We start from the raw sequence: 226,095 nt of genomic DNA, 5'->3' as shown, positions 1-226,095 counted from the left end.
GTGGAGAGGGGCGGGGGGTGTGGGGCGTTCAGAATGGGGTAGCGCGGTCGATGCAGGCGAGCGCCGACGACGGGCTGCATCGGCGCCGAGAGGGTCCTGCACGCCCCCCACCCCCGGCCCCTCCCCACGAGGGGGAGGGGAGAACGGCGGCGGCCCGCCTCAGGCGTCGGCGGCGATCTTCATGGAGACGATGCGGTCGGGATCGCGCACGGGCTCGCCGCGCTTGATCTGGTCGATGGTCTCCATGCCCTCGGTGACCTTGCCCCAGACGGTGTACTGCTTGTCGAGGAAGCGGGCGTCGCCGAAGCAGATGAAGAACTGGCTGTTGGCCGAATGCGGCGCCGAGGTGCGGGCCATCGAGCAGGTGCCGCGCACGTGCGGCTCGGCGCTGAACTCCGCCTTGAGGTCGGGCAGGTCGGAGCCGCCGGTACCGGTGCCGTTGGGGCAGCCGGTCTGGGCCATGAAGCCCTCGATCACGCGATGGAAGGCGATGCCGTCGTAGAAGCCCTGGCGCGCCAGAGTCTTGATGCGCTCGACGTGGCTCGGCGCGAGGTCCGGGCGCAACTCGATGACGACGCGGCCCTTGGTCGTCTCCATCAGGATCGTGTTCTCGGGATCGGCCATCGGGCCCTCCTTTGGTTGGTTCGGTGTTGCTGTGGAAAGCCTGCTGCGTCACCCGCCGACGCGCATCGAGACGATGCGGTCCGGGTTGGGAACCACGCCCGACCGGTCGACACCCTTGGCGAGCGCGTCGATCGCCTCCATGCCGGAGACGACGTCGCCGACGTAGGTGTACTGCCCGTCGAGCCATTCGGCGCGGTCGTAGACGATGAAGAACTGGCTGTTCGCCGAGTTCGGGCTCTGCGAACGGGCCATGCCGATCGAGCCGCGCACGAAGGGGGTGTTCGTGAACTCGGCGGCGAGGTCGGGCAGGTCGGAGCCGCCGGCGCCGGTGCCCGTCGGGTCGCCGGTCTGGGCCATGAAGCCCGCGATCACGCGGTGGAACGGCACGTCGTCGTAGAAGCCCTGGGCCGTCAGGGTGCGCAGGCGCTCGGCGTGCCGCGGCGCGAGGTCCGCGCGCAGCGCGAGCACGACCTCCCCGTGGGGCGTCTCCATGACGAGCGTGTTCTCCTGCGCGGCGGCCGGGACGAAGGCCGCGAGCATCAGGGCGAAGGCGGCGAGAAGCGTCTTCATCGATGTCTCCAGGTGGGAGCCGCGGGTCGGGCGCGGCGTCAAGCGAGCTTGGCCTTCAGGGCCGCCGCGACGGGCGCCGGCACGAAGGGGGCGACGTCGCCGCCCATCTTCGCGATCTGGCGCACCAACGTGCCGGAGATGTGGCGGGTCGGCCCGGAGGCGGGCAGGAAGACGGTGCGGATCTCCGGCGCCATCGCGCCGTTCATGCCGGCCATCTGCATCTCGTAGTCGAAATCGGTCGTGTCCCGCAGGCCGCGCAGGATGATCGTCGCACCGGCGCGCCGGGCGGCGTCGACGGCGAGCCCGTCGAAGGTGACGATCTCGACCTCGGCGGAGAGCGACAGCCCGGCGCAGGTGGCGCGCAGAAGATCGGCCTTCTCGTCCGGCGAGAACAGCGGCGTCTTGCCCGGGTGCACGCCGATGGCGATCACGATCCGGTCCGCCAGCGCGGCGCCCTGCGTGATCACGTCGGCATGCCCGTTGGTGACGGGGTCGAAGGAGCCGGTGTAGAGGGCGGTGCGAGGGGCGGGCGGCATGGCGGCAAGCGTTAGCCGAAAAGGGCGGGGGACGGCAAGGGCGAGACGCGACGCCGCGTCTCGCCCGGGCCTTCCCCTCACCCGAATCCCATCCCCCGCGCGATCGCCCCCGTCGCCCGGCCGGATTCCACCAGCTCCCCGATCGTCGTCCCGCGCGCCCGCGCCTCGGCCTGGAGCGCGGCGTCGACGCTGCGCGAGAGCGAATCGAGGCGCTGGTCGCCGGAATAGACGCCGAGGAAGGCGTCGCCGTCGAAGCGGTATTCCACGCGCCAGCCGATGCCCAGCGTCGGCATGCCGATCGTGTTGCGGGCGAGCTGGCCCAGGCGATCGACCGAGGCGGCGCCGCGCAGGCCCGCGCCGGTGATCGCCCAGCCACCGAGGGCGGCGGCGATGCCGCTGCCGGCGGTGAGGCCGCCCGCGACGATCTGGTCCAGACCGAGGTTGATCGCGAGGTTGGCGCTGATCACCACCTGCCCGTCCTCCGTGGTGGTGAACCCGCCGCGGATGTTGGCGACGATCGTGCCGGCGGGGAAGCGGTCGCGCAGGAAGGGGATGTCCTCCAGCATCGCCCCCTGCGTGAGGCCCGGCCCCCATTCCAGGCGGGTGATCACGTTCTCGCCCGTGCCGATGTTGGCCGTCTCCAGCTCGACGCCGAGCGCGAGGGTGAAGCTCAGCCGGTCGCCGGGGAAGCGCCCGGAATTGCGCCGGCCGATCCCCGGCGAGACGACGAAGTTGCCGAGGATCGGGTTCGACGGGTCGCCATCCGTCGTCGTGAAGTCGAAGACGTCGGAGAGGCCGTTTCCGTCGATGGGCGAGACCACCATGACCACGCCCTGGACCGGCGACCAGGTCGGCAGCAGCCAGCCGACGGTGACCGACGAGCCCGTGCGGGCGAGGTCGGCGAAGTCGCCGAGCGGCTCCAGCACCTCGTGCTGGATGAAGTCGCGCAGGTCCGACAGCGCCTCCTCGGCGAGCTCGCCGAGCGTCGCCGGCGGCGGCGCGAAGACGCCGAGATCCCGCTCGGGCGGCAGGCCCGCGTCGGCCTGCGCCCGCGCCACCGCGGCGCGGATGCGCTCCTGCGTCTCCGGCGTCGCCTCGTGGTAGAGGACGCGCACCTGCATGACGCCGCCGACGCGCGCGCCCTCGGGGATGATGCCCTCTGCGCGCAGCTCGTCCTCGAGCCGGATCGCGAAGGTGACGGGGCCGGTGCCCGTCTCCAGCGCGGCGCGGGTCTCGGTCGCGGTCTCGGCGCGCGCCTCTCCGTCGGGCACGAAGGTGCGGCGCTGGATCCAGGCGTCCGCCTCCGCGACGGAGATCGCGATGAAGAACGGGTCGACGTAGCCGAGCCCGGCATAGTCCTGGATCGCCTGCGCGTCCCCCGTGACGAGCCAGTCGGCGATGTCGACCACGAGCGGGTTCGTCGGGTAGTCGGGCGTCGCGACGGGCCCCGGCTCGGGCACGAGCGTCGCCGCGCCCGGCGCGGGTTCCGTGCCGACGGGGGCGGGAGGCGCGTCCCCGGGCGCGACCCGTGTCGGCGGCGGCTCGGGGGGCGGCTCGGGGGGCGGGGTCTCGTTTCCGAGAACGTCGGCGAAGCCGTCGTCCTGCGGCGCGTCGCTGCGGGAATGGCCCTCGCGGGCCTCGATACGTGCGAGATCGGTCATCGGGTCGGCCTTCCGGTCGTCTCGAGGTGAGTCCCCGCCGGCCCACCCCCGGTCATCCAGCCCGGCAGCACCTGCCGGAGCAGCTCCTGTCCGTCCTCGCTCGCGAGCCAGGTGAGGCCGGTGAGCGCGGCCCGCGTGCGGAGACGCGCCTTCAGCTCCTCCTCGAGCGTGCCGAGATAGATCGCGTCGCCGATCTCGGGCACGCCGAAAGCGTCGCGCGCCGCCGCGTCGGCGGCCGCGTGCGCCGCGAAGACGTCGTCGACCGCGAGCGGCAGCGCGTCCTGGATCGCGTCTGGGAGGGCGTCGTGCGCCGCGGTGACCGTGGGCAGGCCCAAGGCCTGCGCGACGCCGTCGAGGGTCTCGACCAGGGTGCGCGCCGCGAGGCTCACGAAGGGATGCTGGTCGGGCAGGAGCGGTTCCTGCAGCTCCGCCACGAAGGCGTCCGCCAGGTGCGGCGCGGGCGCTCCGTTCAGCGTGGCTTCGATCGCCGGCACTCGCGTGCCGTCGTCCCGGGCGACGCGCACCTCCGCGGTCCACTCGAGCCCGAAGGAGACCACGCCGACCTGCGCCTCGATCCGGTCGCCCAGGCGATCGATGCGGTTGCCGGCGAGCATGGTCCCGAGCCCGAGCTTGAAAGTCGGCGGGATCGCGGCGAGCACGCCGCCGACCCCCATCATCGCGCCCGCCAGAAGGTCGTCGGCGCGGGCCGAGACGGAGAGCGCGAGGCCGTACACGTCCTCGTGCTCGGCGAAGTCCGTGCCGCCCTGGGCGCCGAGGGCGACGTCGGCGAGCCCGAGGCGCCCGTCGAAGCCGTGCAGGCCGGGGATCGCGACGCCGACGGTGCCGCCGTGGCCGGCATCGATGCGCGTGACGACGCCACCCTCGCCGAGGAACGGCGCCTCACCCGTCGCCCAGGCCCAGACACGACTCGTGTCGACGCTCACCGCGCCGCTGCTCGAGCGTCCGCGCAGGTCCTCGGGGAGAGGGCTCGCGGTGTCGCGCCCGCCCGTACCGTCGTCGCCGGGGCCGAACGACCAGCCGACCTGCTGCGGCCCGCCCCGCCAGGGCGTGCTCACGGTCATCTCGGCCGCGATCGGATGGTCCGGGGGGAGGGACCAGCCCACGGTCCAGGCCGTGGGGCCGAGCAACGACAGCGCCTCGCCGACGGGATCGAGCACCACCTCCTGGATCATCTCCCGGAGACCCGGCCCCGGCTCCGGCTTCGGCTCCGGGGCTTCCCGGCTCCTGCGGGGCCACGCCTCCCAGCTCGGCGGCGGCGGGACGAGGCAGACCGTGCGCGGGTCGAGGTAACCCGGCGGGTTCGGCGGTCCGTACCGGCCGGAAACGGGTGCGCCGAGGTCGGGAATGTCGAGATGGGGGTAGCGGCCCCGCAGTTCCTCGATCCGCGCGCGGGTCGCCTCCGCCTCCTCGGCCGTCATCAAGGGCGATGCGTCGGGTTTCGGCTCGGTCCCGGGCTGCGGCACCGTCTCGGGTTCCGGCTCGGGTCGCGGACGCCCGGAGGGGACGCCGTTCGAGCGCGGCTGCCGCGGTCCGGTCTCGCCGGCGTCGTCGTGGCCGGGCGGGGAGCGGGCGTACGGCGGGGGCCGATGCGGCTCCCGCGGCTCGCCGTCCGCCGGATCGGGGCCGCCGTCGCGGGTGCGGGTGGTCTCCCGACGAAACGCGTCCTCGTCCGCGTTCGGCCCGTTCGTCTCCGGGCTGCGATCATCCGGGCCACGACCCGTGCCGGCCACGCCGTCCAAGTCCGGCATCCGCGCCTCCCATTATCGAAGGAGGCATACATAATCTCAATGCATGAATTATACGTCAAGCTGATTTATCTGAACAGCAGGCACCCATGCGAAGCGCCCCGCGAGCCGAAGCCCGCGGGGCGCGTGCAGCCGGAATTCGTCGACGCCCGAAAGCGCGCCTCACGCCTGAGGCGGCGTCTCGTCCGGGCCCGGAGCACCGTCGGCCGCGCCGCCGTTGTCCCCGTCCTCGCCGCCTGCCTCGCCTTCGACCACCTCGGTCTCGGCGCCGCCGGCGATGTGCTCGACGGAGACGACGTGCTCGCCTTCCGCCGTGTCGAAGACGATGACCCCTTGGGTCGAGCGCCCGGCGATGCGGATGCCGTCGACGGGCACGCGGATCGTCTGGCCACGGTCGGTGATCAGCATCACCTGGTCGTGGCCCTCCACGGGGAAGGAGGAGACGAGCTTGCCGTTGCGGGCGTTGGTCACCATCGCGGTGATGCCCTTGCCGCCTCGGTTCGTCACCCGGTACTCGTAGGCCGAGGAGCGCTTGCCGTAGCCGTTCTCGGTGAGCGTGAGCACGAACTGCTCCTGCGCACCCATCTCGGCGTAGCGCTCCTGGCCGAGCTCGACCTCCGCCGTCGCCTCCTCGGCGTCGCCGTTGGCGGCGGGCGCCTCCTCTGCGGAGAGTTCGGCGCCGGCAGCGCGGCGCATGGCGGAGGCGTAGCGCAGGTAGGCCTGCCGCTCCTCCGCGCTCGCGTCCACGTGGCGCAGGATCGCGAGCGAGATCACCGTGTCGTCCCTGGCCAGCGTGATGCCGCGCACACCGGTCGAATCACGTCCCTTGAAGACGCGCACGTCCGGCACGCTGAAACGGATGCACTGACCCTTCGCCGTCGTCAGCAGCACGTCGTCGTCGACCGAGCAGACCTGGACGTCGACGATGGCGTCGCCCTCGTCGAGCTTCATGGCGATCTTGCCGGCGCGGTTCACCTGCACGAAGTCGGAGAGCTTGTTGCGCCGGACGTTGCCGTTCGCGGTCGCGAACATCACGTCGTAGCGCTCCCAGGTGTCCTCGTCCTCCGGCAGGGGCATGATCGTCGTCATGCGCTCGCCCTCGACGAGGGGCAGCATGTTGATGAGCGCCTTGCCGCGGGCGTTGGGCGCGCCGACGGGAAGCCGCCAGACCTTCTCCTTGTAGACCTGCCCGCGGGAGGAGAAGAACAGCACCGGCGTGTGCGTGCTCGCCACGAACAGGCGCGAGACGAAGTCCTCCTCGCGGGTCGCCATGCCGGAGCGGCCCTTGCCGCCGCGGCGCTGGGCCCGGTAGGTCGAGAGCGGCACGCGCTTGATGTAGCCCATGTGCGACACGGTCACGACCATGTCCTCGCGGGCGATCAGGTCCTCGACGTCGAACTCGCCCTCGGCCTCCATGATCTCGGTCTTGCGCGGCGTGGCGAACTCCGCCTTCGCGGCGGCGAGTTCGTCGCGGATGATGCCGAAGATGCGCACGCGCGAGGACAGGATCTCGAGATAGTCGCGGATCTCGTCGGCGAGCTTCTTGAGCTCGTCGCCGATCTCGTCGCGGCCGAGCGCGGTGAGGCGCTGCAGGCGCAGGTCGAGGATGGCGCGGGCCTGGACCTCGGAGAGCCGGTAGGTGCCGTCCTCGGCCACGCGATGGCGCGGATCGTCGACGAGCGCGATCAGCGGCGCGATGTCGTGGGCCGGCCAGTCGCGATCCATCAGCGCCTCGCGCGCCGTGTTCGGATCGGGCGCGGTGCGGATGAGGCGGATGACCTCGTCGATGTTGGCGACCGCGATGGCGAGCCCGCACAGCACGTGGGCCCGGTCGCGCGCCTTGCCGAGCAGGTACTTGGTGCGCCGGGAGACGACCTCCTCGCGGAAGTCGACGAAGGCGCGGATCATGTCCTTGAGGTTCAGCGTCTCGGGGCGCCCGCCGTTCAAGGCCACGAGGTTGCAGCCGAAGGACGTCTGGAGCGGCGTGTAGCGGTAGAGCTGGTTGAGCACCACGTCGGCCACCGCGTCGCGCTTGAGCTCGACGACGATGCGCATGCCCTGGCGGTCCGATTCGTCGCGCAGGTCCGAGATGCCCTCGACGCGCTTCTCGCGCACGAGGTCGGCGATGCGCTCGATCAGCGCCGCCTTGTTCACCTGGTAGGGAATCTCGGTGACGACGATCGCCTCGCGGTCCTTGCGGATCTCCTCCACCTCGGCGCGCGCGCGCATGATCACGGAGCCGCGGCCCGTGTGGTAGGCGGAGCGGGCGCCGGCGCGGCCGATGATCAGGCCGCCGGTGGGGAAGTCGGGCCCCGGCACGATGCCGATGAGATCGTCGACGCCGATCGCCGGGTCGTCGATGTAGGCGAGGCAGGCGTCGATCACCTCGCCGAGATTGTGCGGCGGGATGTTGGTGGCCATGCCGACCGCGATGCCGCCGGCGCCGTTGACGAGGAGGTTCGGGAAGCGCGCCGGCAGGACCAGCGGCTCCTTCTCCTTGCCGTCGTAGTTGTCGCCGAAATCGACCGTTTCCTTGTCGATGTCGTCGAGGAGCGCCATCGCGGGCTTGGCGAGCCGGCACTCGGTGTAGCGCATGGCCGCCGCGGGATCGCCGTCGACCGAGCCGAAATTGCCCTGCCCGTCGATCAGCGGCAGGCGCATCGAGAAGGTCTGAGCCATGCGCACGAGGGCGTCGTAGATCGCCTGGTCGCCGTGGGGATGGTACTTGCCCATCACATCGCCGACGACGCGCGCGCACTTGACGTATGGGCGCTCCGGGAAGATGCCCGCCTCGTGCATGGCGAAGAGGATGCGCCGGTGCACCGGCTTGAGCCCGTCCCGCACGTCGGGCAGCGCGCGGCTCACGATCACGCTCATCGCGTAATCGAGATAGGACTTCTTCATCTCGTCGATGATGGAGACGGGCTTGACGTCGGCGCCGGGCGGCGGCGGCTCGCCCCCGGGGGTGCTGGGATCGTTTTCGGCCACGGGCGACCTTCTCTCGTGCGGCTCGCTCTGGAAGCGACGGGAACCCGCGGTGCAGGGGCCGGGACGGGGAACGCCGCCGAATCCGCGGGGAAATCAACCTCCTAGATGGCCGCTCGGGGCGCGGATCGCAAGCGCGGCAAGGCCCTCGCGCCCACGTCATCCACCGGTAAGGACGTTCTCAACGCCCGAGATAGGCCACGATCGGCGCGAGGCCGACCGCGTCGAGCGACAGCGCGAGCCCCGCGGCGAGGAGACCGGCGCCGACGATCTTCGCCGCGCGCGGCGTCGCGGCGAGCTTCTCGGCGGCCATGATGGCCGAGAACACCGCCATCCAGACGAGGTTCATCGCCCCGAGCACGACGAGAACCGCCATCATCGCCCAGCAGCAGCCGACGCAGCGCACGCCCTGCTCGAGGCCGAGGCGGAAGACCGCGCGCGGGCTTGCGAGCCAGCCCTCCGGGCGCGCGCGGAAGGGCGCGCCGATGGCGACGAGGCAGGAGAGCTTGAAGGCGGTGAACTGGTAGAGCCCCGCCGCCCCGAGCGCCGCGCCGCCGAGCACGCCCGCGAGCCGATCCGGCAGGTCCGCGGAGGCGAAGGCGATGGAGACGCCGGTCTGGAGGAGCGCGACGAGGATCGAGAGCACCACCCACACAGCGAGGTATCCAGCGCCCACGAGCATGGGAGAGACCGCGGGGCTGCCGGCGGTACGCGCAGCCTCGGCCTTCTCGGCGTATCCGACGAGGAGCGCGCTCGCGGTCGGCAGCATCATCGCCACGCTCATGGCGATCCACATGGCGACGGAGATGCCGAGCGCGGAGAGCGCGCCCGCGAGGCTCGGCGCTTCCAGGACGGCGGCGGGGGTGCACAGCGCCTCCAGGAACGCGTCCGCGCCGCCGCCGCGGCGGATCGCCTCGACGAGCAGGATGGCCCAGCCGACGAGGGTGAGCGCCCCGATCGAGACGATGGCGACCGGGACCGGGCGCTCCCACGGGCGGGGGAGAGCGGCGGAGACGGGATCGGCGGATCGGCTCACGGCGGGTCTCTACGATCTCGAGTGCGCGACGGGACGCAATGCATCATAGCACGCGCACAGCCTAGCGGAACCGCCGCCGGGGCGCGTTGACGCGTATCAATCGCCATGGTGTACGCGACGCGCTACATACCCTGCGCACACGTCGCAGCGACGGCACACGGCAGCGAGGAACGGGACATGACGGACAGGACCTTCGACGTGGTCGTCGTCGGCGCGGGTGCGACGGGGCTCGCGGCCGCGCTCGCCTTCGCCCGCGAGGGCTTCTCGACGGCGCTGGTCGGGGAGGCGCGGGCGGCGCGCGACGGCCGCACCGTGGCGCTGCTCGACGGCTCGGTCAGCTTCCTCGAGGCGCTCGGCGTCTGGGACGCGATCGTGCCCGACGCCGCGCCGCTCGAGACGATGCGGCTCGTGGATGCGACCGACAACCTCTTCCGCGCCCCGACCGTGGATTTCAAGGCCCGGGAGATCGACCTCGACGCCTTCGGCTGGAACGTGGAGAACGCCACGCTCGTCGAGCGGCTGGCGGAGGCCGTGGGCGAGGTGCCCGGCCTCGCGCATTTTCCCGTGGCCTGCGACGGCCTCGGCGGCGTGCAGGAGGTGCTCGCGCCGGGCGAGGACGCGGCCGAGGGGGGCGACGTGGGAGAGCCCATGGCGCGCCGGGCCGTGCGGCTGGCGGACGGGAGCGTGCTGCCGGCCTCGCTCGTCGTCGCCGCCGACGGGCGCGGCTCGAGGCTGCGCGAGGACGCCGGCATCCGCACGCGCACCTGGGCCTATCCCCAGAAGGCGCTCACCACGATCCTCGCCCACGAGCGCGATCATCGCGACGTCTCGACCGAGTTCCACACCCGCCACGGCCCGTTCACGCTCGTGCCGCTGCCGGGGCGCCGCTCGAGCCTCGTCTGGGTCACGGCGCCGGAGAAGGCGGAGGCGCTCGCCGCCCTCGACGACGACGCGCTCGCCCGCGCCGTCGAGCGGCAGGCCCGCTCACTGCTCGGCGCGATGCGGGTCGACGGGCCGCGCGGCGTCGTGCCGATGACGGGCATGTCCGTCCCGCGCTACACGGCGGACCGGCTCGCGCTGGTGGGCGAGACGGCGCACGTCTTCCCGCCGATCGGTGCGCAGGGGCTCAACCTCGGGCTTCGCGACGTCGCCTCGCTGCGGGACGCGGTCGTCGCGCGCGGGGCCGAGGACCCGGGAGCGCGGGCGGCACTCGCCGCCTACGAGCGCTCCCGCGCGCTCGACGTGCGCACCCGCACGATGGGCGTCGACATGCTCAACCGCACGCTGCTCGCAGGCATGCTCCCGGCGGACTTCCTTCGCGGCGCGGGCCTGCACGCGCTCGCCGCCGTCGGACCGCTGCGGCGCCTCCTGATGCGCGAGGGCGTGACGCCGACGATCGGCACGCCTCGGCTGATGCGCCGCCGCGAGCCGAGGGCGGTGGCGTTCTGACGGGGCAGGGCCGTCTCTTCCCCGCAGGGGAGGACCGGTGCGCGATCAGCCCTCGAGCGCCGCGCGGGCGGCGGGGAGCATGCCGTCGCGCACGATGCGTGCGAGGTCCTCCGCGACGGTGCGGGCGAACGCGTCGTGCCGGGAGAGCGTCGGCGGGAAGATCGCCTCGAGCGCGAGGAGCGCGCGGGCGCGGTCCCCGGGGTCCGAGCCCGCGGCGGCGAGCGTCGCGCGCAGGGTCTCGGCGAGCGGGTCTGAAAGAGGAAGCTCCGCGCCGGCCTCGTCGCGGCCCTCCAGGAACCGCATCCAGGCCGCGATCGCGAAGGCGCAGGTGCGCCACGGCAGGCCACGCTCCAGCGCCTCGAGCGCGGGCTCGACGAGGCGCGGCGGGAGCTTCTGCGAGCCGTCCATGGCGATCTGGACCGTGCGATGCGCCATCGCCGGGTTGGCGAAGCGCGCCCGCAGGTCGCGCTGGTAGGCGTCCAGGTCGATGCCCGGCACCGGCGCGAGGGTGCGTGCCACCGCGTCCTGATGCGCGGCGACGAGGGCGGCGAGGTCTTCCCGCCCCATCACGTCGCGCACGTGGGCGAGCCCGGCGACGGCGCCTGAATAGGCGATCAGCGAGTGCGCGCCGTTGAGGAGCCGCAGCTTCATCGCCTCGTAGGGCCGCACGTCCGCGGCGAGGATCGCGCCCGCCGCGTCCCAGGCCGGGCGCCCGGCCGCGAAGCGGTCCTCAATCACCCATTGGGTGAACGGCTCGGTCTCGGTCGCGGCCTCGTCCTCGAAGCCCGCGAGGCGGCGGGCGTCCGCCAGGGTCTCGTCGGTGGACGCGGGCGTGATGCGGTCGACCATGGTCGAGGGGAAGGGCACCTCGGCGGCGATCCAGGCGGCGAGGTCGGGGTCGACGCGCGCGGCGAACTCCCGGACGAGCCGGCCGAGGACGGCGCCGTTCTCGGGGAGGTTGTCGCAGGAGAGCGGCGTGAAGGGCGCGAGTCCGGCCGTGCGCCGCAGCCCCAGCGCGTGGACGATCCAGCCGACCGCGGTGGTCGGCGCGTCCGGAGAGGCCAGATCGGCCGCGATGTCCGGGCGCGCGGCGTCGAGGCCGCCGGTCGCCGGGTCGAGGCCGTAGGCCTTCTCGGTGACGGTGAGGCTCACGATCCGGGTGCTCGGCGCGGTCAGGAGCGCGCGGGTGCGCGCCGGGTCCCGCGGCGCGGTGAGGACCTCCGCGAGGGCGCCGATCACCCGCGCCCGCGGACCCTCGGGGCCGCGCTCGATCAGCGTGTAGAGTCCGTCCTGCGGCGCGAGCGCCTCCTCGGCGTCGGGACGTCGCAGGCCGATGCCGGCGATCCTCCAGTCGCCGCCGGCGGCGGCGAGGGCGTCGTCGGTGTAGACCGCCTGGTGCGCCTTGTGAAAGGCGCCGACGCCGAGATGGACGATCCCTACGGCGTGCGCCGTGCGATCGTAAGCCGGCTTCTGGACGGATGCGGGCAGCGCGCAGAGCGCCGCCTCCGTGAGCCTCGTCATCGCGTTCCTCCATGGGCGAGCGCCGTCGCCACCCCGCGCAGCTCCGCGAGCCCGCGCAGGCGGCCGATCGCCGGGTAGCCCGGCTGGCTCGGGCGCCTGAAGTCGTCGAGCATGACGTGCCCGTGGTCCGGGCGCATGGGGATGACCGGGTGCGGATCCCCGGCCCGCCGTCGGCGCGCCTCCTCGTCGAGCAGCGCCGCGATGACCGCGACCATGTCGACGTCGCCCTCGAGGTGATTCACCTCGGCGAAGGAGCCGTCGGGCGCGCGGGCGACGTTGCGCAGGTGCGCGAAAACGATGTGGGGCGCGAGCGCGCGGGCCATCGCCGGCACGTCGTTGTCCGCCCGCGCTCCGAGCGAGCCCGTGCAGAACGTCACGCCGTTGGCGGGGCTGTCGACAGCGGCGAGCATCGCGCGATAATCGTCGAGGGTCGAGACGATCCGCGGCAGCCCCAGGAGCGGGAAGGGCGGGTCGTCCGGGTGGCAGCACAGCCGCACGCCGGCCTCCTCGGCCGCCGGCACGACCGCCTCCAGGAAGGCGAAGAAGTTCGCCCGCAGCCGCTCCGGCCCGATGGCGGCGTAGCGCGCGAGATGGGCGCGCACGCCCTCCACGTCCCAATGCTCGGCGGCGCCGGGAAGGCCCGCGAGCACGTTGTCGGCCAGCACCCGCTTGGCGTCCTCGCTCATGCCGCCGAAGCGCCGCGCGGCCGCCTCGCGGATCGCCTCGGGGTAGTCCTCGGCGGCGTTCGCGCGGGCCAGCAGATGCAGGTCGAAGGCGGCGAAGTCGATCGCGTCGAACACCATCGCGGTGGCGCCGGTGGGCGTCGCGTGGGCGAGGTCGGTGCGGGTCCAGTCGAGCACCGGCATGAAATTGTAGCAGACGATGCCGATGCCGGCGCGGCCCAGCGCCGCCAGCGTCTGCCGGTACGCCTCGAGATGCGCGTGCCAGTCCCCCGTCTGCGTCTTGATGTCCTCCGACACCGGGACGCTCTCGACGACGGCCCAGTGCAGCCCCGTCGGTCGCCCATCGGGATGCGTCTCGATCATCCGCTTGCGCGCGGCGATTTCCGCGTCCGACCAGGCGATGCCGGTGGGCACGTGGTGCAGCGCGCTCACGATCCCCGTCGCGCCCGCCTGGGCGATGTCGGTCAGGCTCACGACGTCGGCGGGGCCGAACCAGCGCCAGCTTTCGAGCATGGATGAAATCCGATCCTCAATTGATTGAAACAGCTTGGAGATTGTAGGCCCGCCGCGCGAGGCCGACCGTCATCTCCTCGGCGAGCGGCTCCGCCTCGTCGCGGTGGAGGACGCCCTCGCAGACCATCTCCGCGAGGAGCCCGCATTCGATGCGCCGGGACATGTCGTGGCGTGCCGGGAGCGAGAGCAGCGCGCGGGTGTCGTCGTTGAAGCCGGCGTGGTTGGCGAAGCCGGCGGTCTCCGTCACGAGCCGGCGGTGCCGGCGCATGCCCTCGGGCGCGTCGAAGAACCACCAGGCCGGACCGATCAGGAGCGAGGGATAGGCGCCGGCCAGCGGCGCGATCTCGCGGGTGAGCGTCGTCTCGTCCAGCGTGAAGAGGATGATCCTCAACCGCTCGGCGAAGCCGTGGCGTGCGAGGAGCGCGTGGAGCCCGCCGGTCCAGTCCACCTTCAGCGGCACGTCGAAGCCCCTGTCGCGGCCGAAAGCCTCGAAGATCGCGCCCGCGTGGTTGCGCCAGGAGCCCGCATGGATCTGCATGACGAGCCCGTCCTGCGCCGACATGCCCGCCATCTCGGTGAGCATCTGCGCCCGGAAGAGCGCGGAATCCTCGGGCGTCAGCGCGCCCGCGAGCGCGCCGGCGAGGAGCTTCTGGCAGGTCTCCTCGTCGAGGTCCGCAGTCATGGCCGAGGGCGGGCCGTGGTCGGTCGCGGTCGCGCCCAGATCGGCGAAGACCGCCCGGCGCTGACGCAGCGCCTCCAGGTAGTCGCCCCAGCGCGAGACGTCCGCACCGGTGAGCCGCCGCAGCTCCGCCATCGAGGCCTGGAAGGCCTCGTGCTCGGGATCGGTGACGGCGTCGGGGCGAAACGTGGGGATGACGCGCCCGCCCCAGCCGCTGTCGCGAACGGCGCGGTGGTGGTCGAGCGTGTCGGTGGCGGCGTCCGTCGTGGCCAGCACCTCGATGCCGAAGCGCTCGTAGAGCGCGCGTGGGCGGAAGGCGTCGTCGGAGAGCCGCTCGTTGATCGCGTCGTAGGCCCAGTCGGCGGTCTCGTTGGACAGCCGCTTCTCGAGGCCGAGCACCTCGTGCAGCGCGTGGTCGAGCCACAGGCGCGAGGGCGTGCCGCGGAAGAGGTCGTAGTGCGAGGCGAAGGTCCGCCAGCCCTCCCGCGGCGAAGCGACCGGGATGCCGCGGTCGCGCCTGGGCGCGATGCCGAGCGCCTCGTAGGGCACGCCGCGGCTCTGGAGCATGCGGACGAGGTAGTGGTCGGGCCACAGAAGCAGCTCGGACGCGTCCTGGAAGGCTTCGTTCGTCGCGAACCAGGCGGGATCGGTGTGGCCGTGCGGGCAGACGAGGGGGAGGTCGCGCACCCGCGCGTAGAGGTCGCGGGCGAGGCCCCGTGCGGGCTCGGCGATCGGCAGGAGGCGATCCGGGTCGAGGAGAGGCGTCGTCATCGGGGTCGCTCCAGGAGGTGGGGGAGGGCGCGCTCCCAGTCGGCGCGCGTGAGGTCGTGCGGGCCCGCTCGCAGGTGCCAGCCCAGGGGGCCTGCGGTGAACGCCGCACCAGGCACGAGGGATGCCTCCGCGTCGATCTCGGGAACGTCGCAGCCGAGCGCGCGCCAGGCCGGGGCCGCGGCGACGAGGCCGGCTCGCTCGCCTTCGGGATCGGCCCAGGCGTCCTCGGATGCGCTCGCGGCGTAGAGCCGGCGCGGGGCGATGGCCGCGAGCAGGTCCTGCTGGTCGAGCCCCTCGGGTGGGCGCGGATCGGCGGCGAAGGCCGGCGTCGGCCAATGCGGGAACCGCGCGGCCAGCGCCTCGGGCGTCTCACCGCGGCGGACGGCGGAGGGGCGCACGCCGAGGCAGCCGGAATTGTTGGCGAAGACGCCGGCTATGCGGGTGTCGTGCGCGGCCGCGAGGAGCGCCGCCTTGCCGAGCCGCGAATGGCCGGCGACGACGATCCGCGCGGGATCGATCTCGGACCGGGCGAGGGCGACGTCGACGAGACGGGAATAGGCCCAGGCCCACAGCGCGATGGCGCCGGGTGCGGCATGCTCGACGCGCTCCCCTCCCCCTCGTGGGGAGGGGTGGGGGGTGGGGGGCGTCGGGTGAAGGGCTCGCCGCTCGTTCTCGCGCCATTCGCCTGCATCGACGGACGCGTCTCGTTCTGAACGCCCCACACCCCCGGCCCCTCTCCACGAGGGAGAGGGGAGACCGTCGGCGGCTTTCGTGAACGATGCGATCGTACTTTCGGGCGGGGGCGAGGCGGGATTGCGAGCCGCCCGGTCGATGGTGGGCGATCGGGAACTCCCCTCTCCCTCGTGGAGAGGGGTGGGGGGTGTGGGGCCTTCAGGATGGAGCACGCCGCCGATGCGAGCGTCCGCGTATCCCGCGCGGCATCCGTCACGAAGGCGTCCTTCACGCCCCCCACCCCCGGCCCCTCTCCGAGAAGACGCGTCGTCGGGGGAAGGGAGAGACGGCATCGGCCGCTCGGGTGTGCCCATGAGCGGTGCGATGCCATGGGTGAACGCCGCGATCGGGTCGTCCGGCGTGAAGGAGCCGTAACAGGCCAGCAGCAGCCCACAGCCGGCGGCTTGGAAGAGGTCGCGCGGCCAGCGCGCGGCGTGGCGGCCGCGCATGGCGGGGTCGAGGCGCCCGTCGGGGAAGCCGGCGCTCGTCGCCTCCACGACCGCATGGGAATCGACGGGGAAGCCCGGCGCGTCGACCGCCCCGAGCGGCCCCAGGAAGCACAGGCCGACGACGAGGGGGACCGGGACCGTCGCGTTCGGCGGCAGGAAGAGTGCGGCATCGACCGTGTGCTCCCGCCCGTCGTTCGACATCGCGAGCGTCAGGATCTCTCCGCAGGCCTCCGGCCAGGAGCGGCTCGCGACCGCGAGGCGTTCCGGGGCACATGGGACCCCGCCGTAGACGTGGCCGACGAGGCGGTCGCGCCTGCCGACATCCCGGATGACCGAGGGCGCCATCCCGAGCCCTCCCTCACGCGTCGAAGGCGAGGTGCAGGGGCGCGCCGGGCGCGGCCGGCGTGCCGTTCAGCACGATCTCGGCGAACCGGCGCCCGCCGGCGATCTCGATCTCGAGCGCGTCGTAGGCCGGGCGGAACGTGCCGACACGTTGGGCGTCGAGGATCAGCGTGTCGCCGTCGACGCACATCATCAGCACGATCCGGCACGAGCCGGCCCCGCGCCAATCCGCCGTCTCGCCGTCGTCCTCGTAGACCACCGTCTCGGACACGCCGTCCGACCCGGGATGGACGCGCAAGCCTCGCCAGGTCTCGCGCACCGGGTCGATGCGCGTGAGCTGCCGCGAGAGCGGAATCAGCGCGCCTTCGCGCACCAGCACGGGAAGCCGCCCGAGCGGCGCCTCGACCTCGACCACGCGCCCGCCCTCGAAGCGGTCACCCGTGTGGAAGTCGATCCACGCCGTCCCGGCCGGCAGGGGCACGGCGCGGCGCGTCCGGCCCTCTTCGAGGACCGGCGCGACGAGGAGCTCGTCGCCGAGCAGGAAGAGGTCGTCGCGCGTCGCCACGAGGGGGTCGTCCGGGAAGAGCGTGAACAGCGGCTTCACCGCGGGCGTCCCGTCCACGGCCGCGCGCCACATGGCCGTGTAGAGGTAGGGCATCAGCCGGTAGCGCAGGCGCATCGCCTCGCGCATCTGCGGGACGACCTGCGGGTACATCCACGGCAGGGTGGTCACGCCGGAGGCCTTCCACGAGTTCATCACCATGCGCGGCCAGAGGCTGCACATCTCGGTGAAACGCACGAGCAGCTCCGGCGCCGGCTCCGGCCCGAGGAATCCGCCGACGTCGTGGCCGGTGTTGCCCATGGCGGAGAGGCCCATGGAGAGGCCCTGCGCGATGTTCCAGCGCAGGGTCTTCCAGGCGGTGGTGTTGTCGCCCGTCCAGCTCTGCCCGTAGCGCCCGATGCCGGGGCCGCCCGCGCGGGTGATGGCGTAGGGGCGCGTGCCGGGCGCGACGTCCTGCTGCTCCCGGAAGGACGCGCGGGTCATCAGGAGAGGCTGGAGCGGGCGCGCGAGCGCGAGGTCGAAGGGCTTCCCGAAGCCGGCGCAGCGCGCGTCCTCGTCCCAGATCTCGTACTCGTTGTTGTCGTTCCAGACCGTGTCGACGCCGATCGAGAGAAGCCGCTCGCGCATGCGCGAACGCCACCAGGCGACGCCGTCGGGGTTGGTGAAGTCGAGATGCGCGCCCGGCCCGTCCCAGAAGAGCGAGACGGCGGGGGGCGCGTCCGCCCCGTCGCCGTCCTTGACCAGAATGCCCGCCTCGGCCGCCGGGCCGTAATCCGGGTGGTCGTCGAGGAGGCAGGGCTTGATGTTGGTGATCGTGCGCAGGCCCGCCTCCCGGAGCGCGGCGAGCGTGCCGGCGGGATCGGGGAACTTCGTCTCGTTCCAGCGGAAGGTGTGGCGCCTGCCGCCGTGGAGCGTGTAGCCCGAACCGAAATGGAACGTGTCGCAGGGCAGGTCGTGGCGCGCGAAATCGGCGATGATCTCACGGATGCGCGCATCCGCGTCCGGCGCGTCGGCGATGCTCATGGAGGTGAGGCCGAAGCCGAGCGCCCATTTGGGCGGCAGCGCCTGGCCGCCGACGAGCCTGTCGATCTTGCGCGCGACGTCGAGCACCGAGGGCCCGAGCACGACCCAGTAGTCGAGGTCGCCGTCCTCCGCCCGGTAGCTGCGGAAAGGCGCGTGGTAATTGTCGATCGTCGCGCCGAGATCGAGGTCGGCGGCGGCGAGGTTGTCGTAGAGGATGCCGTGGGCGACGCCCGTCTCGCGGTCGTCGCAGATCAGGAGCGGCGCGACCTTGTAGAGCGGGTCGGAGGTCTCCGCGTCGTAGCCGCACGGGTCCACCGCCTCGAGCCTGAAGCGCCGGCCGGTGCGATCGACCGGACCCGCCTTGTCGCCGAGCCCGTAGTGCCGCTCCGAGGGCCGGCGCGCCATGTGGTGGACGAAGGCGTTCGTGCGTCGCGAGAGCATGTAGGCGCCGCTCGGCCGATCCGACGCGAACGGCGCGCTCTCGCCGGCCCGATGGAAGGAAAGGTGGAGCGGGTTCGCGCGGATCGCGACCGCGACGTCGCCGCCCGCGAGGGTGACGACGCCGTCGTCCTGCGCCACGCGCGTCTGCGGCGGCGCGAAGCCGTCGAGGCTGTCGCGCGCGCGGCCGTCGTCCGGCGGCTCCAGGCCGTTCGGCGCTATGGTCCAGGTGCGGTCGAGACGCCAGCCCGCGGCGCGCACGAGGGAAACGTGGACGAGGTCCGGCCCGGCGAGGACGACGCGGAGGCGCGCGCCGTGATCGGTCTCGACTTCGACACCGTGAGGGATGTCGCGGACCGCGTCCGCGCGCGCGAGGAGCTTCATCGATCGTGCTTTCGTCAGTGCGCCGCGGCGGCGTCCGCCGGCGCGTGGTCGGCGCCGTGGGCGACGACGCTGCCGTCCTGCGCGAAGAGGTGGATGCCGGAGGTGCGGATCGTCAGCCCGACGGCGTCGCCGTGTCGCACCGCGCGCTGCCCCGGCTGGTGGACGGTCACCTGCTCCTGGCCGGCGAGCGTGCAGTAGAGATAGGTCTCGCCGCCGAGCTGCTCGTTGATGTCGACGCTCGCCGGCAGCGCGCCGGACGCCTCGCGCCCGGCGATGTCGACGTGCTCGGGGCGCACGCCCACGGTGAGGCGCGTGCCCGGCGCCAGGCCGGGCGGGTCGAACGGCAGCACCAACCGGTGCCCACCGTCGAGCGCCACGACCACCCCGCCGGAGACCCGCTCGGCGAGCGCGCCCTCGAGCATGTTCATCCGCGGCGAACCGATGAAGCCCGCCACGAACCGGTTCGCCGGCCTGTTGTAGAGGTCGAGCGGTGCGCCGCTCTGCTCGACGCGGCCGGCGTTGAGAACGACGATCTTGTCGGCGAGGGTCATCGCCTCGACCTGGTCGTGGGTGACGTAGACCATGGTCGCACCGAGTTCCCGATGGAGCGCCGCGAGCTCCTTGCGCATGGCCACGCGCAGCTCCGCGTCGAGGTTGGAGAGCGGCTCGTCGAAGAGGAAGGCCTTGGGGTCGCGCACGATGGCGCGGCCGATGGCGACGCGCTGGCGCTGCCCGCCCGAGAGGGCCTTGGGCCGTCGCTTCAGGTAGTCCCCGATGCGCAGCTGCTCCGCCGCCCGGCGCACTCGCCGGTCGATCTCGTCCTTGGGCATGCGGGTGTTCTCGAGCCCGAAGGACATGTTCTGGTAGACCGTCATGTGCGGGTAGAGCGCGTAGGACTGGAACACCATGGCGAGCCCGCGATCGGCGGCGCCCTCGTGGTTGGCGACCGTCCCGTCGATGACGAGTTCGCCGCCCGAGATCTCCTCGAGGCCGGCGATCATGCGCAGCAGCGTGGACTTGCCGCAACCGGACGGGCCGACCAGCACGACGAACGAGCCGTCGTCCACCGTCAGCGAGATGCCGTGGATCACCGCGACGTCGCTGTAGGACTTGCGGATGTCGCGAAGCTCGATCGTGGCCATGTCAGGCTCTCCGAAGCAGTGTGTGAGGAGCCGCCGATGCCGGCTCTCCCCTCTCCCGAGAGTGCGTTCTCTCGGAGAGGGGCCGGGGGTGTGGGGCGTGCAGGATTGTCTCGCGGTCGGGGCAGCGCGGCATTTCCGTTTGCGCGCGCCCGTCGAACGGCCCCCCTCGCGCGATGCCCCGCACCCCTAGCCCCTCTCCACGAGGGAGAGGGGAATTCCCATCTCCTGGTCGCATGCGTGTGCGCGAAGCGAGAAGAGCGCCCATCACTTCATCCCGCTCGAGGCGATGCCCGTCGTGATGAAGCGCTGGAGGAAGGCGAAGACGAGGGCGACGGGCAGGAGCGTCACGACCGTCATGGCCAGCACGTAGTTCCATTGCGTGTTGAGCTCGCCCTGGAAGGCGTTCAGCCCGAGCTGGAGCGTGTAGACCTCCGTCTGGTTGAGCACGATCAGCGGCCAGAGGAAGTCGTTCCAGCGCCACATGATCGAGAAGATCGCCAGCACCGCAAGCGCCGGCAGGGAGAGCGGCAGGACGATGCGCCAGTAGATCTGCCATTCGCTGGCCTTGTCCATGCGCGCGGCCTCGATCAGCTCCTTGGGGAGCGTGAGCATGTACTGCCGCAGCAGGAACACGCCGGTGGGCGTCGCCGCGCCGGGGATGATGACGCCCCACAGCGAGTTGACCATGCCGAGCGAGGCCACGACGACGTAGGTGGGGACCAGCACGATGGTGATGGGGATCATCAGCGTCGAGATGATGAAGCCCATCGCGAGGTTGCGGCCCTTGAACTCGTAGATCGACAGCGCGAAGGCGGCCATCGAGTTGATGATCAGCGTGATGATCGTCGCGATCACGGTGACGAACACCGAGTTCCACAGGTAGCGCCCGAAAGCGAACTGCTCGAGGGGCGTCGTGTAATTCTCGGTCGCGAGCTGGAACGCGCGAATCGGCTCGCGGGCCTCGATCGGCACGGAGAGGCGCTCCTCCGGCTCCGCCGGGTCGATCATGGTCGAGACGATGCCGATGCGGCGCACTTCCGCGAGTTCGCGCACGCTGCCGTCCTCCATCGTCACGCGAAAGAGAGGGAGGGGGCGCGCGTTGCCCTCGACCTCGACGGTCACCTGGGAGAGCGGCAGGAAGGTCGGCGGGAATTCCTGCAGGCCGGCCTGCGTCTTGAAGGACGACATCAAGAGCCAGACGATCGGCCCGAACATCAGGAGGATGCCGAAGGCGAGGTACGCATAGGTCGCCCAGTCGGTCCAGTGCAGGCGCTTTCCCCCGCGCCGGCGCGTCAGGAAGCCCATCACGACGCCCCTCTGCGGGGCGCGGCCCCGACCGGTCGTGGCGGCTGCGGTCTCGGTGGTCATGGTTCTCCTCCCGAGCCCGGATCAGGCCGCCCCGTCGCGTCGACGCGCGAGGGCGAGCTGGGTGATGGTGAGCGCGAACAGGACGACGCCGAGGACGACGGAGGCCGCGGAGGCGAGCCCGAAATTCTGCACCCGGTTGGCGAAGCCCGTATTGTAGATGTACTGCACCAGGAATTGCGTGGCGGTGCCCGGTCCGCCGCCGGTGAGCACGTAGACCTCGTCGAAGATCTGCACCGCTCGGATCAGCGCCAGCACGAGCACGACGAGCAGGTTCGGCCAGAGCAGTGGCAGCGTGATGCGCCAGAAGGCGCGCCAGCGGCTCGTGCCGTCCATCTCCGCCGCCTCGTAGAGGTCAGGCGGGATCGCCTGCAAGCCGGCGAGCAGGATGAGCGTGTAGAAGCCCATGTGCGCCCAGACCGAGACGAAGACCGACCAGAACATCGCCCAATTGGCGTCCGCCAGCCAGAGGATGCGGTCGAAGCCCATCTCGAGCAGCATCGCGTTGAGGAGCCCGTCGCGCAGCAGGATCCACTTCCAGATCAAGGCGACGACGACCGGCGAGAGCAGGACGGGGAAGAAGAACACCGCCCGGAAGAATCCGCGGGCGCGGATCTCCTGGTTGAGCACGAGCGCCGTGATCAGCGCGAACAGCACCATGAACGCGACCTGGAAGGTCACGAACGTGATCGTGTTGTAGACGCCGCGCCAGAAGCGATCCTCGCGGCAGGAGGTCGGGTCGAGGTAGCTGCCGCAGTCGAACAGGAAGCCGTACTGCTCCGCGCCGACGAAGGGGCGATCCGAGAGGTAGAGATTCGTCCCGCCGGAGACCGAGTAGCCGAGGTTGATGAACAACGGCGTGATCACGAAGACGCCGAAGAAGGCGAGGTTCGGCAGGAGGAAGAGATAGGGCATGCGCCCGATGCCGAGCACCCGCTGGAGCGCCGCCATCGGCGGCTCGAACAGGCGCATGAGCGCGGCCCACAGCACGCCGAAGCCCGCGCCGGCGAGCTCTCTCGGGCTGCGGCGCTCCTCGGCGGGCGCCGGTCCGGACGACGCGTGCGACATGGGTCTCTCGTCCTTCGGCGGAAAGGGGGGCCGCCGGCGGATGCGATCCGCCGGCGGCCTGGAGCGAATGCGCCGAACTCAGCGTGCGGCTTCGGCGAGCTGGTTCTCGATGTCGGTCTCGATGCGACCGAAGGCGTCGTCGAGGGACATCTCGCCGCCGATCGCCTCGGAGATGCGGGCGATGGTGGCGTTGAAGACGATCCGGTTGTTGGTGTAGCCCTGCAGCGCATAGGCCGCCTCGGCAACCTTCGGGACTTCCGCCGCGAAGGTCTGCAGCGCGTGCGCCGCCAGCGGGTTCTCCGTCTGGAACTCGATCGAAGCCGGGTCGAGCTGCAGGTGGCCGGGCAGGAAGAGCGTGCGGCCGGCGAACTCGGCGATCACCTCGGGGGAGGAGAGGTACTCCATCACCCGGGCGACCTCCTCGGGATGATCGGTGTCCTTCATGGCGACGAGCGCGGCGCCGCCGGGCATGCCCGAGCAGGCGGCCGGGCCGCAGGGGTTGGGCACCGCCCACCAGTCGAAGTCCTGGCCGATGTTCTGGGCGAACTGGCCGATCTGCCACGAGCCCGAGTAGTACATCACCGTCTGCGCGTTGACGAACTCCTGGTTGGCCGGAACGTAGGTGCCCCCCGATCCGGCGACGAAGATGTCCTTCGCCATCGTACCGTCCGCGTGCCAGTCGTAGAGCATCTGCGCGAAGGTCCTGAAGCCCTCGTCGACGACCGCCGGCTCGCCGGACCCGTCGAAGAACGCGGCGCCCATCGAGATCGCCGGGCCGGCGATGCGGTGGCCGGAGCGGTCGATGGCGAGCGGGATCTGCGCGCCGGTCGCCTCGGCGACCTGCCGCGAGGCCTCGGCCCACTCCGCCCAGGTCGCGTCGGCGCCCGGCAGCTCGACGCCGGCCTGCTCGAAGAGCGTCTTGTTGACGAAGGGACCGGTGACGGTCAGCTGCGTCATGTAGCCGTGGATGGCGTCTTCGTCGCCCGGCACCCGCAGCCAGTTCAGGAACGGGCCGAAGCTCGCCTCCCAATAGGCCGGGTCCTCGAGGTAGGGACGCAGGTCGAGATAGTACTCGGCGAGGCCGCCGAGGTCGGTGACGCGAGCCATGTCCGGCCCTTCGCCGGCGGCGAGCTGGACGGGCAGCGATTCGAGGATCGCCTGGTAGGCGACCGTGTCGATCACGACGTCGATGTCCGGGTTCGCCTCCTCGAAGCGCTCGATGAGGTCGGCGAGCACCTCGCCCTCGTTGCCGTCGTTGTACCAGGCGATGCGGACCTGCGTCTGCGCGGCCGCCGCGCCGGCCGTGAGCGCCAGCGCCGCCGCGCCGGTCATGAGCGTGGTGATCAGCTTCGTCATGGGTCTCCTCCCGAAGGTCTCCGGGCGTTCGGCGCCCGGGCCGTCTCGCCCGTCGCGCGCCGACGGGGCGCCGGCTCACGCGATCGGATCAGCTCATCGTGTCGGGTGGATGTCGGCGCGGGACCGCGCGGGCGTCGAGCCCCCGCGTCCAGCCCTCGGCGTCCTCCCCGCCGGTCTCTCGCCGGCCGTCGCGTCGTAGGCGGATGCGGTCTCCCACCGCCGCCCCGACGTCTCGAGTACCGGTATACTAGTGCGCGGCGTCGAAACGTGTCAATCTGCTCCGCACGACACCGACCGGTGTCGATGCGATCCGACCTTCAGAGCCCGTCCCGCCAGAGCCTGCGATGAGCGACGTGATCCACGAGACCGAGCTGCGAACCCTGCTGGAGGCGGGCGGTACGCTCGACTTCAGCCGCTCCGCGGCGAGCCAGATCTACGAATGGCTCTACGCCGCGCTCGTGCGCATGCGGCTCACCCCCGGCATGCGGCTCTCGGAGGTGGAAACCGCCCGCGCGCTGGACGCCTCGCGCACCCCGGTGCGGGAGGCCTTCATCCGCCTCGCCGAGGCGGGGCTCATCGAGGTGCGCCCGCACCGCGGGACCTTCGTGGCGAAGCTCGACCGCAAGCGCATCCTCGAGGCGCGCTTCATCCGCGAGGCGCTGGAGGTCGCGGTGGCGACGCGGCTCGCCGAGGTGGGGCCGGCGCCGGGGGAGGAGGAGGTGATCGCCCGCTGCCGCGCTCTCGTCGCGCGGATGCGCACGCTCGCACGGGCGCGCGACCAGTTGGCCTTCAACGAGGCCGACGACCTCTTCCACCAGACCCTCGCGGCGGCGACCGGCTACGGCCGCATCGCGGCGCTGGTGCGGGCGGAGGAGGCGCACGGGGTGCGCATCCGCGTGCTCAGCCTCGCCAAGGAGGAGACCTACGCCCGCATCGTGCGCGAGCACGGCGCGATCCTCGACGCGATCGAGGCGGGCGACCCCGCCGGCGCCGCGGCGGCGGTGCGTGCGCATCTCAACAACATCCACGGCTTCATCGCCGAGGCCGCCGCCGCGCACCCGGACTACTTCACGGACGTTCCCTGAGGAGCGGCCGCCGGCAGGAAGGCCTCGTCGACCGGCACGCGCAGGCCGTTCGCCAAGCGGTTGGTCTCGTTGGCCTTCGCAGCGACGGCGAGGACCTCCATGAGCATCGCGTCCGTCATGCCCTTCGGCCTGGCCCCGGCCGTGTGCGACCAGGTGCAGTACTCGCAGCCGTTCGTCGCCGAGACGGCGATGTAGATCAGCTCCTTCGTCAGCGGGTCGAGGGCGCCGGGCGCCATCACCGCCTTCACGCCCTCCCAGGTGCGCCGCAGGAGCTCCGGATCGTGCGCCAGCGCGCGCCAGAAATTGTTGACGAAGTCCGACCCGCGGGTCGCGCGGATGTCGTCGAAGACCGCCTTCGCCGCCGGCGAGAGCGCGTCGTCGGCGAGGAGGGGGAGGAGGGGCGGGTGTCCGGTCATCGCGTCGCTCCGATGCGGGCCCGATGCGTCACAGCACCCGGCCGCGGTTGAGGATGTCGCGCGGGTCGAGCGCGCGCTTGATGGTGCGCATGAGCGCGAGCTCGGGCGCGCTGCGCGACAGCGCGAGATAGGCGCGCTTGTTGCGCCCGATCCCGTGCTCCGCCGACACGGCACCCCCGTAGCGCGCCACGACGGCGTAGACCCGCTCCTCTACCATCGTCTTCTCGATCCCGGGCCCACCGACGACGAGGTGGAGGTTCGAATCGGCGATGTGGCCGAAGATCACGCTGAGCGCATCGGGCCAGTGCGCGCGGGCGAGATCGCGCAATTCCTCGACCGCCTCGCCGATGCGGGCGCGGGGGAAGCTCACGTCGAAGGAGACGAAGACGGGGAGCTTGGGCTGGTACTCGTAGGGCGATTCGCGATAGGCCCACAGCCGCGCCCGATCCGCCTCCGAGCGGGCGAGCACCGCATCGACGACGAGACCCTCCTCCAGCATCGTGCCGAGCGTCTCCTCGAAGCGCTCGCGCCCCGCCGGCCCCTCGCCGGTCGCGGCCTCGACGAGGACGAGGAGGTCGTGCTCCTCCGCGAAGGGCGGCGCGAGGCCGACCTCGTCGATCGCCGCGCGCACGAACTCGCGCCACATCGCCTCGAACACGAGGAGCCCGCCCGCGAAGCGCCGTTCCAGCGCCCGCAGCAGCGCGATCGCCGCGGACGCGTCGCGCACGGCGCAGATCGCGGTGTGCACGCCCTCGGGCCGCGGCTGCAGCGCCAGCACGACGCGGGTGACGATCCCGAGCGTGCCCTCGGTTCCGATCATCAGCTGCGTCCAGTCGTAGCCGGAATTGTTCTTGAGCATCTTGTTGAGCGAGGAGACGATCGTGCCGTCGGCGAGCACGGCCTCGAGGCCGAGCACGTTGCGCCGGGTCATGCCCCAGCGCAGCACCGTATTGCCGCCCGCGTTCGTCGCGACGTTCCCGCCGATCGTGCACGACCCGCGCGCGCCGAGATCGATCCCGAGCAGGAACCCGGCCTCCTCCGCGGCGTCCTGCAGCACCTGGAGCGGCGTGCCCGCCAGCGCGGTGAGCGTCGCCGCCTGCGGGTCGATCTCCTCGATGCCGACCATGCGCTCGAGCGAGAGCGCGACCTCCGTCTCGTGCGGATGCGCTCCGCCGGCGAGCCCGGTCATGCCCCCCTGCGTCACGACCGGCCGGCCGTGCGCATGGCAGATCGCGAGCGCGCGCGAGACCTCGTCGGGCGAGCGCGGGAGGACGAGGGCGAGCGGCCGCGTGGGCTGCAGTCCGCTCGCGTCGGCGCACGCGCGCGCGGCGACGTCGGCGCCGGTACGCACGGACTCCGCGCCGAGGGCGGCGCGCAGGGCTTCGATCACGGCGCCGGCCGTGCCGGGCGCAGGGGACGCCGCCGGGGCTGGTTCGGGCGAGGTCGGGGCGGGCATCGAGGGGCTCCCTTCGCGGCGCGCGCACCCGCGCCGTCCGTGCAGGGCCGACTCGGCACCGGGCAGCGCGAAGGATGGCGGGTCCGGCGCCGAGTCGGCGGATCGAGGCGCATGATCTACCGCGCCCCGCGCCCTTTGTCGCGCGCTCAGGCGGAGCGGCGGGCGGAGAAGAAGGCGCGCTCGGCGCACGTGATGAAGGAGGCCATGCGATCGCCCGCGACGATCGGGTCGCGGGTGGCGAAGGCGGCCCGCACGTCCTCGAGCCCCTCGAGCACGACCAGGCGCGTCGTCTCGCAACCGAGCATCTCCCGGCGCACGGTCTGCACGTGATCGACGAACCGCGCCAGCGTCTCGGCGAGACGCGCGTTGCGCACGCGCGCGACCCAGGCGTCGCGGAAGTCGACGTTGGCGCGGATCAGACGCGCGACGTCGTCCGCGCGGGTCGCCGCATGCGCTTCAGCGAGCGCGCCGTCCAGAGCGCCCTCGGACGCCTCGTCGAGGTTGGCGGCGGCGAGCGCGGCGGCGCGGGGCTCGAGCAGCTTGCGCACCTCGAAGACGTCGCGAACCTCCTGGAGCGACAGCGTCGGCAGGGCGAAGCCGCGCGAGGTGCCGACGAGGTAGCCGTCGTTCACGAGCTGGAGCAGCGCCTCGCGGGCGGGCATGCGCGACGCCCCGTAGGCGCGGGCGATCTCGACGTCGACCAGCCGGTCCTCCGCAGCGAACTCGCAGCGTCTCACCCGCCGGCGCAGGTCCGCGTAGATGCGCTCGCGGATGCTCTCGCGTCGGCTCGTGTCATTGTCCGGCATGGTGGCTACAATCATAACCTTTGTTGGTGTCGAATACTGTATCCAGTTCCAGCCGCCGGGTCAAACCAACGACGCGGTAGTGCTTATTCACAGATTCGCGTGTGAGGCGGTATGGATGGGGTCGTTTCATGCTTGAAGTGGATGCAATTCTGAGGGACGATGTCCTACCAGGGTGGTGCAGATCGTGTGCAGGCACGCGCGTGCCGCCCGCGGGCCGAGGGGGGCCCGGTGCGATGACGCGTGTGGCTTGCAGATCCGTCGGATTTCTTCCGTGGCCGCCGCAGGGGTACAGCCCCCCTGCGGCGGTCCGCGGCGCGCACGCGCGGCTGCGCCGCGATGCGGGACCGCGCCACGGCGCACGCCTCGGAGAGACCGCGGGCGCGCGGCCGATTCGCTGCGGCGCTCCCGCACGATCCGGCACGATGCACCGAAGGCGTGCATCGAACGGTATTCTGCCGCCCCCGCGAGCGGCGGGCTCCACGGGGCGTTCACCATTGCGACATTTTCCCCATCGAATTTCCGCTGAGCATCCGCCGATTGCGAGGCGTCCCACGAGCGGGGCGGCCGGGACGGATCGCAGGCGGTCGAGCGCGCCGGGCGGCCTTGCGTCGGGAACGTGCCGTAAGGCTCACCGGCGGTTGGGGTGGAAGATCGACGGGGTATCGGGCATCCGCGACGCGGAACGACCGGCGCGCGGAAGTCACGTCACGCACGCCGCGACGACAGGCAATGTGCGAAACTGCACTTATACTCGGCGGCTGCAACGTATGCGCAGTGGTGCCCCCGTTGTCCGGGCGCAATGTCGCACGATCGGGTCTAGCACCTCGCGGGCTTCGTGCATAAATGGCGATGTAGGAAGAGCGTCCGGGGGCGCCCCGTATCGGGCGAGGGACTTGACGGCGCGCGCGCCGTTTGGTGTCCAAAGAGACGTCGCTGGATCGCTCAAGTATCGCGATACGCTTCTTCACCCGAAGAACGTCTCGCTTTCGCCGACATCAGAGGCAACCTTTCGGGCAACTTTTCGGTTACAATCCGGAAACAACACGTCGGGAACCGGCTCATGACACGCTCACCCACTGAAATCGACCGCGAGATCGGCCAGCGGATCCGTCTCGCGCGCAAGCAGGCCAAGCTCTCCCAGAGCGAGCTTGGTCAGGCCATCGGCGTCACCTACCAGCAGGTGCAGAAGTACGAGAACGGCACGGATCGCGTCGCCGCCTCGCGCCTCGTGCAGATCTCGCAGGTCCTCGAGCAGCCCGCCTCCGCGCTGCTCGGCGGCGTCGAGCAGGGCCAGGCCCGCCTGATGGACGAGGACGCGATCGCGCTCGTCGCGCTGTTCAACGAGATCAAGCGCCCGGCGCTGCGTGGCGCCGCGCTCCAGACGGTCAAGAGCCTGGTCGCCGCCGGCAACGAGGTCTGAGCGATCCGGTCAGCGGCCGCATCACGCGGTCGACGGCCCTCCGGCAGCGCCGCGCGCCGCCGGCCTTCCGAGCCACGGCCGGCGCCCCGAGCGCCGGCCGCGCATTATCACGGGCGACACGTGCATTCCGCGCGGCGGATCGGTGAACCTCTCCGCACGTGCGGCGTTTCGCCGGCGTCATGACGTTCGCTCGACCGTTCACGTTCGGCATACCGCTCGTCGGCCGCGCGGGCAGCGACGATTTCGCACGCGTCGAGGCGCTCCTCGCCCTCACGTTGCGCAGCGTCCTGGCTCAGACGGACCCCGGCTTCGGCGTCCTGATCGTCGGACAGGACCGTCCGCGGATGCTGCCGGACGACCCGCGCGTGCGCTTCCTCGGGGCCGCGTCCGGCGGGATCGCCGGACGCGGCCAACAACGACGCCGGCCGCAAGCGCCACGCGCTCGGCGAGGCCGCCGCGCGCCGCGGCGACGGCTGGCTGATGCTCCTCGACGCCGACGACTGGGTGCCCCGCGATCTCGTCGCGGTCGCCCGCGCGACCATCGATCTCGATGCTCTCGGCGGCGTGCTGGCGCACGGCGACATGATCGACTTCGGCACCGGACGCACGGCGCCGCTGCCCTTCCCCGGCGTGTTCGAGCGGCCGTTCCACGCGCTGTGCGGCTCGTCGATCGTGGCGCGCCTGCGGCCGGACGACCCGGACCCGCTGCGGCGCAACCCGCTCCACGTGCTGCGCGATCACCACGACTGGCCGCAGGCGGCGGCCGCGCACGGCGGGCGCGTCGTCGCGCTGCCGACGCGTGGCGCCTATCTCGTCGGGACGACCCAGAACCACTCCGAGCGCCACGGTCCGTTCGCCGCCTGGCGCGCCGAGCTCAACGCCGTGTTGCGCCGACGCGGCAGGCCCGTCGACGACGCCGTCCTGGCGCGCTACGGCGTCGACCACGACGCGCTGAGGGCGGCCGGCGGCCTGCGGTCGGCGGGCGCCCAGGGGCGGGGGACGCGACCGTGCGTCGCTCGACCCGTCGAGCGCGTCGCGCGTTCCCCCGCCTCGTGAACCCGAGGAGGCGATCCATGGACGATGCCGAGAAGCAGGCGATCCACCGCGACTTCGAGGATGCGGTGAACATGACTCCCGAGCAACTGGAGGACTGGCTCGCGACGGAGGAGTCGCGGGGCGTCGGCTGGACGCGGGAGGGCGAGAGCGAGGCGGTGGGCCACAAGTCCGGACGGCGCATCGTGGACATCGCGCGCACCAGGAAGACCGACCTAACGGAAGACGACTACGCCCACATGCGGAAGGTCGTCGGGTACGTCCACCGCCACGCGAAGCAGGGCGGCCCGAGGAACGACGAGGAGCACTCGCGCTGGCGCTACTCCCTCATGAACTGGGGGCACGACCCGCTGAAGTGACGGCCGCTCCCGTCGGTTCTCGTCCCGGTTTCGCGCCCCCCGGCGCGACGCCGGACTCGCACGTCATGCGGATCTCTCACGCCCCGGCGAGACGGGGCCGAGATTACTCCGGTGGCCGGACATCTCGGCCCCGGCGTCGGGATCGAGACGGGCGAAGACGAAGTAGGCGAGGCCCGAGAGCGCGGCCATGAACAGGAAGGCGGGAGTGAAATCCGCCGTGACCAGGCGCTCATGCCCCGCGAGCGCGCTGGCGGCCTCGAGCGCGAAGGCGGCGATCGTCACGCCCACCGCGAGCGCCACCTGCTGCACGACGCTCGACAGCGTCGTCGCCTGGCTCATGTCCCGACGCACGACGTCGGCGAAGGACACGGCGTTGAGCGCCGTGAACTGCAGCGAGCGGAAGCAGCCGCCGACCAGCAGGAGCGCGAGCATCACGACGTAGGGCATCTCCGGCCGGAAGATCCCCATCACCGCGATGAAGGCCGCGCAGACCAGGCTGTTCCAGACGAGGATCGACCGGAAGCCGAGCGCACGGATGATGCGCGCGGCGAGCGCCTTCATGAACAGCGCGCCGGCCGCGGCGGCGAAGGTGATCAGGCCGGAGTTCAGCGGGTCGAGCCCGAAGCCGAGCTGGAGCATCAGCGGCAGGAGGAAGGGGATCGCACCCACACCCAGCCGGAACAGCGCGCCGCCGACGACGCCGGCCCGGAAGGTCGGCAGCGCCAGGAGCGAGAAGCCCATCACCGGATACGCGGCGCGGCGCGCGTGCCGCACGTAGAGCGCGAGCAGCGCAACCCCGACCCCGAGGCTCGCCGCCGACGCCCAGAGCGGCAGCAGGTGGCGCCCGGCGGTGGCCAGGCCGAGCATGGCGAGCGCGAGGCCCGTGCCGAGCATGAGGTAGCCGCGCCAATCGAGCGGGGGCGTGTCCTCCTCGCGCAGGTTCTCGATGAAGATCGACGCCAGCACGATGCCGAGCAGGCCGATCGGCACGTTGATGATGAAGATCCAGCGCCAGGAGAAGGCGGTCGTGACGAAGCCCCCGAGCGGCGGGCCGAGCACCGGGCCCACCAGAGCGGGGACGGTGAGGAAGGCGAGCGCCCCGACGAGTTCGTTCTTGGGGATGCCGCGCAGGATCACGAGCCGCCCGACCGGCACCATCATGGCCCCGCCCATGCCCTGGAAGAAGCGTGCGGCGACGAAACCGCCGAGCGAATCCGCGAAGGCGCAGGCGATCGAGCCCGTCACGAACACGCCGAGCGCCGCGCGGAACACCGTGCGCGCCCCGAACCGGTCCGCCATCCAGCCGCTCACCGGGATGAAGACCGCGAGCGCGATCAGGTATGAGGTGATGGCGAGCTTCAGCGCGATCGGGTCCTCGCCGAGGTCGGCGGCGATGGCGGGCAGGGCCGTCGCGATCACCGTCGAGTCCGTCGTCTCCATGAAGAGGGCGGTCGCGACGATGAGGGGCGCGATGCGGCGATGACGCAAGGGTCGGGTCCTTTCTGCACGGGGCCGAGGCCGACCCGTGCGGGGTCGTGCACTACGACGCCGAGACTTCTATGCTGGTGCCGCCCGAATCGGGCGTGTGGGTGGATATAACGCGATGCCGTCGATTCTGACCGTCCTGCCGGGTTTCCTTCTCGATTTCGTCCTCGCGACGGGCCTCGTCGCCCTCTATCTTGCGATCTACACATTCGCGACGGCGCACAACGAGTTCGCACTCATCCGGCGCAACATTCCCTCCGCCGCCCTGGCGCTGGGCCTGAGCCTCGTGGGCTTCGCGATCCCGCTCTCCTCGGCGATGGTGTTCGCGCAGACCGTGGTCGACCTCGTGGTCTGGGGCGGCGTCGCGCTGGTCGTCCAGATCGCGGTGTACGTCCTGGTCCGCTTCGTGATCCCCGATCTCTCGCCGCGCATCGCCAAGGGCGAGATCGCGCCCGCGCTGTTCCTCGGCGCGGCGAGCGTGTCGGCGGGGCTGATCAACGCCTCCGCGATGCGGTTCTGAGGGGCCGCGCGGGGCCTCAGCGCGGCACGAAGTAGGAGCGCGGCTCCCCCTCGCCCTCCTCGCGGAAGCGGGCGGAGCCCGTGGCGACGAGGGTCTCCAGCACCGCCGCCACCCGTCGGCGGCGATGGGCGTCGGCGCGCCCGTCGAACGAGACGGCGATCGCGTCGATGCGCACCGGGGCCGGCGCGCGGGCGAGCACGTCGCGCACGAGGCGGATCTGGTCGAGCCCGTCCGCGGGCCAGCGAGGGCGCGCGGCGACGGGGAGGACGACGTCGTCGAGCCCGGGGAAGATCTCCTGGGCCGGCTGCGGCAGGCGCCCGCCGAGCCGCGGGACCTGGAACCCCGGGCGCAGCCAGCGCACGCGCCCGTCCGCCTCCTCCTGCGCCCGCTCCCGGTTGAGCGCGACGAGGCGTGCGAGCAGCTCCGCCTCGACCTCGGCCTGTCCCTCGGGAAGCGCGTCCACAGGCGTCGTTGCGCCCGGTCGGCCGACCAGGTGGTCGGCGAGATCCTCCCAGCCGTAGGCGGCGAAGGCGGCGCGGTCGATGGAATCGTGGAGGTCCTTCAGGACGGAGACGAGGCCCGCGTCCTTCACGTCCGTCTCCGCGGGCGTGAGCGGGAGGTTATCGGTGCCCCAGTCGAGCCCGCGCAGCCGCTCCAGGACGTTGTAGAGCCCCGTCAGCGTGAGGTGCGGGTGCCGTGCGATGCGCGCCTTGCGCATGGCGTCGAGGCGCTCGCCCAGCCGGCGCAGCGTGGCGCGGGATTCGGCGTCGGGATGGGCGGGGTCGAGGCAGGCGGGGAAGGGGAAGGGGTCGAAGGTGCGGGTCTTGGAATAGCGCGGATCGTTCCCGATCCCCATCCAGCCGCCGGCGGCGATCGCCCAGACGACGTGCAGCCGCGAGGAGAGCACAGCGAGATGCTCGGGCGTCGGAAGGCCGATGGCGACGAGCATGTTGTCGGGGCGGATGCCGGTGTCGAGGAACTGGAAGAGGCGGTGCTTGGCGGTTTCCGTGGTGGCGATGTAGCGGGGGAGGTTTGAGGTGAATGATCGGAGTTCGGTCCTCACCTTGCCGAAGAGCCACCACTTCGTCGCGTACTCGTTCATGTCTTTCGAGGCGCCGACCTTGGCCTGACGCCCCGGCTTCACCGTCTCCAGCACGTGCTGGTACACCTCCGGGAACCGCTCCAGCACCTCCTCCGCCTTCAGCCCGTGCAGATCGATGACCATCGCGCCCCTCGGCCGCCCCGTCAGGTCGCGGCCGTTGCGGTAGGGGAGGATGTGGTTCTCGAGCCCGGGCACGCGTCCGAGGCCGAGCGAAGCCGCCTTCTGCGGGGTGACGATGAAGCCGGCGCCGTGGAGTTTCACCCCCGGGCTGCAGAGCGCCTCGTTGGCGAGCAGCGCCGTCGCCGACCCGAGATCCGCGCCGATCGACAGATTCCCCGTGATGACCCCCTCGCGCCGCGCCAGCTCCACCTGCGGCGTGTCGCTGTCGAGGTGGCGCTCGGAGACGATCCGGGCGAGCACGCCCGGCCCCTCGCCGCGGGCGCACACCGTCATGGCGATGCGCACGGCGGCGGCGTCCGCGCCCTTGTACCAGGGGTGGTCGGGCACGGCGAAGACGAGGTGGAGCGGGCTCTTCGCGGCGCGGTGGCGCTCGATCACCCGGCGCGAGAAGGTCTGCGTGATCGAGTTCGTGGTGATGAAGCCGAACCGCCGCAGCACCGGCGCCGCGCCGGCCTTCGCCTGCGTCCCGGCGCCCTTGCCCGTCCTGCGCGCACCGCCGTCGCGCGCCGCCGCCGTCAGCCGCGTCGCCGCCTCGTCCCAGAAGTGCATGACGAAGTCCGCCCCGCCGGGCAGGTGCGGGCGGGCCGTCCAGCAGGCCTCGGCGTAGCCGTTCCCGAGCTGCGCGCGCAGGTCCTTGCCGCCGATGAAGGGCGGGTTGCCGACGACGAACTCCGCCTCCGGCCAGGGCGCGGGGCGCGGGTCGCGGTAGCGCAGGAGGGGGATGCGCGCCGCGGGGTCGGGAATGCGCTCGCCGTTCGCGGCACTCGTCGTGCAGCCGATGCCGTCCCAGCGCGTCACGGCCGCGCCGGCCGCGTCGAGCACGGGCTCGACGCCGTCGTGGGCGAGGATCGCGTCCTGCTCGCGGATCGTGCCGTAGGCCTTCAGCACCGGCACTGCGACCGCGTGCGGTCCGCCGGTCTTCAGCTGCCACTTCAGGAAGCCGATCCACAGCACGAGTTCGGCGATGGCGACCGCGCGCGGGTTGATCTCCAGCCCCAGGAACTGCTTGGGGCTCACGGTCTCGCCGTCCATGGCGAGCCGCCCCTGGTCCTGGCCGAGTGCATCGAGCGCGTCCAGCACCTCGCCCTCGAGCCGCTTCATCAGCTCGAGCGCGACGTAGAGGAAGTTGCCGGTGCCGCAGGCGGGATCGAGCACGCGCACGGTGCACAGCTCGTGGTGGAAGATGCGGATCGTCCCGAGTGCCTGCGCGACGTCGCCGGCACGCGCCTGCTCGTCTGCGCGGTTCTTGCGGATCTCCCATTCGGCGCGCAGCGGCTCGATCACCGTGTGGATCACGAGCCGCTCGACGTAGGTGCGCGGCGTGTAGTGCGCGCCGAGCGAGGCGCGCTCGCGCGGGTCGAGGGCGCGCTCCAGCAGCGTGCCGAAGATCGTCGGCTCGACGTTCGCCCAGGTCTTGCGCGCGGCGACCTCCAACTCGGCGATCTCCTCGGCCGCGAGCGGGAGCGCGCGCGCCTGCGCGAAGAGCCCGCCGTTGAACTCGAGCAGCGTCGTCATCAGACGCGACTCGTAGCGGCCCGCGTTCATCGCCGCCCAGAGGCTCTCCATCGCCGGCACGAAGGCGCCCGGCTCCCGCTTCACCGCGGCGAGGAGGTCGAGCAGCTTCTCCCGCGGCAGCAGGCCGACGTCCTTGGCGAACATCGTGAAGACGCAGCGCATCAGGAACTCGGCCACGTCCTTGGGCTCGTGGCGCCTCTCCAGCCGCCTCGCGATCCGGGCGAGCCGCTCGGCGACGTCGCGGGTGACCTCTGCCGCCTCGCGGGTGGGGTCGAGCGAGAGCGGATCGACGAAGGCCCGTCGCAGCCGCTCGCGCACGGCCTCGTCGCGCAGGTCGTCGAGGCCGATGCGGTAGCGCGCGCGGTCCGGATAGTGGACGTAGTTCTTGCCCTGCCCGGAGAAGTCGGCGAAGAGCGCGATCGAGCGGCCGACGTCGAGCACGATCAGGAGGGGCGGGTAGCCGTGGGAGACCGGCAGCGCGCGGGCGTAGTTCTCCGCCTGGCGGCGCGCCTCCATCAGCACCCGGTCCCAGCCGGGCGCGGGACCGCCGTCGGCACCCGCCTTGCGCTTGCCGGACTGCTTGGCCTCGAGCACGAAGCAGTCGCGCTTGTAGCAGTCGATGAAGCCGGGCGTGCGCGAGCCGTCGGGATGGGCGAAGTCGACGCGGCGCTCGAAGACGTAGTCGTTGAGCGCCGTCTCGGCGGAGGAATAGGTCGGGGCGGGGACACCGAGGAGGTCGCAGAGATCGCGGACGAAGAGCTGGTAGTTCGCGCGCTCGGAGCCGTCGGCCCCTCGTGCCGCCGTGATGAAGCTCTCGACGTTCGAAACAGAAGCGCAACTCATCGTGGAATTAATTGATAGATATAAAACCCAAGCGAGTCCAGATGCGCGCGTGCGTGGTGTCGATGGCGATCCCCGCCCGCGGCGCCCCGCAGCCCCCCCATGCGCGTGCGCTCACTGCCGGGGCGCCGCGCCGGCGTATAGGCTAAGCCTCCCTGCACGGCGGCCGGCGGAGCGATGACCGACAAGACGGACGACCAGCGCGCGATCGCGCTCACCATCGCGATCTTCGCGGTGGCGGGCTTCGCCTCGACGTTCTCGACGCGCATCGTCGACCCGCTGGTGCCGACGATCGCCGCCGATCTCGGGGCGTCGGTGAAGTCGATCGCGCTCCTCGCCACCGCCTTCGCGCTACCCTACGCGCTGATCCAGCCGATCCTCGGCCCGATCGGGGACGCGATCGGCAAGCTGCGGGTGATGCGCGCCTGCGTCGCCGTGCTCGCGGCGAGCCTCGTCGCCTCCGCCTTCGCGCCCGACGAGACGACGCTCTTCGTCCTGCGCGTGATCGCCGGCGCGGCCGCCGGCGGGGTGATCCCGCTGGCGCTGGCGGCGATCGGCGACCGGGTCGACATGGAGGGGCGGCAGGTCGCGATCAGCCGCTTCCTGGTCGCGATCATCCTGGGCCAGCTCGCCGGCTCCTCCCTGTCGGGCGTGCTCGCGCTGGCGATCGGCTGGCGCGGCGTGTTCGGGCTCGCGGCCGTCCTCGCGGCCGCGGCGCTCCTCGCCGTCTTCCTCGCGTCGCGGCGGACCGCCGAGCCGACGGGGCGCTTCGACCTCGGCGTCGCGCGCGAGCGCTACCGCATGCTGCTGGCCATGCCGCGGGCGCGCGCGCTGTTCGCCTTCGTCTTCGTGGAGGCGGCGGCGCTCTTCGGCCTCTTTCCCTTCGCGGCGGTTCTGCTCGAGCGCCGGGACGCCGGCGGATCGGCGGAGGCGGGGCTCGCGCTCGCGGGCTTCGCCATCGGCGGGCTCGTCTACTCCGCGCTGGTGCGAACGCTCCTGCGCTTCCTCGGCATGCCTCGGATGGTCGGGGTCGGAGGCCTCGTCGCGGCAGTCGCCGTGTGCGCCCTCGTCTTCGTCGCCGACTGGCGGCTGATGGCGGCGGCGTTCGTCGCGATGGGGCTCGGCTTCTACATGATGCACAACTCGTTCCAGACGGCGGTGACGGAGCTCGCCGCCCAGGCGCGCGGCTCGGCGACGGCGCTGCACGCCTGCTTCTTCTTCCTGGGCGGCGCGCTCGGGCCGGCGCTGATCGGCACCGGCTTCGCGCTGATCGGGGAGGGGGCCACGCTGGCCCTGGCCGCGGCGACGGTGGCGATCCTCGGCCCGGTGGCGGGGCTGATCCTGGTGCGCACCGACCCCGCGCGGCGCGTCGATCCGGCGGAGACGCGGTAGCCGGAACGAGGACGGATGCGGGGAGGGCGGCGATGCCGCTCGCAGGGGAGATCGAACGGCCCCACAGCCCGCGCTGCGCGTGGACTCCTCCCCTCCGGGGCTACGGCGTTCACGGAAGTGGGGGGAGCGCGCCGGCGGCGAACGCTGCGCCCGCGGCGGCGTTGATTTCTCCATCCGCCTCGCGCAAGGTACCCGCGGCCTCGCAACGGAGCAGCGTCTTGTCCACCGTGTCTCCCGGCGCGCGTGACGTCCTGCGCGCGACCCTCTCCCTCCTCGTCGCCCTCGTCCTCGCGATCGCCGCCCTCGGCACACGTCCGGCCGGCGCCTTCGAGACCGCCGCCGAGCAGGCCTTCCTGATCGACGCGTCGACCGGGACCGTGCTCTTCGCGCAGGACGCGGACGTGCTCATGGTCCCCGCCTCGATGGCGAAGATCATGACGGTCGAGATCATCGCCGAGGAGATCCGCCGGGGGCGCCTCTCGCAGGACGACGCGTTCACCGTCTCGGAGAACGCGTGGCGCACCGGCGGCGCGCCGTCCGGCGGTTCGACCATGTTCGCGGAAGTGGGCAGCACGATCGCGCTCCCGGACCTCCTGCGCGGCATCGTCGTGCATTCGGGCAACGACGCCTCGATCGCGGCGGCGGAGGGCATCGCCGGCTCGGAGGAGGCGTTCGCGCGCATGATGACGCGGCACGCACGCGAGATCGGGCTGGAGCGGTCCGTCTGGCGCAACGCCACCGGCTTCCATCATCCCGAGCAGGTGACGACGGCGCGCGAACTCGCGAAGCTGACGCTCCACCTGATGGCGGAATCGCCGGAGATCTACGCGATCTTCGGCGAGGAGAGCTTCGCCTGGAACGGCATCACACAACGCAACCGCAACGACCTGCTGACGATGAACATCGGCGCGGACGGGGTGAAGACCGGCTTCCTCTCGCAATCCGGCTACGGCCTCGTCGGCTCCGCGGTGCGCGACGGGCAGCGGCTCGTCGTCGTGGTGAACGGCCTCGAGACCGCGCGCGCCCGCGCCGAGGAGGCGCGCAAGCTGCTCGACTGGGGCTTTCGCGCCTTCGATCGCCGGCGCCTGTTCGAGGCCGGCGAGACCGTCGGCGAGGCGCAGGTCTTCGGCGGCGAGACGCCGCATGTCGCGCTCGCCGCCGCGGAGCCGATCGAGATCCTGGTGCCGCGCGGCGACGACCAGCGCCTGTCGGCGCGCATCGTCTATCGCGGCCCGTTGATGCCGCCGGTCGAGGCGGGCACGCCGGTGGGCATCCTGCGCGTGACGCGCGGCGACACGCTCGTGCTCGAGGCGCCGCTCGAGACGGCGGGGAGCGTGGGGCAGGGGCCGGTGTCGCGCCGGGCCGTGGACGGGCTCTGGGAGCTCGGCGCGGGCGCCATTCGTCGCGCCATCTTCGGCGATCCCGATCCCCTCCCGGGAGCCTCGTGAGGGGCATGGAGGCACGCTTCATCACGTTCGAGGGCGGGGAGGGGACCGGCAAGTCCACCCAGGTCGGCCGCCTCGCCGCGCGCCTGCGCGCGGACGGGCACGAGGTCGTCGCCACCCGCGAGCCCGGCGGTTCCCCGCACGCGGAGGACCTGCGGCGGGCGATCCTGTCGGGGGAGGCGAAGGCTCTAGGCCCCTTCGCCGAGGCTCTGCTCTTCGCGCGCGCGCGCCAGGACCACGTCGCCGCGACGATCCGGCCGGCGCTGGCGCGGGGCGCCATCGTGCTGTGCGACCGCTTCAGCGATTCGACCCGCGCCTACCAGGGTGCGGCGGGGGCGGTGGCCGCGCCCCTCATCGACGCATTGGAGCGCTGGGCCGTGGGCGAGACGCGGCCGGACCTGACGCTGGTCCTCGACCTTCCCGTCGCGACGGCCCTCGCCCGCGCCGCCGCTCGCCGCGGAGGGCAGGGCGCCGACGCCGCCGACCGCTTCGAGGGCGAGAACGGCGCCTTCCACGAGAAGCTGCGCGAGGCCTTCCACGCCATCGCCGCCCGCGAGCCGGAACGCTGCATCCTGATCGACGCCTCCGGCGACGTCGACGCCGTCGCCGGGCGCGTCGCGGCGGCGGTGCTGCCGCGCCTCGCCCCGCCCCCGGCCGCGACCGTGGAAGAAGCACATGGCTGAGAAGGCCCCGCAGGCGGAGCCGGACCAGCTCCCCGGCGCGCCCCACCCGCGCGAGCGCGCGGTGCTCTTCGGCCACGCCGAGGCCGAGCGCGCCTTCCTGGACGCCTACGGATCCGGGCGCATGCACCATGCCTGGTTGATCGGCGGGCCGGAGGGGATCGGCAAGGCGACGCTCGCCTACCGCGTCGCCAAGTTCCTGCTCGAGCGCGGCGGGCGCCCGCCCGAGCCGGCCTCGAGCCTCGACGTGCCGGACGGCTCGCGCGCCGGGCGGCAGGTGGCGGCGCTCTCGCATCCGGGACTGTTCGTCCTGCGCCGCGTGCCGGCGACGGAGAAGAAAGCGGCCTCGACCACGATCCCCGTCGACGAGGTCCGCCGCGGCCTCCAGCTCTTCGCCTCCACCGCCGCGGACGCGGGCTACCGGGTGTGCATCGTCGACGCCGCCGAGGACCTGATCCCCGCCTCCGCCAACGCGCTGCTCAAGATGGTCGAGGAGCCGCCGCCGCGCTCGCTCTTCCTCATCGTCTCGCACGCGCCCCAGCGCGTGCTGCCGACGATCCGCTCGCGCTGCCGCAAGCTCCTGCTGCGCCCCCTCGCGGACGAGGCGCTCGCGCGGGTGATCCGCTCACTGCCCGAGCCGATCGGCACGGCGCCCGACGACGCGCTCGCGACCGCGATCGGTGCCGCCGACGGCTCGGCGCGTCGCGCCGTGGCGCTGCTCGACCCCGACCGGGCCGGCACGCTGCGCGCCGTCGAGGGCCTGCTCGCGGCGCTTCCCACGGTCGACTGGCGCAGGGTCGGCGCGCTGGCGGACCGGCTGGCGCGCCGGGGCGCGGAGCAGGACCTCGAGATCGTGCTCGAGACCGTCGAGCGCTGGGCGGCGGGCGTGATCTCGGCGCGGGCGGGGGAGGGGGCGCGTCGCCTTGCGCCGCTCGTCGAGGTGTGTGAGAAGTCCGCCCGCGCCGCCGCCGACGCCGACATCTACAATCTCGACCGGCGTCCCCTGGTCCTGACCCTGTTCGGGGACCTTGCCGAGGCGGTCCGCGCGACGAGATAGTTGGATGCGGCGCCCGAGGCGCCCGCCCGCGCGAGGGATCGACGATGGCCGACAAGAAGCCGTTCTACATCACGACGGCGATCTCCTACCCCAACGGCGAGCCGCACATCGGCCACGCCTACGAGGCGATCGCGACGGACGCGATCGCACGCTTCAAGCGCATCGACGGCTACGACGTGTTCGCGATGACGGGCACCGACGAGCACGGGCTCAAGATCCAGCAGACCGCGACGAAGGCCGGCACGACCCCGCGCGACTACGTCGACCGCATGGCGGCGCGCTTCGCGGCGATGGTCGAGCGGCTCGGCTGCTCCTTCGACCGCTTCATCCGCACGACGGACGCCGACCACCGGGCTTCCGTCCAGGAGCTGTGGCGGCGGATGGAGGCGAACGGTGACATCTATCTCGGCGCGTATTCCGGCTGGTACTCGGTGCGCGACGAGGCCTACTTCGCCGAGGGCGAGCTGACCACGACGCCGGACGGCAGGCGCCTCGCGCCGACCGGGTCGCCGGTCGAGTGGATCGAGGAGAAGAGCTACTTCTTCCGCCTCTCCGCCTACCAGGAGCGGCTGCTCGCCCATTACGAGGCGAACCCCGGCTTCATCGCGCCGGCCGCGCGCCGCAACGAGATCGTGGCCTTCGTCGAGCGCGGGCTCGAGGACCTCTCGATCTCGCGCACCACCTTCGACTGGGGCGTCCCCGTGCCGGACGATCCCGACCACGTGATGTACGTGTGGGTGGACGCGCTGACGAACTACCTCTCGGGCACCGGCTTCCCCGATCCGGACGCGCCGCGTGCGCAGTACTGGCCGGCGGACATGCACGTCATCGGCAAGGACATCACCCGCTTCCACACGGTCTACTGGCCGGCCTTCCTGATGTCGGCGGGCCTGCCGCTGCCGAAGCGCGTCTTCGGCCACGGCTTCCTGCTGGTGAAGGGCGAGAAGATGTCGAAGTCGGTCGGCAACGTCGTCGACCCGTTCAACCTCGCAGACACCTACGGCGTCGACCAGATCCGCTACTTCTTCCTGCGCGACGTGCCGTTCGGACAGGACGGCAGCTACTCGCCGGAGGGGATCGCCAACCGCATCAACGCCGACCTCGCCAACGACCTCGGCAACCTCGCCCAGCGCTCGCTGTCGATGATCGCCAAGAACTGCGAGGGGAGGGTGCCGACGCCCGGCGCGCTCGCGGACGCCGATCGCGAGATCCTGGCGGCGGCCGACGCGCTGCCGGCGAAGGCGCGCGCGGCGATGGAGAGCGTCGCCGTCCACGGGATGCTCGCCGAGATCTGGGCCGTCGTCGCCGACGCCAATCGCTACTTCGCCTCCCAGGAGCCGTGGGCGTTGCGAAAGACCGACCCGGCGCGGATGGAAACGGTGCTCTGGGTGACGATCGAGGTGCTGCGCGCGGTCGGGATTGCCGCGCAGCCGGCGATCCCCGAGTCCGCCGGCAAGCTGCTCGATCTCCTCGCCGTGCCGGCGGACCGGCGGATGCTGGCGGACGTGGGGGAGGGCGGTCGGCTCGCGTCGGGCACGGTGCTGCCGGCCCCCACCCCGATCTTCCCGCGTTTCGTCGCGCCCGAGACCGACGCGGGTTGAGGCGGGCGCCACGATGCTGATCGACAGCCATTGCCACCTCGACTTCCCGGGCCTCGGCGACGACCTCGACGGCGTGCTCGCGCGTGCCGAGGCTGCGGGCGTCGGGCGCATGGTGACGATCTCGACCGTCGTCGCCAAGGCCGACACCTACCGTGCGCTGGCGGAGCGGGACGCGCGGATCTTCTGCTCGATCGGCACGCACCCGCACAACGCAGCGGCCGAGCCCGACGTCGCGCCGCAGACGCTCGTCGACCTCGCCCGCCACCCGCGCTGCATCGCCATCGGGGAGGCGGGGCTCGACTACTTCTACGACAAGAGCCCCCGCGACGTGCAGGCGCGGGTCTTCCGCGCGCACATCGCGGCCGCACGCGAGAGCGGTCTGCCGCTCGTGATCCACGCCCGCGACGCGGACGAGGACATGATCGCGATCCTGACCGAGGAGATGGGCCGCGGGCGCTTCGACGCCGTGCTGCACTGCTTCTCGTCGGGCCCGGCGCTGGCGCGGGTGGGTGTGGAGCTCGGGCTCTACGTGTCGTTCTCGGGCATCGTCACGTTCAATCGCTCCGACGAGCTGCGTGCCATCGCCCGCTCGCTTCCGCTCGAGCGCCTCCTGGTCGAGACCGACGCGCCCTACCTCGCGCCGCAGCCCAGGCGCGGCAAGCCGAACGAGCCGGCCTACGTCGCCATGACCGCGGCCTCGCTCGCGCAGACGCTCGGCCTCGCGCCCGAGACGCTAGCGCAGGTGACGACGGCGAACTTCTACCGGCTCTTCCGCAAGGCGGCCGTCGTCGACGGGGTCGCGCCGGCCGGGGAGGGCGCATGAGCGGCCTGCGCGCGACGATCCTCGGCTGCGGCTCCTCGGGCGGCGTGCCACGCCCCGGCTCCGGCTGGGGCGAGTGCGATCCTGCGGAGCCGAGGAACCGCCGGCGGCGCTGCGCGCTGCACGTCGCGCGGCGCGGTGCGGGCGGCGTCACAAGCGTGCTCGTCGACACCGGGCCTGACCTGCGCCTGCAGCTGATCGACCACGAGATCAGGCACCTGGACGGCGTTCTCTACACGCACGATCATGCCGACCACACCCACGGCATCGACGACCTGCGCCCGCTCGTGATCCACATGCGCCGGCGAATCCCGGTCTGGTGCGACGATGCGACCTCGGCCTCGCTGCGCGCGCGCTTCGGCTACTGCTTCGCGACGCCCGACGGCAGCGACTATCCGCCGATCCTCGAAGAGCGGCGCATCCACGATCTCGAGCCCATCGTGGTCGAGGGCGACGGCGGGCCGATCGAGGCGCGTCCGTTCCGCCTCCGGCACGGCCCGCAGGACGCGCTCGGGTTCCGCTTCGGCGATCTCGCCTACGCACCGGACGTCAGCTCCATGCCGCCGGAAGCGGAAGCGATGCTGGAAGGTCTCGACACGCTCGTGATCGACGCCCTGCGCGAGACGCCGCACCCGTCCCACTACAGCCTGTCGGACGCGCTCGCGCTCATCGCGCGCGTGAAGCCGCGCCGCGCCGTGCTGACGAACCTCCACACGGATCTCGACTATCGCGCGCTGGCCGCGCGGCTGCCGGACGGGGTGGAGCCGGCGTATGACGGGATGACGATCGAGGCTTGAGGGGCGCAGCTCGGTCATCCGGGCGACCCGGCGCCGCCGTTTGGACGCAGGGGTCCGTCGGATCGCGTTGGTCCGGCGACGGTGCGCGTCTATATTGGTCGCAGGCGGAGGACGTTCATCATGGCGACGGCGAAAGTCTCGAGATCGGATCATGGGCAGACGGTCCAGCTGCCGGAGGGCTTCTCGTTCAAGTCCGACGAGGTGGAGGTCTTTCGGCGCGGTGACGAGGTGGTGCTGAAGGAGCGAAACAGGACGCTGGCCGCGCTCGCGGCGATCGATAGGCTCCCGGATGATATGGTTCGCGCCGTCGAGGAGGCCGAGGATCCGCCGCCGCAGGAGCGCAAGTGGTGACGCGGAGCGTTCTCCTCGACACAAACGTCTTGATCATGCTGAGGCGGCAGCGGCAGCGGCATCGGCGCGTACGTGAGCGTTTCCTCGAGATCGGTGTCGAGGCGACCTGTACGTCGGCGATAGTGCTCGGAGAGCGCGGGCAAGGCCGCCGTCTCGGTCGATGCGCACGCTGCGCTCGATGCACTGATGGAAGCGATCGACGTTCTTCCGTTGGATGGCGCGGTGTCCTCGACCTGCGGCCGCATCCGAGCCGATCGCGAACGACGCGGCTCAGTCATTGGAAACAACGACCTCTGGATCGCGGCTCACGCGCTCTCGCTGGGGCTCACGCTCGTGACGGCCAACATGCGCGAGTTCATGCGCGTGGACAGGCTCGTCGTCGAGGACTGGACAGCCTGAGCCTGCTCGCCCGTCGGCATGTTTTGGTTCCATAATATATCTTATGCGCTTCATGGCCGTAGACGTGTGGTGCGGTCCACGGTCCCCGTCCCGATCGACGACGAAGCGCGCCCCGTCGGGCCCGCCCCCGCCGTCAGCGTCCCGGCCCGTCGAGGACGAGGATGGTCGGCCGCTGCGGAAGCCCGTCCCTCGACAGGATAACCGACGCGCTGCCGGCGCGGGCGATCTCGAAATGCGGGCTCGCGGCCTCCAGGAACTGCTCCAGCCGCAACGGCGAGAAGAAGTGCATCGGCACCACGAGCCGCGGCCCCATGCGCCGGAGCGTCTCGATCATGCCCTCGGTGTCGAGCGTCCAGGAGCCGTCGACCGGCGCGAGCGCCACGTCGACGCGGCCGAGCGCCACGAGATGCTCGGGCTCCAGGACGTGGTGCAGGTGGCCGAGATGGGCGATGCACAGACCGGCGGTCTCGAACACGAAGATGGAGTTCTCGTCGTAGGCGGTGCCGGCGCCCGAGCGGATGTTGGTCGTGACGTTGCGCACCCGCACGTCGGCGACCTCGAGATCGTGCTCGGCCGCCCCGCCCTGCGGGTCCCAGCCGCGCAGCACGTGCGCGATGGCGGGATCGGGCGCGAGCGAATAGTGCGTGCGGTGCGCACGATTCATCGTGGCGATGGTCGGCACGATGTCCGGCCGGACGTAGTCGTTGTAGTCGGTCGCCACCGTGACGCCCGCGGCGCTCTCGATCAGGAACGTGGCATGACCCACGAAGGTCAGCGCCGCCTCGTCCTGCGCGAGCGCGGCGCGATGGATCAGGCCGTCGAGGCCGGCCAGCATCGGCGGGCAGTTGCGCAGCGGGTCCGCCTGCGCGGACGCGGGCGTTGCGAGCGGCGGCACCGTCGCGAGCATGGCCGCGAGCGCGGGCCCGGCGAGCCGTCGAAACCAGGGTCGTGCATCGGTCATCCGCACCCTCCGTCGTCCGTCGGGCGTCAGGATGACCGATACGGACGCTGCCGGAAATGACGAGGTCGTGAGTGCGACGCTTTGCTGCGCCCGTGTTTCACGGCGACGCTTGCACACGTGCAAGGACTGGGGCCGCGATGCGGAAGCGCGCGTTCGTCCTGCCGAACGGTCTCCCTCGGACGTCATGAGCAACCGGATTGACGCCCCCTGCCCCGCTCAGGCGATGCACGCGCCGGCGCCAGCCCGCGAAATCCGCCAGTCCCGGCCCGGCTCGGCTTCGATCGCCTCCGAGGCACGAAGCCGCCGCCGGTCGCCGCTCTCGGTGATCTCCTCGATCGCGACGAAGCCCAGGATCTGCAGGCGCGCGGCGAGCCGCTTGGTGGGGGTGTCCTGCGCGTCGACCTCGAGCGCGCCGGACGCGAAGACCGCGTCCATCAGGCGCTTCTGGAGCTCGCGGGAGCGCTCGATCGCGGGGATCGGCGCGGGGCGCAGCGGGAAGGGAATCAGGGTGGCGGAGGAACGCTGGGAACCGGAGGACATGCGTACGCAACTCGGCTTCGACTCGACGTCTCGTCAAACTGAGCGGGTCGCGTTAAGGACGGGTGAACCATGAGACCGAGACCGCCCCCGAAGACGCGGAGCCGAACGTGACCCCTTCCAAGGACATCGAGCGCCTCCTCGCCATCATGGAGGCCCTGCGCGACCCGCGGACGGGCTGCGCCTGGGACGTGGCGCAGACCTTCGAGACGATCGTGCCCTACACGATCGAGGAGGCCTACGAGGTGGCCGACGCGGTCGAGCGCGGCGACCTCGCCGACCTGCGCGACGAGCTCGGCGACCTGCTGCTCCAGGTCGTCTTCCACGCCCGGATGGCGCAGGAGGCCGGCGCCTTCGCCTTCGGCGACGTGGTGGAGGCGATCACGACGAAGCTCGTCCGCCGCCACCCGCACGTCTTCGGCGAGGCACGGACCCGCTCGCCGGAGGCGATCGAGGCGCTGTGGGGGGAGATCAAGGCCGCCGAGAAAGCCGAGCGCGCGGCGACGCGCGGAGAGCGGCCGGCGCGCCACCTCGACGACGTGCCGGCCGCGGCCCCTGCCCTCTCCCGCGCCGACAAGCTCACCCGCCGCGCCGCGAAGGTCGGCTTCGACTGGGAACGCACGCGGGACGTCGTCGCCAAGATCCGCGAGGAGCTCGCCGAGGTGGAGGAGGCGATCGCAGCGGGCGAGAAGGCCGCGGTGGCCGACGAGATCGGCGACCTCCTGTTCTCGGTCGCGAATCTCGCGCGGCATTGCGACGTCGATCCAGAGGCGGCGCTGCGCGGCACCAACGCGAAGTTCACCCGCCGCTTCGCCGCGATCGAGGACGCGCTCGCCGCGCAGGGCCGTACGCTCGCGGATGCGAGCCTCGAGGAGATGGAGCGGCACTGGGTGGCGGCGAAGGGGAAGACCTCGGACGCCTGAATACCCGTCCCCGTAGGAGAAGGAGAGAGCCCCGGCCACGCGCGGGGACGGGGAAGGCAGGGTAGCGGCCGGGCCCGCGCCCGCGCTCCTCCCCGCCCCGTCGCACCCGTCAGAGACGCCCCTTGAGCGCGCCGCGCCCCGCGTAGACCGCGCTGGCGCCGAGCTCCTCCTCGATGCGGATGAGCTGGTTGTACTTCGCCGTGCGGTCCGAGCGGGCGAGCGAGCCGGTCTTGATCTGCCCGCAATTGGTCGCCACCGCGAGGTCGGCGATGGTCGCGTCCTCGGTCTCGCCGGAGCGGTGGGACATCACCGCCGTGTAGGCGGCGCGGTGCGCCATGTCGACGGCGGCCAGAGTCTCTGTGAGCGAGCCGATCTGGTTGACCTTCACGAGGATCGAGTTGCCGACCCGCTCGGCGATGCCACGCGAGAGCCGCTCGACGTTGGTGACGAAGAGATCGTCGCCGACGAGCTGGCAGCGGTCGCCGACGGCGGCGGTCACCGCGGCCCAGCCCTCCCAGTCGTCCTCGGCCATGCCGTCCTCGATCGAGCGGATCGGGTAGGCGGCGACGAGATCGGCCAGGTACTGCGCCTGCTCCTGCGGCGAGCGGCGCTTGCCGCCCTCCCCTTCGTAGACGTAGGCGCCGTCCTTGAAGAACTCGGTCGCGGCGCAGTCGAGCGCCAGCACGACGTCGTCGCCGGGCGTGTAGCCGGCCTCTTCGATCGCCTTCATGACGAAGTCCAGCGCGGCCTCGGCGGACGGAAGGTTCGGGGCGAAGCCGCCCTCGTCGCCGACGTTGGTGTTGTGGCCGGCCTTCTTCAGCCCCGACTTCAGCGTGTGGAAGATCTCGGAGCCCATCCGCACGGCCTCGGCGAGCGAGGGTGCGCCGACGGGCATCACCATGAATTCCTGGAAGTCGATCGGATTGTCGGCGTGCGCCCCGCCGTTGACGATGTTCATCATCGGGACGGGCAGCGTGCGCGCCTGCGTGCCGCCCACGTAGCGATAGAGCGGCAGGCCGCAGGAGATCGCCGCCGCCTTCGCGGTCGCGAGCGAGACGCCCAGGATGGCGTTCGCGCCGAGCCGGGCCTTGTTGGGCGTGCCGTCGAGCTCGATCATGGCGCGGTCGACGGCGACCTGGTCCTCGGCGTCCATGCCGACGATCGCGTCGAGGAGCTCGCCGTTGACGGCGTCGACCGCCGCGAGCACGCCCTTGCCCTTGTAGTAGGCCGCGTCACCGTCGCGCAGCTCCACCGCCTCGTGCGCGCCCGTCGAGGCGCCCGACGGCACCGCGGCGCGCCCCATCGCCCCGTCCTCCAGATAGACGTCGACCTCGACCGTCGGGTTGCCACGGCTGTCGAGGATCTGGCGGGCGAGGATGTTGGCGATGGCGGTCATGCGCGTCTCTCCGTGCGTCGGGGCGAAAGCCGGGGCGTTCGTGCGCGCACTTACGCCGCACGCGCCCGGCTTGCAAGGCGAGGATGCCCGAGAGGACGCGCGACGAGGCCGCTTTCCGCGGCCCGTGCCTTCAGCGCCGCAGGCTGGCGCCCCGCTGGGCGGCGACGCCGGCGAAGGGGCCCGCGCGCACGAAGCCTGCGGCGGGCTGGTCCGGCGCGGCGAAGAAGATCCCCACGAGCTGCGTCGCCTCCCGCGTGCGATCGAGCGTCGCCGCGGGCGTGGCGCCCGGCAAGGAGGCGTTCACGGCCGTCGGCTGCGCCGAGGCGAGCACGCTCGGCCGTGCGGGCGGGATCGGCAGTGCCATCGTCGGCGGCGCGGAGGCGAAGGCGAGCGTCGGCGCGACCGGGCGGTCGGCGGCGGCGAGCGGCGTGCGGTCGACCTGCGGCGCGCCGCCGGCGGACGCGACCTGGATCGTCGTCGCGCCCTCGATCGGCATCTGCGCGAGCTGGCCGTCGGTGCGCAGCGTCGCCATCAGGATCTCGTCGTCGCTGCCCTCCGTGGAGGCCGGCCCCACATAGTCCACCCGCACCCGCGCCACGCCGGCGCCGCGGAAGGCCAGGGTGTCCGCCACCGCGCGCGATACGTCGATGATGCGCCTGCCGTGGAACGGCCCGCGGTCGTTGACGCGCACGATGACCGAGCGCTCGTTCTCGAGGTTGGTGACCCGCGCGTAGCTCGGCAGCGGCATGGTCGTGTGCGCGGCGGACATCGCGAAGCGATCGAACACCTCGCCGTTCGCCGTCTTGCGGCCGTGGAAGCGGGCGCCGTACCAGGAGGCGAGCCCTTCGGCGGAATAGTCGGGATCGTGGCGCGGGACGTAGGTGCGCCCGGCGATGGTGTAGGGCCGCCCCACGTGCGCCCTCCCCCCGCCCTTCGCGATGGCGTCGTCCTCGCCCGCGACGCGTGCGCTCGCGGAGACGCCGAGCTGCGGGTCGACCGCGACGCGCGTGCCGCAGGCGGCGAGCGTCACGGCGAGGGTTCCAACGGCCGCGATCCGGATCAGCCATCCAGTCGCGCGCGTGACTGCCACCATGTCCTCGAGCCCCATCACTTCCGCCGCTCGTTCGGGCGGTCCACGCCCTCGCGACTCGGGCTCTCGCCTTCGTCGCGCGGCGGCACGATTTCGCCGGACTATGCCCAGAATGCGGCGCGGATGACAAGCATTCGCCATGGTTCGGAGCGCGGTGGGGGACGTTCCTCGCTCGCACCCTGAATGTTCCCCATTCGTTCCAGGTCGAGCCTGGAGACTCGTCCACATTTCCCCGGCCGGTGTCGCCATTCTGCCACGCCGAGCCGGATGCGCCGGAAGGGCGCGCTTTTCAGGCGCCCCGCGGCGCGCTACGACTGAGCCGGCCGGAAGGGTGGCCGAGTGGTTTAAGGCAGCGGTCTTGAAAACCGCCGTGGGGGCGACCCCACCGTGGGTTCGAATCCCACCCCTTCCGCCACGGGCCTGCCGGCCTCACGTATGAATCACCCGTCCGTACGCATCCAGCACGCTCTCGTGCATCATCTCCGACAGCGTCGGGTGCGGGAAGACCGTGTGCATCAGCTCTTCCTCGGTGGTCTCGAGGTTCATCGCCACGACATAGCCCTGGATCAGCTCGGTGACTTCCGCGCCGATCATGTGGGCGCCCAGCAGCTTGCCGGTCGCGGCGTCGAAGATCGTCTTGACCATCCCCTCGGGCTCGCCGAGGGCGATCGCCTTGCCGTTGCCTGCGAAGGGGAAGCGGCCGACCTTCACCTGGAGACCCTGCTCCTTGGCCTTGGCCTCGGTGAGCCCCACCGATGCCACCTGTGGGTGACAGTAGGTACAGCCCGGGATCATGCCCTTGTCCATCGGGTGCGTGTGCATGCCGGCGATGGTCTCGACGCAGATGACGCCCTCGTGCTCGGCCTTGTGGGCGAGCATCGGCGGGCCTGCGACGTCGCCGATGGCGAAGACGCCGGGCACGTTGGTGCGCCCCAGCCCGTCGGTGACGACGATCCCGCGCTCGATCTTCACGCCGAGCGCTTCGAGACCGAGGCCCTCGACGTTGCCGACGACGCCCACCGCCGAGATCAGCTTGTCGGCGGTGATCTGCTGGGAGCCCTTCTCGGTCTCGATCGTGGCGGTGACGCTGCTCGAGCCCTTCTCGACCTTGGTCACCTTCGCGCCGGTGAGGATCTTGATGCCCAGCTTCTCGAAGCGCTTCCTCGCCATGGCGGCGATCTCGGCGTCCTCGACGGGCAGGATCTGCGGCATGACCTCGACGACGGTGACCTCCGCACCCATCGTGCGGTAGAACGAGGCGAACTCGATGCCGATGGCGCCGGAGCCCATCACGAGCAGAGACTTCGGCATCTCTTTCGGCACCATGGCCTCGAAATAGGTCCAGATCAGCGTCTTGTCCGGCTCGATGCCCGGCAGCACGCGCGGGCGCGCGCCGGTCGCCACGATGATGTTCTTGGCCTTGTAGGTCCCCGGCCCGAGCGCGCCCTTGGGCGCCGGCACCGGCGGGCCCTCCACGGACCTGGTGGCCGGCTTCACCGTCACCTCGCCGGCCTTGGATATGGCGCCCTCGCCCCAGATCACGTCGACCTTGTTCTTCTTGAGCAGCATGCCGACGCCGCCGTTCAGCCGGCCGGAGACGCCGCGCGAGCGCTTCACCACCGCGCCGATGTCGAAGGAAACGCCTTGCGCGGCAAGGCCGTAGTCGCCGGCGTGCGACATGTAGTGGAAGATCTCGGCCGAGCGCAGCAGCGCCTTCGTCGGGATGCAGCCCCAGTTGAGGCAGATGCCGCCCAGATGCTCGCGGTCGACGACGGCGGCCTTCATCCCGAGCTGCGCCGCGCGGATGGCGGCGACGTAGCCGCCGGGGCCTGCGCCGATGATGATCACGTCGTAGGTGTCGGCCATGATGCTCGTCTCTCTCGTCTGCGGTCAGGCGCCCTCGACGGGGCGGGTCAGGAGGATCCAGCGGCTTTCCGGTGCGTAGCGGGCGTGCTGGCGCACGGGCGTCCCGTCGATCTCGCGAAAGCCGCGCTTGCCGAGCTGGCGGCGGAAGACGGCGTTCGTCTCGTGGGTGGTGACGGCGAGCGTGCCGCAGCCGGCCGCGCGGGCGCGCGCGACGCCCGCATCGATCAGCGCCGCGCCGATGCCGCGGCCGCGATGCTCGGGACGGACGGCGATGTCGCGCAGGAGGTAGGCCCCGTGCACCTTGGCGAGCAGCTCGTAGTGCGCCCGCTGGTCCGGCGGCAGGCGCATGAGCGCCACCCGCGAGATCCGCTCCGCGAGCCGCAGCGCGACCAGCGCCCCGACGACGGCGCCACCCGCCTCCGCCACGACGGCGTTCTTCCACGACATCTCCCCCGACGGCCGCGCGATCTCCGCGGCGGCCGCGTCGAGCCAGGTCCGCCCCCCGTCGGCGACCCGCGCGAACACGCTCGCCACGTGCCCGGCATTGGCCATGTCCCACAGGAGCGCGACGTCGCGCGCGTCCGCGGGGGTGGCGGGGCGGATGGTGGCGGGGGCGAGGGTCGCGGCGTCAGGCATGGACAGCGGCGACCTCGGCCAGGTGGGCGTGGACGGTGTCCATGACCACGTCGATCTCGCGCAGGACCGCGTCGTTGGTGAAGCGCAGGACGCGAAAGCCCTGCCCCTCGAGTGTCGCATCCCGCACGGCGTCGCGTGCCTGCTGGGAATCGTAGGAATGGCTCGCGCCGTCCACCTCGATGACGAGCTTGTGCTTCAGGCAGCAGAAATCGACGACGTAGGGGCCCAGGGTGACCTGCCGACGGAAGTGCGTGCCATCGAGCGCGAGCCGGTGGCGCAGGCACCACCAGAGGCGCTTCTCGGCAGGGCTCAGGCGCCGCCGAAGCGGACCCGCGGCCCGGCGGGCGGCCGCCGACGGCGATCTCGCTGGAGGCTGGTTCCAAGCCATCGCGCTGTCCTCCCGCTTCGTCTCCGCGTGCACACCCCGGCACCGGCATCCGTGCTCACCGCGACCCGAGAGCGCTGCACGACGACCCCCATCCGCCCCCTTCGGGGGCACCTTCCCCACAAGGGGGAAGGAAGGCGCCTCGCGTTCGCGACCGAGACGGCCTCGACAGGCGTGACCCGCGCCGACCGTCTCCCCTCCCCCTTGTGGGGAGGGGCCGGGGGGTGGGGGTGCCGCAGGATTACCTCCCCAGCGATGAAGCCGTCCAAGACCCCGCTCGACGTCGGCACACCCGGCGAGCCCCGCCCAGAATTCATCTCCCCGCGACATTCTCCGCGACGGAAGAGGCCTCGGCTCACACCAGCATCCCCATCGGGTTCTCGATGAGCCCCTTGAACGCCGCGAGCAGCTCCGCGCCGAGAGCCCCGTCGACCACCCGGTGGTCGCACGACAGCGTCACCGTCATCGCCTGGACTACCGCGGGTGCGTCGTCCTTGACGACGACGCGCTTCTCGCCGGCGCCGACCGCGAGGATGGTCGCGTGGGGCGGGTTGATGACGGCGGCGAACTCGCGGATGCCGAACATGCCGAGGTTGGAGACCGCGGTGGTGCCGCCGGTATACTCCTCGGGCTTCAGGCGCTTGTTGCGGGCGCGGCCCGCGAGATCCTTCATCTCGGCGGAGATCGCCGAGAGCGTTTTCGTCTCCGCCTTTCGGATCACCGGCGTGAACAGCCCGCCCTCGATCGCAACGGCGACGCCGACGTCGGAATGCTTCAGCTTGAGGATGCGGTCCTCGGCCCACACCGCGTTGGCGTTCGGCACGCGCTGGAGCGCCATCGCAAGCGCCTTGATCACGAAGTCGTTGACGGAGAGCTTGTAGGCGGGCTTGCCGTCCTTCGCCGGCGCGGCCGCGTTGAGCTGGCCGCGCAGCGCGAGCGTCGCGTCGAGCGCGACGTCGATCGTCAGGTAGAAGTGCGGGATGGTCTGCTTGGACTCGAGCAGGCGCTTGGCGATCGTCTTGCGCATGCCGTCGAGCTGAACCTCCTCGTAGGAGCCCGTCTCGAACATCGCCTTGACCTGGTCGACCTTGAGCCCCTGCGCCATGGTCGCGCCCGCGGTAGCGGCCGGGGGCGTCGGCACGGCCTTCTGCGGCGCGGCACCGGCGGCGGGCGCGGCGGCGGCGGCCGGAGCCGCCTTCCCCGTGCCGCCGGCGATCGCGGCGCGCACGTCGCGCTCGACGACGCGCCCGTGCGGGCCCGAGCCCTTGACCTGCGCGATGTCGAGCCCGCTCTCCTTGGCGACGCGCCTGGCGAGCGGCGAGGCGAAGACCCGAGCGCCGGAGGAGGCCGGCGCAGCCTGCCCTGCCGCCGGGGCGCCGCCGGGGGCCTCGTCGACGCGGGCGTGGGACATGTGCCCGGCGCCGCCGCCGCCGGCCGTCGTGGTGTTCGCCTGCGGCGCGGCGGGAGCGGGCTCCGGCGTCGGGGCGGGCTTCGGCTCGGGAGCCGGAGCGGGGGCGCCTCCGGAAGCCGGTGCCTGGACGCTCTTCGGGTCCTCGCCCTCCTCGGCGATGACGGCGATGACGTCGTTCACAGGCACGTCCGCCGTCCCCTCGGGCACCACGATCTTCGCGAGAACGCCCTCGTCGACGGCCTCGACCTCCATCGTGGCCTTGTCGGTCTCGATCTCGGCGAGGATGTCGCCGGACTTGACCGTATCGCCTTCCTTCTTGAGCCACTTGGCGAGGTTGCCCTTCTCCATCGTGGGGGACAGGGCGGGCATCAGGATGTTGATGGGCATCGTCGCTGGATCCTGAGCTTGAACGGGAATGATCAGTTCACGGCGTGGGGTGAGCCGGGCGTGTCGAACTCCGCGTCGAGACCGGCGCGGATCTGCGCGAAGGCCTCCTCGGCGCTCATGCCGGTCTCCGCGGCGTAGACGTGCGACACCTGGCGGGCGAGGTCGGCGAGGAGCACGCCCCAGGTATGGGGATCGTCGAAGGAGCGCCGCAGCGTGAGGGACACGGCACCCTCGACCACGCTCGCGCGCAGCACCTCGTGGCCGCCCTTCTCGCGGACGTCCGGCGGCGGCTCGAGTTCGTGGAAGAGCGGGGTGTCGTCGTCTCCGGCCATGCCGCGCCCTCCCCGCTCAGCGATAGCAGACGGCCTTGACCGCCTGCACCACCTCCGCCACCGACGGCAGCGCGAGCTTCTCGAGGTTGGCCGCGTACGGCATCGGCACGTCCTTGCCGGTGACGCGGGCGACCGGCGCGTCGAGATAGTCGAAGGCGTCCGCCTGGACGCGCGTGGCGATCTCCGCCGACACGCCCGACTGCGGGAAGCCCTCCTCGACGCACACGCAGCGCCCGGTCTTCATCACCGAGGCGACGACCGTCTCCGAGTCCATCGGGCGGATGGTGCGCAGGTCGACGACCTCACAGGAGATGCCCTCGCCTTCCAGCTCGTGCGCGGCCTTGAGCGCGTAGGTCATGCCGATGCCGAAGGAGACGATGGTGCAGTCCGTGCCCTCGCGGTGGATCTTGGCCTTGCCGATCGGCACCGTGAAATCGTCGAGCTTCGGCACCGGGAAGGATTGGCCGTACAGGATCTCGTTCTCGAGGAAGATCACCGGGTTGGGGTCGCGGATGGCGCTCTTGAGGAGCCCCTTCGCGTCCGCCGCGGTGTAGGGCATCACGACCTTGAGGCCGGGCACGTTCGAGTACCAGGCGGCGTAGTCGTGGCTGTGCTGGGCGGCGACGCGGGAGGCGGCGCCGTTGGGGCCGCGGAAGACGATCGGCGCGCCGAGCTGGCCGCCGGACATGTAGAGGGTCTTGGCCGCCGAGTTGATGATCTGGTCGATCGCCTGCATGGCGAAGTTGAAGGTCATGAACTCGACGATCGGCCGCAGACCCGAGAAAGCCGCGCCCACGCCGAGGCCCGCGAAGCCGTGCTCGGTGATGGGCGTGTCGATCACCCGGCGCGCGCCGAACTCCTGGAGCAGGCCCTGGGTGACCTTGTAGGCACCCTGGTACTCGGCCACCTCCTCGCCCATGACGAAGACGCTCTCGTCACGGCGCATCTCCTCGGCCATGGCGTCGCGCAGCGCCTCGCGCACCGTGGTGTTCACGATCTCGGTGCCGGCGGGGATCTCCTGCGTCGCGTCGTAGACGCCCTCCGTGCGCATCACGGCGGGCGCGGCCGGGCGGGCGACCGGGGCGGTCGCCTCGGTCGGGCCGGCGCCGGCGGGCTGGGCCGCCATGCCCTCGGCCGCCATCTGCGCCGGCGCGCCGCCGGCGGGCTCGGGAGCCGGAGACTGCGCGGGCGCCGACGCGCCGGAGGAGGCCGCCGCCGAGACGTCCTCGCCCTCCTCCGCGATGATGGCGATGGGGGTGTTGACCGCGACGTTGTCTGTGTCTTCCGCGACCAGGATCTTGGCGAGGACGCCTTCGTCCACCGCCTCGACCTCCATGGTGGCCTTGTCGGTCTCGATCTCGGCGAGGATGTCGCCGGATTTCACCGTGTCGCCTTCCTTCTTCAGCCACTTGGCGAGCTTCCCCTGCTCCATGGTCGGGGAGAGGGCGGGCATCAGGACGTCGATGGGCATGGACCTGCGCTCTTCGGTCGACGGCGGACGCGCGCCCCGCCGGGCGGGGGCGCGCTGCCGGAGGGAGGGGAGATCAGTGGAGAATGTCGGTGTAGAGCTCGGACGCGTCGGGCTCCGGATCGCTGGTCGCGAAGTCCGCCGCCTCGTTGACGATCTTGCGGATCTGCCCGTCGATGCCCTTGAGCTCGTCCTCCGGCACCCCGAACTCGCCGATCAGGCGCCGGCGCACCTGCTCGATCGGGTCGTGCTCCTCGCGCATGCGCGAGACCTCGTCCTTGGTGCGGTACTTGGCCGGGTCCGACATCGAGTGCCCGCGATAGCGGTAGGTGAGCATCTCGAGGATGTAGGGTCCCTCGCCGGAGCGCGCGTGCTCGATGGCGCGCGCGCCGGCGGCCCGCACCGCGCGGATGTCCATCCCGTCGACCTGCTCGCCGGGGATGCCGAAGGAGAGCCCGCGCTTGGAGAAGTCCGACTGCGCGGCCGAACGCGTCACCGACGTGCCCATGGCGTAGCGGTTGTTCTCGATCACGTAGACGACGGGCAGCTTCCAGAGCGCCGCCATGTTGAAGCTCTCGTAGACCTGGCCCTGGTTGGCCGCGCCGTCGCCGAAATAGACCATGCTGACGCGGTCCTCGCCGCGGTAGCGGTTGGCGAAGGCGATGCCGGTGCCGAGCGGCACCTGGGCGCCGACGATGCCGTGCCCTCCGTAGAAGTTCTTCTCCTTGGAGAACATGTGCATGGAGCCGCCCTTGCCCTTCGAGTAGCCGCCGCGGCGGCCCGTGAGCTCGGCGAGCACCCCCTTGGGATCCATGCCCGTGACCAGCATGTGGCCGTGATCGCGGTAGCCGGTGATCACCTGGTCACCGTCCGTCGAGGCCATCTGCATGCCCACCACCACGGCCTCCTGGCCGATGTAGAGGTGGCAGAAGCCGCCGATCAGCCCCATGCCGTACATCTGGCCCGCCTTCTCCTCGAAGCGGCGGATCAGCAGCATCTCGCGATAGGCGTGGAGCTCCTCCTCCTTGGTGAGGGTGGGAGCGTTGGTCGCCGAGCCCTTGGCCGCGCGTCCCTTCGTCGGGGACTTGGTCGCAGCGGACTTGGCGGAAGCGGACTTGCTGGATGCGGACGCGCCCTGCGTCCGACGTGCAGCCGTGGCCATGCACACCTCCGAGACGTTTTCCTCGCGCCATGTCTTAGCCCAACTAAAGTTGGAAAGCGAGAGCGCAAGAGCCCGCGCGCCGGCGCCGCGGGCCCTTCGCATGTTCCTCGGAAACAAGGAAATTCCGGAATCAACAGAAATTCAGTTGATCGAAGTTTCGGCGCGCGCGGCGGCGTCGTCGCCGGACGGGGCGATCATGATCACCACGTCGTTGGCGTGGACGCGCCCGAGCATCAGCCGCGCCTGCTCCTCGAGCAGGTCGCGATCGATCTGCTCGGCGCGCACGAGGGCGATGCGATGCTCCCAGTCCGCCCGCTCGCGGGTGAGCGCGTCGAGCGTCGCGGCGATGCGCTCGCGCTCGACCTGCAGCTCACGCTTGGCCTCGAGCCCGCGCTGGCCCGACTGGGCGTGGTGCACGAAATAGCCGACCGCGAGCCCTGACACTCCGTAGAGCGCGAGCGGAACGAGGACGGTGCGGAGGCGCTTCTTGACGACCATGGCGCGATCGTCGGCGCGGATGGTGAAGGATCGGTTAAGCCGCCGCCGCGCGGCGCGCCTTCGGGAAGCGCTGGAGGAAGCGCGGCTCCTTCTCGGCGGCGATCCGCACGACGAAGTCGACGCGGTCGTCGCGGTCGTGCCGTTCGAAGATCTCCGCCTGCTCGTAGAGCCAGTTCACGCCCGCGCCGTCGCCGGGGTCGAGCGTCACCGCGTAGGTCGGGCGATCACGGGCGATGCGGTCCTCGACGACCCGCAGCAGCGCCTCGATCCCCTCCCCCGTCACGGCGGAGACGAGCGCCGGGCGCTCGTGCGGGTCCATGCGCGCGATCACGGCCTCGAGCCGCGCGCGCTCCTCGGCGTCGATCAGGTCGGCCTTGTTCCAGACCTCGATCAGGCGCCCGCGATCCTCCGGGTCTATGTCGAGCCCGCGCAGGACGTGCGCGACGTCCTCGGCCTGCGCCTGCGTCTCCCCGTGGGAGACGTCGCGCACGTGCAGCAGCACGTCGGCCTCGATCACGTCCTCGAGCGTGGCGCGGAAGGCTGCGACGAGCATCGTCGGCAGGTCGGAGATGAAGCCCACCGTGTCAGAGAGGATCGCCTTCTCGCCGTGCGGCAGCGCGATCGCGCGCGAGGTGGGGTCGAGCGTGGCGAACAGCATGTTCTCCGCCATCACCTCGGCCCGCGTCATGCGGTTGAAGAGCGTCGACTTGCCGGCATTGGTGTAGCCGACGAGCGCGATGATCGGGTAGGGCACGCGCCTGCGCGAGGTGCGGTGGAGCGCACGGGTGCGCGTCACCGTCTCGAGGTCGCGCTCGATGCGCGTCATGCGCTCCTGGATCTGGCGGCGGTCCGCCTCGATCTGCGTCTCGCCCGGGCCGCCGAGGAAGCCGTAGCCGCCCCTCTGGCGCTCGAGATGGGTCCAGGAGCGCACGAGGCGGCTCTTCTGGTAGTTGAGATGGGCGAGCTCGACCTGGAGCGTACCCTCCTTCGTGCGCGCCCGGCGCCCGAAGATCTCCAGGATGAGCCCCGTGCGATCGATGACCTTGGCGCCCCATTCCTTCTCGAGGTTGCGCTGCTGCACCGGCGAGAGGGCACAGTCCATCACCACGAGCCGGATCTCGTGCGCGGCGACGATCCCCTCGAGCTCCTCGACCTTGCCCTTGCCCAGATAGGTCGCAGGCCGCAAGGCCGCGAGCGGCGTGACGAGCGCCTCGACGACGCGCAGGTCGATCGCCCCGGCGAGGCCGACGGCCTCCTCCAGGCGTGAACCGAAGTCGCGGGGGTTCGGCGGCGGCCCTTCGGCCTCCGCGCCCGTGCGGCGTCGCGTCGGGTAGGGGCCGACGACGAGCGTCGGCGTTCCCGAGGCGACCTCCTTCTCGGGCTCGGCGAGACGCCGGAGCCGCTCCTCGACGGGCGGGGTGGCCTCGCTCACGTATCAGCCTCTCTCGTCAGGTCTTCTCGCCGCCCTCGTCGTTCTGCTCGAACAGCTGGATCGGCTGACCCGGCATGATCGTGGAGATCGCGTGCTTGTAGACGAGCTGTGAATGACCATCGCGGCGCAGCAGGACGCAGAAATTGTCGAACCATGTCACAACGCCTTGGAGCTTCACGCCGTTCACGAGGAAGATGGTCAAGGGGACCTTGTTCTTCCGCACGTGGTTGAGGAACGTGTCCTGGAGATTCTGCGCGCGCTCGCCCGCCATGAGTTTGCCTCGCCACCCTGCCGCCGCCGGTCTTGGAGGCCAGGAGCCATGGAGCTTAGATCGGCCGCCCTGCGGCGGCCCTGAACCGGCATCGCCCATTACAGATGGGAGGTCGGCACAAGGCAAGCCCCCCGTAGGTTCCTACGCGCTTTTTCGCACGGATAACCCCGCGCCGGCGCGCATCGCCTCAGGCATGCACGCCCAGCGACTTGAGCTTGCGGTGGAGCGCCGAGCGCTCCATGCCGATGAATTCCGCCGTGCGCGAGATGTTGCCGGAGAACCGTGCGATCTGCGCCATCAGGTACTCGCGCTCGAAGATCTCGCGCGCCTCACGCAGCGGCAGGCTCATCAGCTTCTCGCCCCCCGCCCCGCTCGGCGTCGCCGGCACGAGCGCGCCGACCTCCGCCGGGAGCATGTCGGCGGAGATCTCCGTCTCGGCGTCGCCGGTGGCGAGAATCATCAGCCGCTCGACGTTGTTGCGCAGCTGGCGCACGTTGCCCGGCCAATCGTGCGACTGGAGCACGGCGAGCGCGTCCTGGCCGATGCGCCGCGGCGCGAGGCCGGTGCCGCGCGAGATCTGGTCCATGAAGAACGCGATCAGCTCCGGCACGTCCTCCCGCCGCTCCGCGAGCGATGGCACCCGGATCGGCACGACGGAGAGCCTGTGGAACAGGTCCTCGCGCAGGCGCCCCGCGGCGATTTCGGCGGCGAGGTCGCGGCTCGACGAGGAGACGATGCGTACGTCCACGTGCACGCGCGTGGAGCCGCCGACGCGCTGGAAGTTCTGCTCGACGAGGACCCGCAGGATGCGCGCCTGGGTCTCTCTGGGGAAGTCGGCGATCTCGTCGATGTAGAGGGTGCCGCCGTGCGCCTCCTCCAGCGCGCCGACGCGGCGCTCGCGCGCCTCCCCCGACTCGATGCCGAAGAGCTCGGCCTCCATCGTCTCCGGCGTGATCGTCGCGGCGTTGATCACCACGAAGGGGCCGTTCGCGCGGGTCGAAAGGCCGTGCAGCGTGCGCGCCACGAGCTCCTTGCCCGAGCCCGGCGCGCCGGTGACGAGGACGCGCGCGTTCGTGGGCGCGACCCGCTCCACCGTCTGGCGCAGCTGGTTCATGACCGGGGACCTGCCGCAGATGCGGCTCGCCTGGGCCGAGCGGGCCTTGAGCTCGCGCACCTCGCGTTTGAGCCGCGAGGCCTCGAGCGCCCGCTCGGCGACGAGCACCAGCCGATCGGCCTTGAACGGTTTCTCGATGAAGTCGTAGGCGCCGAGCTTGATCGCCGAGACGGCGGTCTCGACGTTGCCGTGGCCCGAGATCATCACGATCGGCAGCTCGGGATGGCTCGCCTTGACCTGCTCGAGCACCTGCAGCCCGTCGAGGCGCGAGCCCTGGAGCCAGATGTCGAGGAAGACGAGGTGCGGTCGCCGGCTCTCGATCGCCGCCAACGCGTCGTCGGACGAGCCCGCCGTGCGGCAGCGGTGACCCTCGTCCTCGAGGATGCCCGCGACGAGCTCGCGGATGTCGGTCTCGTCGTCGACGATGAGGATGTCGGCGCTCATGGCGATGTCGCCCCCGAAGTCTGCGCCGTCTCGGCGCTCGGCGTGTCTGCGCCCGCGCCGGGCGCGGGGTCGGCGGGGAACCAGAGGCGCACCCAGGCGCCCCGGCCCTCCGGGTTGTCGCGGAGCTCGACGCCGCCGCCGTGCTCCTCGAAGATCTTGGCGACGATGGGCAGGCCGAGCCCGGTGCCCTTCTCGCGCGTGGTCATGTAGGGCTCGAGCAGCCGGTGCCGGTTCTCGACCGGGAAGCCGCGGCCGTTGTCGATCACGTCGATGGCGACGATCCCGTCCGGCTGCTGCACGCGCACGACGATGCGCCCCTCCCCCGTCGGCACGTCCGGCGATTCGGCGAGCGCCTCGGCCGCGTTCTTGAGGATGTTGCCCACCGCCTGAGACACGAGCCGGCGATCGAAGCGCGCTGCGACCGGCCCCTCTGGCAGTTCGTCGACGAAGGCGATGTCCGGGTGGGCGATACGCAGCATGAACACCGCCTGGCGCACCGTGTCGCACAGGTCCTCGTCGCCGACGAGGGTCGGCTTGGGCATGCGCGCGAAGGAGGAGAACTCGTCCACCATGCGCTTGATGTCGTCGACCTGGCGAACGATCGTGTCGGTGCACTGGTCGAACACCGCACGGTCCTCGGTGATCACCTTGCCGTACTTGCGCCGGATGCGCTCCGCCGAGAGCTGGATCGGGGTGAGCGGGTTCTTGATCTCGTGGGCGATGCGCCGCGCCACGTCCGCCCAGGCCGACGTGCGCTGGGCGGCGACGAGGTCGGTGATGTCGTCCAGCGTGACGACGAAGCCCTTCTCGTCGCCGCGTGCCTGCTCGGACGTGACGCGCACGTCCACGGTGCGCTCGCGTCCGCCGCGCTGGATCGCGATCTGCTCCTGGGTCAGGCGCGCGCGCGAGGCGCGGGCGGTCTCGACGAGGGCGGCGAGCTCGGGCAGCGCCTGCGCGGCCGGGCGCCCGACGACGTCGGCCTCGCCCAGCCCGAAGATCCGTTCCGCCGACGGGTTCATGATCGTCACGACCCCGTGCGCGTCGAGCCCGATCACCCCGGCCGAGACGCCCGAGAGCACCGCCTCGGTGAAGCGCCGGCGCTGGTCGATGACGTGGCTCGCGGCGGTGAGCCCGTCGTGCTGGCGGCGCAGCTCCGAGGTCATGGCGTTGAAGGTCTGGCCGAGGAAGGCGAGATCGCCCTCCGTGCGGCGCACGGGCACCTGGACGTAGAAGTTCCCTTCCGCGACCTGCTGCGTCGCGCGGATCAGCCGCCTGATCGGCGAGACGAGGTTGTCCGCCGAGCCGAGGCCGAACCAGATCGCCGAGAGCAGGATGATCAGCGTGATCACCGCGAGCATCGAGGCGAAGGCGACCTGGATGCCCGAGGAGAGCTGCTCCAGGAGGCGGTAGTAGCTCATCCCCGCTTCCGCCTCGTTGGGGAAATCGAGCGCGCGCCGGTCGACGAAGCGGGTGACGAAGAGGATGCGCCCGTCGTGATCCTGGAGCCTGAGGATGGAGCGCAGCACCGAATCCTCGCGCGGCACGAGGCACAGCGCGTCCTCGAACTCGGCGTCGGCGAGGTCGGTGGGACCGGGAACCTCGAGGCCGGGGATCGGGACGTTGACGATCTCCTCGACGATCCTCCCGTCCGCCTCGACCATCATCGCCACGGGAAAGCCGAGGAAGACCGCGCGCGAGCGCATGAACTCGCGGAAGAGGTCCGGATCGGCGTCGTAGAGCACCTTGGCGCGGTCGAGATCGGCCGCCATCAGCGTCGTCTCGCGCGCGAGCGTCCGGCATTGCAATTCGCGGTACTCGTGGGCGATCTCGACGGTGTTCTGCAGCAGTGTGTCGATCCAGCCCGAGAACCACGGCTCGAGCCCGCGCGCGAGCGCGATCGAGGCGACGACCGCGACGACGACGACGGGCACCGTCGCGATCCCGCTGAACAGGAGGACGAAGCGCAGGTGCAGCCTCGCCCCCGCCGCCCCCGCGCGCCGCGCGCGCAGCAGGCGCCGGCCCTGCACCGCCATCATCACGGCGAGCGCGAGGATGAAGCCGATGTTGATCAACAGCGCGTTGAGGGTGACGGCCTCGGTCGGCTGGATCGGCGTGAGCCCCGACAGGATGAGGAAGCTCGCGAGTGCCGAGACGAGGGCGGAGACAACGAGCACGAGGCCGATCCAGCCCGGCCCGGTCGCGGCGATCTCCTCGTCCGGATTGATCGTGCGCTTGTCCTTCACGTCGCCCTCGGGCCTGCGGCGCCGATTCGTCGACGCGCGCTGATGCGTTCACACAACAGTGTGGCGAAACTAATACAGTACCGAACGGGAAGGAACAGGGTCTCCGGGCGTGCGTGTCGAGCCGAGCGGTGGGGTTGCTCGAGGCCGGGTGCAGGCACTCTCCTTCCCTGTATGGGAAGGTGGCGCCGGCGAAGCCGGTGACGAATGGGGCGCGGCGCGAGCGACGCGTTCCGCGACGCGGAAGAGCACCGTGTCCGCTGCGGCCGTCGCACTTCGGCTTCGCCGAACGCGCGTGCCGCGCGCCCCATCCGTCTCGTCGCCTTCGGCGCCGATCCACCTTCCCCTACAGGGAAGGACATGGGTCGCCGGCGTCCTCTCAGGGGCCCGGCGCGGCGCCCGTCTCCGCGCCTTCCTCGCCCGTCGACCGCCCGCGGAACCCCGTCGCCAGAACGAACAGCTCCGCCGAATCGGCACGGCTCGCCGCGGGCTTGACGTGCCGGATCTGGGCGAAGTCGCGCTTCAGGTCGGCGAGCAGCGTGTGCTCGGTCCCGCCGCGCAGCACCTTGCACAGGAAGGTGCCGCCCGGAGCGAGCACCTCGCGGGCGAACTCCACGCCGGCCTCGGCGAGGCCCATGATGCGCAGGTGGTCGGTCTTCTTGTGGCCGGTGGCGTTGGCCGCCATGTCCGACATCACGACGTCCGCTTCGCCGCCCAGCAGCGCCTTGAGGCGCGCGGGCGCCTCCTCCTCGAGGAAGTCGAGCATGAGGAAGGTGGCGCCGGGCATCGGCTCGACCGGCAGGAGATCGATGCCGACGATCGTCGCGCGGTCCGAGCGCTCGAGCCCGATCTTGCGTGCGGCCACCTGAGACCAGCCGCCCGGCGCCGCGCCGAGGTCGACGATGCGCTGTCCGGGTTTGAGGAACTTGTGCTTCTCGTCGATTTCGAGGAGCTTGAAGGCCGCGCGCGAGCGCAGGCCCTCGGCCTTGGCGCGCACGACGTAGGGATCGTTGAGCTGGCGCTCGAGCCAGCGCTGTGACGAGGTCGTGCGCCCGCGCGCGCTCTTCACGCGGACCTTCATCGCGCGCGGCGCGCCGGTCTTCTTCTTGTCGCTCAAGGCAATCTGGCTCGTCGGTGTGCGGGAGGTCGAAGTGGTCGGCCGCTCAGCGCCTGCGCCGGCGCCAGACCCCGTCCTCGCGCATGAGGTTCATGAGGATGCCCTCGCGCAGCCCGCGGTCGGCGATGCGCAGGCGCGGCGAGGGGAAGGCGCGGCGGATCGCCTCCAGGATCGCGCAACCGGCGAGCACGAGATCCGCCCGGTCGCGGCCGATGCAGGGGTGCGTCGCGCGGTCGTCGTAGTTCGAGACGATCAGGTCGTCGATCACGCGGTCGAGGTCGCGGTCCGCCATCCAGAGCCCGTCGACCCGCCGTCGGTCGTAGCGCGGCAGGTCGAGGAAGATCCCGCCCAGCGTCGTCACCGTGCCGGACGTGCCGAGCAGGTGGAACCCGGGCGCGTTGCTCGCCGCGCTCGCCGCGATCTGGAAGGGCTCGAGCAGGGTCTGCACCTCCTCGACCATCCGCTCGAAGCTCTCGTGCGTCACGTGCACGCCGCCGTGCCGCTCGGCGACGGTGACGACGCCCACGGGCAGCGAATCCCACGCGCGGATGCGCTTGCAGGGGTCGGACATCGGGCTCGTCGCCCGCCCGTCGAGCCAGGCGATCTCGGTCGAGCCGCCCCCGATGTCGAAGATGACGACGGAATGCGCGTTGGGATCGGCGAGCGCGGCGCAGCCGGTGACGGCGAGGTAGGCCTCGGTGCGCCGGTCGACGATCTCGAGGTCGAGGCCGATCTCCTCCTGCACCTGCTCGACGAAGCTCTCACCGTTGCGCGCCGAGCGGCAGGCCTCGGTGGCGATCAGGCGCGCGCGCCGCACGCCCTTCGTCGTCATCTTGTCGCGACACACGCGCAGCGCCTCGAGCGTGCGATCGATGGCGTGCGCGCTCAGCCGCTCGCTCGCGGCGAGCCCCTCCCCCAGCCGCACGATGCGCGAGAACGCGTCGACGACGCGGAACCCGTGTCGTGACGGCTCGGCGATGAGGAGGCGGCAATTGTTGGTGCCGAGGTCGAGCGCCGCGTAGGCGCTGCCATCGACCGGGCGCATGCGACGCGGGCCCGCGTAGGCCGCCGCCGCATCGGGCAGGGCCGGCGTCGGCGGGGGCGCCGCTGCCAGGGGCGTCAGAGCCGGGCTCGACCCGGTATCCACGACCTTCGGCTGATCTCCGACATTGACGAGCAAGTCCATCATCCGTTTGCGGCGTCGCCTCCGGGGAGGTTCGCCTGGCTACTTGCCGTCAATGTAAGCGCCGTGCCCCCGTGATGCCAAGGGCGTAAATCTACCGCGGCCGCCCCCCGCGCGTCAGGCCGCCGACTTCGGCGCGATCTGCGCCGGCGCGGTGCGAGCCACGGGGCGCAGGAGGCTCTTGACCTGCAGGTAGGGCCGCGGGCGGTTGATCACCTCGTCGAGACGCGACCAGAGCACCTTGGGCGAGAAGGGCTTGGCGATGATCTCGTTGACGCCGAGCCCCACCGCGCGGTCCACGATGTAGCGGCGCGGCTTCGACATCATGACGATGATCGGCACGGTCGGCGCAGGCGAGGTCGTCGGCGTGCGCGTGAGCCGGATGAACTCCTCGCCCGAGAGGATGGCGAGGTCCCAGTCGAGGATGACGAGATCGGGCTTCGATTCGGACAGGACGCCGAGCGCCTCGGCGCCGTCGGGAGCCTCCAGCACGCGCTTGATGCCCACGCGGGTGAGCATGTCGCGCAGGATGCGGCGCACATACAGGCTCTCGTCGACGACGAGGGCGGCGAGATCGGGGAAGGTCGGCGTTGCGATCATGCTTCCGGGCGCATCCGTGTTCGCGCGGAGTTTGGTCCGACAATCTTTTCGGCTTCGCTAACGTTGACGGATCGCGGCGTCCCGCCGCGCCGCGCCCGCGCAGAGATGGTGATGTGGAGATGGTGATGCGTTCGCGCTTTCGGGCTCCGGCCCTTCCGGCCCTGGCGACGGTGCTTCTCGCGCTGTCGGCGAGCGGCTCCGCCTTCGCCCGCGACGCCGCCGAGGGCCGCGCCATCGCCGAGAGGTGGTGCGCGTCCTGCCACCTCGTGTCGCCGGACCAGGAGACCGCGGTGGACGGCGTGGCGAGCTTCCGGGAAGTGGCCGCGCGCGGTCCCCTCGAGGACGGCGCGCTCGAGACCTTCCTCGCCGATCCCCATCCCGCGATGCCGGACATGGCGCTCACGCGCGAGGAGATCTCCGACCTCGCGACCTACATCGAGAGCCTGTCCGACTGAGATGGACGGGGGAGAGGCCGTGCGCGGCGACGATCGTCCTTCCGCGAGGTGCGATCATCCTTCGGCGAGGTGATGGGCGGGATCGCGCGAGCGGCGTGTCGCGACGTCCCGCTCGGCCCGGCGTCGGCGGCGCGCCTCGGCCGCGGCCGCGCGCATCGCATCCGCGTGGCAGGGGGTGCCCTGGACGGGTCCGAGCGCATCGCGCAGGACGCGGAGGTCCTCGCGGGCGGCGTGCGAGTCGTTGTCCAGGATCGGCACGGGCTGGCCTCCTCGGCACGATCACGAAGTGTTACAGACGCGTTAACGTCGCACGAAGTCGGCGGTTCCGCGATTCGTAGTAGAACGACCCTGCGCAGGGCTGGCGGCCCTCCGCTCCCGGCACAGAACCTTCAGCGTGGAACCTTCATCCGCTTCGTCGGTTCCCGCAGCCGTTCGGTTCACGGAAGCCGAAATCACGGGAGACGACGGGGATGACGAGCGAGCCGGTCGAGGCCCTCGGTTCGGAGAAGCAGGGTGCCGACGAGGCCGGAAAGCCGCCTCCCCCACCCGCGCGCGGCATCGCCAAGCGCGCGCTCCTGCTCGTCAACGCCAACAGCCGCCGCGCGCCGGAGCTGATGGAGACGGCGGTCGCGCGCCTTCGGGCGTACGAGGGCCTGGAGGTCGTGCTCGAGGACTGCCGCGATCCCGACGCGCTCCCCGACGTGATCCGCGCCCATCGCGAGGACGTCGACATGGTGATCGTCGGCGGCGGCGACGGCACGATGAACGCCGCCGCCCGCGGCCTGATAGACACCGGGCTACCGCTCGGCATCCTGCCGCTCGGAACCGCCAACGACCTCGCCCGCACGCTCTCCATCCCCGAGGATCTCGAGGCCGCGGCGGACGTGATCCTGGCCGGGCACACGCGCCGGATCGACTGCGGCGAGGTGAACGGGCGGCCGTTCTTCAACGTCGCCTCGATCGGCCTCTCGGCGGAGCTGGCGCACGGGCTCACCCGCGAGCTGAAGCGACGCTTCGGCAAGCTGGGGTATGCCATTGCCGCGGCTCAGGTCCTCGCCCGAGCGCGACCGTTTCGCGCCACCATCGAATCCGCGACCGAACGCGCCCGCGTGTCGACCTTCCAGATCGCGGTCGGCAACGGGCGCCACTACGGCGGCGGCATGACGGTGGACGAGGACGCGCGCATCGACGACGCGACGCTCCACCTCTACAGCCTCGAGATGCGCCGGCCCTGGGAGCTGCTGCGGCTCGCGGGCTCGTTCCGCTCCGGCCGCCACGTCGCCTTCGAGGACGTGCGCTCGCGCGCGGCGAAGACCTTCGAGGTCACGACCCGCAAGCCGCGCTCGGTCAACGCGGACGGCGAGCTGATCACGAAGACGCCCGCCCGCTTCCGCGTGCTCGCGAAGGCGGTGACGGTGATCGTTCCGCGCGACGCGCCCGATCCAGCCTGAGGATCAGGCGGAGGCCGTCCGCGCCAGCGGCACCACGTTGTGGCCCGTGCGATCCTGCTCGAAGAAGCGGCGGACGTTGCGTGCGGCCTGCCGGATCCGCTGCTCGTTCTCGACGAGCGCGATGCGCACGTACTCGTCGCCGTGCTCGCCGAAGCCGATGCCCGGCGCGACCGCGACCTCCGCCTTCTCGACGAGCAGCTTCGAGAACTCGAGCGAGCCGAGATGGCGGTAGCGCTCGGGGATCGGCACCCAGGCGAACATCGACGCCGCCGGCGGCGGGATCTCCCAGCCGGCCTTGCCGAAGCTCTCGACGAGCGCGTCGCGCCGGCGCTGGTAGATGGCGCGCGTCTCGGCGATGCAGTCCTCCGGCCCGTTGAGCGCGGCGGTGGCTGCCACCTGGACCGGCGTGAAGGCGCCGTAGTCGAGGTAGGATTTCACCCGCGCGAGCGCGGCCAGCAGCCGCTCGTTGCCGACCGCGAAGCCGATGCGCCAGCCGGCCATCGAGAACGTCTTCGACATCGAGGTGAACTCGACCGCGACGTCCATCGCCCCCGGCACCTGCAGGATCGAGGGCGGCGGCACGCCGTCGAAGTAGATCTCGGCGTAGGCGAGGTCCGAGAGCACGATCAGCTCGTGCTTCTTGGCGAAGGCGATCACGTCCTCGTAGAAGCCGAGGTCCGCCGTGAAGCCCGTCGGATTCGACGGGTAGCAGACGACGAGCGCCAGCGGCTTGGGGATCGAGTGGACGACCGCGCGCTCGAGCGCGTGGAAGAACGCGGGCGTCGCCTCCGCGGGCACCGAGCGGATCGCCCCGCCCGCCATCAGGAAGCCGAAGGCGTGGAGCGGGTAGCTCGGGTTCGGCACCAGCACCACGTCGCCCGGCGCCGTGATGGCCTGTGCCATGTTGGCGAAGCCCTCCTTCGAGCCGAGCGTGACGACGACCTGGCTGTCGGGGTTCAGCTTCACGCCGAAGCGCCGGTCGTAGTAGCCCGCCTGGGCGCGGCGCAGGCCCGCGATGCCCTTGGAGGCCGAGTAGCGGTCCGTGCGCGGGCGCCCCGCGGTCTCGGCGAGCTTCGCGACGATGTGCGCGGGTGCCGGCAGGTCCGGGTTGCCCATGCCCAGGTCGATGATGTCGGCGCCCTCGGCGCGGGCGGCGGCCTTGATCCGGTTCACATGCTCGAAGACGTAGGTCGGCAGGCGCTTGATGCGGTGAAATTCGGTCATGGCGAGGTCCAGGATTGCCGAGGAGGCGTGGACGGCCTCTCTAGCACGGCGTGGTCAACGAGGCATCAGCCGAATGTCGCAGGCGCTCTCAGCGCGAGGCCGGCGGCGGAGCCGGATCTTCGGAGAGCGGCGGCAGCGGCGGGACGACGACCGGCTCGGGGTCGGGACCGATGGCGAGGTCGCGGGCGCGCTCGCCGCGGGCGAGGGCGGCCTCGAGGTCCGCCTCCAGCGCGGCGCGCGCCTCGGCGACCTCCTCGGGCGTCTTCGGGTCGGTCTCGCGCCGCGGCGTCGGGCGCACCGGCACGTAGCCCGAGGGCGCGCCGACGCGGGTCTCCTCGACGAAGCCCGGCGCCTGCTGCGGCGTGGCGCCCGCGCCGACCGCGACGAAGACGTCGCGCACGGGGTTGAGATCCCCCGCGCAACCGGCGAGCGTCAGCGCTGCCGCCGCGACGGCGGCGAGCGTCATCGAATTGCGCGTTTCGCGTGCCATGGATACTCCGCTGGCGGGGTCGAGGAACGACGGCCGAGTACGCCGGCCGGGAACGCCGATGCATCGGGCGTCTTCCGGTCTAGCGACCACCATATAGCGTTCGGTAAGGTGTCGAAAGGACGGCGTGGGCAGGGAGGCTCGCGCGTGCCGTCGGGAAGGGGAGCGTCCGTGAGCGACAATAGAAGGTCCGAGGGACCCCGCGCAACGCCCAATGATCATCCGCAGCCCGACCTAGAGGCGATGTCGCACAACATGGCGCGCCTCGTCGAGGAATACGGCAAGGCGACCGCGGCCTACCTCAAGCCGATCGAGGAGCGCCGCGCCAAGACCGGCATGGCCGACGAGATGTCGGACATGGTCAAGACGCTCGTCCACGTCACCGAGCGCTGGCTGATCGACCCGCAGAAGGCGATCGAGGCGCAGGCGCGGCTCGGCACCTCGTTCTTCGACATCTGGTCGTCCTCCCTGCGCCGGATGCAGGGCGAAGACGTCGCCCCCGCCGCCGCGCCGGACCCGAAGGACGCGCGCTTCAAGGACGCGGAGTGGTCCGACAACGCCTACTTCGACTTCCTCAAGCAGGCCTACCTCGCCACCTCCCGCTGGGCGGAGAGCATGGTGGACGAGGCCGAGGGGATCGACGAGGCCACCCGCCAGAAGGCGCGCTTCTACGTGCGCCAGATGTCGAGCGCGCTCTCGCCCTCGAACTTCCTCGGGACGAATCCCGAGCTGATCCGCGAGACCATGCGCGAATCGGGGGCGAACCTCGTGCGCGGCATGCAGATGCTCGCGGAGGACATCGAGGCCGGCGGCGGCGAGCTGAAGATCCGCCAGTCCGACCCGGGCCGCTTCCAGGTCGGCGTCAACCTGGCGACCACGCCGGGCAAGGTCGTCTTCCGCAACGAACTGATCGAACTGCTGCAGTACACGCCCACGACCGACACGGTCCTGAAGCGTCCGCTGCTGATCGTGCCGCCGTGGATCAACAAGTTCTACATCCTCGACCTCAACGAGCAGAAGAGCTTCATCCGCTGGGCGGTCTCGCAGGGGCTGACCGTCTTCTGCATCTCCTGGGTCAACCCGGACGCGCGGCTCGCGGAGAAGAGCTTCGAGCACTACATGCGCGAGGGCGTCTTCGCGGCGCTAGACGCGATCGAGCAGGCGACCGGCGAGAAGACGGTCACCGCCATCGGCTACTGCGTCGGCGGGACGCTGCTGTCCACGGCGCTCGGCTTCATGGCCGCGACGAAGGACGACCGCATCGCCTCGGCGACCCTGTTCACGACGCAGGTCGACTTCACCCACGCCGGGGACCTCAAGGTCTTCGCCGACGAGGTCGGGATCAAGGCGATCGAGGAGACGATGAAGGCGCGCGGCTACCTCGAGGGCTCGCGCATGGCGTCCGCCTTCAACATGCTGCGGCCCAACGACCTGATCTGGCCCTACATCGTCAACGTCTACCTCAAGGGCCAGGCCCCCTTCCCCTTCGACCTGCTGTACTGGAACTCGGATTCGACGCGCATGCCCGCGGCGAACCATTCCTTCTACCTGCGCAACTGCTACCTCGAGAACAACCTCAGTCGCGGCGAGGTGACGATCGGCGGCGAGAAGATCGACCTGAAGAAGGTGAAGATCCCCATCTTCAACCTCGCCACCCGGGAGGACCACATCGCCCCGGCGAAATCGGTCTTCCTCGGCTGCTCGGCCTTCGGCGGCCCGGTCGAGTACGTGCTCGCCGGCTCGGGCCACATCGCGGGCGTCGTCAACCCGCCGGGCAAGGCGAAGTACCAGTACTGGACCGGCGGCGAGCCCCGGGGCGAGCTCGAGGACTGGATCGCGAAGGCCGAGGAGCATCCCGGCACCTGGTGGCCCTACTGGTTCTCGTGGATCGAAGCCCAGGCCCCCGCACGCGTCCCGGCCCGGGAGCCCGGCGCCGGCAAGCTCCCCGCGCTCGGCGACGCGCCGGGGACCTACGTGCTCGTGAAGTCCTGACGCGCCGCCGCGTGGCTCTTTCGCGCGCTCACGCCGCGTCGCGCTCGCCCTCGCGGCGCTCCATCGGGCCGCGGCGCAGCGCGACCAGGAAGGCGCGGACCTCCTCGCCGAGACGGCGGCCCTGGGCTTCCACCTCGCCGGCGGCGGCGAGGACGGCGCTGGCCGACTTGCGCGCCCCCTGCACGTTCTCCGACACGCCATGAATGTTCTCGGTGACGTTCCGGGTGCCCTCGGAGGCCTGCTCGGTGTTGCGCGCGATTTCCGCGGTCGCCGCGGTCTGCGAGGCGATGGCGTTGGCGATCTGGGAGGAGGCCGTGTCGATGTCCGCGATGAGCCGCGCGATCTCCGTGATGGCGTCGACGGCGCCGGACGTCGCCGACTGTAGCTCGCCGACCTGGGAGGCGATCTCCTCGGTCGCCTTCGCGGTCTGGCCGGCGAGCGTCTTCACCTCCGCCGCCACCACGGCGAAGCCGCGCCCCGCCTCGCCGGCGCGGGCGGCCTCGATCGTGGCGTTGAGCGCGAGGAGGTTCGTCTGGTCGGCGATGGCGTTGATCAGCTCCACCACCTTGCCGATCCGCTCCGCCGCGCCCGAGAGGCCGACGACGATCGCCTGGGTCTCGCTCGCGCGGGCGACCGCCTGGCGGGCGCGGTCCGCCGAGCGCTGCGCCTCGTCGACGACCTCCTGCGCGGACGCGGAGAGCTGCGTCGCCGCCGAGGCCACCGTCTCGACCGAGATCGACATCTCCTCGGACGCCGCCGCGACCGCGCTCGCACGCTCGTTCGTCGTCGCCGCGCCGGTCTCCATGCCGGCCGCCATCTCGCCCATCGCGCGCGAGGCGTCGGCGAGCGTGCGCACGATCGCCTCGATCGCAGCCTCGAACGAGGCCGTGGAGGCGTTGAAGGCGGCAACGCGGCCCTCGATCACCTCCGTCGCCTCGTTGATGGTCGTCGCCGCCCCGCCGAGCGCGCCTTCGAGCCCATCGGGAAGAATCCGGCGGAAATACTTGTTGTCGCGCACCGCCGCCATCGACGCTGCTGCCTCGCGCACGAAGGCGTCGATGCGATCCGTGCTGTCGTTGACCTGGTGCATCAGCGCGCCGAGCCCACCGCCCTCGCGGATGCCGACGAGGCGCGCCTCGAAGTCGCCCCGCCCGACGCGGCGCACGACGTCCGTCGTACGCGAGAGCGCCGCATGGACCCTGCTCAGCATCCAGCCCGAGAGGCCGAGCCCGGCGAGCGCCAGCACGCCGAAGCCGAGCGCCGTCGTCGAGCCGAGCACCGGGCCCGTGACCGCGAGCCCAGCCGCGCCGACGCCCGCCAGCGCGAGCCCGATCGCGGCCCTAGAGAGAGAAGACGAATTGGTCATAGTCCTGTCCGTTGCCGGCGATGAGGGAGTTCAGATGGGCGCTCGAGGCGGCAACCGCCTCCTTGCCGTTCCGGTGCGACGCCTCGATTCGCACGAGCTCGCGATAGAGCGGCTCCACGGACGCGATGGCATCGCGGCGCGGCAGGCGGCGATTCGAGTGGAAGCCGCCGACGCGGCGCGCGCCGTCGAAGGAGGGCGTGACGTGGGCGAAGACCCAGTAATGGTCTCCCGCCTTGGTCATGTTCTTCACGTAGGCGAAGACCTCACGCCCGGCGAGGATCGCGTCCCACAGGATCTTGAACACGGCCCGCGGCATGTCCGGATGGCGGATCATCGCGTGCGGCTGGCCGATCACGTCCGCTTCGCCGTAACCCGAGATATTGCAGAATGTTCGATTGGCATATGTGATGCGGCCTTTCAGATCCGTCTTCGAAACGATGAGATCTGCGGCGTCGAACAGGATTTCGCGTTGGGTGGGCTTGATCTGCGTTGCCATGTCCGCCTCGACGGTCCACCGTATTGCCGGCTTCGAACCACTTCTGGCGGATTCACCCTCTAAACTTCGTTAAACGAGGGAGGGGCTGGTGTTTTTCCGAGCACTCGTTCGGATTGCTGTATTGCTAAACGGCCACGAAGGCCTCCACCTCCGCCCGCGTCGGCAGCGGCCCGACCGCCCCATGGCCGCGCACCGAGAGCGCCGCCGCGGCGTTGGCGAAGGCGCCGGCGCGGAGCGGGTCGCCGTGCACCAGGTACTCCGCGAGAAACGCCCCGTCGAAGGCGTCCCCCGCGCCGGTGGCGTCCACCGCCGTCACCCGGCGGGCGGGGATCACCGTCTTCCCGTCGCGGGTCGCGATCATCGCCCCGTCCTTGCCCAGCGTGAGCGCGACGACGCCGGCGCCGAGCCGCAGGTAGGCGTCGCAGATGTCCTCGGGCCGGTCGAGGCCGGTGAGCAGGCGCGCGTCGTCGTGGCCCGGCAGCACGATGTCGGCCATGGACGCCGCCGCCTGGACGATGGCGCGGGCGCGGTCGAGGGGCCACAGCCGCAGGCGCAGGTTCGTGTCGTAGGAGACGAGCGCGCCGGCCGCCTTCGCCGCGCTCATCGCCGCGAACACCATGTCGGTGCAGGACGGCGAGATCGCCTGGCTGATGCCGGACGCGTGGACGATCCGCGCGCGCGCGATCGCGTCGGCGGGCAGCTCGGCGGGCGTCATGAGGCTCGCCGCCGAGCCCTGGCGGTAGTAGCTGAAGTCGTGCCCGTCCGGCCCGTAGCTGATGAAGTAGACGCCGGTGCGCCCGCCCGGCCGGCGGATCACCGAGGACGCGTCGACACCCTCGCGCGCCCAGAGGTCGAGGAAGGCCTGCCCGAACGTATCCTCCCCCACCGCCGTGGCCATGGCGGCGCGGGCGCCGAGCCGCGCGGCGGCGATGGCGACGTTGGAGCAGTCCCCGCCGAAGCCGGGCGCATAGAGCCGCTCGCCGGCGCGCTCGGTCTCGGCGAGCTCCATCAGCGGCTCGCCGATGGAGAGGATGTCGATCGTCTTCTCGGCCATGGGTCGGCTTCCGCTTCAGCGTCCCGGCAGCGCGGCCGGCGCCTCGGGGGAGAGCGCGACGACCTTGCCGGGGTTGAGGATGTCGCGCGGGTCGAGCGCGGCCTTGATCGCGCGCATCGTCTCGAGCGCCACCGGCTCCTTGTAGAGCTTCAACTCGTCTCGCTTGATCAGCCCCACACCGTGCTCGGCGGCGATCGAGCCGTCGTAGGCGTGGACGATGTCGTGCACGATTCGATTGAAACGCTCCCACTCCCCGAGATACGCCGCCTTCTCCATGCCGACCGGCTGGGAGAGGTTGAAGTGGATGTTGCCGTCGCCGAAATGGCCGAAGGCGCACACGCGGATGCCGTCCATCGCCGCCTCGCAGGCGGCCGACGCCTCGACGATGAAGTCGGCGACCCGCGAGACGGGCACAGACACGTCGTGCTTGATCGAGCCGCCCTCGCGGCCCTGCACCTCGGAGAGCATCTCGCGCAGCTTCCAGAGCGCGGCGTTCTGCGCCTCGCTCGCGCCGATCGTCGCGTCCTCGACCAGGCCCTCCTCGATGGCGGCACCGAGCACGGTCTCGATCACGCCCGAGAGATCGGCGTCGGCGCGGGGCGAGGACAGCTCGACGAGGGCGTAGGCGGCGTGGTCGCCTTCCAGCGGCTTCACGACGCCGTCGGCGTGCTTCAGGACGAGCTCGAGGCCGAAGCGGGGGATGTATTCGAACGCGGTGAGCTGGTCCCCCGCCTCCTCGCGCAGGCGCTCGAACACCTTCAGCGCCGCGTGCGGCCCCTCGCAGCCGAGGAAGGCGGTCACCTTCGCCTTGGGCTTGGGGTAGAGCTTGAGCACGGCCGCCGTGATCACGCCGAGCGTGCCCTCCGAGCCGATGAAGAGGTGCTTGAGGTCGTAGCCGGTGTTGTCCTTGCGCAGGCCCTTCATGCCGTTCCAGATCCGCCCGTCGGCGAGCACGACCTCGAGGCCGAGCACCAGGTCGCGGGCGTTGCCGTAGCGCAGCACGCCGGTGCCGCCGGCATTGGTCGCGAGGTTGCCGCCGATCTGGCAGGTGCCCTCGGAGGCGAGCGAGAGCGGGAACAGCCGATCCGCCGCGTCCGCCGCGTCCTGGATCGCCTTGAGCGTCACGCCCGCCTCGACGGTGATCGTCGCGTTGAGCGGATCGAGGGCACGGATGACGTCGAGCCGCGCCAACGACAGCACGATCCCGCCATGCGGCACCCCGCCGCCGACGAGCCCCGTGTTGCCGCCCTGCGGCACCACCGGCACGCCGGCCGCCGCGCATTGCGCCAGCACGAAGGAGACCTCGTGGACGTCCTTCGGGCGCACGACCGCGAGCGCGCGGCCGCGATAGAGACCGCGGCTCTCGACGAGATGCGGCTCGATGTCGGCGAGCGCGGAGACGACCTGGGCGGGCCCCAGCCGCTCGACCAGGCGGGCGACGAGGGCGGCTTCGGCGTTCGGGGCGACGTCGTTCATGCGTGGTCCGCGGGCTGTCGTGGCGCGAATTTCTCTGCGACGCGTCTCCCTTAGCACGACCCGGGGCGGCCGCGTCACCCCCGCGCTTGCGGTGGCCACCGATCCGTGTTTCGACGGCGTCGCGTCACACGAGGGCTTCACGGAAGGGACGGACCCGCCTTGGGCGACATCGCCATGCTCGCCGCCCTGGCGTTCTCCGCCTTCACCTCGGCGACGCTCCTGCCGGGAACCTCCGAGGCCGCGCTCGTGGGCGTGCTCGCGCTCGGCGAGGCGGCGGCGTGGCTCGCGGTGGCGGTCGCGACGATCGCCAACGTCGCCGGGTCGGTAGTGAACTGGGGCATCGGGCGCTTCCTCGTGCGCTTTCGGCACCATCCACGCTTCCCCGTCTCGCCGGAGCGCTTCGCGCGCACGGAGGCGCTCTATCGGCGCTGGGGCGTGGCCTCCCTGCTCCTGTCGTGGACGCCGATCGTCGGCGATCCGCTCACGGTGATCGCGGGCGTGATGCGCACGCCGCTCGTCGTGTTCCTGCCGCTCGTGATCGTGGCGAAGGGCGGGCGGTACGTCGTGGTGGCGCTGGTGGCGCTCGGGTTCGTGTGAGACGGGCGCCTGCGGGCATGGCGCGCCGCACGAGCCTCCGTTACTGATCGGCGCGACAGAAGCCCGACCCGTGGCACCCCAGAGGCTCGCCGATGACCTTCGTCTTCCCCGCCCCCGAGACCCCGGCGATCCCCATCACCGGCGCGAGCGCGCTGTTTCCCGTTCGCCGGGTCTATTGCGTCGGGCGCAACTACGCCGCCCACGCCCGCGAGATGGGGCACGACCCGGACCGCGAGCCGCCCTTCTTCTTCATGAAGCCGGCGGACGCGCTCCAGCCGGTGCCGGCCGACGCGCTCGCCGAGCACGCCTACCCGCAGATGACGCAGAACTACCATTTCGAGGTGGAGCTCGTCTGCGCGCTCTCCAGCGGCGGGCGCGACGTGACGACCGACGAGGCGCTCGGTCTCGTCTACGGCTATGCGGTCGGCCTCGACATGACGCGGCGCGACCTGCAGGACGAGGCGAAGAGCCTGCGCCGGCCCTGGGCGCTCGCCAAGGGCGCGGACTTCTCGGGCCCGATCGGCCCGATCCACCCGGTCTCGCAGGTCGGCCACCTCGCCACGGGCGAGATCCGGCTCGATGTCGACGGCACCACGCGCCAGACGGGCGACCTCGCCGACATGATCTGGTCGGTCGCCGAGCAGATCGCCTACCTCTCGCGCTACAACGAACTCTTCCCCGGCGACGTGATCTTCACCGGCACGCCCGAGGGCGTCGGCCCGGTCTCCCGCGGGGAGACCATGCGGGCGTCCGTCGCCGGGCTCGGGGCGATCACGCTCCGGGTCGTGTGAGCCTCACGACTGCATCGCGCCGGCCGCACGGCGCATGACGACCCGCGGCAGGAAGCGGTTGAGCCCCATCAGAAGCTTGTTGCGCGCGCCGGGCGTCGAGACCGCGTGGCCGGCGCGGTAGGCCTCGACGCCGATGCGCGCCACCTTCTGCGCGTCCATCCGCCCGCTGCGGAACAGCCGCGAACTCTCCAGGCCGGCACGCGCGCCGAACTCGCTCTCGGTGGCTCCCGGGCACAGCGCGGTGACCGTCACGCCGAAGGGCCGCGCCTCCTCGTGAAGCGCCTCCGACAGCGAGAGCACGTAGGCCTTGGTGGCGTAGTACACAGCCATGTGCGGCCCGGCCTGGAAGGCGGCGAGCGAGGAGACGTTGAGGATCCCGCCCTGCCCGCGCTTGATCAGGTCCGGCAGGAACAGCCGCGAGAGCCGGGTGAGCGACGAGACGTTGAGCTCGATCATCGCCATCTGCTCCTCGAGCCCGAGGTCGACGAAGTCCCCGCGCAGCCCGAACCCGGCATTGTTGACGAGCGTGTGGATCGCCAGCCCCTTCTCGGTCACCGCCGCATGCAGCTCGCCCGGCGCCTCGGTCCGGCCGAGGTCGAGCTCGATCACCTCGACGGCGCCGCGATCGGCCGTGGTCAGCTCGGAGGCGAGCGCCTCGAGCTTCTCGCGCCGGCGCGCCACGAGGACGAGGTTGTGCCCGATGGAGGAGAACTGGCGCGCGATCTCGGCGCCGATTCCGCTCGAGGCTCCCGTGACGATGGTCCAGCGCGTGTACGGCATCGGCTCGCGTCTCCCTCTTCTCGTGGTGCAATGGCGGAACGTAGAGCCTCGCGGCGCGCCTGCCAATGCGACGCGCGACGGAGCGGTTCCGATATCGCCGCTGCAACGCCGCCCGTTCGCCGGCTGCGCGACCCTTCCCACCGGGAGGTGCTTGGTCTATAGACCCCCACACATCGCGATCCTGGCCGCTCCGCGCGGCCGGGCCGCTCGGCACGAGGCTCACGCGTTCGCGCGCGGGCCTCTTTTCATGACGACCGGGTCATGACGCGCGGGCGGCCCCTTCGAGCACGAGACCGTCATGCCCAAACGCACCGATATCTCCTCGATCCTCATCATCGGCGCGGGGCCGATCATCATCGGCCAGGCCTGCGAGTTCGACTATTCCGGCACGCAGGCGGTCAAGGCCCTCAAGGAGGAGGGCTACCGGATCGTGCTGGTGAACTCCAACCCGGCGACGATCATGACCGATCCGGAGCTGGCGGACCGCACCTACGTCGAGCCGATCACACCCGAGATCGTCGCCAAGATCATCGAGAAGGAGCGCCCGGACGCGCTGCTCCCCACGATGGGCGGCCAGACCGCGCTCAACTGCGCGCTCTCGCTCCAGCAGATGGGCGTGCTCGACAAGTTCGGCGTGGAGATGATCGGCGCCAAGGCGGAGGCCATCGACATGGCCGAAGACCGCCAGCTCTTCCGCGAGGCCATGGCGCGAATCGGGCTCGAGACGCCCGCTTCGCGGCTCGCCAACGCCTCCGCGCTCAAGAAGAAGTACAAGGACCAGCACCGCGCCGAGATCGCCCGCATCGAGGCGATGGACGTCGACGCCGAGGAGAAGGCGCGCCTCGTCGCCGAGTTCGAGCGCGGCTGGGCCGCGGGCGACATCGAGCGGCGCAAGCGCACCATCGAGTACGCGCTCGGCGAGGCGCTGATGGCGCTCGCCGAGATCGGCCTGCCGGCGATCATCCGCCCGTCCTTCACGCTCGGCGGCACCGGCGGCGGCATCGCCTACAACCGCGAGGAGTTCCTCGACATCGTCGAGCGCGGGCTCGACGCCTCCCCCACCGGCGAGGTCCTGATCGAGGAGAGCGTGCTCGGCTGGAAGGAGTACGAGATGGAGGTCGTCCGCGACAAGGCGGACAACTGCATCATCATCTGCTCCATCGAGAACATCGACCCGATGGGCGTGCACACGGGCGATTCGATCACGGTGGCGCCGGCGCTGACGCTCACCGACAAGGAATACCAGATCATGCGCGACGCCTCGATCGCGGTGCTCCGCGAGATCGGCGTCGAGACCGGCGGCTCGAACGTGCAGTTCGCCATCAACCCGGCGAACGGCCGCATGGTCGTGATCGAGATGAACCCGCGCGTGTCGCGCTCCTCCGCGCTGGCCTCGAAGGCGACGGGCTTCCCCATCGCCAAGGTCGCGGCGAAGCTCGCCGTGGGCTACACCCTCGACGAGATCGCCAACGACATCACCGGGGGCGCGACGCCGGCCTCCTTCGAGCCGACGATCGACTACGTCGTCACCAAGATCCCGCGCTTCGCGTTCGAGAAGTTCCCAGGCGCCGAGCCGACGCTGACCACCGCCATGAAGTCGGTGGGCGAGGCGATGGCGATCGGCCGCTCCTTCCCCGAGAGCCTGCAGAAGGCGCTGCGCTCGCTCGAGACCGGGCTCACCGGCCTCGACGAGATCGAGATCGAGGGCATCGGCAAGGGCGACGACGAGAACGCCATCAAGGCGGCGCTGGGCACGCCCACCCCCGACCGCCTGCTCAAGGTCGCCCAGGCGCTGCGGCTGGGGACGTCGATCGAGGACGTGCACGCCTCGTGCATGATCGACCCGTGGTTCCTCGAGCACCTGAAGGACATCGTCGACACCGAGGCGAAGGTCCGCACGCTCGGCCTGCCGACGACGCCCGGGGCGCTGCGCCGCCTCAAGGCGATGGGCTTCTCGGACGCGCGCCTCGCGGTGCTCGCGAACCTGGAGGAGGCGGAGGTGACGGCGAAGCGCCGGGCGCTCGGCGTGCGCCCGGTGTTCAAGCGCATCGACACCTGCGCGGCCGAGTTCGCCTCCCCCACCGCCTACATGTATTCGACCTACGAGGCGCCCTTCGGCGGCGCGCCGGTCGACGAAGCGCAGCCGAGCGACCGGACCAAGGTGGTCATCCTCGGCGGCGGGCCCAACCGCATCGGGCAGGGCATCGAGTTCGACTATTGCTGCTGCCACGCCTGTTTCGCGCTCGGCGACGCCGGGTACGAGACGATCATGATCAACTGCAACCCGGAGACCGTCTCGACGGACTACGACACGTCCGATCGGCTCTACTTCGAGCCGCTCACCGCCGAGGACGTGCTGGAGATCCTGGAGACGGAGCGCGGGGCCGGGCGGCTGCACGGCGTCATCGTGCAGTTCGGCGGGCAGACGCCGCTCAAGCTCGCCCGCGCGCTCGAGGACGCGAACGTGCCGATCCTCGGCACCTCGCCCGACATGATCGACCTCGCCGAGGACCGCGACCGCTTCAAGCGCCTGCTCGACAAGCTCGGCCTCAAGCAGCCCAAGAACGGCATCGCCTACTCCGTCGAGCAGTCGCGCCTCATCGCCCAGGATCTCGGCCTGCCCTTCGTGGTGCGCCCCTCCTACGTGCTCGGCGGGCGCGCCATGGCGATCATCCGCGACGAGACGCAGTTCGAGGACTACCTGCTCGGCACCCTGCCCTCGCTGATCCCCTCCGACGTCAAGGCGCGCTACCCCAACGACAAGACGGGGCAGATCAACACGGTGCTGGGCAAGAACCCGCTCCTGTTCGACCGCTACCTCACGGACGCGACCGAGATCGACGTCGACGCGCTGTGCGACGGCGAGGACGTCTTCATCGCCGGCATCATGGAGCACATCGAGGAGGCGGGCATCCACTCGGGCGACTCGGCCTGCTCGCTGCCCCCGCGCACGCTGTCGCCGGAGACCATCGCCGAGTTGGAGCGCCAGACGAAGGCGCTGGCGCTCGCGCTCGACGTCGGCGGTCTCATGAACGTGCAATACGCGATCAAGGACGGCGCGATCTACGTGCTCGAGGTGAACCCCCGCGCCTCGCGCACGGTGCCCTTCGTCGCCAAGGTGATCGGCGAGCCGATCGCCAAGATCGCCTCGCGCATCATGGCCGGCGAGGCGCTGGCGAGCTTCGGGCTCGGCGAGCGCGCGGCGCCGCGCGAGCACATCGCGGTGAAGGAGGCCGTGTTCCCCTTCGCCCGCTTCCCCGGCGTCGACGTGTTGCTCGGGCCGGAGATGCGCTCGACCGGCGAGGTGATCGGGCTCGACCATTCCTTCGGCATCGCCTTCCTCAAGAGCCAGTTCGGCTCGGGCACGATGCTGCCGAGGGCCGGAACGGTCTTCGTGTCGGTGCGCGACGAGGACAAGCCGGGCATCCTTCCCGCGGTGCGCATGCTCGCGGATCACGGGTTCACCATCCTCGCGACCACCGGCACGCAGCGCTTCCTCGCCACCGAAGGCGTGAAGGCCAAGCGCGTCAACAAGGTGCTGGAGGGACGCCCCCACATCGTCGATTCGATCAAGAACGGCGACGTCCACCTCGTCTTCAACACGAGCGCGGGCGCGGGCGCGCTCTCCGATTCCCGGTCGCTGCGCCGGGCGGCCCTCTTGCATAAGGTCCCGTACTACACCACTCTCGCAGGAGCGATCGCGGCCGCGGCGGGCATCGAGGCCTACCTCGGTGGCGATCTCGAAGTGCGGGCGCTGCAGGACTATTTCGCCTGAAGCGCACCCCGCGCCCGGTGCACCGGCGCGCGGCTCCCGCCACATCCCCAACCGCCTCAGCGCGGAGCGCCCGGCACGGCCGCTCCGCGCTACGGCTTTTTCGCGTCGGTGAGACAAGACATGGACAAGGTCCCGATCACGGCCCCGGGCTACAGGAAGCTCGAGGAGGAGCTCAAGCAGCGCCAGCAGGTCGAGCGCCAGCGGATCATCCAGGCGATCTCCGAGGCGCGCGCGCTCGGCGATCTCTCCGAGAACGCGGAATATCACGCGGCCAAGGAGGCTCAGTCCCACAACGAGGGCCGCATCCTGGAGCTCGAGAGCCTGATCTCCCGCGCCGAGGTGATCGAGCCGGCGAAGCTCTCCGGGGACCGCGTCAAGTTCGGCGCGACCGTGAAGCTGATCGACGAGGACACCGAGGAGGAGAAGGTCTACCAGATCGTCGGCGAGCCGGAGGCGGACGTGCATTCCGGTCGCGTGTCGATCGGCTCGCCGATCGCCCGCGCCCTCATCGGCAAGACGGTGGGCGACACCGTCGAGGTCCACACCCCCGGCGGCGGCAAGTCCTACGAGGTGATGAGCGTCGAGTTCCGCTGATCGCGGCGGCGCCTTCGCGCCGCCGCCGAACCCCACGCACGGTGCGGGGTTGAGCCTCCCGACGAACGCCCGGCGCGTGCCCCGCACGCGCCCGGCGCCACCCCCGAGGAGGACGTCATGCCCGCCCACCCCTTACCCGCCGCCCTCCCGCGGCTCGTGCTTCGGTCGCTCGCCGCGCTCGTCCTCGCCTTCGGCGCGCTCTCCGGCCAGGCCGCCGCGCAGCCCGCCGTGCTGATCGGCGAGATTCGCGTCGACGTGTCGCCGCTGCGGGAGAAGGGCGTGGGCGACTACGCGGACCTGCTCCGGACGAGCCTCGAGCGCGCGCTGGAGGACCGCTTCGCCGGCCGGCTCGGCGCGGGTGGATCGCGGCTCACCGTCGTGCTCGAGCGCTTCGAGCTGCGGGGCTGGGGCTCGGGCGAGAGCGACGACGGGCCGTTCGGCTTCGGCATGCCCGGCGGCGGCTCCCTCGCGGCGGACGAGCTCGCAGGGGTCGCGACCTTGAGCGAGGGCGGCCGCGTGCTCGCCCGCGAGCCGTTGCGCGTCGCGCTTCCGCCCGGCCAGTCCGGCCCCTGGCATACGCCCGACTTCGAGCAGCGCCGCGCCGTCGCGCTGGCCGAGAGCTTCGCCGGCTGGCTCGCGCGACGGCTGTGACTGATCAGCCGGGGCGCCGCAGGCGCAGGAGCGGATGCGGCCTGTTGCGGCTGTCGGTCTCCTGCCGCCCCTTCTCGACGAAGCCGAGCCGCCGATAGAAAGCGCGCGCGCCGGTGTTCGCCTCGTACACGTCGACGGCGAGCCCGCCCTTCCGCTCGGCCGCATGGAGCACGAGCGCGCGACCGATCCCCCGCCCGTGCCACGCCGGATCGACGAACAGGCCGCCCACGATGTCGCCGAGGAGCGCCACGAAGCCCACCACCCGCCCGTCCTCCTCGGCGACGGCGATCTCCGCCTTCGGCAGGTAGACGTCGCGCACGAGGACCGCGTCGGCAGCGAGGGCGTTCTCGCCGAGGAAGGGGTGCCCCGCACGCGAGGCGTCGCGCCAGACGGCGAGGCAGGCGTCCGCGTCGCGGGCGGCGTCGTAGGGGCGGATCGTCATGGGGCTATGCATCTCCCGTCTCGATTCCGCGCAGGATGAGTTCGATTCCGGCACGGAAGGCCTCGTCGACGTCGCCCCCGAGGCGAAACAGCCCCGCGTTCTCGATCGAGACGAAGCCGTGCAGGTAGGCGGTGAGCGTCCGCGCGGCGGCGAGCGCCCTGCCCGCACCGACCAGCGCGGCGAGAGCCTCCAGCGCGGGAGCGACGGCATCGCGCCGCGCCGCGTCGACCTCCACGCCGCGTGTCGCCTCCGGCGCGTAGATCTGCGCGTAGGCGTGCGGGTTCTCGCGGGCGAAGCGTCGGAAGGCGTGGGCCTGCGCCTCCAGCGCGGCGAGCGGGGCGCGCCCGAGGGCGGCCTCGCCCAGCATCGCCCCCAGGCGCGCGAGCGTGTCGGACTCGAGGGCGGCGAGGAGCGCCTCGCGGCCCTCGAACCGCTTGTAGAGCGACGGCGGGCGCACCCCGACCGCGTCCGCCACGGCCTGCATCGTCAACGCGCCGAGCCCGTGCGCCTCGAGGATCCGGCGCGCGGCCACGAGGATCGCGGCGTCGCTCGTCTTGGCGGGCGCGGGCATCCGCTCACGCCTTCCGAACGCGGTCGGCGCGCCCGATCGGACCCAGATGCGTGTCGGCGAAGCCGCTCGCATGCTTGAGGCCGTAGCCGAGCGCCCGGTCGAAGCCGATGTGAGACGTCCAAACGGCCGCCGCCGCGAGGAGAGCGGGGCCGACTTGCAGGTCGACGTGGAGGCCGACGAGGCCGAGCGCCACCGGCCCGACATAGGAGTGAGCCATGTTGTAGACGAGGGCGCCGACGCGGGCATTCGCCAGATACGCGAGGATGGCGAGATCCGGCAACAGGAACCCGGCGGCGAACGCCCACCACGGCGCGTCGAGCCATGCATAGAGCGCGACTGCCGCGCACAGGGCGGCGAGCCCCTCCGCACGCAGGAGACTTCGCATCGCGCCGCCCGAAGCCATCACCACCACCTCCGTCATCGATGGCGAAGGCTAATACTCATATCCTTCTTCTCCGTCAACTCTTTCCGCCGTCGTTCGCCCGCACCGCGGCGCGGCGCGCGGTATCGTCGTCGTGGATTCTGTCGGCCATGTTCGCCTCCTCGATCCGGAAGGGGCGAACGCGGCGGGCCGCCCGGGGTTCGCGGAGGCCGCGCGCGAGCGGGTTCGATGCCGGCGGAGAAAAACGGTCCGTTAGTCATTCGTTCACCATGTTCGCCCAGCATCCAGACGTCATGATCAAGCGACCTCCCCTCCCCCGCGCGCTGCGCGCGCTCCTCGCCCTCGGCCTCGCCGCGACGGCCGGCGCGACCGCCCTCCCCGCGCCCGCTGCGGCGCAGGCGCAATTCCGCTCCTGCCTGTCCGAGCTGCGCGGCCAGGCCGCCCGCAACAACGTCTCGACCGCGACCTTCGACCGCGCGCTCGCGAGCGTCGAGCCGGACATGAGCCTGCTCGAGCTGCTCGATCGGCAGCCGGAGTTCCGCACCGCGATCTGGGACTACATCGCCGGTCTCGTCGACGAGGAGCGTGTCGAGGACGGACGGCGGGCGATGGCGCAGTACCCCAACGCCCTGGCGTTGGCGCAGGAGCGCTGGGGTGTCGATCGCCACGTGATCGTCGCGATCTGGGGCGTCGAGTCGAACTACGGCCGCAACATGGGCAAGCGCCCGCTGCTGCAGTCGCTCTCCACCCTATCGTGCTTCGGTCGGCGCCAGAGCTTCTTCCGCGGCGAGCTGTTCGCCACCCTCCAGATCCTGGAGCGTGGCGAGATCCCGGTCGAGCAGCTCACCGGCTCGTGGGCGGGCGCCTTCGGCCAGACGCAGTTCATACCCTCGACGTACCAGCGCCTCGCGGTCGATTTCGACGGTGACGGCAGGCGCGACATCGTCGGCTCGACGGTCGACGCGCTGGGCTCGACGGCGAACTACCTCGCACGCTCCAACTGGCGGGCGGGCGAGCCCTGGGGCTACGAGGTGCGCCTGCCGGCGGGCTTCCCGGAGAGCCGCACCGGGCGGCGAAACAAACGGGCCCTGTCCGACTTCGCCGGCATGGGCGTGCGGCGGATCGACGGAGGCGCGCTGACCGGGCCCGGCCAGGCCGCTATTCTGGCGCCGTCGGGCACGAACGGGCCGGCCTGGGTCGTGTTCCGGAACTTCGACGCGATCTTCTCCTACAATCAGGCAGAGTCCTACGCGCTCGCCATAGCGCTCCTGTCCGACCGCCTCGCAGGCCGCCCCGGCATCCAGACGCCCTGGCCGACGGACGATCCGCCGCTGTCGCGCGAGGAACGCCGCGAGGTGCAGGTCCAGCTCCTGCGCCGCGGCTACGCCATCGGCGACGTCGACGGGATCATCGGCTCCAAGACCCGCGAGGCGATCAAGGACGTGCAGGTGCGCCTCGGCCAGGAGCCCACCGGGCGCGCCGGCCGGCGCTTCCTCGACGCGTTGCGCGCGGGCGGCTGAGGCCGCAGCCGGCCGCGGCACCCGTCAGCGTGACCTCTCGATGGCACGCGCGACGACGGCACGCACGTCGGGATCGCGCAGGAACAGGTCGTGGTTGAGGACGCCCGAGCCGAACTCGGACGCGTCCGCCACGCGCACGCCGAGCCCGGCGAGCCGCTCGCGATCCGCCGCCCCCGCCCGCACCACGCCGCCGGCGAGGCGTCGCGAGAGCGCCAGCGCGCGGTCGTTCCGGGCGCTGATGACCGTGATGCGCTGCGCGTCGACGCCGAGCCGCTCGACCCCCTGCGCGAACAGGTCGATGTCGACGTCGGGAGAGGCCAGCACCACGGCGCCGATCCGCGCCATCGCCGCGTCACCCCCGCTGGCGCGCACGGAGCGCAGCGTCTCCAGGGTCAGCAACGAGCCCATGGAATGGGCGACGATGTGCACGCGCCCTCCACTCTCGCTGCGCGCGAGGGTGAGGATCAGCTCCTCCAGCGCGTCGCGCGACCAAAGCGCGCTCTCGCGATCGTAGCCGTAGTCGAAGGTGGCGCCGCCGGAGGGCCAGGTGAACAGCCCGCTGGCGCCGCGAAAGCCGATGCCCGCCGCGAGCTCGGCGGCGCCCGCGGCCGCCGTCTCGAAGGTTTCGCGAAAGCCGTGGACGTAGATCAGCACGTCGCGCCCCACCGCGGCGCGGGCGAAGGCCTCGGCGGGCTCGGCGCGCACGACGGGGCCGACGCCCACGACGCCCCACCGGGCGTCGAAGGGCGAGAGCGAGGCGAGCACGCCCGAGCTCGGCGGCGCGAGCGTGGCCTGCGCGAAGGCGAGCCCCGCGCCGCGCTCGGCGACGAAGAAGGGCGAGGCGCCCGCATCGGCGGCGGGCGCGCGCGTCGTCGCCACGAGCAGGGTCTGGGACCCGGCACTCGCGGCGTTCGGAGCCGTGGCGCCGGCGAGGTTGCAGGCGCCGAGCGCCAGCGCGAGACCCAGCGCGGCGAGGCGAGGCGCGGGACGCGGCGGCGGTGCGGGAACGGTCGTCGGAGAGGTCATGGTGCGGCGGCCGTGCGGTGCGCGGGGGACCCGCGCTCACTGCGCCGCGATCGTGGCGAGGGTGCGGCCGTCGCAGGGCGGATCAGACCAGCGCGGGCGCCCTCTGCGGGTGGGCGGCGGGCTCCGTCGAGATCTCGTGCCACCAGGTCCAGCACTCGGTCTCCACCGCGGCCATGACCGGGCGCGAGGAGGGGAAGCGCTTATCGGTGTTGAACGCGTCGCGCAGCAGCGCGAGCCGCGCGTTGGCGGCATTGCGCTGGTCTTCGGAGCCGACCTCGCGGACGTAGAGCAGGCGGGCGAAGATCTCGCGGTTGGGGGCGCGCGCCGCCATGCTCAGGCCTCCTGCTGGAAGTTGTTCAGGTACTGCGAGGTGATGTCGTCCGCGTTGCGGGCCGACCAGGCCGAATAGCCGGCGGCGATGGTCGTCGGCGGGACGTTCTGCGGCGGAGCGGCGGCCTGCTGCACGGGCGCGCCCGCGACGAGCGGACCCTGACGGGGCGCCTCGCTTCCCTGCTGCGCCTGCGGCTGCGCGAGCGCCTGCTGGAACTCGGCATCGGACGGCCGCTCGCCGGGAAGCCGCGGGCTCCCCGTGTAGCCGGGGACGGCGATCCCGAGCGGATTGAACAGCTTGTCGTTGCTCATCGTCCTACAATGCTCTTTCTGCATCGAAAACCACCCACTACATAAACGAAGACGCGCTGATATGCAAGATGCGACGTTCGACTAACGCATCTGAACAACACTGCACGGCTCTAGGCGGAACACACCGCCGGGGTGCGGGCTCGATGCGGGGAGCCGATAATGTGGATGCATGACGTGCATCCTGTTCTCATGAAGAAGTCCCGCGGCCAATCCGCGGAGGACGCGAGAACGGCTCTCGCGCTTCGCTGCTCGACGCGGTAACCCGGGCGACGGTGCCGCGTTCCGCGGCGAAGGAGGCGACGCGCCATGGCCGCCGTGGACAAGCCCGCTCTCGACGTCGCGAGCCTGGAGGCGAAGCTCCTGGCGGGGGACCGCGCGGCGCTCGCCCGGGCCATCACGCTCGTCGAATCGAAGCGGCCCGACCGCCGCATCGCAGCGGCGACGCTCATCGACTCGCTTCTCCCGCGCACCGGCGCCGCCGTGCGGGTGGGAATCACCGGCGTGCCGGGGGTGGGCAAGTCGACCCTCATCGATTCGCTCGGCACGATGTTGACCGCGCGCGGTCATCGGCTGGCGGTGCTCGCCGTCGATCCCAGCTCCTCGCGCACCGGCGGCTCGATCCTCGGCGACAAGACGCGCATGGCGCGCCTGGCCGTCGATCCGAACGCCTTCGTGCGCCCCTCCCCTTCCTCCGGCACGCTCGGCGGCGTCGCCGCGCGCACCCGCGAGACGATGCTCCTGTGCGAGGCCGCGGGCTTCGACGTGGTGCTGGTCGAGACCGTCGGCGTGGGCCAGTCCGAGACGGCGGTGGCGGATCTCACCGACTTCTTCCTGGTGCTGATGCTGCCGGGGGCGGGCGACGAGCTGCAGGGGATCAAGAAGGGCGTGCTCGAGATCGCCGACATGATCGCGGTCAACAAGGCCGAGGAGGAGAACGCCGGGCGCGCGCGCCGGGCGGCGGCGGAGTATCGCACCGCGCTCTCCATCCTGGCTCCGGCCTCGCCCCTGTGGACACCGCCCGTCGTGACCTGCTCGGGCCTCTCCGGCGCGGGGCTCGACGACGTCTGGGCGCGCGTCCTCGACCATCGCGCCCGCCACGAAGCGAAGGGCCTCCTCGCCGAGCGGCGCCGACGCCAGGACGTGAAGTGGATGTGGGCGCTCGTCGACGAGCGCCTGCGCGCCCGCCTCACGGGCGACGCGGGGACCCGCGACCTGCTCGCGCGGCTCGAACGAGCGGTCGGGGCCGGCGAGACCTCGCCCACGGCGGCGGCCGAGCAGGTGGCGCGACATCTCGGCCTGTGATCGCCTGCGTTGGGGTGGTCGAGTTAACCGGAGATTCGAGAAGATCGTCTAGTTCTGGACAGCGAGGATACCCCGGGGAGTACACGACGATGCTGGACGAGCTGGCGCGCCTATCGACGGATGCGTCATCGGAGGGGCGCAGGCGTCTCCTCAACGCGGTCACGGATCTGTTCCTGCACGATTCCGAGCCGAGCGAGGGGGCGCAGGAGCACTTCTCGGACATCGCCAACCGCTCGCTCGAGAAGATGGACACCCCCGACCGCAAGGACTACGCGGACCGCGTCGCAGCGGAGCCGCAACTCCCCCGGGCCGTCGCGACGACGCTCGCCGGCGACCCCGATGCCGACGTCGCGCGCCTCGTGCTCAAGCTCTCCCCCGTCCTCACCGACGCCGACCTCGCGGCGATCGCGGTGACGCATTCCCAGGCCCACCTCCACGCCATCGCCGAGCGCGCGACGCTCTCGGAGAACGTCACCGAGATCCTGGTGGACCGCGGCGACAAGCAGGTGCTGCGCACCGTCTCCGGCAACGAGGGCGCCGCCTTCTCCGATCGCGGCTTCGAGAGGCTCGTCGAGCGCGGCGGGCGCGACGCCGCCGTGCGCCAGAACCTCGAGAGCCGCCGCGAGAGCCTGCCCGTCTCCCAGGCACGCCGCGTCCTCCAGATCGCCGCCCAGGCGGCGCAGAAGTCGGACGCCGGGCACCAGGTCGAGCTCATCTCCGGCGATGCGCCCAAGCGCGTCGTGCGCGAGGCGCGCGAGCGCCGGCTCGAGCTCAAGCTGCTCGTCGCCGACCTCAAGGACGGACGGCGCACGGTCGACGACGTCGTCTCGATCCTCGCCCGCGACGACCGCGCCTTCGACCTCGCCCAGGTGATCTCGACCTTCTCGGACATCCCCAACGCCCAGGCCCTGCGCGCCCTGCTCCAGCCGGAGACCTCGGGCATCGCGGTCGCCTGCAAGGCGCTCGGCCTCGGCGCCGAGGCCTTCCGCAAGGTGCTCGAGCTGCGCACGAAGCGGCTCGGCCTGCCCGAGGCCGGCATCGACGCGGACGTCGCCGGCTACGGGACGCTGCCGGCCGAGACGTCCGAGCGGGCGATGCGGTTCCTCAAGATGCGCGCGAAGGTGTCCTGAGGGGCCGCCTGTCCGCGCGCTCTACGCCGCCGCGCGCCGTTCCCGGGCGAGCAGGCCGTCGAGGTGGCGGGCGATGGCGCGCATGCCGGAGACGCCGGCCTTGGCTTCCGCCTGCGGATTGTAGTTCGTGTTCGTGTTGACGTCGTAGGCGAAGCGCCGGCCGGTCGCGTCCTCGATGACCTCGATCCCGGCGATCCCGATGCCGTTCTCGGCCAGCATCCGCTCGAGCGCCGGTATGTCCGGGTTCTCGTAGCCCGGCACGACGGTGAACTTGTCCGCCGGCGCCACCGCCGGGCAGGCGGCGTCCCCGATCGCGGCCGTTTCGCGGGCGGCCTCGATCGAGCACGCATCCGCCGGGCACAGCTCGAAGCCCTCGGACGTGTCGACCCGCACCGCGTAGAGGAAGCGCCCGCCGACGAATTCGAGGCGCGTCACGAAGGGCTCGGGCGCCTGCACGTAGCGCTGCACGAGGGTGATCCCGTCGAGCGGCTCCTCGAAATCCTCCGAGGCGAGGTGCTCCGCGAGCGCCGCCGCCGACAGGAACAGCCGCACGCCGAGCCCCTTGCCGCCGCGGTTGTGCTTGAGGATCAGCGGGAAGCCGAGCCGCTCGGCCGCATCGGCGATGTGTTCCCGACCGACGACCGCGAGCGTGTCCGGCGTCGCGATGCCGTGGGCGGCGAGCGCCTCGTACTGCGCGACCTTGGACACCTCCAGCCGCAGCGCGCGGCTGTCGTTCACCACCGTGCGTCCGTGGCGCTCGAGCCAGGCGAGCACGGCGGCGGTGTACTCGGGCGCATGGCGATGGCCGCGCGTGTGCGACGACGCGCTCATGCGGTTGTAGAACACGCCCTCCGGCGGCGCCTCGCGCAGGTCGAGCACGCCGCGGTCGAGGAACCACTCCTGGTAGGGCGTACCCAGTTCCGCGAAGGCCGCGCGAAGCGGCACGACCCAGGCGTCGTTCTCGTGGATGACGTGGACCTTCGGGGTGCGGGCGGCGGGCATGGCGTTTCTCCTGTGGCGAGGAGGAGATAACCCGCCGACGGCCGGAATTGAAGAGTAAATCCGATCACGAACGTGTTTTGCATAATTTCACTCACGCGGGCGGATTTTACCCCTCCCCCAGCGGCCGCATCACAGCCCACAGCGCGCTCTTCGCCTCGAAGCCGACGCCCGGCACGTCCGGCATCGCGATGCGGCCGTCGACGACCGGCGTGCCGTCGGCGAAGCCGCCGAAGGGGGCGAACACGTCCGGGTAGCTCTCGTTGCCGCCGAGCCCCAGCCCCACCGCGATGTTCAGCGCGAACTGGTGCCCGCCGTGGGGCACGCAGCGCCGCCGCGACCAGCCGTGGGCGGCGAGCACGTCGAGGGTGCGCAGGTACTCCACGAGCCCGTAGGAGAGCGCCGGGTCGAACTGCAGGATGTCGCGATCCGGCCTCAGGCCCCCGTGCCGGATCAGGTTGCGCGCGTCCTGGTGCGAGAACAGGTTCTCGCCCGTCGCCAAGGTCGGCGCGTAGAGCGTGGCGAGCGCGGCGTGCTCAAGGTAGTCGAGCGGATCGAGCGGCTCCTCGTACCAGCGCAGGCCGTAGGGTGCGATCGCCCGGCCGAAGCGGATCGCCTCCTCGAGCGAGAAGCGGCCGTTGACGTCCACGCACAGCCGCGACCCGTCCCCGCCGAGCACGTCGAGCACGGCCTCGATGCGGGCGAGATCCTCCGCGAGCGGCACGAGGCCGACCTTCATCTTCACCGTGGAATAGCCCCGGTCGAGGTAGGAGCGCATCTCGTCGGCGAGCGCGTCGAGCCCCTTGCCGGGATGGTAGTAGCCGCCCGCGGCGTAGACCCAGGCGGTCTCGTCGGCGCGCCCGTCATTGTGACGATCGGCCAGGAGCCGCCAGAGCGGCACCCGGTGCGCCTTCGCCAGCGCGTCCCATAGCGCCATGTCGAGCACGCCCACCGCCACCGAGCGCTCCCCGTGCCCGCCCGGCTTCTCGTTCTTCATCATCAGGTCCCAGGCCTTGTGCGGGTCGATGAACCCGTCCGCCCCCTGGTAGGCGTCGGGCGCCGCCTCGCGCAGCCGCGGGATGAAGCGCTCGCGCAGGAGGCCTTGCGGCGCATAGCGGCCGTTCGAGTTGAACCCGTAGCCGACGACGCGCCGCCCCTCCACGACGAGATCCGTCTCGATCGCCACCACCGAGGCCGTCATCAGCGAGAAGTCGATGTAGGCGTTGGCGATCTGCGACTTGATGGGCGCGACGACGTCGCGGATGGCGGTGATCTTCATCGGGGGCTCCGGGCGGGGGATGGGGCGCGGAGGATAGGGGCGCGGGGGACGCGGGGGAAGGCGAAGGCGTGGGAAGACGGGGTTGGGACCGGGGTGCCGACACCGCAACGCCGCGAATGCCGGCGCGCGTCAGGCGCAGGGACCGTGAAGATCGATTCCCTGATCGAGAACGGCATCGGTCGGCATGAACCCGCCGAGCTCGACACGCATCTTGTTGCGCAGGACCGACTTCAGGCGATCGGCATCGGGGGTTCCGTCCTCGGCGAAGAGACCGAGCGGCTCGGTGACCGACATGCCGAGACCCGCGACCAGCCGTTCGGCCACCCGCGAGGGGCAGTTGCAGCTCGCGCATTGGCCGGGCGCGGGCTCGCCATCCGCGGGTCGTGAGCAGAGCGGACCGCCGAAGTCCGGCGGTGGCTGAGGGCCGGTTCGGCACGAACGGCCCCAGTTGCCACGAACACCGACGGTACCGAGCGTGTCGCACCAGGGGGAGTAGGCTTCGGACAAGGCCAGTGCAGACCGAACGCCACGTGCGTGCTTCGAGCAATAGTCCCGGACGACAGCCCGGATCGACCATTCCGGTGAGCTGAACACGGCATGCCCGACGCTGTCTCGTCCGATGCTTCCGTTCCAGGTGTCGCCCGACGGCTGCATGATGCAGCCATAGTTGTTCATTCGGACGCATCTCAGGCCGCTGCCGGTCAGATCGCTCTCGATGATCGCAGAACCGCCCTTCGTCAGATGATCGACGGCTTGCTGGCGCCAGCCTGGGGCCTCGGTCATGACCTGAGCGACGGAAGCGGTCACGAAGAGCGGCATGAGGAACGCAGCGAGAATGTAGATCCTGCCGAACATGGGCGACCTCCAGATCGATCATTTTCTCGAGACCAATCTAAAATCATCAAGTTGCGATTGCAAATACCCTCGCAAAGCTCTGGACCGAGCCGGAGAGACGGCCTCCCCCGTTCTCTTGGCACGCTGGAATCTTGCACCCCAGCAAGCGCATCTGTGCAGGGCGCGGATGAGCTTTCCGGGTCCGCAGGGGCCATCTATTTCACAGCCGGACGCTGGAGCCCGCCCATGACCGCACACACCCCCCTCGACCTCGACACGCGCCTCGGCTGGCCCGCCGACCTGCGCGTGCTGCTCGACCGCTACCCGCGGGAGGTCTGGCCGGCGCATCCGAATCTGGGCGCCACCGCGCGGTTCTGGATCGCCAAGCACGACATGTTCCGCGAGCTGGGCGGCGCGCTCCAGGGCGCGACGAAGGCGCTGCGCGAGGGCGAGGTGGCGGCGGGGCCGTTCCGGGGGTGGTTCGCGCCGCGGCTGCGGCTCTTCCTCGGCGAGCTGGAGGGGCACCACCAGATCGAGGATCACGCCTATTTCCCGCTCTTCCGCGCGGCGGACGCGCGGCTCGTGCGCGGCTTCGACGTGCTGGAGGGCGACCACGAGGCGATCCACCACGCGCTCGAGGTCACCGCCGAGCGCGCCCGCGCCTTGCTCGTCGCGCCCGAGACCGACCAGGACGCCCTGCGCCGCGCGGCCGATGCCTACGCCGACCAGGCGGACCGCCTGCTCGCGAGCCTGCTGCGCCACCTCGACGACGAGGAGGACCTGATCATCCCGATGATCCTCGACCGGACGGAGGGCGGGCTGGGGATCTGAGGCGTGCCGAAGGGGCGGCGCGGCGCGCGCCCCCTCGCGCGATCGCCCCCGCTCAATCCACGTCCTCGACGTCCGCCGTCGTGCCGTACACCCGCTGCGCGAGCGCCGCCTCCATGAACGGATCGAGGTCGCCGTCGAGCACGTCGTCGGGGCTCGTCGACTGTGTTCCCGTGCGCAGGTCCTTCACTAGCTGGTATGGCTGGAGCACGTAGGAGCGGATCTGGTGGCCCCAGCCGATGTCGGTCTTCGAGGCGCTCTCGGCGTTGGCCTTCTCCTCGCGCTTCTTCAGCTCGGCCTCGTAGAGACGCGCGCGCAGCATGTCCCAGGCCTTGGCCCGGTTCTTGTGCTGGGAGCGCTCCTGCTGGCAGGCGACCACGATGCCGGTGGGGAGGTGCGTGATGCGCACGGCGGAATCGGTCGTGTTGATGTGCTGGCCGCCGGCGCCGGAGGCGCGGTACGTGTCGATGCGGCAGTCGCTCTCGTTGACCTGGATGTCGATCCGGTCGTCGACGACGGGGTAGACCCACACCGAGGCGAAGGAGGTGTGCCGGCGCGCGGCGGAATCGTAGGGCGAGATGCGCACCAGCCGGTGCACGCCCGATTCGGTCTTGAGCCAGCCGTAGGCGTTGTGGCCCTTGATCATCACGGTCGCGCCCTTGATGCCCGCCTCCTCGCCCTCGGCGATCTCCATCACCTCGACCTTGAAGCCGTGCTTGTCGGCCCAGCGCATGTACATGCGCTGGAGCATCTGGGCCCAGTCCTGGCTCTCGGTGCCGCCGGCGCCGGAATGAACCTCGAGGTAGGTGTCGTTCGCGTCCGCCTCGCCCGAGAGCAGGCTCTCGACCTGCCGGCGCTGCGCTTCCGCCTCGATGCCGCGGATGGCGGCCTCGCCCTCCTGCACGGTCGCCTCGTCGTCCTCGGCGCCGCCGAGTTCGATGAGCGTGATCGCGTCGTCGAGCTCCTGCTCGAGGCGGGTGATGGCCGCGATCGAATCCTCGAGCGTGGTGCGCTCGCGCATCAGCTTCTGCGCGGCCTCGGGGTCGTTCCAGAGTTCGGGGTTCTCGGAGGCGGCGTTCAGCTCCGCGAGGCGGCGTTGTGCGGTATCCCAGTCAAAGATGCCTCCTCAGCAGCCCTATGGACTGCTTGGCGGTCTCGACCAGCTGTTCGATCTCGGCGCGCATGGGCCCTCGAAGCTCGGCTGTGGCGGGGTGAAACGGCGGCGCGGCCCGTCGGGGCCGCGCCGCCCGGTGATATATGGAAGGCGGCTCGGGTGTAAACCCGGGCCTCGGCTCACGCCGCCCGGGTCATGTCCTCCGCCTGCGCCTCGAACAGCCGGCGGTACACGCCGTCGGGCAGGCCGAGGAGCGCGCCGTGCGGCCCCTCCTCCACGATGCGGCCGCGGTCGAAGACGAGGATGCGGTCGAGCGTGCGCACCGTCGACAGACGGTGGGCGATGACGATCGCCGTGCGGCCCTTCATCAGCCGCTCCATCGCCTCCTGGATGAGCCGCTCGCTCTCCGAATCCAGGCTCGAGGTCGCCTCGTCCAGGATCAGGATCGGCGCGTCCGCCAGGAAGGCGCGGGCGAGCGCCACGCGCTGGCGCTCGCCGCCGGAGAGCTTCACGCCCCGCTCGCCGACATGGGTCTCGTAGCCCTTGGGCAGACGAGCGATGAAGTCGTGGGCGTTGGCGAGCCGCGCCGCGGCCTCGATCTCGTCCGGCCGCGCGCCCGGGCGCGCGTAGGCGATGTTCTCGGCGAGCGAGCGGTGGAACAGGATCGGCTCCTGCGGCACGATGGCGATCTGCCCGCGCAGGGAGGCCTGCGTCGCCGCCGCCACGTCCTGCCCGTCGATCGCCACCCGCCCCGCCTCGATGTCGTACAGGCGCTGGATCAGCTTGACGAAGGTCGACTTGCCCGAGCCCGAGCGCCCGACGAGCCCCACCCGCTCGCCGGGCGCGATGCGCACCGAGAGATCCCGGAAGAGCGGCGCGTCGTGGCCCTTGTAGTGGAAGGTGACGTCCTCGAAGGCGATCTCGCCGCGGGAGATCGCGATCGGCTGCGCGTCCGGCCGATCGACGACGCCCAGCGGCGCCTGCATGATGGCAACGAGCTCCTCCATCTCGTTCACCGACTGGCGCAGGTTGTTGAGGTGCATGCCGACCTCGCGGAGGTACCCGTTCACGACCAGGAAGGCGGTCAGCACGTAGGCGATGTCGCCGGCGGTGGCCTGCCCGCGCCACCACAGCCACAGCGCGATGCCGAGCACCGCCGCGCGCAGCACGACGAGGATCGCGAGCTGCGTGCTCCAGGTGGTCGAGTAGCGCATCCAGGCGCCGCGGGTGCGCGCGCGCCACTTGTCGAGCAGCCGCTGGAGCCGCACGTCCTCGCGGTCCTCGGCGCCGAAGGCCTTGACGACGGCGTTGCAGCCGATCGCGTCGGCCAGCAGCCCGCCCATGCGCGTGTCCTGCGCGTTGGCGAGCCGCGCGCGCGGCGCGACCCAGCGGCTCGACAGGAGCGCGACCGTGCCGACGTAGGCGATCGCGCCCACGAGCACCACCGCGCCCATGATCGGCCATTGCACGCTCATGAGCAGGATCGTGCCCACCAGCACCACGGCGGACGGCAGGAGCGCGACGAGCACGGTGTCGCTGAACGTGTCGATCGCCCAGATGCCGCGGGTGATCTTGCGCACGGTCGAGCCCGCGAAGTTGCTCGCGTGCCAGTCCGACGAGAAGCGCTGGACGCGCGCGAAGCTCTCGCGGGCGACGTCGCTCATGACGAAGATCGTCAGCCGCTCCAGGCCGCGGAAGGCCTTGTGGCGGAAGGCGACGGAGACAATGCCGAGGACGACGGTGGCCACGAGCGCGAGGAGGGCCGCTCGGCCCGCACCGGGCGTCTGCGCGCCGAGCGCGACCGCGTCGATGATCCGCCCGGCGAAGTACGGGACGGCGATCTCGGCGAGCGTCGAGAGGATCATGCCGCCGACGATGACGAGCGTGGCGGTCAGCCGTCGGCGCCAGTGAGAGGCGACGAAACGGACGATGTCGCGCAGCGGGTCGCCGCGACGTTCGGTACGGAGGGACATCGATGCTTCCGGCCGCGGGGGCCGGCTCCTGACGGACGAGGCGGGCGCGAGGCGCGCCGCCCGGAATTCGGATCGAGTGCTGCGATGAGAATGGCCGGACGCGTGGTCCGCGGTCCGGCGCGGGCTCAGCGAGGGATCCGGTCCCTGAAGGTCCGATCCGTCGAGGGCAGCGCCGGGAGGATGATCTTGCACACGTCCATGCGCACCTCCCGATCCGTCAGGTTTCGACGGCGGCGTTCGTACACGAGGCGGCAGCCCAGGGCAAGACACCTATGTTGCAGCGGGCCGCCAGCCGCGCGCGAAAACGCCCACTTCCCCCGCGCGCGCCGCTTCTCTAGGCTCGCATCTCCCGTACCGCAGCGCAGCACCGCCATGATCGACGCCGTCACCACCGAATGGGCGAGCCAGCTCGGCCGCTGGATCCACGTCATCGCCGCCGTCGCCTGGATCGGCTCGTCCTTCTACTTCATCGCCCTCGACCTCTCGCTTCGGAAGCGCGACGGCCTGCCGAAGGGCGTGGGCGGCGAGACCTGGCAGGTGCACGGCGGCGGCTTCTACCGGATGCAGAAGTACCTCGTCGCGCCCCCGGAACTGCCGCGCGAGCTGACCTGGTTCAAGTGGGAGAGCTACGCCACCTGGCTGACGGGCTTCTTCCTGATCGTGTGGATCTACTACGTCCAGGCGGACCTCTACACCGTCGACCCGGCGAAGCTCGCGCTGGCGCCCTGGCAGGCGGCACTCCTGGGCATCGGCGCGCTGGCGTTCTCCTGGGTCGTCTATGACGGGCTGTGCAAGTCGCCGCTCGGCCGCAACGACGTCGCACTGGGCGCGGTGCTGTTCGCCTTCATCATCGCGATGAACGTGGCCTTCCTGCAGGTCTTCTCGGACCGCGCCGCCTTCCTGCATACGGGCGCGATGATCGCGACGTGGATGTCCGCGTCCGTCTTCCTCGTCATCATCCCCAACCAGAAGATCGTCGTCGCCGACCTGATGGCGGGGCGCGAGCCCGATCCCGCGCTCGGCAAGCAGGCCAAGCAGCGCTCGCTGCACAACAACTACCTGACCCTGCCGGTGCTCTTCCTGATGCTCGGCACGCACTACCCGCTCGCCTGGACGAGCGCGTACGCCCCCGCGATCGTCGCGATGGTGATCGTCTCGGGCGCGCTGGTGCGCCACTTCTTCAACACGATGCACGCGGGCAAGGGATACGTCTGGTGGACCTGGGGTGGCGCGGCGGCGGCGCTCGCGGTGGCCGCATTCCTGTCGGTCGCCGGGCGGCCGAGCTTCGACACCGTCGACTGGAACGCCGGCGCCGATCGGCCGGAGGCCCAGACGGCCGCCTTCCAGGAAGCGATGCTCGTCGTCCAGGGGCGCTGCGCCATGTGCCACGCCACCGAGCCCGCCTGGCCGGGCCTCGCCTCGCCGCCCAAGGACATGCGTTTCGAGAGCCCCGACGACATCCTGCGCCACGCCGGCGCCATCCGCGCGCAGTCGGTCCTCACCGACGCGATGCCGCCCAACAACATCACCGGCATGACCCCGGACGAGCGCCGCCTCGTCGCCGCGTGGCTGGAGGAGGTTTCGGCGCGCTGAGGTCGCACGCCCCGCGATCGGCCGCAGCCTTGCGCCGGCCGCATGCCCGGGCCGCATGGGCGTCCGCGCGCGTGCGTTCGCGCGCCGGCTCCGCTAGACGGTGGGGTGACGGATAGGGCGTACGAGGAGGAGAGACGGGTGGGCAGCTTCCTGGCCGAACTTCGCGGCGGCTTCGCGAAGATGGCGCCCTCCCGCTTCCCCTACCTGCGCTTCCTCGCGGCCCTCCTGCTCGGCGCGCTCGGCGGATGGGTCTTCTACCGAGCCGGCCTGCCGCTGCCCTGGATGCTCGGCCCGATGACGGTCTGCACGCTCGCGGCCCTCGTGCGCGCGCCGATCGCCGCGCCGGCGGTCGTGCGCCCGCCGATGAGCGCCGTCATCGGCGTGCTGCTCGGGGCCGCGTTCACCCCGGACGTGATCGGCCGCCTCGACGAGTGGGTGATCTCGACGATCGGGCTCGCCGCGTTCGTCGCCGTCTCGGGTCTCGTCGTGGTGGCCTACTTCCGCATCGTCGCGCGCTTCGATCCGGTGACGGCCTACTTCTCCGGCATGCCCGGCGGGCTCGTCGAGATGGTCATCGTGGGGGAGGCGAAGGGCGGCGACGGGCGCACCATCGCCTTGATCCACTCCGCACGCATCCTGCTCGTCGTGATGACGCTGCCGTTCCTCATCCAGTGGGTAGAGGGCGTGTCGCTCGGCGCCCGCCCTCCGGCGGGGCCCTCGATCCTCGACGCGCCGCTCTCGGCGGAGGCGTGGATCCTCGTCTGCGGCCTCGCCGGCGCCTTCCTCGGCCACGTCCTGCGGCTCCCCGCCAAGGTCCTGCTCGGCCCGATGCTGGTCAGCGCCGGCGTCCACGTGACCGGCGTGAGCGACTTCCAGCCGCCGGTGGAGATCGTCGCGGGCGCGCAGGTCGTGCTCGGCGTGACGATCGGCGCGCGCTTCCTCGGCACGCCGCCGCGGGAGATCCTGCGCATTCTCGCGCTCTCCGTCGGCTCGACGATCCTGCTGCTGGCGATCACGCTGGCCTTCGCGAGCGTGGTCGGGAGGATCATGGGTCTCGGCACCGTGCCGCTGATCCTCGCCTACTCCCCCGGCGGACTCGCGGAGATGAGCCTCGTCGCCATCGCCGTGCAGACGGAGGTCGCCTTCGTCGCGGCCCATCACATCATCCGCATCGTCCTCGTCATGGCCGGGGCGGGGCCGGTCTTCGCGCTCATGAACCGGGATCGCTCGGGGAAGACCTGAGCGCGCGCTCGGCATCGGCGCGCGCGGCGGCGACGCTCGCGGCGTAGCGCACGACCGGGGGCTTGAGCCCGACGCGGGCGAGGAAGCGGCGCAACTCCGGCCGCGCGCCGGCGATCACCACGATCGCCCCTCCCCCGCGCACCCGCGCGACGAAGCCTTCGAGCTCGTGCGCCGCCGAGGAATCGACGAGCGGGACCGCGGAGAGGTCGAGTACCACCGCCGGAGGCACCCGCCCGATCCGCTCCAGCGCGGCGGCGACCGTCGAGGAGGCCGCGAAGAAGAGCGGGCCGGTGAATCGGTAGACCATCACGTCACGCCCGCTCGCCGTCTCGCTCTCGTCGGGCTCGGACGTGGATCCCGTCTCTCCGCCTTCGACGCCCACCATCGTCGCCATGCGGTGCATGAACACGAAGGCGCCGAGCACGACGCCGACGAGGATACCCTCGGTGAGATCCCGGAAGACGACGACGAGGAAGGTGGCCAGCAGCACCACGGACTCCGAGCGCGAGCGGCGCAGGATCGCCGCGAACTCGTGCTTCTCCGCCATGTTCCAGGCGACGAGGACGAGAACGCCCGCGAGCGCGGCGAGCGGTACGTGCGACGCGAGCGGCGCCGCGGCGAGCATGAAGCCGAGCAGGAAGCCCGCGTGCAGGATGCCCGCCACCGGCCCAACCGCGCCCGAGCGCACGTTCGTCGCCGTGCGCGCGATCGTGCCGGTGACGCACAGGCCGCCGAACAGCGCCGAGCCGATGTTGGCCACCCCCTGCGCCACGAGCTCCATGTTCGAGCGATGGCGACGCCCGCTCATCCCGTCGGCCACCACCGCGGAGAGCAGCGATTCGATGCCGCCGAGGAGCGCGATGGCGAAGGCGTCCGGGAGGACCTCGATCACCCGCTCCCAGGAGATCGCGGGAAGCGACGGCGCGGGCAGGCCGCCGGGGATGCCGCCGAAACGCGTGCCGATCGTCTCGACCGGCAGGTCGAACGCGGCCGTCGCTGCCGCCGCGAGCGCCACCGCGATCAGCATGCCCGGCGCGGTGGGCGCCAGGCGCTTCACGCCGACGATCACGGCGATCGTCGCCGCAGAGAGCGCGATCGCGAGCGGGCTCGCGCTCCCCGCCGCGGCGACGAGCGCCCCGAGCTTGTCGAGCACGGGGCCGGGCTCCGGCCCCGCGAGCGTGATGCCGAAGAGATCCTTCAGCTGGCTCACGAAAATGATGGCCGCGATGCCCGCCGTGAAGCCCACGATCACCGGATGGGGAATGTAGCGGATGTAGGTGCCGAGCCTGAGCGCACCGAGCGCGACGAGGATCAGCCCGGCGATCATGGTGGCGAGGAGGAAGCCGTCGAAGCCGTGGCGGGCGATGATGGCCGCGACGAGCACGATGAAGGCGCCCGCCGGCCCGCCGATCTGGTAGCGCGAGCCGCCCAGCGCCGAGACGATGGCGCCGCCGACGATCGCCGCGTAGAGTCCGCTCTCGGGGCTCGCGCCCGATGCGATGGCGATGGCCATCGACAACGGCAGCGCGACGATCGCCACCGTCAGCCCCGCGAGCGCGTCGCGCCCGAGCGCCGCGCGCCCGTAACCCTCGCGCAGCACCGTCACGAGCTTGGGCGTGAAGTCCCTCGGCCAGGCTCGGTGTCGTTCGTCCTGCGGCTCGATCATGTGCAACGGCCGTGCTCCCCCTCGCGGCCGTATCATGGCACGACAACTGCCTCTTTCGCAGGTGCGTCGTGCGGCCCGTCCGCTTCGGCATTGCCGCGCGGCCCGCCCCCTCCCTATGATCGCGGGCGAACGAGGAGGTAGAGCCGATGACCAAGGCGATTCGGATCCATGCCGTAGGCGGGCCTGAGGTGATGGCGCTGGAGGAGGTCGAGATCGGCGCGCCCGGGCCGGGCCAGGCGCGCGTGAGGCACACGGCGATCGGCGTCAACTTCATCGACGTCTACTTCCGCACCGGCGCCTACCCGGCCCCCCTCCCCTTCACCCCGGGCAACGAGGGCGCGGGCGTGGTCGAGGCCGTCGGCGAGGGGGTGAGCGACCTCGCCCCCGGCGACCGCGTCGCCTATGCCGCAGGGCTCGGCGCGTATGCGCAGGCGCGCCTCATCGACGCCGACCGGCTCGTGAAGATACCCGACGGGATCTCGGACGAGCAGGCCGCCGCCATGATGCTCAAGGGCATGACGGCGCAATACCTGCTGCGGCGCACCTACCGCGTGAAGGCGGGGGACACCGTGCTCGTCCACGCCGCCGCCGGCGGCGTCGGGCTCATCCTGGTGCAATGGGCCAAGCACCTCGGCGCGACCGTGATCGGGACGGTCGGCTCGCCGGAGAAGGGCGAACTCGCCCGCGCCAAGGGCTGCGACCACGTCATCGACTATACCGCGGAGAGCTTCCCCGAGCGCGTCGCCGAGATCACGAAGGGCGCCAAGTGCCGGGTCGTCTACGACGGCGTCGGCAAGGCGACCTTCCCCGGCTCGCTCGACTGCCTCGCCCCGCTCGGCATGTTCGCGAGCTACGGCTCGGCGTCGGGCAAGGTCGAGGCGTTCGACATCGGGCTCCTCGCCCAGAAGGGCTCGCTCTTCGCCACGCGGCCGACGTTGTTCACCTACGTCGCCAAGCGCGAGGACCTCGTCGCGACCGCGCAGGACCTGTTCGACGTCGTCGCGAGCGGCGCCGTCGAGATCCCGGTCCACGGCCGCGCGGCGCTCGCCGACGTCGGTGACGTGCATCGCGCGCTCGAAGGGCGCAAGACCACCGGCGCCACCGTCCTCACGCCCTGAGATCGCCACGACCTTGGCCGACGCCGCTCCCGCCTCCACCGCTACCTCCTCGCCCGCCCCCGTCACCCTCGGCGACGGCACGCCCGCGCTGGTCTCCCTGCGCGGCGTCTCGAAGCGCTACGGCGACCTCCTCGCCAACGACGGTGTCGACCTCGCGCTGGCGCCGGGCGAGATCCACGCGCTGCTCGGCGAGAACGGCGCCGGCAAGTCGACGCTGGTCAAGATCCTCTACGGCGTGATCGAGCCGACCGCGGGCGAGATCCTGTGGGAGGGACGCCCGGTCTCGATCCCCTCACCCGTCGCGGCCAGGGCGCTCGGCATCGGCATGGTGTTCCAGCACTTCTCGCTGTTCGAGGAGATGACGGTGGCCGAGAACGTCGCCGTCGCCCTCCCCGATCGCGCCTTCGACGCGGTGCGCACCGAGCTCGCGGAGGTCTCGCGCGGCTGGGGCCTCGCGCTGGAGCCCGACCGCGCGGTGTGGACGCTCTCGGCGGGCGAGCGCCAGCGCATCGAGATCGTGCGCTGCCTGATGCAGAAGCCGCGCCTGATCGTGCTCGACGAGCCGACCTCGGTGCTCACGCCCCAGGAGAGCGAGCGGCTGTTCGAGACGCTCACCCGCCTGTCGGACGCCGGCACGGCGATCCTCTACATCTCCCACAAGCTCGAGGAGGTGCGCCGCCTGTGCCGGGCGGCGACGATCCTGCGCGGCGGCAAGGTCGTCGCGACGCTCGACCCGCGGGCGAGCAGCGCCCGCGAGATCGCGGCCCTCATGGTCGGCAGCGAGGTCGGCGAGGTGCGGGCCCACCTCTCCAAGGGCGCCGGCGAGGAGGTGCTGCGGGTGGAGTCCCTCTCGCTGCCGCCGGAGGCGCTGCACGGCAAGCCTCTCGTCGACGTCGCGCTCTCGGTGCGCGCGGGCGAGGTCGTCGGCATCGCCGGCGTCGCCGGAAACGGCCAGAGCGAGCTCTTCGCCGCGCTGTCCGGCGAGCGGCTCGCGCCGAACGCCGGGGACGTCGTCGTCGCCGGCACCGGCGCCGGACGGCTCGGCATCGACGCGCGCCGGCGGCTCGGCGCGGCCTTCGTGCCGGAGGAGCGTCTCGGCCACGCCGCCGCGCCGAGCCACGGGCTGTCCGACAACACGGTCCTCTCCCATCACGCCACGAGCGGGCTCGTGAAGGCCGGCTTCGTCGCCTTCTCGGAAGCCGCGCGGATCGCGCGCTCGGTCGTCGCGCATTTCGACGTGCGCACGCCGTCGGACGACCCCGCCGCACGCAAGCTCTCGGGCGGGAACCTGCAGAAGTTCGTCGTCGGGCGCGAGATCCTGCGCGGGCCGACGCTCCTCGTCGTCGACCAGCCCACCTGGGGCGTCGACGCCGGCGCCGCGCGCCTCATCCGCCAGGCGCTCGTCGACCTCGCCGCGAAGGGAGCCGCCGTGCTCGTGATCAGCCAGGATCTGGACGAGCTGTTCGAGATCGCCGACCGCATGGCGGTGATCTCCGACGGGCGCCTCTCGCCGCTTCGCCCCGCCTCCGCCTGGACGCGCGAGGCGATCGGGCTGGAGATGATCGGCGCGCACGACGAGGCCGACGCGGCGCTGGCGCGGGAGCCCGCCTGATGCGCATCGAGCTGATCCCCCGCACCGATCCCTCCCCCGTCGCCCGCGCGCTGGCGCCGCTCGCCGCGCTCGTCGTCGCCTTCCTCGTCGCGGGGCTCGTCGTGGCGCTGATGGGCAAGTCGCCCGTCTCGGCCTTCGAGGTCTACATCCTCCAGCCGCTCGGCGACCCCTGGTCGCTGCGCGCCATGCTGGTGAAGGCGACGCCGCTGATCCTGATCGCGATCGGCCTGTCCTACTGCTTCCGCGCCGGGCTGTGGAACATCGGCGCGGAGGGGCAATTCGTCATGGGGGGCATCGCCGGCTCGGCGCTGGCGCTCGCCACGCACGGCAGCGATCCCGGCCCCTGGCTCCTGCCGGCGATGATGCTCGCCGGCATCGCCGGCGGCGCGGCCTGGGGAGCGGTTCCCGCCTTCCTGAAGGTGCGCTTTGGCGTGAGCGAGATCCTCACCTCGCTCTTCCTCGTCTACGTCGCCGAGCTCTTCCTCGACTGGCTCGCCCGCGGCCCCTGGCGCGACCCCGGCGGCTTCAACTTCCCGCAATCCGTCGTCTTCGAGAGCGCGGCGCGCCTGCCCGAGATCCCCGGGCTCGACCGCGTGCACGTCGGCGTCGTCTTCGCGGTGATCGCGGTCGTGATCACCGCGGTGGTGCTCGGCCGCACGCTCTTCGGCTACCGCCTCAAGCTCACCGGCGACGCGCCGCGCGCCGCGCGCTTCGCGGGTTTCGACGCCAGGCGCACGACGCTGATCGTCTTCCTGATCTCGGGAGGCCTCGCCGGGCTCGCCGGCATCGCCGAGGTGTCGGGCCAGATCGCGCGCGTCATCCCGGACATCTCGCCCGGCTACGGCTTCACGGCGATCACGGTGGCCTTCCTCGGCCGGCTCAACCCCTGGGGCATCCTCGCCGCGGGGCTGGTGCTGGCGCTCACCTTCATCGGCGGCGAGAACGCGCAGATCCTGCTGCGCCTGCCCTTCGACCTCACGGTCGCCTTCCAGGGCCTCGTCCTCCTGTGCGTGCTCACGGCGGACGCGCTGGTGAGCTATCGGCCGAGGCTCGTGAGACAGGCGGGGGCGCGCGCATGACGACGTTCGAGGCCATTCTCTTCACCATCGTCGCCGCCTCGACGCCGCTCCTGATCGCCGCCATCGGCGAGCTCGTGGCCGAGCGCGCCGGCGTCCTCAACCTCGGCGTCGAGGGCATGATGGCGATGGGCGCCGTGTGCGCCTTCGCCGCCGCCTTCACCTTCGATTCGACGCTCGTCGGCATCGCCATGGGCATGCTCGCCGGCGGGCTGATGGCGGCGCTCTTCGCGCTCGCGGTGCTGGGCTTCGCGGCGAACCAGGTCGGCGCGGGGCTGGCGCTCACCATCTTCGGGCTCGGCCTGTCGGGCCTCATCGGCGCGCCCTTCGTGGGGCAGACGCGCCCGCGCGTCGAGGAATGGCCGATTCCCGTCCTGTCCGACCTGCCGCTCGTCGGCCACGCGCTGTTCTCGCAGGACCCGCTCGTCTACGTCGCCTTCGGCCTCGTCGCCGGCGTCGCCTTCTTCCTGGCGCGCACGCGCACGGGCCTGCGCCTGCGCTCGATCGGCGAGAACCACGTCTCCGCCCACGCGCTCGGCCTGCCGGTCCTGAGGATGCGCGTGTACGCGGTGATCTTCGGCGGCCTCTGCGCCGGGCTCGCGGGCGCGTATCTGTCGCTCGTCTACACCCGCTTCTGGTCGCCGAACATGACCGCGGGGCGCGGCTGGATCGCGGTGGCGCTCGTCGTCTTCGCCGCGTGGCGCCCGACGTGGGCGCTCGTCGGGGCGCTCGTCTTCGGCACGGCGACCGTGCTCCAGCTCCACGCCCAGGCCGCCCAGGTCGCCCTCCCCTCGCAGCTTCTCGCCGCCGCGCCCTACATCGCGACGATCCTCGCGCTGGTGCTGCTGTCGATCCGCAGGGGCCGGGCCGTGGGGGCGCCGGGGTCGCTGGGGACGCCGTTCGTGCCGGATCGCTGACCCGCGGAGGCCCGCATGCTCCTCCAAGCCGCCCTCAACGGCGCCCGCACCCGCGCCGAGCACCCCGCGGTCCCGCTGACGCCGGAGGACCTCGCCGCCGATGCCGCGTCGGTCGTCGCCGCGGGGGTGGGCGCGCTGCACGTGCATCCGCGCGACGATGCAGGCGTCGAGACGCTGGAGCCCCGGGCAGTCGCGGCGGCGCTGGACGCGATCCGCGCCGCCTGCCCCGGCATACCCGTCGGCGTCTCCACGGGCGCCTGGATCGCGCCCGGCGGCGCGGCGAGGCTCTCGGCGATGCGCGGCTGGCGGGTCGAGCCGGACTACGTCTCGATCAACCTGTCCGAGAACGATGCGCCCGAAGTCGCGGCACTCGCCCAGGAAATGGGCATCGATATCGAGGCGGGCCTCTGGTCGCGCGGCGACGTCGCGCGCTTCCTGCACGAACCGTGGGCGCACCGGGTGCTGCGGGTTCTCGTCGAGATCAACGAGCAGGGCGAGGACGAGGCGCTCGGCGCCTTCGAGGGCGTCGTCGCCGAGCTCGACGAGGGCGGCTGGTCGGGGTCGATCCTGTCGCACGGCCTCGATACCGGCTTCTGGCCGCTCCTGCCCGCCGCCCTGCGCGCCGGGCACGATCTTCGCATCGGGCTCGAGGACGTGCTCGTCCTGCCGGACGGGTCTCCCGCCCCCGGCAACGCCGCGCTCGTGCAGGCGGCGCGCCGCCGTTGCACGGTCGCGGGATGAGTGCCAAAGTCGCTCACCCCCAGAACAAGAGGTCGTCATGAGGACAGGGACTTCGCTGATCGCCGCCGTCGCGGCGCTCGCCATCGGTGCGACGGCTGCCGTCGCGCAGCAGGACACCGCCAGGGTCGGCTTCATCTACGTCGGCCCGGTGGGCGACCACGGCTGGTCCTACCAGCACGACCAGGGCCGCCAGGCGGTCGAGGCCGCGTTCGGCGACCGGGTCGAGACGACCTTCGTCGAGAGCGTGCCGGAATCCGACGCCGAGCGCGCCATCGAGCAGCTCGCCCGCACCGGCCACGACATCATCTTCACGACCTCCTTCGGCTTCATGGAGCCGACGCTCGCGGTGGCCGAGCGCTATCCCGACGTGAAGTTCGAGCACGCCACCGGCTACAAGCGCGCCGACAACCTCGCCACCTACGCGGCGAAGTTCCACGAGGGCCGCTACATCATCGGCCAGATCGCCGCGCGGATGTCCGAGAGCGGCGTGATCGGCTACGTCGGCGCCTTCCCGATCCCGGAGGTCATCGCCGGCATCAACGCCTTCATGCTCGGCGCGCAGTCGATCGACCCGGACATCGAGCTGCGCGTGGTGTGGGTCAACTCCTGGTACGACCCCGCCCGCGAGGCCGACGCCGCGACCGCGCTCCTCGACCAGGGCGTCGACGTCATCACCCAGCACACCGACAGCCCCGCCCCGCTCCAGGCGGCCGCGGACCGCGGCGCTCTCGGCTTCGGCCAAGCCTCCGACATGGAGCGCTTCGCCCCCGAGGCGCAGCTGACCTCGATCATCGACAACTGGAACGACTACTACGTCCAGCGCGTACAGGCGGTCCTCGACGGCACCTGGGAGAGCGGCGACGTCTGGGGCGGGCTCGACTCCGGCATGGTCGAGATGGCCGAATACAAGAACATGCCCGACGACGTGAAGGCGATGGCCGAGGCGACCGAGGCGGCGATCGCGTCGGGCGAGCTGCACACCTTCACCTGCCCGGTCTTCATGCAGGACGGCTCGGAAGTCCCCTGCGAGGGCGACGGCGTGCTCTCCGACGGCCAGATCCTCGGCATGAACTTCTACGTCCAGGGCATCGACGCCCAGCTGCCGAACTGAGGCGCGCCGCGCGCGTCCCGGCACCCGCGCGCGCGGCGTTCGACGCCGCGCGCGCTCTCACGACGACGACGACACCGACGAGAACGCCGAGGGAGCGCCCGATGAACCCGACGCTCTGCGAGGAGGACGTGCTCCTCGCGATCGACGTGCAATACGACTTCCTGCCCGGCGGGGCGCTCGCGGTGGAGAACGGCGATGGCGTGATCGCCCCGATCGACGCGCTCGCACGGCGCTTCGCCAGCCACCGCGGGCACCTGGTGCTCACCCAGGACTGGCACCCGCCCCACCACGCGTCCTTCGCCTCGAGCCATCCCGGGAAGACGCCGTTCGAGACGATCGAGATGCCCTGGGGGCCGCAGGTGCTGTGGCCGGACCATTGCGTCCAGGGTTCGCGCGGCGCCGAGATCTCGCGCGCGCTCGACTGCGCGACCGCCGCCGAGCTCGTCATCCGAAAGGGCTTCCACAGGGACGTGGACAGCTACTCCGCCTTTCGCGAGGCGGACCGTCGCACCCAGACGGGCCTCGCCGGCTATCTGCGCGAGCGCGGGCTCGAGCGCGTCTTCTGCGTGGGGCTCGCCACCGACTTCTGCGTCGCCTGGACCGCTCTCGACGCCCGCGCGGAAGGCTTCGAGACCGTCGTCGTGATCGACGCCTGCCGCGCGATCGACCAGGACGGCTCGCTCGCGAAGGCGCTCGCCGACCTGGAGCGCGCCGGCGTCACGATCTGCGAGACGGGCGACCTCCTCGCCTGAGGAGATCCGATCCAACGATCGGGGCCGACGAAGGGGGTGGAAACGCGCGGCGAGCCCGCGTAAGTTCGCGGCGAACGACAGCGAAAAAATACGAACGCCGAACGACGAGCGACACCCATGTCGCCGCCCCGCGAACCCGGAGGACGCCTCGTGAGCCGCTACACCCTCGCCATCGACCAGGGCACCACCTCGACCCGCGCCATCCTGTTCGACGACCACATGCACGTCGCGGGCATCGCGCAGCGGGAATTCGCGCAGCACTACCCCGCCTCCGGCTGGGTCGAGCACGAGCCGGACGACCTCTGGGATACGAGCGTCGCCACCGTGCGCGAGGCGATGGCGGGCGCGAGCGTCGGCCCGGGCGACATCGCCGCGATCGGCATCACCAACCAGCGCGAGACGGCGCTCGTCTGGGACCGCCGCACCGGCGAGCCGATCCATCGCGCCATCGTCTGGCAGGACCGGCGCACCGCCGCCTTCTGCTCGAAGCTCAAGGCCGAGGGGCGCGAGCCGCTGATCACGGCCAAGACCGGGCTTCTCGTCGACCCCTACTTCTCCGCCTCCAAGATCGGCTGGATGCTCGACCAGGTGAAGGGTGCACGCGCCCGCGCCGAGCGCGGCGAACTCGCCTTCGGCACGGTCGACACCTATCTCCTGTGGCGCCTCACCGGTGGGCTCCACGTCACGGACGCGACCAACGCCGCGCGCACGCTCCTCTACGACATCCACGAGAACCGCTGGGACGACGAGCTGTGCGCGATCTTCGGCGTGCCCCGCGCGATGCTGCCGGAGGTGCGCGATTCGGCCGGCGACTTCGGCGAGACGCTGCCGGATCTCTTCGGCGCACCGATCAGGATCCGCGGTGTCGCCGGCGACCAGCAGGGCGCCACCATCGGCCAGGCCTGCTTTACGCCGGGCATGGTGAAGTCCACCTACGGTACCGGCTGCTTCGCCGTGCTCAACACCGGCGAGACGCCCATCGCCTCGCGGTCGAAGCTGCTCACCACGATCGCCTATCGGCTGAACGGCAAGACCACCTACGCGCTCGAGGGCTCGATCTTCGTCGCCGGCGCGGCCGTGCAATGGCTGCGCGACGGGCTCGGCCTCATCGCCGAGGCCTCGCGGAGCGGTGCGATGGCGGAGGGGGCGGACCCGACCCAGGACGTCTACCTCGTTCCCGCCTTCGTCGGGCTCGGCGCGCCCCACTGGAACCCGGACGTGCGCGGCGCGCTCTTCGGGCTCACCCGCAACACCGGCCCGCGCGAGCTCGCCCGCGCGGCACTGGAGAGCGTCTGCTACCAGACCGCCGACCTGCTGGAGGCGATGCAGGCGGACTGGGCCGAGCACGCGCCCGCGGGCGGCGAGACGGTGCTGCGCGTCGACGGCGGCATGGTCGCCTCCGACTGGACGATGCAGCGCCTCGCCGACCTCCTCGCCGCCCCCGTGGATCGCCCGGAGGTGAAGGAAACCACCGCGCTCGGCTCGGCCTACCTCGCCGGGATGGACGTCGGCTTCTACCCGCCGCCCGAGCAGTTCGCCGACCGCTGGCGCCTCGAGCGCCGCTTCGAACCCTCCATGTCCAACGACGAGCGCGGAAGGAAGCTCTCCGGCTGGAAGGACGCCGTGCGCAAGCTCCTCGCCTGACGCATCCCGGGTGCGTTGACGCGCGCGCCCGCTTGGCCTAACCGCCGGGTGCGCGCAGGCGGGGACCGCGCGGGGACGGAGGAGCTCGATGACGAAAGCGCAGATCGCAGCGGTCCTCGACACGATCGTCAAGCAGCAGCTCGACGATTGCGAGCGCGCGATCAAGGCCGGCCAGCGCACGATCGCGCTCAACGAGCTCGCCGACGCCGTCGCCCAGCTCAAGCAGCTGGCCAAGATCGTCAAGAAGTCTTGAGTCGCGGCGAGCCCGCCCCGCCTCTCGGCGCGACCTCCCCACGCATCCGCACGTCGGACAGTCTGCTCCGCGCGGGCCTCACCGGCGCGCGACACGCCCGATCGCGAGCCCGAGTCCGACGGCGACCGCGGCGGTCGCGACGGCCGCGCCGATCCGCACCTGCGGACCGGGAAGGCGCATGGCGGACGCCTTGGCCTCACGGCCGAACGGGCCGCGGGTGCGGTGGAGCGCGCGGTCCGCCGGCCGGTAGAGGTTGCCCTCCGGAGACACCCGACGCCGCGTGCCCCCCTCGCGCATCTGCCCCTCGACGGCATTGGCGGCGAGGTAGCGATCGGCGAGGCCGGGCGCGAGCGCGTTGCCGATGATGGCCATCGCCGTCACGCCGCCGAGCCACCAGGCGCGCTCGGGCGAGCGGATCGTCCGGACGATGGCGTCGGCCGCCGCCTCCGGCTCGTAGACGGGGCCGGACGGTCGCGGCGCGCGCGGCATGCGCGAGCGCGCCCACTCGAACTGGGGCGTGTCGACGCCCGGCAGGTGCACCTCCGTCACCGCGATGTCGACGCCGTCGTGGCGCAGTTCCGTGCGCAGCGAATCCGAGAAGCCGACGATGGCGTGCTTCGCGCCGCAATAGGCGCTCTGCAGCGGGATGCCGCGATAGGCGAGCGCGGACCCCACCTGCACGACGATGCCGCGCCCGCGCGGGCGCATCGAGCGCAGCGCCGCGAGCGTGCCGTGAACCGCGCCGAGATAGGTCACCTCGGTCACGCGGCGGTACTCGTCGGGCGTCGTCTCGTGGACCGGCGAGAAGACCGTCACCATCGCGTCGTTGATCCACACGTCGATCGGCCCGAAGGCGCGCTCCAGCGCCTCCGCCGCGCGGAAGACACCGTCGGCGTCGGCGACGTCGCAGGGCAGCGCCAGAGCGTCGCCGCCGCGGATGCGGACCTCCTGGGCGACGTCCTCGAGCGCCTCGGCGCTGCGGGCGAGAAGCCCGATGCGCGCGCCCTCGTGCGCGAGCCGCAGCGCCGTCGCACGCCCGATCCCGGCCGACGCGCCCGTCAGCATCACGACCCGTCCGCGCATGTCCTCGAGCCCGTCGCGCATGATCGCCTCCTTCCGCCCCATCCTCGGCCACGCCGCGCGCCGCCTCGGTCCGAACAATGAGCGTACGGGCACGGTCGTTCCCGATCGCGCCGGATCGCACCGCATGCCGTCGGCCCCGCCATCGCTTCGCCGCCGGGCCGTGAAATCGTGCGCGAATGGAAAGACTGTCGTTTCATCTTTTTAAATGACGGTGTGTGACGCTGTGCTACAGTTCTGATTCTCGTATCGAGGTCCGAAGCGTTGCGATGCACGAAGCCCGTGCCTACGTGAGTGCGATGAAGAAGAACGACAAAACGTCCACTGCGCCACGCAAGCAATGCGGCGCGCTGCCGTTCCGCCTCGACGATTCCGGGCGCATCGAGGTCTTGCTCGTCACCTCGCGGGAGACGCGTCGCTGGGTGATCCCGAAAGGCTGGCCGATCCGCAAGCTGCGGCCGAACGAAACAGCGGCGCGCGAGGCCTACGAGGAGGCGGGTCTCGCCGGCGACGTCTCGCCCGAACCCTACGGCGTCTTCACGTACGACAAGCGTCTCAAGTCGCGCAGCTTCGTGCCCTGCACGGTCGACGTCTACCTGATGCGCGTCGCCAAGGAGCAGAAGCGCTGGCCGGAGCGCGACGAGCGCGAGCGGCGCTGGTTCGACGCGCAGACCGCCGCCGAGCTGGTCGACGAGCCAGAGCTGTCCGATCTCATCGCCGCGCTGCCCGGCCGGCTGGAGTTCGTGACGGCGGAGCGTACCTGGAAGACGGCGGGCGGCCGTCGCTGAAGCGCGCCTTCACGAGCGCGTGAGCGGGCGGGACACGCGCGCGGAGCGTCCCATAACGACGGCGGGCGTCGCTCGAACGCCGGCCTTCTGGGAGACCACCCGCCATGACCGATCTCACCCGCCGCGCGATGCTGGCCGCTCCGGCCGTCGTCGGCGCCGCCGCCACCTTCGCGACCGCGCGCGGCGCGCGCGCACAGGGCACCGACGGTCCCGACGCCTCGATCCCGGTCTTCCGGTACCGCGTGGGCGACATCGAAGTCTTCCCCATCTACGACGGAATGCGGGCCTTCCCGCTCCAGGACGGCTTCGTCACGAACGCGTCGCTCGAGGAGGTCCAGGCGGCCTTCACCGCCGACATGCGGGCGACCGACGCGATCGAGAATCCCTTCACCGCCACGCTCCTGCGCATCGGCGGGCGCAACGTCCTCGTCGACACCGGCAACGGCCCCCAGGAGGGCGAGAGCCCCGTCGGCCGTCTCGTCGCGGGCCTCGCGGTCATCGGCGTCGCACCGAGCGACGTCGACACGGTCGTGATCTCGCACTTCCACGGCGACCACATCTCCGGCCTGCGCGGCGCCGACGGCGCGCCCGTCTTCCCCAATGCCGAGACGCTGGTCCCCGAGGGCGAGGCCGCCTACTGGCTCGACGAAGGCGAGATGTCACGCGCGCCGGAGGGCCGCCGCGGCGGTTTCGAGCGGGCGCAGGCGATCTTCGCCGGCGAGGATCTCGGGATGCACACCTATGCCGGCGGCGACGAGCTCGCGCCCGGCATGGTCGCCGTCGACGCGCACGGCCATTCGCCCGGGCACATGGCGTTTCGCGTGCAGTCGGGCGGCGACGGCCTGCTCCTGATCTCGGACGCCGCGCACCTGCCCTTCCTCTTCGTCGCGAACCCGGACTGGTCGGTGCGCTTCGACATGGACCCGCAGATGGCCCGCGAGACCCGCCGCCGGCTCCTCGACGAGGCCGCCGCCGACCGGCTGATGATTGCCGGCTACCATTGGGGCTTCCCGAACGTCGGGCACGTCCGCCGGGCCGGCGGCGGCTTCGAACTCGTGCGCATCCCGTGGCCGGGCTGACGGGCGGAACTCGGCCGTAGACGCGTGCGTTCGATCGTCTTTGGCGAGGTCTCGGATGCCGAAGGAACCCACGCGGGCGCTCAGCGACGTGCTCGACCGGCTCGAGCAGACGGCGCACGACGAGAGCATCTCCGTCGAGGAGGTGATCGAGCACCTCGGTACGAAGTCGTTCGCCGCCCTGATGCTCGTGTTCTCGTTGATCTCGACCTCGCCGGCGAGCGCGATCCCGGGCCTCACCGCGACGGTGGCGGTGATCGTGTTCATCCTCGCCGCGCAGATGATGCTCGGGCGCGACAGCGTCTGGCTGCCGGGCTTCGTCACCCGGCGCCGGATGTCGACCCGCAAGCTGTGCGAGGGCGTCTCGTGGATGCGCCGGCCGGTGCGGTTCGTCGAGCGCTTCCTCGGCGCGCGGCTGACCGTCCTGCTCCACCGGCCCTGGCTCTACCTGCCGCTGACCCTGATCCTGGCGCTGAGCCTGTTCATGCCCTTCATGGAGATCGTCCCCACGTCTGGGTCGATCGCGTCGGCGGCGATCGCGCTCTTCGCCGCGGGGATTCTCGTGCGCGACGGCGCGCTCGTGATCGTGTCGCTCGTCGTGCTCCTCGCCGTTCCGATCGCCGCCTGGCAGCTCGGCTTCGCCGGCTGAGCGCCGCACCACCCGTCAGCTCCGCGCCACGCCCTCGATCGCCTCGGCGATGCGGCGAAGCTGTGGCGCCAGCGGGCTGGTGCGCCGCCAGACCATGCCGATCGTACGCGTGGGTTTCGGGTCGTCGAAGGCGGTGACGCTCACGGAGGCCGAGCGCGTCTCGACCGACACCGCCATCTCCGGGATGAGCGTGACGCCGATGCCCGCGCCCACCATCTGCACCAGCGTCGAGAGCGAGCTGCCGTCCATCAGCTCGCGCGGGCGCGGCGCCTCGCGCCCGCAGAACGAGAGCGCCTGCTCGCGGAAGCAATGGCCCTCCTCGAGCAGCAGGAGCTTCATGCGCGCGAGCGTGTCCGGCTCCGGCACCGGCTCGCCCGCGTCCGCCAGCGGACGCACGAGCACGAAGCTCTCGGAGAACAGCGCCGTCTCCTCCAGGCTCGGCTCGGAGACGGGCAGCGCGACCAGCGCCGCGTCGAGGCGGCGCTCGGAGAGCTCGCGGATCAGGGTCGGCGTGATCGACTCGCGGATGCGCACGTCGATGTCCTGGTAGAGTGTCGCGAGCCGCGCGACGATTCGCGGCAGCAGGTAGGGCGCGACCGTCGGGATGACGCCCAGACGCAGCGGCCCGGCGAGGCCGTCGCGCTCCGTGCGGGCGAGCGCCTCGAGCTCGTCGACCGCCCGCAGGATCTCGCGCACCCGCTCGCCGACGAGTTCGCCGAGCCCCGTCGGCGCGACCTTGCGCCCGCTGCGTTCGAGGAGCGAGGCGCCGAGCGTCTGCTCGAGCTCCTTGATCTGCATCGAGAGCGCCGGCTGCGAGATGGCGCAGGCCTCCGCCGCGCGTCCGAAATGGCCGTGGCGGAGCACGGCTTCGAAGTAGGAGAGCTGCCGCAGGGTGAGGGATGTCATCAGTTTGTCTTATCTCGCCAATCAGAAAATCCGACTTTACCTGATCGACCGATTGGAACTATGTCAAGCGGGAGCGAGGCGCCAGACACGGCGCCCCGCGTTCGATCCGGTGCCCCCGGCTGGATCGAGGAGACGGATGGTCGTATGATGCGAACCATCACCAATACAGGGTCGGACGACGGACCGGAGGACGAGATGGACGAGATCGGCAGCCTGACGAAGGGCGGATGCCCCGTCGCGCACGGCGTGCGCAAGGTCGGCAACCGCGACTGGTGGCCCAACCAGCTGAACCTGAAGATCCTGCATCAGAACACGGCCCTGTCCAACCCGATGGGGCCGGGCTTCGACTACGCCGCCGAGTTCGGCAAGCTCGACCTGCAGGCGGTCAAGAACGACATCTACGCGCTGATGAAGACCTCGCAGGACTGGTGGCCGGCGGATTACGGCCATTACGGACCGCTCTTCATCCGCATGGCCTGGCATTCGGCCGGCACCTATCGCACGGCGGACGGCCGCGGCGGCGGCGCCTCGGGCACGCAGCGCTTCGCCCCGCTCAATTCCTGGCCGGACAACACGAACCTCGACAAGGCCCGCTTCCTGCTGTGGCCGATCAAGAAGAAGTACGGCCGCCGGCTCTCCTGGGCGGACCTGATGATCCTCGCGGGCAATTGCGCGCTCGAGGACATGGGCCTGAAGACCTTCGGTTTCGGCGGCGGGCGCGTCGACGTGTGGGAGCCCGAGGAGGACATCTACTGGGGCTCGGAGTCCGAGTGGCTCGGCGACATGCGCTACACCGGCGAGCGTGAGCTCGAGCGGCCGCTCGCCGCGGTGCAGATGGGGCTCATCTACGTCAACCCGGAGGGCCCGAACGGCAGCCCGGACCCGGTCGCGTCCGGCCGCGACATCCGCGAGACCTTCGCGCGCATGGCGATGAACGACGAGGAGACCGTCGCCCTCGTCGCCGGCGGTCACACCTTCGGCAAGTCGCACGGCGCCGCGCCTGCGACGCACCTCGCCCGCGAGCCGGAGGCCGCCGACGTCGAGCTGATGGGGCTCGGCTGGAAGAACTCCTACGAGAGCGGCCGCGGCGTCCACACCATCACGAGCGGTATCGAGGGCCCCTGGACCCCCGACCCGATCAAGTGGGACATGGGCTATTTCGACGTCCTCTTCGGCTACGAGTGGGAGCTCGTGAAGAGCCCCGCCGGCGCCTGGCAGTGGGCGGCGAAGGACCTCGCCGAGAAGGACCACGCCCCGCAGGTCGACGGCTCGGGCGCGCGCGTGCCCCTGATGATGACCACGGCCGACATGGCCATGCGCATGGACCCGGCCTACGAGAAGATCTCCCGGCACTTCCACCAGAACCCCGAGGCGTTCGCCGACGCCTTCGCCCGCGCTTGGTTCAAGCTGACCCATCGCGACATGGGCCCGCGCGAGCTCTACCTCGGCCCGGAGGTCCCCTCCGAGGTGCTGGTCTGGCAGGACCCGCTGCCGGCGCGCGACTACGCGCTCGTGGGCGACGACGACGTCGCGGCGCTCGAGGAGAAGATCCTCGGCTCCGGCCTCTCGACGGCGGATCTCGTCTTCGTGGCCTGGGCCTCGGCCTTCTCGTACCGCGGCTCGGACAAGCGCGGCGGCGCAAACGGCGCGCGCATCCGCCTCGCCCCGCAGAAGGACTGGGAGGCCAACGAGCCTGCGCGCCTCGAGAAGGTCCTCTCGGTGCTCGAGGGCATCAAGGCCGAGTTCGATGCCTCGCGGACGGACGGCAAGAAGGTCTCGCTCGCCGACCTGATCGTGCTCGCGGGCACGGCGGCCGTCGAGAAGGCGGCGCGGGATGCGGGCCACGTCGTCGAGGTGCCGTTCGCGCCGGGCCGCGTCGACGCGACCCAGGAGCAGACGGACGTCGAGTCCTTCGCCGTGATGGAGCCGGAGGCCGACGGCTTCCGCAACTTCACCCGGGGCGCCTACGCGATCTCGCCGGAGGAGATGCTCGTCGATCGCGCGCAGCTCCTCGGCCTGACGGCGCCGGAGATGACGGCCCTCGTCGGCGGCCTGCGCGTCCTCGGCGCCAACCACGGCGGCTCGACCCACGGCGTCCTCACCGAGCGTCCCGGCATGCTGACGAACGACTTCTTCGTCAACCTGCTCGACCTCGGCACGGAGTGGGCGCCGGCGAACGAGGGGAAGACGCTCTACCAGGGCCGCGACCGGGCCACCGGCGCCGCGAAGTGGACCGGCACCCGCGTCGACCTCGTCTTCGGCTCGAACTCGCAGCTGCGCGCGTTGTGCGAGGTCTACGCCTGCGACGACGCGACCGACGTGTTCGTGCACGACTTCGTGAAGGCCTGGACCAAGGTGATGAACGCCGATCGCGTCGACCTGGCGTGAGTCACGAGACGGCGGGCGGGTGCGCTGCGGCGCCCCCGCCCGCCTCGTCCTTTCGGCCGGGCGGCGATCCTCTCAATCGCAGCCATTGTGTCGACGCCACATCGTGACGTCATGCCCCTGCGGAACTGCCGCACAGGGGTCGCTCGCGTACCCGCGGGCGGCCGCATAGGCCGCGATCTGGTCCGCGGTGAGGAGCGGCGGCGTCGACAGGTGCCGCGAGAGGTGGACGAAGCGCAGGTCCGCCCGCGCGGCTTCGGCATCCGCGACGAGGCCGCGCAGGGTCTTCTCCTCGAGATCACCCGCACGGAACGCCGCCTCGATCGCCGCCTCGGCCGCGATCAGGCGCTCGCCGGCCGCGCGCGCCTCGGTCCGCATCTGCGCATGGATCGCCTCGATCGCCGCGACCTGATCCGCCCGGAGGCCGATCGCGCCCTTCAGCTCGAGCAGGTGGGCGGGGCCCGGGACGCCGTTCAGCTCCGCCGCGAGCGCGAGGCCCCAGCCACCGCCGCGACGCAGCTCGTCGATGTCGTCCTGGGACAGGCTCTTGATCGCCCGGCTCTCCGCGCCGGCATAGGGCGAGGGGCTCGCGTGCTGCGCGAACGCCGTCGCGGGCAGGGAGAGGAGGACGGCGGCGGCGAGGCCGGGCAGGACGGCGGTTCGGATCATGGGGCGCTCCCTGTCGATGTCTTCTCGTAGCGCGCAGCGCCCGACCGCCATATGATCGCGATCATGCCCGATCCGATAGCACGCCTCTTCGAGAACACGCCCGTCCGTATCCTCGAGCCGGGCGCCAGCCTGTTTCGCGCCGACGATCCCGTGACGCACGTGTTCCAGGTGCGGAGCGGCGAGGTGATGCTGGTGCGCCATGCGGGGTCGGGGACGCGCATGATCCTGCACCGCGTGCCCGCCGGCGGGATCGTCGCCGAGGCGTCCGCATGGTCGCGGACCTACCATTGCGACGCGGTGGCGGGCTGGGGAGCGAGCGTCGCCGCGCTCCCGCGCGCCACGTTCCGTGCGGCGCTCGCCCGCGATCCCGGGCTCGCCGAGCACTGGGCCGGTGAACTCGCCCGCGCGGTGCAGGCGGCGCGGCTGCGCGCGGAGATCCGCTCGCTGCGCACGGTCTCTGAGCGCCTCGACGCCTGGCTGGCCGACGGGCGCGCCCTGCCGCCGCGCGGCGCCCGGCAGGACCTCGCCGCCGAGATCGGCGTGACGCGCGAGGCTCTCTACCGCGAGCTGGCGCGGCGCAGGACCGAGCGGCGCGAGGCGCCGGAGGCTCAGCGCGACGCCTCGGCGAGCGTCTCCACCTCTCCGCGCGCGGGGTAGTCCTTGGCCAGGACGAAGTCGATCGCCGCGAGCACGTCGGACAGATGCGGGCGTGCGAAGGGCATGGTCTGCACGGCGCCGAAATAGAGCGTGCCGTCCGCCCGCACGAGGTAGAGCGCCGGTTCGCTGAAGAGCGCGGGCTCCTCGATCCCCGCCGAGGTGGTGCCGCGCCCGGTCGAGACGTAGAGACCCCAGCTGCGGGCCGTGGCGAGGTCCAGCCCGTAGGCGACCCGCAGCTCGGACAGGCCCCAATCGGCCTTGGTACGCTGCGCGCGCACCTCGTCGTCCGACGAAATCGCGACGACGCCGACGCCGCGCTCGGCGAAGGCGCCGAGCTGGCGCTCCAGCTCGCGCAGCTGCACCTTGCAGATCGGGCAGTGCAGCCCACGGTAGAAGACGAGCAGCGTGAAGTGCCGCGGCGTCTCCTCCGCGAGGTCGAAGCGCCCGCCGCCGGCGAGCGGCAGCGGCAGCGCCGGAACGGGTCGGCGGGGGATCAGGGGACGGATGTCGGACATGGGATCGTCTCTCCTTCGGGACGGGAGAGTCTTGGGGTGTCCCGATCGACCGCGCACCCCGGTGCCCGATCACATGCGTGTGTGCCGCGCGTGATGCCCCTTCACCCGCCCCTCCCCCCGAGCGCGGCCGCGACGGCCGCCTCGAGCTGCGCGTCGATGCCGTGGAAGAACAGCCAGGGGTCGTTCTCGACCCGGATGTCCGGCTCCACCCCGCGCCCTTCGATCACCCACCGCTTCTCGCCGTCGACGACGTGGTAGGAGCCCGCCTCGGGCAGGCGCACGCGGCTGCCGTCGACGAGGGTCGTGTCGTCGTTCACCCACTTGCCGGCGCCGGAGGTACGCGTGCCGACGAGCGTGCCGAGCCCCAGCCGGCGCACGCCCTCGGCGATCAACTCGCCGTCGGAATAGGTGTCGCCGTCGACGAGCACGACGAGCGTCCCGGCGAAGGCGTCGCGCGGATGGCGCAGCGCCATCGCATCGTAGCGGTCGGCGATGCTCAGCCACTGGCGGCGTTGGAGGAGATGCAGGAGCCAGGGGTCGACGTTGCCGCCGTTGTTGCCGCGCAGGTCCAGGATCAGCGCCTCGCGGTCGTGCAGGTGGACGTACCGGCGCACGAATTCGGAGAAGTCCGCCTCGTAGGCCGATTGCAGATGCACGTAGCCCGCGCGGCCGCCGCTCAGCGCCTCGACCCGAGCCGCGTTGGCCGCCGCCCATGCCTTCGCCCGCAGCCGGGTCTCGCGCCCGGTGCTCACGGGGACGACGCGCGCGACGACGGCGCGCCCGTCCGGCTTCTCGACCGCGAGCGAGACGTCCGCGCCCACGCGAGCGCGCAGCCGCTCGTCGAGCATCCGGCGCGTCGCGACCGCGATGCCGTCGACATGCGTGATACGGTCGCCCAGGTCGAGCGGCGGCACGCTCGTCGACAGCGGCGAACGCTCCTCGACGACGTCGAGGTCCCCGTCGTGGATCGCCGCGACGCGCAGGCCGCCGTCCTCCTCGACGAGATCCGCACCCAGCCGCCCGACGCCGCCCCGGCCCTGCACGCGCGACGGCGGCGCGCCGATCGAGGTGTGACCCGCGCCGAGCTCGGAGACCATGCCGGCGACGACCTCGTCGAACCCGGCCCGGTCCCCGACCCGCGGCAGGAAGGCGCGATAGCGCTCCCGCTCGGCCGCCCAGTCGATGCCGGCCATCTCCGGATCCCAGAAATAGTCGCGGTACATGCGCCAGAGTTCGTCGAAGATCTGCACCCGCTCCTGCGCGAGATCGATCTCGACCTCGAGCCCCGCGAGGTTGCGCAGCGCCCGCGCCTCGCCGAGGTCGCCCGACGCGTCGAGCGTCGCCACGAACACCCCGCTCGTCGAGAGCGCGATCAGCGAGCGCCCCCCGCCCGAGACCGCGTGATCGAGGACCTGCTCGCGGAAGACGGCGCGCGGCGCGCTGCGCGGGCCGTCGAGATCGCGCTCGAAGGCGACGATCCGGCCGTGGTCGTCCCGCTCGGCGCGCTTGGAGAGCGCGTGCAGGCGCCCGCCGTGGTGCCACAGGTCGTCGTAGTTCGCTGCGACGAACGGCAGCTCGCGGATGCGCAGCAGGTCCCGGCGGTCGGCCGCCCGCTCGACCACCGGCTCCGGGCACGCGGCGACGGCGCCCGTCGCGCCCCTCGCGGCGCCGACGCGCGGTCCGTCCGTGGCCGCGGGCCGCGGCGCGACGAGATCCGAGACGTCCACCGCGTGGACGAGGGTGCGCTCGTCGTAGGAGGGCCAGAAGTTGGCCGGCCCCCAGGTGTCGTCGATGCTCGAGCGGAAGTTCGTCTGCGCGAGGTACCAGATCTCGCGCCCATCCGGGGAGAAGACCGGTTCGGAGACGTGCTGGCGCCCGCTGGTGAGATGGGCGACGCTGCCGCAGGCGGCGTCGTAGCGCGTGATCCGCCCGATCCCGCTGCCGGTGAAGGTGACGAAGGCGGCGGCGCGACCCCGCGACGCCCAGGCGATGTCCTCCGGCCAGGTGCGCGAGGCGAGATCGAGCCGGCGCGTGACGCCGCCCACGGTGTCCACGTGATAGACCGCGCGCGGCACCACCAGCGCGAGGACGTCGCGCCCGTCCGGCGAGGCCGAGATGTCGAAGATCGGCCCCTCGATCGCGTTCGGCACACGCCGCGACCCGCTGCCGTCCATGGCGTAGGCGTAGATGTCGTAGGCGCCCGTGGCGTCGTGGATCGCGAGTACCGTGCGGCCGTCCGCCGTGAGTTCGGGGGACCGCACGCGCCGGTCCGACCGGCATTCGAGGCAACGCGCCGCGCCCGTGCCCAGGTCGACGGCGAAGAGCTTTCCGCGCAGGACGAGGACGGCCCGCGTTCCGTCGTCGGAGACGGCGAGCTCGGTCGCCTCCTCGGGGTCGAGGACGAGCCGCTGGGTCGCGGTCGCCCAACCCGCAGGCATACGCACCGCCAACGGCGCGACGGTGCCCCTCGCCGGGTCGAGGCGCATCACCTCGCCCGCGCGCTGGTAGAGGATCGTGCTGCCATCCGAGCTCGTCATCGAGCGGATGTCGAATTCGGCCTCGAAGGTGTGCTGGACGAGGTCCGCTCCTCGCGCGTCCATGGACCAGACGTTGAAGCGCCCGTCGCGGTCGCTGAGGAAGAAGATCCGCTCGCCGATGCACAGCGGGTTGCGGCTGATGCCCTCGTAGTCCCCCGTCAGCAGCACGGAGGGCCCCTCCCCCGCACCGTCGTACGGTGGTGCCGGACGCGCGCCCTCGGCGACGAGAGCGGCGTCGATGCGCAGGATGCGCTGGGCGTAGCCGCCGCGGTAGAGGCGGTTGCTGTCGATCAGCTCCTGGTTCTTGACGTAGACGAAGGCGTCGCCGAGGACGCAGCCCTCGGCCGCCTCGGCGAGGGGGAGCGTGCGCACCCGCCGCGTCTCGATGTCGACGGCGAATAGCAGCGGCCCACGCTTGGCGGAGGCGACCGTGCTCGAGTACAGCACCTCGGTTTCGCCGAACCAGCCCTGGATCTTCGCGTCGACGCCGCCGTCGTAGGCGAGGAGCGCGGTCGCCCCCGTGTCGAGGGAGGCCACGGCGATCTCGTCGCCGGCGTCGCCGCGCGAGACGAAGGCCACGCGTGTGCCGTCGGGCGACACGAGCGGCGACGACTCGGGGGTGGCGGAGGCCGTCAGGCGCCGCGCGGGCGCGTCTCCGTCCTGCTTCCAGAGGAAGCCGCCGAGCTCGAATACGAGCGTCGTGCCGTGGCCCGCGGGATTGCGGACCCAGGGCGCCTCGACTGCCGCCTCGACCGCCGCCTCCGCGACGGCCGCCGCCGGCGCCCCGATCAGGGCGAGCGCGCACAGGAGGGCCGCGAGCGTCGGAGGCGGGTATCGGCGAACCATGGCGAGCACCGCGTCGGGTCCGAGGATCAGAGGGAGGCGAGAAAGGCGAGGAGGGCCGCCCGCTCGTCCGGGCCGAGCGCCCGGAAGCGGTCGACGACCGGCGTCGCGTCCCCGCCGTGCCAAAGGATGGCCTCGGTGAGGGTGCGGGCGCGCCCGTCGTGCAGGAAGCCGGCCTCCGGCGAGACGCCGTGCTGGACGCCGATGCCCCACAGGGGCGCGGTACGCCACAGGCGCGCCTGCGGCCCGCCGGACGGATCGGCGAGGCCCTCGCCCATGTCGTGCAGCAGCATGTCCGTGAAGGGGTGGACGACGAGGTCGCGCGCACGCTCGGGCACGTCCGGCCCGTCGCCGGTCCGCCAGGACGGGACGTGGCACATGGCGCAGCCCGTCTCCACGAACAGCACGGCGCCGGCCCGATGCGCCTCGCCCGCGGGCCGCCGCGCCGGCACGGCGAGGAGCTGCAGGTAGTGCGTGAGATCCGCCACGAGCGCGGCGAAGGCGGGGTCCCCGCCGCCCGGCCCGTCGACGATACCGAGTTCCGCCGTCACCGCGTGGCTCACCTGCTCGGCAAGCGTCGGAAAGCTCCCCTTCCAGCCGAAGCGCCCGACGCGATCCCCCTCGCCCACCACCGCCGGCTCCGCGACGCGCCCCGCGATGCCGAGCTGCGCGTGCGGGCGCGCCAACGCGTGGGCGCGGATGGATGCGTCGGGGATCGCCTCGAGCAGCCCGAGCCCGTAGACGCCCGGTGCGTTGCGCAGGTCGACCGGCCGCTCGACGCCGTCCACGAACGCGACCGGCCGCACCAGCTCGACGGTCTCGGCCCCCCGCAGCAACAGCCGCGCGGCGACCTCGAAGCGCACGTCGGTCAGCCGCACCGCGCCGTCCCCCGCAGTCGCGGGGTAGCGGAAGACCGGAGCGGCGTCGCCGGCGTGGTTCACCACGGACAGGCCCGTCCGGTCGAGCGGCACGCCGTGCGCCGGCCCGCGCCCGTCGCGAACGTGGCAGGCCTCGCAGGAGGGCGCGTTGGCGCTCGTCGCCGGCAGGACGTCGACGGGAACGTCCGCGCCGCCGTCGCGCAGGACGGTGAAGGCCTCGGCGCCCTTCGAGAAGCGCAGCCGCTCCTCGAAGGGCAGGAATGGCACCGATCGGTTGTAGGGCGATTGCCCGAAGGAATAGACGCTGAACGTCGCCCCGAGATCGACCACGTCGGCGAACTCGGGCGCGAGATCGGGCGCGAGATCGGGGACCGTGCGGGACGGCGCCGCCGGCGCGGCGATCCCGCAGACGCACACGGCGAGCGCGACAGCCGCGACGGCCCCGCGCCGATTTCGCTTCGCCACGGAAGGCTCCCTCGTCTGCACCGCCGGGTCGAGGCGCCCGGACCCGCGCGCGACGCCGCGCGCCACCGGCGGGCGCTCAGGCCGCCACGAACTCGACCTTGATGCGGTCCGGATCCTCGATGTACAGCGCGTAATAGTCCGTCCCGCCGTTGGCGAACGGATACTTGTCGTCGTAGAGCATCGTCGTGCCCTTCGCGAGGCAATGCTCGCGAAGGGCGTCGACCGCCGCTCGGCTCTCGACCGTGAAGGCCAGGTGGTTCAGCCCGACCGCGCAGCGGTGATAGCCGAGCGAGGCGTACTTGTCGGCGACCTGGACGAAGGTCAGGTAGGCATCCTTGCCGTTCTGGAGGGTGAAGCCGTCGTCCCACGCGGCGCTCTCGACGTAGCCGATCCGGCCGAGCAGCTCGGACCAGAAGGCCCGGGAGACGGCGAGGTTCGAGACGTAGAGCTCGACGTGATGCAGCATGTCACCCTCCTCGTCGGGCGCGGGCGCCCCCCGACGGTCGTGGGGCGCCCGCGCGTGGATCAGCGCGTGCTCAGGAGCGCGTGCTCGCGCTGGCGCAGCACCGCTGCGTTCACGCCCACCGGCAGGCTGGCGAAGCGCATCGTGCCGTCCTGCGTGAACAGGACGTCGACGTGGACCTCGCCGTCGCGGTCCTCGAACAGGCACTGGCTCGCCGCGAGCACGGTACCTTCGCCGAAGCCCTCGATGCCGTGAGCCGCGAGCTCCTCGCTCGTGAAGCTCACATGATGATCGAAGGTCTTGCCGGTGTCGACCGATACCGCCGCGACGAGCCGCGCCTCGCCGGTCGCCGGGTCGACCTCCCGGTAGGTCGTCGCCCGCACCGAGGTGTCGATCAGCGCGCTGTACTGGAACTGCGAGCCCTGCGCGCCGAGATGCGAGGTCACACGATCGATGCGCCCGCGATCCATCGTCAGCGCGTTGTTGGCGACGACGTGGGTCCACGCCGCGCCCGGCTCGATCGGCCGGAAGCTGACGATGCTCACCTCGCCCTCGGCGCCGTCACCGTCGATGCTGCGCATCGAACTCTGCACGAAGGTCGTGCCGCCGAGCGACAGGTCGAAGCGCGGCATGCGCTCGCCCTCCCGGCCCGGCATGCCCGCCGGCAGGCGCTCGCGTCGCAGCTCGTCGAACTCCAGATCGTCGGCCGGCAGCGTCTTGTCGGCCTCGAAGAGGTCGCCGTCGAGGCTGCGGGTCGAGGCCCAGTTGAGGATCGGCGAGTTCGGCAGGAGCGAGCCGCCGGCCAGCCGATGGCGCACGATCGCGCCGTCGCCGGTCTCGACGCTCGCCACCGGGAACGCGTCCGCGCCGTGGCCGAAGAGCGGCTTGGGCTCGGACCAGGTCGCGCCGCCGTCCATGGACTCGATCCAGGCCGGGTAGGTGCGCCCGTCGCGCAGCGCCGCCGGGACGTCGGCCGGCGCGATCGCCGGGTTGGTGGTCTGGTAGGTCGCGATCACGTACTGGCCGCGGATGGCGACCGCCGGGCCCGACGTGGCGTGTGGGTCGGAGACGACGAGACGCGCCTGAGGGAAGGTGCGGCCGTCGGGCGAGACGCCTATGTAGAGGCCCTTGGTCGTCTCGTCCTGCCAGCCGTAGGCGACGGTCTCGCGGTCCGCGTCGGCACGGTCGCCCCAGCCGGCGCGCGAGGCCTGGATGTGCGTATCCCTCGGCACGACGCCGTCGGGCGTCACCGCGCCGGAGACGACGAGCTCCGGATCGGCGCCGAACGGGGTCGAGCTGAAGGCGATCCGCCCGACGGTGCGGCCGTCGACCGTCTCGGTGAAGGCGATGTAGGAGCCCTGGAAGTTCGAGTCGATCGCGGCCTGCACGACCGAGCCGCTCACGTCCTCCAGGGACACGTTGCTCCAGCTCGCGCCGTTGTCGAGGGAGCGACCGAAGACCAGCCCGGCGGTGCCGCCGGTCGTGGCGGCGAACGCGGCGACGATGCCGCCGTCCGCCGTCCGCATGATGTTGCGGCCCGCGCCGTCGATGGACTGCGGCGAGACGTTCGCCGCCAGTTCCACCGACCAGGCCGGGGCACCGAACGCGAGCACAGAGAGGGCCGAGAACGCGACGCCGTTGAGCAAGAGCTTCCTCATGACGACCTCCTGTCGAGACTGCATGGATACGGGGGAGCAACCCGGAGGAACGCCGCCGGGAGGCGGCGCGCAGGGCCGTACGCGCGGCCCGCGGTAGCTCGGAGCCCGCCATGCAATTGAGAGGCTAGATCAGGAGGAGAGAGCTGGCAACAGGAATCTGCAACTTCAAATCGTCCGCGGCTGGACGACCCGAGAGCGGAGCAAAGCTGCTCTCACCGAAACAGCAGCACCGGCACGAGGTTCGTGCGCATCATCTCGGTCGTCGTCGAGCCGATGAAGAGGTTGCGAAAGCGCGTGTGGCCGTAGGCGCCCATGACCAGGAGGTCGATCCGCAGCCGCTCGACGAGGCCGGCGATCGCCTCGTGGGGCGTGCCGGGCTCGAGATGCGTCTCGACCGCGAGGCCGCCCCCCGCGATCTGCGCCGCCGCCGCGTCGAGGCGCCGGCGGGCCTGCCCGTCCTCGGCACCGACCGTCACGAGGTGGATCGCGAGCCCGGCGAAGAGCGGTGAGCGGGAGACGTGGTCGACCGCCTTAGACGCGCTCGGTCCGCCGTCGAAGGCGACGAGCACGCGCTCGACCGGCTTGAAGCCGCGGGAGGCGACGAGGACGGGCTTGTGAGCCGCACGGATCAAGCGCTCCAGGTTCGAGCCGAGATGCAGGCGTGCGAAGTCCGCGGCCTCGCCGCGCTTGCCCACGACGATCAGGTCGGCGCCCGCCTCCCGGGAGGCGACCTCGTCGAGGAGGTCGCCGTGCCGCAGGGTCGTCTCGACCGCGCCGACTCCGGCGTCGCGCACCCGTGCGCGTGCCTCGTCCATCACGATGCGGGCCTTCTCGAGCAGAAGCCGCGCGCGTCGGGCGTCCAGTTCCGCGAGCTGCTCGAGCACGTGGACGCGCGCATCCGCGGGCAGGCTGCCGCTGAGGTCCGTGTTCGACACCTCCCTGCGGCCGAGCACCTGGAGCAGCTCGACCGACGCGTCGAGCCGCGTCGCGGCCCAGGCGGCGTGGTCCGCGACGGAGTGGGAGTAGATCGAGCCGTCGATGCAGGCGACGAGACGGGCCATGGCCGTTTCCCTTTCCTCAATGCTCCAGGAGTTTGTCGAGTGCGCCGGGCTTGTCGTGGATCGCGAGCCTGTCGACGATCGTCTCGCTCGCCGCGTTGAGCCCGACGATCTCCACCTCGGCGCCCTCGCGCCGGAACTTGAGTACCACGGTATCCAGCGCCGACACGCTGGAGATGTCCCAGATGTGCGCCCGCGAGACGTCGATCACGACCCGGTCGAGCGCCTCCTTGAAGTCGAAGGAGGCGGCGAACGCGTCGGCGGAGGCGAAGAAGAGCTGGCCCTCGACGACGTAGGTCCGTGCGGTGCGGGCGTCGTCGAGGAACGAGGTCACGCGGAAGAGCTGCGCGATCTTCCAGGCGAAGAAGATGCCCGACAGCAGCACACCCAGCAGCACGCCGATGGCGAGGTTGTGGGTGAGCACCACGCCTGCCACGGTCGAGAGCATCACCACGCTCGACGAGCGGGGGTGCGTGCGCAGGTTGGCGAGCGAGGACCAGGAGAAGGTGCCGATCGAGACCATGATCATGATGGCGACGAGCGCCGGCATCGGGATCTCGGCGACGAGGCCGCCGAGCGCCACGATCATCACGAGCAGGAAGACGCCCGCGGCGAAGGACGACAGCCGCCCACGCCCGCCCGACTTCACGTTGATCACCGATTGCCCGATCATGGCGCAGCCCGCCATGCCGCCGATGAAGCCGGTCGCCGTGTTGGCGATGCCCTGCGCGACGCATTCCTGGCGCTTGTCGCTCGGCGTGTCGGTGAGCTCGTCGACGATCTGCGCGGTCATCAGCGACTCGAGCAGCCCCACCGCCGCCACCGCCGCCGAATAGGGCAGGATGATCATCAGCGTCTCGAGCGTGAGCGGGATGTCCGGGAGGAGGAACACCGGCAGCGTCGAGGGCAGCTCGCCCATGTCGCCCACGGTGCGCACGTCGAGGCCCAGCGCGAGGACGGCGAGCGTCACGACGACGATGCACACGAGCGGCGCAGGGATCACGGTCGTGATCCGCGGCAGCCCGTAGAGCACGACGAGGCCCGCCGCCACGAGCGCGTAGGTCACCCAGGTCACCCCGATCAGCTCCGGCAGCTGCGCCATGAAGATGAGGATCGCCAGCGCGTTGACGAAGCCGGTCATCACCGAGCGCGAGACGAACCGCATCAGCTGCGCGATCCCCGCCCAGCCTGCGGCGATCTGCAGGAGACCCGCGAGCACGGTGGCGGCGAGCAGGTACTCGAGCCCGTGATCGCGCACGAGCGTCACCATCAGCACCGCGGTCGCCGCAGTCGCCGCCGAGATCATCCCCGGCCGCCCGCCGACGATCGCCGTGATCACCGCGATCGAGAACGAGGCGTAGAGCCCGACCTTCGGGTCGACGCCCGCTATGATCGAGAAGGCGATCGCCTCCGGGATGAGCGCCAGCGCCACCACGAGCCCGGCGAGGAGATCGGCGCGGACGTTGCCGAGCCAGTCGGCGCGCAGGCGCGCGGGGGAGAAGGTCTTCATGAAAGGTCGCTTTCGTCGCCACGCGGACGGGCGGGGCGCGGGGGATCGAGAGAGGTGACGCGTCGATATGCGAGCAGGCGAGGCCGCGAGCGCCGGCGCCGCGAGGCGGAGCCTCGAGCGGTACGGGGGCGTCGAATGGATGCGGCGTCCTACATCGGCCTGCGGTGCTGCGTCTGATCGGCGGGGATGCTGCGGTGCAGCGGATGGGTTCTGGATACGCCGATGGGGGAGTGGATGCAAGGGTCGGGGTGGAGGAGCGCACGTGGACGACCGAGAATCGCCGACCGGCGTTCATGCCGCCGTGACCTCATCGATGCGGCGCGCCATACTCGACCGCCCGAAAAGCAGAAGGCCCGCCGAACCCCTAGGGATCGCCGGGCCTTCTGAAAAACCGGTGGTGGGCGCACTAGGGCTCGAACCTAGGACCCGCTGATTAAGAGTCAGCTGCTCTACCAACTGAGCTATGCGCCCGGTCCAGTCGCGGGCGGCGCTGGCCGCCCCGTCGTGAGGGCGCTTCGATATCCGAAGCCGGGGGGCGTGTCCAGCCCTCCGGACGGAAAAATCGGCGGTTCTCGCGCGGCGGCGGCGCCGCCCTCAGGCGGGCGCCTTCTCGCGGTGGTACGTGCCGGTGCCGCGCGTCAGGACGCGGTCGTCGGGCAGCACGTCGCCGGGGTCGAGGTCGCTCTCGCGGTCGAGGGCACGCCACAACGGGGCGAGCTGCGCGATGTCGAGGCGCGGCCAGGCGTCGGGCCCGTCGAGCACGAAGTAGGTCTCCTGATAGTCGTCGATGCGGTAGCGCGTGCGCATCACGCGGCCCAGGTCGAAGGCGATGCGGTTGGGCGAGGCGCTCTCGATCGAGAACACGGTCTCGCCGGGCGAGGAGGCGATGCCCGCGCCGACGATGCGAAGCCCCTGCGGCGTCTGCGCCAGCCCGAACTCGACGGTGTACCAGTATAGCCGCGCCAGCCGGTGCAGCGTGCCGTGCCGCGCCGCCTCGAGCCCGGCCTTGCCGTATTCTTCGAGATAGTCCGCGTAGACCTGCTGCATGATCAGCGGCACGTGGCCGAACACGTCGTGGAAGACGTCGGGCTCCTCGATGTAGTCGATCTGCTCGGGCTTGCGGATCCACCAGCCGGCGGGAAACTTGCGGTCGGCGAGCAGCTTGAAGAACACGACGTCCGGCACGAGCCCGGGCACGGCCACGACCTCCCAGCCCGTCGTCGCCCGCAGGCGCTCGTTCATGACCCGGAAGTCCGGGATGCCCTCGTCGGAGATGCCGAGCCGGTCGAGCCCCTCGAGGAAGCCGTCGACGACGCGGCCCTCCAGGAGCGCGCGCTGGCGCGTGGCGAGGCGAGCCCAGGTGGCGTGGTCCTCCTTCGTGTAGGCGTCGAAGCCCTGGTCCTGGAGGAAGTCGCGGGGATCGTCGCTCGTGGCGTTGGGGTTCATGGAATCCTCCTCGTCGTTCGGAGGTACAAGTCGTGAGTCGCGTTTCGATTTCCATACCCCGTGCAACAGCACCAGTGAAACGGGCGCGTCCCGGTGGAACGCGCCCGCCTCGCCGGCTTCGTCGTCGGGGACGGATCAGCGCGCCTGCGCCTCGATGGTCACGAGCGGCAGGAGCGCGCGCGGATCGTCGGTCTGCATGACCGCCGCGAAGGGGATTCCGGCTGGGTCGATGGCGGTCACCGAAACGTCGAGCGCGCCCGGCGCCTCGAGGAAGGTCGCGAGCGCCTCGCCGAGCGCGATCGCCTCGGGCGTCCCGCCGAGCTGCGCCGGCACCATCGTACGCGCCGTCATCACGCCGATGCCGCGCAGGTCGTTCGCGCCGACGCCCATCCGGCCGGCCTGCATCTCCAGGAGCCGCTCGGTCAGACCCTCGTCGACGATGGAGACGCTGACGCTGCGGGCGGTGGCGGCAGCCGCCGCCATCATCACCGCCATCTGGTCGCCCGAGAAGATCCCCGCGCCGATGTCGCCGAACTCCGCCGACAGGCCGAAACGGCCCATGTCGACGCCCGTGAGCATGGCTTCCTCGATCGCGAGCGTCTGCGCTTCTGGATTCCAGAGCGCGGCGAAGGCACCCGAGAGATCGACCGCCTCGTACCCGAGCGCGCGCAGCTGCGCGACGCGGCCTTGCGCAGACCCCTCCGTCAGGGCGAAGGCGAGGTTGTCGAAGCTCGCTCGGATGCGCGTCGGCACGCCCTCGACGAGATCCTCCGCCGCCATGGCGAAGGCGGCGAGGGACACGTCGACCGGCTCGGTGCGGCCCGGCGGCACGATGCTGCCGGCGAGCTCCTCCAGCCGCAGCGTGCCGAGCGCGGGCACGAGCCCGCGGGCGCCGCCCGCGTCGAGCGCGACCTCGCCCTCGGCCATCCGGCGCATGCCCTCGACCATCGGCGCGAACGAGAAGCCCTCGGAGACGACGGAAGCGATCGTCAGCCGCGCCGGCTCGGACTCGACGCGGATGGTCTCGGCGCGCGCCGGCCCGTCGCCGCCGAAGACGATCCGCTCGATCGCGAAGACCGGTGCGCCACCCATCTCGGCGACCGTGACGGCGACGTCCTCGACGACGACCTGCCCGACGCGAATGGCCCCCATCATGTCGGCCATCATGCCGAGCATGCGCCGCGTCTCGTCGTCGTCCGGCTCCTCGCCGGCCTCGGCCATCGCCTCGAGTTCGGGCATGATCCGCGTGAAGGGCTCGCGCATCAGCCGCCCCTCGACCGTCTCCCCGGACACGCGCCCCACCGAGACCGACGCCTCGTCGTCGCCGAAGCGCGTCTCGGCCACGGAGAACGACCGGTAGATCGGCCGGTAGGGGTTCTCGCCGTTCTCCGGCGCGGCGTCGGTGTACCAGCGAACGGAGAAGGGCAGATCGAAGCCCTCGACAACCGTCTCGCCGATCTCGCCCTCGAACGTCCGGCCGTCCGGCCCCTCGGCCTCGATCCGCCCGGAGCCCGCGACGAAGCGGGCGATCACCCCCTCGGTCACGTCCTCCGCGACGAGATCCGCGTAGGTGATCGTGGTCTGCGCGTCCTCGACCTCCTGCTCGATGACGAGTGCGGGCATCGTGATCCGCTCGGCCGAGACGCCGGCGAGCGCCTCGTGCCAGGGCGCGTCGGTCTTGCCCTGGAGCGCGTCGAGGAGCGCCTCCCGCGAGAGGCTCGAGCCCTCGATCGTGACGCTGGGCATGCGGTAGACGCTCGGGCCGGCGTCGATCGTGACGTTCTCGAGCGTCACCGCGCTCTGCGCCCACGCCGCGGCGAAGAGGCCGCGATCCAGCCGGACGGCCTCGATGGAAACCGGTCCCTCCCCCGCCGGGAGCGTGATGCGGAGCGGAGAGACGCCGACCTCGCCGAGCGCGAGAACCGTGGCGGCGACGCCGGCCATCAGCGCGAGGCGGCGCGCGCGAGAGCGCTTATCTCGTGTCATGTGAGGTCCTCTTCCTGGCCGCGCCTCCCCGCGGCGCGGCGCGATCATAGCCATGGGCCTGGGATTTGACAGAGCGGATGGGCGAAAAATCGGCGGCGGCGCGGCGGCTCAGTCGGTGAAGACCACCGTCTTGCCGCCGTTGAGGACGACGCGGTCCTCGATGTGCAACCGCACGGCGCGCGCCAGGACCCGCCGCTCGATGTCGCGGCCCTTGCGCACCAGGGCGTCCGGCGTGTCGCGGTGGGAGATGCGCTCGACGTCCTGCTCGATGATCGGCCCCTCGTCGAGGTCGGAGGTGACGTAGTGCGCCGTCGCGCCGATCAGCTTCACGCCGCGCGCGTGCGCCTGATGATAGGGCTTCGCGCCCTTGAAGCCGGGCAGGAAGGAATGGTGGATGTTGATGCAGCGGCCGGTCAGCTTCGCCGAGAGCCCGTCGGAGAGCACCTGCATGTAGCGGGCGAGCACCACGAGATCCGGTGCGACATCCTGCACGAGGCGCCACAACGCGCTCTCCTGCTCGAGCTTGGTGTCCTTCGTCACGGGCAGGTGGTGGAAGGGCACGTCGCCGAAATCGAGATGCGCGAAGGTCTCGCGCGGGTGGTTCGAGACGACGGCCGCGAGGTCCATCGCCAGCTCTCCGGTGCGCCAGCGATAGAGCAGGTCGGCGAGGCAATGGTCGAATCGCGAAGCGAGGATCATCACCCTCCGGCGTGCGTCCGTGCCGCGCATCGACCAGACCATGCCGAAGCGCTCGGCCAGCGGCGCGAAGCCCTCGCGAAGCGCCTCCACCGGCGCCGCGCCGTCGAGCCGGTTGAGCACGACGCGCATGAAGAAATTGCCCGTCTGGGTGTCGTCGTACTGCTGCGCGTCGAGGATGTTGCAGGCGTTCTCGAAGAGATGCGCCGAGACCGCGGCGACGATGCCGGGGCGATTGCGGCAGGACAGCGTGAGGACGACGGCGGGCTCTGCGGGCATCGGATCTCGCATCGGGCTCTCGGGCTCTTCTCGTGCGCTGGGCCGACGGCGCGCCGCCGCGCCCTCCCGCTCTAGCTCGGAACCGCCGTGCGCGCCACTCGCGCGATCACGCCGCGCCTCACCGTCCCGGCAGCGGGATGAACTCCGTCTCGCCGGGCACGCCGGCGAAGCGGCCCTCGCGCCAGTCGTTCTTGGCTTCCTCGATGCGGTCCCGCCTGGAGGAGACGAAGTTCCACCAGATGTACCGGGGGCCGTCCATCGGCTCGCCGCCCAACATCATGAAGCGCGCGGGCGTCGCCGCGCGAATGGCGATGCGATCGCCCGGGCGGAAGACGAGGAGCCTGCCGGGGCCGAAGCGGTCGCCCGCGATCTCGACCTCGCCGGAGACGGTGTAGATCGCGCGCTCCTCCCATTCCGCGTCGAAGGGGATCACGGCACCGGCCTCGAGCGTCGCGTCGGCGTAGATCGTCTCCGTCGAGGTCCGCACCGGCGAGCGCGCGCCGAGCGCGCCGCCCGCGATCAGCCGCACGTTCTTGCCCTCGCCCTCCACGACCGGGAGCGCGTCGGCGGCGTAGTGCACGAAGCCGGGATCGCCCTCTTCGTCGCGCTCCGCGAGCGCCACCCAGCTCTGGATTCCGAACAGCTTGGAGCCGGTGGTTCGCAGATCGGCCGAGGTGCGCTCGGAATGCGTGATGCCGCGCCCAGCCGTCATGAGGTTGAGCGCGCCGGGCCGGATCGGCAGCTCGGTGCCGAGGCTGTCGCGGTGCATGATCTCGCCGTCGAACAGGTAGGTGACGGTGGCGAGCCCGATGTGGGGGTGCGGGCGCACGTCCATGCCGGCGCCGAGCAGGAACTCGGCGGGACCCATCTGGTCGAAGAAGATGAAGGGGCCGACCATCTGCTTGCTCGCCGAGGGCAGCGCGCGGCGCACCTCGAAGGAGCCGATGTCGCGCGCCCGCGGAACGATCACCGTCTCGATCGCGTCACAGGATCGGGCGTCCCCGGGAACCGGATCGTCCGCAGGCTCGAAGCTCATGACCGCTCTCCTCGGCGTGGGGTCGTCGTTGGGTATTCATGGCGCGGGCATCATGACCCAGGCGGGGCGGCCCGGCGAGAGTGCGGGCCGCAATCGGTCCATGGCAGGATCGCAAACGAGCAAGGCGATGATCGGGGATCGCTCGGCGTCCACGCAAGACATGTCCGCCCGCCGGCTTCCCCTTCCCCGCCCGCGGCGCTACGAGCGGCAGGCGCGGCCCCGCCGCGAAGGAGGCATCCCGCATGATCACCCTCTACGGCGCCCGCGACGGCACGCTCGTGCGCCTGCCCGAGACCGAGCCGCATCCGGAGGCGATCTGGATCGACCTGTACGAGCCCACGCCCGAGGAGGAGGAGGCGGTCGAGCGGATGATCGGCATCGAGGTGCCCACGCGCCAGGAGATGGCCGAGATCGAGGAGAGCTCGCGCCTCTATCGCGTGGACGGCTCCCTCGTCGTCACGACCACCATCATCGAGGGTGCGGGCGAGGGGCGGCCCGCCCGCACGCAGGCGACCTTCGTGCTGAGCGCGCGCCATCTCGTGTCCGTGCGCTACGGCGACCCCCTGCCCTTCCGCGCCTTCGAGGCGAAGTGGGCGCGCCAGCCGGAGGCGCGTCCGGAAAGCGACCTCGTCTTCGTCGCGCTGATCGATTCGATCGTCGAGCGCGCGGCGGACGTGCTCGAGTACGTCGCGGCCGACCTCAACGGCGTCTCGACGCACCTCTTCGTCGAGAGCGGGGCGCGCAAGGCGAAGGAGGCGGAGGGCGACCTCCAGGAGATCCTGATGCGGCTGGGCCGCCGCAACATGACGATCTCGATCCTGCGCGAGAGCCTGCTGTCGCTCACGCGGCTCGTCCCCTTCGTCCGCCAGGGTGGCGAGGGCTGGCTTTCGAAGGAGGCGCCGCACCGCCTCAAGCAGCTCGAGCGCGACCTGCGCTCGCTCTCGGCGTACGAGGGCCAGCTCACGGCGGAGATCGTCTACCTTCAGGAGGCGACGCTCGGGCTGATCAACCTCGCCCAGAACCGGGTGATCAAGGTCTTCTCGATCGCCGCGGTGCTCTTCCTGCCGCCGACCCTGGTGGGCACGATCTACGGCATGAACTTCGCGCGGATGCCCGAGCTGGACTGGGCCTTCGGATACCCGGCGGCGCTCGCGACGATGGTTCTTTCGGCCGGCATCTCGTTCTACTGGTTCAAGCGCAAGGGTTGGCTCTGAGCATCCCCGCGCGGTGACGCCGCGGGCGCGTGCGGCTATTGCTGGAACGACGAACCGGAGAGAACGCCATGGCCGACCATCGCCTCGACGCCGCACCCGAGACCGTGCACTGGGGCTTTTTCGACGCCGCGCTGGCGCCGCGCCTCGTCGTCGACAGCGGCGACCGCGTGACGATCTCGACCGTCTCCGGCCCGCCCGAGGCGATGCCGCCCGCGCCCTTCGGGGTGCCGCCGGCGCTCTCGGCCATCCACGCGGCGCTCTCCCCGAAGCTGCCGGGCCACATCTGCACCGGCCCGGTGGCGGTGCGCGGGCTGAAGGCCGGCGGCGTGCTCGAGGTGCGCATCGAGACGATCGAGCTGCACTACGACTGGGGCTACAACACGCTCGGCCCCCAGCGCGGCGCCCTGCCGGACGACTTCGAGACGCCCCGCTGCGTGCACATCCCGCTCGACCGCGAGAGGAACGTCGCGCGCCTGTCCTGGGGGCTGGAGCTGCCGCTCGCGCCCTTCTTCGGCGTCATGGGCGTCGCCCCGCCGCCCGCCTGGGGCGCGCTGTCGACGCTGCCGCCGCGGCGCAACGGCGGCAACCTCGACAACAAGGAGCTCGTCGCCGGCACGATTCTCTACCTGCCCGTCCACGTCGACGGCGGAAACTTCTCGGTCGGCGACGGCCACGGCGCGCAGGGCGACGGCGAGGTCTGCATCACGGCGATCGAGACCGGGCTCGTCGGCACGTTCGCGCTCCACGCCCGCAACGACATGCGGCTCACCTGGCCGCTGGCCGAGACGCCGACGCACTGGATCACCATGGCCTTCGACCCGGATCTCGACGATTGCGTCGTGATCGCGCTGCGGGAGATGATCGATCTCGTCGTCGAGAAGGCCGGGATCTCCCGCGAGGACGCCTACATGCTGGCGAGCCTCGCAGCCGACCTGCGCATCACGCAGGTCGTCAACGGAAACAAGGGCGTGCATTGCATGCTGGCAAAGGATTTCCTGATGCGCGGCTGACAGGCGCTGCGCCACGGAACCACCTCGTTCCGCCCTCCGTTGCCGGGGCGCGAAAGGATCGAGGATGACGGACGAGAGCACGGCGCGCGCGGAGAACGCGAGACGCAGGGTCCCCGAGGCCCGTGCATCCAATCCGCAGGGCTTCGCGGGGGAGGACACGCCGTTCGTGCGCAAGGTGCTGATCGTCACCCTCGTGGTGGCGCTCGCCTACGTGGTCTACAGCTTCGCCTACGTGCTGGTTCTCGCCTTCGCGGCCCTGCTGCTCGGCATCATCCTGCGCGCCTTCGTCGACCTGGTGGCGCGCATACCGGGACTGCCGGGCGCCGCCGCGTTCTACGTCGGGCTCGCCCTCCTCGTACTCGTGATCGCCGGGTTCGCGACGTTCTTCACGATGACGATCCAGGGCCAGGTCCGGGACGTGTTCGAGCAGCTGCCGACGGCGATCGAAGCCGTCGGCGACCGGCTCGGCATCCAGGACCCGGTCGAGCGCCTGGAGGAGCGCTTCGCCGCCGCGGCCGGGGATGGCACGACCGTCATGAGCCAAGCCGCGAACATCGGCTTCACCCTGCTCGGCGGCATGGTGGACGCGCTGATCGTCGTGGTCGCCGCCGTCTATCTCGCCTTCGACCCCGCGCTGTACCGGCGCGTCATCGTGCATCTGTTCCCGCACGAGATGCATGCGCGCATCGACGGCGCGTTCGTCACCACCGGAAACGCCTTGAAGCTGTGGTTCTTCGGCCAGCTCGCATCGATGACGCTCGTCGGCGTCCTCAGCGGTGCCGCATTCTGGTGGATCGGCCTGCCGGCCCCCGCCGCGCTCGGGCTGATCGCGGGGGTGCTGGACTTCATCCCCTTCCTCGGGCCCTTCATCGGCGCCGTTCCGGCGATCGTGTTCGCCTTCAACGAGGGGCCGAACACGGTGCTCTGGACGATCGGCGTCGTCGTCGTGGTGCAGCAGATCGAAGGCAACGTCATCCTGCCGCTGATCCAGCGCAAGGCCGTGAACCTCGCTCCCGCGTTCGTCCTCTTCGCCATCGTCGCCTTCGGCCTCGCGTGGGGCCTGCTGGGCGTCTTTCTGGCCGTGCCGATGGCGGTGGCGATCATGGTTTTCGTGAAGATGCTGTGGATACGCGATACGCTCGGGGAGCAGACGAGCGTGCCGGGGGAGGCGGAGGGGGAGGACGAGGACGGGGAGGACGGGAAGGCGGATGCGAGCGCGCCGGAACGGGCGCAGGGGTGATCCGCTTCACAGCGGACCGCGCGTTGCGTGATCAGGTGCGCCGGGCGCTCGCGGGCGAGAGCCCCCGGCGCCCGGTGAACGTCCCGGCGATCGACGACATCGGCGCGTGGATCGACGAATTCCCCGACCATGCCATGCGCGGAGAAGGGATCGGCAATCTCTCGATCATCGAGGAATGGGCGCTGACCTGTGCGCGCCACATCCCACCCCGGGTGACGACGGCGCCGGCCCTCACTCCCAAGGCCACCCCACCACCCGCTCCACCAGCTCCGCCAGCCCCACCTCGTCCTCCATCCCCGACACGCGCCCGCGCACGGACACCCCCGCCGCGTGCACGGTCTCCGGCGAGCCGGAGACCAGCGGGTGCCACCAGGCGAGCCCCCTGCCCTCCGCCACGCGGCGATAGGCGCAGGTTCCCGGCAGCCAGGAGAGGCGCTCGACCGCCTGCGGCGTCAGGCGCACGCAGTCGGGCACCTGGGCCTGGCGGTTCTCGTAGTCGCGGCAGCGGCAGGTGCCGGCGTCGAGGAGCCGGCAGGCGACGTCGGTGTAGGCGACCTCGGCGGTGTCCTCGTCCTCGAGCTTGACGAGGCAGCAGCGGCCGCAGCCGTCGCACAGGCTCTCCCACTCCGCCTCCGACATCTCGGAAAGCGGCTTCGTGCGCCAGAATGGGGCATCGGCGGAGCTGAGCGTCTCGCGGCGGGACATGGGGCGATCCTCGGCGGGCGTTCATCGCCCGTCAACCTCAACGAATTCCGAACGAGGCGGCCCCGTTTCGTGGCGAATGCGACCGGCACGGGCCTTGCGGGCCCGACGGCGACGGGAGGCGGAGGCCGGTGACCCCTGCGCCTCCCGACGGGCGGAACCGAGGCGACGCCGCGGCCGATTCGGGGCGAACCCCGACCGTGCCGCGCCGTTTACCACGGCTCCCGGGCGGCGGATTCGAATCGCCGCGGGCGCGAATGTCTGATAGGAACCTCGGCGGTTAACCTTTGGTTAAGCGGTCCGGGCGGGTAGCGGGGGAACGGGGTGCGTTTCGATCGGAAGATCAGCGTCTGGACACGGGTCAAGCGGGCCGCGCTGGCCCTCGACGCCTGGCTGTCCGCCTCCGCGTTCGACTCGCGCCGCGACCTCGAGACGGTTTGGCGGCGCTACACGGCCTTCACGGACCTCTTCCGCGCCCGCGGCGCCGCCCGCGTCGTGCTCGACCTCGCCTCCGAGGGCGTCACCCTGGGGCTCGCGGGCGCCACCGTGATGCTCGCCCTCGCCATCCCCGCCTTCTACGAGACGCAGGAGGAGTGGCGGCGCACGGAGGAGCTCGCCGTCACCTTCCTCGATCGCTACGGCCAGGAGGTGGGCCGGCGCGGCATCCGGCACGACGATTCCGTGGCGATCGACGAAATACCCGAGGTCGTGATCAAGGCCGCCCTCGCCACCGAGGACCGACGCTTCTTCTCGCACTGGGGCATCGACCCGATCGGGACCGCCCGCGCGCTGGTGGCCAACTCGCGGGAGGGTACGGTCGTCCAGGGTGGCTCGACCATCACCCAGCAGCTCGCCAAGAACCTGTTCCTCTCCAACGAGCGCACCCTCGACCGCAAGATCAAGGAGGCGTTCCTCGCGCTCTGGCTCGAGTTCCAGCTCTCCAAGAACGAGATCCTCAAGCTCTACCTCGACCGCGCCTACATGGGCGGCGGCAATTTCGGCGTCGTCGCGGCGGCGGACTTCTACTTCGGCAAGCCGATCGGCGAGGTGACGCTGGCGGAAGCGGCGATGCTGGCGGGGCTTTTCAAGGCGCCCTCACGCTTCTCGCCCCACGTCAACCTGCCCGCGGCCCGCGCGCGCGCGAACGACGTGCTCACCGCGATGGTGAACGCCGGCTTCATGTCGGAGGGCCAGGTCCAGATCGCGCGGCGCAACCCCGCGAGCGCGATCGACCGCGGCCGCGAGACGACGCCCGACTACTATCTCGACTGGGCCTTCGAGCAGGTCCGGGACATGGCCCGCGACGGGCATTTCGGGAACCAGCGGGTGCTCGTCGTGAAGACGCCGCTCGATCAGGCCATGCAGCGCCGCGCCGAGCTCGCGGTCGAGGACACGCTGCGCCAGCACGGCGAGCGCTACCGCGTCGGCCAGGCGGCGGCGGTGCTGATGGAACCGGACGGCGCCGTTCGCGCGATCGTCGGCGGGCGTGACTATGGACAGAGCCAGTTCAACCGGGCGGCGCACGCGCGCCGCCAGCCGGGCTCGTCCTTCAAGCCCTTCGTCTACGCCACCGCGCTGTCCTACCTGCCCTATCGCCCGGATTCGACGGTCGTCGACCGGCCGATCTGCCTCGGCAATTGGTGCCCGAACAACTACAACCGCTCCTTCTCGGGGGCGATGCCGATGATCACGGCGCTGGCGCGCTCGATCAACACGATCCCCGTGCGGCTCTCCGTCGAGCTCGGCGAGGGCGACGCGAAGCGCGGGCGCGCGCGCATCATCGAGACGACGCGGCGCATGGGCGTCGAGACGCCGCTCGCGGACTCGTCCTCGCTGCCGATCGGCGCGTCCGAGATGACCGTGCTCGACATGGCGGCCGGCTACGCCGTCTTCGCCAACGGCGGCGAGCGGGCGCGGCCCTACCCCACGGTCGAGGTGACGACGCAGGACGGCGTGCTCCTCTACGCGCACGATCGCGATGCGCCGCGCGAGCGCGTGCTCTCCACGGGTGTCGTCGCGGACATGAACACGATGCTCGTCGCCGTGCCCGAGCGCGGCACAGGCCGGCGCGCGGCGATCGACGGCATCCGCTCGGCGGGCAAGACGGGCACGACGAACGCCTACCGGGACGCCTGGTACGCCGGCTACACCGGCAATTTCGTCGCCGCCGTGTGGTTCGGCAACGACGACTTCACCTCCACGAACAACATGACCGGCGGCACGCTGCCGGCCATGACCTTCAAGGAGATCATGACCTTCGCGCACGGCGGCGTCGAGCCGCGGCCGATCCCGGGCCTCTCGGACGACGGCCCGGCCGTCGCCGGCGGCGGCCCGGCGACGACGGCGAGCATCGACCCGCAGGTCGCCGCGCTCCAGCGCAACACGCTCTCGCGCCGTTCCTTCGAGGTCGTCACCGGGATCGGCTCGCTCTTCGAGGAGGCCCGCACGCCGCAGGGCTTCCGCGAGGGTCGCGCGCCCGGCCCCGCCGCCCTCGCCGCCCAACCGGCGGGCCCCGGCGGCTTCCAGCCGGTCACGCGCTGAGCGCGGGCGCAACGGGAACGCGGTCATGTTCGAAGCGCTGCGCCGAGCGGCCCGGAACGTCTACCATCTGCTCCTCCTCGCCTGGGCGGCGGCGCTCGGCGCGGGGCTCGGGCTCGGCTCCGCGCTCTTCGTGCTGGAGGGGGAGTACCCGTTCGGCGAGCGCCGCGTCCAGGCCTGGGTCGCTTGGCCGAGCGTCGGCTCGCCGTCGTCCGACCCCTACGCCCGTGCCATCATGGCGCGCTCGGCCGACGTGCCGCTCGCGCTCGGCGAAGGCATCGCCTTCCGCGCCGACGTCGACGAGCTCGGCCGGCCGCTCGACGCCGCTTGCAGCTACGACGTCTCCGGCGAGACGCCGGTGGCGCGCGCCTGGACCGTCACGCTCTACGATCCCGAGGGCCGCCCGCCGGAGACGGCACAGCGCCGCGCCGGGCTCGCTTCCGCACAGATGCTGCGCGACGAGGCAGGCGGCGTGACGATCGCGCTGTCACCCTCTCCGCGGCCGGGCAACTGGCTCCAGCTCCCCGGTGCGGGGCGATTCCAGGTCGTGCTGCGCCTCTACGACAGCCCCGTCTCCGGCGCGCTGGGCTGGCTCGACGACGGCGCCATGCCGCGCATCGTGCGCGTGTCCTGCCCCGGGGGGACGACGTCGTGACGCCCCGCGCCCGCGCCGTCCTCGACAGCCTCGGCCGCAACGCGGGCAAGCTCGCGCTCGCGACGACGATCGGCCTCGTGCTCGCGGCAATGACGCACATCGCCGCCATCCTGATGCTGCCCTGGCTCGCGCGCCAGGACGCGCAGGCGCGGCTGGCGCCCACCGCCACGTCGGAGACGGCGGTGCTCGTCGCCGCCCCGCGCGACGCCGGCTTCGGCGTCCTCGACCCGAGCCCGCCGGCGACCTGGCTGCCGCACCACGACCCGGCGATGGCGGTGGGCGCCTGCGCCTACGATCTCGCCGAGGGGCCGCTGCGCGTGAGCGCGCCCGACGGTCCGCTGTTCCAGACGGTTTCGCTCCACGCCCGAGGCGCGGGCGCCTACTACGCGGTGACGGACCGGGCCGCCGTGCGCGGGCGGCTCGAGCTCGTGGTCGCCACCCGCGAGCAGCTCGACGACCTCGTCGCCCGCGACGCCGACGTGGACGGCACCGACGAGGCTCCCGCCGACGGATTCGGGGACCTGCGCGTCGTCGCGCCCAGCCGCGAGGGGTTCGTGCTGGTGCGTACGCTCGCCGGCTTCCCGAGCGAGGCGGGGCTCGCGCGGGCGCTCGTCGAGAGCGTGTCCTGCACGATCGAGCCGCTCTGAGAGCGCTCGCGTGCCACGCGGTCGGCGGGAATGCGGGGTCGGGTCCGGTCTTGCGCGCATTGCCCCCGCCGTGTCCGCGCGGCATGGTCGGCCGAACCGGAACGGTTCCGAGGTGCGACCACGGCGCCGTTGCGGGGGGAAGGCGGGCTCGCTACATCGTGCGGGTCCCGAGGGAGCCGCATGCTGACGAAACTCGCCAATCCGAGCACGTTCCTGCGTTGGTCGGGGGTCCTGCTCCCCTGGCTCGCCGGCCTCACCGTCGTGTCGCTCGGGATCGGCCTGTGGATGGCCTGGTTCGTCGCGCCCGCGGACTACCAGCAGGGCGAGACCATCCGGATCATGTACATCCACGTGCCGGCCGCGTGGCTGGCGCTCTTCCTCTACGCCATGATGAGCGCGTCGGCGATCGGCACGCTGGTCTGGCGCCATCCGCTGGCGGACGTCTCGCAGAAGGCGGCTGCGCCCATCGGCGCGGCCTTCACGCTCGTGTGCCTGGTCACGGGGGCGCTGTGGGGCAAGCCGATGTGGGGCACGTACTGGGTGTGGGATGCACGGCTGACCTCCGTGCTGGTCCTCTTCCTGGTCTACGCCGGCATCATCGCGCTGTGGCGCACGATCGAGGACCCCTCGCGCGCGGCGCGGGCGGTGGCGATCCTCACGCTGGTCGGCGCGCTCAACCTGCCGATCGTGAAGTTCTCCGTCGACTGGTGGAACACGCTGCACCAGCCGGCGAGCGTCTTCCGCATGGACGGCCCGACGATCTACCCCACGATGCTCTACCCGCTCCTCGTGATGGCGCTCGGCGTCACCTTCCTCGCGCTGACCATGCACATGTACGCCATGCGCACGGAGGTCTTCCGCCGGCGCGTGCGCACGCTCTCGATCCTCGAGGCCGAGCGCCTCGACGAACGCCGGGCGGCGGCCTGAGGAGGCGGCGATGGGCGATCCGCACACCCCCTTCATCCTGGCGAGCTACCTCGCCACGGTCCTCGTGATCGGCGGGCTGATCGCGCGCATGATCCTCGACCAGCGCGCCCAGAAGCGTGCCCTCGCCGAGCTCGAGGCCCGCGGCGCCGGGCGCGGCCGGCGCCGCGGCGAGGAGCGCGCCGCGGGATCGCCCTCCCAGGCGACCGCCGAGCGGCCCGCCACCACCGAGAGGGCCTGAGAATGGACGAGCGTCCGCACTTCGATCCCGTCGACGCGAAGAGCGATCCCGCACCGCGCCCGCGCATCCGCGTCCTCTTCCTGCTGCCGGTTCTGATCTTCGCGGGTCTCTCGGTCGTTTTCCTGATCGGCCTGTTCGGCGATCCGTCGCGGGTACCCTCCGTCCTGATCGGGCGCCCGGCCCCGCAGGTGGACCTGCCGCCGCTCGAGGGGCTCTCCGCCGCGGGCGCGCCGATCCCCGGCTTCTCGACCGCGGATCTCGTCGGCACGCCGGAGCGGCCGGTGACGATCGTCAACGTCTGGGCCTCCTGGTGCGGCCCGTGCCGCGTCGAGCATCCGGTGCTGATGGAACTCGCCGAGCTGCCCTACCTGACGATCGTCGGGATCAACTACAAGGACGCGCCCGAGAACGCCCGTCGCTTCCTCGGCGCGCTCGGCAACCCCTACGACCGCGTCGGCGTCGACGCGAGCGGCCGCTCGGCCATCGACTGGGGCGTCTATGGCGTGCCGGAGACCTTCGTCATCGACCAGGCAGGCATCGTCCGGCACAAGCACATCGGGCCGATCGAGCCGCGGCAGATCGGCGCCTTCCTCGAGGCGATCCGCGCCGCCCTGCCCGAGGACATGCGCGCCCGGCTGCCGACGGGCTGAGCACCTCGGGGGCTCCCGCACACCGCTCAGCGACGCTCCGGAGGATGCGCGACCGGCGTCGGCTCGGCCGTCCTGGAGGCCGGCGCTACGTTTGACACGGGACCGTGCATCCGCCAACGTCGCAGCATCGCAGCGCTACGATCGGGGATCGGGCATGGACGACGCGGGGCCGCGGCGGCGGGGGCGGCGGAAGATGCAGGCGGTGACCATGTCGGAGGTCGCCGCCGCGGCGGACGTGTCCGCCTCCACCGTCTCGCTCTACTTCCGCCGGCCCAAGAGCGTCTCGCCACCCGCACGCGACGCCATCGCCAAGGCGGTGGCCGATCTCGGTTACGTGCCGAATCTCGTCGCCGGCGGGCTCGCGGCCGCGTCCTCGCGCGTCGTCAGCCTCATCGTCCCCTCCGTGCGCAACGCCTTCTTCGCCGAGACCGTATCGGCGCTCGAGGCCGCGCTCGCGCCGCAGGGGCTGCAGGTGCTGCTCGGCCACACCGAGTACGACCTCGCCCGCGAGGAGGCGCTCGTGCGCGCGTCGCTCGCCTGGGCACCGGCAGCGATCGTCCTCACGGGGCTCGAGCACAACCCGGACACGCGTGCACTCCTGAAGAAGGCGCGGGTGCCCGTCGTCGAGATGTGGGAGCGCGGCGCGGCGCCCGTCGACATGGGCGTCGGCTTCGATCACGGCGCGGTCGGCGCCACCGTCGCGCGGCGGCTGGTCGCCCGTGGGCGCCGCCGCCTCGCCTTCTGCGGCGCGCGCATGCAGGAGGACCGCCGGGCGGCGCAGCGCGCCGAGGGTTTCGCAGCGGCCGCGCGGGCGGAGGGCGTCGCGGCGGCGATCCTCAACCATCCCGGACCGGCCGACCCGCAGGCGGGCGCGCTCCTCCTCGATCGCGCCCTGCGCGAGATCCCCGACGTCGACGGCATCGCCGCCTCCAACGACCTCGTCGCGATGGGCGCCCTCTTCGAGGCGCAGCGCCGGGCACTGCCGGTGCCCGAGCAACTCGCCCTCGTGGGCTTCGGGGACCTGCCCTTCGCCGCCGCCTGCGTGCCGCCGCTCACCACGATCCGCCCGGCGGGCGACCTCGTAGGGCGCGAGGTCGCCCGGCTCGTGCTGGCGCGCATGCGCGGCGAGCCGGTGCTGGAGCGCGCCGTCGACACCGGCTTCGTGCTCGTCGAGCGCGTCTCGGGCTGATCACCCGCGCGTCGCGAGGAAGCCGCGGGCGAGGTCGAGATCGGGGCGCGTCAGCCCGTGCCCGACCGGCAGCGTCTCGTGCGTGACGGACGCGCCGGCCTCGCGCAGCCGGCTCGCGAGATTGCCGACGTCGCTCGCCGGGACGATCGGATCCATCGCGCCGCTGACGATCATGACCGGCGTGCCGTCGAGCCCGCCCGCGGGCGCCTCGCGCAGCGGAGTCATCGCCCGCCACAGCACGGCCCCGGCGAGCACGCCGGGGTGACGCCACATCACGGCGGCCGCGATGTTCGCCCCGTTGGAGAACCCGACCGCCACCGGCGCTGCGAGCCCGTACGCGGCGCGCGTCTCGCCGACGAAGCCGGCGAGCGCGTCGGCGCGCGCGCGCACGTCCGCCTCGTCGAAGACGCCTTCCGACAGGCGCCGGAAGAAACGCGGCATGCCGTTCTCCAGCACCTGGCCCCGCGGCGAGACGAAGGCCCGCCCGGGCGCGATCTCGGCCACGAGCGGGACGAGGTCGTGCTCGTTTCCGCCCGTGCCGTGCAGGAGAAGGAGGGGCGCACGCGCCGGGTCCCCCGGCGCGTGCGTGTGGACGAAGGAGAGGTCGGCCATGGTTCGGGCACTCGTCACAGGGGCGGCAGGACGGCCTCGATGCGCGCGCGCTGCGGCTCGAGGAAGGCGGGGAGCTTCAGCGCCTCGCCGAGGCTGTCGGCGGGCTCGTCGGCGGCGAACCCGGGCTCGTCGGTGGCGATCTCGAACAGCACGCCGCCCGGCTCGCGGAAGTAGATCGAGCGGAAGTAGTTGCGATCCTTCTGCTCGGTCGCCGGCAGGCCCATTGCCGCGAGCTCCTCCGCCATCGCGGCCTGCGCGGCATCGCTCCCCGCGCGGAAGGCGACGTGGTGGACCGAGCCGGCGCCGAGCCGCGGACGCCCGGCCGCGCTCTCGACGAGCTCGACCGCGGCGCCCACCGCCGCCGTCCCCTCGAAGCGCACGCGCCCCGCCTCCCGTGCGGTCTCCGCGAGGCCGAAGACCCGCGTCAGCACCGCCGCGGTGCCCGCGATCGCGCCCACCTCGAGCGTCACGCTCTCGAAGCCGCGGATCGCGTGCGCCGCCTCGATCCCGTCCACCGCCCAGGCGGGCTCGTCCTCGGCGCCCTCCACGCCGACGAGGGCGAGGCGCATGCCGTCGGGATCACGGAAGGTGACGACCGGCCGGCCGAAGCGGGTCGCCGGCCCTTCGTGATCGACCGACATCCGCACGAAGCGCGCGAGCCAGAAGCCGATCGCCGCCTTGGGCACGCGAAACGCGGTCTCGCCGGTCTCGCCCGCACCGGCCCGGCCCGGCGCGGCGTTCGCCCAGGGGAAGAAGGTGAGGATGGTGCCCGGCGCCCCGGCCGCATCGCCGAAATAGAGGTGGTAGGTGCCGGGATCGTCGAAGTTGACGGTCTTCTTGACCAGTCGCAGCCCGAGCACGCGGGTGTAGAAGTCGCGGTTGCGCCGCGCCTCACCCGAGATCGCGGTGACGTGGTGGAGGCCGGTGCTGGTCGTGTCGTTCGTGGAACGGCTCATGGCGCATCTCCGAAGCAAGGTGGCGCGCGGTGCACGCCCGTCTTGCCGGAGAATGTGCGATCGGGAAAGCGGAATACGAGGCTGGAAAGGTCTGGATTGCGGCGACGCAAGGATACCGCGGCGCCGGGCGCGATCTCAGCCGGCGAAATACGCCTCCAGCACCCGCCCGTAGATCGCCTGCAGCCGCTCCAGCTCCGCGACCGGCACGCGCTCGTCGACCTGGTGCATGGTCTGGCCCACGAGGCCGAACTCGAGCACGGGGCAGTAGTCCTTGATGAAGCGTGCGTCCGACGTGCCCCCCGTCGTCGAGAGCGCCGGGCGGATGCCGGTCTCGGCCTCGACGGCGTCCTGGACCCGGCGCACGAAGGCGTTCGGCTCCGTGAGGAAGGCGACCGCGTTCGTATTCTCGAACGACGCCTCCCACCGCACGGCGTTGCCGGCGGCGGCCTCGAGCCGGCGGCGGATCTCGGTCTCCAGCGTCGCGGGCGTCCAGAGGTCGTTGAAGCGGATGTTGAAGGCCGCGCGCGCCTCGCCGGGGATCACGTTCGTCGCCGGGTTCCCGACATCGACCGTCGTCACCTCGAGGTTCGAGGCCGCGAAGTGAACCGTTCCCGCGTCGAGCAGCGTCGCCTTGAGCCCCGCGAGCAGACGCACCATACCCTCGATCGGGTTGTCCGCGAGATGCGGATAGGCGACGTGGCCCTGCTTGCCATGGACGACGAGCGTGCCCGAGAGCGAGCCGCGCCGGCCGATCTTGATCATGTCGCCGAGCCGCTCGGGGTTCGTCGGCTCGCCGAGGATGCAGGCGTCGAAACGCTCGCCCCTGGCCTTCGCCCACTCGAGCAGCTTGACCGTGCCGTTGATCGCCGGCCCCTCCTCGTCCCCCGTGATCAGCACGGCGATCGAGCCGGGGAAATCCGGGCGCGTCGCCACTAAGTCGAGCGCGGCGGCGAGCATGGCGGCGATACCCCCCTTCATGTCCACGGCGCCGCGCCCCCAGAGCACGCCGTCGACGATCTCGCCGGAGAAGGGTGGGTGCGTCCAGCGCCCTTCGTCGCCGGGCGGCACCACGTCCGTGTGGCCGGCCAACAGCAGGACCGGCGCGCCCGTGCCGATGCGGGCGTAGAGGTTCTCCACATCCGGCGTGCCGGGCGCGGAGAAGACGGGGCGCTCGACCGCGAAGCCGGCGGCCTCGAGCACCCGCGCGAGGAGCGCGAGCGCACCGCCCTCGGCGGGCGTGACCGAGGGGCAGCGGATCAGCGCCTGCGCGAGGTCGACGGCGGAGCGGGGGTTCATCGCGGCATCAATCGCGCAGGAGTTCGTTGATCCCGGTCTTCGCGCGGGTCTGCGCGTCGACGCGCTTGACGATGACCGCGCAGGCGAGCGACGGGCCGGGAGAGCCGTCCGGCAGCGGCTTGCCCGGGAGCGCGCCGGGCACCACCACGGAATAGGGCGGGACCCTGCCGCGGAAGACCTCGCCGGTCTCACGGTCGACGATCTTGGTCGAGGCCGAGATGAAGACGCCCATCGACAGCACGGAGCCCTGCCCCACCACGACGCCCTCGACGACCTCCGAGCGCGCGCCGATGAAGCAATCGTCCTCGATGATGGTCGGGCCGGCCTGGAGCGGCTCGAGCACGCCGCCGATGCCGACGCCGCCGGAGAGATGCACGTTCTTGCCGATCTGCGCGCAGGAGCCGACGGTCGCCCAGGTGTCGACCATCGTGCCCTCGTCCACGTAGGCCCCGAGGTTCACGAAGGAGGGCATCAGGACGACGTTCTTCGCGACGTACGCCCCGCGGCGCACGACGCAGCTCGGTACCGCCCGGAAGCCCGCCTCCTCGAAGCGCCCGGCGTCCCAGCCCTCGAACTTGGAGGGGACCTTGTCCCACCACACGGCGCCCCCGGGGCCGCCGGCGATCACGCTCATGTCGTTGAGGCGGAAGGAGAGGAGCACGGCCTTCTTCAGCCATTGATGCACGACCCACTCCTCGCCCGCCTTCTCGGCGACGCGGACGCGGCCGCAATCGAGCGCGGCGAGCGCCTCGTCGACGGCGTCGCGGACGGCGCCGGTGGTCGAGGGGCTCACGGTCGCGCGGTCCTCGAAGGCGGCGTCGATCGTCGAGGCGAGGGTCGTCATCGCTTGGGTGGTCATGGCGGCGCGGGCTCCGGCGGATGGCTCGCCCGCTGCTTACCAACGCCGGCGCCCCAGGTGAAGCCGAAATGCCGGTGCGTGCGGGCACGGTCGGTCGGCGGACGACCGGCGCGGCCACGACGGACGGACTCGCCCGTCGAGCTAACCCATGTTGTAGACGCGGCCTTTACGCTCCCCGAAAATCGCATTCGTCGGCGTGCTTGCCGGGTCCGGTGATCGTCATGAACATCATTTCACTAGCGTTAACGAAACGAAACGAGCCGAGCGTCCAGGGCGATCCCGCCTATAATCTCTTCAGGCGGCGCGAGGAGCCACAGCTCTATTGCGCGGTACCGGAGGATTACCCTGTCCCGAGCTTCATCGTCGGAGCGGCGTGGAATTTCGGCGGCCGCCTCGACAACGCCACGGCGGCTCCGCTGGGCTTCGACTGCGACGCCGCACGCCACGGCGTCGCGCTGACGGGTTACTACCTCTTCCTCGCGGATCGATGGGGGGCCGTGCGCACCGCCCAGTGCCGTCGGGAGGCCGATCGAGCGTGAGCGCGGCGCGACGGCTCTTGCGGCGGGTGCCGATTCCCGCGAGCATGCCCGCGCGATCCGGGGCCGGCGTCCGGCCCCCGCGAGGACGAGGTCCATGATTCCCACGAGCCGGCGGCGAGTACCCCGCCGATGAGCGTCGAGCCCATCGTTCGGCGCCTGTCCGCATACGTCGCGCTGACCGACGAGGACGCGCGCCTGGTCGAGGAGTTGTGCCGCGAGCGGATCCGCCGCGTGGGTCCGCGCGAGGACGTCCTACGCGAGGGCGAGCGCCCGCACGCATTGTACGTCGTGCTCGACGGCTGGGCGGCGCGCTACAAGTCGCTGGAGGACGGCCGCCGACAGGTCCTGTCGTTCGTCCTGCCGGGGGACCTGTGCGAGCAGCACGTGCTGCTGATGCCGCGGGCGGACCACAGCCTGGGAGCCATCACCTCGGTGACCGTCGCGGAGATCCCCGGCGCCCGCGTCGCGGCCATCGCCGCCGCGAGCCCGCGGCTGTCGACGGCGCTCGCCTGGTCGGACCTGTGCGCCCAGACGCTCCAGCGCGAGTGGACGGTCAATCTCGGCCAGCGTTCGGCGCTCGAGCGCATGGCGCACCTCATCTGCGAGCTGTTCCACCGACTGCGGGCGGTGGGCCTCACGCACGGCCTCTCCTACGAGTTGCCGGCGACCCAGGCGATGCTGGCGGACGCCACGGGCATCTCCGCGGTCCACGTCAACCGGACGCTCCAGGAGCTGCGCGCGGCGGAGCTGATCACCCTGCGCGGCCGCCACATGACGATCCACGACCTCGAGGCGCTGGAGGCCGCCGGCCTGTTCAGCCCCGCCTATCTCCACCTCGAACAGGCCGCGCATGCCGCCTCCACCGCGCCGGACGGCGGCACGCCCGTGCTCGTCCTGCGCACCATCGCGACCGACGGCTGACGGGAGCCGGCGCATGACCAAGCGATCGACGCCGAGCGATGCGACGAGCCGGGCACCGCCCGGGAGTTCCTGGCCCTTCGGCGAGAGCGAGGCGGCGCGGCTCGTCCGCGCCCACGACTGGGCGGCGACGCCGCTCGGCCCGGTCGAGACATGGCCGCAGACCCTGCGCGGCGCGGTCGAGGCGATCCTGCCCGTGCCGGTCGCCATGGCCGTTCTCTGGGGGCCGGACCTGATCCAGGTCTACAACGACGCCCAGGCGGCGCTGATGGGCCCCGAGCGGCATCCATCGATCGGCCGGCCCGCCGCGACGGTCTGGTCGGAGATCTGGCCACGGATCGAGGAGGATCTCGCGACCGTCCGCTCCGGCGCAGGCGCGGTGCGGCGCGACGAGGTGCCTCTGCCCATCACCCGCGACGGGGGCACGCGGGACCTGTGGTGGAGCTACGTCTACTCACCGCTCCCCGATCCCGACGCGCCGAACGGCGTCGGCGGCGTCCTCGTCGTCGCCACCGACGTGACGCAGCGCGTCGTCGCGCGCGAGGAGGCGCGCACCAGCGCGACGCGGCTGCGCGCGCTCGTCGAGAACCTGCCACAGCTCGTCTGGCAATCCCGCGACGGCGGCGACTGGACCTGGGCGAGCCCGCAGTGGATCGCGACGACGGGGCTCTCCGCCGAGGCGAGCCTCGGGCTCGGCTGGCTCGACGCCGTCCACCCGGAAGACCGAGAGCGCGTGCGCGCGGCCTGGGCGGTGGCGCCCGACAGCGGCCGGCTCGACGTGATCCACAGGCTGCTCGTCGCCGACGGCGGCTCGCGCTGGTTCCAGACCCGCGCCCAGGCGGCACCGCGCCGCGAGGGCGAGCCGCGGGAGTGGTTCGGCTCGTCGACCGACATCGACGACATCCGCCGGCTCCAGGAGCAGCAGAAGCTGCTGCACGGCGAGCTGCAGCACCGCGTGCGCAACACGCTCGCCGTCGTGCGCTCGATCGCCCGTCGCACCGGCGACACGGCCGAGAGCGTCGCCGACTTCGCCTCGCATTTCGAGGGCCGCCTCAACGCGATCGCCCGCACCCAGGCCCACGTCACGCGCGACCCGCGCGCGGGCGTCGATCTGGAATACCTCGTCGCGGAGGAGCTCACCGCCTGCGCGGCGCGCGAGGGTGAGCGGGTGACGATCGGCGGGCCGAAGATCCTGCTCGGGAGCCAGGCGGCCCAGACGCTGACGCTCGCGATCCACGAGCTTTCGACCAACGCCGTGAAGTTCGGCGCACTCGCCGGCGACACGGGCACCGTCTCCGTGACCTGGGAGATCGACGCGAGCGGCGAGCCGCCGCTCCTGCGCCTCGTCTGGCGCGAGGACGGTGTGGTCCCCGATCCCGAGCGGCCGGAGCGTGAGGGGTTCGGCACCGAACTCCTGCGCCGGACCCTACCCTACGAGCTCGACGCGACGGTGCGCTACGAGATCGGGGCGGACGCCGTGCTGTGCGCGCTGACCCTCCCGCTCGGGCCGCGGGTGCTCGCCTGAGCGCGCGCGCGGCCCGCTCACCAGCGCAGCCAGCGCCGCCCGGCGATCGCCCCCGCCGCGGCCACGATCCCGGCGGCGAGCGTGTACCAGGTCGCCACGAAGAGCGGGCTGTCGTCCGTGCAGAAGACCGCGTAGAGCGCGGCGGCGACGCCCGCCGCCGCGAGCCCGACGACCGCGCCGGCGAGGCCGGGCCGTACGGGCGCGCCGCCTTTCAGGCCGTAGACGAGGGCGACGAGCATCGGCAGTGCCAAGGCCGGGATGGAGACGAGGCAGACGAGGGCGTTCTCGCCCAGGAGCGCGGGTGCCCAGGCCCGCGCCGGAAGCGCGGCGAGCTCGAGCGCGACGAAGGCCGCCGCAGCCAGCGGCGCGGCGGCGAGCGCCATCGCCCATCCCCGAGCCGGTGCACCCGGATGCGCGAGGCGCACGGCGAGCCCGAGCGCGCCGATCGCGAGCAGCATCCCGACGAGCGGCTTGGCGAGGAAGCGCAGGCTCTCGGTCGCCGCGGCGAGGTCCGCCCGCGGTCCCCATCCGGCGAGGAAGAGCGCGAGCGTGGCCGCGATTCCCGCCGCGCAGGCGACGGCGAGCGCGGCGGAGAGCGGGCGGCGCGGCGCGAGGTCGGCCGCGAGCGTATCGATCAGGTCGTCGGTTCTCATCGCGATCGTCCTCATGCCACCATGCTCGCTCGAAGGTCGGCCAGCTTTCGCAGGCCACGGTGGAGTGCCACCCGCACCGCGCCCTCGGACATGCCGAAGCGCTGCGAGGCCTCCCCGACGCTCGCCCCCTCCATGCCGATCGCGCGGACGATCTCGCCCGCGCGGCCCGTCAGGCGCGCGACGACGCGGTCCATGTCGGTGGAGGTGGTCGGATCGGGCTCGGCCTGCGCCGGGAGGATCTCGGTGAAGTCGGCGATGTCGACCTCGGCGTGGCGGTAGCGCCGGCGCATCTGGTCGACGATCTTGTAGCCGGCGATCGCGAACACCCAGGGGCGGATCGGCTCGTCCTCGCGCCAGGTCCCGCGCTTGACGTGGATGGCGAGGAGCGTCTCCTGGACGGCGTCCTCGACGTCGGCCCCGGAGAGGCCGTAGCGCGCGGCCTTGGCGCGGATCTTGGCACGGATGGCGGGCGCGAGCTCGGACAGGAGCCGGCGATACGCGCCCTCGTCGCCGCCGTTGGCGGCGCGCATCAGGCTCGACCAGTGTGTCTCGACCGGGTTGGACATGGCAGACCCCTCTTCGTGGCGAGAGGTCTCCCTGTTACAACGATCAGCCGGCCATCGGTCGTCACGGGCGCGTGCGGCACGCGCACATCGGCGTGACCGGCTCCGCGACCGCGGATCACGCCGACGCGAGGGCGCTCACTCGAAGTCGCTGGCGCCGTCCTGCGGGAAGTGCGGGTCGTAGGGCGCGACGCGTGCGTCCTCGGACGCGATCCGCGCCGGGAAGTACGGGTCGTAGGCGACGACGGCGGGGCGCTCCCCGTCCGCGTCGGCGCGGAAATCGTCTCGGCGGTCGAGATCGTCGTCGTTCATGGAATCGCCTCCGTACGCGAGGGCGATCGGTTAACACGACGACACCATCGATGTTGTTGCTTGCCGGCAACAGGCGGCGACGGAGCGACGCCGCCCGTCGCTCAGCGCACGTCGAAGGTGCTCTCGGCGACCACGCGCGATTCCAGGTGATCGACCGCCAGATCAGCGACCGACGCGCCCGGAGGCCCGCCGCGCAGCGCCGCGAGGTAGGCCTCGACGGCCGCGGGGGTCCCCGAGGCTACGCTCTCGACCGACCCGTCGTCTCGGTTGCGCACGAACCCGCGCAGGCCGAGCTCGGCGGCACGCGCCGCTGCGAAGGCGCGGTATCCCACGCCCTGGACGCGTCCGGTCACGGTGATACGAACGGCGCTGGCTTCCATCGCTGTCTCCCTTTCGGCTTTCCTGCCTGGACCATGCGTACGAACGCGCGAGCCGTCGAGGGGATGCCGGGACCGAACGCCGCGGCGCAGCCGAGGGACCATCAGCGCTTCGGCCAGACCCATCCCGGCGCGTCCGCGCCCCCCGCGATCCGCGTCTCGCCCAGCGACTTCTCGAGGCGATGCACCACGGCTCCCGGCGCGCCGGCGAGCGCACCCGCCAGCGCCGCGCTGTGGGTGACGACGACGATCTGCGCCCGGTCGCTCGCGGCGAGGACGAGGCGGGCGAGGGGCGCGATCAGGTCGGGATGCAGGCTCGTCTCCGGCTCGTTGAGGACGAGGAGCGCCGGCGGGCGCGGCGACAGCAGCGCCGCGACGAGCGCGAGGTAGCGCATCGTGCCGTCCGAGAGCTCGCGCGCGCCGAGCGGGCGCAGCAGGCCCGGCTGCCGCATCACGGTCTCGAACAGGCCCGCCTCGATGTCGATGGCGACGCGCGCGCCGTCGAAGGCGTCGGCGATCGCCGCGTCGAGCGCCCGCGGATCGCCGATCTCGCGGATCGTCTGGAGCTCGGCGGCGAGGTCGCCGCCGTCGCCGGAGAGCACCGGCGTGCGGGTGCCCACGCGCCGCTGGCGCATCGGGGCGTCCGGATCGGTGCGCAGGTGATCGTAGAAGCGGAACGCCCGCAGCCGCTCGCGCAGCGCCAGGAGCTCGGGCGCGCCGCGCGGGTCGGCGGCGTGGGTCAGCATGCCGTCGAAGGGCGCGAGGTGCTGCGCGACGACCCGCAGCCGGCCCTCGTCGTCGGCCACCCGCACCATCGGCCCGCGCCGCTCGGCGAGCACGACGGGCCGCGCCCGCATCGGCCCGGAGAAGACGGTCTCGACCTTGTATTCCGGGTCGAGCCCGAAAGCGGACGTCGTCGTCACGGGCAGGCCGAGATCGACGGCGTAGCCGAGCGCGTCCTCGTCGCCCGCGCCGCAGAACCCGAGCCTGAGCGCCACGCGCTCGCGCCGCACGGTGCCCTCGACGGGCACGGCGCCCGCGCGCATCTCCCGCGAGATCCGCTCCGGCCCCGCCCACAAGGTCGAGGCGAGCCCGCCCTCGATCGCGAGGGACCCCACGAGCCGCCCCTGCGCCGCATCCGCGAGGAGCCGCAGCGCCCGATACAGGCTCGACTTCCCCGCCCCGTTCGGCCCGGTGATCACCGTGACGCGGCCGAGCGGCACGACGATCTCGCGCAGGGAGCGGTAGCCGGAGACGGCGATGGCGGTGAGCATGGGGCGATTCCTCCAGTCACTCTGCGACAGGGCATCCCGCGGATGCAATCCGCCGCAGCTCTTCCCTCGCCCAAGGACTGGGTCGTTCGGAGATGGATCGGGGTCTGGGGCGTGCAGACCAGCGACCGAGGTCCATGCAGCGCTCCGGCATCCCGCCGGCATCGACGCCGCGCTCCATCCTGCCGCGCCCCACACCCCCCCGCCCCTCTCCACGAGGGAGAGGAGAGCCGCCGATCGCGGGGCGCCTGCGTCGCGACCAGCCCGTCGAGCGCCTTCTCGGCCAAACCGTCCATGAAGTCCGCCGACGGTCTCCCCTCACCCACCCCGCCGCGTCATGAACGCGATCTTCTCGAACAGCGCCACGTCCTGCTCGTTCTTCAGGAGCGCCCCGTGCAGCGGCGGGATGAGCTTCCTCGCGCTCGTCTCGCGCAGCACCTCCGGCGCGACGTCCTCGTTGAGCAAGAGCTTGAGCCAGTCGAGCAGCTCGCTCGTCGAGGGCTTCTTCTTCAGGCCCGGGGCCTCGCGCACGGCGAAGAAGACGTCCAGCGCCTCCTTGACGAGCCTCTGCTTGATGCCCGGGTAGTGCACCTCGACGATGGCCGCCATCGTGCCGGGGTCGGGGAACTTGATGTAGTGGAAGAAGCAACGGCGCAGGAAGGCGTCGGGGAGTTCCTTCTCGTTGTTGGAGGTGATCACCACGATCGGCCGGCGCTCGGCCCGCACGGTCTCGCCGGTCTCGTAGACGTGGAACTCCATGCGGTCGAGCTCCTGGAGCAGGTCGTTGGGGAACTCGATGTCCGCCTTGTCGATCTCGTCGATGAGCAGCACCGGGCGCTCGGGCGCGGTGAAGGCGTCCCAGAGCTTGCCGCGGCGGATGTAGTTGGCGATGTCGGAGACGCGCGGGTCGCCGAGCTGCGAGTCGCGCAGGCGCGAGACCGCGTCGTACTCGTAGAGGCCCTGCTGCGCCTTGGTGGTGGACTTGATCGACCAAGTCAGCAGCGGCGCGCCGACCGCCTTGGCGATCTCCTCGGCGAGCACGGTCTTGCCGGTGCCGGGCTCGCCCTTGACCAGCAGCGGGCGCTCGAGCGCGATCGCTGCGTCGACGGCGACCGAGAGATCCTCGGTTGTGACGTAGTCGGGGGTTCCGGCAAAGCGCATGGGGCGTTCTTCCTCGTCTCGCGCGCCGCAACGCGCGCAGAGCTTGTCCCACGCCGCGCGGCGGCGCGCAACGCCGGCGACCGCGTGCCCGCCGGCCCCTCACCCGTCTCTCGTGCGCGCAGTCGAGCCGCGGGAGCGCGCCAGACCTGCCCGAACCGCGCCAAGACTAGCCGCGGCGCGGCGCATTCCGGCTTCGTGCGGCCGCTCGGGTGCGAGCAAGTCGGCGCGTTCTCGCAGCGTGCCGGCATGCGGCATGCGCGCGATCGACGATCTGCTCACGCGGATCTTGTGCGGCGCGGCACGGCGTCGTCGGGTGTACGGTGCGGATATACGTTTGACACCCCCCATGCCGCACGCGATAACTTCGCAATCGAGCTCGGCCGTGGGGGCAACCCGGTCGCGAGCCGTTTCGTGGCCGCGTCGCGCGGCTTTCGCAGCGAGAATCGAGAAGCCCGCGGCAACGGGCGAGAGGACCGGAGACGATGACCGAGAAGAACGACGCAACGCGCCTCGATGCCGAGGCGGTCGAGACCCTGGAGCGGGTCCATCCGAAGCTGCCGCGGGTGGCGGCGGGCGTCGAGGCGGGGACGGTCTCGCGCCGCGAGTTCCTGCGCACGGCGACCCTGCTCGGCCTTTCCGCGGGCGCGGCCTACGCGATGGCCGGGCGCCTGACGGGCGAGCCCTTCGCGCCGGCGGCGCGGGCGCAGTCCGGCAGCCCCGCGAAGGGTGGGACGCTGCGCGTGTCGATGAACATCAAGGAGATCTCCGATCCCGCGACCGTCGACTGGTCCGAGAAGGGCAACGAGCTGCGCCACGTGATCGAGCCGCTCGTGCGCATCTCCTCGGACAACGTCGCCGTGCCGCATCTCGCCGAGAGCTGGAGCGCGTCCGAGGACCTGCGGACCTGGACGTTCAAGCTCCGGCAGGGCGTGAAGTGGTCGAACGGGGACGATTTCGGGGCCGACGACGTCGTCGCGAACTTCGTGCGCTGGATGGACCCCGCCGTCGGCTCGTCGAACTACGGCCGCTTCTCGGCGCTGCGGACCTCCAACGACGACGGCTCGCCCATGCTCGAGAACGGCGTCGTCAAGATCGACGACCACACGGTCGAGTTCAACCTGCGCGTGCCCTTCCTCGCCCTGCCGGAATCGATGGGCGACTACCCCTGCCTGATCGCGCACCGCTCCTTCCAGGGCGGCAACTGGGTCGAGAACCCGATCGGCACCGGCCCCTTCGAGCTCGTGGAGCTCACCGTCGGCTCGCGGGCGCGCTACCGCCGCAGGGAGAGCGGCTGGTGGGGCGGCGAGGTCTTCCTCGACGGGATCGACTACGTCGACCACGGCGACGACCCGGCCGCCCCGCTCGCGGCGCTGGCGTCGGGCCAGGTGGACATGCTCTACCGGCTCAACGTCGAGCAGGTGCCCGCCGCGCGGGCGATCCCCACGCTCGTGCTCTATCAGGCCGACACCGCGCAGACCGGCGTCGCCCGCATGAAGGTGGACCAGGCGCCGTTCGACGACATCCGCGTGCGCCAGGCGATCCAGTCCTGCATCGATCACGAGCGGCTGCTCGCGCTCGCCTACCAGAACCTCGGCACGCCCGGCGAGGACCACCACGTCTCCCCGGTCCATCCCGAGTACGCCGCTATCGCGAAGCCGACGCAGGACTACGACCGCGCCCGCGCGCTGCTGGCGGAAGCCGGCTACGGGAACGGGCTCCAGATCCAGATCGACTGCGTGGCGCAGCCGACCTGGGAGCCCAACACCTCGCAGGCGCTCGTCGAGATGCTGCGGCCGGCGGGGATCGACCTCGCCGTCAACATCATGCCCGGCGGCACCTACTGGGACCGCTGGACGACGACGCCCTTCGGCTTCACCTCCTGGACGCACCGGCCGCTGGGCACGCAGGTGCTCTCCCTCGCCTACCGCTCGGGCGTGCCGTGGAACGAGTCGTCCTATTCCAACCCCGATTTCGACGCGCTGCTCGACGAGGCGGAGGCGACGCTCGACGTCGAGGAGCGGCGCGCGATCATGGAGGAGCTCCAGCGCATGCTCCAGGCGGACGCGGTGATCGTGCAGCCCTACTGGCGCTCCATCGCCACGGCCTCGAGCCGGGCCGTCCAGGGCTACGCCCACCACCCTGCCGAGGAGCACCACTTCGAGCAGGTCTGGCTGTCGCAGGGCTGATCCGCACCCCGGCCCCGCCGCCACGGCGGGGCCGACGCGGGCATTCGCGCCATGCTGGTCTTCCTCGGCAAGCGGCTGGCCTTCATGGCGCTGACCATGCTGGCGGTCTCGATCCTCCTCTTCCTCCTGCTCGAGGTGAACGGCGACGCCGTCGCCGTGAAGGTGCTCGGGCCCTACACCACGCAGGAGCAGCGCGCGCTGTGGCTCACCGCCAACGGCTACGATCGGCCGCTGCACGTGCGCTACGCCGAATGGCTCGGCGACATCCTGCGCGGGGATTTCGGCCAGTCGATCCGCTTCCGGGTGCCCGTCTCGGAGGTACTGTGGCCGCGGCTCGCCAACACGGCGATCCTGGGCGCGGTCACCTTCGGCGTGATGATCCCGCTCGCGCTCGTGCTCGGCGTCCTCGCCGGCATGCGGGAGGGATCGCGGCTCGACCGATCGATCTCGGTCGGATCGATCGTCACCACCTCGATCCCCGAGTTCGCCTCCGCGGTGCTCGTCACGTTCCTCTTCGTGTTCTGGCTCGGCTGGCTGCCGGGCACCAGCTCCATGAACGACGGCTTCGCCTGGCGCGAGCTCGTCCTGCCGGTCACGGTGCTCGTGCTCTACGGCTTCGGCTACATCGCGCGGATGACCCGCGCATCGATGGCCGAGGTGATGCAGACACCCTACATCCGCACCGCGATCCTCAAGGGCCTGCCCTACCGCCAGGTGATCCTGCGCCACGCGCTGCGCAATGCGCTGATCGCACCGTTCACCGTGATCATGCTGCAGATCAACTGGCTGCTCTCGGGCGTGATCGTGGTGGAATTCTTCTTCGCCTACAAGGGCTTCGGCGCACTTCTCCTGGAGGCGTCGCTCAACCAGGACATCTACCTGATCCAGGCCTGCGCCATGGTCGCCGTGTTCGTCGCCGTCGCCACGCAGACGATCGCGGACATCGGCTACACCTATCTCAACCCACGCATCCGCTTCGCGTGAGGAGGCCCGCACGATGAGCGACACCTCCGCCGTGCGCCCCGACGTCGCGCCCCGGCCGCCGATCCCCGAGGCCGCGGCGCCGCGCGGCCTGCGCGCGCGGCTGCGCGGGCCGCTGCGGCCGATCGGCGGCGGGCTCGCGCTCCTGCGCGAGAGCACGGTGGCGATGATCGGCGCGGGCCTCGTGGGCTTCTGGGTCGTCGTCGCGCTGCTGGCCCCCTGGCTCGCGCCGTTCGACCCGAACGCGCAGTTCGTGCCCTTCGCGCCGCCCGGCGCGCCGCACCCGGAGGGCGGCACCTTCCTGCTCGGGGCGGATCATCTCGGGCGCGACATCCTCAGCCGGGTGATCTGGGGCTCGCGCACGGTGCTGTTCTACGCCCCCGTGGCCACGGGCTGCGCCTTCGCGGTGGGGATCGTGATGGGGCTCTTGGCCGGCTACAAGCGCGGCTGGGTGGACGACGTGCTCTCGCGTCTGTCGGACATCATCCTCTCCTTCCCGATCCTGGTGCTCTACGTCGTCATCATCTCGACGTTCGGCGCCTCGGGCATCAACATCGTGCTCGCCGTCACCTTCGCGAGCGCGCCGGGGATCATGCGGATCGTGCGCGGGCTCGTGCTCGACCTCAGGAACCGGGACTACGTCGCCGCTGCGCAGACGCGGGGCGAGAGCACGGCCTGGATCATGTTCGTCGAGATCCTGCCCAACGCCCGCGGCCCGCTCATCGTCGATGCCTGCCTGCGGCTCGGCTACACGATCATCACCATCGGCGTCCTCGGCTTCCTCGGGCTCGGCCTGCCGCCGCCGGACCCGGACTGGGGCGGCATGGTCAACCAGACCCGTTCGATGGCGACCTTCGCGCCGCACATGACGATCTTCCCCGTGATCGCGATCTCGTCGCTGGTGCTCGGCTTCAACCTCCTCGCCGACGGCATCCGCGAGATCTCCCTGAAGGATTGAGGCGATGCAGGATCACGCCACGCACGAGGCCCCGCCGGGCGTCCGCGCCGTTCCCGACGCCGAGCCGGTGCTCGAGGTCGCGGGGCTCGCGGTCTCCTACGTCACCCGCGCGGGCGAGATCCCGGCGGTGGTCGACTTCGACCTCACGATCCGCGCCGGCGAGTCGGTCGCGCTCGTCGGCGAGAGCGGCTGCGGCAAGTCCACCGTCGCCAACGCCGTCATGCGCTACATGGGGCGGAACGGCCGGATCGCGGCGGGCGCGATGCGCTTCAAGGGGCGCGACATGCTCGCGATGTCCCCCGACGAGCTGCGGCGGCTGCGCGGCAACGAGATCGCGATGGTCTACCAGGAGCCCTTCGCGGCGCTCAATCCCTCGCTCACCGTGGGCCGGCAGCTCTCGGAGGTCCCGGCCGTGCATCACGGCCTCTCCGAGGCCGAGGCGCTGGCGAAGGCGGCGGAGATCCTGGCGGACGTGCGCCTGCCCGACCCCGAGCGCATCCTCGCGGCCTACCCGCACCAGCTCTCGGGCGGGCAGCAGCAGCGCGTCGTGATCGCCATGGCGCTCCTCGCCAACCCGTCGCTCCTCCTCCTCGACGAGCCGACGACGGCGCTCGACGTCACCGTCGAGGCCGGGATCGTCGAGCTGATCGGCGAGATCAAGCGCAAGTTCGGCACCGCGATCCTGTTCATCAGCCACAATCTCGGCCTCGTGCGCGAGGTCTGCGACCGGGTCGCGGTGATGTATTCCGGCGAGGTGGTGGAGGAAGGCGCGGTGGAGGACGTCTTCACCGCCATGCGCCATCCCTACACGCGCGGGCTGTTCGGCTGCATCCCGGTGCCGGCGGCGGACAAGCACGCCCGCCCCCTCAGCGCCATCCGCGGCCAGCTGCCGCTGCCGCACGAGCGCCCGCGCGGCTGCAATTTCGGCCCGCGCTGCGACCTCTTCCACGCAGGGCTGTGCGACGCCGGCCCCGTGCCGATGCGCGACGCGGGCGATCGCGACGACGCCGCCGGATCCTCCCACCGCGCCCGGTGCCTCAGGCTCGACGCGATCGACCCGCCGGCGCGCCGGCGCGCGGCGCGGGTGGCGCAGACGGGCGCACAGACCGGCGACGTCGTGCTCGAGATCGAGGAGATGCAGAAGCACTACCCCGTCTTCGACCGCTCGATCCTGGCCATGCTCCAGGGCCGCTCGGTGCGCTGGGTGAAGGCCAACGAGGCGCTCTCCTTCGAGGCGCGGCGCGGGCAGACGGTGGCGATCGTGGGCGAATCGGGCTGCGGCAAGTCCACCTTCGCCAAGGTGCTGATGGGCCTCGAGACGGCCACCGACGGCGCCATCCGCTTCGAGGGCGACGACATCGCCGAGGCGCCGGTCACCGGGCGGCCGAAGGAGCAGGTCGCCAACCTGCAGATGATCTTCCAGAACCCCAACGACACGCTCAACCCGAGCCAGACCGTCGGCGGGCAGATCGCCCGCGTCATCCGCAAGTTCGGCGTCGAGCGCGACGGCGCGAGGATCTGGGCGCGCGTCTACGAGCTGCTCGATCTCGTAAAGCTTCCGCGCGACTTCGCCGGGCGCATGCCGCGCCAGCTCTCCGGCGGGCAGAAGCAGCGCATCGGCATCGCCCGCGCGTTCGCCGGCAACCCCTCCGTCGTCGTCGCGGACGAGCCGGTCTCGGCGCTCGACGTGTCGGTCCAGGCGGCGGTGACCCAGCTCCTGATGGACATCCAGCGCGACAACGACACGACGCTCCTTTTCATCAGCCACGACCTCTCGCTGGTGCGCTACCTCGCCGACCGGGTGGTGGTGATGTACCTCGGCCGGATCATGGAGCAGGGCCGCACCGCTGACGTGTTCGAGCCGCCCTACCACCCCTACACCGAGGCGCTGCTCTCGGCCGTGCCGGTTGCCGACCCGTCGATCGAGAAGACGAAGATCGTGCTGGAGGGCGCGCTGCCGAGCCCGCTCGACCCGCCCGCCGGCTGCCCGTTCGCGACGCGCTGCCCGCGCAAGCTCGGGCCGATCTGCGACGAGACCCGCCCGCCCGATCACGTGCGCGCGGACGGCCACCGCATCGCCTGCCACATCCCGCTCGCGGATCTCGAGGCGGTGAGGCCCGTCTTCCGCGAGGCGCCGGCGCCCGCGAGCGCGGCGTGAGGCACGCGCGGGCGCCGACGGCCCGGCGCCGAGACCGTTCACCCTGCGCGGAGAAGCCCGTTCCCCAGCGGCGCCGGCCCTGCTAGACGTCGCGGCGGGAGCGGGACCATGAACGCATACGAGACGCGCGCCGAGGAGATCCTCCTCGGCCTCTTCGACCGCGAGGGCTACGTGCCGCTCGAGCCGCCGGTGCTGCAGCCGGCGGAGGTCTTCCTCGACCTCTCGGGCGAGGACATCCGCCGGCGTCTGTTCGTGACGAGCGACGCGAGCGGCGCCGAGCTGTGCCTGCGGCCGGACTACACGATCCCGGTCTGCCGCGCGCATCTCTCCACCCACGGCACCGCGGCCGCGGCCCATTGCTACGCCGGCCCCGTCTTCCGCCTGCGCGCCGGCGAGACGGGCGAGTTCCGCCAGGCCGGCATCGAATCGATCGGCCGCGGGGACGTCGCCGCCGCCGACGCCGAAGCGCTCGCGCTGGCGCTCGAGGCGCTCGAGGCGCTCGGCGTGGCCCACGACGTCAGGCTCGGCGACGTCGGCCTCCTCGAGGCGATCGTCGACGCGCTCGGCGTCGCGCCCGCGGCCAAGAGCCGCCTCATCCGCGCCATCGTCTCGGGCCGCGCCGCGACCATCCTCGACGCAGCGCCCGAGCCGGACCTCGTCGAGCACGCGGGGCTGCTCGCCGCGCTCGAGGGCCAGGACCCGCAGGCGGCCCACGCCTTCGTCGAGGACGTGCTGGCCATCGCCGGCATCAGCACGGTGGGCGGGCGCAGCGCCGGCGAGATCGCCGAGCGCTTCCTCGCCCGCGCCGGCCGCCGCGGCAACGGCCTCGACGCCCGCGCCCGCGAGGTGCTGAGCGCCTATCTCGCCATCCGCGGCGATCCCGACGCGGCGGCGGCGCGGGTGCGCGCGCTGGCGGCGGAGACGGGCCTCGCCGTCGAGCCGGCGATCGGCCTGTTCGAGGAGCGCACCGGCTTCATGGCGGCGCGAGGCGTCGACGTCGGCGCGCTGGCCTTCCACGCCGATTTCGCCCGCAACCTCGACTATTATACCGGCTTCATCTTCGAGGCGACGGCGCGCGACGACGCCGAGGGCCGGCCGCTCGTCGGCGGCGGGCGCTACGACCGGCTGCTGACGCGGCTCGGCGCGCCCGAGCCCGTGCCCGCCGTCGGCTGCTCCTTCTGGATCGATCGGATCGCGGCGTCGCTGGCGAACGCGAACGGCGGAGAGACGGCATGAGCGCCCCCCTCGTCATCGCCGTGCCCTCGAAGGGTCGGCTCCAGGAGAACGCGAGCGCCTTCTTCGCCCGCGCGGGCCTCGGCTTTCAGCAGGGCCGCGGCGCGCGGGACTATCACGGCCTCATCGCCGGCCTGCCGGGTGTCCTCGTCAAGTTCCTCTCGGCGAGCGAGATCACGACCCAGCTCGCCACGGGCCAGGCGCATCTCGGCGTCACCGGCGAGGACCTCGTGCGCGAGCAGATGCCGGACGCCGACGCGGCGGTGGCGCTCCTCACGCCGCTCGGCTTCGGACAGGCCAACGTCGTCGTCGCCGTGCCGCAGGCCTGGATCGACGTGCGCACGATGAGCGACCTCGACGAGGTCGCGGTCGATCTGCGCGTGCGCCACGGCCGCAAGATGCGGGTCGCGACCAAGTACGTGAACCTGACCCGGCGGTTCTTCGCCGGTCACGGCGTGGCCGACTACCGCATCGTCGAGTCGCTCGGCGCCACCGAGGGCGCTCCGGCATCCGGTGCCGCGGAGATCATCGTCGACATCACCACGACCGGCGCCACCCTCGCCGCCAACGCGCTCAAGGTGCTCGACGACGGCGTGATGCTGCGCTCGGAGGCGAACCTCGTCGCCTCGCTGCACGCGCCCTGGACCGACGAGGCGCGGAGCGCCGCGCGCGCCATCCTGGGACGGATCGCCGCGGAGGAGGCGGCGCGCACCACCCGCGAGATCCGCGCGCGCATCGCCTCCGACGAGGCCGAGGCCGCGATCGCGCAGGGCGAGCGCCACGGCGCCCGCGCGCCCTACGGCCCCACCGCACCCGAGCTGGTGCTGCATTGCCCGAAGGAGAACGTGTTCGCGCTCGTCGACGCGCTGGCGCGGGTCGGCGCGGCGGACGTGACCGTGCGCAGCCTCGACTACGTCTTCCGCGCGGAGAACCCGCTCCTCGCCCGGCTGGAGGCCCGGATCGGCCCGCCCCCGGAAGCCTAGTCGATGCACACGTCTGCGGCACGTCGCGGCGAAGCACCGGCCCGGCGATGCGTGGTCGTGGCGTGGTCGTGGCGTGGTCGTGGCGTGGTCGTGGCGTCCTCCTTCCTGTAGGGGAAGGACAGGGGTCGTCCGCGGCCGGGACGGGCGCAGGAGATGTGTGAATCGACGAGCCCGGAAGCCGAGGCCCGCGCCTGAAAAAAAGCCGCCCCGTGAGGGGCGGCTGGGAGTGTGCGGCGCGCGCGGGAAGGGGAGCGCCGCGGGAAGGAAGCTCATGACCGAACTTCACTGACGCCTACGCGTCTCCCGCGGCGGCGGATCACGCGCCCCGCGCATTTTCTTGCGCGACCCGGTCCGTCTCTCTATGGTCCCGCGCATCCCGTCGAGACCGGAGTTCTCCACCCATGACAGCGTCGCGCGTCGCGGCCCTCGCGCTCCTCGCAGCCCTCGCCGGCGCACCGCAGGCGTCGGCACAGGGGGGATTCGGCATGCCCGACCCGTCCGAGCAGCAGGCGCCGGCGGTTCCGCCGCCGATGATGCCCAAGCAGTTCCCGACGGGCGTCACCTTCGAGGCCGCGACCCTCGACGGGCGTGCCTTCGATGGCGAGCGCCCGGCGATGACGCTCGACGAGACCTTCCGCCTGCGCGGCTTCTCGGGCTGCAACAATTATTCGGCCACCGCCTACCCGCTGCGCGAACAGGGTTTCGCGGTGGGCCCCTTCGCGCTCACGCGGCGGCAGTGCGACAACGCCACGATGCAGAAGGAGCGCACCTTCCTCGAGGCGCTACGCGCCGCGCAGACCTGGGACACCGAGGGGCCGCGCCTGACGATCAAGGGGCCGCGCGGCGAGCTCGTGCTCGAGCGCGCGCTCTGAGCCGGTGAAGCGCGGCTCGTCCATCGGCCTGTTCGGCCGCTTCGGCCGCTCGGAGGACCTGCGGCGCCTCGACGAGGCGCTGCGCCGCTGCGACGTCCACCCGGCGATCGTGCGCGAGCCGATCAAGCTCGCCGCCGTCTCGCTGATGAAGGACGAGGTCGACGGGGCCGAGCCCCCGCCTCTGGCGTACGCGCCCGCCGCGGAGATCCTGGCCTATTGCCTCGTCGGCCCCGACATCTTCGTCCATGCCAACGGCGAAGCGGCGCTCGCACGGGTCGAGGCGCGCATCGAGAGGGCGCTGGAGGACGAGGAGAGCCTCGACGCGCGCCTCGTGCTGCTGACGATGACGGCGGGCGCGATCCAGCCGGCGGTGGTCGAGCGGTTCGGCCTCGAGGCCGGCTGAGCGGGGGGCCCGGTCCACGCCCGGGACGTGCGAATCCGGTCCGAATCCCTTGCGTCGGATTGCGCCGTTCGGCATGGTGCGTTTGAAGTGACAAACGGGCGTCCGGTCAAAGGAACGCCCCGTCGAGCGGGAAGAACCTGATGGGCGTCGAGGGCAAGGAGCGCACGCGGGAGCTGGAGGCGGGAGCCCAGATCCTGTCGGGCCAGCTCGGCAAGACGGTCCAGCGTCTGCGCAAGGCCTACAATCTGTCGCTGTCGGAGCTGGCGGAGCAGTCCGGCGTCGCGAAGTCGATCATCAGCCAGATCGAGCGCAACGAGACGAACCCGACGCTCGCCACGATCTGGCGGCTGTCGCAGGCGCTCGACGTCTCGATCGAGCGCGTGCTCGCCACGGTCGACGACGAGCCCTTCATCCAGAAGTCCTCGCGGCCCGACACGCCGATCCTCGTCTCGGACGACGGCAAGATGCGGCTCGCCATCATCGGCTGGATCAAGACCGTCGAATGGCTGCAATGGTACGACATCGCCTCCGATCCCGGCGGCGTGCTCGACTCGGATGCGCATCAGCGCGGCTCCGTCGAGCACCTCTCGGTGCTGGAGGGCGAGTTCGAGGTGGAGGTGGCGGGCGTCGTCCAGCGCGCCCGCGCCGGCGAGACCCTGCGCTACCGCTGCGACCGCCCGCACACGGTGCGTTGCGTCGCCGGCGAGCCCGGCCGCGCCACGATGGTGTGCATCCTCAAGGCCGCCGTGATGGAGTGAGCCGCGGCACGGGCTCCCGCGCCGCGTCTCAGGCCCCCCCGCGAAGCGTCACGACCCCGCGGCGAACCAGCTTCTCCGCCTCCAACATCACGAGAACCCCGACGCCGATGCCGAGGGCCACCGCCATCTCCGTCCACCCCAGCGGCCGCGAGACGAAGACCGCGTTCATGAACGGCGCGTACGTGAAAGCGAGCTGGAGAGTGGTCACGGCGCCGACGACGATCAGCACCGCGGGCGTGCCGAGCGCGCCCCTCAGGGTCATCGAAGGGCTGTCGAGATAGCGCACGGCGAAGAGGTAGAAGATCTCCATCGACACGAGCGCATTCACCGCGATGGTGCGCGCGACCTCGGGCTCATGCCCCTGGGCGAGGCCCCAGCGGTAGGCGCCGAAGATGCCCGCCGTGAACAACCCCGAGACGAACAGCACCCGCCAGACGAGGAACGCGTCGAGGATGCGCTTGCCCGGGTCGCGCGGGCGCCGGCGCATGACGTCGGGCTCCGGCGGCTCGAACGCGAGACTGACGGCGAGAACCACCGACGAGACCATGTTCACCCACAGGATCTGGACGGCCATGATCGGCAGGCTGAGCCCGGCCAGCAGCGCGATGACGAGGCTCGCCGACTCGCCGCCGTTGATCGGAAGCAGGAAGGTGATGCCCTTGCGCAGGTTGTCGTAGACCGTCCGCCCGGCCTTCACCGCGGCTTCCAGCGTGGCGAAGTTGTCGTCGAGCAGCACCACGTCGGCGGCCTCCTTGGCCGCCTCCGAGCCCTTGCGGCCCATCGCCACCCCGACGTCGGCGCGCTTGAGGGCGGGCGCGTCGTTGACCCCGTCGCCGGTCATGGCGACGATCAGCCCCTGCGCCTGGAGCGCGGAAACGAGGCGGATCTTGTGCTCGGGGCTGGTGCGGGCGAAGACGTCCACCTCGCGCACGCGCACCGCCAGCGCCTCGTCGTCGAGCGTGTCGAGGTCGCGGCCGCCGAGCACGTCGTCGGGGCGGTCGAGCCCCAGTGCACGGGCGATGGCGGAGGCGGTGGCGGCGTGGTCGCCGGTGATCATCTTCACGTCGATGCCGGCGGCGTGGCATTCCGCGACGGCGGCGATCGCCTCTTCCCGCGGCGGGTCGATCATCCCGACGAGGCCGAGCAGCACGAGGCCCGTGCCGACCTCGTCGAAATCGAGCATGTCCTCGCCCCCGGCGGCGGGCCGACCGGCGAAGGCGAGCACCCGCTGCCCCTTCGCCGCGATGCGCTCCACCTCGTCGTGCCAGGCCGCGCGGTCGAGGGGCGCGTCGCGCCCGTCCGCGCCGCGCGCCGTCTCGCACATCGTGAACAGCCGCTCGGGCGCGCCCTTGACGAAGACGTACGCGCCTTCGCCTGCCTCGACCGGCCGGTCGAGCGTCGCCATGAAGCGGTGCTGGGCGTCGAAGGGCACGGCGTCGAGGCGCGTCCAGGCCGCGCGCTCCGCGTGCGCGTCGAAGCCCGCCTTGGCGGCGAGCGCGACCAGCGCGCCCTCCATCGGATCGCCCTCGACCCGCCAGCCGTGCTCGGTGCGCGTCAGCGCGGCGTCGTTGCACAGGAGCGCGGCGCGGGCGAGATCGGCGAGGAGCGGCTCCTCGGCGGGATCGACATCGCTCCCGTCCCGCGTGAAGCGGCCTTCCGGCGCATAGCCCTCGCCGGAGACCTCGTAGGCGACGCCGCCGGCCACCACTGTGGCCGCCATCATCTCGTTGCGGGTGAGCGTGCCGGTCTTGTCGGAGCAGATCACCGCGACGGCGCCCAGCGTCTCGATCGCCGGCATCCGGCGCACGACCGCCTTGCGCCGCGCCATGCCCTGGACGCCGATGGCGAGCGTGATCGTGAGCAGCGCCGGCAGCCCCTCCGGGATCGCCGCGACGACGAGGCCGACGACGGCGATGAACAGCTCGTCGAACGGGTAGCCCCGGACGAACCAGCCGAAGGCGAGCACCGCCGCGGCGGCCCCGACGATCACCACGGCCAGGATTCGCGCGAAGGCGTCGATCTGGCGCAGCAGCGGCGTCGTGAGCTCCTGCACCCCGGCGATGAGACCCGAGATGCGGCCGATCTCGGTCCTCCCGCCCGTCGCGACGACGACGCCGCGCCCCGAGCCCGCGGTCACCATGGTCCCCGAATAGGCCATCGAGACGCGGTCGCCGAGCTGCGCCTGCGCGTCGACGGGGTGGACGGACTTCTCCGCCGGGACGCTCTCGCCGGTGAGCGCCGCCTCCTCGATGCGCAGGTTGCGCGCCTCGACGACGCGCAGGTCCGCCGGCACCCGGTCGCCCGCCTCGACGAGGACGATGTCGCCGGGCACGAGCTCCTCTCCCGGAAGGCCCACGCGCCGCCCGCCGCGCAACGCCGCCGCCCTGGGCGCGAGCATGCCGCGGATCGCCTCCAGCGCCGCCTCGGCCCGCCCCTCCTGGACGAAGCCGATGCCGACATTGGCGACGACCACCGCCAGGATCACGGCGGTGTCGATCCAGTGACCGAGGAGCGCGGTGACGGCGGCAGCCACGAGAAGGATGTAGATCAGGACCGAGTTGATCTGCGCGAACAGCCGTTCGAGCGGCCCGCGTGTCTTGGGCTGCGGCAGGCGGTTGGGACCGTGCGCCGCGAGCCGCCGCGCGGCCTCCTCGTCGGAGAGGCCGTGCGGCGGAACCTCCAGCCGCTCGAGCGCCTCCTTCGGCCGAAGGGCGTGCCAGGGATCGGCGGGCGCCTCTCCGGACGGGGAGCGGAGGGAATGCGCTTCGTCGAAGGCGGCGGGCATCGTGGTTCGACTCCGTGATACGGGGTCCGCGAAACGGCGGACGACGCGCGCGTTCGCCTAGCGGCGCGCACGCCTCACCTCAGCGGGACTTCTCCTTGCGCCACTGCACGGAATAGAGATCGAACCGGCGGTCGCGCAGGTTCTGGACCGTGCCGTTGGCGCGGGCCTGGCGCAGGGTGTCGAGGTTCAGGTCCGCGATGGCGACCATCTCCGAGTTGGGCGTGGTGTCGGCCGCGATGCCGTCCCGGTCGAAGGGGAAGTCGCAGGGCGTGAGGATGCAGCTCTGCGCGTACTGGATGTCCATGTTCTCGACGTTCGGCAGGTTGCCGACGTTGCCGGCGAGCGCGAGGTAGACCTGGTTCTCCACCGCGCGCGCCTGGCAGCAGTAGCGCACGCGCAGGTAGGACTTGCGCTCGTCGGTGCAGAACGGGACGAACAGGATCTGCGCGCCCTGGTCGACGAGGTGCCGGGCGAGCTCGGGGAACTCGCTGTCGTAGCAGATCATCACGCCGATCGGCCCGCAATCGGTCATGATCGTGTCGGCCTCGTCCGCGCCCACGATCGACCACCAGTAGCGCTCGTTGGGCGTCGGGTGGATCTTGGCGCGGGCGTGGATCGAGCCGTCGCGGAGGCAGACGTAGCAGACGTTGATGATATCGCCGTCCTCGTCCCGCGTGGGGTGCGAGCCGCCGATGATGTTGATGTTGTAGTGCACCGCCAGGCGCGAGAGCATCTCCTTGAGCCGCTCGGTGTACTTGGACAGCTGCGCGATGGCCTTGTCGGGCGGCAGGTTCTCGTTGTCGATGGAAAGCAGCTGCAGCGTGAACAGCTCCGGAAAGACGCAGAAGTCCGACTTGTAGTCCGCCACCGCGTCGACGAAGTACTCCACCTGGTCGGCGAATTCCTGGAAAGAGTCCACCTTGCGCTGCTGGTACTGGATGCAGGCGACGCGCACCGTCGATTGCGGCCGGCGGCGCTGCTTGGCGTGGCGGGCGTTCGGGTCCGGCGCCACCGCCGGGTTCCACCAGACGAGGTGTACGGCGTTGCCGCGGCTCTCGTGGTCGATCGGCAGGTAATCGTGCAGGACCCGCAGCGGCTCGAAGCCGTTGCGCATCTGGAACGAGATCACGGGGTCGCGCAGCCCCTGCTCGACCACGGCCTCGAGATACTCCTCCGCGCTCGCCACCTGCTTGCGCCGCTTCGCCTTGTCGTAGCCGGGCATGCGCCCGGCGAAGACGATGCCCTTGAGCTTCAGGTCGATGGCGAGGCGCTTGCGCTCGTTGTAGAGCCGCTGGCCGATGCGCAGGCCGCGGTGCTTGGGATCGACCATCACCTCGAAGCCGTAGAGGATGTCGCCGTCGTCGTCGTGGCGCGAGGCGAAGCCGTTGCCGGTGATGGTCTTCCAGTCGTGCGGCGCGAGCGCGGTCTTCTCGTCGATGAGGAAGGTCGCCGCGTAGCCGACGAGCTCGTCCTCGTAGATCGCGACGAACTGCCCCTCTGGGAACATCTGGATCTGGCCGCGCAGCTGCGCCTGGGCGTAGGGCTCCATCGACGGATAGGCGCGCCGGCACAGGGCCTGGATCGCGCGCACGTCCTTCAGGAGCGCGGGGCGCACGAAGAGCTTGGGCTTCGTCTCCGCGCGCTCCTTCGCCCTCGCTGCGCGGGCGTTCGAGGCCTTCGCGGCCGCGCGCTTGACGCCCGGTCCCGATCTCTCGTCCAGCGCGGTCTCGCGCGGGCTCGTCAGTGTCTTCTCGCCGGCGGTCTCGGTCACGAAAGCCTCTCGCGTCTGCGCCGGGCGCGCCGGCGGTCTCGGTTCGATCCTAGAGCGGCCAGACGACGAGGATCATCGGGATTCCCACGCACAGGACGACGATCTCCAAGGGCAGGCCGAGGCGCCAGTAGTCGCCGAAGCGGAACCCGCCGGGGCCCAGGATCAGGGTGTTGTTCTGGTGGCCGATCGGGGTCAGGAAGGCGCAGGACGACCCGATCGCCACCGCCATCAGGAACGGGTCGGGGCTCGCCCCCATCACCTTCGCGATCCCGATCGCGATCGGGCACATAACGGTCGCGGTCGCCGCATTGTTCATGAAATCGGTGAGGCACATCGTCATCACCATGAGCCCGACGAGGACGAGAACGGGGCTGCCCTCCCCGATCACGCCCATCATCCCGCGCGCGACGGCGTCCGCCGCACCGGTCGAGGCGACCGCGCCGGCGACGGGGATGAGCGCGCCGAGCAGCACGATCACCGGCCATTCGACGGCCGTGTAGAGTTCGCGGGTGGGCACGATCGAGCCGAGCACGAAGGCGAGCGCGGCGAGCGTGAAGGCGATCTCGACCGGCAGGATTCCGAGCGCGGTCGCCGCCACGGCCGCGCCCATGATCCCCGTGGCGAGCCAGGCGTCGCGCTTGGCGGGAAAGCGCAGGGCGCGCTCCGCGAGCGGGACGCAGTCGAAATGGGCGGAGAAGTCGGCGAGCGTTTCGGGCGTGCCCTGGAGGAGGAGCACGTCGCCGGGCGCGAGCCGCGTCTGCCGCAGGCGCGAAATCGAGCGGCGACCCTGGCGGGATATGGCGAGGAGATTGATTGCGTGGCGCGATCGCAGCTTGAGGTGCTGCGCCGTGCGCCCGATGAGCGGCGAGCCGGGCCGAACCACCACCTCCGCCATCACCGTGTGCTCGGCCTCGAGCGCGCGCACGCCGGTGCGCTTGTCCTCCTCGAGCGTCAGCCCGAGCTTGGCCAGAGCCTGCGGCAGGTTCTTCGAATCCGCCTCGATGACGAGGATGTCGTCCTCGCGCAGGCTGCGCCAGTTCTGCGGCGCGGGGATGCGGGCGTTGTCGCGCACGAGGCCCACCACCTGCGCCTCCGCCGCCGCGAGCGTCTCCTCGACCTCCTTGAGCGTCATGCCCACCGCCCGCGCCCGCGCCGGCACCCGCGCCTCGGTGAGGTAGGCGCCGATGTCGAAGTTCTGCCCCGCGCCACGGGGCCGGTTGGGCACGAGGAACCGCGAGCCGAGGACGACGAGGAGCACGCCCGCGCCGGCGACCGCCACGCCGACGGGTGCGAAGTCGAACATGCCGAAGGGCGTGCCCGTCGCGCCGGCCCGGAAGCCGGCGACGATGAGGTTGGGCGGCGTGCCGATCAGCGTCGTCATCCCGCCCAGGATCGAGGCGAAGGAGAGCGGCATCAGGATCTGCCCCGGCGCCACCTCCGCCCGGCGGGCGGCCGCGAGCGCCGCGGGCATCATCAGCGCGAGCGCGCCGATATTGTTCATGAAGGCGGACATGAACGCGGTCAGCGCGCACATGGTGAGGACGATCGTCCACGCGCCGGCGCCCTCGTGCAGGACGCGGCGCACGACGCGGTCGATCGCGCCGCTCGCGGCGAGGCCGTGGCTGAGGACGAGCACGGCGGCGACCGTGATCACCGCCGGATGGCCGAAGCCCGTGAACGCCGCTTCGGCCGGCACGAGCCCCGCGAGCACGCAGGCGATCAGCGCCGCGACGGCGACGAGGTCGTGACGCCAGCGGCCCCACAGGAAGAGCCCCATCGCGACCACGATGATCGCCAGGATCATGACCTGAGGCGCCGTCATGGGCCGTTCCCACCGATCCGAGCTGCGGGCAAGGGCGACGGCCTCCCGCGCGGCGCCTCGTCCGCGAGCGCCGCGCTTCGAGCGAAGTTCGAACACACATCGGCACGCCGGGCAAGCCCCCGGGGGCGCGCCCGGAGCATGCCGACCTTGCCGTCTCGCGCCTTGCGATCGCACCGCGCGGGCCCTACGCCTGTCCTTCGAAGACCGGCGGGAGGCACGCATGGCGGACGAGACCGGAGCACGCGACGCCTCCGTCGGCGTCAGGCTCGCACCCTGGCTGCCGGCCCTGCTCGCCGTTCTCGTGGGCATCGGATTCGCGCGCTTCGCCTACACGCCGCTGCTGCCGCTCCTCGTCGAGCGCAGCTGGGTGAGCGCGCCGCAGGCGGCCTTCGCCGGGGCGGCGAACCTCGCGGGCTATCTCGTCGGCGCGCTCCTCGCGCAGGCGCTCGCCGGACGTCGCGAGCGCGGCGTGATCCTGAACGCGGCGCTGGCGCTCGCCGTCGTCTCGCTGGCGGCCTGCGCGGCGCCTCTGGGTGCGCTCTGGCTCTCCGCGTTCCGCTTCCTCGCGGGCGTCGCCGGCGGGCTCGTCATGGTGCTCGGACCCTCCGCCATCCTCTCGCGCACGCCGCCGGAGGCGAAGAGCCGGGTGTCGGGCCTCGTCTTCGCGGGCGTCGGGATCGGCGTCGTGCTCTCGGGCGCCTTGCTGCCGGCGCTCGCGACGCTCGGGCTCGTGGCCACCTGGCTCGCGCTGGCCGGGATGGCGCTCCTCCTGACGGCGATCGCCTGGCGGCGCTGGCCGGACGGCGCCGGCGCGCCCGTCGGCGGGGAGATGCCCCGGAGCGCCCCTGTCGCCATCGCGCTTCTCGTCCTCGCCTACGCCACCGACGGCGCGGGCTTCATCCCGCACACGCTCTTCCTCTCGGACTTCGTCGCCCGCGGGCTCGGCCGGGGCGAGGCCGCGGGCGGGCTCGCCTGGACGGCCTTCGGCATCGGCGCCCTCGTCGGCGCGCCGCTGTGCGGGCTCGTCGCGACGCGGATCGGCGCCGGGCGCGCGCTCGTGGGCGCGCTCTTCGTCAAGGCACTCGCGGTGGCGCTGCCCCTCCTCTCGACCGCGGCCGCGGCGATCTGGCTCTCGGCGCTCGTCGTCGGCGCGCTGACGCCGGGCATGGTGGCGCTGGCCGCGGGCCTCACCGCGAGGCTCGCGAGCGGCCCGGCCCAGGCGCGGCTGTTCGGCACGATGACGATCGCCTTCGCCGTCGCCCAGGCGGCGGGCGCCTACGCGCTCTCGGCGCTGTTCGCCGCGAGCGGCTCGCACCTGCCGCTGTTCGCGGCGGGCGCCGCGGTGCTCGCCGTCGGCGGTGTGGCGGCGATCGGGGCCGTGCGGATGCTGGGGCGGGGGCGAGCGAGCGGCGACTGTTGCCGAGGCCGCCCTTGACCGTAGCCGACGATCCGCGCACATCTCTTCGCAGGACGGGAGCCTGCCCATGACGCGCGTGACTTTCGGCGATTTCCGGGACGACCTCGACGAGTTCCTGGAGGAGGTCTGCACGACGCACGCCCCCCTGACCGTCACGCGTCCCGGGGGTGGGTCCGTCGTCGTCCTGCCGGCCGAGGACTATGCCGGCCTGCTCGAGACCGTTCACCTGCTGAAGCACCCCGAGAACGCGAGGCGGCTTGCCGACGCGATCGCCGAGCTCGATGCCGGCCGGGGTCTCGAGCGAGATCTGATCGGGTGAAGCTCGTATGGTCCCAAGCCGCCTGGCAGGATTATCTCTGGTGGCAATCCGAGAATCCGGAGGGGCTCGACAAGATCAACGCGCTCATTCGCGAGACTGCGCGTACGCCCTTCAAGGGAACAGGCAAGCCAGAGCCTCTGAAAAGCAGTCTCGCAGGATGGTGGTCACGGCGGATCACGCGAGAGCATCGGCTCGTCTACCGGGTAACGGGCAAGGGCGCCGACCAAGCGCTGGAAATCGCGCAGTGCCGATTGCACTACTGATCTCGCATGTGCGTCAATCCAGCGCCGCCATCAACGCCTCGATCCCGTCGAACGGGGCGACCAGCGCCGTGCCGGGGAGCGCCTCGGGCGGAGGCGCGTCCGGCTCCAGGCCGGCGCGCCAGCGCAGGATCTCGTCGGCGCACGGCGTCGCGGCGCCGACGAGCCGCAGGATCGCGCGTACGGAGGCGAGCCCGTGGTCGATGTCCTCGCCGACGTAGGGAGAGGGCAGCGCCAGCCCACCGCCGTCCCACTCGGGGCGGATCGGTGCGGGGCGGCCCGAGAGCGTGTGGAGCTCGCGGAACCGCCGCGTCAGCGTCGCGGCGTCGTTCGCGTCGGCGCTGCTCACGTCCTGCTTGCTCATGTCCGCGTATCCCTACGTCGTTGATGGCGATCGCACCGCACGGGCGACCGGCGACGAGCGAGTCGATCGGCCCGACCGCGGAGGGCCGGCCGAAGACGAGGGCTCGGCGACGGCCCCGACTGGACCTCCCTCGGTCGACGTAATTTCAGCTCACGCCATTTGATAAACATCAGATAGTAGGTAATCGTCGCGATTGACTGTGGGGTGGAGCAGGAGACCGCCGCCGAGGCGCGTGTGCGATGCCACGGATCGGCGCGTGCCACGAAAAAGGGGCCCGCGCGGACGCGGGCCCCTCCGATCGCGAAACGCGCGCGACGAGATCAGCGCTTGGAGAACTGGAAGGAGCGGCGGGCCTTGGCCTTGCCGTACTTCTTGCGCTCGACCGTGCGGGAGTCGCGCGTCAGGAAGCCGTTCTTCTTGAGCACGCCGCGCAGCTCGGGCTCGTAGTAGGTGAGCGCCTTCGACAGGCCGTGGCGCACCGCGCCGGCCTGGCCGGAGAGGCCGCCGCCGGCGACCGTGACGGTGATGTCGTACTGGTCGACGCGGCCGGTGATCTGGAGCGGCTGGTTGAGGATCATCCGCAGCACCGGGCGCGCGAAGTAGACCTCGAGCGTGCGGTCGTTGACGGTGATCTTGCCGGTGCCGGGGCGGATCCAGACGCGGGCGATGGCGTCCTTGCGCTTGCCGGTGGCGTAGGCGCGGCCGTAGGCATCGAGCTTCTGGACGTGGACCGGACGCTCCTCGGCGGGCGTCGCGGTCTGCGCCTGGCCGAGATCGGAGAGGGACTGGAGGGTCGCCATCGTCAGATCCTCACGTTCTTGGAGTTCATCGCCGCGACGTCGAGCGGCTCGGGCTGCTGCGCCTCGTGGGGATGCTCCGTGCCGGGGTAGACGCGCAGGTTGCCCATGATCTTGCGGAAGAGCGGGCCGCGCGGGAGCATGCGCTCCACGGCCTTCTCGACGACGCGCTCCGGGAAGCGGCCCTCGAGGATCGAGCGCGCGGTGCGCTCCTTGATGCCGCCCGGATGGCCGGTGTGGTGGTAGTACACCTTCTGCTCGCGCTTGCGGCCGGTGAACTTCACCTTGTCGGCATTGATGACGATGACGTTGTCGCCGCAATCGACGTGGGGCGTGTACGCGGGCTTGTGCTTGCCGCGCAGGCGCATCGCCACGATCGACGCGAGCCGGCCCACGACGAGCCCGTCCGCATCGATCACGACCCACTTCTTCTCGACGTCGGCGGGCTTCAGCGAAAAGGTCTTCATCGCGCTGGTTCCCTGTCGGGGGCCGGTGGGCCCCGTGCGAAACGAGAAGCCGCCGGGCGGACCCGGCGGCAGGTGGGCGGTGTCTATGCGCGAACGGGCGCCCGGTCAAGCCCAATTGGACGAAAAGGCGAGCCCGGAAGCCTTCGCAGGCAACGATTCGGCGTACTCCTACCATGGTCCCACATTGTCGCGTACCAGAATACCGTCCGCCGGTCCTCACTCCAGCCGCACCGACACCGTGTCCGTCTCGCCGGCGGCGTCGATCACCGTGATGCGGGTGAAGCCCGCGCCGTCGGGGCGCCAGTCGGCCTCGCGCCGCAGGCTCGCCGCCCCGACCGGCACGCCGTCGACGAGCCAGGTCAGCGGCAGCGCGCCCCCCTGCGCCTTGAGCGCGAGGCGCGGCTCGCGGGCACCGCCCTCCGCGTCGACGAGGCCGAGATCGACGCGCGCCCCGTCGGGCGGGAAGGCGATGGCGAGGCGCGCCACCGCCGTCGCCGCGATGGTCTTGGGCCGGTCGCGGCGGATGTGCCGCAGGGGCGGCGGCAGGTCGGCCGTGCCGACGAGAAGCGCGTGCGGCGGGACCGCGAGCGGCTGCGGCTCGCGCCCGGTGCGGGCGAAGGCGTCGAAGAGGAGCGGCGCCGCCGCGTTGCGGCCTGTCAGGCCCGGCGTCGCCCCGCCGTCCGCCCGCCCGACCCAGACCGCGATCGTCAGGCCCCGGTCGAACCCGATCGCCCAGGCGTCGCGAAAGCCGTAGGATGTGCCCGTCTTGTAGGCGATCCGGCCGCCGAGCGCGCTCTCCGGCGCGGGCGCGCCCCGCAGCACGTCGAAGACGTACCAGGCGGCGACCGGGTCCGCGACCGACGGCGCGATCGCCCCGGGGATCGGTAGCGCGCCCGCGCGGGTGCCGAGCGTCGGGACGGAGCCGCCGCGGGCGAGGCCCGAATAGAGGCGCGTGACGTCCTCGAGCGTGATGCCGACCCCGCCGAGGCCGACCGCGAGCCCCGGCGCGGTCTCCCGCGGCACCACGACCCGCGCGCCCGCCTGGCGCAGGCGTGCGACGAAGCGGGCCGGGCCGAGCTCGGAGAGCAGCGCCACCGCCGGCACGTTGAGCGATTCCTGCAGCGCGCGGCGCGCGGTCACCGCGCCCTGGTAGGCGAGGTCGAAGTTCTCCGGCGCGTAGACGCCGTAGCGTACGGGCCGGTCCTCGAGGATCGTCTCCGGATGGGCGAGGCCGGTCTCGAAGGCGAGCGCGTAGATGAAGGGCTTGAGCGCCGAGCCCGGCGAGCGCACCGCGCGCGTCATGTCGATCGCCCCGCGCCGGGCGTGGTCGAGATAGCCGACGGAGCCGACGTGGGCGCGCACCTCCCCCGTCGCATTGTCGACGACGAGGATCGCCGCCGAGAGGTTCGGCCCGAGCCGCGCGAGGCGACGCGCCACCATCTGCTCGAGGCTCGCCTGGAGCGCGCCGTCGATGGCGAGCCGGTGGACATCGGCGTGGGGCCGCTCGGCGAGGGCGGCGTCGGCGGCGTGCGCCGCCAGCATCGGGAACGCGATGCGTGCGGTCGGCACGGGCTCGCGCGCCGCCGCCTCGCGCTCGCGGGCGGTGATGACGCCCCGCGCCAACGCGCGATCGAGGACGCGCTCGCGGGCGACGCGGGCGACCTCGGGGAAGCGGTCCGGCCGGCGCGTCTCCGGGCTCTGCGGCAGGGCGACCAGCAGCGCCGCCTCGGCGTGCGAGAGCCGCTTCGGCTCGCGCCCGAAATAGGCGAGGCTCGCGGCGCGCACCCCCTCCAGGTTGCCTCCGTAGGGCGCGAGCGAGAGGTAGAGGGCGAGGATCTCGTCCTTGCCCATCGCCGCCTCGATCTCGCCCGCCCGCACGATCTGGCGCAGCTTCGCGGCGAGACTGCGCTCCGCCCGCGGCTCGACGAGGCGGGCGACCTGCATCGTCAGCGTCGAGCCGCCCGAGACGATCCTCCCGTCGGCGAGGAGCTGGCCGGCCGCGCGGGCGAGCGCGCGCCAGTCGACGCCGGCGTGGATGCGAAAACGCGCGTCCTCGTAGGCGAGGAGCATGGCGAGGTAGGTCGGGTCGACGTCGGCGACGCCGACGGGGAGGCGCCAGCGCCCCTCCGGCGTGGCGTAGGGGCGCAGCAGCGCGCCGGCGCGATCGAGCACGAGGACGGAGCGCGCCTGCGCCGGCACGAGGTCGAGCGGCCCGAGCGACGCGGCGACGTAGCGGTAGCCGACGACGGCCGCCGCCCCGGCGAGGCCGGTCGCGACCAGCGCGAGGGCGAGCGCCCCCGCGACGAGCCGCGCGCCGCGCCGGCGCAGGAGGCCGCGCACGCCGCCGCTCCCCTCAACGCGCCGGAAGGACCGTCACCGTGCCCGCGCCCGTGCGACCGAAGCGCTCGGGACGGTACATGTCCTCCGCGCTGGCCGGCGGGTGCAGGTAGGTGCCGGGCGTCACCGCGCGCACCATGTAGGCGAGCCGCACCGTGCCGATGCCGCTGCCGAGCGTGTCGAAGGCGGCGACGAAGCGGTCGTCGCGGAACTCGACGCGATCCGGCACGCGCTCCTCGACGAGCCACGGCAGCGCCGAGACGTCGCTCCCGTCGACGAGCGCCGGGTTGTCGATCTCGAAGCCCGCCGGCAGACGGTCGACGACGAGCAGGCGCCCGGCGAGCCCGTCCATCTCGGTCACCTCCAGCACGACCACGAGGCGCGTGTTCTGGACGACCTCGCCCGGATCGACCGTCTCGCCCGCGAGATCGTAGTAGGTGCTCGCGATCGCGTAGCCCTGCTCCAGCGGCGGCTCGGAGGACAGGGGGTTGCCCGTCACCGTCAGCGCGGCATCGACGGGCGCGGTGCCGCCGTTGCGGATGGCGACGCCCATCCCCGCGAGCGCCGTCGCGTCCCAGCCCGCGTGGAGAGGCCGCTCGTGGGCGACGCCCGAGACCTCGAGCCGGATGTCCCGTGCCGCCTCGGCGACGCTGCGGGCGGCGACCGCGAGCCAGGCCATCTCCTGCGTCGAGAGAAGCGGGTTCGCGCCGCTCTCGGCGTCGATCGCCGCGGCGATCGTCCCGATCGCGTCGCCGGCGACGTCGGCCTCGCCGGAGAGCGCGAGGATGCCGGCGGCGTCGCGCAGGCGCGAGCCGTAGTCCGCGCGCCAGCCGCGCTCGCGCGAGGCCTCGTCGGCGAGGCCGCGCACGGCGGAAGCGAAGGCGACCTCGGCACGGCGTCCGTCGCCGAGCAGCGCCAGGCCCGCGCCGATCTGGGCGCGGGCGAGCGGCGTCTCGAAGGCGTCGAGCCGCGCGTCGGCGAGGTAGCGCAGGTCGCCCATCACCGGGCGGCCGTTGCGGGCGAGCACGTAGGCGGCGTAGGCGAGCGCCGTGCCGTCGTCGCCCTCGACCTCGGTCGTGTTGGCGACGTGGTTGCGCAGGCGCTCCAGCGCCCGGTCGAGCGCCGCCTGCGGCGCCTCGAAGCCCTCCTCCCGGGCGCGGGTGAGGAAGTCCGTCGCGTAGGCCGTGAGCCAGAGGTCGTCGTACCCGCGCGCGGACCAGAGGCCGAAGGAGCCGGAGGGCGTCTGGCGGCCGAGCACGCGGGCCACGACGTCGCGGATCGTCTCCTCGCGGTCGCGCGGCAGCTGGAGCGCCTCGGGTCCGACGAGGCTTTCCGCGTAGAGCAGCGGCAGCGCCAGGGAGACGAGCTGCTCCGTGCAGCCGTAGGGATAGCGCGCGAGCGCCTGGATCATGCCCGGGGGGTCGAGCCGGGCGATCGTCGTCACCGCGACGCTCACGCGCCCGGTGCCCGGCCGGATGTCGGCGAGGAGATCGTCCGTGACGCGCAGGCTCTCCCCCGGCGCGAGCCGCGCGATCTCCCGGCGCACGACGCCCTCCGTCCCCGGCGAGACCGGGAAGGCGACGTCCTGCGCCAGCGAGAGGCCGCCCGGCCCGGAGAGCGTCAGCGATACGCCCGACGCGCCCGGATCGCCGGCGGAGAGCGGGAAGACCACCTCCCCGCGCCCGCCCTCGGCGAGCGTCACCTCGGCGAGGCGCCGGCCGACGGGGATGTCCACCGAACCGAGCGGCAGCGCCTCTAGCGTGTAGGTGCCGGCGGCGCCGGAGACGTTGTCGAGGCGCACGTGCAGGCGGCTCTCGTCGCCGGCGTTGAGGAAGCGCGGCGCGGTCGCCGCGACGACGACCGGGTCGCGCACGAGGACGTCGGCGGACGCGTCGCCCACCTTCCCCGCGGACCAGGCGACGCCCATCACGCGCACGGTGCCGTCGAAGGCGGGGATGGCGAAGTCCACCGTCGCGGTGCCGTCCGGCCCGACCTCCACGATGCCGGAGAACAGCGCGAGCGGCGGCTGGTCCGGCGGCGGGGCGGCGAGGCCGGCCGGCGCGGAATCGCCGCCCGAGCGGATCGCGCCGCGGGTGCCCTGCATGCCGTCGATCAGGAAGCCGTAGAGGTCGCGTACCTCCGCCCCGAGCCGCTTCTGGCCGAGGAAGAACGCGGTCGCATCCGGCGCCTGGTGGTCGGTCAGCGCCAGGATGCCGACGTCGACCGCGGCGAGCACGACCCGCGCGCTCTCGCCGGGCGCGAGCCCGTCGAGCCGCACGGGCACCGTGAGCGTGCCGCGCGGGCGGATCTCGGCGGGCGGCGCGAGCGTCATCGCGAGATCGCGCGCCGCGCGATCCACCGAGAACCAGGCGAGCCCCATGGCGCGGCCCGGCTGGCGCCGGGCGGCCTCGTCGAGCGGGCGATGGGCGATCGCGACGAGGTAGGCGCCCGCGCCCCAGTCCGGCGAGACCACGAGCTCGGCGCGGGTCCCCTCACCCGCGACGGCGATGGTCTCCAGGGCATGCACGCGGTCGGAGACGACGGCGAGCGTCGCCGTGCCCCTGAAGGGCGCGTCGATGGTCGCGACGAGCGTGTCACCGGTCTCGTAGGCCGCCGCGTCGAGCGTCAGCGGCAGGAGGTCGGGCGCACGGGCCGTCGCGTCGCCGGACCAGCCGACGTCGAACGTGACGCTCGTGGGCAGCACCGCCGGGTCGGCGGCGACGACCTCGAGCCGATGCGTTCCCCAGGACACCGGCGCCTCGATCCGTGCCGGGGCGTCCGGTGCGAGCGCGAGCGTGCCGCTCGCGATGCGCTCGGTCGTGGTCACCGGCTCGAAGCCCCATTGCCCGCCGCTCTGATACCATTGGTAGCGACGCTCGACCTTCAGGAGATTCCAAGTCGCCTCGCCCGCGAGCCGCGTGCCGTCCGGTCGCGCGGCCACGACGTCGAACGCCGCGAGGTCGCCCTCGGCGAGATCGCTCTCCAGCGGCTTCACGCCGACCACCGGGGCGTCCGGCAGGATCGGCAGGGTGATCGTGCGCGAGACCGCGCGTCCGCCGGGCTCGGCGACGCGCAGGGTGATCTGGGCCGCGAGCGGCCGCGCCGCGGCGAGCGCCGGCACCGGAACCGTGACGCGCGCCGCGCCGTCCGGCCCGGTCGCCCCGTCCTCGGGCAGCGCGGCGTAGGCGCCCTCGACCGGCTCGTCGGAGAGACCGACGACGAAGCCCGCGAGCCCCGACACGGCGCTCGCGTCGGCGGCCGAGACGGAGACCTCGCCCGAGATCGCGAGATCGGCGGCGGGCGCGCCGAACAGGTAGCGCGCGGCGACGTCGACGATCGCGGGGGCGCCAGCCGCGACCGCCACGTCGGCGGGGGTGAGGTCGAGCGCGATGCGCTCGGGCACGTAGTCCTCGACGAGGAAGGCCGCCTCGCCGATCGCCGGCGCCCGAGGGTCGACGTGCGCGCTCACCCGCCAGGTGCCGGGCATGGCGTCGTCGAGGAGCGCCAGCGTGTGGACCCGCCCCCCGTCGCCCGCGTCTCGCGTGAGGATGCGTGCGTGCTCCAGGCCGTCGGGCCGACGCACCACGAGGGTCAGCGGCACCGCGGGGACCGCGCGGGCCTCGCCGTCGCGCAGGAGCGCGGTGAGATGCACCTCCTCGCCGGAGCGGTAGACGCCCCGCTCTGGAAAAACCATCGCCTCGATCGGCCCCGCCGGCGGGCGTCCGGCGACGCCGCGGTCGGTCAGGTCGAACGGCGCCTGGCCGAGATCGAGGAAGCCGTAGTCGCCGCCGATCTCGGCGGTCACCATGCCGGCGCCGAGCCCCTCCGCGCCGCGGGCGAGGCCCGGGTCGAAGCGCGCGTGGCCCATCGCGTCGGTCGTCAACTCGCCGAGCACCTCGTTGTTGCGCGCCACCAGCCGAACGGTCGCGCCGGCGACCGGCTCGGCGCTGGCGAGCGAGCGCACGAGGACGTGCACGCCGTCGCTCGCCGAGAAGGCGCCGAGGCCGACGTCGGAGACGACGAACCATTGCGTGGCGCGGGTATTCCAATCGTCGTCGGAATCGATCGAGGCGTCGGGCCGTGCCGTCATCACGTAGACGCCGGGCTCGAGCGCGCCCACCGCCTCGGAGACGGGGAAGGCGGTGACCACGTCGACGTTGCGCTCCATGGCGACGTCGAGCGTTCCCGACCAGATCGGCGCGCCGCGCTCGTCGGCGATGCGCGCCTCCGTCCAGCTCGAGATCTGGTCGAGGAAGTCGCCGCCGCGCAGGGTCGGCAGGAGGTTGCGGTCGCCGATGCGATAGATGGCGACGGCGACCTCGTCCGTGTTCGTGGAGACGACCGGAATACCCTCCTGGCCGAGCCGCGGCAGGACGTAGTTGCGCCCCGTGAACCGCGCCTGGGGCGCACGGTCGCGGATGTAGACCTCGTAGTCGGCGGCGCGCTCCAGCACCTCGTCGACGGTGGACGGGATGCCCTGGCGGAGCACGATCGCGTAGCGCTCGCCGTGGACGAGCCCGTCCACGCAGGCCTCGCTGCCCTCGCTCGTCACCGCGACGCCGCTCGCGCCGGCGACGGCGATGTACGGCGTCAGGTCGACCCGCGGCGCGAGCGTCTCGGAGAAGACGAAGCAGGCCCGCGGGGCGGGCGTGTCGGATTCGACCCGGTAATCGAGGATGCGGAAGCCGTGACGCGAGCGCAGGAGATCGTGCGCGTTCTGCACGGCGGGGACGGCGCGCGTCGCGAGGCTCGCCTTGTAGGCGCCGAGCGCGTCGCGCCACATCTCGCGCGCGGCGAAGGCTTCGCCGAGCGCGGCGAGCGCATCCGCGGCCTCGACGTCGGTTTCGGCGTGGCCGTAGGCGATATAGGCGGCCACCGTGGCGCGCTCGCGCAGCCGCCAGCGCTCGTTCCAGTCCTGGTAGGGCAAGGCGAGCGCCGCTCGGGCGTAGGCCGACCAGAGCGTGTAGCTCCGCGGGTTGACCTGCACCGCCTGGGCGAAGCTCCAGAGCGCGTCGCGGGGCGCGCCGGCGGCGAGGAAGCCGCGGCCCTCCGCCAGCAATTCCCGGCTGGAGCGATCCGGCCGCGGGGTCTCCTGCGCGATCTGCGCCTCCACCTGCCGCGTCATCGCCGCGAGCGCGGGGTTCTCGTACGCGCGCGTCTGCGCCGCGGCGGGCGCGAGGGAGATCCAGGAGAGGGAGAACGCGACGACGACGCCGAGAACGAACCGGACGAGGACGGACTCGAGGGGGGAGCGGGCGAGCGCGTGGGGCGTCATGGCTTTACCTCGGCGTGACCTCGGCGCGCCCTCGGGCGGTCGGGTCCACGACCTTACCAGCGCCGCCACCGGCGCGGGAGCACATCCGCATTCACCCGGATGCGCGCCGGCTCGCGGGCGGCGCGGCCCGCCGCTGCCTCTGGACTTGTCGCGGCGCAATCGCCATAAGGACGCGCACGAGGGACGATGCGCATGACCTTCAAGCAGTTCATCACCGAGTTCTTCACCTGGTGGAACGGGCAGACGCTCGGCACCCGGCTGACGATCCGTCGCCACGGGGAGTTCGTCGGCGAGGACGCGCTCGGCAACAGGTACTATCGCGACAAGCGTGGCAAGGTGCCCGGCTTCGGGCACGAGCGCCGCTACGTGATCTACAACGGCCTCGCCGACGCCTCGCGCACCCCGATGGAGTGGCGGATGTGGCTGTGCCACACCCATCCGACGCCGCCCTCGCAGGAGGACTACACGCCCCGCGCCTGGGAGAAGCCGCACGAGGAGAACCTCACCGGCACCGCCGGCGCCTACCGCCCGCGCGGCTCGACGCTCTCGGAAGGCCGCCGCCCGGCGGCGACCGGGGACTACGTGGCCTGGACGCCGGGTGACTGAGGCGGTCCGCGACCGCGCAGGCGCCCCGCCCGCCTCGTTTCCGTCGCGATCGGCGCGGATGGAGGTGGCGGGGCGGCGCCTCCGCTCCCCGTTTCCGGACGCCCGGCCCGTGATCCCCATGCGCAGACCCCACCGCCTCCCCCCGCTCGCCCTCGCCGCCTGCGCCCTTCCCGCGATCGCCGTCGCGCTCGCGACCTCCCCCGCGTCGGCTCAGAAGATCGAGAACCCGATCGCGGTGTTCTCCGGCCTCGACAAGATCACCGGTCGAATCATCAGGTTCGAGGCCGGCATCGACGAGACCGTGCAGTTCGGCGCTCTGCAGCTCACCGCGCGCGTCTGCTACACGCGCCCGCCCACCGAGAGCCCGAACACGACGAGCTTCATCGAGGTGGACGAGCTCTCCCTCGACGGCGCGCTCGCGCGGACCTTCACCGGCTGGATCTACGCGAACTCGCCGGGGCTCAACGCCATCGAGCATCCCGTCTACGACATCTGGCTCGTCGACTGCCTCTCCGCCCCCGCCGCCGCGATCGCGGAGGAGGATCGCGGCCCCGATCGCGACGGGTCGATCGCCGAGCATCCCCTGCCGCCGCCGCGCCCGGCGCTCTGAGGTCGCGGCGAAGGGGTTTGCGGAGGCGTGGCGCGGACCCATCTATAGGGCGCGCCCTCTATGGGCGTCGGACACGAGGGGCGGGCGCGACGTGAGCGAGGCCGAACAGCGCAATGGCGCATCACGGCCCGCCGCGCGCGAGCCCGACACCGGTGCCCACACGCCCGTCGAGGAGGCGATGGAGAGCCTGACGCTGCCCTCCTGGGCGCGCTGGACGCTGTTCCTGCTGGGCTTCGTCTTCCTCGGGATCGGCGCGCTCGGCGTGGTGCTGCCGCTCCTGCCCGGCGTCGTCTTCCTGCTCGCGGCCGCGGCCTGCTTCGCGCGCTCCTCGCCGCGCTTCGAGCGCTGGCTCCTCGCGCATCCGAGGCTCGGCCCGCCGGTCGTCACCTGGCGGCGCACCGGCGCGATCCCCCGGCACGCCAAGGCCGCGGCGGTGCTCGGCATGGGCGCCTCGCTCGTGGTGATGGCGATCGCCGGCGCGCCGACGATCGCGATCCTCTCGGTCGCCGCGGTGATGCTCGCCTGCGCCGCCTACATCCTCAGCCGCCCGGAGCCGCCGCTCACTCCACCGTGACCGACTTCGCCAGGTTGCGGGGCTGGTCGACGTCCTTACCCATGAAGACCGCCGTGTGGTAGGCGATCAGCTGGACCGGCACGCTGTAGACGAGCGGAGCGACCATCGGGTCGACCTTCGGGAGGACGAGGGTCGCGAGCGTGTCGAGCTGGGCGTGGGCGACGCCGTCCTCGTCCGTGATCAGCACGATGCGTCCGCCGCGGGCGGCGACCTCCTGCATGTTCGAGATGGTCTTCTCGAAGAGGTGGTCGTAGGGCGCGACGACGACGACGGGGGTCGCCTCGTCGATGAGGGCGATCGGCCCGTGCTTGAGCTCGCCCGCCGCGTAGCCCTCGGCGTGGATGTAGGAGATCTCCTTGAGCTTGAGCGCTCCCTCCATCGCGATCGGGTAGGCGGCGCCGCGGCCGAAGTAGAGCACGTCGCGCGCCTTCGAGAGCTCGCGGGCGAGCGTGTCGATCGCGGGCTCGAGGGCCATCGCCTCGTGCATCAGCGCGGGCGCGCGCAGGGCCGCCTCGGCGTAGCGCTCGGCCTCCTCGATGCTCAGCGTGCCGCGGGCGCGGCCGGCCTGGAGCGCGAGCGCGAACAGGGTGGCGAGCTGGCAGGTGAAGGCCTTCGTCGAGGCGACGCCGATCTCCGGGCCGGCATGGGTCTGCGCGATGGCGTGCGCCTCGCGCGCCATCGAGGAGGTGGGCACGTTGACGACGGCGATCACCCTCTGCCCGTTCTCCTTGGCGTAGCGCAGGCCCGCCAGAGTGTCGGCCGTCTCGCCCGATTGCGAGACCACGATCATCAGCCCCTTCTCCGGGAGCGGCGCCTCGCGGTAGCGGAACTCGGAGGCGACGTCGATCTCGACCGGAAGCCGGGCGAGGCGCTCGAACCAGTACTTGGCGACGAGGCCCGCGTAGTAGGCCGTGCCGCAGGCGGTGATCGTCAGGCGCTCGAGACTCGCCCAGTCCACGGCGGCGGCGTTGTCGGCGTCGAGGTGGACCGCGAGCGTGCGCGCGACGACCTCCGGCTGCTCGTAGATCTCCTTGATCATGAAGTGGCGGTGGTTGCCCTTCTCCGCCGCGTAGACGCCCGCCGCGATGCGCTGGCGCGGGCGCGAGACCGGCGTGCCGCGCTCGTCGAGGAGGCTCGCGCCGGCGCGGGTCATCACCACCACGTCGCCCTCCTCGAGGTAGGTGACGTCGTCCGTGAAGGGGGCGAGCGCGAGGGCGTCGGAGCCCAGGAACATCTCGCCCTCGCCGTGGCCCACCGCCAGCGGCGAGCCGCGGCGCGCGCCGATCATCAGGTTCTCCTCGCCCTCGAACAGGAAGGCGAGCGCGAAGGCGCCGCGCAGGCGCGGCAGCACGGCGAGGACGGCGGCGCGCGGATCGCGCCCGGCCTTCATCTCCTGCGTGACGGCCTGGGCGACGACCTCGGTGTCCGTGTCGGAGGCGAAGCGGACGCCCTCGTCCTCGAGCGCGAAGCGCAGCTCGCGATAGTTCTCGATGATGCCGTTGTGGACGATGGCGAGCCGGTCGGTGGCGTGCGGATGGGCGTTCGCCTCCGTCGGGCGCCCGTGCGTCGCCCAGCGGGTGTGGCCGATGCCGGCGTGGCCGGGCAGCGGATCGGCCTCGAGCTTGACCTCGAGGTTGCGCAGCTTGCCCTCGGCGCGACGGCGCACGATGCGCCCGCCCTGGAGGGTCGCGACGCCCGCCGAGTCGTAGCCGCGGTACTCGAGCCGCTTGAGCGCGTCGACGAGCCGGTCCGCGACGTCGTCACGCCCGAGAATGCCGATGATGCCGCACATGGGAACACCTCACGTCAGGAGCGCACGGTCGCCGTGCCCGTCCGTCCGGGAGCTACCCGGACGCCGCAGGTTACGCCAATCACGTTTCTTGACCGTTTATGAACACGGCCGGACCCGTCACGCCCCGCCGCTCGTATCGCGCGTACGCTTGCCGTCGCGAAAGCGCGTCGCCCAGCCGGGCTTGGTTTCCTGGCGGCCGCGGGCGACGGCGAGCGCGTTCTCGGGCACGTCCCGCGTCACCACCGAGCCCGAGCCGACATAGGCCCCCGCCCCGATCGACACCGGCGCGACCAGGGAGGAATTCGAGCCGACGAAGGCGCCCTCCCCCACGCGGGTGAGGTGCTTGTCGAAGCCGTCGTAATTGCAGGTGATCGTGCCCGCGCCGAGATTGGCCTTCGCGCCGATCTCGGCGTCGCCGACGTAGGAGAGGTGCGGCAGCTTGGCGCCGGCGCCCACGCGCGCCTTCTTGACCTCGACGAAGTTGCCGACCTTGGCCTTCGCGCCGATGTCGGCCCCCGGCCTCAGGCGCGCGAACGGGCCGACGGTCGCGCCCGCGGCGACCCGCGCGCCCTCGAGATGCGAGAAGGCGTGGATCGTCGCCCCCGCGTCGACCGAGACGCCCGGTCCGAAGACGACGTTCGGCTCGATGGTCACGTCGCGCCCGAGCGCGGTGTCGAAGGCGAGGAAGACGCTCGAGGGATCGATCATCGTCACCCCGGCGCGCATCGCCCGCTCCCGCAGGCGCTCCTGGAGCGTGCGCTCCACGGCCGCGAGCTGGACGCGGTCGTTGACGCCCTGCACCTCGTCTTCCGGCGCGACCACGCAGGCGACGGGGAGGTCGCGCGCCCTGGCGATCTCCACCGCGTCGGTGAGGTAGTACTCACCCTTGGCGTTGGCGTTGCCGATCGCCTCGAGCAGGGAGAGCACCCGCGCGCCCGAGAGCGCCATCAGGCCGGCATTGCACAAGGTGGCCTTCCGCTCGGCCTCGGTCGCGTCGCGGTCCTCGCGAATCGCGACGACGGCCTCGCCCTCGCGCAGAACGCGGCCGTAGCCGGCGGGGTCCGCCGCCTCGAAGCCGAGCACGACGACGCCTGCGCCCTCCGCCAGCGGGGCGCGCAGGCGCGCGAAGGTCTCGGCTTCCACCAGCGGCGTGTCGGCGTAGGCGACGACGACGTCGTCGACGGGCTCGGACAGCGCCGCGCGGGCGGCGAGCAGGGCGTGGGCGGTGCCGAGGCGCTCGGCCTGCACGAACACCGCGGCGTCGGGCACGGCCTCGCGCGCGGCCGCGGCGACGTCCTCGCGGCCCGGGCCGACGACGACGGCGACGCGATCGGCGCCCGCCGCCCGCACCGCCGCGAGCGCGTGGACGAGCATCGCGCGCCCCGCGACGCGATGAAGCACCTTGGGCGTGTCGGAGCGCATGCGGGTACCCTCGCCCGCGGCGAGCACGACGGCGAGGCAGGTGCGGCGCGGTGCGGCGCTGCGCTGGGCGGTGTCGGTCACGGGGCTCGGCTCCTGGGGACGCGCCGCTCCTATGCGCGAGACGCGGCGCGCACGCAACCGCGCCGTCGAGGGCCGCGGTCGCAGCCGCCCGCCGGCGGCCTCAGGTCGTCTCGCCGTTGAGGCACCCGGCCTCGCCGGTGCGCAGCATCAGCTGCGCGGCCGCCTCCTGGAGCACCCGCGCGCGCTCGAGGGTCATCAGCGTCTCGAACGCTTCCGAGCGCATCCGCCAGAGCTGGAGCAGATCGTCGCGGTCGGCGCGCGTGGTCCGCGCCTTGAGGATCGTCTGCCGTTCCGATTCGCGTGCCTCCCGTGCGCGGATCTGCTGCGGGGTCGGGTTGTCGATGCGCAGCCTGTCGACGAAGATCGCCGAGAGCGCGTCGCAGCGCGCCTGGCCCTCGAGCCCGGCGGCGCCGGTGGGAACCGCGGAGGGGCAGTACAGCCCGCGCCAGCCCGCGACCACGGAGGCCGAATTGTCGACGAGGCGGTCGACCCGGCGAATTTCGCGCGCCGCGTCCCAGAGATCGCGCCCGCGCAGCAGGGCCTCGGCCTCCTGGAGCCGGTCGAACGGCTCGACCTCCCCGCGGGCCGCGATCTCGTCGAGCACGGCGAGCGCCCGGGCCTGCGTCTCGACGAGGGGACCGATCTCGCCGACCTCGACCAGAGTCTCGGCGTAGGTCGTGGCGATCCGCATGCAGGCGGTCGGCTCGCGCCCGAACTGCGCGGACGCGGGAACCGGCGCGAGCATCGCGGCGGCGACGACGGCGAGCAGGAGAAGGGAGGGACGCGTCACGATCATGGCGGGGTTGAACATGGGGCGTGGCCGGCCCGGAGACAAGGCGCCGGTCGCGGCGGGAGGCGGAGACGATGTCGCGCGCGCACCCATGTCACGCAAGCGGTGATGAAGTGCGTACTACGCCCCGTGGCTCGGCATGCGCGCACATGCCAGCACTTGTTGCTCGCGCAGCGCTCCGCAGCTCTCGCTTGCCACCCGTCCGCATTCATTGCATCATGAAACAACCATGCGGATGCACAGCAGTGGATTCGCTCCTGTTCTCGATGGTCTCGCGGGGGCCGTTTCACATGACCACGATCGCCAAGTCGCGCAAGAAGGACAAGCTGCAGGAGGGCGCCGAGAGGACCGAGGATCGCGAATACCTCATCAGCGACCTGTCCCGGGAGTTCGACGTGACCCTGCGTGCGCTCCGATTCTACGAGGACCGCGGCCTTCTCTCGCCGCGCCGGATCGGCACGATGCGGATCTACTCGGCACAGGACCGTGCGCGCCTGTCGGTCGTCCTCAAGGGCAAGCAGCTCGGCTTCACCCTCGCCGAGATCCAGGAGATGCTGGAATCGGACGCCAAGGGCGGTCCGACCGGCGTCGACCTGAAGCTGTCGGTGGAGAAGATCGACGAGCAGATCGCCCATCTCGAGGCCCAGAAGACCGAGGTCGAGGCGGCGATCGCGGAGCTGCGCGCCACGCGGGCGAAGCTCGTCGGCTGAGGGAGCGGCCGCGATCGGCGGGCCGTCGTCGCCGGAGAGCGCCTCGGAACAGCGCGTCGGGAGCGCGCCTCGGGAGGCTGGCGCCGCGCGCGTGCGCTCGCTAGAACGGTGTCGGTCCTTCCGGAGACGCCGCATGCAGCCCGAGGCAACCGCGCGAGAGGCAGCTTCGTCGGAAGGCTCGTCGTCGGGATCCGAATCGCGTGCGGGCGCGAGGCGCGCGCGGGAGGGCGCTCCGCGCCGGGCGCTCGTAGGCTGGGCGCTGTTCGACTGGTCGACCCAGCCCTTCTTCACGCTCGTCGTGACGTTCGTGTTCGGGCCCTACTTCGTCAACGCCGTCGCCTCCGATCCGGTCACGGGCCAGACGCAGTGGATGCTCGCGACCTCGGCCGCGGGGCTTTCGCTGGCGATCCTCTCCCCCGTGCTCGGCGCCATCGCCGATGCCGGCGGGCCGAAGAAGCCGTGGATCCTCGCCTTCGGCGCCCTGATGAGCCTGGCGGCGGCGCTGCTGTGGCTCGTGCCCCCGGCCGCCTCCCCCGGCCTCGTCCTCCTCGCGCTCGTCGCCTTCGCGGTGGCGACCGTAGCGGCGGAGCTCGCGGGCACCTTCAACAACGCGATGATGCCCGCCCTCGTGCCGCCGCACCGGCTGGGCCGGCTCTCGGGTGCCGGCTGGGCGACGGGCTATGCCGGCGGGCTCGTCTCGTTGGCGATCGTGCTGGCGCTCCTCGCCGCGAGCCCCGAGAGCGGCCGCACGCTCGCCGGCCTCGAGCCGCTCTTCGGCCTCGACCCCGCGGCACGGGAAGGAGACCGCATCGTCGGGCCGCTGACGGCGCTGTGGTTCGCGGTGTTCATCCTTCCACTCCTGTTCTTCACCCCCGACGCGCCGCGCGGCGGCCGTCCTTTCGGCGCGGCGGTCCGCGACGGGCTCTCCCGCGTACGCGGGACGATCGCCGACGCGCGGCGCAATCCCGCGATCGCGCGCTTCCTGCTCGCCCACATGGCCTACCAGGACGGGCTCGTCGTGCTCTTCGGGCTCGGCACGATCTACGGCGCGGGGCTGTTCGGCTGGAGCACCGTGGAGCTCGGCGTCTTCGGCATTCTCATCCTCGTGACCGGCACGCTCGGCGCCGTCGCCGGCGGCCGCGTCGACGACCGGATCGGCCCGCGCGCGGTCATCCTCGGCAGCCTCGCGATCCTCCTGCTGGTGACGGTCGGGGTCCTGTCGCTCGGCGAGAGCCACGTCCTGTTCGTCGTCGAGACCGCGCCCGCGGGCGGGCCCGGCCTCTACGGCAGCGTGCCCGAGAAGGTCTTCCTCGGCCTCGGCCTCGTGATCGGGGCCTTGGCGGGGCCGTTGCAGGCGTCCTCGCGCTCGCTGCTCGCGCGGCTCGTCCCGGCCGGCGACGCGGGGCGCTGGTTCGGCCTCCTCGCGCTCTCGGGCAAGCTCACGGCCTTCCTAGGCCCGTTCCTGGTGGCCGTCTTCACCGGCCTGTTCCAGACCCAGGCTGCCGGGCCGGTGGTGCTGCTCGGCTTCTTCCTCGTCGGCGCGCTGCTCGTGCGCGGCGTGCCGAACGGGCGCGGCCTCAGCGCAGGGTGACCGCGGTGCCCGAGGCCGTGACGAGCATCATGCTCTCCTTGGCGCCGATCGCGCCGTAATCCAGGTCGACGCCGATGACGGCGTTGGCCCCGAGCTTGCGCGCCTCCTCGAGCATCTCGTTGATCGCCGTGTCGCGACCGTCGCGCATCACCCGCTCGTAGGACCCCGCCCGCCCGCCGACGATGTCGCGGATCGAGGCGAAGAAGTCCTTGAAGATGTTGGCGCCGAAGATCGCCTCCCCCGAGACGATGCCGTGATACTGAACGATCTGGCGTCCCTCGACGCCGTTCGTGGTGGTGACGATCATGCCGGCCTCCCTCGCGCGCCGCCGCTCGGCGCCGCGCGGCAGTCGATCCCGGAGCCGGGGCCTCGTCAAGGCGGATGGCCGGCGGCTGGCGCGTCGGTGGCGTCGCCTGTAGGCTGCCCGGCACGCTCGACCAGACGGGTCACACGCCGCATGAAACGCTCGCAGATCAACGCCGTCCTGCGGGAGGCCCAGGCCTTCGTCCGCTCCTTCGGCTTCGCCCTGCCGCCCTTCGCCGATTGGGAGCCCGCGCGATTCGCCGCGGAGCGGGAGCGCATCGCCGGCATCCTCGAGGCGGGGCTCGGCTGGGACGTGACGGACTACGGGCAGGGCCGCTTCGACGCGGTGGGGCTCGTGCTGTTCACCCTGCGGAACGGCACTGCCGCCGATCTCGCGCGCGGGCGCGGCATGCTCTACGCCGAGAAGCTGATGATCGTCGGGCGCGACCGGCTCGGGCCGATGCATCGCCACGTGGTCAAGGCCGAGGACATCATCGTGCGCGGCGCCCGCGACGGCGCGCGGCTCGCGCTGCGGCTCCACGCACCGACGCCGGACGGCGGCATCGACCGCAGCTCCCCCGTGCGGGTCCCCTGCGACGGGATCGTGCGCGAGGTGGAGGCCGGCGGCGTCGTCCACCTCGATGTCGGCGAGAGCATCACGCTGATGCCAGGGATCTGGCACGCCTTCTGGGGCGAAGGCGGCGACGTGCTGGTGGGAGAGGTCTCCACCGTCAACGACGACGAGACCGACAACGTCTTCGAGGAGCCCCTGCCCCGCTTCCCCACGATCGACGAGGACGAGGCGCCCTTCCGCCTGATCGTCGGCGACTACGCGCGCCTGCGGCGGCGCGGCTGAGCACGCGCGGGCTCCCGGACGCCCGGGATGCGCGACGATCCGTGGCTTGCCTGTGGAGCCGTGAAAATTTACACTTCCGGCTTGGGGTACATCCCATCCGGCGGCTCCGCGGGAGCGAGCGTCGCGGTCAGCGGGGGGTGCGGCATGATTCCGGACAGGCTCGTCGAAGGTTATCGCGATTTCCTGACAGGTCGCTTCGCGCACGAGCATGCACGCTACGCGGATCTCGCGGACGCGGGTCAGAGCCCGGAGACGATGGTGATCGGCTGCGTCGACAGCCGGGTATCGCCGGAGGTGATCTTCAACGCGGCACCGGGCGAACTGCTCGTCGTGCGCAACGTCGCCAATCTGGTGCCCGCCTACGATCCCCTGGAGTCGGCGCAGAACGGTACGCTCGCCGCGCTCGAGTTCGGCGTCCAGGCGCTGGCGGTGAAGCACATCGTCGTCCTGGGCCATGCCCGCTGCGGCGGGATCCGCGCCTTCGCCGACGAGGCCACGCCGCTCTCGCCGGCCGACTTCATCGGACGCTGGATGAGCCAGATCGCGCCCGCCGCCGCGAGCCTCGGCCCGCGGCCGCCGGGCGATGCGGACGCATACCGAACGCGGCTCGAGTTCGCCTCCATCGAGCGGTCGCTCGCGAACCTGATGACGTTCCCCTCCGTGCGCACCCTCGTCGAACGGGGCCGGCTCGCCCTGCACGGGGCCTATTTCGGCATCGCCTCGGGCCGGCTGCTGGTGCGCGACCCGGCGACCGGGAGGTTCGAGCCGGTCGCCCGCGACGCGCCCGCCGGGCGGGCGCTGCTCCACTGCGTCTGAAGGAAGCCGCGGCCGCAGGGACCCGCGGCGTCGACGCTCTTGCGCGCGACCGCGCCAGGCCCTAGGCCGAATGCCACGATGAGCGAGATCGACCTCGACCTGCGCGGCCTGAAGTGCCCCCTCCCCGCTCTCAAGACGCGCAAGGCGCTCTCGAAGGCGGCGCCGGGCGCGCTCCTCGTCGTCACCTGCACCGACCCGATGGCGGTGATCGACATCCCGCATCTCGTGAACCAGACCGGCGACGCGCTCCTCGACCGCGAGACGCGTGTCGGCGAGAACGGCTCCGAGGTGCTGGTCTTCCGGATTCGAAAGGCGGCCGCCTCGTGAGCCTCGACGCGCCCCGCATCGCGGCGCTCGTCTACGGGCGGCGGGAGCCGGCCTCGGCACTGATGGAGCGCTTCGCCGCGCGGCTGCGCGCCCGCGGCCGGCGGGTTGCGGGGCTCGTCGAGGCGGATCTCGAGGCCGACGCCTGCCTGCACGGCGACATGGCGCTGCGCGACCTCTCCAGCGGCGCGGTCGTCTCGATCTGCCAGGATCTCGGCTCCGGGGCCACCGGGTGCCGCGTCGATCCGCGCGGGCTGGCGGATGCCGCCGCCCGGCTCGCGGCGGCGCTCGCGGAGGCACCCGACTGTGTGATCGTCAACAAGTTCGGCAAGCTCGAAGCGGAGGGCGCGGGGCTCGCCGCGGAGATCGGCGCGTGCGTCGCCGCCGGCATACCCCTCGTCATCGGGGTGCCGGAGCGCTTCCGCGCGGCCTGGGACGCGTTCGCGGGCGGCCTCGACACGCCGCTCGCCTGCGAGGAGGCCGCGCTCGAGACGTGGTGGCTCTCCGTCTCGCCGGAGACGGAGAGGGCGGGCTAGAACGTCGCTCACCTCGCGCGCGACGCTTCTGGCGCCCGCTTCTCCGGCTCGAGCAGCGTCGGAACGCTCGCCAGGAAGCGCTGGAAGGCGGGCTCGCGGGTCGCGGCGAGGATCGTGCGCAGGCGCTCGATCGGGTCCGCGTCGTCGTCCGCGCGCAGGTCGACCGGAGGGCGCTCGGCGGAGACGATCCGCAGCGCCGCCGAGCGATCCCCACGGACGTCGCCGCCCGCCGCGGCGCCCGCGGCGAGGGCCGCGATCAGCCGCTCGGCGAAGTCGCCGCGTGCCGCGTGGAAGCCGGCGGCGACACGCCCCGGCAGTTCCGCGCCCGCCACCCAGTTCGCGGCGACGACGAGCCCGGGCTCCTCGTGCGTGCCTCGGGCGAGCAGGTTGTCCGCGCCGGTGAACGCGGCCGTCGCCCCGTGGACGTCGAGCACCGCGAGCTGGCGCGCCTCCCGGCCTTCGTCCATCGCCACCAGCCCTTCGACCACCTCCCGCGGCGTCTCCCCGAGCACGAGGCGCCTGAGCGCGGACGCTCCCCAGAGGGTGGACGTGCTCAGCCCCTGCGTCGCCACGATCCCCAGCGCGGGCTCGGCGTGGAGCACGAACCCGCCGACGACGGGCGTGCCGGTGGCGACCGCGCCGCCGAGGTCGCCGGTCTGCGGATCGCGCGCGAGGATCGCGTAGGTCATGCGGCCGGACTCCCTTCGATCGCCTTCCCGGACGGAGCAGTGCCCGCAGAACGATCATGATGCATGCTTGATCGAAAGGAATTTATCAGCATAGATTCATCGATCAATGCGCGCGCCCGGCAATCCCGGGACGCGGCGCGCCGTCGGGGGACGTCACACGGCCGGAGCGAGGCCGCATTCCAAAGGGGACGACGACCATGCATCTTCGCCGCACGGGCCTTCTCGCGAGCGCGGCCATCGCCGCGACCCTCATCCTGGCGCCCGCCGCGCCGCCGGCCCTGGCGCAGACGCCCCCCGGCGTCCTGGCGGTGGGCCAGATCGCCGAGCCGAAGTCGCTCGACCCCGCAGCGGTCACCGCCGCCAACGACTTCCGCATCGTCGTCAACCTCTACGACGGCCTCGTGCGCTACGCCGACGGCTCCTTCGAGATCGAGCCGGCGCTGGCGGAGAGCTGGGAGGTGTCGGAGGACGGCACGGTCTACACCTTCACCCTGCGCGAGGGCGTGACCTTCCACGACGGCACGGCGCTCGACGCCGACGCGGTCGTGTTCAACTTCGAGCGCATGCTCGACGAGGAGCACCCCTACCACGACACCGGCCCCTTCCCCCTGTCGTTCTTCTTCTCGGCGATCGATACGGTCGAGGCCGTGGACGCGCGCACCGTGCGCTTCACGCTGAGCGAGCCCTATGCGCCGTTCCTGTCGAACCTCGCCTACCCGACCGGGCTGATCGTCTCGCCCTCGGCCGTGGCCGAGCACGGCGCGGACTACGGCCGCAATCCGTCCGGCACCGGCGCGTTCCGCTTCGAGCGCTGGGACGCCAACACCGCGGTCGTCGTCACCCGCAACGAGGAGTACTGGGACGGCGCGCCGCCGCTCGAGGCGGTGATCTTCCGCCCGATCACGGACGCCAACACCCGCGTGGCGGAGATGCTGTCGGGCGGTATCGACGTGATGGTGGAGGTGCCGCCGGATTCGGTCGCGCGCTTCTCCGAGAGCGACGACTACGCGCTCTACGAGCAGGCCGGGCCGCACCTGTGGTTCATGATCCTCAACGCCAAGGAGCCGCCCTTCGACGACGTGCGGGTGCGCCGGGCGGCGAACTACGCGATCGACAAGCAGGCGCTCGTCGAGAACGTGCTCCAGGGCACCGCCGAGATCGCGTCGGGCCCGATCCCGCCCGCCTTCGCCTGGGCCTACGACGAGGAACTCGAGCCCTACCCGTACGATCCCGAGCGGGCGCGCACGCTGATCGAGGAGGCCGGCGCGACCGGGGCCTCGGTGACGATGTTCGTCACGGAGGGCGGCTCGGGCATGCTCGATCCGGTGCCGATGGGCACCGCGATCCAGGCCGATCTCGAGGCGGTGGGCCTCGACGTCGCGATCGAGACCTACGAGTGGAACACCTTCCTCGCGCAGGTGAACCCGGGCCTCGAGGGCAAGGCCGACATGGCGCAGATGGCCTGGATGACGAACGACCCCGACACCCTGCCCTACCTCGCCCTGCGCACCGAGGCCTGGCCCGAGGAGGGCGGCTTCAACTCGGGCTACTACTCGAACCCCGAGGTCGACCGCCTTCTCCAGGAAGCCCGCACCGCAACGGACCAGGACGAGCGCGCACGCCTCTACAAGGAGATGCAGAAGATCGTCCAGGAGGACGCACCCTGGATCTTCGTCGCCAACTGGAAGCAGAACGCCGTGACCACGGCGGCGGTGGACGACTTCTCTCTGCAGCCGTCGTTCTTCCTGCTGCTGCACGACGTGACGAAGGAGTGACGCCGGGGCTGCCGGTCGGGGCGAGCCGCGACGCCGATGCCGGCTCTCCCCTCTCCCTCGTGGAGAGGGGTCGGGGGTGTGGGGCGTGCAGGACGGTCGCCGCCGCGAATGACGAGTTGCACGCGCCCGCGCCCGTGCCTTCGAGACCTCGAGACCCGCACGGGGCCCCACACCCCTAGCCCCTCTCCACGAGGGAGAGGGGAACACCGGCGGCGAACCGGGAGGACCGCGCAGATGCACCTCTACATCGCCAAGCGGCTCGCCGCCCTGGTGCCGATCCTGTTCGGGCTGACGCTGATCGTCTTCTTCATCATGGCGCTGATCCCGGGCGACCCGGCGCTCGCGATCCTCGGCGCCTACGCGACGCCCGAGAACGTGGCGCGGCTGAACACCCAGCTCGGCCTCGACCAGCCGCTGCCCGTGCAGTACGTCACCTGGCTGACGAACCTCCTGCAGGGCGATCTCGGGCGGTCCTACTCGCTCAACCGGCCGGTGCTCGACGAGGTGCTGGAGCGCTTCTCCGCCACCGCGATCCTCGCCGGCGCGGCGCTCGTCCTGTGCACGATCCTCGGCCTCCTCGCCGGCATCGTCTCGGCCGTGCGGCAATACGGGCTCGCGGACAAGGTGGTGACGCTCCTCGTGCTCGTCGGCATCTCGATGCCGTCGTTCTGGCTCGGGCTGCTGCTGATCCTGTTCTTCGCGGTCGAGCTGCGCTGGCTGCCCGCGTCGGGCATGTACGCGATCTACGGTGGCGGCGACCTGCCGGACCTCCTGCGCCACCTCGTCCTGCCGGCGGTCACCCTCGCCGCGGTGGCGACGGGCGTCGTCGCCCGCCTCACCCGCTCGGCGATGCTCGAGGTGCTGCGCCAGGACTTCATCCGCACCGCGCGCGCCAAGGGCCTGCCCGAGCGCCGCGTGATCTACGTCCACGCCTTCAAGGCGGCGCTCGTCTCGATCATCCCCGTCGTCGGCATCCAGGCGGGCTTCGTGCTCGGCGGGGCGGTCTACATCGAGACCGTGTTCCAGTGGCCGGGCATCGGGCGCATGCTGGTCCAGGCGATCTCGACGCGCGACATCCTGCTCGTGCAGGGTGGAGTGCTCGTGGTGGCCGCGAGCTACGTGCTGATCAACCTCCTCGTCGACGTCCTCCAGAGTGTCGTCGACCCGCGGGTGAAGGCATGAGCGCCACCTCCCCCGCCGCCCCCGCGAAGGGGACGAGGAGCCGCTCCTTCCTGCGCCTCCTGCTGCGCAACCGCCTCGCCGGGCTCGGCCTCGTGGTGCTGACGCTCATCGTCGCGATCGCGATCCTCGCGCCGGTCCTGCCGCTCGCGGACCCCAACGCGACGGCACCCGCGAACCGACTGCTGCCGCCCTTCTCGCCCGGCCATCTCCTGGGCACCGACGAGCTCGGCCGCGACCTGCTCTCGCGCCTCGTGTGGGGCACGCGGCTCTCGCTCGCGATGGGCGTCGCGGCGACGCTCGTCGCGGCCCTCGTCGGCTCGACCATCGGCCTCGTCGCCGGCTACGCGGGCGGGCGGCTCGACAACGCGCTGATGCGCTCGATCGACATGCTGATGGCGTTTCCCTACATCCTGCTCGCGCTCGCCATCGTCGCCGTGCTCGGGCCGGGGCTGCTCAATGCGCTCTACGCCGTCGCGGTCGTCAACATCCCGTTCTTCGCGCGCAACATCCGCGGCGTATCGGTCGGGCTCGCGCACCGGGACTTCGTCGAGTCGGCGCGGCTCGCGGGCATGGGGCACGGGCGCATCCTCGTCTCCGAGATCCTTCCCAACGTCATGCCGGTGATCGTGATCACGATGTCGACGACCGTCGGCTGGATGATCCTTGAGACCGCCGGCCTCTCCTTCCTGGGGCTCGGCTCGCAACCGCCGCAGGCGGATCTCGGCTCGATCCTCGGCGAGGGCCGCAAGGTGATGCTCACCGCGCCGCACGTCACCACGATCGCGGGCATCACGATCTTCCTCGTCGTGATGAGCATCAACCTCGTCGGCGACGGGGTGCGCGACGCGCTCGACCCGCGGCTGTCGTCGGGCGCGCTCGCCCGCCCGTCGGCGGTGACGCGGATCGCCCGCCCGAAGGGAGAGGGCGCGGCCGCGGCGGCGGCGCCCTCGGGTGACCACGCGCTCGCCGTGCGCGGGCTCTCGACCCGCTTCGAGGTCGGCGCGCGGGTCCTGCGCGCCGTGGAGGACGTCTCCTTCACCATCCGCCGGGGCGAATGCCTCGGCCTCGTCGGCGAGTCGGGCTCCGGCAAGTCCGTCACCGCGCTCTCGCTGCTCGGCCTCGTCCCCTCCCCGCCCGGCGTGATCCGGTCCGGCCACGTCTGGCATGCCGGCGAGGACGTTCTGTCGCTCTCGCGCGAGAAGCTCAGGGCGCTGCGCGGCGGGCGGATCTCCTACATCTTCCAGGACCCGCTCGGCACGCTGCACCCGCTCTTCCCAATCGGCGAGCAGCTGGTCGAGGCGATCCGCGCGCACCGCCCGGCCACGCACGCGCAGGCCTGGCAGGAGGCGGTGGCGCTGCTCGAGCGCGTGCGCATTCCCGCCGCACAGGACCGGGCGAAGGCGCTGCCGCACGAGCTCTCGGGCGGCATGCGCCAGCGCGTCGCCATCGCCATGGCGCTCGCCGACGAGCCGGACCTCATCATCGCCGACGAGCCGACGACGGCCCTCGACGTCACGGTCCAGGCGCAGATCCTGGCGCTCCTCGACGAGCTGCGGCGCGAGCGGGGGCTCGCGCTCCTGTTCATCACCCACGATTTCGGCGTGGTCTCGCAGCTCTGCGACCGGGTGGCGGTCATGTACGCGGGGCGCATCGTAGAGGAAGGCCCGACGGCGCAGGTCCTCGCCGCGCCCGCCCATCCCTACACGCGCCGGCTGATCGCCTGCGTGCCGATCCTCGGCTCGGGGAGGCGCACGCTCGACGCGATCCCCGGCCTCCCTCCGCCGGTCGACGCGCTGCCCGACGGCTGCGCCTTCGCCCCGCGCTGCCCCCGCGCGACCGGCGCATGCCGCCAAGGCGAGATACCGCCGATCTCGGTGGCCGACGGGCGCGCCGCCCGCTGCCTCTACGCCGGCGAGGTGATGCGCGAGGCACGCATCGGGAGCGCGGCATGACGATCGCATCGGGCACCCCGCCGATCCTGGAGACGAGCGGCCTCGGCAAGACCTTCGGCGGCGCGCGCAGGCTGCTCGGCGGACGCCGGCCGAGCGTCCACGCCGTGCGCGACGTCACGCTCGCCGTCGCGCCGGGCGAGACGCTCGGAGTCGTGGGTGAATCGGGCTGCGGCAAGTCCACCCTCGCGCGTATGCTGGTCGGCCTCGTGCCGCCCACGAGCGGGACGATCGCGCTCGAGGGCAAGACCCTGACCGAGGCCGCGAAGGCTGGGCCGCGGGCCTTCGGCCGCACCATCCAGTACGTCTTCCAGGACCCCGCGAGCGCGCTCAACCCGCGCAAGACGATCCGCCGGATCCTGGAGGCGCCGCTCATCCACCTGATCGAGGCGGACGCCCCGGCCCGCGAGCGGCGCATCGCGGAGCTGATGGACCTCGTCTCGCTCCGGCCGGAATTCCTGGAGCGCTACCCGCACGAGTTCTCCGGCGGGCAGGCGCAACGCATCGGCATCGCCCGGGCGCTCGCGGCCGAGCCGCGCATCCTCGTGCTCGACGAGCCTGTCTCGGCGCTCGACGTGTCGGTGCAGGCGCAGGTGCTCAACCTGCTGTCGGACCTGCGCGGGCGGCTCGGCCTCACCTACCTCTTCATCAGCCACGACCTCGCGGTGGTCGAGGCGATCGCGGAGCGGGTGGCGGTGATGTATTTCGGGCACGTGGTCGAGACCGGGCCCGTGGAGGCGGTCTTCCGTGCCCCGCGCCACCCCTATACGCGCCTCCTCCTGTCGTCGGCCCCCGTCATCGGTGCGCGGGCGAAGGCCTCGGACGCACCGCAGGCGGAGCTGCCGGACCCGACGCGCCCGCCGCCGGGCTGCGCCTTCGCCGGGCGTTGCCCGAACGTGCGCGACGATTGCCGCACACGCCCGCCGCCGCTCGTCCCGATGGGTCCGGCGCGCGCGGCCGCCTGCATCCACCCCCTGCCCGCGGACGGCGCCGATGCCCTCGCGTGACGATCCGATCCTCGCGCCGACGACGTCCCGCCCGCGCGGGCGCACCGCGGCCGTCGCCGAGACGATCAAGGGCTGGATTCACGAGCGCGGCCTCGTGCCCGGCGATCGGCTGCCGCAGGAGCGCGAGTTGATCGCGCTCTTCCGCGTCAGCCGCGGCACCATGCGCGAGGCGCTGAAGCTGCTGGAAGCGCAGGGCCTCGTGCGCATCCGCACCGGCCCCTCCGGCGGCGCGCAGGTGGCCGAGCCGTCCGTCGAGCACGCCTCGGAGCTGCTCGGCAACTACTTCTTCTTCAAGGACCTGACCGTCCGCGACATCTACGCGATCCGCAAGCGCCTCGAGCCGGACCTCGCCGCGAGTGTCGCCGCCGTCGCGACAGATGCCGACGTGCGCCGGCTCCTGGCGGCCATGACGCCCTACGAGGGACCGGCCTTCGGGGCGCAGGAGGAGCGCCGGCAATGGATCGCCGAGCTCGAGTTCCACGACGTGCTGGTCTCGATGGCGCCGAACCCGCTGCTCGCCTTCGGCTGCGGCTTCGCCATCCGGCTCCTCAAGGAGCTCGCCGTCTGCCGCACGATCTACGAGCGCCCCTCCCCGGAGCTGCGCCAGCGCGGTCGGCTCTATCAGCTCGCGCTGATCGACGCGCTGCGCGCCCACGATCCGGACACCGCGCGTTCGGTCATGGAGGCGCACATGCGCTTCGCCGAGGGCGTGATGGAGGCCGAGGAGGCCGTGGTGCGCCGCGCCTTCCTGCGCGCGCGAGGAGGCACCATGAGAGGAACCGGCGGCAGCGGTGGGACGTCACGCGGCCCCTGACGGCGCGCCCCAGGCGATGAAATGCGGGTTGCCCCATGGCCGGGTGCCCTCTCCCCACGGCCCGCCATAGCTCAGCGGTGTGCCGTCGAGCCGCTCGACGCGCCCGCCCGCCGCCTCGAGGATCGCCTGGCCGGCGGCGGTGTCCCACTCCATGGTGGGCGAGAGCCGCGGGTAGACGTCGGCCTCGCCCGCGGCCAGCAGGCAGAATTTCAGCGAGGAGCCGCGGGAGATCCGCGTCTGCGCGCCGAGCCGCTCGAGGCAGGCCTCCGTCTCCGGCCCCGCGTGGCGCCGGCTCGCCACGGCGATACGGTCGCTCGCCGGGACCGGCCGCGCGCGGATCGGCCGCCAGGCGGCGGGCGCGCCGTCGAGGACGTCGGCCTCCCGCGCGCCCTCCCCTCGCGCGCCGACGCACACCAGCCCGAGCGCCGGCGTGTGGATCACCCCCGCGACGGCGCGGCCGTCCTCGACGAGCGCGATGTTGACCGTGTATTCGCCGCTTCCGGCGACGAACTCCTTGGTGCCGTCGAGCGGGTCGACGAGGAAGAAGCGCCCCCGCTGCGCCGGCGCGCGCTCGCCGGCGCTCTCCTCGGAGACGATCGGGATGCCGGGCGCGTCGCGGGCGAGCACCGCCGCGATGGCCGCGTCCGCCGCCTCGTCCGCGGCGGTGACGGGGGAGGCGTCGGCTTTCGTCCGCACCGCCGTGTCACCGGCCTCGACGACCGCGCGGATCGCGCGCCCGCCGGCGAGCGCGGCCGCGATCATCACCTCGAGCACCGCCTGAGCCATCGAACCCTCCTCGCGATCATGGATCCCGTCAGCAACCTTAGAGCGATACGGACGCGGTGCAAGACGTGCCGCGACCCGTTCAGGGCAGCGCCTCGAGCGGCGCGCGCAGATCCGGCGTGCGCTCGAGCGTCCGCCCCAGCCGCTCGCGCCAGAACGGTCCACGCGCCAGGGCGGCGCGGTAGGCGTCGGCGAGATCGACCGGCCGATCCTCGGCCAGCGCCTGCATGACGAAGCGCGCCTGCAGCACGTCCTTGTCGGACTCGAGCGTGTCGGGGTCGCCCCGGAAATCGCCCGCCGCCTCGTCGAGCAGGGAGGAGACGAGGTCGCGGTAGGCCGCGTGGGCGAGCGGCGAATGGCGTCGGACGCGGCTCATGCGCTCGTGCTCGACAAAAAGGAATTTCGTCGAGCATAGGAACGGAGCCGCTGCCGCTCAGGCCGCGCCGCCGCTTCTCACGGCCGCCCCACGCTCGCGTAGGCGAAGCCCGCCTCGCGCACCTCTTCGGGGCGGTAGACGTTGCGCAGGTCGACGAGCACCGGCGCGGCCATGATCTGGCGCAGGCGCTTCAGGTCGAGCGCGCGGAACGCGTTCCACTCGGTCACGAGGACGAGCGCGTCCGCGCCCTCGGCGCAGGCGTAGGGGTCCGCCGCGTAGGCGACGCCGTCGAGCACGGTGCGGGCCTGCTCCATGCCTTCGGGGTCGTAGGCGACGACGGAGGCTCCGCCGTCCTGGAGCGCCTGGACGATCGTGATCGAGGGCGCGTCGCGCATGTCGTCCGTGTTGGGCTTGAAGGTCAGCCCGAGCACGGCGACGCGCTTGCCGCGCACGGAGCCGCCGCAGGCGGCCACCACCTTGCGGCCCATGGCGCGCTTGCGCTGGTCGTTGACCGCCGCGACCGTCTCGACGATTCGCACGGGGCACTCGGCGTCCTGCGCGGTCTTGATCAGGGCGAGCGTGTCCTTGGGGAAGCACGAGCCGCCGTAGCCCGGGCCGGCATGCAGGAACTTCGAGCCGATGCGGTTGTCGAGCCCGATCCCGCGGGCGACGTCCTGCACGTCCGCACCCACCTTCTCGCACAGGTCCGCCATCTCGTTGATGAAGGTGATCTTGGTGGCGAGGAAGGCGTTGGCGGCGTATTTCGTCAGTTCCGCCGTGCGCCGCGAGGTGACGAGGATCGGCGCCTGGTTGAGGTAGAGCGGCCGGTAGAGCTCGCGCATCACGTCGGCGGCGCGCGTGTCCTCGGCGCCGACCACGATCCGATCGGGGCGCTTGAAATCGGAGATCGCCGCGCCCTCCCGCAGGAATTCCGGGTTGGAGACGACGGCGAATTCCGCCTCGGGCCGCTCCTCGCGGATGATCCGCTCCACTTCGTCGCCCGTGCCGACCGGCACGGTCGACTTCGTCACTACCACCGTGTAGCCGCGCATGGCGTGGGCGATCTCGCGCGCGGCGGCGACGACATAGGAGAGGTCCGCGTGCCCGTCGCCGCGGCGCGAGGGCGTGCCGACGGCGATGAACACCGCCTCCGCCGCCGCGACCGCGTCGGTCAGGTCGGTGGCGAAGGCGAGCCGGCCCTGGGCGACGTTGCGGCGTACGAGATCCTCGAGCCCGGGCTCGTAGATCGGCATTCGCCCCGCCTCGAGCGCTGCGATCTTCGCCGGATCCTTGTCGATGCAGGCGACCTCGTGGCCGAAGTCGGCGAAGCAGGCCCCGGAGACGAGGCCGACGTAGCCGGAGCCGATCATCGCGACGCGCATGGCGGGTGCATCCTCTCGGTAGGGCGGGCGCGGGGCCGCGACGGTCCGCCGGGCGGGTCATAGGAGCGACGGCCGTTCCAGGCAAGCGCGCGTCGGTCCGCTGGTTCCCGGACGCGTCACGTTACTTCGCGCGCGCGACGCCGCGATGACGCGTCGACGACACCGCTCGGGTCCGGCGGCGCCCGCACGCGGACCGTGTCGTATCGTCCATCCTGGAAATCTTCGAATGTCATGCGCGCGTCAAGACCGGCGACGCATGGTCCGTCCGGCCGGCCGCGAGGGCGCGCCGGGCCGACATGGGAGACGACCGCGATGGATGACACGTCCTACCAGAACGCCCCCGGCTGGGAGCACGGCGACGAGCCGCCCTGCAACACGTCCGCCAACGCCACCTTCTACGATGTGGTGGACGCCCGCACGACCCGCCGCGGCGTGCTCATGGGCGGCCTCGCCGCCGCCGTCACGGGCGTGTTCGGCGCGAGCTTCGCCGGTGCGACGGCCGCGCGGGCGCAGGCCGGCACGGCCCTGCTCGGGTTCGAGCCGATCGCCACCTCCGAGGCCGACACCGTCGTCGTGCCGCCGGGCTACCGGGTCCAGGTCCTCGCTCCCTGGGGCGAGCCGATCGATCCGGCCGGACCGGCCCACGGCCGCGACGCCAGCGGCGCGGACCAGGCCGTGCAGATCGGCATGCACCACGACGGCATGCACTTCTTCCCGATCGACGGCTCGTCGACGGACGGTCTCCTGGTGATGAACCACGAGTACGTCGAGCCGCGGTTCCTGCACGCCGCCTACGACGGCATCGCGCTCGATTCCGGCGCCGTGGTCGTGGAGAACGGCCAGCGCGTCGACGACGAGGTCCTCAAGGAGATCAACGCCCACGGCGTCTCCGTGGTGCGCGTCTCCCGCGGCGCGGACGGCACCTGGAGCATCGTTTCCGACCCGCGCAACCGGCGCGTCACGGCCGCGACCGCAATCGAGATCTCCGGGCCGGTGCGTGGCTCCGACCACGTGCGCACGCTCTACAGCCCGGACGGGACGATGGTGCGCGGCACCATCAACAACTGCGCCCACGGCGTGACGCCGTGGAACACGTACATGGCCGCCGAGGAGAATTGGGCGGGCTACTTCCGCAACGGCGACACCGAGGACCAGAAGCCGAATCTGCCGCGCGAGCACGCCCGCTACGGCGTGCCGGCCGGCACGTCGCGCTATGCCTGGGAGCTCGCCGCCTCCGGCTCGGACGAATTCGTCCGCTTCGACGCCTCCACCCGCGGCGCGTCCCCCGCCGAGGACTACCGCAACGAGCCCAACGGTTTCGGCTGGATGGTCGAGATCGACCCGTTCGATCCCGAGGCCCGCCCGGTGAAGCGCACCGCGCTCGGCCGCTTCGCCCACGAGGGCGTGGTGTTCGCCCCGGCGGTCGAGGGTCGTCCGGTCGTGTGCTACTCGGGCGACGACGCGCGTTTCGAGTACATCTACAAGTTCGTTTCCGCCCAGCCGTACGAGGCCGCCGGCGCGTCCGGCGCGCTGCTCGACGAAGGCACGCTCTACGTGGCGCGCTTCTCGGACGACGGCACCGGGACCTGGCTGCCGCTCGTGCACGGCGAAGGGCCGCTGACCACCGAGAACGGCTTTTCCGACCAGGCCGACGTGCTCGTCAACACCCGCCTGGCGGCCGACCTCCTCGGCGCGACCAAGATGGACCGTCCCGAGTGGGGCGCCGTCGACCCGAACTCGGGCGAGGTCTACTTCACGCTGACCAACAACAGCCGGCGCATCCAGGCGCAGGTGGATGCCGTGAACCCGCGCGCCGACAACCAGTTCGGCCACATCGTGCGCTGGCGCGAGGACGGCGACGACCACGCCGCGACCACCTTCTCCTGGGACCTGTTCGTCATCGCCGGCGACGCGCGTACCAGCGTCGCGCCGACCGGCGGCGCGCTCGGCGAGTTCGCGACCTTCGCCTGCCCGGACGGGCTGTGGTTCGACGATGCCGGCCGGCTCTGGATCCAGACCGACATCGGCGAGAGCGCGCAGAACAAGGGCGACTTCGCCCAGTTCGGCAACAACCAGATGCTCTGCGCCGATCCGTCGACGGGCGAGATCCGCCGCTTCCTCGCCGGGCCGATCGGCCAGGAGATCACCGGCGTCGTCACCACGCCGGACGGCCGCACGATGTTCGTCAACGTGCAGCATCCGGGCGCGACGACCACGGAGGAGGACTTCGCCGCCGGAACGCTCGTCAGCCGTTGGCCGGACGGCGGCGCGGCGGTCCCGCGCTCGGCCACGCTCGTGATCACCCGCGAGGACGGCGGCGTGATCGGCGCGTGACGCGTCACGCGGGGCCGGGGGCGGCGCACGCCCCCGGCCCCGCCCCCACGGCACGCCTTGCCGCCGCCACCCTGCCCTGATAAGCCTGCGCGCACGCTCCCCGAACCCTTCGCGACAGGATTTCCCGGCCGTGGCTCGTCAATTCATCTATCACATGCGGGGTCTCTCGAAGACCTATTCCGGCGGCAAGAAGGTCCTGGAGAACGTCCATCTGTCCTTCTACCCGGACGCGAAGATCGGCGTGCTCGGCCCCAACGGCTCCGGCAAGTCGACGCTGCTCAAGATCATGGCCGGCTTCGACAAGGAGTGGAACGGCGAGGCCTGGGTCGCGGACGGCGCCAAGGTCGGCTACCTGCCCCAGGAGCCGCAGCTCGACGCCTCGAAGACAGTGCGCCAGAACGTCGAGGAAGGCGTCGCCGCGCAGAAGGCCATCCTCGAGCGCTACAACGACCTCGCGATGAACTACTCGGAGGAGACCGCCGACGAGATGACGGCCCTCCAGGACGAGATCGAGGCGAAGGGGCTGTGGGATCTCGACTCGAAGGTCGACCAGGCGATGGACGCCCTGCGCTGCCCGCCCGACGACGCGGACGTCGGCGCGCTCTCGGGCGGCGAGCGCCGCCGCGTGGCCCTGTGCAAGCTCCTGCTCGACCAGCCCGACCTGCTGCTGCTCGACGAGCCGACGAACCATCTCGACGCCGAGACCGTCGCTTGGCTCGAGGGGCACCTGCGCAGCTACCCGGGCGCGATCCTGATCGTCACCCACGATCGCTACTTCCTCGACAACGTGACCGGCTGGATCCTCGAGCTCGACCGCGGCCGCGGCATCCCCTACGAGGGCAACTACACTTCCTGGCTGGAGCAGAAGCAGAAGCGCCTCCTCCAGGAGAGCCGCGAGGACGAGGCGCGCCAGCGCACCATCGAGCGCGAGCGCGAGTGGGTCTCCGCCTCGCAGAAGGCGCGCCAGACCAAGTCGAAGGCGCGTATCGCGCGCTACGAGGAGCTCGTCGCCAAGTCCCAGGACAAGGGGCCGACGACCGCGCAGATCATCATCCCGATCGCGGAGCGGCTGGGCCAGAACGTCATCGACGCCGAGGGCCTCACGAAGGGCTACGGCGACCGGCTGCTGATCGAGGGCCTCTCGTTCAAGCTGCCGCCCGGCGGCATCGTCGGCGTGATCGGCCCCAACGGCGCGGGCAAGACCACGCTGTTTCGCATGATCACAGGCCAGGAGACGCCGGATGCCGGCACGATCGCCGTCGGCGAGACGGTGAAGCTCGGCTACGTCGACCAGTCCCGCGACGCGCTCGACGCCAACAAGACCGTCTGGGAGGAGATCTCCGGCGGCAACGAGGTGATCTACCTCGGCAAGCGCGAGATGAACTCCCGCGCCTACTGCGCCGCCTTCAACTTCAAGGGCGGCGACCAGCAGAAGAAGGTCGGCGTGCTCTCCGGCGGCGAGCGCAACCGCGTGCACCTCGCCAAGATCCTGAAGTCCGGTGCCAACGTCCTCCTCCTCGACGAGCCGACCAACGACCTCGACGTGGACACCCTGCGCGCGCTGGAAGACGCGCTCGAGGACTATGCCGGCTGCGCCGTGATCATCAGCCACGATCGCTGGTTCCTGGACCGCATCGCCACCCACATCCTCTCGTTCGAGGGCGAGAGCCACGTGGAGTGGTTCGAGGGCAACTTCCAGGACTACGAGGAAGACAAGAAGCGCCGGCTGGGGATCGACAGCACGATCCCGCACCGGATCAAGTACAAGAAGTTCTCCCGCTGAGGGCGGCGGGCGTGGGGTGCGGGGTGCGGGGCGTGGCCGCGGTGACGCGTCACCAGTCGATGCGCCCCTCGCAGCCCGCGCTCTGCCACTCGGACTGCAGCCTCGCCTTGGCCTGCTGGGCACTCGCGATGCCTTGCTGCAGGCGCGAGATCTCGCTTCTCACGGCGCGCAGCGAGCCGTCGATGCCCGCCCTCTCCGTCAGAACCCGGTCGCGATCCGCCTTCGCCACTCCCAACTCCATCAGCAGCGTGGCGCGTGCCGGTCCATCGGCGTTCCACAACTGTGTCTCGATGCGATCGACCCGTGCCTCCTTCTCCTGCAGATCGCTCGTGAGCGCGCTGTGGCGCCAGGTCAACTCGCTCTGGCGTGCCTCGACCTGCGCGAGCTCGTTCGAGCGGGTCGTGAATTTCTGCTGAGCATCCGAATAGCTCCACTTCAGGTCGTTGCAGCTCATGACATCCTCCCCAGGAGCCCTGCCCGGCTCGATCCCGCTATCCAGAACGGCGCGTCGCCACTTCCGAAGTCGATCGAGGCGGCTCGCATGCCGCGCCTCCCCGGGGGCGGCGTCATCCCGACGCACGCGACGGATGGAAGATGCCGCAACGTGAGGTAAATTACCACGCTTAACTGCTGATAGCAAATCTGGAGAGCACCACCATCGGGGAATCCGCGTGACCGGCGCGCGAGAGACGCTATGCTCCGCACCGAGCGACTCGGGGGGCACAGGATGGACCGGACGATCCTCATCACCGGCGTGGGACGCGGCATCGGCCGCGGGCTGACGGAGGCGTACCTGCGCGCCGGCGCGAAGGTCGTCGGAACGATGCGCGACGCGACCCGCGCGCCCGCCACCTTCGCCGACGCGCTCGGCTCCGGCCGTCTGGTGCTGCTCGAGGCGGACGTGCGCGACGCCGAAAGCCTCGCGTCGGCCGCAGCGGCTCTGCGCGCCGAGCCCGTCGACGTTCTGATCGCCTGCGCCGGCATCATGGGGGCTCGCACGGCGGACACGATCGGCTCGGATCCGGGCGCCTATGCCGAGGTATTCGACGTCAACGTGCTCGGCGTGCTGCGCACGGTCCAGGCCTTCCGCCCGGCGCTCGCCCGCGCCGCGCAGGTGCGCGGCGAGGCCAAGGTGCTCGTGATCTCGAGCCAGATGGGCCAGGGCACGAACCCGAAATCGAACGCCATGCCCTACCGCGTCTCGAAGGCCGCCGCCAACGCCGTCGCCCGCGGTCTCGCGACCGACCTCGCCCCCGAGCGCATCCACCTCGCCGCCTGCCACCCCGGCTGGGTGCGCACGGAGATGGGCGGCCCGGGTGCGGACATCGGGGTGGAGGAGAGCGTCGCGGGGCTGATGCGGCTCGTGGACGGGCTCGACGCCGCAGCGGCCGGCGGGTTCTGGAACTGGGACGGGCAGCGGATGGCGTTCTGAGCGAGGCTCCGGCGCCGATCAGTCTCGGACGCGTTAGATCTCCATCACCCCCTCCACGTGCTCCGGCCACCTCCCCCGCCCGAGGAACACCGCATCCACCCGGAACGACCAGCCCGTGTCCGCCCAGCGGTTGCGGCTGCGCCAGGCGCGGATGGCGCGGGCGAGGCGGCGGCGCTTCTGCGGGGTGACGGCGACGCGGGCGTCGTCGAGGGCGGCGCGGGCCTTCACCTCGACGAACAGCACGATGCGTCCACGGCGCATCACGAGGTCGATCTCGCCGCCGGGTACGCGCCAGCGGCGGGCGATGGGCCGCCAGCCCTTGAGCATCAGCGCCGCGAGCGCCCGCCATTCGGCGAAGGCGCCGTGGGCGAGGGCGCGGCGGCGGCGGGCGGCACCCGACGCCTCTCCCGGGGCGGAGCGCATGGTCAATCGCGCCAGCGGGGGCGATGCGCGCCCGCATGCGGCGGTGCGGTGCCCGGCTCGACGGATATCTTGACCCGGTCTGCGGCCGGCTCGACGGCGATCTCGGTACCCGACGCCATGGCGATCAGCGCGAAGGAGACGCCCATCATCTCCTCGATCCGGGCGAGCGTTGCCGTCTCCAGCATCGACTCGAAGGCGAGCGCATCGGTCTTCACGCCGGCCTGGACGGGCCGCGGGTCGGCAACCATGGTGACGACGGAGAGCGGCATGCTCGAAGCCCCGGTCGTGCGGCGGCGCTATCGAGCGGCACCGGCCCCGCGTTGTCAAGCCGGCCGCGCCAAACCTTTCCGGGTCGATGCCGAAGGGGCTCTCCCCTGGCGGCGGGCGGGGGCGCGCCATACATATCGAGCATCGACCGTTCCTCGCGAGGCCCCATGATCCGGCTGATGCTCAACGGGCGCGAGACCGCGCTCGACGTCGACCCCGACATGCCGCTGCTCTGGGCGCTGCGCGACCATGCCGGGCTCACCGGCACGAAGTACGGCTGCGGCATCGCGCAATGCGGCGCCTGCACCGTCCATCTCGACGGGCAGCCGATCCGCGCCTGCGTCACCCCCGTCGCCGCCGTCGAGGGTGCCGCCGTCACCACCATCGAGGGCATCGAGGGTCCCGTCGCCGAGGCGGTGCGGGGGGCCTGGCGCGATCTCGACGTCGTGCAGTGCGGCTATTGCCAGTCGGGCCAGATCATGGCCGCGGTCGGCCTCCTCGCGCAGACCCCCTCCCCGACCGAGGACGACGTCGTCGCCGCCATGGACGGGAATCTCTGCCGCTGCGGCACGTACCAGCGCATCCGCGCCGCGATCGCGGACGCGGCCGCGCGGCTCGGCTGAGGGGGAGCGCGCGATGCTGTTCACGCCCACGCTCCCGCCCGTCACCCGCCGCGGCGTCCTCGTCGGCGGGCTGACGCTCGGCCTCGCGCTCGCGCTCGGCGGGCGGCGCGTGCGCGCCGCCGCGCCGGCCGGCGGCCTCGACGCGCCCGCCGCGCCCAACGCCTTCGTCACGATCGCGCCGGACGACACGGTGACCGTCGTCGTCAAGCACCTCGACATGGGCCAGGGCGTCTCGACGGGGCTCCCGACCATCGTCGCCGAGGAGCTCGACGCCGACTGGGCGCAGATGCGATTCGCCTTCGCACCCGCCGACGCGCGCCTCTACGCCAACCTCGCCTGGGGACCGGTGCAGGGCACGGGCGGCTCGAGCGCGACGGCGAATTCCTGGATGCAGTTGCGCAAGGCCGGCGCGGCGATGCGGGCGATGCTGGTCTCCGCGGCTGCCGCCGAATGGGGCGTGCCCGAGAGCGAGATCACCGTCGCGCGCGGGCGCATCCGCCACGCGGCGTCCGGCCGCGAGGCGGGCTTCGGCGTCTTCGCGGCGGCCGCTGCGGCGCTGCCCGTCCCCGCCGAGCCGCGGCTCAAGCGCCCGGACGAATGGACGCTCATCGGCCGCGAGGATCTGCCGCGGCTCGACGGCGCCGCGAAGACGGACGGCACCGCGATTTATTCCCTCGACGTGCGCGTGCCGGGCATGCTCACCGCGGTCGTCGCGCACCCGCCGCGCTTCGGCGCGCGCGTGGCGGGCTTCGACGACGCGGCGGCGCGCGCCGTGCCCGGCGTCGTCGACGTCGTCGAGATCCCCACCGGCGTCGCGGTCGTAGCCCGCGACACCTGGTCGGCGCTGCGCGGGCGCGACGCGCTCGAGGTCACCTGGGACGATACCCGCGCCGAGACCCGCTCCACCGAGGCGCTGGTCGCGGATGCCCGCGCCGTGCTCGACCGTCCGGGCATCCGGGCCGCCGGCGAGGGGGACGCCGCCGGCGCGCTGGCGAAGGCCGCGACCGTGATCGAGGCCGAGCACGTCTTCCCCTACCTCGCCCACGCCGCCATGGAGCCGATGAACGGCACCATCGCGCGCCGGGAGGACGGCTCCTACGAAGCCTGGGGCGGCTTCCAGATCCAGACCATCGACCAGGCGAGCATCGCCGCCATCCTCGGCGTCACGCCCGATCGGGTGCGGCTGAACACGCTCTTCGCCGGCGGCTCCTTCGGCCGGCGCGCCGTTCCGGGCGCGGACTGGGTGTCCGAGGCCGCGCACGTGCTGAAGGCGACGGGCGCGCGCGCGCCGATCCACCTCGTCTGGACGCGCGAGGACGACATGGGCGCCGGGCACTACCGCCCGCTCGTCGTGCATCGCCTGCGCGCCGGCCTCGACGCCGACGGCCGCATCGTCGGCTGGGAGCACCGCATCGCCGGCAAGTCGATCCTCAAGGGCACGCCCTTCGAGGCGCTGATCGTGGCCGACGGCGTCGACGCAACCAGCGTCGAGGGCGCGCGCGCCCTGCCCTACGCGGTCGGCGCCCATCGCCTGACCGTGCACGAGACCCGCGAACTCGTGCCGGTGCTCTGGTGGCGCGCGGTGGGCCATACCCACACCGCGCACGCGATCGAGACCATGATCGACGAGCTCGCGCACGCCGCCGGGCGAAACCCGGTCGACTACCGGCTCTCGCTCCTGGAGGAAGGCTCGCGCGAGGCCGCCGTGCTGCGCCGCGCCGCCGAGGCGGCCGGCTGGGCCGGCCCCGCGGGGGGCGACGGACGCGGGCGCGGCGTCTCGGTCCACACGTCCTTCGGCACGGCGGTGGCGATGGTGGCGGACGTTTCGATCTCCGGCACGGAAATCCGCGTCGCGCGCGTGGTCGCAGCCGTGGACTGCGGCGTACCCGTCAACCCGGACGTGATCCGCGCCCAGATCGAGGGCGCGGTCGGCTTCGCGCTCGCGAGCGTGCTGCGCGAGCGGGTGACGCTGGCGGACGGGGTGGTGCAGGAGACGAACTTCGACGCCTACCGGCCCACGCGCTTCTCGGAGATGCCGCGGGTCGAGGTGCACATCCTGCCCTCCGAGAACCCGCCGTCCGGCATCGGCGAGCCGGGGGTGCCGACGCTGGCACCCGCGATCGCCAACGCCGTCTTCGCCGCCACCGGCCGGCGCCTGCGCTCGCTGCCGCTCGATCTCTCGGGCGAGGGTGCGTGAGATTCGGCGCGGGCGCGGGAACCCGGCCCCCGCGGCGGCGTTGCCGACCGTTCCGAGTACGATTCTTCTGGGTGACCTCCAGGGAAGACCCTCCTCCAGCCCGGCCTCAGCGCCGGGCTTCTTTTTCGTGCGCCTCGTCTTCGCCGCGGGAGCCCACTACATCCCGCGCATGAGCCTCCCCGAAACGCCCGGCACCCTCGACGACACCCTCGCCGCCCTGCGCGCCTGCCGCCTGTGCCGCGACGCGCCCGCCCGCGGCCCCGCGCTGCCGCACGAGCCGCGGCCGATCGTGCAGGCGCATGCGTCCGCGCGGCTGTGCATCGCGAGCCAGGCGCCCGGGAACCGGGCGCACGTGGCCGGCGTGCCGTTCCTCGATCCGTCGGGGGTGCGGCTGCGGGCCTGGCTCGGGCTCGACGAGGCGGCGTTCTACGATCCGCATCGCGTCGCCATCGTGCCGATGGGCCATTGCTTCCCCGGATACGATGCGAACGGCGGCGACCTGCCGCCGCGGCGCGAATGCGCGCCGGCCTGGCGCGCGCGGGTCTTCGCGGGGCTGCCGAACCTGGAGCTGATCCTCGTCATCGGCGCGTACGCCCAGCGCTGGCACCTGCCGGACCATGCCGAGGCCGGGCTCACCGAGACGGTGCGGAACTGGCGCGCGATCCTCGACGCGCCGCGCACGCCCAAGGTCCTGCCGCTGCCGCATCCGTCCTGGCGCAACAACGCCTGGCTGAAGACGCACGACTGGTTCGAGACGGACCTCTTGCCCGTCCTGCGGGCGCGGGTGCAGGCTCTCGTCTCGGATCGTCGCCCGGAGGAAGACGCCGCATGACCGAGGTCCTGAAGATCGCCCGCGAGGGCGGGGTCGCCACCTTCACGCTCGCGCGCCCAGACAAGCTCAATGCGCTCACCGCGCCGCTGCACGCCGCGCTGCGCGCCGCGCTCGCCGATTGCGCCCGCGACGACGCGGTGACCGTCGTCGTGCTGACCGGCGAGGGTCGCGCCTTCTCCTCGGGCCAGGACCTGACCGAGGACCTGCCGCGGGACGCGAGCGGGCAGGTCGATCTCGGCCCGCCGCTCGCGCGCGACTACAACCCGCTGATCCGCACGCTCGTCGACTACCCCAAGGTCACGATCGCCGCGCTCAACGGTCCGGCGGTGGGCGCCTCGATGAACATCGCGCTCGCCTGCGACATCGTCGTGGCGGCGCGCTCGGCCTACCTGCAGGAGGCTTTCGCCCGCATCGCGCTGATCCCCGATGCCGGCGGCACGTGGCTCTTGCCGCGAATCGTCGGCCCCAAGCGGGCGCTGGCGCTGATGCTGACCGCCGAGCCGGTGGCGGCGGAGGAGGCGAAGGCGCTCGGGCTCGTGCACGCCGTCTGGGACGACGCGACGTTCGCGCAGGAGACGCGCGCCTTCGCCGCACGCCTCGCCGCCGGCCCCGCGCTCGCCCAGCGCCTCACCAAGCAGGCGCTGGCGAAGAGCCTGGAGAACGACCTCGACGTCCAGCTCGCGCTCGAGGCCGAACTGCAGCGCGAGGCGGGGTTCTCCGCCGACTTCGCCGAGGGTATCGCGGCGTTCCGCGAGAAGCGGGCGCCGCGGTTCACGGGACGGTGAACGCCGCCGCCGCGCTCCCCTCCCCTTCGTGGGGAGAAGCCGGGGGTCGGGGGCGTGCAGAACCGTCTCGACGTCGATGCAGCGCGTCGGCTGCGGTCCCCTGCATCGACCGCGAGCCCCTTCCTGCACGCCCCACACCCCCCACCCCTCTCCACGAGGGAGAGGGGAGCTCCCGATCGCTCGTCGTCGACGCTGCGGCACGCCTGGGTAGCGCCCGCGAGGAGGAAGCGTCTCACCCCGGCGTGATGTCGAGCGGCGGCGCCGGCGGCGGGGTCTCGAAGGTCGGGCCGCGCTGCGTCGGCGCGCCGGCGCCGAAGAGGCGGCGCAGCACGCCCGGCGCGATCGCGGAGAGCGGGTTGATCGAAAGCGCCGGGTCCTCGATCGGGCCGGCGACACGGAAGTTCACCGCGAACAGTCCCTCGTACTGGTTGCCGCCGAGGATCGTGCCGAGGACCGGCACCTGGGCGAAGGCGTTGTTGAGGCCGTAGGCCGGCACGTAGCTGCCGGCGATGTCGAGGCGCTGCGCCTCGAGGTCGACCCAACCTTCGAGGGTGAAGCCGACCTGCGTCCCCCACATCCGCGCGTCGGCGAGCGTCAGCACGGACCCGTCGCGGATGAAGTCGACCTGCGCCTTCGTGAACAGCGCCTCGCTCGCGTCCACCGCCGGGCCGGAGAGGCCGAAGCGGGCGTCGCTGCCCGCGTTCGAGGGCAGCTGGCGGCCGACGACGCTGCGCAGCGCCGGCTCGTCGCGCAGCACGAAGTCCCACAGGATCAGCCGGCCGGGTCCACGGGTGCCGTCGAGGCCGACCTGGAGGGCGAGCCGCCCGCCCACCATGCGCTCGTAGACGTCGAGGAAGCGCAGCGTCGCGCCGGCATCCGCCGTCTCCATGGCGAGGCGCCCGTCGACGACCCGGGCGTTCATCGGCCCGCGCGGGTGGCTGGCGTCGAGCGTCCCCTCGCGCACCGCCCCGTCGACGATGCGCAGGCGCGCCGCGACGTTGGTGAGCACCTCGCCGCCGAAGCCGCCGAGGATGTCGACGCGCGCGTCGAGCGTCGCGTCGACATCCGCGCCGCCTCCGTCCCCGCCGTCGTCGCGCAGGACCGTCATGATCGGCCGCAGGTCGAAGACCGCCCCCGTCAGCCGCACGGCCCACGCCCCGCCCTCGCCGCGAGAGACGGACACCGTGGCGTCGTCGCCGCGCGAGAGCCGTGCCGTGCCGAGATCGAGGCTGCGGAGCGCGCCGTCCGGGCCGAGCCGCCCGCCGCCGCGCAGCAGAACGGGACCCGATTCGAGCGCGAGGTCGCCGAAGGCGAGCCCCTCCGCGTCGGTGGCGAGCGCGACCGAGAGCCTGCCGGGCGCGCCCGGCGCCTTGTTCCAGCCGGGCAGGAGGCCGTTCACCCGTGCCCCCGCGAGATCCGCGGCGAGCGTGGCGGAGACGACGTCTCCGGGCCCGAGCCGCGCGGAGACGTCGAAGGCGATCGGCCCGCCGGCCGCGCCCTGCGGCAAGAGCCCGCGCGCTGCCAGCAGGCCCGCGTCGACGGTTCCAGAGATGCGCGCCTCGCCCGGGCGCCCGCGCGGATCGACGAGCGCGACGTCGACCGGCGCGCCGGCGATCGTGCCGGTGCCGTCGAGCCGCAGCGTGCCGTCGGGATCGAAGGCCAGCGCCAGCGAGCCGTCCTCCAGCCGTTCGGAGTCGCCGAGAAGCGGTGCGGAAACGGTCTCCAGCCGCCCCGTCGCGGCGATCGGCAGGCGTGCCACCTCGACCGGCTCGCCGATGGGGAAGGCGAAGGAGACGTCGAGCGCGACGTCTCCCGAGACCGCGTCGGGGTCGAGCGAGAGGTCGGCGGCGCCGGAGAGCGCGGGGGTTCGCAGGAAAGCGGCGAGCGCGTCGAGCCCGCCCGTGGCGGAGAAGGCGATGCGCGCGGGCGAGGTCGGCTCCCAGTAGTTCTCCAGCCGGAACCGGCCGTCGCTCGCGTCGAGCCGCCGCCCGTCGGCGAGCAGGACGTGGGCGCGCGAGGCGTCGACGAACGCGTCCTCGCCGGTGACCGTGCCGCTCACGACGGCGTCGCGCAGCGGCGGGAAGTCCTCTCCCAGCACGAGGCGCACGCCCTCCATGGCGAAGCCCACGTCGATCGCCTCCGGCGGCAGCGGCCTCTGCGCGAACAGGCCGGCGAGGTCCGCCCCGGTGAGCGCGACGGCGACGTCGAGGTCGGCCACGGTGCCGTGCGTCACCGCGTCGAGGAGGAACAGCCGCGGGATCGGCGCGACGAAGTCGGGCCACAGCGCGAGCGCGGTGCGCACGGGCATGTCGACGGCGTCGAGCGCGACACGCAGCCCTCCGCGATCCTCCGCGCCGCCGAAGGAGGCCATCAGCGCGAGGTCGACGCCCGGGCCGGCGAGGGAGAGCTCCTCGACGACGACGCCGTCCGGTCCGCCGCGTGCCGCGAGCGAGACGCGCGCGAGCGGGAGCGCCGGCTCGGCGTCGGTCGCGCCGCGGACCACGGCGTCCGCGCCGGCGAGGGCGAGGCGCCAGCGGCCGCCCTCCCCCTCCGGCGTCACGGCGCCGTCCAGGGTCACCCGCGTGCGCCCGCCGGCGATCTCGACGCCGCGCAGGGCGAGACGTCGCTCGTCGGGCAGCCACACGGCCTCGCCGGCGACGCGCTCGACGGGGACGAGCGGCATGTAGGGGTCGCGCGTGCGCAGCCAGCCGGAACTGCTCTCGAGGCGCGCCGTGAAGCGGCGCAGGTCACCCTCGGGGCCGATCGCGATCGCCGCCTCGCCGCCGAGCGTCAGGTCCCGCGAGCCGACTGCGTCCGACAGGCCGGCCATGAGGGCGAGGTCGCGCACCGGCATCGCCTCGATCGCGAGCCGCGCCGCGCGCCCGCCGTCGGGCTCGCGCCCCACCGACCCTTCCAGGCTCCAGGCGCCGCCGGGGCCGTCGAACGTGGCCGCGACGCGGCGCATCGCCCCGTCGCGGCGGATGCGCGCGTCGACCCGCGCGAAGCCCACGCGCTCGCGCCCGTCCGCAGCCACCAGGGTGATGCGCGCGTTCTCGAGCCGCGCGCGGGAGAGCGCGCCGAACGGGCTCGCCTCGTCGAGCAACCCCGCGAGCGCGCCCGCGATCGCGGCCACCGGGCCGACGGCGGGCAACCGGGCGGCGGGCGAGTCGGCGACCGGCGCAGGGACCGGCGCGCCGCCGTCCGGCGGCAGCAGGGAGACCGTGCCGTCCTCGGCCACGAGGACGCGCAGCTCGACGTCCGAGAGCACGATCGACCGCGGCACCGGGTTCCCGGTCAGGAGCGAGAGCGCGCCGACCGAGACGATCGCCCGCGGGGCGTGCGCGACGCGCGCGCCGTCGCGATTCGTCAGGTCGAGCCCGTCCACGGCCAGGGCGGGCGATCCCTCGTGGAGGACGAGCGCCGAATCGGCGAGCGATACGCGCCACGCGGCACCGAGCCGCTCCTCGACCGCGGCGGCGACGCGCTCGGAGAGGCCCTCGATCTCGAGCGGTGCCGAATCGAGGCGCAGGTAGAGCGCGCCGGAGAGCGCCACGAGGCCGGCGACGAGCCACAGCTTGAGGACGAGCAGCCGCCGTCCGAAGCCGCGGCGGCGCTTCGCGCCGCGCAGCCCCGCGCTCTGCCCGAAACGCCCGCCGCGCAAGGCGCTCGGGCGCAGATGGGTCACCTCCTCGTCCACGCGCCGATCCGCTCCGGCCGCACGCCCCACCGGGCGGCGCGCGCATGCACGCGGCGCTGGCCCCGGGGAGTGATCCCTGCTTCAGTGCCCGCCGTACACGGCGCGCGTTCCTCGCTTGAGGACCATATCGCAAACCCGACGAAAGGATGGCACATGGCTCTCGTCATCGGCGACCCGGCTCCCGCCTTCACCCTCCCGGCCGACGGTGGCCGGACCGTCTCGCTCTCGGACCTCGCGGGCAAGGCCGTGGTCCTGTACTTCTACCCCAAGGACGACACCTCCGGCTGCACGAAGGAAGCGCAGGCCTTCAACGGCATGCGCGACGCCTTCGCGGCCGCCGGCGCGGTGATCGTCGGAGTGTCGCCCGATTCGGTTAAGAGCCACGACAAGTTCAAGGCCAAGTACGAGCTCGGCTTCGACCTCCTCGCCGACGAGGAGAAGGGCATGCTCGAGGCCTACGGCGTCTGGGTCGAGAAGAGCATGTACGGCAAGAAGTACATGGGCGTGGAGCGCACGACGGTGCTGATCGACGGCGCGGGCAGGGTCGCCAGGGTGTGGCCCAAGGTGAAGGTGCCCGGCCACGCCGAGGAGGTGCTCGCCGCCGTGCAGGCGCTCTGACCTCGCGCCGCCCCCGCCGCGCGACCCCTGACGCGTCCGCCGCGTTTGCGGGATCTTAACCCTAACGGGTGTTGAATGGCGTCGAGTTTCCGTAAGGGGATGAGACGCATGCACGACGGACGAGGACGCCTGCGGGGTGAGCGCCTGTCGCACGACCAGCCGGTCCGCGAGAGCGACCTCGTGCCGCGTGCGAGCGCACCGCCCCGCACGCTCTTCGCCGTCGGCCCCCTAGCCGCCGCCGCGCTCGGCCTCGTGCTCACGCTGCTCACCGCCTGGGCGGCGGGGGCGACGTGGTACATCGTCTCGCGCGAGGACCTCGTCGCCGAGCTACTGCGCCGCCAGGCCCAGACGGAGGCGCGCTACGAGGATCACCTCGGCGCGCTGCGCTCACGTCTCGACCGGGTGGCGAGCCGCAAGCTGATCGACCAGGACACGATGGAGCAGCGCGTCGCCTCGCTGGTGAGCCGCCAGGTCGAGCTCGAGACGCGCCAGGCCGTGCTCGCCGACCTCGCCCAGCGCATCGCGCCGGCGGCGGTGACGGGCGCCATCGGCGGCGCGGCGGACCTGCCGGACGCGGCCTCCGCCTTCGCGCCGCTCGCGAGCCCGCCGGCGCGGCCCGAAGACCTCGTGCCGCAGGTGCGCCCGCGGCCCGCGCCGGCCACCGGCCCGTTCGAGCTGCGGCTGCGCGGCGACGCGACGGGCGCGGTCCCCGTCGACCCCACGGCGACGCTCGCCCTCCCCGCCGTCGCCAGCGTCGGCGCCAATCTCGACGCGGCGGAGCGCTCTCTCGCCGTCGTCGAGGACGGCCAGATCCGCGCGCTCGAGCGCATCCGCCTCCAGGTCGAGCTCGAGGCCGGGATCATGCGCGACGCGATCGAGACCGCGGGCCTCGACCCCTATGCGCTCGAGCCCGCCGATCCGGACGTGCTCGCCGCCGAGGGGATCGGCGGACCGTTCATCCCCATCGGCATCGACGCCGAGGCCGGCGGCTTCGAGGCGCGGGTCGCCGAGTTGCAGGAGAGCCTCGTCGCCCGCGATAGGCTGCGCCGCACGACGATCACCATCCCCTTCGAGCGGCCCGTGGACGGCGACGTCGCCGTCACCTCGAACTTCGGCGTGCGCTCCGACCCGTTCACGCGACGCCCGGCCTTCCACGCGGGGATCGACTTCCGCGCGCGCACCGGCGAGCCGGTCTACGCCACGGCGGCCGGGCGCGTCGTCGCGGCGGGGCGTGCCGGCGGATACGGCAAGCTCGTCGAGATCGACCACGGCAACGGGCTCACCACGCGCTTCGCGCATCTGTCCGTCATCGGGGTGAGCGAGGGCGCGGAGGTCGCCGCGGGCGACATGATCGGGCGCGCCGGCTCGACCGGCCGCTCCACCGGCCCGCACCTTCACTACGAGACCCGCCTCGACGGCCGCGCCGTCGACCCCTGGCGCTTCCTGCGCGCGGCCGAGGTGCTCGCCGAGCTCAAGGGCGGCCTCAGCCCGGACCCGGGCCGCTGAGATAGGCGCCCACCGCCTCCACCATCTCCCGCGAGCCGAACACGAGCGGACAGCGCTCGTGCAGCGAGCCGGCCTCGAGATCGAGGATGCGCCGGCGCCCGTCGGTCGCGCGCCCACCGGCCTGCTCGGTGAGGAAGGCGATCGGCCGGCCCTCGTAGACGAGACGCAGGCGCCCGCGCTCGTAGCCGGCGCGCGCGTCGTCCGGGTAGAGGTAGACGCCGCCTCGCGTGAAGATCCGATAGGTCTCCGCCACCAGCGAGGCGATCCAGCGCATGTTGTGGTCGACCGCCAGCGGCCCCTCGCGGCCGGCCAGGCAATCGGCGAACCAGGCCGCGAGCGGCGCTTCCCAGTGCCGGCGGTTCGAGGCGTTGATGGCGAATTCCCGAGCGCGCTCCGGCACCCGGACGCCCGCCTTGGCGAGCCGGAAGCCGCCGGCGTCCCGATCGAGCACGTAGAGATCGACGCCGCTCCCGGTGCTGACGACGAGGGTCGTCGCCGGGCCGAAGACGAAGATCCCGGCCGCCCGCTGGCGCGTGCCGGGCGCGAGGAAGACGCTTCGCGGATCGGCTCGCGCATCCGCCTCCAGGATCGAGAAGATGGCGCCGACCGGCGCGTTGACGTCGATGTTGGAGGAGCCGTCGAGCGGGTCGATCGCGACCGCGAGCGGCGCGCCGGCGGCGAGCGCGTGGACGTCCTCGCGCTCCTCGGAGGCGACGGCGGCGACCGGCGCGCCGGCGAGCGCCGCGAGGAACAGCTCGTCCGCGACGACGTCGAGAGCGCGCTGTGCGTCGCCGGCCTCGTGTCCGTCCCCGACCTCGGCGCCGAGCGCGCTCTCCAGCGCGCCGCGGGCGACGAGGTCGGAGAGCTCGACCGCGGCCGCGGCGAGCGCGAGGATGGTTCGCGCGACGGCCTCGCCGTGGGGGCCGGCGGGGGCGAGGCAGGTCTCGAGCGGGGTTCCCACACGCATGCCCGGGTCTCCTGTGCCGCGTCGGTGTCCCCACGCCTTCGGCGGGTGTCCCCACGCCTATTGCAGGTATCGCCACGCCTATTGCGAATGGCGTGCCATGGCAATGGGTCGCTGCGCGCGGTCGTCGATCAGCCGATCTGCCCGTCTCGCGACATCAGGATGGCGACGGCCCGCGTCTGCGGGGCCGACGCCAGCACGATCATGAGGATCGAGGTGAGCGGCACGGCGAGGATCGCGCCCGGCATGCCCCAGAGCGCGCCCCAGACGACGAGGGAGAGCAGTACGACGAAGGGGCCGAGATTCGACGACCGGCTCAGCCAGCGGGGCTCCAGCCAGTTGCCGACGTAGACCTGCGCCGCCACGAGCAGCCCGATCCCCAGCACAGTCGTCTCGAGAGAGCCGGTCTGCGCGAGGATCTGCAGGACGACGAGCGCGACCGCGGCGAGCGAGCCGATGTAGGGCACGTAGTTCGCCAGCGCGATGAGCAGGGACCAGAACACCGCGAACTCGATCCCGAGCAGCATCAGCACCCCGAAGGAGAGGACGCCGAGGACGAGGTTCACGGCCGTCTTCGCCGACAGGTAGGAGATGATCTGCCCGTTGATGCGCGCTAGCAGCTCCCGCGAGCGCCCGCTCGGCGCCCTGTCGCCGGCGATGGCGCGCAGTTTCTTGGGCATCATCGTGCGCTCGGGGAGCAGGAAGACGACGTAGGTCACGATGAGCACGAGGTAGGCGCCCGCGTTGGCGAGCGTGTTGAGGATCCAGAGCGTCGCACGGCCGGTGTCGATCCGGTCGACCATGAGCGCCCGCGCGCCCTCCCAGAGCGCCGCGCCGGTCGCGCCGAACGGGGCGGCGACCCGGTCGAGGATCTCGCGCAGGTTCGCCTCGTAGGCGGGCAGCACGACGGTGAGGCCGCGCAGATTCGCCGCGGCGAGGAGCCCCAGCAGCGCGAGGGCCGCGAGGAAGGTGACCACCGCCGCGACGTAGCGCAGCCACATGGGGGTGTGGCCGAGGAGCGGCGCCCGCCCGAGCGCGTCGACGGCTCCGACGATGACGTAGGTCAGCATGATCGCGACCACGACCGGCACGAGGACGGTACGCCCGAGATGGAGGATGACGCCGACGAGCGCGCCGAGCGCCACGAGGTAGAACAGGTCCCGGACCGCCATCGGCTCACCGTCGCTCCCGCGCCCGTCTCGCTCCCGCCCGGCGCGACGATGCGCCCGCGCACGCCGGGAATCAACGCCGGGCGCGCGGTCACCCGGTCCGGCGGCCCGCCGCCTCCTCCGCCGACGCCGGTTCGATCTCCGTGCCCCAGTCCCGGCACAGCCTGCGTACGGGCTCGGGCGGGGGCGCGTCCGTGAAGAACGTGTCGATGTCCTCCAGCGAGGCGATGCGCACCGGCGCGCTGCGGGAGAACTTCGAATGGTCGGCCACGAGGTAGGCGCGGCGCGCCTGGCGCAGGATCGCCTGCGAGACGCGCACCTCGCGGAAATCGAAGTCGAGCAGGTCGCCCTCGACGTCCAGCGCGGAGGCGCCGATCACGGCGAAGTCGACCTTGAAGTGCTTGACGATCTCGAGCGTCACGTCGCCGACGAGCCCGCCGTCCGGCCGGCGCATGACGCCGCCGGCGACCACCACCTCGCAGCTCTCGTTGGCGGAGAGGATGTTGGCCACGTTGATGTTGTTCGTCACGACCATGAGGTTTCGGTGCGAGAGCAGCGCGCGCGCCACCGCCTCCGTCGTCGTGCCGATGTTGAGGAAGAGCGAGGCGTCGTCGGGGATGGCGCGGGCGCAGGCGCGGGCGATCGCGTCCTTCTCTTCCGCCATCAGCCCACGACGGTCCTCGTAGCCGATGTTGGCGACGCCCGAGCGCAGGATCGCGCCGCCGTAGACCCGTGTCAGCTCGCCCGCCTCGCACAGCTCGGTGAGGTCGCGGCGGATGGTCTGGACGGTGACGTCGAAATGCGCCGCGAGATCCTCGACGACGACCTTGCCGTGCTGCCGGGCGAGATCGAGGATCTCCTTCTGGCGGAAGTTCTGAGCCATGCCGGCCGTGCTCCGTACCTCGTCTCCGGCACGGACCGTGGCAGGACCCGGGCCGAAAGGCAACGCGCGCGGGCCGCGCATCCACGAACGCGGCGGCCCGCGGCGGAAGCCGTGGAACGCCCCCCGAAGGGCGATTTCACGCGCGATCGCGGTCGATACGAAAATTTGCGAAAATAATGGTTGACTCACCGAAGCCGAGACGCGACGCTCGGCGAAAATAAGCGAGAGGGATGGAACGTCGTGTCGGAGGAAGCCGGAGGCCGCGAGGCCTTCGACCTGTTCATCATCGGTGGGGGCGTCAACGGCTGCGGCATCGCGCGCGATGCGGCCGGCCGAGGCCTCTCGGTCGCGCTCGCGGAGATGAACGATCTCGGCTCGGCGACGTCGTCGGCCTCGACCAAGCTGTTCCACGGCGGCTTGCGTTACCTCGAATACTACGAGTTCCGCTTGGTCAGGGAATCGCTGATCGAGCGCGAGACGCTGCTGCGGGCCATGCCGCACATCTCCTGGCCGCTTCGGTTCGTGCTGCCGCACCATCGCGGCCTGCGCCCGGCCTGGCTCCTGCGGCTGGGGCTGTTCATCTACGACCACCTCGGCGGTCGGAAGATCCTCCCCGCGACGCGCTCGCTCGACCTGAGGCGCGACGCCGCCGGCACCCCGCTCAAGAACGACTTCGCCCGCGGGTTCGAGTATTCCGACTGCTGGGTCGAGGACAGCCGCCTCGTCGTGCTCAACGCCCGCGACGCCGAGGCGCGCGGAGCGCGCATCCTGCCGCGCGCCGAGGTCGTCTCCGCACGCCGCGAGGGCGGCCTGTGGACGATCGACATCGCCCATGCCGACGGGAGGCGCGAGACGGCGCGGGCGAAGGCCCTCGTCAACGCCGGCGGGCCCTGGGTGGCGGACGTGATCGCCGGCGTGCTCGGCATCAACTCGTCCGAGAAGGTGCGCCTCGTGCGCGGCAGCCACATCGTCACGAAGCGGCTGTTCGACCAC

At 72.0% G+C, this 226,095-nt stretch carries 202 protein-coding genes and 2 tRNA genes (1 of these 204 running past the window's edge); 94 read left to right on the top strand and 110 right to left on the bottom strand.

Translation table 11 applies throughout. The features are described from left to right. Nucleotides 1-159: 159 nt before the first annotated feature. From AB9M23_RS05880 to AB9M23_RS05850, 7 genes are all read right to left on the bottom strand, one after another. On the bottom strand, nt 160-624 hold the full coding sequence (locus tag AB9M23_RS05880; protein WP_372423291.1) for a peptidylprolyl isomerase: 465 nt from the start codon (nt 622-624) through the stop codon (nt 160-162). 48 nt (nt 625-672) lie between these two features. Continuing rightward, nucleotides 673-1,194, bottom strand: coding sequence for a peptidylprolyl isomerase (locus AB9M23_RS05875; protein WP_372423289.1), 522 nt, complete (start codon nt 1,192-1,194; stop codon nt 673-675). Between the two features lie 38 nt (nt 1,195-1,232). Next, nucleotides 1,233-1,730, bottom strand: a complete 498-nt coding sequence (gene coaD, locus AB9M23_RS05870) for a pantetheine-phosphate adenylyltransferase (RefSeq protein ID WP_372423288.1) — start codon at nt 1,728-1,730, stop codon at nt 1,233-1,235. Between the two features lie 77 nt (nt 1,731-1,807). Continuing rightward, nucleotides 1,808-3,391, bottom strand: a complete 1,584-nt coding sequence (locus tag AB9M23_RS05865) for a hypothetical protein (RefSeq protein WP_372423286.1) — start codon at nt 3,389-3,391, stop codon at nt 1,808-1,810. After that, nucleotides 3,388-5,160, bottom strand: coding sequence for a hypothetical protein (locus tag AB9M23_RS05860; RefSeq protein WP_372423284.1), 1,773 nt, complete (start codon nt 5,158-5,160; stop codon nt 3,388-3,390). The genes AB9M23_RS05865 and AB9M23_RS05860 overlap by 4 nt, the downstream gene beginning before the upstream one ends. Before the next feature lie 159 nt (nt 5,161-5,319). Further along, the gene (gene gyrA, locus AB9M23_RS05855; RefSeq protein WP_372423282.1) at nt 5,320-8,145 is read right to left on the bottom strand and encodes a DNA gyrase subunit A; all 2,826 of its coding nucleotides are present in this window, start codon (nt 8,143-8,145) and stop codon (nt 5,320-5,322) included. 178 nt (nt 8,146-8,323) lie between these two features. After that, on the bottom strand, nt 8,324-9,178 hold the full coding sequence (locus AB9M23_RS05850; RefSeq protein WP_372423280.1) for a DUF2182 domain-containing protein: 855 nt from the start codon (nt 9,176-9,178) through the stop codon (nt 8,324-8,326). Between the two features lie 177 nt (nt 9,179-9,355). Between AB9M23_RS05850 and AB9M23_RS05845 the strand changes: the two genes are divergently transcribed. After that, nucleotides 9,356-10,627, top strand: coding sequence for a UbiH/UbiF family hydroxylase (locus AB9M23_RS05845; RefSeq protein WP_372423279.1), 1,272 nt, complete (start codon nt 9,356-9,358; stop codon nt 10,625-10,627). Nucleotides 10,628-10,672: 45 nt separating this feature from the next. On the opposite strand, the gene AB9M23_RS05840 is transcribed toward AB9M23_RS05845, so the two are convergent. The 9 genes from AB9M23_RS05840 to AB9M23_RS05800 all read right to left on the bottom strand — a co-directional run bounded on the left by AB9M23_RS05840 (nt 10,673) and on the right by AB9M23_RS05800 (nt 23,655). Next, entirely contained in the window at nt 10,673-12,148 is a 1,476-nt protein-coding gene (locus tag AB9M23_RS05840) for a mannitol dehydrogenase family protein (protein WP_372423278.1), read from the bottom strand. After that, on the bottom strand, nt 12,145-13,344 hold the full coding sequence (uxuA, locus tag AB9M23_RS05835; RefSeq protein WP_372423277.1) for a mannonate dehydratase: 1,200 nt from the start codon (nt 13,342-13,344) through the stop codon (nt 12,145-12,147). The genes AB9M23_RS05840 and uxuA overlap by 4 nt, the downstream gene beginning before the upstream one ends. A gap of 16 nt (nt 13,345-13,360) precedes the next feature. After that, nucleotides 13,361-14,794, bottom strand: a complete 1,434-nt coding sequence (uxaC, locus tag AB9M23_RS05830; RefSeq protein ID WP_372423276.1) for a glucuronate isomerase — start codon at nt 14,792-14,794, stop codon at nt 13,361-13,363. Continuing rightward, nucleotides 14,791-15,516, bottom strand: coding sequence for a glucuronyl esterase domain-containing protein (locus AB9M23_RS05825; RefSeq protein ID WP_372423275.1), 726 nt, complete (start codon nt 15,514-15,516; stop codon nt 14,791-14,793). The genes uxaC and AB9M23_RS05825 overlap by 4 nt, the downstream gene beginning before the upstream one ends. Nucleotides 15,517-16,333: 817 nt before the next feature. Continuing rightward, on the bottom strand, nt 16,334-18,724 hold the full coding sequence (locus tag AB9M23_RS05820; protein ID WP_372423274.1) for a glycoside hydrolase family 31 protein: 2,391 nt from the start codon (nt 18,722-18,724) through the stop codon (nt 16,334-16,336). A 14-nt stretch (nt 18,725-18,738) separates the two neighbouring features. Next, the gene (locus AB9M23_RS05815; protein ID WP_372423272.1) at nt 18,739-19,866 is read right to left on the bottom strand and encodes an ABC transporter ATP-binding protein; all 1,128 of its coding nucleotides are present in this window, start codon (nt 19,864-19,866) and stop codon (nt 18,739-18,741) included. 264 nt (nt 19,867-20,130) lie between these two features. Further along, a complete protein-coding gene (locus AB9M23_RS05810) occupies nt 20,131-21,171 on the bottom strand; it encodes a carbohydrate ABC transporter permease (protein WP_372423773.1) in 1,041 nt (346 codons plus the stop codon). An 84-nt stretch (nt 21,172-21,255) separates the two neighbouring features. Next, entirely contained in the window at nt 21,256-22,299 is a 1,044-nt protein-coding gene (locus AB9M23_RS05805) for a carbohydrate ABC transporter permease (RefSeq protein ID WP_372423271.1), read from the bottom strand. Nucleotides 22,300-22,377: 78 nt separating this feature from the next. Beyond that, on the bottom strand, nt 22,378-23,655 hold the full coding sequence (locus AB9M23_RS05800; protein WP_372423269.1) for an ABC transporter substrate-binding protein: 1,278 nt from the start codon (nt 23,653-23,655) through the stop codon (nt 22,378-22,380). A 344-nt stretch (nt 23,656-23,999) separates the two neighbouring features. On the opposite strand from AB9M23_RS05800, the gene AB9M23_RS05795 reads away from it, so the two are divergent. Next, complete coding sequence (locus AB9M23_RS05795; protein WP_372423267.1) at nt 24,000-24,740, top strand: GntR family transcriptional regulator; 741 nt, start codon at nt 24,000-24,002, stop codon at nt 24,738-24,740. Here the strand turns inward: AB9M23_RS05795 and AB9M23_RS05790 are convergent. The 3 genes from AB9M23_RS05790 to AB9M23_RS05780 form a co-directional block, all read right to left on the bottom strand. After that, nucleotides 24,719-25,156, bottom strand: a complete 438-nt coding sequence (locus tag AB9M23_RS05790; protein WP_372423265.1) for a carboxymuconolactone decarboxylase family protein — start codon at nt 25,154-25,156, stop codon at nt 24,719-24,721. The two genes, AB9M23_RS05795 and AB9M23_RS05790, sit on opposite strands and share 22 nt — an antisense overlap. Before the next feature lie 28 nt (nt 25,157-25,184). Next, entirely contained in the window at nt 25,185-26,612 is a 1,428-nt protein-coding gene (locus tag AB9M23_RS05785) for an FAD-binding oxidoreductase (RefSeq protein ID WP_372423263.1), read from the bottom strand. Between the two features lie 146 nt (nt 26,613-26,758). Beyond that, nucleotides 26,759-27,418, bottom strand: a complete 660-nt coding sequence (locus tag AB9M23_RS05780; protein WP_372423261.1) for a GntR family transcriptional regulator — start codon at nt 27,416-27,418, stop codon at nt 26,759-26,761. A 1,060-nt stretch (nt 27,419-28,478) separates the two neighbouring features. Here AB9M23_RS05780 and AB9M23_RS05775 point away from each other — a divergent pair. Further along, the gene (locus AB9M23_RS05775) at nt 28,479-28,838 is read left to right on the top strand and encodes a helix-turn-helix domain-containing protein (RefSeq protein ID WP_029031236.1); all 360 of its coding nucleotides are present in this window, start codon (nt 28,479-28,481) and stop codon (nt 28,836-28,838) included. 107 nt (nt 28,839-28,945) lie between these two features. Here AB9M23_RS05775 and AB9M23_RS05770 read toward each other — a convergent pair whose 3' ends face one another. Next, nucleotides 28,946-29,269, bottom strand: a complete 324-nt coding sequence (locus AB9M23_RS05770; protein WP_372423259.1) for a hypothetical protein — start codon at nt 29,267-29,269, stop codon at nt 28,946-28,948. A gap of 49 nt (nt 29,270-29,318) precedes the next feature. On the opposite strand from AB9M23_RS05770, the gene AB9M23_RS05765 reads away from it, so the two are divergent. Continuing rightward, nucleotides 29,319-29,894, top strand: coding sequence for a hypothetical protein (locus tag AB9M23_RS05765; RefSeq protein WP_372423258.1), 576 nt, complete (start codon nt 29,319-29,321; stop codon nt 29,892-29,894). 17 nt (nt 29,895-29,911) lie between these two features. Continuing rightward, on the top strand, nt 29,912-30,250 hold the full coding sequence (locus AB9M23_RS05760) for a DUF3140 domain-containing protein (protein WP_372423256.1): 339 nt from the start codon (nt 29,912-29,914) through the stop codon (nt 30,248-30,250). Nucleotides 30,251-30,313: 63 nt separating this feature from the next. Here AB9M23_RS05760 and AB9M23_RS05755 read toward each other — a convergent pair whose 3' ends face one another. Next, nucleotides 30,314-31,738 carry an MFS transporter gene (locus AB9M23_RS05755; RefSeq protein WP_372423254.1) on the bottom strand — a complete coding sequence of 475 codons (1,425 nt, stop codon included), beginning with the start codon at nt 31,736-31,738 and terminating at the stop codon, nt 30,314-30,316. A 115-nt stretch (nt 31,739-31,853) separates the two neighbouring features. Here AB9M23_RS05755 and AB9M23_RS05750 point away from each other — a divergent pair, with 115 nt between their 5' ends. Next, nucleotides 31,854-32,255, top strand: coding sequence for a DUF350 domain-containing protein (locus AB9M23_RS05750; RefSeq protein WP_372423252.1), 402 nt, complete (start codon nt 31,854-31,856; stop codon nt 32,253-32,255). A 16-nt stretch (nt 32,256-32,271) separates the two neighbouring features. Here the strand turns inward: AB9M23_RS05750 and AB9M23_RS05745 are convergent, their stop codons facing one another. Then, the gene (locus AB9M23_RS05745; RefSeq protein ID WP_372423251.1) at nt 32,272-35,895 is read right to left on the bottom strand and encodes a class I SAM-dependent DNA methyltransferase; all 3,624 of its coding nucleotides are present in this window, start codon (nt 35,893-35,895) and stop codon (nt 32,272-32,274) included. Nucleotides 35,896-36,069: 174 nt separating this feature from the next. Here AB9M23_RS05745 and AB9M23_RS05740 point away from each other — a divergent pair, with 174 nt between their 5' ends. From AB9M23_RS05740 to AB9M23_RS05700, 9 genes are all read left to right on the top strand, one after another. Continuing rightward, nucleotides 36,070-37,284 carry an MFS transporter gene (locus AB9M23_RS05740; protein ID WP_372423249.1) on the top strand — a complete coding sequence of 405 codons (1,215 nt, stop codon included), beginning with the start codon at nt 36,070-36,072 and terminating at the stop codon, nt 37,282-37,284. 227 nt (nt 37,285-37,511) lie between these two features. Next, nucleotides 37,512-38,732: a D-alanyl-D-alanine carboxypeptidase family protein gene (locus AB9M23_RS05735; protein WP_372423771.1), complete on the top strand. Its 1,221-nt coding sequence runs from the start codon at nt 37,512-37,514 to the stop codon at nt 38,730-38,732. Between the two features lie 5 nt (nt 38,733-38,737). Continuing rightward, on the top strand, nt 38,738-39,412 hold the full coding sequence (gene tmk, locus AB9M23_RS05730; protein ID WP_372423248.1) for a dTMP kinase: 675 nt from the start codon (nt 38,738-38,740) through the stop codon (nt 39,410-39,412). Continuing rightward, nucleotides 39,405-40,466: a DNA polymerase III subunit delta' gene (locus AB9M23_RS05725; RefSeq protein WP_372423247.1), complete on the top strand. Its 1,062-nt coding sequence runs from the start codon at nt 39,405-39,407 to the stop codon at nt 40,464-40,466. Before tmk ends, AB9M23_RS05725 begins: the two co-directional genes overlap by 8 nt. A 44-nt stretch (nt 40,467-40,510) precedes the next feature. Further along, nucleotides 40,511-42,067, top strand: coding sequence for a methionine--tRNA ligase (metG, locus tag AB9M23_RS05720; protein ID WP_372423245.1), 1,557 nt, complete (start codon nt 40,511-40,513; stop codon nt 42,065-42,067). A gap of 13 nt (nt 42,068-42,080) precedes the next feature. Next, entirely contained in the window at nt 42,081-42,890 is an 810-nt protein-coding gene (locus tag AB9M23_RS05715; protein WP_372423243.1) for a TatD family hydrolase, read from the top strand. After that, on the top strand, nt 42,887-43,684 hold the full coding sequence (locus AB9M23_RS05710; protein ID WP_372423241.1) for an MBL fold metallo-hydrolase: 798 nt from the start codon (nt 42,887-42,889) through the stop codon (nt 43,682-43,684). The genes AB9M23_RS05715 and AB9M23_RS05710 overlap by 4 nt, the downstream gene beginning before the upstream one ends. A gap of 120 nt (nt 43,685-43,804) precedes the next feature. Further along, the gene (locus AB9M23_RS05705; protein ID WP_372423239.1) at nt 43,805-44,035 is read left to right on the top strand and encodes an antitoxin; all 231 of its coding nucleotides are present in this window, start codon (nt 43,805-43,807) and stop codon (nt 44,033-44,035) included. A 186-nt stretch (nt 44,036-44,221) separates the two neighbouring features. Then, entirely contained in the window at nt 44,222-44,434 is a 213-nt protein-coding gene (locus tag AB9M23_RS05700; RefSeq protein WP_372423237.1) for a PIN domain-containing protein, read from the top strand. Between the two features lie 133 nt (nt 44,435-44,567). Here the strand turns inward: AB9M23_RS05700 and AB9M23_RS05695 are convergent, their stop codons facing one another. Further along, nucleotides 44,568-45,395: an MBL fold metallo-hydrolase gene (locus tag AB9M23_RS05695; protein WP_372423235.1), complete on the bottom strand. Its 828-nt coding sequence runs from the start codon at nt 45,393-45,395 to the stop codon at nt 44,568-44,570. A gap of 216 nt (nt 45,396-45,611) precedes the next feature. Further along, the gene (locus tag AB9M23_RS05690; protein ID WP_372423233.1) at nt 45,612-45,935 is read right to left on the bottom strand and encodes a hypothetical protein; all 324 of its coding nucleotides are present in this window, start codon (nt 45,933-45,935) and stop codon (nt 45,612-45,614) included. A gap of 107 nt (nt 45,936-46,042) precedes the next feature. On the opposite strand from AB9M23_RS05690, the gene mazG reads away from it, so the two are divergent. After that, complete coding sequence (mazG, locus tag AB9M23_RS05685) at nt 46,043-46,855, top strand: nucleoside triphosphate pyrophosphohydrolase (RefSeq protein WP_372423231.1); 813 nt, start codon at nt 46,043-46,045, stop codon at nt 46,853-46,855. Between the two features lie 109 nt (nt 46,856-46,964). On the opposite strand, the gene eno is transcribed toward mazG, so the two are convergent. Next, the gene (gene eno, locus AB9M23_RS05680) at nt 46,965-48,251 is read right to left on the bottom strand and encodes a phosphopyruvate hydratase (RefSeq protein WP_372423229.1); all 1,287 of its coding nucleotides are present in this window, start codon (nt 48,249-48,251) and stop codon (nt 46,965-46,967) included. Between the two features lie 130 nt (nt 48,252-48,381). Beyond that, the gene (locus AB9M23_RS05675; protein ID WP_372423227.1) at nt 48,382-49,359 is read right to left on the bottom strand and encodes a septal ring lytic transglycosylase RlpA family protein; all 978 of its coding nucleotides are present in this window, start codon (nt 49,357-49,359) and stop codon (nt 48,382-48,384) included. 307 nt (nt 49,360-49,666) lie between these two features. On the opposite strand from AB9M23_RS05675, the gene AB9M23_RS05670 reads away from it, so the two are divergent. Continuing rightward, nucleotides 49,667-49,756 (top strand) — tRNA-Ser (locus AB9M23_RS05670). A gap of 14 nt (nt 49,757-49,770) precedes the next feature. On the opposite strand, the gene lpdA is transcribed toward AB9M23_RS05670, so the two are convergent. The 15 genes from lpdA to AB9M23_RS05595 all read right to left on the bottom strand — a co-directional run bounded on the left by lpdA (nt 49,771) and on the right by AB9M23_RS05595 (nt 65,887). Next, nucleotides 49,771-51,207 (bottom strand): dihydrolipoyl dehydrogenase, encoded by a 1,437-nt coding sequence (lpdA, locus tag AB9M23_RS05665; RefSeq protein WP_372423226.1) that lies wholly within the window; start codon nt 51,205-51,207, stop codon nt 49,771-49,773. 24 nt (nt 51,208-51,231) lie between these two features. Further along, complete coding sequence (locus tag AB9M23_RS05660) at nt 51,232-51,843, bottom strand: GNAT family N-acetyltransferase (RefSeq protein WP_372423224.1); 612 nt, start codon at nt 51,841-51,843, stop codon at nt 51,232-51,234. Further along, a complete protein-coding gene (locus AB9M23_RS05655; RefSeq protein ID WP_372423223.1) occupies nt 51,836-52,231 on the bottom strand; it encodes an endonuclease domain-containing protein in 396 nt (131 codons plus the stop codon). Before AB9M23_RS05655 ends, AB9M23_RS05660 begins: the two co-directional genes overlap by 8 nt. A gap of 352 nt (nt 52,232-52,583) precedes the next feature. After that, entirely contained in the window at nt 52,584-54,026 is a 1,443-nt protein-coding gene (locus AB9M23_RS05650) for a pyruvate dehydrogenase complex dihydrolipoamide acetyltransferase (RefSeq protein ID WP_372423222.1), read from the bottom strand. 32 nt (nt 54,027-54,058) lie between these two features. Next, on the bottom strand, nt 54,059-54,358 hold the full coding sequence (locus AB9M23_RS05645; protein ID WP_372423220.1) for a DUF5076 domain-containing protein: 300 nt from the start codon (nt 54,356-54,358) through the stop codon (nt 54,059-54,061). Between the two features lie 16 nt (nt 54,359-54,374). After that, nucleotides 54,375-55,829, bottom strand: a complete 1,455-nt coding sequence (locus tag AB9M23_RS05640) for a pyruvate dehydrogenase complex E1 component subunit beta (protein WP_372423218.1) — start codon at nt 55,827-55,829, stop codon at nt 54,375-54,377. Nucleotides 55,830-55,902: 73 nt separating this feature from the next. Beyond that, the gene (pdhA, locus tag AB9M23_RS05635; protein WP_372423216.1) at nt 55,903-56,988 is read right to left on the bottom strand and encodes a pyruvate dehydrogenase (acetyl-transferring) E1 component subunit alpha; all 1,086 of its coding nucleotides are present in this window, start codon (nt 56,986-56,988) and stop codon (nt 55,903-55,905) included. A gap of 141 nt (nt 56,989-57,129) precedes the next feature. After that, nucleotides 57,130-57,486, bottom strand: coding sequence for an FtsB family cell division protein (locus AB9M23_RS05630; RefSeq protein ID WP_372423215.1), 357 nt, complete (start codon nt 57,484-57,486; stop codon nt 57,130-57,132). A gap of 34 nt (nt 57,487-57,520) precedes the next feature. Next, the gene (gene hflX, locus AB9M23_RS05625; protein WP_372423214.1) at nt 57,521-58,918 is read right to left on the bottom strand and encodes a GTPase HflX; all 1,398 of its coding nucleotides are present in this window, start codon (nt 58,916-58,918) and stop codon (nt 57,521-57,523) included. A 16-nt stretch (nt 58,919-58,934) separates the two neighbouring features. Next, nucleotides 58,935-59,189, bottom strand: a complete 255-nt coding sequence (gene hfq, locus AB9M23_RS05620) for an RNA chaperone Hfq (protein WP_372423213.1) — start codon at nt 59,187-59,189, stop codon at nt 58,935-58,937. Nucleotides 59,190-59,376: 187 nt separating this feature from the next. Then, on the bottom strand, nt 59,377-60,747 hold the full coding sequence (ntrX, locus tag AB9M23_RS05615; protein WP_372423211.1) for a nitrogen assimilation response regulator NtrX: 1,371 nt from the start codon (nt 60,745-60,747) through the stop codon (nt 59,377-59,379). Next, entirely contained in the window at nt 60,744-62,990 is a 2,247-nt protein-coding gene (locus tag AB9M23_RS05610) for a sensor histidine kinase (RefSeq protein WP_372423210.1), read from the bottom strand. The genes ntrX and AB9M23_RS05610 overlap by 4 nt, the downstream gene beginning before the upstream one ends. A 376-nt stretch (nt 62,991-63,366) precedes the next feature. Next, on the bottom strand, nt 63,367-64,104 hold the full coding sequence (locus AB9M23_RS05605; RefSeq protein ID WP_372423208.1) for an RlmE family RNA methyltransferase: 738 nt from the start codon (nt 64,102-64,104) through the stop codon (nt 63,367-63,369). Nucleotides 64,105-64,150: 46 nt separating this feature from the next. Further along, on the bottom strand, nt 64,151-65,149 hold the full coding sequence (locus AB9M23_RS05600) for a Ppx/GppA phosphatase family protein (protein WP_372423770.1): 999 nt from the start codon (nt 65,147-65,149) through the stop codon (nt 64,151-64,153). Between the two features lie 255 nt (nt 65,150-65,404). After that, nucleotides 65,405-65,887 carry a response regulator gene (locus tag AB9M23_RS05595; RefSeq protein ID WP_372423206.1) on the bottom strand — a complete coding sequence of 161 codons (483 nt, stop codon included), beginning with the start codon at nt 65,885-65,887 and terminating at the stop codon, nt 65,405-65,407. 125 nt (nt 65,888-66,012) lie between these two features. Between AB9M23_RS05595 and AB9M23_RS05590 the strand changes: the two genes are divergently transcribed. After that, nucleotides 66,013-66,342, top strand: coding sequence for a c-type cytochrome (locus AB9M23_RS05590; protein WP_372423204.1), 330 nt, complete (start codon nt 66,013-66,015; stop codon nt 66,340-66,342). A 54-nt stretch (nt 66,343-66,396) separates the two neighbouring features. Here AB9M23_RS05590 and AB9M23_RS05585 read toward each other — a convergent pair whose 3' ends face one another. After that, nucleotides 66,397-66,600 carry a hypothetical protein gene (locus AB9M23_RS05585; RefSeq protein WP_372423202.1) on the bottom strand — a complete coding sequence of 68 codons (204 nt, stop codon included), beginning with the start codon at nt 66,598-66,600 and terminating at the stop codon, nt 66,397-66,399. Nucleotides 66,601-66,812: 212 nt separating this feature from the next. On the opposite strand from AB9M23_RS05585, the gene AB9M23_RS05580 reads away from it, so the two are divergent. Then, nucleotides 66,813-67,793: a lipid kinase gene (locus AB9M23_RS05580; RefSeq protein WP_372423200.1), complete on the top strand. Its 981-nt coding sequence runs from the start codon at nt 66,813-66,815 to the stop codon at nt 67,791-67,793. A gap of 3 nt (nt 67,794-67,796) precedes the next feature. Here the strand turns inward: AB9M23_RS05580 and AB9M23_RS05575 are convergent, their stop codons facing one another. After that, nucleotides 67,797-69,017, bottom strand: a complete 1,221-nt coding sequence (locus tag AB9M23_RS05575; protein ID WP_372423198.1) for an LL-diaminopimelate aminotransferase — start codon at nt 69,015-69,017, stop codon at nt 67,797-67,799. Nucleotides 69,018-69,105: 88 nt separating this feature from the next. Continuing rightward, complete coding sequence (locus AB9M23_RS05570; protein WP_372423196.1) at nt 69,106-69,507, bottom strand: hypothetical protein; 402 nt, start codon at nt 69,505-69,507, stop codon at nt 69,106-69,108. 240 nt (nt 69,508-69,747) lie between these two features. Here AB9M23_RS05570 and AB9M23_RS05565 point away from each other — a divergent pair, with 240 nt between their 5' ends. Then, nucleotides 69,748-71,496: a PHA/PHB synthase family protein gene (locus AB9M23_RS05565; RefSeq protein WP_372423194.1), complete on the top strand. Its 1,749-nt coding sequence runs from the start codon at nt 69,748-69,750 to the stop codon at nt 71,494-71,496. Between the two features lie 28 nt (nt 71,497-71,524). Here AB9M23_RS05565 and AB9M23_RS05560 read toward each other — a convergent pair whose 3' ends face one another. From AB9M23_RS05560 to AB9M23_RS05545, 4 genes are all read right to left on the bottom strand, one after another. Continuing rightward, complete coding sequence (locus tag AB9M23_RS05560; protein WP_372423192.1) at nt 71,525-72,862, bottom strand: methyl-accepting chemotaxis protein; 1,338 nt, start codon at nt 72,860-72,862, stop codon at nt 71,525-71,527. Beyond that, on the bottom strand, nt 72,837-73,358 hold the full coding sequence (locus tag AB9M23_RS05555) for a PAS domain-containing protein (RefSeq protein ID WP_372423190.1): 522 nt from the start codon (nt 73,356-73,358) through the stop codon (nt 72,837-72,839). Before AB9M23_RS05555 ends, AB9M23_RS05560 begins: the two co-directional genes overlap by 26 nt. 124 nt (nt 73,359-73,482) lie before the next feature. After that, nucleotides 73,483-74,412, bottom strand: coding sequence for a sugar kinase (locus AB9M23_RS05550; RefSeq protein WP_372423188.1), 930 nt, complete (start codon nt 74,410-74,412; stop codon nt 73,483-73,485). 15 nt (nt 74,413-74,427) lie between these two features. After that, complete coding sequence (locus tag AB9M23_RS05545) at nt 74,428-75,888, bottom strand: FAD-binding oxidoreductase (RefSeq protein WP_372423186.1); 1,461 nt, start codon at nt 75,886-75,888, stop codon at nt 74,428-74,430. 159 nt (nt 75,889-76,047) lie between these two features. Here AB9M23_RS05545 and AB9M23_RS05540 point away from each other — a divergent pair, with 159 nt between their 5' ends. Both AB9M23_RS05540 and AB9M23_RS05535 read left to right on the top strand, forming a co-directional pair. After that, entirely contained in the window at nt 76,048-76,485 is a 438-nt protein-coding gene (locus tag AB9M23_RS05540) for a YqaA family protein (RefSeq protein WP_372423185.1), read from the top strand. Between the two features lie 92 nt (nt 76,486-76,577). Next, entirely contained in the window at nt 76,578-77,276 is a 699-nt protein-coding gene (locus AB9M23_RS05535) for a fumarylacetoacetate hydrolase family protein (protein ID WP_372423183.1), read from the top strand. Nucleotides 77,277-77,279: 3 nt separating this feature from the next. Here AB9M23_RS05535 and AB9M23_RS05530 read toward each other — a convergent pair whose 3' ends face one another. Beyond that, complete coding sequence (locus AB9M23_RS05530; protein WP_372423181.1) at nt 77,280-78,056, bottom strand: SDR family NAD(P)-dependent oxidoreductase; 777 nt, start codon at nt 78,054-78,056, stop codon at nt 77,280-77,282. A gap of 298 nt (nt 78,057-78,354) precedes the next feature. Between AB9M23_RS05530 and carB the strand changes: the two genes are divergently transcribed. From carB to AB9M23_RS05515, 3 genes are all read left to right on the top strand, one after another. Further along, nucleotides 78,355-81,831, top strand: coding sequence for a carbamoyl-phosphate synthase large subunit (gene carB / locus AB9M23_RS05525; protein WP_372423180.1), 3,477 nt, complete (start codon nt 78,355-78,357; stop codon nt 81,829-81,831). 120 nt (nt 81,832-81,951) lie between these two features. Beyond that, entirely contained in the window at nt 81,952-82,425 is a 474-nt protein-coding gene (greA, locus tag AB9M23_RS05520; protein ID WP_372423178.1) for a transcription elongation factor GreA, read from the top strand. Between the two features lie 117 nt (nt 82,426-82,542). Further along, a complete protein-coding gene (locus AB9M23_RS05515; protein ID WP_372423177.1) occupies nt 82,543-83,076 on the top strand; it encodes a hypothetical protein in 534 nt (177 codons plus the stop codon). A gap of 4 nt (nt 83,077-83,080) precedes the next feature. On the opposite strand, the gene AB9M23_RS05510 is transcribed toward AB9M23_RS05515, so the two are convergent. Genes AB9M23_RS05510 through AB9M23_RS05500 form a run of 3 tightly spaced genes read right to left on the bottom strand, consistent with a single transcriptional unit; the run spans nt 83,081 to nt 84,492 of the window. Beyond that, on the bottom strand, nt 83,081-83,518 hold the full coding sequence (locus AB9M23_RS05510; protein WP_372423175.1) for a GNAT family N-acetyltransferase: 438 nt from the start codon (nt 83,516-83,518) through the stop codon (nt 83,081-83,083). 4 nt (nt 83,519-83,522) lie between these two features. Then, nucleotides 83,523-84,089 (bottom strand): TetR/AcrR family transcriptional regulator, encoded by a 567-nt coding sequence (locus AB9M23_RS05505; RefSeq protein WP_372423173.1) that lies wholly within the window; start codon nt 84,087-84,089, stop codon nt 83,523-83,525. 4 nt (nt 84,090-84,093) lie between these two features. Beyond that, complete coding sequence (locus AB9M23_RS05500; RefSeq protein WP_372423171.1) at nt 84,094-84,492, bottom strand: DUF4260 domain-containing protein; 399 nt, start codon at nt 84,490-84,492, stop codon at nt 84,094-84,096. Between the two features lie 272 nt (nt 84,493-84,764). Here AB9M23_RS05500 and AB9M23_RS05495 point away from each other — a divergent pair, with 272 nt between their 5' ends. Then, a complete protein-coding gene (locus AB9M23_RS05495; RefSeq protein ID WP_372423169.1) occupies nt 84,765-85,991 on the top strand; it encodes a lytic murein transglycosylase in 1,227 nt (408 codons plus the stop codon). 24 nt (nt 85,992-86,015) lie between these two features. Here the strand turns inward: AB9M23_RS05495 and AB9M23_RS05490 are convergent, their stop codons facing one another. The 3 genes from AB9M23_RS05490 to AB9M23_RS05480 all read right to left on the bottom strand — a co-directional run bounded on the left by AB9M23_RS05490 (nt 86,016) and on the right by AB9M23_RS05480 (nt 87,659). After that, nucleotides 86,016-87,017: an alpha/beta hydrolase gene (locus AB9M23_RS05490; RefSeq protein WP_372423168.1), complete on the bottom strand. Its 1,002-nt coding sequence runs from the start codon at nt 87,015-87,017 to the stop codon at nt 86,016-86,018. Nucleotides 87,018-87,099: 82 nt separating this feature from the next. Further along, a complete protein-coding gene (locus tag AB9M23_RS05485) occupies nt 87,100-87,348 on the bottom strand; it encodes a hypothetical protein (RefSeq protein ID WP_372423166.1) in 249 nt (82 codons plus the stop codon). Nucleotides 87,349-87,350: 2 nt separating this feature from the next. After that, entirely contained in the window at nt 87,351-87,659 is a 309-nt protein-coding gene (locus AB9M23_RS05480) for a hypothetical protein (protein WP_372423164.1), read from the bottom strand. 306 nt (nt 87,660-87,965) lie between these two features. Between AB9M23_RS05480 and meaB the strand changes: the two genes are divergently transcribed. Next, nucleotides 87,966-88,961 carry a methylmalonyl Co-A mutase-associated GTPase MeaB gene (gene meaB, locus AB9M23_RS05475; RefSeq protein WP_372423162.1) on the top strand — a complete coding sequence of 332 codons (996 nt, stop codon included), beginning with the start codon at nt 87,966-87,968 and terminating at the stop codon, nt 88,959-88,961. Nucleotides 88,962-89,050: 89 nt separating this feature from the next. Continuing rightward, on the top strand, nt 89,051-90,091 hold the full coding sequence (locus tag AB9M23_RS05470) for a DUF2336 domain-containing protein (protein WP_372423160.1): 1,041 nt from the start codon (nt 89,051-89,053) through the stop codon (nt 90,089-90,091). 21 nt (nt 90,092-90,112) lie between these two features. Here AB9M23_RS05470 and AB9M23_RS05465 read toward each other — a convergent pair whose 3' ends face one another. The 3 genes from AB9M23_RS05465 to AB9M23_RS05455 form a co-directional block, all read right to left on the bottom strand. Beyond that, the gene (locus AB9M23_RS05465) at nt 90,113-91,093 is read right to left on the bottom strand and encodes an ATP-grasp domain-containing protein (protein WP_372423158.1); all 981 of its coding nucleotides are present in this window, start codon (nt 91,091-91,093) and stop codon (nt 90,113-90,115) included. Between the two features lie 106 nt (nt 91,094-91,199). Next, nucleotides 91,200-92,369, bottom strand: a complete 1,170-nt coding sequence (locus tag AB9M23_RS05460) for a mandelate racemase/muconate lactonizing enzyme family protein (protein WP_372423156.1) — start codon at nt 92,367-92,369, stop codon at nt 91,200-91,202. A 129-nt stretch (nt 92,370-92,498) separates the two neighbouring features. Further along, nucleotides 92,499-93,224, bottom strand: a complete 726-nt coding sequence (locus AB9M23_RS05455) for a hypothetical protein (protein ID WP_372423154.1) — start codon at nt 93,222-93,224, stop codon at nt 92,499-92,501. Nucleotides 93,225-93,449: 225 nt separating this feature from the next. On the opposite strand from AB9M23_RS05455, the gene AB9M23_RS05450 reads away from it, so the two are divergent. After that, nucleotides 93,450-94,034, top strand: coding sequence for a hemerythrin domain-containing protein (locus tag AB9M23_RS05450; RefSeq protein ID WP_372423152.1), 585 nt, complete (start codon nt 93,450-93,452; stop codon nt 94,032-94,034). 52 nt (nt 94,035-94,086) lie between these two features. Here the strand turns inward: AB9M23_RS05450 and prfB are convergent. Together prfB and AB9M23_RS05440 are read right to left on the bottom strand one after the other, a co-directional pair. Beyond that, nucleotides 94,087-95,215, bottom strand: a protein-coding gene (prfB, locus tag AB9M23_RS05445) for a peptide chain release factor 2 (protein WP_372423149.1) whose coding sequence is annotated in 2 segments (ribosomal slippage) — nt 94,087-95,145 and nt 95,147-95,215 — 1,128 coding nt in all. Because the reading frame shifts where the segments join, the coding sequence is not laid out codon by codon here. A gap of 109 nt (nt 95,216-95,324) precedes the next feature. Beyond that, entirely contained in the window at nt 95,325-97,118 is a 1,794-nt protein-coding gene (locus AB9M23_RS05440) for an ABC transporter ATP-binding protein (protein ID WP_372423147.1), read from the bottom strand. A gap of 372 nt (nt 97,119-97,490) precedes the next feature. Here AB9M23_RS05440 and AB9M23_RS05435 point away from each other — a divergent pair, with 372 nt between their 5' ends. Both AB9M23_RS05435 and AB9M23_RS05430 read left to right on the top strand, forming a co-directional pair. Beyond that, nucleotides 97,491-98,711 (top strand): urate hydroxylase PuuD, encoded by a 1,221-nt coding sequence (locus AB9M23_RS05435; protein ID WP_372423145.1) that lies wholly within the window; start codon nt 97,491-97,493, stop codon nt 98,709-98,711. 138 nt (nt 98,712-98,849) lie between these two features. Continuing rightward, nucleotides 98,850-99,953, top strand: a complete 1,104-nt coding sequence (locus AB9M23_RS05430; RefSeq protein ID WP_372423144.1) for an AbrB family transcriptional regulator — start codon at nt 98,850-98,852, stop codon at nt 99,951-99,953. On the opposite strand, the gene AB9M23_RS05425 is transcribed toward AB9M23_RS05430, so the two are convergent. Next, entirely contained in the window at nt 99,922-101,619 is a 1,698-nt protein-coding gene (locus tag AB9M23_RS05425; protein ID WP_372423142.1) for a SulP family inorganic anion transporter, read from the bottom strand. The genes AB9M23_RS05430 and AB9M23_RS05425 overlap by 32 nt on opposite strands. Nucleotides 101,620-101,765: 146 nt before the next feature. Here AB9M23_RS05425 and AB9M23_RS05420 point away from each other — a divergent pair, with 146 nt between their 5' ends. The 9 genes from AB9M23_RS05420 (at nt 101,766) to AB9M23_RS05380 (ending at nt 110,843) form a co-directional block, all read left to right on the top strand. Beyond that, nucleotides 101,766-102,737, top strand: coding sequence for a quinone oxidoreductase family protein (locus tag AB9M23_RS05420; protein WP_372423140.1), 972 nt, complete (start codon nt 101,766-101,768; stop codon nt 102,735-102,737). Nucleotides 102,738-102,750: 13 nt separating this feature from the next. Further along, nucleotides 102,751-104,349, top strand: a complete 1,599-nt coding sequence (locus AB9M23_RS05415) for an ABC transporter ATP-binding protein (RefSeq protein WP_372423139.1) — start codon at nt 102,751-102,753, stop codon at nt 104,347-104,349. Then, nucleotides 104,349-105,428 carry an ABC transporter permease gene (locus AB9M23_RS05410; protein ID WP_372423137.1) on the top strand — a complete coding sequence of 360 codons (1,080 nt, stop codon included), beginning with the start codon at nt 104,349-104,351 and terminating at the stop codon, nt 105,426-105,428. The genes AB9M23_RS05415 and AB9M23_RS05410 overlap by 1 nt, the downstream gene beginning before the upstream one ends. After that, the gene (locus AB9M23_RS05405) at nt 105,425-106,342 is read left to right on the top strand and encodes an ABC transporter permease (protein WP_372423135.1); all 918 of its coding nucleotides are present in this window, start codon (nt 105,425-105,427) and stop codon (nt 106,340-106,342) included. Before AB9M23_RS05410 ends, AB9M23_RS05405 begins: the two co-directional genes overlap by 4 nt. A gap of 15 nt (nt 106,343-106,357) precedes the next feature. Continuing rightward, nucleotides 106,358-107,083 (top strand): 3-keto-5-aminohexanoate cleavage protein, encoded by a 726-nt coding sequence (locus AB9M23_RS05400; RefSeq protein ID WP_372423133.1) that lies wholly within the window; start codon nt 106,358-106,360, stop codon nt 107,081-107,083. A gap of 37 nt (nt 107,084-107,120) precedes the next feature. Beyond that, the gene (locus AB9M23_RS05395) at nt 107,121-108,194 is read left to right on the top strand and encodes a BMP family ABC transporter substrate-binding protein (protein ID WP_372423131.1); all 1,074 of its coding nucleotides are present in this window, start codon (nt 107,121-107,123) and stop codon (nt 108,192-108,194) included. 101 nt (nt 108,195-108,295) lie between these two features. Next, nucleotides 108,296-108,946: a bifunctional nicotinamidase/pyrazinamidase gene (pncA, locus tag AB9M23_RS05390; protein ID WP_372423129.1), complete on the top strand. Its 651-nt coding sequence runs from the start codon at nt 108,296-108,298 to the stop codon at nt 108,944-108,946. Between the two features lie 117 nt (nt 108,947-109,063). Continuing rightward, a complete protein-coding gene (glpK, locus tag AB9M23_RS05385) occupies nt 109,064-110,590 on the top strand; it encodes a glycerol kinase GlpK (protein WP_372423127.1) in 1,527 nt (508 codons plus the stop codon). A gap of 88 nt (nt 110,591-110,678) precedes the next feature. After that, nucleotides 110,679-110,843, top strand: coding sequence for a hypothetical protein (locus AB9M23_RS05380; protein WP_372423126.1), 165 nt, complete (start codon nt 110,679-110,681; stop codon nt 110,841-110,843). Nucleotides 110,844-110,921: 78 nt separating this feature from the next. Here AB9M23_RS05380 and AB9M23_RS05375 read toward each other — a convergent pair whose 3' ends face one another. Next, nucleotides 110,922-111,947: an SDR family oxidoreductase gene (locus AB9M23_RS05375; protein WP_372423124.1), complete on the bottom strand. Its 1,026-nt coding sequence runs from the start codon at nt 111,945-111,947 to the stop codon at nt 110,922-110,924. 275 nt (nt 111,948-112,222) lie between these two features. On the opposite strand from AB9M23_RS05375, the gene AB9M23_RS05370 reads away from it, so the two are divergent. From AB9M23_RS05370 to AB9M23_RS05360, 3 genes are all read left to right on the top strand, one after another. Beyond that, the gene (locus AB9M23_RS05370; RefSeq protein ID WP_372423122.1) at nt 112,223-112,711 is read left to right on the top strand and encodes an NUDIX hydrolase; all 489 of its coding nucleotides are present in this window, start codon (nt 112,223-112,225) and stop codon (nt 112,709-112,711) included. Between the two features lie 104 nt (nt 112,712-112,815). Then, complete coding sequence (locus AB9M23_RS05365) at nt 112,816-113,790, top strand: MBL fold metallo-hydrolase (RefSeq protein WP_372423120.1); 975 nt, start codon at nt 112,816-112,818, stop codon at nt 113,788-113,790. A gap of 55 nt (nt 113,791-113,845) precedes the next feature. Then, complete coding sequence (locus AB9M23_RS05360; RefSeq protein WP_372423118.1) at nt 113,846-114,436, top strand: exopolysaccharide biosynthesis protein; 591 nt, start codon at nt 113,846-113,848, stop codon at nt 114,434-114,436. 15 nt (nt 114,437-114,451) lie between these two features. Here the strand turns inward: AB9M23_RS05360 and AB9M23_RS05355 are convergent, their stop codons facing one another. Beyond that, a complete protein-coding gene (locus AB9M23_RS05355) occupies nt 114,452-115,342 on the bottom strand; it encodes a hydrogen peroxide-inducible genes activator (RefSeq protein ID WP_372423116.1) in 891 nt (296 codons plus the stop codon). Between the two features lie 195 nt (nt 115,343-115,537). On the opposite strand from AB9M23_RS05355, the gene katG reads away from it, so the two are divergent. Continuing rightward, entirely contained in the window at nt 115,538-117,730 is a 2,193-nt protein-coding gene (gene katG / locus AB9M23_RS05350) for a catalase/peroxidase HPI (protein ID WP_372423767.1), read from the top strand. 72 nt (nt 117,731-117,802) lie between these two features. Here katG and AB9M23_RS05345 read toward each other — a convergent pair whose 3' ends face one another. Beyond that, nucleotides 117,803-118,396, bottom strand: a complete 594-nt coding sequence (locus AB9M23_RS05345; protein WP_372423115.1) for a hypothetical protein — start codon at nt 118,394-118,396, stop codon at nt 117,803-117,805. Nucleotides 118,397-118,459: 63 nt separating this feature from the next. On the opposite strand from AB9M23_RS05345, the gene AB9M23_RS05340 reads away from it, so the two are divergent. Next, a complete protein-coding gene (locus AB9M23_RS05340) occupies nt 118,460-119,053 on the top strand; it encodes a Crp/Fnr family transcriptional regulator (protein ID WP_372423114.1) in 594 nt (197 codons plus the stop codon). On the opposite strand, the gene AB9M23_RS05335 is transcribed toward AB9M23_RS05340, so the two are convergent. The 12 genes from AB9M23_RS05335 to AB9M23_RS05280 all read right to left on the bottom strand — a co-directional run bounded on the left by AB9M23_RS05335 (nt 119,005) and on the right by AB9M23_RS05280 (nt 134,423). After that, nucleotides 119,005-119,568 carry a peroxiredoxin-like family protein gene (locus tag AB9M23_RS05335; RefSeq protein ID WP_372423112.1) on the bottom strand — a complete coding sequence of 188 codons (564 nt, stop codon included), beginning with the start codon at nt 119,566-119,568 and terminating at the stop codon, nt 119,005-119,007. The two genes, AB9M23_RS05340 and AB9M23_RS05335, sit on opposite strands and share 49 nt — an antisense overlap. Nucleotides 119,569-119,669: 101 nt before the next feature. Continuing rightward, nucleotides 119,670-122,951: a S41 family peptidase gene (locus tag AB9M23_RS05330; protein WP_372423110.1), complete on the bottom strand. Its 3,282-nt coding sequence runs from the start codon at nt 122,949-122,951 to the stop codon at nt 119,670-119,672. Between the two features lie 26 nt (nt 122,952-122,977). Further along, nucleotides 122,978-124,291: a di-heme oxidoredictase family protein gene (locus AB9M23_RS05325; RefSeq protein WP_372423108.1), complete on the bottom strand. Its 1,314-nt coding sequence runs from the start codon at nt 124,289-124,291 to the stop codon at nt 122,978-122,980. A 76-nt stretch (nt 124,292-124,367) separates the two neighbouring features. Beyond that, nucleotides 124,368-124,757, bottom strand: a complete 390-nt coding sequence (locus tag AB9M23_RS05320) for a VOC family protein (RefSeq protein WP_372423106.1) — start codon at nt 124,755-124,757, stop codon at nt 124,368-124,370. 59 nt (nt 124,758-124,816) lie between these two features. After that, on the bottom strand, nt 124,817-126,412 hold the full coding sequence (locus tag AB9M23_RS05315) for a hypothetical protein (protein WP_372423104.1): 1,596 nt from the start codon (nt 126,410-126,412) through the stop codon (nt 124,817-124,819). Between the two features lie 212 nt (nt 126,413-126,624). Beyond that, the gene (locus AB9M23_RS05310) at nt 126,625-127,473 is read right to left on the bottom strand and encodes a universal stress protein (protein WP_372423102.1); all 849 of its coding nucleotides are present in this window, start codon (nt 127,471-127,473) and stop codon (nt 126,625-126,627) included. A gap of 16 nt (nt 127,474-127,489) precedes the next feature. Then, a complete protein-coding gene (locus AB9M23_RS05305) occupies nt 127,490-128,980 on the bottom strand; it encodes a SulP family inorganic anion transporter (RefSeq protein ID WP_372423100.1) in 1,491 nt (496 codons plus the stop codon). Nucleotides 128,981-129,375: 395 nt separating this feature from the next. Then, nucleotides 129,376-129,451 (bottom strand) — tRNA-Lys (locus AB9M23_RS05300). A gap of 123 nt (nt 129,452-129,574) precedes the next feature. Next, nucleotides 129,575-130,426: a phenylalanine 4-monooxygenase gene (phhA, locus tag AB9M23_RS05295; RefSeq protein WP_372423098.1), complete on the bottom strand. Its 852-nt coding sequence runs from the start codon at nt 130,424-130,426 to the stop codon at nt 129,575-129,577. A 135-nt stretch (nt 130,427-130,561) separates the two neighbouring features. Beyond that, nucleotides 130,562-132,412: an aq_1923 C-terminal domain gene (locus AB9M23_RS05290; RefSeq protein WP_372423096.1), complete on the bottom strand. Its 1,851-nt coding sequence runs from the start codon at nt 132,410-132,412 to the stop codon at nt 130,562-130,564. Between the two features lie 108 nt (nt 132,413-132,520). Continuing rightward, nucleotides 132,521-133,387, bottom strand: coding sequence for a formyltetrahydrofolate deformylase (purU, locus tag AB9M23_RS05285; RefSeq protein WP_372423094.1), 867 nt, complete (start codon nt 133,385-133,387; stop codon nt 132,521-132,523). Between the two features lie 118 nt (nt 133,388-133,505). Continuing rightward, nucleotides 133,506-134,423: a pirin family protein gene (locus tag AB9M23_RS05280; protein ID WP_372423092.1), complete on the bottom strand. Its 918-nt coding sequence runs from the start codon at nt 134,421-134,423 to the stop codon at nt 133,506-133,508. 242 nt (nt 134,424-134,665) lie between these two features. Here AB9M23_RS05280 and AB9M23_RS05275 point away from each other — a divergent pair, with 242 nt between their 5' ends. From AB9M23_RS05275 to AB9M23_RS05265, 3 genes are all read left to right on the top strand, one after another. Then, nucleotides 134,666-135,637 (top strand): magnesium transporter CorA family protein, encoded by a 972-nt coding sequence (locus tag AB9M23_RS05275; RefSeq protein WP_372423090.1) that lies wholly within the window; start codon nt 134,666-134,668, stop codon nt 135,635-135,637. A gap of 68 nt (nt 135,638-135,705) precedes the next feature. After that, nucleotides 135,706-136,647, top strand: a complete 942-nt coding sequence (locus AB9M23_RS05270; protein WP_372423088.1) for an acetamidase/formamidase family protein — start codon at nt 135,706-135,708, stop codon at nt 136,645-136,647. A gap of 64 nt (nt 136,648-136,711) precedes the next feature. Further along, a complete protein-coding gene (locus AB9M23_RS05265; protein WP_372423086.1) occupies nt 136,712-137,887 on the top strand; it encodes an AI-2E family transporter in 1,176 nt (391 codons plus the stop codon). A 231-nt stretch (nt 137,888-138,118) separates the two neighbouring features. Here the strand turns inward: AB9M23_RS05265 and AB9M23_RS05260 are convergent, their stop codons facing one another. Beyond that, complete coding sequence (locus AB9M23_RS05260; RefSeq protein WP_372423084.1) at nt 138,119-138,592, bottom strand: YcgN family cysteine cluster protein; 474 nt, start codon at nt 138,590-138,592, stop codon at nt 138,119-138,121. Nucleotides 138,593-138,913: 321 nt separating this feature from the next. Between AB9M23_RS05260 and AB9M23_RS05255 the strand changes: the two genes are divergently transcribed. The 7 genes from AB9M23_RS05255 (at nt 138,914) to AB9M23_RS05225 (ending at nt 145,433) form a co-directional block, all read left to right on the top strand. After that, the gene (locus AB9M23_RS05255; protein WP_372423083.1) at nt 138,914-141,130 is read left to right on the top strand and encodes a transglycosylase domain-containing protein; all 2,217 of its coding nucleotides are present in this window, start codon (nt 138,914-138,916) and stop codon (nt 141,128-141,130) included. Nucleotides 141,131-141,155: 25 nt separating this feature from the next. Next, nucleotides 141,156-141,782 (top strand): DUF1214 domain-containing protein, encoded by a 627-nt coding sequence (locus AB9M23_RS05250; RefSeq protein ID WP_372423081.1) that lies wholly within the window; start codon nt 141,156-141,158, stop codon nt 141,780-141,782. After that, complete coding sequence (locus AB9M23_RS05245; protein ID WP_372423080.1) at nt 141,779-142,429, top strand: DUF1254 domain-containing protein; 651 nt, start codon at nt 141,779-141,781, stop codon at nt 142,427-142,429. Before AB9M23_RS05250 ends, AB9M23_RS05245 begins: the two co-directional genes overlap by 4 nt. Nucleotides 142,430-142,609: 180 nt before the next feature. Beyond that, a complete protein-coding gene (locus tag AB9M23_RS05240; RefSeq protein ID WP_372423078.1) occupies nt 142,610-143,356 on the top strand; it encodes a heme ABC transporter permease in 747 nt (248 codons plus the stop codon). A 10-nt stretch (nt 143,357-143,366) separates the two neighbouring features. Next, entirely contained in the window at nt 143,367-143,594 is a 228-nt protein-coding gene (ccmD, locus tag AB9M23_RS05235) for a heme exporter protein CcmD (protein WP_372423076.1), read from the top strand. Nucleotides 143,595-143,596: 2 nt separating this feature from the next. Continuing rightward, the gene (locus AB9M23_RS05230) at nt 143,597-144,244 is read left to right on the top strand and encodes a DsbE family thiol:disulfide interchange protein (RefSeq protein WP_372423074.1); all 648 of its coding nucleotides are present in this window, start codon (nt 143,597-143,599) and stop codon (nt 144,242-144,244) included. A 208-nt stretch (nt 144,245-144,452) separates the two neighbouring features. Then, nucleotides 144,453-145,433, top strand: a complete 981-nt coding sequence (locus AB9M23_RS05225; protein WP_372423766.1) for a LacI family DNA-binding transcriptional regulator — start codon at nt 144,453-144,455, stop codon at nt 145,431-145,433. On the opposite strand, the gene AB9M23_RS05220 is transcribed toward AB9M23_RS05225, so the two are convergent. From AB9M23_RS05220 to dapD, 4 genes are all read right to left on the bottom strand, one after another. After that, nucleotides 145,434-146,045, bottom strand: a complete 612-nt coding sequence (locus AB9M23_RS05220) for an alpha/beta hydrolase (RefSeq protein ID WP_372423072.1) — start codon at nt 146,043-146,045, stop codon at nt 145,434-145,436. A gap of 14 nt (nt 146,046-146,059) precedes the next feature. Beyond that, complete coding sequence (locus AB9M23_RS05215; protein WP_372423070.1) at nt 146,060-147,001, bottom strand: ring-cleaving dioxygenase; 942 nt, start codon at nt 146,999-147,001, stop codon at nt 146,060-146,062. Nucleotides 147,002-147,136: 135 nt separating this feature from the next. Further along, a complete protein-coding gene (gene dapE, locus AB9M23_RS05210; RefSeq protein WP_372423068.1) occupies nt 147,137-148,297 on the bottom strand; it encodes a succinyl-diaminopimelate desuccinylase in 1,161 nt (386 codons plus the stop codon). 7 nt (nt 148,298-148,304) lie between these two features. Then, nucleotides 148,305-149,141 (bottom strand): 2,3,4,5-tetrahydropyridine-2,6-dicarboxylate N-succinyltransferase, encoded by an 837-nt coding sequence (gene dapD / locus AB9M23_RS05205; protein WP_372423765.1) that lies wholly within the window; start codon nt 149,139-149,141, stop codon nt 148,305-148,307. Nucleotides 149,142-149,377: 236 nt separating this feature from the next. Between dapD and AB9M23_RS05200 the strand changes: the two genes are divergently transcribed. The 3 genes from AB9M23_RS05200 to AB9M23_RS05190 all read left to right on the top strand — a co-directional run bounded on the left by AB9M23_RS05200 (nt 149,378) and on the right by AB9M23_RS05190 (nt 152,138). Next, entirely contained in the window at nt 149,378-149,695 is a 318-nt protein-coding gene (locus tag AB9M23_RS05200) for a hypothetical protein (protein WP_372423066.1), read from the top strand. Nucleotides 149,696-149,824: 129 nt separating this feature from the next. Next, entirely contained in the window at nt 149,825-150,616 is a 792-nt protein-coding gene (locus AB9M23_RS05195; protein WP_372423064.1) for a Crp/Fnr family transcriptional regulator, read from the top strand. 13 nt (nt 150,617-150,629) lie between these two features. Beyond that, complete coding sequence (locus tag AB9M23_RS05190) at nt 150,630-152,138, top strand: sensor histidine kinase (RefSeq protein WP_372423062.1); 1,509 nt, start codon at nt 150,630-150,632, stop codon at nt 152,136-152,138. A 17-nt stretch (nt 152,139-152,155) separates the two neighbouring features. Here the strand turns inward: AB9M23_RS05190 and AB9M23_RS05185 are convergent, their stop codons facing one another. The 6 genes from AB9M23_RS05185 to AB9M23_RS05160 all read right to left on the bottom strand — a co-directional run bounded on the left by AB9M23_RS05185 (nt 152,156) and on the right by AB9M23_RS05160 (nt 156,475). Beyond that, nucleotides 152,156-152,791 carry an NrsF family protein gene (locus AB9M23_RS05185; RefSeq protein WP_372423060.1) on the bottom strand — a complete coding sequence of 212 codons (636 nt, stop codon included), beginning with the start codon at nt 152,789-152,791 and terminating at the stop codon, nt 152,156-152,158. Between the two features lie 11 nt (nt 152,792-152,802). Further along, nucleotides 152,803-153,357, bottom strand: a complete 555-nt coding sequence (locus AB9M23_RS05180) for a sigma-70 family RNA polymerase sigma factor (protein WP_372423058.1) — start codon at nt 153,355-153,357, stop codon at nt 152,803-152,805. Between the two features lie 135 nt (nt 153,358-153,492). Then, entirely contained in the window at nt 153,493-153,666 is a 174-nt protein-coding gene (locus tag AB9M23_RS05175) for a hypothetical protein (RefSeq protein WP_372423056.1), read from the bottom strand. 101 nt (nt 153,667-153,767) lie between these two features. Then, nucleotides 153,768-154,046 (bottom strand): acylphosphatase, encoded by a 279-nt coding sequence (locus AB9M23_RS05170; RefSeq protein WP_372423054.1) that lies wholly within the window; start codon nt 154,044-154,046, stop codon nt 153,768-153,770. Nucleotides 154,047-154,147: 101 nt separating this feature from the next. Next, nucleotides 154,148-155,317 carry an AAA family ATPase gene (locus AB9M23_RS05165; RefSeq protein ID WP_372423052.1) on the bottom strand — a complete coding sequence of 390 codons (1,170 nt, stop codon included), beginning with the start codon at nt 155,315-155,317 and terminating at the stop codon, nt 154,148-154,150. Nucleotides 155,318-155,632: 315 nt separating this feature from the next. After that, entirely contained in the window at nt 155,633-156,475 is an 843-nt protein-coding gene (locus AB9M23_RS05160; protein ID WP_372423050.1) for an AAA family ATPase, read from the bottom strand. A gap of 482 nt (nt 156,476-156,957) precedes the next feature. Here AB9M23_RS05160 and AB9M23_RS05155 point away from each other — a divergent pair, with 482 nt between their 5' ends. The 9 genes from AB9M23_RS05155 to AB9M23_RS05115 all read left to right on the top strand — a co-directional run bounded on the left by AB9M23_RS05155 (nt 156,958) and on the right by AB9M23_RS05115 (nt 167,007). Further along, entirely contained in the window at nt 156,958-158,661 is a 1,704-nt protein-coding gene (locus AB9M23_RS05155; RefSeq protein ID WP_372423048.1) for an ABC transporter substrate-binding protein, read from the top strand. 51 nt (nt 158,662-158,712) lie between these two features. Beyond that, nucleotides 158,713-159,645 carry an ABC transporter permease gene (locus AB9M23_RS05150; RefSeq protein ID WP_372423046.1) on the top strand — a complete coding sequence of 311 codons (933 nt, stop codon included), beginning with the start codon at nt 158,713-158,715 and terminating at the stop codon, nt 159,643-159,645. Between the two features lie 13 nt (nt 159,646-159,658). Continuing rightward, a complete protein-coding gene (locus AB9M23_RS05145; RefSeq protein WP_372423044.1) occupies nt 159,659-160,600 on the top strand; it encodes an ABC transporter permease in 942 nt (313 codons plus the stop codon). A gap of 4 nt (nt 160,601-160,604) precedes the next feature. Continuing rightward, nucleotides 160,605-162,758 (top strand): dipeptide ABC transporter ATP-binding protein, encoded by a 2,154-nt coding sequence (locus tag AB9M23_RS05140; protein WP_372423042.1) that lies wholly within the window; start codon nt 160,605-160,607, stop codon nt 162,756-162,758. Between the two features lie 108 nt (nt 162,759-162,866). Further along, a complete protein-coding gene (locus AB9M23_RS05135; protein WP_372423040.1) occupies nt 162,867-163,994 on the top strand; it encodes an ATP phosphoribosyltransferase regulatory subunit in 1,128 nt (375 codons plus the stop codon). Then, on the top strand, nt 163,991-164,974 hold the full coding sequence (gene hisG / locus AB9M23_RS05130) for an ATP phosphoribosyltransferase (RefSeq protein WP_372423038.1): 984 nt from the start codon (nt 163,991-163,993) through the stop codon (nt 164,972-164,974). Before AB9M23_RS05135 ends, hisG begins: the two co-directional genes overlap by 4 nt. 401 nt (nt 164,975-165,375) lie before the next feature. Continuing rightward, entirely contained in the window at nt 165,376-165,846 is a 471-nt protein-coding gene (locus tag AB9M23_RS05125; protein ID WP_372423036.1) for an META domain-containing protein, read from the top strand. Between the two features lie 4 nt (nt 165,847-165,850). After that, nucleotides 165,851-166,249 (top strand): hypothetical protein, encoded by a 399-nt coding sequence (locus AB9M23_RS05120; protein WP_372423035.1) that lies wholly within the window; start codon nt 165,851-165,853, stop codon nt 166,247-166,249. A gap of 140 nt (nt 166,250-166,389) precedes the next feature. After that, nucleotides 166,390-167,007, top strand: a complete 618-nt coding sequence (locus AB9M23_RS05115; protein ID WP_372423033.1) for a helix-turn-helix domain-containing protein — start codon at nt 166,390-166,392, stop codon at nt 167,005-167,007. 28 nt (nt 167,008-167,035) lie between these two features. Here AB9M23_RS05115 and AB9M23_RS05110 read toward each other — a convergent pair whose 3' ends face one another. From AB9M23_RS05110 to AB9M23_RS05100, 3 genes are all read right to left on the bottom strand, one after another. Continuing rightward, nucleotides 167,036-169,792: an HAD-IC family P-type ATPase gene (locus AB9M23_RS05110; RefSeq protein ID WP_372423031.1), complete on the bottom strand. Its 2,757-nt coding sequence runs from the start codon at nt 169,790-169,792 to the stop codon at nt 167,036-167,038. Between the two features lie 79 nt (nt 169,793-169,871). Continuing rightward, nucleotides 169,872-171,563: a GNAT family N-acetyltransferase gene (locus AB9M23_RS05105; protein WP_372423030.1), complete on the bottom strand. Its 1,692-nt coding sequence runs from the start codon at nt 171,561-171,563 to the stop codon at nt 169,872-169,874. A gap of 49 nt (nt 171,564-171,612) precedes the next feature. Then, a complete protein-coding gene (locus AB9M23_RS05100; RefSeq protein ID WP_372423028.1) occupies nt 171,613-173,385 on the bottom strand; it encodes an SLC13 family permease in 1,773 nt (590 codons plus the stop codon). Nucleotides 173,386-173,605: 220 nt separating this feature from the next. Between AB9M23_RS05100 and AB9M23_RS05095 the strand changes: the two genes are divergently transcribed. From AB9M23_RS05095 to AB9M23_RS05085, 3 genes are read left to right on the top strand one after another with little or no spacing between them, the layout of a single operon-like run. Beyond that, complete coding sequence (locus tag AB9M23_RS05095) at nt 173,606-174,820, top strand: YbfB/YjiJ family MFS transporter (RefSeq protein WP_372423027.1); 1,215 nt, start codon at nt 173,606-173,608, stop codon at nt 174,818-174,820. A gap of 49 nt (nt 174,821-174,869) precedes the next feature. Beyond that, nucleotides 174,870-175,121, top strand: a complete 252-nt coding sequence (locus tag AB9M23_RS05090) for a type II toxin-antitoxin system Phd/YefM family antitoxin (RefSeq protein ID WP_372423026.1) — start codon at nt 174,870-174,872, stop codon at nt 175,119-175,121. Then, entirely contained in the window at nt 175,118-175,384 is a 267-nt protein-coding gene (locus AB9M23_RS05085) for a Txe/YoeB family addiction module toxin (RefSeq protein WP_372423025.1), read from the top strand. Before AB9M23_RS05090 ends, AB9M23_RS05085 begins: the two co-directional genes overlap by 4 nt. 13 nt (nt 175,385-175,397) lie before the next feature. On the opposite strand, the gene AB9M23_RS05080 is transcribed toward AB9M23_RS05085, so the two are convergent. From AB9M23_RS05080 to AB9M23_RS05060, 5 genes are all read right to left on the bottom strand, one after another. Then, nucleotides 175,398-175,745: a hypothetical protein gene (locus tag AB9M23_RS05080; RefSeq protein WP_372423024.1), complete on the bottom strand. Its 348-nt coding sequence runs from the start codon at nt 175,743-175,745 to the stop codon at nt 175,398-175,400. A gap of 320 nt (nt 175,746-176,065) precedes the next feature. Beyond that, on the bottom strand, nt 176,066-176,545 hold the full coding sequence (gene rpsI, locus AB9M23_RS05075) for a 30S ribosomal protein S9 (protein WP_372423023.1): 480 nt from the start codon (nt 176,543-176,545) through the stop codon (nt 176,066-176,068). Between the two features lie 2 nt (nt 176,546-176,547). Beyond that, a complete protein-coding gene (gene rplM / locus AB9M23_RS05070; RefSeq protein ID WP_372423022.1) occupies nt 176,548-177,009 on the bottom strand; it encodes a 50S ribosomal protein L13 in 462 nt (153 codons plus the stop codon). Between the two features lie 216 nt (nt 177,010-177,225). Continuing rightward, a complete protein-coding gene (gene pbpC / locus AB9M23_RS05065; protein WP_372423021.1) occupies nt 177,226-179,349 on the bottom strand; it encodes a penicillin-binding protein 1C in 2,124 nt (707 codons plus the stop codon). A gap of 13 nt (nt 179,350-179,362) precedes the next feature. After that, nucleotides 179,363-184,621 carry an alpha-2-macroglobulin family protein gene (locus AB9M23_RS05060; RefSeq protein ID WP_372423020.1) on the bottom strand — a complete coding sequence of 1,753 codons (5,259 nt, stop codon included), beginning with the start codon at nt 184,619-184,621 and terminating at the stop codon, nt 179,363-179,365. A 192-nt stretch (nt 184,622-184,813) separates the two neighbouring features. Between AB9M23_RS05060 and AB9M23_RS05055 the strand changes: the two genes are divergently transcribed. From AB9M23_RS05055 to AB9M23_RS05045, 3 genes are all read left to right on the top strand, one after another. Beyond that, a complete protein-coding gene (locus AB9M23_RS05055) occupies nt 184,814-185,227 on the top strand; it encodes an NADH:ubiquinone oxidoreductase subunit NDUFA12 (protein WP_372423019.1) in 414 nt (137 codons plus the stop codon). Between the two features lie 118 nt (nt 185,228-185,345). After that, nucleotides 185,346-185,837 (top strand): DUF2155 domain-containing protein, encoded by a 492-nt coding sequence (locus AB9M23_RS05050; RefSeq protein WP_372423018.1) that lies wholly within the window; start codon nt 185,346-185,348, stop codon nt 185,835-185,837. 91 nt (nt 185,838-185,928) lie between these two features. Further along, on the top strand, nt 185,929-186,411 hold the full coding sequence (locus AB9M23_RS05045) for a YbaN family protein (protein WP_372423017.1): 483 nt from the start codon (nt 185,929-185,931) through the stop codon (nt 186,409-186,411). Here the strand turns inward: AB9M23_RS05045 and glmS are convergent. From glmS to AB9M23_RS05030, 3 genes are all read right to left on the bottom strand, one after another. After that, entirely contained in the window at nt 186,398-188,203 is a 1,806-nt protein-coding gene (glmS, locus tag AB9M23_RS05040; RefSeq protein ID WP_372423016.1) for a glutamine--fructose-6-phosphate transaminase (isomerizing), read from the bottom strand. The two genes, AB9M23_RS05045 and glmS, sit on opposite strands and share 14 nt — an antisense overlap. A 117-nt stretch (nt 188,204-188,320) precedes the next feature. Beyond that, a complete protein-coding gene (gene glmU, locus AB9M23_RS05035) occupies nt 188,321-189,706 on the bottom strand; it encodes a bifunctional UDP-N-acetylglucosamine diphosphorylase/glucosamine-1-phosphate N-acetyltransferase GlmU (RefSeq protein ID WP_372423015.1) in 1,386 nt (461 codons plus the stop codon). 100 nt (nt 189,707-189,806) lie between these two features. Next, a complete protein-coding gene (locus tag AB9M23_RS05030; RefSeq protein ID WP_372423014.1) occupies nt 189,807-190,517 on the bottom strand; it encodes a hypothetical protein in 711 nt (236 codons plus the stop codon). A 269-nt stretch (nt 190,518-190,786) separates the two neighbouring features. On the opposite strand from AB9M23_RS05030, the gene AB9M23_RS05025 reads away from it, so the two are divergent. Further along, complete coding sequence (locus AB9M23_RS05025; RefSeq protein ID WP_372423013.1) at nt 190,787-191,206, top strand: MerR family transcriptional regulator; 420 nt, start codon at nt 190,787-190,789, stop codon at nt 191,204-191,206. Nucleotides 191,207-191,339: 133 nt separating this feature from the next. Then, the gene (locus tag AB9M23_RS05020) at nt 191,340-192,797 is read left to right on the top strand and encodes an MFS transporter (RefSeq protein WP_372423012.1); all 1,458 of its coding nucleotides are present in this window, start codon (nt 191,340-191,342) and stop codon (nt 192,795-192,797) included. Here AB9M23_RS05020 and AB9M23_RS05015 read toward each other — a convergent pair. Next, a complete protein-coding gene (locus tag AB9M23_RS05015) occupies nt 192,784-193,104 on the bottom strand; it encodes a YbjQ family protein (protein ID WP_372423011.1) in 321 nt (106 codons plus the stop codon). The genes AB9M23_RS05020 and AB9M23_RS05015 overlap by 14 nt on opposite strands. Before the next feature lie 150 nt (nt 193,105-193,254). Here AB9M23_RS05015 and AB9M23_RS05010 point away from each other — a divergent pair, with 150 nt between their 5' ends. From AB9M23_RS05010 to AB9M23_RS04995, 4 genes are all read left to right on the top strand, one after another. Further along, on the top strand, nt 193,255-193,956 hold the full coding sequence (locus AB9M23_RS05010; protein WP_372423010.1) for a D-lyxose/D-mannose family sugar isomerase: 702 nt from the start codon (nt 193,255-193,257) through the stop codon (nt 193,954-193,956). A 144-nt stretch (nt 193,957-194,100) separates the two neighbouring features. After that, nucleotides 194,101-194,772, top strand: a complete 672-nt coding sequence (locus tag AB9M23_RS05005) for a carbonic anhydrase (protein WP_372423009.1) — start codon at nt 194,101-194,103, stop codon at nt 194,770-194,772. Between the two features lie 78 nt (nt 194,773-194,850). Then, entirely contained in the window at nt 194,851-195,099 is a 249-nt protein-coding gene (locus AB9M23_RS05000) for a sulfurtransferase TusA family protein (protein ID WP_372423008.1), read from the top strand. Then, entirely contained in the window at nt 195,096-195,632 is a 537-nt protein-coding gene (locus AB9M23_RS04995; RefSeq protein ID WP_372423007.1) for a DUF2478 domain-containing protein, read from the top strand. Before AB9M23_RS05000 ends, AB9M23_RS04995 begins: the two co-directional genes overlap by 4 nt. Nucleotides 195,633-195,640: 8 nt before the next feature. Here the strand turns inward: AB9M23_RS04995 and AB9M23_RS04990 are convergent, their stop codons facing one another. Continuing rightward, nucleotides 195,641-196,321 carry a DUF1028 domain-containing protein gene (locus AB9M23_RS04990; protein ID WP_372423006.1) on the bottom strand — a complete coding sequence of 227 codons (681 nt, stop codon included), beginning with the start codon at nt 196,319-196,321 and terminating at the stop codon, nt 195,641-195,643. A 197-nt stretch (nt 196,322-196,518) separates the two neighbouring features. Between AB9M23_RS04990 and AB9M23_RS04985 the strand changes: the two genes are divergently transcribed. The 5 genes from AB9M23_RS04985 (at nt 196,519) to AB9M23_RS04965 (ending at nt 203,048) form a co-directional block, all read left to right on the top strand. After that, nucleotides 196,519-198,096 (top strand): ABC transporter substrate-binding protein, encoded by a 1,578-nt coding sequence (locus AB9M23_RS04985; RefSeq protein WP_372423005.1) that lies wholly within the window; start codon nt 196,519-196,521, stop codon nt 198,094-198,096. A gap of 234 nt (nt 198,097-198,330) precedes the next feature. After that, complete coding sequence (locus tag AB9M23_RS04980; RefSeq protein ID WP_372423004.1) at nt 198,331-199,278, top strand: ABC transporter permease; 948 nt, start codon at nt 198,331-198,333, stop codon at nt 199,276-199,278. Then, nucleotides 199,275-201,230 (top strand): dipeptide/oligopeptide/nickel ABC transporter permease/ATP-binding protein, encoded by a 1,956-nt coding sequence (locus AB9M23_RS04975; protein WP_372423003.1) that lies wholly within the window; start codon nt 199,275-199,277, stop codon nt 201,228-201,230. The genes AB9M23_RS04980 and AB9M23_RS04975 overlap by 4 nt, the downstream gene beginning before the upstream one ends. Continuing rightward, complete coding sequence (locus tag AB9M23_RS04970; RefSeq protein ID WP_372423002.1) at nt 201,227-202,234, top strand: ABC transporter ATP-binding protein; 1,008 nt, start codon at nt 201,227-201,229, stop codon at nt 202,232-202,234. The genes AB9M23_RS04975 and AB9M23_RS04970 overlap by 4 nt, the downstream gene beginning before the upstream one ends. Continuing rightward, entirely contained in the window at nt 202,221-203,048 is an 828-nt protein-coding gene (locus tag AB9M23_RS04965; protein ID WP_372423001.1) for a FadR/GntR family transcriptional regulator, read from the top strand. The genes AB9M23_RS04970 and AB9M23_RS04965 overlap by 14 nt, the downstream gene beginning before the upstream one ends. Here the strand turns inward: AB9M23_RS04965 and cysQ are convergent. From cysQ to AB9M23_RS04950, 3 genes are all read right to left on the bottom strand, one after another. Next, nucleotides 203,034-203,822, bottom strand: coding sequence for a 3'(2'),5'-bisphosphate nucleotidase CysQ (gene cysQ, locus AB9M23_RS04960; RefSeq protein WP_372423764.1), 789 nt, complete (start codon nt 203,820-203,822; stop codon nt 203,034-203,036). The two genes, AB9M23_RS04965 and cysQ, sit on opposite strands and share 15 nt — an antisense overlap. Nucleotides 203,823-203,913: 91 nt before the next feature. Then, nucleotides 203,914-204,207, bottom strand: coding sequence for a hypothetical protein (locus AB9M23_RS04955; protein WP_372423000.1), 294 nt, complete (start codon nt 204,205-204,207; stop codon nt 203,914-203,916). Nucleotides 204,208-204,284: 77 nt separating this feature from the next. Next, a complete protein-coding gene (locus AB9M23_RS04950; RefSeq protein ID WP_372422999.1) occupies nt 204,285-205,589 on the bottom strand; it encodes a UDP-glucose dehydrogenase family protein in 1,305 nt (434 codons plus the stop codon). Nucleotides 205,590-205,901: 312 nt separating this feature from the next. Between AB9M23_RS04950 and AB9M23_RS04945 the strand changes: the two genes are divergently transcribed. Both AB9M23_RS04945 and ettA read left to right on the top strand, forming a co-directional pair. Further along, on the top strand, nt 205,902-207,923 hold the full coding sequence (locus AB9M23_RS04945) for a PhoX family protein (RefSeq protein ID WP_372422998.1): 2,022 nt from the start codon (nt 205,902-205,904) through the stop codon (nt 207,921-207,923). A 130-nt stretch (nt 207,924-208,053) separates the two neighbouring features. Further along, on the top strand, nt 208,054-209,706 hold the full coding sequence (gene ettA, locus AB9M23_RS04940) for an energy-dependent translational throttle protein EttA (RefSeq protein ID WP_372422997.1): 1,653 nt from the start codon (nt 208,054-208,056) through the stop codon (nt 209,704-209,706). Nucleotides 209,707-209,755: 49 nt separating this feature from the next. Here the strand turns inward: ettA and AB9M23_RS04935 are convergent, their stop codons facing one another. Further along, complete coding sequence (locus tag AB9M23_RS04935) at nt 209,756-210,160, bottom strand: hypothetical protein (protein WP_372422996.1); 405 nt, start codon at nt 210,158-210,160, stop codon at nt 209,756-209,758. 273 nt (nt 210,161-210,433) lie between these two features. On the opposite strand from AB9M23_RS04935, the gene AB9M23_RS04930 reads away from it, so the two are divergent. Further along, on the top strand, nt 210,434-211,138 hold the full coding sequence (locus tag AB9M23_RS04930) for an SDR family NAD(P)-dependent oxidoreductase (RefSeq protein ID WP_372422995.1): 705 nt from the start codon (nt 210,434-210,436) through the stop codon (nt 211,136-211,138). Nucleotides 211,139-211,171: 33 nt separating this feature from the next. Here AB9M23_RS04930 and AB9M23_RS04925 read toward each other — a convergent pair whose 3' ends face one another. Together AB9M23_RS04925 and AB9M23_RS04920 are read right to left on the bottom strand one after the other, a co-directional pair. Then, nucleotides 211,172-211,561, bottom strand: a complete 390-nt coding sequence (locus AB9M23_RS04925) for a YraN family protein (RefSeq protein WP_372422994.1) — start codon at nt 211,559-211,561, stop codon at nt 211,172-211,174. Nucleotides 211,562-211,563: 2 nt separating this feature from the next. Beyond that, entirely contained in the window at nt 211,564-211,830 is a 267-nt protein-coding gene (locus tag AB9M23_RS04920; RefSeq protein ID WP_372422993.1) for a hypothetical protein, read from the bottom strand. Nucleotides 211,831-211,995: 165 nt separating this feature from the next. On the opposite strand from AB9M23_RS04920, the gene AB9M23_RS04915 reads away from it, so the two are divergent. The 4 genes from AB9M23_RS04915 (at nt 211,996) to AB9M23_RS04900 (ending at nt 216,265) form a co-directional block, all read left to right on the top strand. Next, nucleotides 211,996-212,451 (top strand): (2Fe-2S)-binding protein, encoded by a 456-nt coding sequence (locus tag AB9M23_RS04915; protein ID WP_372422992.1) that lies wholly within the window; start codon nt 211,996-211,998, stop codon nt 212,449-212,451. Nucleotides 212,452-212,464: 13 nt separating this feature from the next. Then, nucleotides 212,465-214,648 (top strand): xanthine dehydrogenase family protein molybdopterin-binding subunit, encoded by a 2,184-nt coding sequence (locus AB9M23_RS04910; protein WP_372422991.1) that lies wholly within the window; start codon nt 212,465-212,467, stop codon nt 214,646-214,648. A 169-nt stretch (nt 214,649-214,817) separates the two neighbouring features. After that, nucleotides 214,818-215,480: a uracil-DNA glycosylase family protein gene (locus AB9M23_RS04905; RefSeq protein WP_372422990.1), complete on the top strand. Its 663-nt coding sequence runs from the start codon at nt 214,818-214,820 to the stop codon at nt 215,478-215,480. Then, nucleotides 215,477-216,265, top strand: coding sequence for an enoyl-CoA hydratase-related protein (locus AB9M23_RS04900; protein WP_372422989.1), 789 nt, complete (start codon nt 215,477-215,479; stop codon nt 216,263-216,265). The genes AB9M23_RS04905 and AB9M23_RS04900 overlap by 4 nt, the downstream gene beginning before the upstream one ends. Before the next feature lie 232 nt (nt 216,266-216,497). On the opposite strand, the gene AB9M23_RS04895 is transcribed toward AB9M23_RS04900, so the two are convergent. Continuing rightward, on the bottom strand, nt 216,498-219,962 hold the full coding sequence (locus tag AB9M23_RS04895) for an AsmA-like C-terminal domain-containing protein (protein WP_372422988.1): 3,465 nt from the start codon (nt 219,960-219,962) through the stop codon (nt 216,498-216,500). Between the two features lie 153 nt (nt 219,963-220,115). Here AB9M23_RS04895 and AB9M23_RS04890 point away from each other — a divergent pair, with 153 nt between their 5' ends. Next, nucleotides 220,116-220,580, top strand: a complete 465-nt coding sequence (locus AB9M23_RS04890; protein ID WP_372422987.1) for a peroxiredoxin — start codon at nt 220,116-220,118, stop codon at nt 220,578-220,580. Between the two features lie 108 nt (nt 220,581-220,688). Next, a complete protein-coding gene (locus tag AB9M23_RS04885; RefSeq protein WP_372422986.1) occupies nt 220,689-222,086 on the top strand; it encodes a M23 family metallopeptidase in 1,398 nt (465 codons plus the stop codon). Here AB9M23_RS04885 and AB9M23_RS04880 read toward each other — a convergent pair. The 3 genes from AB9M23_RS04880 to AB9M23_RS04870 all read right to left on the bottom strand — a co-directional run bounded on the left by AB9M23_RS04880 (nt 222,064) and on the right by AB9M23_RS04870 (nt 225,102). Beyond that, a complete protein-coding gene (locus tag AB9M23_RS04880) occupies nt 222,064-223,053 on the bottom strand; it encodes a class 1 fructose-bisphosphatase (protein WP_372422985.1) in 990 nt (329 codons plus the stop codon). The genes AB9M23_RS04885 and AB9M23_RS04880 overlap by 23 nt on opposite strands. Before the next feature lie 128 nt (nt 223,054-223,181). Then, nucleotides 223,182-224,222, bottom strand: coding sequence for an AI-2E family transporter (locus AB9M23_RS04875; RefSeq protein WP_372422984.1), 1,041 nt, complete (start codon nt 224,220-224,222; stop codon nt 223,182-223,184). 88 nt (nt 224,223-224,310) lie between these two features. After that, the gene (locus AB9M23_RS04870; RefSeq protein WP_372422983.1) at nt 224,311-225,102 is read right to left on the bottom strand and encodes a DeoR/GlpR family DNA-binding transcription regulator; all 792 of its coding nucleotides are present in this window, start codon (nt 225,100-225,102) and stop codon (nt 224,311-224,313) included. Nucleotides 225,103-225,342: 240 nt separating this feature from the next. Here AB9M23_RS04870 and glpD point away from each other — a divergent pair, with 240 nt between their 5' ends. Continuing rightward, nucleotides 225,343-226,095 carry the 5' end (the start) of a glycerol-3-phosphate dehydrogenase gene (gene glpD / locus AB9M23_RS04865; protein ID WP_372422982.1) on the top strand. Its footprint extends 780 nt past the window's final position, so 753 of the gene's 1,533 nt are visible here — the first part of the coding sequence; the start codon lies at nt 225,343-225,345; its stop codon lies off the right edge, out of view.

Origin of the sequence: Salinarimonas chemoclinalis (assembly GCF_041514305.1) — a bacterium.
GTDB lineage: Bacteria > Pseudomonadota > Alphaproteobacteria > Rhizobiales > Beijerinckiaceae > Salinarimonas > Salinarimonas chemoclinalis.
This window is presented reverse-complemented; position numbering and strand designations above follow the sequence as displayed.

Bases quoted from the DNA above. Each gene is read 5' to 3' on its own strand.
- AB9M23_RS05060 (WP_372423020.1), bottom strand. From the start codon at position 184,621: ATGACGCCCCACGCGCTCGCCCGCTCCCCCCTCGAGTCCGTCCTCGTC.
- AB9M23_RS05400 (WP_372423133.1), top strand. From the start codon at position 106,358: ATGCTCCTCCAAGCCGCCCTCAACGGCGCCCGCACCCGCGCCGAGCAC.
- AB9M23_RS04990 (WP_372423006.1), bottom strand. From the start codon at position 196,321: ATGACCTACGCGATCCTCGCGCGCGATCCGCAGACCGGCGACCTCGGC.
- AB9M23_RS05550 (WP_372423188.1), bottom strand. From the start codon at position 74,412: ATGGCCGAGAAGACGATCGACATCCTCTCCATCGGCGAGCCGCTGATG.
- hisG (WP_372423038.1), top strand. From the start codon at position 163,991: ATGAGCGCCCCCCTCGTCATCGCCGTGCCCTCGAAGGGTCGGCTCCAG.
- rplM (WP_372423022.1), bottom strand. From the start codon at position 177,009: ATGAAGACCTTTTCGCTGAAGCCCGCCGACGTCGAGAAGAAGTGGGTC.
- AB9M23_RS05760 (WP_372423256.1), top strand. From the start codon at position 29,912: ATGGACGATGCCGAGAAGCAGGCGATCCACCGCGACTTCGAGGATGCG.
- AB9M23_RS05675 (WP_372423227.1), bottom strand. From the start codon at position 49,359: ATGGGGCTCGAGGACATGGTGGCAGTCACGCGCGCGACTGGATGGCTG.
- AB9M23_RS04900 (WP_372422989.1), top strand. From the start codon at position 215,477: ATGACCGAGGTCCTGAAGATCGCCCGCGAGGGCGGGGTCGCCACCTTC.
- AB9M23_RS05505 (WP_372423173.1), bottom strand. From the start codon at position 84,089: ATGCCCGCGCCCGCCAAGACGAGCGACGCCGCGATCCTCGTGGCCGCG.
- AB9M23_RS05575 (WP_372423198.1), bottom strand. From the start codon at position 69,017: ATGACCGAATTTCACCGCATCAAGCGCCTGCCGACCTACGTCTTCGAG.
- AB9M23_RS05710 (WP_372423241.1), top strand. From the start codon at position 42,887: ATGAGCGGCCTGCGCGCGACGATCCTCGGCTGCGGCTCCTCGGGCGGC.
- AB9M23_RS05700 (WP_372423237.1), top strand. From the start codon at position 44,222: ATGGAAGCGATCGACGTTCTTCCGTTGGATGGCGCGGTGTCCTCGACC.
- AB9M23_RS05555 (WP_372423190.1), bottom strand. From the start codon at position 73,358: ATGGCAACGCAGATCAAGCCCACCCAACGCGAAATCCTGTTCGACGCC.
- AB9M23_RS05655 (WP_372423223.1), bottom strand. From the start codon at position 52,231: ATGGCTTGGAACCAGCCTCCAGCGAGATCGCCGTCGGCGGCCGCCCGC.
- AB9M23_RS04905 (WP_372422990.1), top strand. From the start codon at position 214,818: ATGAGCCTCCCCGAAACGCCCGGCACCCTCGACGACACCCTCGCCGCC.
- AB9M23_RS04875 (WP_372422984.1), bottom strand. From the start codon at position 224,222: ATGGCGGTCCGGGACCTGTTCTACCTCGTGGCGCTCGGCGCGCTCGTC.
- AB9M23_RS05640 (WP_372423218.1), bottom strand. From the start codon at position 55,829: ATGCCCATCGACGTCCTGATGCCCGCCCTCTCCCCGACCATGGAGCAG.
- greA (WP_372423178.1), top strand. From the start codon at position 81,952: ATGGACAAGGTCCCGATCACGGCCCCGGGCTACAGGAAGCTCGAGGAG.
- AB9M23_RS05450 (WP_372423152.1), top strand. From the start codon at position 93,450: ATGACCGCACACACCCCCCTCGACCTCGACACGCGCCTCGGCTGGCCC.
- tmk (WP_372423248.1), top strand. From the start codon at position 38,738: ATGGAGGCACGCTTCATCACGTTCGAGGGCGGGGAGGGGACCGGCAAG.
- AB9M23_RS05485 (WP_372423166.1), bottom strand. From the start codon at position 87,348: ATGGCGGCGCGCGCCCCCAACCGCGAGATCTTCGCCCGCCTGCTCTAC.
- AB9M23_RS04975 (WP_372423003.1), top strand. From the start codon at position 199,275: ATGAGCGCCACCTCCCCCGCCGCCCCCGCGAAGGGGACGAGGAGCCGC.
- AB9M23_RS04885 (WP_372422986.1), top strand. From the start codon at position 220,689: ATGCACGACGGACGAGGACGCCTGCGGGGTGAGCGCCTGTCGCACGAC.
- AB9M23_RS05440 (WP_372423147.1), bottom strand. From the start codon at position 97,118: ATGTCCCTCCGTACCGAACGTCGCGGCGACCCGCTGCGCGACATCGTC.
- ntrX (WP_372423211.1), bottom strand. From the start codon at position 60,747: ATGAGCGCCGACATCCTCATCGTCGACGACGAGACCGACATCCGCGAG.
- AB9M23_RS05030 (WP_372423014.1), bottom strand. From the start codon at position 190,517: ATGTTCAACCCCGCCATGATCGTGACGCGTCCCTCCCTTCTCCTGCTC.
- AB9M23_RS04910 (WP_372422991.1), top strand. From the start codon at position 212,465: ATGCTGTTCACGCCCACGCTCCCGCCCGTCACCCGCCGCGGCGTCCTC.
- AB9M23_RS05410 (WP_372423137.1), top strand. From the start codon at position 104,349: ATGCGCATCGAGCTGATCCCCCGCACCGATCCCTCCCCCGTCGCCCGC.
- AB9M23_RS05740 (WP_372423249.1), top strand. From the start codon at position 36,070: ATGACCGACAAGACGGACGACCAGCGCGCGATCGCGCTCACCATCGCG.
- AB9M23_RS05160 (WP_372423050.1), bottom strand. From the start codon at position 156,475: ATGCGCTTTGCCGGAACCCCCGACTACGTCACAACCGAGGATCTCTCG.
- pdhA (WP_372423216.1), bottom strand. From the start codon at position 56,988: ATGGCCACGGCTGCACGTCGGACGCAGGGCGCGTCCGCATCCAGCAAG.
- AB9M23_RS05220 (WP_372423072.1), bottom strand. From the start codon at position 146,045: ATGGCCGACCTCTCCTTCGTCCACACGCACGCGCCGGGGGACCCGGCG.
- AB9M23_RS05330 (WP_372423110.1), bottom strand. From the start codon at position 122,951: ATGGTTCGCCGATACCCGCCTCCGACGCTCGCGGCCCTCCTGTGCGCG.
- AB9M23_RS05545 (WP_372423186.1), bottom strand. From the start codon at position 75,888: ATGAACGACGTCGCCCCGAACGCCGAAGCCGCCCTCGTCGCCCGCCTG.
- dapE (WP_372423068.1), bottom strand. From the start codon at position 148,297: ATGAACCCCCGCTCCGCCGTCGACCTCGCGCAGGCGCTGATCCGCTGC.
- AB9M23_RS05775 (WP_029031236.1), top strand. From the start codon at position 28,479: ATGACACGCTCACCCACTGAAATCGACCGCGAGATCGGCCAGCGGATC.
- glmS (WP_372423016.1), bottom strand. From the start codon at position 188,203: ATGTGCGGCATCATCGGCATTCTCGGGCGTGACGACGTCGCGGACCGG.
- AB9M23_RS04890 (WP_372422987.1), top strand. From the start codon at position 220,116: ATGGCTCTCGTCATCGGCGACCCGGCTCCCGCCTTCACCCTCCCGGCC.
- AB9M23_RS05745 (WP_372423251.1), bottom strand. From the start codon at position 35,895: ATGAGTTGCGCTTCTGTTTCGAACGTCGAGAGCTTCATCACGGCGGCA.
- AB9M23_RS05395 (WP_372423131.1), top strand. From the start codon at position 107,121: ATGAGGACAGGGACTTCGCTGATCGCCGCCGTCGCGGCGCTCGCCATC.
- AB9M23_RS05230 (WP_372423074.1), top strand. From the start codon at position 143,597: ATGGACGAGCGTCCGCACTTCGATCCCGTCGACGCGAAGAGCGATCCC.
- AB9M23_RS05705 (WP_372423239.1), top strand. From the start codon at position 43,805: ATGGCGACGGCGAAAGTCTCGAGATCGGATCATGGGCAGACGGTCCAG.
- katG (WP_372423767.1), top strand. From the start codon at position 115,538: ATGGACGAGATCGGCAGCCTGACGAAGGGCGGATGCCCCGTCGCGCAC.
- AB9M23_RS05500 (WP_372423171.1), bottom strand. From the start codon at position 84,492: ATGGCTTCGGGCGGCGCGATGCGAAGTCTCCTGCGTGCGGAGGGGCTC.
- coaD (WP_372423288.1), bottom strand. From the start codon at position 1,730: ATGCCGCCCGCCCCTCGCACCGCCCTCTACACCGGCTCCTTCGACCCC.
- AB9M23_RS05185 (WP_372423060.1), bottom strand. From the start codon at position 152,791: ATGAGAACCGACGACCTGATCGATACGCTCGCGGCCGACCTCGCGCCG.
- AB9M23_RS05095 (WP_372423027.1), top strand. From the start codon at position 173,606: ATGGCGGACGAGACCGGAGCACGCGACGCCTCCGTCGGCGTCAGGCTC.
- AB9M23_RS05215 (WP_372423070.1), bottom strand. From the start codon at position 147,001: ATGAGCCGTTCCACGAACGACACGACCAGCACCGGCCTCCACCACGTC.
- AB9M23_RS05645 (WP_372423220.1), bottom strand. From the start codon at position 54,358: ATGGCCGGAGACGACGACACCCCGCTCTTCCACGAACTCGAGCCGCCG.
- AB9M23_RS05155 (WP_372423048.1), top strand. From the start codon at position 156,958: ATGACCGAGAAGAACGACGCAACGCGCCTCGATGCCGAGGCGGTCGAG.
- AB9M23_RS05490 (WP_372423168.1), bottom strand. From the start codon at position 87,017: ATGACCTCTCCGACGACCGTTCCCGCACCGCCGCCGCGTCCCGCGCCT.
- AB9M23_RS05480 (WP_372423164.1), bottom strand. From the start codon at position 87,659: ATGAGCAACGACAAGCTGTTCAATCCGCTCGGGATCGCCGTCCCCGGC.
- AB9M23_RS05425 (WP_372423142.1), bottom strand. From the start codon at position 101,619: ATGATCGAGCCGCAGGACGAACGACACCGAGCCTGGCCGAGGGACTTC.
- AB9M23_RS05305 (WP_372423100.1), bottom strand. From the start codon at position 128,980: ATGAAGACCTTCTCCCCCGCGCGCCTGCGCGCCGACTGGCTCGGCAAC.
- AB9M23_RS05000 (WP_372423008.1), top strand. From the start codon at position 194,851: ATGAGCGAGATCGACCTCGACCTGCGCGGCCTGAAGTGCCCCCTCCCC.
- AB9M23_RS05465 (WP_372423158.1), bottom strand. From the start codon at position 91,093: ATGCCCGCCGCCCGCACCCCGAAGGTCCACGTCATCCACGAGAACGAC.
- AB9M23_RS05100 (WP_372423028.1), bottom strand. From the start codon at position 173,385: ATGACGGCGCCTCAGGTCATGATCCTGGCGATCATCGTGGTCGCGATG.
- purU (WP_372423094.1), bottom strand. From the start codon at position 133,387: ATGCCCGCAGAGCCCGCCGTCGTCCTCACGCTGTCCTGCCGCAATCGC.
- AB9M23_RS05080 (WP_372423024.1), bottom strand. From the start codon at position 175,745: ATGAGCAAGCAGGACGTGAGCAGCGCCGACGCGAACGACGCCGCGACG.
- AB9M23_RS05175 (WP_372423056.1), bottom strand. From the start codon at position 153,666: ATGAACGACGACGATCTCGACCGCCGAGACGATTTCCGCGCCGACGCG.
- AB9M23_RS04925 (WP_372422994.1), bottom strand. From the start codon at position 211,561: ATGCGCTCCGCCCCGGGAGAGGCGTCGGGTGCCGCCCGCCGCCGCCGC.
- AB9M23_RS04930 (WP_372422995.1), top strand. From the start codon at position 210,434: ATGGACCGGACGATCCTCATCACCGGCGTGGGACGCGGCATCGGCCGC.
- metG (WP_372423245.1), top strand. From the start codon at position 40,511: ATGGCCGACAAGAAGCCGTTCTACATCACGACGGCGATCTCCTACCCC.
- AB9M23_RS05590 (WP_372423204.1), top strand. From the start codon at position 66,013: ATGCGTTCGCGCTTTCGGGCTCCGGCCCTTCCGGCCCTGGCGACGGTG.
- AB9M23_RS05110 (WP_372423031.1), bottom strand. From the start codon at position 169,792: ATGCCCGCCGCCTTCGACGAAGCGCATTCCCTCCGCTCCCCGTCCGGA.
- AB9M23_RS05495 (WP_372423169.1), top strand. From the start codon at position 84,765: ATGATCAAGCGACCTCCCCTCCCCCGCGCGCTGCGCGCGCTCCTCGCC.
- AB9M23_RS04915 (WP_372422992.1), top strand. From the start codon at position 211,996: ATGATCCGGCTGATGCTCAACGGGCGCGAGACCGCGCTCGACGTCGAC.
- AB9M23_RS05275 (WP_372423090.1), top strand. From the start codon at position 134,666: ATGATCACCCTCTACGGCGCCCGCGACGGCACGCTCGTGCGCCTGCCC.
- AB9M23_RS05420 (WP_372423140.1), top strand. From the start codon at position 101,766: ATGACCAAGGCGATTCGGATCCATGCCGTAGGCGGGCCTGAGGTGATG.
- AB9M23_RS05805 (WP_372423271.1), bottom strand. From the start codon at position 22,299: ATGTCGCACGCGTCGTCCGGACCGGCGCCCGCCGAGGAGCGCCGCAGC.
- AB9M23_RS05050 (WP_372423018.1), top strand. From the start codon at position 185,346: ATGCGCAGACCCCACCGCCTCCCCCCGCTCGCCCTCGCCGCCTGCGCC.
- AB9M23_RS04880 (WP_372422985.1), bottom strand. From the start codon at position 223,053: ATGCGTGTGGGAACCCCGCTCGAGACCTGCCTCGCCCCCGCCGGCCCC.
- AB9M23_RS05535 (WP_372423183.1), top strand. From the start codon at position 76,578: ATGACCTTCGTCTTCCCCGCCCCCGAGACCCCGGCGATCCCCATCACC.
- AB9M23_RS04985 (WP_372423005.1), top strand. From the start codon at position 196,519: ATGCATCTTCGCCGCACGGGCCTTCTCGCGAGCGCGGCCATCGCCGCG.
- AB9M23_RS05340 (WP_372423114.1), top strand. From the start codon at position 118,460: ATGCCCGATCCGATAGCACGCCTCTTCGAGAACACGCCCGTCCGTATC.
- lpdA (WP_372423226.1), bottom strand. From the start codon at position 51,207: ATGGCCGACACCTACGACGTGATCATCATCGGCGCAGGCCCCGGCGGC.
- AB9M23_RS05355 (WP_372423116.1), bottom strand. From the start codon at position 115,342: ATGACATCCCTCACCCTGCGGCAGCTCTCCTACTTCGAAGCCGTGCTC.
- AB9M23_RS05725 (WP_372423247.1), top strand. From the start codon at position 39,405: ATGGCTGAGAAGGCCCCGCAGGCGGAGCCGGACCAGCTCCCCGGCGCG.
- AB9M23_RS05695 (WP_372423235.1), bottom strand. From the start codon at position 45,395: ATGACCGATGCACGACCCTGGTTTCGACGGCTCGCCGGGCCCGCGCTC.
- AB9M23_RS05460 (WP_372423156.1), bottom strand. From the start codon at position 92,369: ATGAAGATCACCGCCATCCGCGACGTCGTCGCGCCCATCAAGTCGCAG.
- AB9M23_RS05010 (WP_372423010.1), top strand. From the start codon at position 193,255: ATGAAACGCTCGCAGATCAACGCCGTCCTGCGGGAGGCCCAGGCCTTC.
- AB9M23_RS05865 (WP_372423286.1), bottom strand. From the start codon at position 3,391: ATGACCGATCTCGCACGTATCGAGGCCCGCGAGGGCCATTCCCGCAGC.
- hfq (WP_372423213.1), bottom strand. From the start codon at position 59,189: ATGGCGGGCGAGCGCGCGCAGAATCTCCAGGACACGTTCCTCAACCAC.
- AB9M23_RS05780 (WP_372423261.1), bottom strand. From the start codon at position 27,418: ATGCCGGACAATGACACGAGCCGACGCGAGAGCATCCGCGAGCGCATC.
- AB9M23_RS05515 (WP_372423177.1), top strand. From the start codon at position 82,543: ATGCCCGCCCACCCCTTACCCGCCGCCCTCCCGCGGCTCGTGCTTCGG.
- AB9M23_RS05195 (WP_372423064.1), top strand. From the start codon at position 149,825: ATGAGCGTCGAGCCCATCGTTCGGCGCCTGTCCGCATACGTCGCGCTG.
- AB9M23_RS05690 (WP_372423233.1), bottom strand. From the start codon at position 45,935: ATGTCCTCCGGTTCCCAGCGTTCCTCCGCCACCCTGATTCCCTTCCCG.
- AB9M23_RS05435 (WP_372423145.1), top strand. From the start codon at position 97,491: ATGATCGACGCCGTCACCACCGAATGGGCGAGCCAGCTCGGCCGCTGG.
- AB9M23_RS05280 (WP_372423092.1), bottom strand. From the start codon at position 134,423: ATGAGCTTCGAGCCTGCGGACGATCCGGTTCCCGGGGACGCCCGATCC.
- AB9M23_RS05405 (WP_372423135.1), top strand. From the start codon at position 105,425: ATGACGACGTTCGAGGCCATTCTCTTCACCATCGTCGCCGCCTCGACG.
- AB9M23_RS04955 (WP_372423000.1), bottom strand. From the start codon at position 204,207: ATGAGCCGCGTCCGACGCCATTCGCCGCTCGCCCACGCGGCCTACCGC.
- AB9M23_RS05250 (WP_372423081.1), top strand. From the start codon at position 141,156: ATGTTCGAAGCGCTGCGCCGAGCGGCCCGGAACGTCTACCATCTGCTC.
- uxaC (WP_372423276.1), bottom strand. From the start codon at position 14,794: ATGACGACGCCTCTCCTCGACCCGGATCGCCTCCTGCCGATCGCCGAG.
- AB9M23_RS05150 (WP_372423046.1), top strand. From the start codon at position 158,713: ATGCTGGTCTTCCTCGGCAAGCGGCTGGCCTTCATGGCGCTGACCATG.
- AB9M23_RS05290 (WP_372423096.1), bottom strand. From the start codon at position 132,412: ATGACACGAGATAAGCGCTCTCGCGCGCGCCGCCTCGCGCTGATGGCC.
- AB9M23_RS04945 (WP_372422998.1), top strand. From the start codon at position 205,902: ATGGATGACACGTCCTACCAGAACGCCCCCGGCTGGGAGCACGGCGAC.
- AB9M23_RS05875 (WP_372423289.1), bottom strand. From the start codon at position 1,194: ATGAAGACGCTTCTCGCCGCCTTCGCCCTGATGCTCGCGGCCTTCGTC.
- AB9M23_RS05530 (WP_372423181.1), bottom strand. From the start codon at position 78,056: ATGCCGTACACGCGCTGGACCATCGTCACGGGAGCCTCGAGCGGAATC.
- AB9M23_RS05800 (WP_372423269.1), bottom strand. From the start codon at position 23,655: ATGACGAAGCTGATCACCACGCTCATGACCGGCGCGGCGGCGCTGGCG.
- ccmD (WP_372423076.1), top strand. From the start codon at position 143,367: ATGGGCGATCCGCACACCCCCTTCATCCTGGCGAGCTACCTCGCCACG.
- AB9M23_RS05660 (WP_372423224.1), bottom strand. From the start codon at position 51,843: ATGCCTGACGCCGCGACCCTCGCCCCCGCCACCATCCGCCCCGCCACC.
- dapD (WP_372423765.1), bottom strand. From the start codon at position 149,141: ATGACGACCCTCGCCTCGACGATCGACGCCGCCTTCGAGGACCGCGCG.
- AB9M23_RS05090 (WP_372423026.1), top strand. From the start codon at position 174,870: ATGACGCGCGTGACTTTCGGCGATTTCCGGGACGACCTCGACGAGTTC.
- AB9M23_RS05345 (WP_372423115.1), bottom strand. From the start codon at position 118,396: ATGATCCGAACCGCCGTCCTGCCCGGCCTCGCCGCCGCCGTCCTCCTC.
- AB9M23_RS05815 (WP_372423272.1), bottom strand. From the start codon at position 19,866: ATGGCCACGATCGAGCTTCGCGACATCCGCAAGTCCTACAGCGACGTC.
- pncA (WP_372423129.1), top strand. From the start codon at position 108,296: ATGAACCCGACGCTCTGCGAGGAGGACGTGCTCCTCGCGATCGACGTG.
- AB9M23_RS05335 (WP_372423112.1), bottom strand. From the start codon at position 119,568: ATGTCCGACATCCGTCCCCTGATCCCCCGCCGACCCGTTCCGGCGCTG.
- AB9M23_RS05055 (WP_372423019.1), top strand. From the start codon at position 184,814: ATGACCTTCAAGCAGTTCATCACCGAGTTCTTCACCTGGTGGAACGGG.
- AB9M23_RS04870 (WP_372422983.1), bottom strand. From the start codon at position 225,102: ATGGCTCAGAACTTCCGCCAGAAGGAGATCCTCGATCTCGCCCGGCAG.
- AB9M23_RS05240 (WP_372423078.1), top strand. From the start codon at position 142,610: ATGCTGACGAAACTCGCCAATCCGAGCACGTTCCTGCGTTGGTCGGGG.
- AB9M23_RS05860 (WP_372423284.1), bottom strand. From the start codon at position 5,160: ATGCCGGACTTGGACGGCGTGGCCGGCACGGGTCGTGGCCCGGATGAT.
- AB9M23_RS05380 (WP_372423126.1), top strand. From the start codon at position 110,679: ATGACGAAAGCGCAGATCGCAGCGGTCCTCGACACGATCGTCAAGCAG.
- AB9M23_RS05375 (WP_372423124.1), bottom strand. From the start codon at position 111,947: ATGCGCGACGGGCTCGAGGACATGCGCGGACGGGTCGTGATGCTGACG.
- AB9M23_RS05765 (WP_372423258.1), top strand. From the start codon at position 29,319: ATGCTCCTCGACGCCGACGACTGGGTGCCCCGCGATCTCGTCGCGGTC.
- AB9M23_RS05820 (WP_372423274.1), bottom strand. From the start codon at position 18,724: ATGAAGCTCCTCGCGCGCGCGGACGCGGTCCGCGACATCCCTCACGGT.
- AB9M23_RS05225 (WP_372423766.1), top strand. From the start codon at position 144,453: ATGTCGGAGGTCGCCGCCGCGGCGGACGTGTCCGCCTCCACCGTCTCG.
- AB9M23_RS05715 (WP_372423243.1), top strand. From the start codon at position 42,081: ATGCTGATCGACAGCCATTGCCACCTCGACTTCCCGGGCCTCGGCGAC.
- AB9M23_RS05790 (WP_372423265.1), bottom strand. From the start codon at position 25,156: ATGACCGGACACCCGCCCCTCCTCCCCCTCCTCGCCGACGACGCGCTC.
- AB9M23_RS05570 (WP_372423196.1), bottom strand. From the start codon at position 69,507: ATGGCACGCGAAACGCGCAATTCGATGACGCTCGCCGCCGTCGCGGCG.
- AB9M23_RS05370 (WP_372423122.1), top strand. From the start codon at position 112,223: ATGAAGAAGAACGACAAAACGTCCACTGCGCCACGCAAGCAATGCGGC.
- AB9M23_RS05630 (WP_372423215.1), bottom strand. From the start codon at position 57,486: ATGGTCGTCAAGAAGCGCCTCCGCACCGTCCTCGTTCCGCTCGCGCTC.
- AB9M23_RS05785 (WP_372423263.1), bottom strand. From the start codon at position 26,612: ATGCCCGCCCCGACCTCGCCCGAACCAGCCCCGGCGGCGTCCCCTGCG.
- AB9M23_RS05565 (WP_372423194.1), top strand. From the start codon at position 69,748: ATGTCGCACAACATGGCGCGCCTCGTCGAGGAATACGGCAAGGCGACC.
- AB9M23_RS05270 (WP_372423088.1), top strand. From the start codon at position 135,706: ATGGCCGACCATCGCCTCGACGCCGCACCCGAGACCGTGCACTGGGGC.
- AB9M23_RS05455 (WP_372423154.1), bottom strand. From the start codon at position 93,224: ATGTTCGGCAGGATCTACATTCTCGCTGCGTTCCTCATGCCGCTCTTC.
- AB9M23_RS05580 (WP_372423200.1), top strand. From the start codon at position 66,813: ATGACGAGCGAGCCGGTCGAGGCCCTCGGTTCGGAGAAGCAGGGTGCC.
- uxuA (WP_372423277.1), bottom strand. From the start codon at position 13,344: ATGCTCGAAAGCTGGCGCTGGTTCGGCCCCGCCGACGTCGTGAGCCTG.
- AB9M23_RS05135 (WP_372423040.1), top strand. From the start codon at position 162,867: ATGAACGCATACGAGACGCGCGCCGAGGAGATCCTCCTCGGCCTCTTC.
- AB9M23_RS05315 (WP_372423104.1), bottom strand. From the start codon at position 126,412: ATGAGGAAGCTCTTGCTCAACGGCGTCGCGTTCTCGGCCCTCTCTGTG.
- glpK (WP_372423127.1), top strand. From the start codon at position 109,064: ATGTCGCCGCCCCGCGAACCCGGAGGACGCCTCGTGAGCCGCTACACC.
- AB9M23_RS05470 (WP_372423160.1), top strand. From the start codon at position 89,051: ATGCTGGACGAGCTGGCGCGCCTATCGACGGATGCGTCATCGGAGGGG.
- AB9M23_RS04970 (WP_372423002.1), top strand. From the start codon at position 201,227: ATGACGATCGCATCGGGCACCCCGCCGATCCTGGAGACGAGCGGCCTC.
- AB9M23_RS05795 (WP_372423267.1), top strand. From the start codon at position 24,000: ATGAGCGACGTGATCCACGAGACCGAGCTGCGAACCCTGCTGGAGGCG.
- meaB (WP_372423162.1), top strand. From the start codon at position 87,966: ATGGCCGCCGTGGACAAGCCCGCTCTCGACGTCGCGAGCCTGGAGGCG.
- AB9M23_RS05180 (WP_372423058.1), bottom strand. From the start codon at position 153,357: ATGTCCAACCCGGTCGAGACACACTGGTCGAGCCTGATGCGCGCCGCC.
- AB9M23_RS04935 (WP_372422996.1), bottom strand. From the start codon at position 210,160: ATGAGCTGCAACGACCTGAAGTGGAGCTATTCGGATGCTCAGCAGAAA.
- AB9M23_RS05810 (WP_372423773.1), bottom strand. From the start codon at position 21,171: ATGGGCTTCCTGACGCGCCGGCGCGGGGGAAAGCGCCTGCACTGGACC.
- AB9M23_RS05845 (WP_372423279.1), top strand. From the start codon at position 9,356: ATGACGGACAGGACCTTCGACGTGGTCGTCGTCGGCGCGGGTGCGACG.
- AB9M23_RS05140 (WP_372423042.1), top strand. From the start codon at position 160,605: ATGCAGGATCACGCCACGCACGAGGCCCCGCCGGGCGTCCGCGCCGTT.
- AB9M23_RS04980 (WP_372423004.1), top strand. From the start codon at position 198,331: ATGCACCTCTACATCGCCAAGCGGCTCGCCGCCCTGGTGCCGATCCTG.
- AB9M23_RS05360 (WP_372423118.1), top strand. From the start codon at position 113,846: ATGCCGAAGGAACCCACGCGGGCGCTCAGCGACGTGCTCGACCGGCTC.
- AB9M23_RS05840 (WP_372423278.1), bottom strand. From the start codon at position 12,148: ATGACGAGGCTCACGGAGGCGGCGCTCTGCGCGCTGCCCGCATCCGTC.
- AB9M23_RS05510 (WP_372423175.1), bottom strand. From the start codon at position 83,518: ATGACGATCCGCCCCTACGACGCCGCCCGCGACGCGGACGCCTGCCTC.
- AB9M23_RS05365 (WP_372423120.1), top strand. From the start codon at position 112,816: ATGACCGATCTCACCCGCCGCGCGATGCTGGCCGCTCCGGCCGTCGTC.
- carB (WP_372423180.1), top strand. From the start codon at position 78,355: ATGCCCAAACGCACCGATATCTCCTCGATCCTCATCATCGGCGCGGGG.
- AB9M23_RS05005 (WP_372423009.1), top strand. From the start codon at position 194,101: ATGATTCCGGACAGGCTCGTCGAAGGTTATCGCGATTTCCTGACAGGT.
- AB9M23_RS05025 (WP_372423013.1), top strand. From the start codon at position 190,787: ATGACCACGATCGCCAAGTCGCGCAAGAAGGACAAGCTGCAGGAGGGC.
- AB9M23_RS05190 (WP_372423062.1), top strand. From the start codon at position 150,630: ATGACCAAGCGATCGACGCCGAGCGATGCGACGAGCCGGGCACCGCCC.
- AB9M23_RS05880 (WP_372423291.1), bottom strand. From the start codon at position 624: ATGGCCGATCCCGAGAACACGATCCTGATGGAGACGACCAAGGGCCGC.
- AB9M23_RS05020 (WP_372423012.1), top strand. From the start codon at position 191,340: ATGCAGCCCGAGGCAACCGCGCGAGAGGCAGCTTCGTCGGAAGGCTCG.
- AB9M23_RS05200 (WP_372423066.1), top strand. From the start codon at position 149,378: ATGAACATCATTTCACTAGCGTTAACGAAACGAAACGAGCCGAGCGTC.
- AB9M23_RS05165 (WP_372423052.1), bottom strand. From the start codon at position 155,317: ATGCTCACCGCCATCGCCGTCTCCGGCTACCGCTCCCTGCGCGAGATC.
- AB9M23_RS05750 (WP_372423252.1), top strand. From the start codon at position 31,854: ATGCCGTCGATTCTGACCGTCCTGCCGGGTTTCCTTCTCGATTTCGTC.
- rpsI (WP_372423023.1), bottom strand. From the start codon at position 176,545: ATGGCGACCCTCCAGTCCCTCTCCGATCTCGGCCAGGCGCAGACCGCG.
- AB9M23_RS05125 (WP_372423036.1), top strand. From the start codon at position 165,376: ATGACAGCGTCGCGCGTCGCGGCCCTCGCGCTCCTCGCAGCCCTCGCC.
- AB9M23_RS04920 (WP_372422993.1), bottom strand. From the start codon at position 211,830: ATGCCGCTCTCCGTCGTCACCATGGTTGCCGACCCGCGGCCCGTCCAG.
- AB9M23_RS05650 (WP_372423222.1), bottom strand. From the start codon at position 54,026: ATGCCCATCAACATCCTGATGCCCGCCCTGTCCCCCACGATGGAGAAG.
- AB9M23_RS05560 (WP_372423192.1), bottom strand. From the start codon at position 72,862: ATGACCAATTCGTCTTCTCTCTCTAGGGCCGCGATCGGGCTCGCGCTG.
- AB9M23_RS05260 (WP_372423084.1), bottom strand. From the start codon at position 138,592: ATGTCCCGCCGCGAGACGCTCAGCTCCGCCGATGCCCCATTCTGGCGC.
- AB9M23_RS05170 (WP_372423054.1), bottom strand. From the start codon at position 154,046: ATGGAAGCCAGCGCCGTTCGTATCACCGTGACCGGACGCGTCCAGGGC.
- AB9M23_RS05595 (WP_372423206.1), bottom strand. From the start codon at position 65,887: ATGATCGCAACGCCGACCTTCCCCGATCTCGCCGCCCTCGTCGTCGAC.
- AB9M23_RS05600 (WP_372423770.1), bottom strand. From the start codon at position 65,149: ATGCGCCCGGTCGATGGCAGCGCCTACGCGGCGCTCGACCTCGGCACC.
- AB9M23_RS05145 (WP_372423044.1), top strand. From the start codon at position 159,659: ATGAGCGACACCTCCGCCGTGCGCCCCGACGTCGCGCCCCGGCCGCCG.
- AB9M23_RS04950 (WP_372422999.1), bottom strand. From the start codon at position 205,589: ATGCGCGTCGCGATGATCGGCTCCGGCTACGTCGGCCTCGTCTCCGGG.
- AB9M23_RS04965 (WP_372423001.1), top strand. From the start codon at position 202,221: ATGCCCTCGCGTGACGATCCGATCCTCGCGCCGACGACGTCCCGCCCG.
- AB9M23_RS05310 (WP_372423102.1), bottom strand. From the start codon at position 127,473: ATGGCCCGTCTCGTCGCCTGCATCGACGGCTCGATCTACTCCCACTCC.
- AB9M23_RS05015 (WP_372423011.1), bottom strand. From the start codon at position 193,104: ATGATCGTCACCACCACGAACGGCGTCGAGGGACGCCAGATCGTTCAG.
- AB9M23_RS05115 (WP_372423033.1), top strand. From the start codon at position 166,390: ATGGGCGTCGAGGGCAAGGAGCGCACGCGGGAGCTGGAGGCGGGAGCC.
- phhA (WP_372423098.1), bottom strand. From the start codon at position 130,426: ATGAACCCCAACGCCACGAGCGACGATCCCCGCGACTTCCTCCAGGAC.
- AB9M23_RS05265 (WP_372423086.1), top strand. From the start codon at position 136,712: ATGACGGACGAGAGCACGGCGCGCGCGGAGAACGCGAGACGCAGGGTC.
- eno (WP_372423229.1), bottom strand. From the start codon at position 48,251: ATGACCGCCATCGCCAACATCCTCGCCCGCCAGATCCTCGACAGCCGT.
- AB9M23_RS05320 (WP_372423106.1), bottom strand. From the start codon at position 124,757: ATGCTGCATCACGTCGAGCTCTACGTCTCGAACCTCGCCGTCTCCCGG.